At 74.1% G+C, this 211,101-nt stretch carries 201 protein-coding genes and 3 pseudogenes (1 of these 204 only partly in view); 83 read left to right on the top strand and 121 right to left on the bottom strand.

All coding sequences use genetic code 11. From position 1 onward, the window contains the following. Positions 1-296: 296 nt before the first annotated feature. From tyrS to pheS, 13 genes are read right to left on the bottom strand one after another with little or no spacing between them, the layout of a single operon-like run. Positions 297-1,589 carry a tyrosine--tRNA ligase gene (gene tyrS, locus ACYVG5_RS05005; RefSeq protein ID WP_222050706.1) on the bottom strand — a complete coding sequence of 431 codons (1,293 nt, stop codon included), beginning with the start codon at positions 1,587-1,589 and terminating at the stop codon, positions 297-299. Beyond that, positions 1,586-2,257, bottom strand: a complete 672-nt coding sequence (locus tag ACYVG5_RS05000) for a DNA-3-methyladenine glycosylase (RefSeq protein WP_222050705.1) — start codon at positions 2,255-2,257, stop codon at positions 1,586-1,588. Before ACYVG5_RS05000 ends, tyrS begins: the two co-directional genes overlap by 4 nt. A 13-nt stretch (positions 2,258-2,270) precedes the next feature. Continuing rightward, on the bottom strand, positions 2,271-3,713 hold the full coding sequence (gene argH, locus ACYVG5_RS04995) for an argininosuccinate lyase (protein WP_222050704.1): 1,443 nt from the start codon (positions 3,711-3,713) through the stop codon (positions 2,271-2,273). Next, positions 3,710-4,249 (bottom strand): arginine repressor, encoded by a 540-nt coding sequence (locus tag ACYVG5_RS04990; protein ID WP_222050702.1) that lies wholly within the window; start codon positions 4,247-4,249, stop codon positions 3,710-3,712. The genes argH and ACYVG5_RS04990 overlap by 4 nt, the downstream gene beginning before the upstream one ends. A 58-nt stretch (positions 4,250-4,307) precedes the next feature. Next, the gene (gene argF, locus ACYVG5_RS04985; RefSeq protein ID WP_222050700.1) at positions 4,308-5,270 is read right to left on the bottom strand and encodes an ornithine carbamoyltransferase; all 963 of its coding nucleotides are present in this window, start codon (positions 5,268-5,270) and stop codon (positions 4,308-4,310) included. After that, the gene (locus ACYVG5_RS04980; protein ID WP_222050698.1) at positions 5,264-6,460 is read right to left on the bottom strand and encodes an acetylornithine transaminase; all 1,197 of its coding nucleotides are present in this window, start codon (positions 6,458-6,460) and stop codon (positions 5,264-5,266) included. The genes argF and ACYVG5_RS04980 overlap by 7 nt, the downstream gene beginning before the upstream one ends. Beyond that, entirely contained in the window at positions 6,457-7,464 is a 1,008-nt protein-coding gene (gene argB / locus ACYVG5_RS04975) for an acetylglutamate kinase (protein ID WP_222050697.1), read from the bottom strand. The genes ACYVG5_RS04980 and argB overlap by 4 nt, the downstream gene beginning before the upstream one ends. Further along, complete coding sequence (gene argJ, locus ACYVG5_RS04970) at positions 7,461-8,612, bottom strand: bifunctional glutamate N-acetyltransferase/amino-acid acetyltransferase ArgJ (protein ID WP_222050695.1); 1,152 nt, start codon at positions 8,610-8,612, stop codon at positions 7,461-7,463. The genes argB and argJ overlap by 4 nt, the downstream gene beginning before the upstream one ends. Next, positions 8,609-9,646 carry an N-acetyl-gamma-glutamyl-phosphate reductase gene (gene argC / locus ACYVG5_RS04965; RefSeq protein ID WP_222050694.1) on the bottom strand — a complete coding sequence of 346 codons (1,038 nt, stop codon included), beginning with the start codon at positions 9,644-9,646 and terminating at the stop codon, positions 8,609-8,611. Before argC ends, argJ begins: the two co-directional genes overlap by 4 nt. 45 nt (positions 9,647-9,691) lie before the next feature. Beyond that, a complete protein-coding gene (locus ACYVG5_RS04960; protein ID WP_222050693.1) occupies positions 9,692-10,261 on the bottom strand; it encodes an SPW repeat domain-containing protein in 570 nt (189 codons plus the stop codon). A gap of 49 nt (positions 10,262-10,310) precedes the next feature. Continuing rightward, a complete protein-coding gene (locus ACYVG5_RS04955; protein ID WP_222050692.1) occupies positions 10,311-11,111 on the bottom strand; it encodes an SDR family NAD(P)-dependent oxidoreductase in 801 nt (266 codons plus the stop codon). 54 nt (positions 11,112-11,165) lie between these two features. After that, positions 11,166-13,646 carry a phenylalanine--tRNA ligase subunit beta gene (gene pheT, locus ACYVG5_RS04950; protein ID WP_222050691.1) on the bottom strand — a complete coding sequence of 827 codons (2,481 nt, stop codon included), beginning with the start codon at positions 13,644-13,646 and terminating at the stop codon, positions 11,166-11,168. Between the two features lie 31 nt (positions 13,647-13,677). Continuing rightward, complete coding sequence (gene pheS / locus ACYVG5_RS04945; protein WP_222050690.1) at positions 13,678-14,745, bottom strand: phenylalanine--tRNA ligase subunit alpha; 1,068 nt, start codon at positions 14,743-14,745, stop codon at positions 13,678-13,680. A 132-nt stretch (positions 14,746-14,877) separates the two neighbouring features. On the opposite strand from pheS, the gene ACYVG5_RS04940 reads away from it, so the two are divergent. Both ACYVG5_RS04940 and ACYVG5_RS04935 read left to right on the top strand, forming a co-directional pair. Then, positions 14,878-15,438: a dihydrofolate reductase family protein gene (locus ACYVG5_RS04940; RefSeq protein WP_222050707.1), complete on the top strand. Its 561-nt coding sequence runs from the start codon at positions 14,878-14,880 to the stop codon at positions 15,436-15,438. Positions 15,439-15,689: 251 nt separating this feature from the next. Then, positions 15,690-16,889 carry an HNH endonuclease signature motif containing protein gene (locus ACYVG5_RS04935; protein WP_460682996.1) on the top strand — a complete coding sequence of 400 codons (1,200 nt, stop codon included), beginning with the start codon at positions 15,690-15,692 and terminating at the stop codon, positions 16,887-16,889. 130 nt (positions 16,890-17,019) lie between these two features. On the opposite strand, the gene ACYVG5_RS04930 is transcribed toward ACYVG5_RS04935, so the two are convergent. The 5 genes from ACYVG5_RS04930 to ACYVG5_RS04910 form a co-directional block, all read right to left on the bottom strand. After that, complete coding sequence (locus ACYVG5_RS04930) at positions 17,020-17,817, bottom strand: TrmH family RNA methyltransferase (RefSeq protein WP_222049766.1); 798 nt, start codon at positions 17,815-17,817, stop codon at positions 17,020-17,022. Positions 17,818-17,932: 115 nt separating this feature from the next. Continuing rightward, on the bottom strand, positions 17,933-18,334 hold the full coding sequence (gene rplT / locus ACYVG5_RS04925) for a 50S ribosomal protein L20 (RefSeq protein WP_222049765.1): 402 nt from the start codon (positions 18,332-18,334) through the stop codon (positions 17,933-17,935). Positions 18,335-18,368: 34 nt separating this feature from the next. Continuing rightward, entirely contained in the window at positions 18,369-18,563 is a 195-nt protein-coding gene (gene rpmI / locus ACYVG5_RS04920) for a 50S ribosomal protein L35 (protein WP_222049764.1), read from the bottom strand. A gap of 106 nt (positions 18,564-18,669) precedes the next feature. Beyond that, positions 18,670-19,263 (bottom strand): translation initiation factor IF-3, encoded by a 594-nt coding sequence (gene infC / locus ACYVG5_RS04915; RefSeq protein WP_460682999.1) that lies wholly within the window; start codon positions 19,261-19,263, stop codon positions 18,670-18,672. A gap of 344 nt (positions 19,264-19,607) precedes the next feature. Further along, positions 19,608-20,099: a PH domain-containing protein gene (locus ACYVG5_RS04910; protein WP_460682995.1), complete on the bottom strand. Its 492-nt coding sequence runs from the start codon at positions 20,097-20,099 to the stop codon at positions 19,608-19,610. A gap of 40 nt (positions 20,100-20,139) precedes the next feature. Between ACYVG5_RS04910 and ACYVG5_RS04905 the strand changes: the two genes are divergently transcribed. Both ACYVG5_RS04905 and ACYVG5_RS04900 read left to right on the top strand, forming a co-directional pair. Further along, entirely contained in the window at positions 20,140-21,186 is a 1,047-nt protein-coding gene (locus ACYVG5_RS04905; RefSeq protein WP_460682994.1) for an MBL fold metallo-hydrolase, read from the top strand. 91 nt (positions 21,187-21,277) lie between these two features. Next, complete coding sequence (locus ACYVG5_RS04900; RefSeq protein WP_222049761.1) at positions 21,278-22,417, top strand: uroporphyrinogen-III synthase; 1,140 nt, start codon at positions 21,278-21,280, stop codon at positions 22,415-22,417. 69 nt (positions 22,418-22,486) lie between these two features. Here the strand turns inward: ACYVG5_RS04900 and ACYVG5_RS04895 are convergent, their stop codons facing one another. Then, complete coding sequence (locus ACYVG5_RS04895; RefSeq protein ID WP_222049760.1) at positions 22,487-23,878, bottom strand: nitrate/nitrite transporter; 1,392 nt, start codon at positions 23,876-23,878, stop codon at positions 22,487-22,489. A gap of 146 nt (positions 23,879-24,024) precedes the next feature. Between ACYVG5_RS04895 and ACYVG5_RS04890 the strand changes: the two genes are divergently transcribed. Both ACYVG5_RS04890 and ACYVG5_RS04885 read left to right on the top strand, forming a co-directional pair. Continuing rightward, positions 24,025-24,828 carry a hypothetical protein gene (locus ACYVG5_RS04890; RefSeq protein WP_460682993.1) on the top strand — a complete coding sequence of 268 codons (804 nt, stop codon included), beginning with the start codon at positions 24,025-24,027 and terminating at the stop codon, positions 24,826-24,828. 10 nt (positions 24,829-24,838) lie between these two features. Next, complete coding sequence (locus ACYVG5_RS04885; RefSeq protein ID WP_222049759.1) at positions 24,839-25,303, top strand: hypothetical protein; 465 nt, start codon at positions 24,839-24,841, stop codon at positions 25,301-25,303. A 3-nt stretch (positions 25,304-25,306) separates the two neighbouring features. Here ACYVG5_RS04885 and ACYVG5_RS04880 read toward each other — a convergent pair whose 3' ends face one another. Then, positions 25,307-26,095 carry a helix-turn-helix transcriptional regulator gene (locus ACYVG5_RS04880; RefSeq protein WP_222049758.1) on the bottom strand — a complete coding sequence of 263 codons (789 nt, stop codon included), beginning with the start codon at positions 26,093-26,095 and terminating at the stop codon, positions 25,307-25,309. Positions 26,096-26,143: 48 nt separating this feature from the next. On the opposite strand from ACYVG5_RS04880, the gene ACYVG5_RS04875 reads away from it, so the two are divergent. Next, the gene (locus ACYVG5_RS04875; RefSeq protein WP_222049757.1) at positions 26,144-26,575 is read left to right on the top strand and encodes a DUF2000 family protein; all 432 of its coding nucleotides are present in this window, start codon (positions 26,144-26,146) and stop codon (positions 26,573-26,575) included. 73 nt (positions 26,576-26,648) lie between these two features. Here the strand turns inward: ACYVG5_RS04875 and ACYVG5_RS04870 are convergent, their stop codons facing one another. From ACYVG5_RS04870 to arfB, 4 genes are all read right to left on the bottom strand, one after another. Then, the gene (locus ACYVG5_RS04870; RefSeq protein ID WP_222049756.1) at positions 26,649-26,981 is read right to left on the bottom strand and encodes a Rieske (2Fe-2S) protein; all 333 of its coding nucleotides are present in this window, start codon (positions 26,979-26,981) and stop codon (positions 26,649-26,651) included. Next, positions 26,978-29,536 (bottom strand): nitrite reductase large subunit NirB, encoded by a 2,559-nt coding sequence (gene nirB / locus ACYVG5_RS04865; protein ID WP_222049755.1) that lies wholly within the window; start codon positions 29,534-29,536, stop codon positions 26,978-26,980. Before nirB ends, ACYVG5_RS04870 begins: the two co-directional genes overlap by 4 nt. After that, on the bottom strand, positions 29,536-32,106 hold the full coding sequence (locus tag ACYVG5_RS04860; protein WP_222049754.1) for a molybdopterin oxidoreductase family protein: 2,571 nt from the start codon (positions 32,104-32,106) through the stop codon (positions 29,536-29,538). The genes nirB and ACYVG5_RS04860 overlap by 1 nt, the downstream gene beginning before the upstream one ends. 280 nt (positions 32,107-32,386) lie before the next feature. Further along, entirely contained in the window at positions 32,387-32,824 is a 438-nt protein-coding gene (gene arfB / locus ACYVG5_RS04855; protein WP_222049753.1) for an alternative ribosome rescue aminoacyl-tRNA hydrolase ArfB, read from the bottom strand. An 81-nt stretch (positions 32,825-32,905) separates the two neighbouring features. Between arfB and ACYVG5_RS04850 the strand changes: the two genes are divergently transcribed. Then, positions 32,906-33,511: a class-II aminoacyl-tRNA synthetase family protein gene (locus ACYVG5_RS04850; protein WP_222049752.1), complete on the top strand. Its 606-nt coding sequence runs from the start codon at positions 32,906-32,908 to the stop codon at positions 33,509-33,511. Between the two features lie 9 nt (positions 33,512-33,520). On the opposite strand, the gene yidD is transcribed toward ACYVG5_RS04850, so the two are convergent. Next, complete coding sequence (gene yidD / locus ACYVG5_RS04845) at positions 33,521-33,997, bottom strand: membrane protein insertion efficiency factor YidD (protein WP_222049751.1); 477 nt, start codon at positions 33,995-33,997, stop codon at positions 33,521-33,523. Positions 33,998-34,209: 212 nt separating this feature from the next. Between yidD and ACYVG5_RS04840 the strand changes: the two genes are divergently transcribed. Further along, positions 34,210-34,926: a hypothetical protein gene (locus ACYVG5_RS04840; RefSeq protein WP_222049750.1), complete on the top strand. Its 717-nt coding sequence runs from the start codon at positions 34,210-34,212 to the stop codon at positions 34,924-34,926. A 67-nt stretch (positions 34,927-34,993) separates the two neighbouring features. Here the strand turns inward: ACYVG5_RS04840 and ACYVG5_RS04835 are convergent, their stop codons facing one another. After that, positions 34,994-35,851, bottom strand: coding sequence for an SDR family oxidoreductase (locus tag ACYVG5_RS04835; protein WP_222049749.1), 858 nt, complete (start codon positions 35,849-35,851; stop codon positions 34,994-34,996). A 246-nt stretch (positions 35,852-36,097) separates the two neighbouring features. Between ACYVG5_RS04835 and ACYVG5_RS04830 the strand changes: the two genes are divergently transcribed. The 4 genes from ACYVG5_RS04830 to ACYVG5_RS04815 all read left to right on the top strand — a co-directional run bounded on the left by ACYVG5_RS04830 (position 36,098) and on the right by ACYVG5_RS04815 (position 41,181). Continuing rightward, positions 36,098-38,719: a DEAD/DEAH box helicase gene (locus tag ACYVG5_RS04830; RefSeq protein WP_222049748.1), complete on the top strand. Its 2,622-nt coding sequence runs from the start codon at positions 36,098-36,100 to the stop codon at positions 38,717-38,719. A gap of 110 nt (positions 38,720-38,829) precedes the next feature. Further along, positions 38,830-39,549: a GGDEF domain-containing protein gene (locus ACYVG5_RS04825; RefSeq protein WP_222049747.1), complete on the top strand. Its 720-nt coding sequence runs from the start codon at positions 38,830-38,832 to the stop codon at positions 39,547-39,549. Positions 39,550-39,619: 70 nt separating this feature from the next. Further along, entirely contained in the window at positions 39,620-40,411 is a 792-nt protein-coding gene (locus ACYVG5_RS04820; protein WP_222049746.1) for a sulfite exporter TauE/SafE family protein, read from the top strand. Next, the gene (locus ACYVG5_RS04815) at positions 40,408-41,181 is read left to right on the top strand and encodes a sulfite exporter TauE/SafE family protein (protein WP_222049745.1); all 774 of its coding nucleotides are present in this window, start codon (positions 40,408-40,410) and stop codon (positions 41,179-41,181) included. The genes ACYVG5_RS04820 and ACYVG5_RS04815 overlap by 4 nt, the downstream gene beginning before the upstream one ends. Before the next feature lie 138 nt (positions 41,182-41,319). On the opposite strand, the gene ACYVG5_RS04810 is transcribed toward ACYVG5_RS04815, so the two are convergent. The 4 genes from ACYVG5_RS04810 to ACYVG5_RS04795 all read right to left on the bottom strand — a co-directional run bounded on the left by ACYVG5_RS04810 (position 41,320) and on the right by ACYVG5_RS04795 (position 46,639). Next, positions 41,320-41,994, bottom strand: coding sequence for a hypothetical protein (locus ACYVG5_RS04810; RefSeq protein WP_222049744.1), 675 nt, complete (start codon positions 41,992-41,994; stop codon positions 41,320-41,322). A gap of 128 nt (positions 41,995-42,122) precedes the next feature. After that, positions 42,123-43,805, bottom strand: coding sequence for an alpha-amylase family protein (locus tag ACYVG5_RS04805; protein WP_222049743.1), 1,683 nt, complete (start codon positions 43,803-43,805; stop codon positions 42,123-42,125). A gap of 11 nt (positions 43,806-43,816) precedes the next feature. Beyond that, positions 43,817-44,866, bottom strand: coding sequence for a TIGR03885 family FMN-dependent LLM class oxidoreductase (locus ACYVG5_RS04800; protein WP_222049742.1), 1,050 nt, complete (start codon positions 44,864-44,866; stop codon positions 43,817-43,819). 72 nt (positions 44,867-44,938) lie between these two features. Next, positions 44,939-46,639, bottom strand: a complete 1,701-nt coding sequence (locus ACYVG5_RS04795) for an SLC13 family permease (RefSeq protein WP_460682992.1) — start codon at positions 46,637-46,639, stop codon at positions 44,939-44,941. 358 nt (positions 46,640-46,997) lie between these two features. Between ACYVG5_RS04795 and ACYVG5_RS04790 the strand changes: the two genes are divergently transcribed. After that, positions 46,998-47,186: a hypothetical protein gene (locus ACYVG5_RS04790; RefSeq protein ID WP_222049740.1), complete on the top strand. Its 189-nt coding sequence runs from the start codon at positions 46,998-47,000 to the stop codon at positions 47,184-47,186. Positions 47,187-47,339: 153 nt separating this feature from the next. Here ACYVG5_RS04790 and ACYVG5_RS04785 read toward each other — a convergent pair whose 3' ends face one another. Together ACYVG5_RS04785 and ACYVG5_RS04780 are read right to left on the bottom strand one after the other, a co-directional pair. Continuing rightward, complete coding sequence (locus ACYVG5_RS04785) at positions 47,340-48,170, bottom strand: cytochrome c oxidase assembly protein (protein ID WP_222049739.1); 831 nt, start codon at positions 48,168-48,170, stop codon at positions 47,340-47,342. Next, positions 48,167-48,643 carry a DUF2243 domain-containing protein gene (locus ACYVG5_RS04780; RefSeq protein ID WP_222049738.1) on the bottom strand — a complete coding sequence of 159 codons (477 nt, stop codon included), beginning with the start codon at positions 48,641-48,643 and terminating at the stop codon, positions 48,167-48,169. Before ACYVG5_RS04780 ends, ACYVG5_RS04785 begins: the two co-directional genes overlap by 4 nt. A 68-nt stretch (positions 48,644-48,711) precedes the next feature. Between ACYVG5_RS04780 and hrpB the strand changes: the two genes are divergently transcribed. Next, positions 48,712-51,207: an ATP-dependent helicase HrpB gene (gene hrpB, locus ACYVG5_RS04775; RefSeq protein WP_222049737.1), complete on the top strand. Its 2,496-nt coding sequence runs from the start codon at positions 48,712-48,714 to the stop codon at positions 51,205-51,207. A 17-nt stretch (positions 51,208-51,224) separates the two neighbouring features. Here hrpB and ngg read toward each other — a convergent pair whose 3' ends face one another. The 4 genes from ngg to ACYVG5_RS04755 all read right to left on the bottom strand — a co-directional run bounded on the left by ngg (position 51,225) and on the right by ACYVG5_RS04755 (position 55,293). Further along, entirely contained in the window at positions 51,225-52,988 is a 1,764-nt protein-coding gene (gene ngg, locus ACYVG5_RS04770) for an N-acetylglutaminylglutamine synthetase (protein ID WP_222049736.1), read from the bottom strand. Position 52,989: 1 nt separating this feature from the next. Continuing rightward, positions 52,990-54,771, bottom strand: a complete 1,782-nt coding sequence (locus tag ACYVG5_RS04765; protein WP_222049735.1) for an N-acetylglutaminylglutamine amidotransferase — start codon at positions 54,769-54,771, stop codon at positions 52,990-52,992. Positions 54,772-54,866: 95 nt separating this feature from the next. Further along, on the bottom strand, positions 54,867-55,013 hold the full coding sequence (locus ACYVG5_RS04760; protein WP_222049734.1) for a hypothetical protein: 147 nt from the start codon (positions 55,011-55,013) through the stop codon (positions 54,867-54,869). Positions 55,014-55,152: 139 nt separating this feature from the next. After that, positions 55,153-55,293 carry a hypothetical protein gene (locus ACYVG5_RS04755; RefSeq protein ID WP_222049733.1) on the bottom strand — a complete coding sequence of 47 codons (141 nt, stop codon included), beginning with the start codon at positions 55,291-55,293 and terminating at the stop codon, positions 55,153-55,155. A gap of 94 nt (positions 55,294-55,387) precedes the next feature. On the opposite strand from ACYVG5_RS04755, the gene ACYVG5_RS04750 reads away from it, so the two are divergent. Continuing rightward, positions 55,388-56,692 (top strand): CoA transferase, encoded by a 1,305-nt coding sequence (locus tag ACYVG5_RS04750; RefSeq protein WP_460682991.1) that lies wholly within the window; start codon positions 55,388-55,390, stop codon positions 56,690-56,692. 13 nt (positions 56,693-56,705) lie between these two features. On the opposite strand, the gene ACYVG5_RS04745 is transcribed toward ACYVG5_RS04750, so the two are convergent. Beyond that, positions 56,706-58,805 carry an elongation factor G-like protein EF-G2 gene (locus ACYVG5_RS04745; RefSeq protein WP_222049731.1) on the bottom strand — a complete coding sequence of 700 codons (2,100 nt, stop codon included), beginning with the start codon at positions 58,803-58,805 and terminating at the stop codon, positions 56,706-56,708. A 151-nt stretch (positions 58,806-58,956) separates the two neighbouring features. Here ACYVG5_RS04745 and malQ point away from each other — a divergent pair, with 151 nt between their 5' ends. The 3 genes from malQ to ACYVG5_RS04730 all read left to right on the top strand — a co-directional run bounded on the left by malQ (position 58,957) and on the right by ACYVG5_RS04730 (position 61,500). Further along, a complete protein-coding gene (gene malQ / locus ACYVG5_RS04740) occupies positions 58,957-60,846 on the top strand; it encodes a 4-alpha-glucanotransferase (RefSeq protein ID WP_222049730.1) in 1,890 nt (629 codons plus the stop codon). A 65-nt stretch (positions 60,847-60,911) separates the two neighbouring features. Continuing rightward, positions 60,912-61,220: a hypothetical protein gene (locus ACYVG5_RS04735; protein ID WP_460682990.1), complete on the top strand. Its 309-nt coding sequence runs from the start codon at positions 60,912-60,914 to the stop codon at positions 61,218-61,220. Between the two features lie 79 nt (positions 61,221-61,299). After that, the gene (locus ACYVG5_RS04730; protein WP_222049729.1) at positions 61,300-61,500 is read left to right on the top strand and encodes a hypothetical protein; all 201 of its coding nucleotides are present in this window, start codon (positions 61,300-61,302) and stop codon (positions 61,498-61,500) included. A gap of 55 nt (positions 61,501-61,555) precedes the next feature. Here ACYVG5_RS04730 and ACYVG5_RS04725 read toward each other — a convergent pair whose 3' ends face one another. Then, positions 61,556-62,809 (bottom strand): MFS transporter, encoded by a 1,254-nt coding sequence (locus ACYVG5_RS04725; protein ID WP_222049728.1) that lies wholly within the window; start codon positions 62,807-62,809, stop codon positions 61,556-61,558. Between the two features lie 91 nt (positions 62,810-62,900). Then, the gene (locus ACYVG5_RS04720; RefSeq protein WP_222049727.1) at positions 62,901-63,233 is read right to left on the bottom strand and encodes a YnfA family protein; all 333 of its coding nucleotides are present in this window, start codon (positions 63,231-63,233) and stop codon (positions 62,901-62,903) included. Between the two features lie 80 nt (positions 63,234-63,313). Here ACYVG5_RS04720 and ACYVG5_RS04715 point away from each other — a divergent pair, with 80 nt between their 5' ends. Continuing rightward, a complete protein-coding gene (locus tag ACYVG5_RS04715) occupies positions 63,314-64,123 on the top strand; it encodes a DUF998 domain-containing protein (protein ID WP_222049726.1) in 810 nt (269 codons plus the stop codon). A 69-nt stretch (positions 64,124-64,192) separates the two neighbouring features. Here ACYVG5_RS04715 and ACYVG5_RS04710 read toward each other — a convergent pair whose 3' ends face one another. Continuing rightward, entirely contained in the window at positions 64,193-66,460 is a 2,268-nt protein-coding gene (locus ACYVG5_RS04710; protein ID WP_222049725.1) for a hypothetical protein, read from the bottom strand. A 163-nt stretch (positions 66,461-66,623) separates the two neighbouring features. Between ACYVG5_RS04710 and ACYVG5_RS04705 the strand changes: the two genes are divergently transcribed. Beyond that, entirely contained in the window at positions 66,624-67,790 is a 1,167-nt protein-coding gene (locus tag ACYVG5_RS04705; RefSeq protein WP_222049724.1) for an MFS transporter, read from the top strand. A gap of 19 nt (positions 67,791-67,809) precedes the next feature. Here ACYVG5_RS04705 and ACYVG5_RS04700 read toward each other — a convergent pair whose 3' ends face one another. The 3 genes from ACYVG5_RS04700 to ACYVG5_RS04690 form a co-directional block, all read right to left on the bottom strand. Next, positions 67,810-68,646 (bottom strand): ABC transporter permease, encoded by an 837-nt coding sequence (locus ACYVG5_RS04700; RefSeq protein ID WP_222049723.1) that lies wholly within the window; start codon positions 68,644-68,646, stop codon positions 67,810-67,812. Further along, positions 68,643-69,623: an ATP-binding cassette domain-containing protein gene (locus ACYVG5_RS04695; protein ID WP_222049722.1), complete on the bottom strand. Its 981-nt coding sequence runs from the start codon at positions 69,621-69,623 to the stop codon at positions 68,643-68,645. The genes ACYVG5_RS04700 and ACYVG5_RS04695 overlap by 4 nt, the downstream gene beginning before the upstream one ends. Before the next feature lie 130 nt (positions 69,624-69,753). Beyond that, on the bottom strand, positions 69,754-70,329 hold the full coding sequence (locus tag ACYVG5_RS04690; protein ID WP_222049721.1) for a class I SAM-dependent methyltransferase: 576 nt from the start codon (positions 70,327-70,329) through the stop codon (positions 69,754-69,756). Between the two features lie 229 nt (positions 70,330-70,558). Between ACYVG5_RS04690 and ACYVG5_RS04685 the strand changes: the two genes are divergently transcribed. Then, positions 70,559-71,311, top strand: a complete 753-nt coding sequence (locus tag ACYVG5_RS04685; protein WP_222049720.1) for a CDP-alcohol phosphatidyltransferase family protein — start codon at positions 70,559-70,561, stop codon at positions 71,309-71,311. 12 nt (positions 71,312-71,323) lie between these two features. Here ACYVG5_RS04685 and ACYVG5_RS04680 read toward each other — a convergent pair whose 3' ends face one another. From ACYVG5_RS04680 to ACYVG5_RS04670, 3 genes are all read right to left on the bottom strand, one after another. Then, entirely contained in the window at positions 71,324-73,033 is a 1,710-nt protein-coding gene (locus tag ACYVG5_RS04680) for an alpha/beta hydrolase (protein ID WP_222049719.1), read from the bottom strand. A gap of 154 nt (positions 73,034-73,187) precedes the next feature. Next, positions 73,188-73,715: an RDD family protein gene (locus ACYVG5_RS04675; RefSeq protein WP_222049718.1), complete on the bottom strand. Its 528-nt coding sequence runs from the start codon at positions 73,713-73,715 to the stop codon at positions 73,188-73,190. After that, entirely contained in the window at positions 73,699-74,424 is a 726-nt protein-coding gene (locus ACYVG5_RS04670; RefSeq protein ID WP_222049717.1) for an HpcH/HpaI aldolase family protein, read from the bottom strand. Before ACYVG5_RS04670 ends, ACYVG5_RS04675 begins: the two co-directional genes overlap by 17 nt. A 231-nt stretch (positions 74,425-74,655) precedes the next feature. On the opposite strand from ACYVG5_RS04670, the gene ACYVG5_RS04665 reads away from it, so the two are divergent. From ACYVG5_RS04665 to ACYVG5_RS04650, 4 genes are all read left to right on the top strand, one after another. After that, complete coding sequence (locus ACYVG5_RS04665; protein ID WP_222049716.1) at positions 74,656-74,964, top strand: hypothetical protein; 309 nt, start codon at positions 74,656-74,658, stop codon at positions 74,962-74,964. Further along, on the top strand, positions 74,964-75,686 hold the full coding sequence (locus ACYVG5_RS04660) for a hemerythrin domain-containing protein (protein ID WP_222049715.1): 723 nt from the start codon (positions 74,964-74,966) through the stop codon (positions 75,684-75,686). Before ACYVG5_RS04665 ends, ACYVG5_RS04660 begins: the two co-directional genes overlap by 1 nt. Before the next feature lie 63 nt (positions 75,687-75,749). Beyond that, the gene (locus tag ACYVG5_RS04655) at positions 75,750-76,844 is read left to right on the top strand and encodes a tellurite resistance/C4-dicarboxylate transporter family protein (protein WP_222049714.1); all 1,095 of its coding nucleotides are present in this window, start codon (positions 75,750-75,752) and stop codon (positions 76,842-76,844) included. Between the two features lie 14 nt (positions 76,845-76,858). Next, positions 76,859-77,554, top strand: a complete 696-nt coding sequence (locus ACYVG5_RS04650) for a helix-turn-helix transcriptional regulator (protein ID WP_222049713.1) — start codon at positions 76,859-76,861, stop codon at positions 77,552-77,554. A gap of 13 nt (positions 77,555-77,567) precedes the next feature. Here the strand turns inward: ACYVG5_RS04650 and ACYVG5_RS04645 are convergent, their stop codons facing one another. Both ACYVG5_RS04645 and ACYVG5_RS04640 read right to left on the bottom strand, forming a co-directional pair. After that, complete coding sequence (locus ACYVG5_RS04645; protein WP_222049712.1) at positions 77,568-78,332, bottom strand: DivIVA domain-containing protein; 765 nt, start codon at positions 78,330-78,332, stop codon at positions 77,568-77,570. Next, positions 78,329-79,465 (bottom strand): globin domain-containing protein, encoded by a 1,137-nt coding sequence (locus ACYVG5_RS04640; protein WP_222049711.1) that lies wholly within the window; start codon positions 79,463-79,465, stop codon positions 78,329-78,331. The genes ACYVG5_RS04645 and ACYVG5_RS04640 overlap by 4 nt, the downstream gene beginning before the upstream one ends. A gap of 297 nt (positions 79,466-79,762) precedes the next feature. On the opposite strand from ACYVG5_RS04640, the gene ACYVG5_RS04635 reads away from it, so the two are divergent. Then, on the top strand, positions 79,763-80,992 hold the full coding sequence (locus ACYVG5_RS04635) for a globin domain-containing protein (RefSeq protein WP_222049710.1): 1,230 nt from the start codon (positions 79,763-79,765) through the stop codon (positions 80,990-80,992). Positions 80,993-81,045: 53 nt separating this feature from the next. Here ACYVG5_RS04635 and ACYVG5_RS04630 read toward each other — a convergent pair whose 3' ends face one another. Beyond that, entirely contained in the window at positions 81,046-82,239 is a 1,194-nt protein-coding gene (locus ACYVG5_RS04630; protein ID WP_222049709.1) for a fatty acid desaturase family protein, read from the bottom strand. A 28-nt stretch (positions 82,240-82,267) separates the two neighbouring features. Next, positions 82,268-83,368, bottom strand: coding sequence for a ferredoxin reductase (locus ACYVG5_RS04625; protein WP_222049708.1), 1,101 nt, complete (start codon positions 83,366-83,368; stop codon positions 82,268-82,270). Positions 83,369-83,460: 92 nt separating this feature from the next. On the opposite strand from ACYVG5_RS04625, the gene ACYVG5_RS04620 reads away from it, so the two are divergent. Further along, complete coding sequence (locus ACYVG5_RS04620) at positions 83,461-84,666, top strand: PucR family transcriptional regulator (RefSeq protein WP_222049707.1); 1,206 nt, start codon at positions 83,461-83,463, stop codon at positions 84,664-84,666. A 12-nt stretch (positions 84,667-84,678) separates the two neighbouring features. On the opposite strand, the gene ACYVG5_RS04615 is transcribed toward ACYVG5_RS04620, so the two are convergent. Then, a complete protein-coding gene (locus ACYVG5_RS04615; RefSeq protein ID WP_222049706.1) occupies positions 84,679-86,481 on the bottom strand; it encodes a DUF2207 domain-containing protein in 1,803 nt (600 codons plus the stop codon). 37 nt (positions 86,482-86,518) lie between these two features. After that, positions 86,519-87,028: a G/U mismatch-specific DNA glycosylase gene (gene mug, locus ACYVG5_RS04610; protein ID WP_222049705.1), complete on the bottom strand. Its 510-nt coding sequence runs from the start codon at positions 87,026-87,028 to the stop codon at positions 86,519-86,521. A 62-nt stretch (positions 87,029-87,090) separates the two neighbouring features. Here mug and ACYVG5_RS04605 point away from each other — a divergent pair, with 62 nt between their 5' ends. Genes ACYVG5_RS04605 through ACYVG5_RS04595 form a run of 3 tightly spaced genes read left to right on the top strand, consistent with a single transcriptional unit; the run spans position 87,091 to position 89,593 of the window. Then, positions 87,091-87,660, top strand: coding sequence for a sugar O-acetyltransferase (locus ACYVG5_RS04605; protein ID WP_460682989.1), 570 nt, complete (start codon positions 87,091-87,093; stop codon positions 87,658-87,660). Further along, complete coding sequence (locus ACYVG5_RS04600; protein WP_222049704.1) at positions 87,657-88,244, top strand: TetR/AcrR family transcriptional regulator; 588 nt, start codon at positions 87,657-87,659, stop codon at positions 88,242-88,244. Before ACYVG5_RS04605 ends, ACYVG5_RS04600 begins: the two co-directional genes overlap by 4 nt. After that, positions 88,241-89,593, top strand: a complete 1,353-nt coding sequence (locus ACYVG5_RS04595; RefSeq protein ID WP_246630736.1) for an MFS transporter — start codon at positions 88,241-88,243, stop codon at positions 89,591-89,593. The genes ACYVG5_RS04600 and ACYVG5_RS04595 overlap by 4 nt, the downstream gene beginning before the upstream one ends. On the opposite strand, the pseudogene ACYVG5_RS04590 reads toward ACYVG5_RS04595, so the two are convergent. Beyond that, positions 89,522-89,926, bottom strand: a pseudogene (locus ACYVG5_RS04590) (DUF3237 family protein); the annotation flags it as partial. The gene ACYVG5_RS04595 and the pseudogene ACYVG5_RS04590 sit on opposite strands and share 72 nt — an antisense overlap. 162 nt (positions 89,927-90,088) lie before the next feature. Then, positions 90,089-90,637 carry a maleylpyruvate isomerase family mycothiol-dependent enzyme gene (locus ACYVG5_RS04585; protein ID WP_222049702.1) on the bottom strand — a complete coding sequence of 183 codons (549 nt, stop codon included), beginning with the start codon at positions 90,635-90,637 and terminating at the stop codon, positions 90,089-90,091. Positions 90,638-90,673: 36 nt separating this feature from the next. On the opposite strand from ACYVG5_RS04585, the gene ACYVG5_RS04580 reads away from it, so the two are divergent. After that, positions 90,674-91,531, top strand: a complete 858-nt coding sequence (locus tag ACYVG5_RS04580; protein WP_222049701.1) for a helix-turn-helix domain-containing protein — start codon at positions 90,674-90,676, stop codon at positions 91,529-91,531. Positions 91,532-91,535: 4 nt separating this feature from the next. Here the strand turns inward: ACYVG5_RS04580 and ACYVG5_RS04575 are convergent, their stop codons facing one another. Beyond that, positions 91,536-93,023 carry a diguanylate cyclase domain-containing protein gene (locus ACYVG5_RS04575; RefSeq protein WP_460682988.1) on the bottom strand — a complete coding sequence of 496 codons (1,488 nt, stop codon included), beginning with the start codon at positions 93,021-93,023 and terminating at the stop codon, positions 91,536-91,538. A gap of 62 nt (positions 93,024-93,085) precedes the next feature. After that, positions 93,086-94,357 carry an MFS transporter gene (locus ACYVG5_RS04570; protein ID WP_222049699.1) on the bottom strand — a complete coding sequence of 424 codons (1,272 nt, stop codon included), beginning with the start codon at positions 94,355-94,357 and terminating at the stop codon, positions 93,086-93,088. A 199-nt stretch (positions 94,358-94,556) separates the two neighbouring features. On the opposite strand from ACYVG5_RS04570, the gene ACYVG5_RS04565 reads away from it, so the two are divergent. From ACYVG5_RS04565 to ACYVG5_RS04550, 4 genes are all read left to right on the top strand, one after another. Further along, on the top strand, positions 94,557-95,372 hold the full coding sequence (locus ACYVG5_RS04565; RefSeq protein ID WP_222049698.1) for an IclR family transcriptional regulator: 816 nt from the start codon (positions 94,557-94,559) through the stop codon (positions 95,370-95,372). 149 nt (positions 95,373-95,521) lie between these two features. Then, positions 95,522-97,243, top strand: a complete 1,722-nt coding sequence (locus tag ACYVG5_RS04560; RefSeq protein WP_222049697.1) for an FAD-dependent monooxygenase — start codon at positions 95,522-95,524, stop codon at positions 97,241-97,243. Then, positions 97,240-98,088, top strand: a complete 849-nt coding sequence (locus ACYVG5_RS04555; RefSeq protein ID WP_222049696.1) for a fumarylacetoacetate hydrolase family protein — start codon at positions 97,240-97,242, stop codon at positions 98,086-98,088. The genes ACYVG5_RS04560 and ACYVG5_RS04555 overlap by 4 nt, the downstream gene beginning before the upstream one ends. 2 nt (positions 98,089-98,090) lie before the next feature. Then, on the top strand, positions 98,091-99,338 hold the full coding sequence (locus tag ACYVG5_RS04550; RefSeq protein ID WP_222049695.1) for a DUF3500 domain-containing protein: 1,248 nt from the start codon (positions 98,091-98,093) through the stop codon (positions 99,336-99,338). A 122-nt stretch (positions 99,339-99,460) separates the two neighbouring features. Here ACYVG5_RS04550 and ACYVG5_RS04545 read toward each other — a convergent pair whose 3' ends face one another. From ACYVG5_RS04545 to ACYVG5_RS04535, 3 genes are all read right to left on the bottom strand, one after another. Continuing rightward, positions 99,461-100,651 carry an MBL fold metallo-hydrolase gene (locus ACYVG5_RS04545; protein WP_222049694.1) on the bottom strand — a complete coding sequence of 397 codons (1,191 nt, stop codon included), beginning with the start codon at positions 100,649-100,651 and terminating at the stop codon, positions 99,461-99,463. 33 nt (positions 100,652-100,684) lie between these two features. Beyond that, positions 100,685-101,923 carry an MFS transporter gene (locus tag ACYVG5_RS04540; protein ID WP_460682987.1) on the bottom strand — a complete coding sequence of 413 codons (1,239 nt, stop codon included), beginning with the start codon at positions 101,921-101,923 and terminating at the stop codon, positions 100,685-100,687. Positions 101,924-102,038: 115 nt separating this feature from the next. Then, positions 102,039-102,968 carry a LysR family transcriptional regulator gene (locus ACYVG5_RS04535; RefSeq protein ID WP_222049692.1) on the bottom strand — a complete coding sequence of 310 codons (930 nt, stop codon included), beginning with the start codon at positions 102,966-102,968 and terminating at the stop codon, positions 102,039-102,041. Positions 102,969-103,052: 84 nt separating this feature from the next. On the opposite strand from ACYVG5_RS04535, the gene ACYVG5_RS04530 reads away from it, so the two are divergent. From ACYVG5_RS04530 to ACYVG5_RS04510, 5 genes are read left to right on the top strand one after another with little or no spacing between them, the layout of a single operon-like run. Further along, on the top strand, positions 103,053-104,045 hold the full coding sequence (locus tag ACYVG5_RS04530; RefSeq protein WP_222049691.1) for a cyclase family protein: 993 nt from the start codon (positions 103,053-103,055) through the stop codon (positions 104,043-104,045). Between the two features lie 9 nt (positions 104,046-104,054). Further along, complete coding sequence (locus tag ACYVG5_RS04525) at positions 104,055-105,200, top strand: FAD-dependent oxidoreductase (RefSeq protein WP_222049690.1); 1,146 nt, start codon at positions 104,055-104,057, stop codon at positions 105,198-105,200. Between the two features lie 11 nt (positions 105,201-105,211). Beyond that, entirely contained in the window at positions 105,212-106,150 is a 939-nt protein-coding gene (locus ACYVG5_RS04520; protein WP_222049689.1) for a VOC family protein, read from the top strand. Further along, positions 106,150-107,118 (top strand): fumarylacetoacetate hydrolase family protein, encoded by a 969-nt coding sequence (locus ACYVG5_RS04515; protein ID WP_222049688.1) that lies wholly within the window; start codon positions 106,150-106,152, stop codon positions 107,116-107,118. The genes ACYVG5_RS04520 and ACYVG5_RS04515 overlap by 1 nt, the downstream gene beginning before the upstream one ends. A 13-nt stretch (positions 107,119-107,131) precedes the next feature. After that, positions 107,132-108,310, top strand: a complete 1,179-nt coding sequence (locus ACYVG5_RS04510; protein ID WP_222049687.1) for an alpha/beta hydrolase family protein — start codon at positions 107,132-107,134, stop codon at positions 108,308-108,310. A 130-nt stretch (positions 108,311-108,440) separates the two neighbouring features. Here ACYVG5_RS04510 and ACYVG5_RS04505 read toward each other — a convergent pair whose 3' ends face one another. Further along, positions 108,441-110,003 (bottom strand): GMC family oxidoreductase, encoded by a 1,563-nt coding sequence (locus ACYVG5_RS04505; protein ID WP_222049686.1) that lies wholly within the window; start codon positions 110,001-110,003, stop codon positions 108,441-108,443. Positions 110,004-110,140: 137 nt separating this feature from the next. Here ACYVG5_RS04505 and ACYVG5_RS04500 point away from each other — a divergent pair, with 137 nt between their 5' ends. Further along, the gene (locus ACYVG5_RS04500; protein WP_222049685.1) at positions 110,141-110,638 is read left to right on the top strand and encodes a GbsR/MarR family transcriptional regulator; all 498 of its coding nucleotides are present in this window, start codon (positions 110,141-110,143) and stop codon (positions 110,636-110,638) included. A 35-nt stretch (positions 110,639-110,673) separates the two neighbouring features. On the opposite strand, the gene ACYVG5_RS04495 is transcribed toward ACYVG5_RS04500, so the two are convergent. The 5 genes from ACYVG5_RS04495 to ACYVG5_RS04475 form a co-directional block, all read right to left on the bottom strand. After that, the gene (locus tag ACYVG5_RS04495; protein WP_222049684.1) at positions 110,674-111,312 is read right to left on the bottom strand and encodes an HD domain-containing protein; all 639 of its coding nucleotides are present in this window, start codon (positions 111,310-111,312) and stop codon (positions 110,674-110,676) included. A gap of 59 nt (positions 111,313-111,371) precedes the next feature. After that, positions 111,372-111,686, bottom strand: coding sequence for a DMT family transporter (locus ACYVG5_RS04490; protein ID WP_222049683.1), 315 nt, complete (start codon positions 111,684-111,686; stop codon positions 111,372-111,374). A gap of 13 nt (positions 111,687-111,699) precedes the next feature. After that, positions 111,700-113,049, bottom strand: a complete 1,350-nt coding sequence (gene gdhA, locus ACYVG5_RS04485; protein WP_460682986.1) for an NADP-specific glutamate dehydrogenase — start codon at positions 113,047-113,049, stop codon at positions 111,700-111,702. Positions 113,050-113,197: 148 nt separating this feature from the next. Next, positions 113,198-114,124 carry a universal stress protein gene (locus ACYVG5_RS04480; protein ID WP_222049682.1) on the bottom strand — a complete coding sequence of 309 codons (927 nt, stop codon included), beginning with the start codon at positions 114,122-114,124 and terminating at the stop codon, positions 113,198-113,200. A 97-nt stretch (positions 114,125-114,221) separates the two neighbouring features. Beyond that, the gene (locus tag ACYVG5_RS04475) at positions 114,222-114,677 is read right to left on the bottom strand and encodes a DUF3040 domain-containing protein (RefSeq protein ID WP_222049681.1); all 456 of its coding nucleotides are present in this window, start codon (positions 114,675-114,677) and stop codon (positions 114,222-114,224) included. A gap of 86 nt (positions 114,678-114,763) precedes the next feature. Here ACYVG5_RS04475 and ACYVG5_RS04470 point away from each other — a divergent pair, with 86 nt between their 5' ends. Beyond that, a complete protein-coding gene (locus tag ACYVG5_RS04470) occupies positions 114,764-115,237 on the top strand; it encodes a MarR family winged helix-turn-helix transcriptional regulator (RefSeq protein WP_222049680.1) in 474 nt (157 codons plus the stop codon). A 315-nt stretch (positions 115,238-115,552) separates the two neighbouring features. On the opposite strand, the pseudogene ACYVG5_RS04465 reads toward ACYVG5_RS04470, so the two are convergent. From ACYVG5_RS04465 to ACYVG5_RS04415, 11 genes and pseudogenes are all read right to left on the bottom strand, one after another. Continuing rightward, positions 115,553-116,083, bottom strand: a pseudogene (locus tag ACYVG5_RS04465) (DUF2254 family protein); the annotation flags it as partial. 72 nt (positions 116,084-116,155) lie between these two features. After that, positions 116,156-116,441 (bottom strand): annotated as a pseudogene (locus ACYVG5_RS04460) (DUF2254 family protein); the annotation flags it as partial. A gap of 97 nt (positions 116,442-116,538) precedes the next feature. Beyond that, positions 116,539-116,991, bottom strand: coding sequence for an STAS domain-containing protein (locus ACYVG5_RS04455; RefSeq protein ID WP_222049679.1), 453 nt, complete (start codon positions 116,989-116,991; stop codon positions 116,539-116,541). Positions 116,992-117,013: 22 nt separating this feature from the next. After that, complete coding sequence (locus ACYVG5_RS04450; RefSeq protein WP_222049678.1) at positions 117,014-118,297, bottom strand: NAD(P)/FAD-dependent oxidoreductase; 1,284 nt, start codon at positions 118,295-118,297, stop codon at positions 117,014-117,016. A 154-nt stretch (positions 118,298-118,451) separates the two neighbouring features. Beyond that, positions 118,452-118,784 (bottom strand): TraR/DksA family transcriptional regulator, encoded by a 333-nt coding sequence (locus ACYVG5_RS04445; RefSeq protein WP_246630733.1) that lies wholly within the window; start codon positions 118,782-118,784, stop codon positions 118,452-118,454. Between the two features lie 77 nt (positions 118,785-118,861). After that, positions 118,862-119,104 (bottom strand): hypothetical protein, encoded by a 243-nt coding sequence (locus ACYVG5_RS04440; protein WP_222049677.1) that lies wholly within the window; start codon positions 119,102-119,104, stop codon positions 118,862-118,864. Between the two features lie 165 nt (positions 119,105-119,269). Next, positions 119,270-120,409 (bottom strand): glycosyltransferase family 4 protein, encoded by a 1,140-nt coding sequence (locus ACYVG5_RS04435; RefSeq protein ID WP_222049676.1) that lies wholly within the window; start codon positions 120,407-120,409, stop codon positions 119,270-119,272. Between the two features lie 97 nt (positions 120,410-120,506). After that, positions 120,507-121,610, bottom strand: a complete 1,104-nt coding sequence (locus ACYVG5_RS04430; RefSeq protein WP_222049675.1) for a zinc-dependent alcohol dehydrogenase — start codon at positions 121,608-121,610, stop codon at positions 120,507-120,509. After that, positions 121,607-122,596: a Gfo/Idh/MocA family protein gene (locus tag ACYVG5_RS04425; protein WP_222049674.1), complete on the bottom strand. Its 990-nt coding sequence runs from the start codon at positions 122,594-122,596 to the stop codon at positions 121,607-121,609. Before ACYVG5_RS04425 ends, ACYVG5_RS04430 begins: the two co-directional genes overlap by 4 nt. A gap of 134 nt (positions 122,597-122,730) precedes the next feature. Continuing rightward, a complete protein-coding gene (locus tag ACYVG5_RS04420; protein ID WP_460682985.1) occupies positions 122,731-123,213 on the bottom strand; it encodes a DUF5313 family protein in 483 nt (160 codons plus the stop codon). A gap of 63 nt (positions 123,214-123,276) precedes the next feature. Next, a complete protein-coding gene (locus tag ACYVG5_RS04415; protein WP_222049673.1) occupies positions 123,277-123,768 on the bottom strand; it encodes a MarR family winged helix-turn-helix transcriptional regulator in 492 nt (163 codons plus the stop codon). A gap of 47 nt (positions 123,769-123,815) precedes the next feature. On the opposite strand from ACYVG5_RS04415, the gene ACYVG5_RS04410 reads away from it, so the two are divergent. The 3 genes from ACYVG5_RS04410 to ACYVG5_RS04400 all read left to right on the top strand — a co-directional run bounded on the left by ACYVG5_RS04410 (position 123,816) and on the right by ACYVG5_RS04400 (position 125,834). Further along, on the top strand, positions 123,816-124,037 hold the full coding sequence (locus ACYVG5_RS04410; protein ID WP_222049672.1) for a dihydrofolate reductase family protein: 222 nt from the start codon (positions 123,816-123,818) through the stop codon (positions 124,035-124,037). 137 nt (positions 124,038-124,174) lie between these two features. Then, positions 124,175-125,374: an HNH endonuclease signature motif containing protein gene (locus ACYVG5_RS04405; RefSeq protein WP_460682984.1), complete on the top strand. Its 1,200-nt coding sequence runs from the start codon at positions 124,175-124,177 to the stop codon at positions 125,372-125,374. A gap of 247 nt (positions 125,375-125,621) precedes the next feature. Next, complete coding sequence (locus ACYVG5_RS04400) at positions 125,622-125,834, top strand: SDR family oxidoreductase (protein ID WP_222046938.1); 213 nt, start codon at positions 125,622-125,624, stop codon at positions 125,832-125,834. Here the strand turns inward: ACYVG5_RS04400 and ACYVG5_RS04395 are convergent. The 3 genes from ACYVG5_RS04395 to ACYVG5_RS04385 all read right to left on the bottom strand — a co-directional run bounded on the left by ACYVG5_RS04395 (position 125,824) and on the right by ACYVG5_RS04385 (position 128,483). Further along, positions 125,824-126,426 carry a hypothetical protein gene (locus tag ACYVG5_RS04395; protein WP_246629836.1) on the bottom strand — a complete coding sequence of 201 codons (603 nt, stop codon included), beginning with the start codon at positions 126,424-126,426 and terminating at the stop codon, positions 125,824-125,826. The two genes, ACYVG5_RS04400 and ACYVG5_RS04395, sit on opposite strands and share 11 nt — an antisense overlap. Before the next feature lie 13 nt (positions 126,427-126,439). Beyond that, complete coding sequence (locus tag ACYVG5_RS04390) at positions 126,440-127,588, bottom strand: zinc-dependent alcohol dehydrogenase (RefSeq protein WP_222046936.1); 1,149 nt, start codon at positions 127,586-127,588, stop codon at positions 126,440-126,442. Between the two features lie 127 nt (positions 127,589-127,715). Next, positions 127,716-128,483, bottom strand: coding sequence for a class II glutamine amidotransferase (locus tag ACYVG5_RS04385; RefSeq protein ID WP_222046934.1), 768 nt, complete (start codon positions 128,481-128,483; stop codon positions 127,716-127,718). A gap of 179 nt (positions 128,484-128,662) precedes the next feature. On the opposite strand from ACYVG5_RS04385, the gene ACYVG5_RS04380 reads away from it, so the two are divergent. Both ACYVG5_RS04380 and ACYVG5_RS04375 read left to right on the top strand, forming a co-directional pair. Beyond that, entirely contained in the window at positions 128,663-129,262 is a 600-nt protein-coding gene (locus ACYVG5_RS04380) for a copper chaperone PCu(A)C (protein ID WP_222046932.1), read from the top strand. Continuing rightward, positions 129,259-130,659: a DUF2254 domain-containing protein gene (locus ACYVG5_RS04375; protein ID WP_222046930.1), complete on the top strand. Its 1,401-nt coding sequence runs from the start codon at positions 129,259-129,261 to the stop codon at positions 130,657-130,659. Before ACYVG5_RS04380 ends, ACYVG5_RS04375 begins: the two co-directional genes overlap by 4 nt. 72 nt (positions 130,660-130,731) lie before the next feature. On the opposite strand, the gene ACYVG5_RS04370 is transcribed toward ACYVG5_RS04375, so the two are convergent. Both ACYVG5_RS04370 and ACYVG5_RS04365 read right to left on the bottom strand, forming a co-directional pair. After that, on the bottom strand, positions 130,732-131,214 hold the full coding sequence (locus ACYVG5_RS04370) for a hypothetical protein (protein WP_222046928.1): 483 nt from the start codon (positions 131,212-131,214) through the stop codon (positions 130,732-130,734). Beyond that, positions 131,211-133,670: a molybdopterin oxidoreductase family protein gene (locus ACYVG5_RS04365; protein WP_246629835.1), complete on the bottom strand. Its 2,460-nt coding sequence runs from the start codon at positions 133,668-133,670 to the stop codon at positions 131,211-131,213. Before ACYVG5_RS04365 ends, ACYVG5_RS04370 begins: the two co-directional genes overlap by 4 nt. Positions 133,671-133,910: 240 nt before the next feature. On the opposite strand from ACYVG5_RS04365, the gene ACYVG5_RS04360 reads away from it, so the two are divergent. Further along, on the top strand, positions 133,911-134,318 hold the full coding sequence (locus tag ACYVG5_RS04360) for a four-helix bundle copper-binding protein (RefSeq protein WP_222046926.1): 408 nt from the start codon (positions 133,911-133,913) through the stop codon (positions 134,316-134,318). Between the two features lie 32 nt (positions 134,319-134,350). On the opposite strand, the gene ACYVG5_RS04355 is transcribed toward ACYVG5_RS04360, so the two are convergent. The 4 genes from ACYVG5_RS04355 to ACYVG5_RS04340 form a co-directional block, all read right to left on the bottom strand. After that, positions 134,351-135,355 carry a potassium channel family protein gene (locus ACYVG5_RS04355; RefSeq protein ID WP_222046924.1) on the bottom strand — a complete coding sequence of 335 codons (1,005 nt, stop codon included), beginning with the start codon at positions 135,353-135,355 and terminating at the stop codon, positions 134,351-134,353. A 3-nt stretch (positions 135,356-135,358) separates the two neighbouring features. Continuing rightward, entirely contained in the window at positions 135,359-135,874 is a 516-nt protein-coding gene (locus tag ACYVG5_RS04350; protein WP_222046922.1) for a DUF421 domain-containing protein, read from the bottom strand. Between the two features lie 158 nt (positions 135,875-136,032). After that, complete coding sequence (locus ACYVG5_RS04345; protein WP_222046918.1) at positions 136,033-136,353, bottom strand: STAS domain-containing protein; 321 nt, start codon at positions 136,351-136,353, stop codon at positions 136,033-136,035. Position 136,354: 1 nt separating this feature from the next. Then, on the bottom strand, positions 136,355-136,711 hold the full coding sequence (locus ACYVG5_RS04340; protein WP_460682983.1) for an STAS domain-containing protein: 357 nt from the start codon (positions 136,709-136,711) through the stop codon (positions 136,355-136,357). A 153-nt stretch (positions 136,712-136,864) separates the two neighbouring features. On the opposite strand from ACYVG5_RS04340, the gene ACYVG5_RS04335 reads away from it, so the two are divergent. The 7 genes from ACYVG5_RS04335 (at position 136,865) to ACYVG5_RS04305 (ending at position 145,424) form a co-directional block, all read left to right on the top strand. Continuing rightward, on the top strand, positions 136,865-137,602 hold the full coding sequence (locus tag ACYVG5_RS04335) for a response regulator (RefSeq protein WP_222046916.1): 738 nt from the start codon (positions 136,865-136,867) through the stop codon (positions 137,600-137,602). Next, complete coding sequence (locus ACYVG5_RS04330) at positions 137,599-138,972, top strand: sensor histidine kinase (RefSeq protein WP_222046915.1); 1,374 nt, start codon at positions 137,599-137,601, stop codon at positions 138,970-138,972. The genes ACYVG5_RS04335 and ACYVG5_RS04330 overlap by 4 nt, the downstream gene beginning before the upstream one ends. Next, positions 138,969-139,568, top strand: coding sequence for a GerMN domain-containing protein (locus ACYVG5_RS04325; protein ID WP_222046914.1), 600 nt, complete (start codon positions 138,969-138,971; stop codon positions 139,566-139,568). The genes ACYVG5_RS04330 and ACYVG5_RS04325 overlap by 4 nt, the downstream gene beginning before the upstream one ends. A 64-nt stretch (positions 139,569-139,632) precedes the next feature. Next, a complete protein-coding gene (locus tag ACYVG5_RS04320) occupies positions 139,633-140,682 on the top strand; it encodes a Gfo/Idh/MocA family protein (protein ID WP_246629834.1) in 1,050 nt (349 codons plus the stop codon). A gap of 175 nt (positions 140,683-140,857) precedes the next feature. Then, positions 140,858-141,883, top strand: coding sequence for a 3-oxoacyl-ACP synthase III (locus tag ACYVG5_RS04315; protein ID WP_222046910.1), 1,026 nt, complete (start codon positions 140,858-140,860; stop codon positions 141,881-141,883). After that, positions 141,880-144,456 carry an alpha/beta fold hydrolase gene (locus ACYVG5_RS04310; RefSeq protein ID WP_222046908.1) on the top strand — a complete coding sequence of 859 codons (2,577 nt, stop codon included), beginning with the start codon at positions 141,880-141,882 and terminating at the stop codon, positions 144,454-144,456. The genes ACYVG5_RS04315 and ACYVG5_RS04310 overlap by 4 nt, the downstream gene beginning before the upstream one ends. Further along, positions 144,453-145,424, top strand: coding sequence for an NAD-dependent epimerase/dehydratase family protein (locus tag ACYVG5_RS04305; RefSeq protein ID WP_222046906.1), 972 nt, complete (start codon positions 144,453-144,455; stop codon positions 145,422-145,424). The genes ACYVG5_RS04310 and ACYVG5_RS04305 overlap by 4 nt, the downstream gene beginning before the upstream one ends. Here the strand turns inward: ACYVG5_RS04305 and ACYVG5_RS04300 are convergent. Together ACYVG5_RS04300 and ACYVG5_RS04295 are read right to left on the bottom strand one after the other, a co-directional pair. Further along, positions 145,369-145,974, bottom strand: a complete 606-nt coding sequence (locus ACYVG5_RS04300; protein ID WP_222046904.1) for a DUF4334 domain-containing protein — start codon at positions 145,972-145,974, stop codon at positions 145,369-145,371. The two genes, ACYVG5_RS04305 and ACYVG5_RS04300, sit on opposite strands and share 56 nt — an antisense overlap. After that, entirely contained in the window at positions 145,971-146,744 is a 774-nt protein-coding gene (locus ACYVG5_RS04295; RefSeq protein WP_222046902.1) for an alpha/beta hydrolase, read from the bottom strand. The genes ACYVG5_RS04300 and ACYVG5_RS04295 overlap by 4 nt, the downstream gene beginning before the upstream one ends. 97 nt (positions 146,745-146,841) lie before the next feature. Here ACYVG5_RS04295 and ACYVG5_RS04290 point away from each other — a divergent pair, with 97 nt between their 5' ends. Then, entirely contained in the window at positions 146,842-147,690 is an 849-nt protein-coding gene (locus tag ACYVG5_RS04290) for a glycoside hydrolase family 25 domain-containing protein (protein ID WP_222046900.1), read from the top strand. Here ACYVG5_RS04290 and ACYVG5_RS04285 read toward each other — a convergent pair. Further along, positions 147,596-148,696 carry a YhjD/YihY/BrkB family envelope integrity protein gene (locus tag ACYVG5_RS04285; RefSeq protein WP_222046898.1) on the bottom strand — a complete coding sequence of 367 codons (1,101 nt, stop codon included), beginning with the start codon at positions 148,694-148,696 and terminating at the stop codon, positions 147,596-147,598. The two genes, ACYVG5_RS04290 and ACYVG5_RS04285, sit on opposite strands and share 95 nt — an antisense overlap. A gap of 90 nt (positions 148,697-148,786) precedes the next feature. Here ACYVG5_RS04285 and ACYVG5_RS04280 point away from each other — a divergent pair, with 90 nt between their 5' ends. The 5 genes from ACYVG5_RS04280 to ACYVG5_RS04260 all read left to right on the top strand — a co-directional run bounded on the left by ACYVG5_RS04280 (position 148,787) and on the right by ACYVG5_RS04260 (position 154,961). Further along, positions 148,787-149,452, top strand: a complete 666-nt coding sequence (locus ACYVG5_RS04280) for a hypothetical protein (RefSeq protein WP_222046896.1) — start codon at positions 148,787-148,789, stop codon at positions 149,450-149,452. A gap of 89 nt (positions 149,453-149,541) precedes the next feature. Beyond that, the gene (gene pgi, locus ACYVG5_RS04275; RefSeq protein WP_222047022.1) at positions 149,542-151,188 is read left to right on the top strand and encodes a glucose-6-phosphate isomerase; all 1,647 of its coding nucleotides are present in this window, start codon (positions 149,542-149,544) and stop codon (positions 151,186-151,188) included. Positions 151,189-151,360: 172 nt separating this feature from the next. Further along, the gene (locus tag ACYVG5_RS04270) at positions 151,361-152,788 is read left to right on the top strand and encodes a trypsin-like peptidase domain-containing protein (protein ID WP_222046894.1); all 1,428 of its coding nucleotides are present in this window, start codon (positions 151,361-151,363) and stop codon (positions 152,786-152,788) included. 72 nt (positions 152,789-152,860) lie between these two features. After that, entirely contained in the window at positions 152,861-154,276 is a 1,416-nt protein-coding gene (locus ACYVG5_RS04265) for a TrkH family potassium uptake protein (RefSeq protein ID WP_222046892.1), read from the top strand. Continuing rightward, a complete protein-coding gene (locus tag ACYVG5_RS04260; RefSeq protein ID WP_246629833.1) occupies positions 154,269-154,961 on the top strand; it encodes a potassium channel family protein in 693 nt (230 codons plus the stop codon). The genes ACYVG5_RS04265 and ACYVG5_RS04260 overlap by 8 nt, the downstream gene beginning before the upstream one ends. A gap of 57 nt (positions 154,962-155,018) precedes the next feature. Here ACYVG5_RS04260 and ACYVG5_RS04255 read toward each other — a convergent pair whose 3' ends face one another. The 4 genes from ACYVG5_RS04255 to ACYVG5_RS04240 all read right to left on the bottom strand — a co-directional run bounded on the left by ACYVG5_RS04255 (position 155,019) and on the right by ACYVG5_RS04240 (position 158,893). After that, positions 155,019-155,780 carry a nitrilase-related carbon-nitrogen hydrolase gene (locus ACYVG5_RS04255; protein WP_222046890.1) on the bottom strand — a complete coding sequence of 254 codons (762 nt, stop codon included), beginning with the start codon at positions 155,778-155,780 and terminating at the stop codon, positions 155,019-155,021. Next, positions 155,777-156,973, bottom strand: coding sequence for a pyridoxal phosphate-dependent aminotransferase (locus ACYVG5_RS04250; protein WP_222046888.1), 1,197 nt, complete (start codon positions 156,971-156,973; stop codon positions 155,777-155,779). Before ACYVG5_RS04250 ends, ACYVG5_RS04255 begins: the two co-directional genes overlap by 4 nt. Before the next feature lie 26 nt (positions 156,974-156,999). Next, positions 157,000-157,827: an alpha/beta fold hydrolase gene (locus tag ACYVG5_RS04245; RefSeq protein WP_222046886.1), complete on the bottom strand. Its 828-nt coding sequence runs from the start codon at positions 157,825-157,827 to the stop codon at positions 157,000-157,002. A 274-nt stretch (positions 157,828-158,101) separates the two neighbouring features. Next, positions 158,102-158,893: a hypothetical protein gene (locus tag ACYVG5_RS04240; protein WP_460682982.1), complete on the bottom strand. Its 792-nt coding sequence runs from the start codon at positions 158,891-158,893 to the stop codon at positions 158,102-158,104. A gap of 209 nt (positions 158,894-159,102) precedes the next feature. On the opposite strand from ACYVG5_RS04240, the gene ACYVG5_RS04235 reads away from it, so the two are divergent. The 5 genes from ACYVG5_RS04235 (at position 159,103) to ACYVG5_RS04215 (ending at position 164,891) form a co-directional block, all read left to right on the top strand. Further along, on the top strand, positions 159,103-159,588 hold the full coding sequence (locus ACYVG5_RS04235; RefSeq protein WP_460682981.1) for a hypothetical protein: 486 nt from the start codon (positions 159,103-159,105) through the stop codon (positions 159,586-159,588). A gap of 132 nt (positions 159,589-159,720) precedes the next feature. Continuing rightward, positions 159,721-160,158, top strand: a complete 438-nt coding sequence (locus ACYVG5_RS04230) for a nitroreductase family deazaflavin-dependent oxidoreductase (protein ID WP_222047020.1) — start codon at positions 159,721-159,723, stop codon at positions 160,156-160,158. Positions 160,159-160,303: 145 nt separating this feature from the next. Continuing rightward, a complete protein-coding gene (locus ACYVG5_RS04225; protein WP_222046881.1) occupies positions 160,304-161,962 on the top strand; it encodes a Na+/H+ antiporter in 1,659 nt (552 codons plus the stop codon). Positions 161,963-162,052: 90 nt separating this feature from the next. Further along, positions 162,053-163,738 carry a ribonuclease J gene (locus tag ACYVG5_RS04220; RefSeq protein WP_222046879.1) on the top strand — a complete coding sequence of 562 codons (1,686 nt, stop codon included), beginning with the start codon at positions 162,053-162,055 and terminating at the stop codon, positions 163,736-163,738. Between the two features lie 157 nt (positions 163,739-163,895). Next, complete coding sequence (locus tag ACYVG5_RS04215; RefSeq protein ID WP_222046877.1) at positions 163,896-164,891, top strand: ABC transporter substrate-binding protein; 996 nt, start codon at positions 163,896-163,898, stop codon at positions 164,889-164,891. A gap of 63 nt (positions 164,892-164,954) precedes the next feature. Here ACYVG5_RS04215 and ACYVG5_RS04210 read toward each other — a convergent pair whose 3' ends face one another. Together ACYVG5_RS04210 and ACYVG5_RS04205 are read right to left on the bottom strand one after the other, a co-directional pair. Beyond that, positions 164,955-166,166, bottom strand: coding sequence for a cytochrome P450 (locus tag ACYVG5_RS04210; protein ID WP_222046875.1), 1,212 nt, complete (start codon positions 166,164-166,166; stop codon positions 164,955-164,957). 39 nt (positions 166,167-166,205) lie between these two features. Next, complete coding sequence (locus tag ACYVG5_RS04205) at positions 166,206-167,198, bottom strand: ABC transporter substrate-binding protein (RefSeq protein WP_222046873.1); 993 nt, start codon at positions 167,196-167,198, stop codon at positions 166,206-166,208. Positions 167,199-167,374: 176 nt separating this feature from the next. Here ACYVG5_RS04205 and ACYVG5_RS04200 point away from each other — a divergent pair, with 176 nt between their 5' ends. Further along, positions 167,375-168,178, top strand: a complete 804-nt coding sequence (locus tag ACYVG5_RS04200; protein WP_222046871.1) for an IclR family transcriptional regulator — start codon at positions 167,375-167,377, stop codon at positions 168,176-168,178. Positions 168,179-168,251: 73 nt separating this feature from the next. Here the strand turns inward: ACYVG5_RS04200 and ACYVG5_RS04195 are convergent, their stop codons facing one another. The 4 genes from ACYVG5_RS04195 to ACYVG5_RS04180 form a co-directional block, all read right to left on the bottom strand. Next, positions 168,252-170,042, bottom strand: coding sequence for an FAD-dependent oxidoreductase (locus tag ACYVG5_RS04195; RefSeq protein WP_222046869.1), 1,791 nt, complete (start codon positions 170,040-170,042; stop codon positions 168,252-168,254). 299 nt (positions 170,043-170,341) lie between these two features. Beyond that, positions 170,342-170,746, bottom strand: coding sequence for a DoxX family protein (locus tag ACYVG5_RS04190; RefSeq protein ID WP_460682980.1), 405 nt, complete (start codon positions 170,744-170,746; stop codon positions 170,342-170,344). A 5-nt stretch (positions 170,747-170,751) separates the two neighbouring features. Next, positions 170,752-171,234, bottom strand: a complete 483-nt coding sequence (locus tag ACYVG5_RS04185; protein ID WP_222046867.1) for an SRPBCC family protein — start codon at positions 171,232-171,234, stop codon at positions 170,752-170,754. Then, a complete protein-coding gene (locus tag ACYVG5_RS04180) occupies positions 171,231-171,596 on the bottom strand; it encodes an ArsR/SmtB family transcription factor (RefSeq protein ID WP_246629831.1) in 366 nt (121 codons plus the stop codon). Before ACYVG5_RS04180 ends, ACYVG5_RS04185 begins: the two co-directional genes overlap by 4 nt. Positions 171,597-171,810: 214 nt before the next feature. Here ACYVG5_RS04180 and ACYVG5_RS04175 point away from each other — a divergent pair, with 214 nt between their 5' ends. Together ACYVG5_RS04175 and pntB are read left to right on the top strand one after the other, a co-directional pair. Beyond that, positions 171,811-173,346 (top strand): Re/Si-specific NAD(P)(+) transhydrogenase subunit alpha, encoded by a 1,536-nt coding sequence (locus ACYVG5_RS04175; RefSeq protein WP_222046863.1) that lies wholly within the window; start codon positions 171,811-171,813, stop codon positions 173,344-173,346. Between the two features lie 4 nt (positions 173,347-173,350). Beyond that, positions 173,351-174,757: a Re/Si-specific NAD(P)(+) transhydrogenase subunit beta gene (pntB, locus tag ACYVG5_RS04170; protein WP_222046861.1), complete on the top strand. Its 1,407-nt coding sequence runs from the start codon at positions 173,351-173,353 to the stop codon at positions 174,755-174,757. A gap of 12 nt (positions 174,758-174,769) precedes the next feature. On the opposite strand, the gene ACYVG5_RS04165 is transcribed toward pntB, so the two are convergent. Continuing rightward, complete coding sequence (locus ACYVG5_RS04165) at positions 174,770-175,897, bottom strand: MFS transporter (RefSeq protein WP_222046859.1); 1,128 nt, start codon at positions 175,895-175,897, stop codon at positions 174,770-174,772. 330 nt (positions 175,898-176,227) lie between these two features. Between ACYVG5_RS04165 and ACYVG5_RS04160 the strand changes: the two genes are divergently transcribed. The 7 genes from ACYVG5_RS04160 (at position 176,228) to ACYVG5_RS04130 (ending at position 182,263) form a co-directional block, all read left to right on the top strand. Beyond that, positions 176,228-176,512: an FmdB family zinc ribbon protein gene (locus ACYVG5_RS04160; protein ID WP_222046857.1), complete on the top strand. Its 285-nt coding sequence runs from the start codon at positions 176,228-176,230 to the stop codon at positions 176,510-176,512. Between the two features lie 65 nt (positions 176,513-176,577). Next, positions 176,578-177,315, top strand: coding sequence for an AmiS/UreI family transporter (locus tag ACYVG5_RS04155; protein ID WP_222046855.1), 738 nt, complete (start codon positions 176,578-176,580; stop codon positions 177,313-177,315). A 71-nt stretch (positions 177,316-177,386) separates the two neighbouring features. Next, complete coding sequence (fmdA, locus tag ACYVG5_RS04150) at positions 177,387-178,640, top strand: formamidase (RefSeq protein WP_222046853.1); 1,254 nt, start codon at positions 177,387-177,389, stop codon at positions 178,638-178,640. A gap of 47 nt (positions 178,641-178,687) precedes the next feature. After that, positions 178,688-179,947, top strand: a complete 1,260-nt coding sequence (fmdA, locus tag ACYVG5_RS04145; RefSeq protein WP_222046850.1) for a formamidase — start codon at positions 178,688-178,690, stop codon at positions 179,945-179,947. Positions 179,948-180,033: 86 nt separating this feature from the next. Next, entirely contained in the window at positions 180,034-180,306 is a 273-nt protein-coding gene (locus ACYVG5_RS04140; protein ID WP_222046848.1) for an FmdB family zinc ribbon protein, read from the top strand. Positions 180,307-180,374: 68 nt separating this feature from the next. Next, entirely contained in the window at positions 180,375-181,202 is an 828-nt protein-coding gene (locus tag ACYVG5_RS04135) for an MOSC domain-containing protein (RefSeq protein WP_222046846.1), read from the top strand. A gap of 26 nt (positions 181,203-181,228) precedes the next feature. Beyond that, the gene (locus ACYVG5_RS04130) at positions 181,229-182,263 is read left to right on the top strand and encodes an alpha/beta fold hydrolase (RefSeq protein WP_222046845.1); all 1,035 of its coding nucleotides are present in this window, start codon (positions 181,229-181,231) and stop codon (positions 182,261-182,263) included. Positions 182,264-182,329: 66 nt separating this feature from the next. On the opposite strand, the gene ACYVG5_RS04125 is transcribed toward ACYVG5_RS04130, so the two are convergent. The 6 genes from ACYVG5_RS04125 to icmF all read right to left on the bottom strand — a co-directional run bounded on the left by ACYVG5_RS04125 (position 182,330) and on the right by icmF (position 190,644). Then, positions 182,330-183,265: a cold-shock protein gene (locus ACYVG5_RS04125; protein ID WP_460682979.1), complete on the bottom strand. Its 936-nt coding sequence runs from the start codon at positions 183,263-183,265 to the stop codon at positions 182,330-182,332. 130 nt (positions 183,266-183,395) lie between these two features. Then, on the bottom strand, positions 183,396-184,334 hold the full coding sequence (locus ACYVG5_RS04120; protein WP_222046842.1) for a quinone oxidoreductase family protein: 939 nt from the start codon (positions 184,332-184,334) through the stop codon (positions 183,396-183,398). 48 nt (positions 184,335-184,382) lie between these two features. Beyond that, a complete protein-coding gene (locus ACYVG5_RS04115) occupies positions 184,383-185,957 on the bottom strand; it encodes an FMN-binding glutamate synthase family protein (protein ID WP_222046840.1) in 1,575 nt (524 codons plus the stop codon). A gap of 51 nt (positions 185,958-186,008) precedes the next feature. Then, positions 186,009-186,800, bottom strand: coding sequence for a helical backbone metal receptor (locus ACYVG5_RS04110; RefSeq protein WP_246629830.1), 792 nt, complete (start codon positions 186,798-186,800; stop codon positions 186,009-186,011). Beyond that, positions 186,797-187,402 (bottom strand): MarR family winged helix-turn-helix transcriptional regulator, encoded by a 606-nt coding sequence (locus ACYVG5_RS04105; protein WP_246629829.1) that lies wholly within the window; start codon positions 187,400-187,402, stop codon positions 186,797-186,799. The genes ACYVG5_RS04110 and ACYVG5_RS04105 overlap by 4 nt, the downstream gene beginning before the upstream one ends. Then, complete coding sequence (gene icmF, locus ACYVG5_RS04100) at positions 187,402-190,644, bottom strand: fused isobutyryl-CoA mutase/GTPase IcmF (RefSeq protein WP_222046838.1); 3,243 nt, start codon at positions 190,642-190,644, stop codon at positions 187,402-187,404. Before icmF ends, ACYVG5_RS04105 begins: the two co-directional genes overlap by 1 nt. Before the next feature lie 211 nt (positions 190,645-190,855). Between icmF and ACYVG5_RS04095 the strand changes: the two genes are divergently transcribed. Beyond that, on the top strand, positions 190,856-191,683 hold the full coding sequence (locus ACYVG5_RS04095; protein WP_222046836.1) for an IclR family transcriptional regulator domain-containing protein: 828 nt from the start codon (positions 190,856-190,858) through the stop codon (positions 191,681-191,683). Positions 191,684-191,701: 18 nt separating this feature from the next. On the opposite strand, the gene ACYVG5_RS04090 is transcribed toward ACYVG5_RS04095, so the two are convergent. From ACYVG5_RS04090 to ACYVG5_RS04070, 5 genes are all read right to left on the bottom strand, one after another. Continuing rightward, positions 191,702-192,208, bottom strand: coding sequence for a flavin reductase family protein (locus ACYVG5_RS04090; protein ID WP_246629828.1), 507 nt, complete (start codon positions 192,206-192,208; stop codon positions 191,702-191,704). Positions 192,209-192,239: 31 nt separating this feature from the next. After that, positions 192,240-192,779 carry a VOC family protein gene (locus tag ACYVG5_RS04085; RefSeq protein WP_222046832.1) on the bottom strand — a complete coding sequence of 180 codons (540 nt, stop codon included), beginning with the start codon at positions 192,777-192,779 and terminating at the stop codon, positions 192,240-192,242. Positions 192,780-192,781: 2 nt separating this feature from the next. Then, on the bottom strand, positions 192,782-193,795 hold the full coding sequence (locus tag ACYVG5_RS04080; RefSeq protein ID WP_222046831.1) for an ABC transporter permease: 1,014 nt from the start codon (positions 193,793-193,795) through the stop codon (positions 192,782-192,784). Further along, positions 193,792-195,399: a sugar ABC transporter ATP-binding protein gene (locus ACYVG5_RS04075; RefSeq protein ID WP_222046830.1), complete on the bottom strand. Its 1,608-nt coding sequence runs from the start codon at positions 195,397-195,399 to the stop codon at positions 193,792-193,794. Before ACYVG5_RS04075 ends, ACYVG5_RS04080 begins: the two co-directional genes overlap by 4 nt. A gap of 126 nt (positions 195,400-195,525) precedes the next feature. Then, positions 195,526-196,719: a sugar ABC transporter substrate-binding protein gene (locus ACYVG5_RS04070; protein ID WP_222046829.1), complete on the bottom strand. Its 1,194-nt coding sequence runs from the start codon at positions 196,717-196,719 to the stop codon at positions 195,526-195,528. 329 nt (positions 196,720-197,048) lie between these two features. Here ACYVG5_RS04070 and ACYVG5_RS04065 point away from each other — a divergent pair, with 329 nt between their 5' ends. From ACYVG5_RS04065 to ACYVG5_RS04055, 3 genes are read left to right on the top strand one after another with little or no spacing between them, the layout of a single operon-like run. Next, positions 197,049-197,861, top strand: coding sequence for an alpha/beta fold hydrolase (locus tag ACYVG5_RS04065; RefSeq protein WP_222046827.1), 813 nt, complete (start codon positions 197,049-197,051; stop codon positions 197,859-197,861). Next, the gene (locus tag ACYVG5_RS04060) at positions 197,858-198,943 is read left to right on the top strand and encodes an alcohol dehydrogenase catalytic domain-containing protein (protein WP_222046825.1); all 1,086 of its coding nucleotides are present in this window, start codon (positions 197,858-197,860) and stop codon (positions 198,941-198,943) included. The genes ACYVG5_RS04065 and ACYVG5_RS04060 overlap by 4 nt, the downstream gene beginning before the upstream one ends. Further along, positions 198,940-199,770 carry an SDR family NAD(P)-dependent oxidoreductase gene (locus tag ACYVG5_RS04055; protein WP_222046823.1) on the top strand — a complete coding sequence of 277 codons (831 nt, stop codon included), beginning with the start codon at positions 198,940-198,942 and terminating at the stop codon, positions 199,768-199,770. Before ACYVG5_RS04060 ends, ACYVG5_RS04055 begins: the two co-directional genes overlap by 4 nt. Before the next feature lie 79 nt (positions 199,771-199,849). Here the strand turns inward: ACYVG5_RS04055 and ACYVG5_RS04050 are convergent, their stop codons facing one another. The 7 genes from ACYVG5_RS04050 to ACYVG5_RS04020 form a co-directional block, all read right to left on the bottom strand. Further along, positions 199,850-201,046 (bottom strand): acyl-CoA dehydrogenase family protein, encoded by a 1,197-nt coding sequence (locus tag ACYVG5_RS04050; RefSeq protein WP_222046821.1) that lies wholly within the window; start codon positions 201,044-201,046, stop codon positions 199,850-199,852. Between the two features lie 224 nt (positions 201,047-201,270). Continuing rightward, complete coding sequence (locus tag ACYVG5_RS04045; protein WP_222046819.1) at positions 201,271-201,468, bottom strand: ferredoxin; 198 nt, start codon at positions 201,466-201,468, stop codon at positions 201,271-201,273. A 1-nt stretch (position 201,469) separates the two neighbouring features. Further along, positions 201,470-202,660 (bottom strand): cytochrome P450, encoded by a 1,191-nt coding sequence (locus ACYVG5_RS04040; protein ID WP_222046817.1) that lies wholly within the window; start codon positions 202,658-202,660, stop codon positions 201,470-201,472. Between the two features lie 273 nt (positions 202,661-202,933). After that, complete coding sequence (locus ACYVG5_RS04035) at positions 202,934-203,293, bottom strand: hypothetical protein (protein WP_222046815.1); 360 nt, start codon at positions 203,291-203,293, stop codon at positions 202,934-202,936. Between the two features lie 22 nt (positions 203,294-203,315). Further along, entirely contained in the window at positions 203,316-204,179 is an 864-nt protein-coding gene (locus ACYVG5_RS04030) for a DODA-type extradiol aromatic ring-opening family dioxygenase (RefSeq protein WP_222046813.1), read from the bottom strand. Further along, positions 204,172-205,047, bottom strand: coding sequence for a citryl-CoA lyase (locus tag ACYVG5_RS04025; RefSeq protein ID WP_222046811.1), 876 nt, complete (start codon positions 205,045-205,047; stop codon positions 204,172-204,174). Before ACYVG5_RS04025 ends, ACYVG5_RS04030 begins: the two co-directional genes overlap by 8 nt. After that, entirely contained in the window at positions 205,044-206,258 is a 1,215-nt protein-coding gene (locus ACYVG5_RS04020; protein WP_222046809.1) for a CaiB/BaiF CoA transferase family protein, read from the bottom strand. Before ACYVG5_RS04020 ends, ACYVG5_RS04025 begins: the two co-directional genes overlap by 4 nt. A 233-nt stretch (positions 206,259-206,491) precedes the next feature. On the opposite strand from ACYVG5_RS04020, the gene ACYVG5_RS04015 reads away from it, so the two are divergent. Together ACYVG5_RS04015 and ACYVG5_RS04010 are read left to right on the top strand one after the other, a co-directional pair. Continuing rightward, complete coding sequence (locus tag ACYVG5_RS04015) at positions 206,492-207,973, top strand: amidohydrolase family protein (protein WP_222046807.1); 1,482 nt, start codon at positions 206,492-206,494, stop codon at positions 207,971-207,973. A 12-nt stretch (positions 207,974-207,985) separates the two neighbouring features. Then, positions 207,986-208,879 (top strand): IclR family transcriptional regulator domain-containing protein, encoded by an 894-nt coding sequence (locus tag ACYVG5_RS04010; protein WP_222046805.1) that lies wholly within the window; start codon positions 207,986-207,988, stop codon positions 208,877-208,879. A gap of 8 nt (positions 208,880-208,887) precedes the next feature. On the opposite strand, the gene ACYVG5_RS04005 is transcribed toward ACYVG5_RS04010, so the two are convergent. From ACYVG5_RS04005 to ACYVG5_RS03990, 4 genes are all read right to left on the bottom strand, one after another. Beyond that, the gene (locus ACYVG5_RS04005; RefSeq protein WP_222046803.1) at positions 208,888-209,745 is read right to left on the bottom strand and encodes a class III extradiol dioxygenase subunit beta; all 858 of its coding nucleotides are present in this window, start codon (positions 209,743-209,745) and stop codon (positions 208,888-208,890) included. Continuing rightward, the gene (locus ACYVG5_RS04000) at positions 209,738-210,097 is read right to left on the bottom strand and encodes a protocatechuate 3,4-dioxygenase (RefSeq protein WP_222046801.1); all 360 of its coding nucleotides are present in this window, start codon (positions 210,095-210,097) and stop codon (positions 209,738-209,740) included. Before ACYVG5_RS04000 ends, ACYVG5_RS04005 begins: the two co-directional genes overlap by 8 nt. Before the next feature lie 181 nt (positions 210,098-210,278). Continuing rightward, entirely contained in the window at positions 210,279-210,557 is a 279-nt protein-coding gene (locus tag ACYVG5_RS03995) for a muconolactone Delta-isomerase family protein (RefSeq protein WP_222046797.1), read from the bottom strand. 47 nt (positions 210,558-210,604) lie between these two features. Continuing rightward, positions 210,605-211,101: the 3' portion of an alpha/beta hydrolase gene (locus ACYVG5_RS03990; protein ID WP_222046795.1), read on the bottom strand. 220 nt of this gene lie beyond the right edge of the window; 497 of the gene's 717 nt are visible here — the last part of the coding sequence; the start codon falls outside the window, past its right edge; its stop codon occupies positions 210,605-210,607.

Genomic DNA, 211,101 nt, shown 5'->3' with positions numbered 1-211,101 from the left:
GAACCCAATGACCCGATCACGAATGACCAGACCAACGGGAATTGTTACTTGGCACTGACTTTCGGCACGCTGTTGAGTTCTCAAGGAGCGGACGCGCGAAGAACCAGACCCTGGAAGGTCGTCGTCTCCGGCTTGTGTTGTCCTGCTCGGCGCCCGGGCCCGGCCTCGCGGTCGTTCCCGGCGCAAAGAGAAAGTTACGTGGCCGCGCGCGGGGTGTCAAACCGGGGAGGCGGTGACCCGCGCCACCCGCCCGGAACCCCCCGGACGTCCCCCGTTCACCCGGGCGGGGGACGCGGTCAGGCCTCGGGGCGCCGCACGCCGGCGACGGTCCGCCGGCCCCGGCGCAGCACCAGCCAGCCGCCGGGCAGCCAGTCGGATCCGGCCGGCACCGCCTCGGCGTCGGTCACCCGCTCGTTGTTCAGGTAGGCGCCGCCCTCCTTCACCGTGCGGCGGGCATCGGACAGGCTCGAGCACAACCCGGTCAGCTGCAGCAGCTGGGCGATCGAGGGCAGCTCCCCCGGCACGTCGTGCGTGCCGGCCTCGGCCAGGGCGGCACCCAGCGTCGCGGCGCCCAGGCCGGCGAGGTCGGCCCGGCCGAACAGCGCCCGTCCCGCCGCCTCCGCCTGCGTCAACTCGTCGTCTCCGTGCACCAGCAGGGTGAGCTCCTCGGCCAGGGCGCGCTGCACCGCCCGGGCGGCCGGTCGTGCCACCGACTCGGCGACCAGCGCCGCCACCTCGTGCGCCGGCCGCTCGCTGAACAGCGGCAGCCAGGCCCGGGCGTCTGCGTCGTCCAGGTTCAGCCAGTACTGGAAGAACGCGTACGGGCTGGTGAGCTCCGCGTCCAGCCATACCGTGGCGCCCTCGGTCTTGCCGATCTTCGTGCCGTCGGCCTTGGTGATCAACGGTGTCCCGAGGGCGTGCACCGACGCCCCCGCCGTCCGGCGGACCAGGTCGATGCCGGCGGTGATGTTCCCCCATTGATCGGAGCCACCGCTCTGCAGCGTGCAGCCGTGCCGTTGATGGAGTTCGCGGTAGTCGTTGGCCTGCAGGATCTGGTAGCTGAACTCGGTGTAGCTGATCCCGGCGTCGGAGTTCAGCCGGGCCGACACCGCCTCCTTGGCCAGCATCCGGCTGACCCGGAAGTGCTTGCCGAGGTCGCGCAGGAAGTCGATGGCCGACAGCGGCGCCGTCCAGTCCAGGTTGTCGACGTAGATCGGTGCCCGGAGCCCGTACCGCTCCGCGGGCAGGTCGAGGAACGGCGCCACCCGGTCCCTGATCCGCTGCACCCAACCGGCGACGGTCCCCCTGTCGTTGAGCTGCCGTTCCGACGACGGCCGCGGGTCACCGATCAGCCCGGTCGCCCCGCCCACCAGCACGATCGGCTGGTGGCCGGCCCGCTGCAGCGCGCGCAGCAGCATGAACTGCACGAGGTGCCCGACGTGCAGGCTCTGCGCGGTGGGGTCGAAGCCGCAGTAGTAGGTGACCGGCCCCTCGGCCAGGTGCGCGCGTAGCGCGGCCTCGTCGGTGCTCTGGGCGATGAGCCCGCGGCGGTGCAGTTCGTCGATCACGTCGGACGGAGCAGAGGTCACGATGCCCCATCCTGCCTGCCGCTCCCCCGCCGCGGTTTCCCACCTGCCCGGAACACGCTCACCGACGGCGCGCCGGTCTCCCAGAACCGCCACGGCAGGTCCGCCGCCCGGCTGATCCCCACCCGCGGGCCGGTGGACACCGACGCGGGCGCCGACCCGCGGTGCAGGCGGACGGCGGAAGCGTCGGAGAGCAGCTCCGCGCCCCGGTCGTCGGGGCCGATCGCCAGGGCCTGGGTCAGCCGGGCGGGGCCGCGAGCGAGGTCCCGGGCGGTCCTGGCCGCGGAACGCCGACCACGGGCGACCTCCTCCCCCAGCACCACGTCACCGGCGCGCATGAGCACCGCCGACCCGCGACCGGCCGGCCCGACGACGACGTTGGCGCACCAGTGCACGCCGTAGCTGAAGTAGACGTAGAGCCGCCCGGGTGGACCGAACATGATCTCCGACCGCGGGGTGGGGCCCCGGTGCGAGTGCGCCGCCGGATCCATCCCCTCACCCGAGTAGGCCTCCACCTCGGTGAGCCGCAACGCGACCCGGCCGGCCGGCCGGTCGGTGACGACCCAGCAACCCAGCAGCGCCGGGGCCACGACGTCGACCGGCCCGAGCAGTTCCGCCTCGGAGAGGAGGGGCCCCGGCCCTGGCCGGTCGGACGGTGCGGCGGCTCCCATGACCCCGATCGTCCTAGAGGACCTTGGCCACCGGCGAGGCGAGCGCCCAGTCGCCGTGCTGCCGGGCCAGCTCGGCGAGCGAGCCCAGCTGCTCTGCGACGCGCTGGGGGGCCGTCCCGCCCCGGGTGCTCCGTGCGGCCAGCGCACCGGCGACGGTCAGCACGGACCGCACCTCCGGGGTGAGCCGCTCGTCGATGCCGGCCAGCTGCTCGTCGTCCAGCTCGTCGAGCTCGAGCCCGGCGTCCTCGCAGAAGGCGACCATGGCGCCGCTGATCTCGTGGGCGGAGCGGAACGGCACTCCCGATGACACCAGCCACTCGGCCACGTCGGTGGCCAGCGCGAAGCCCTCGGGCGCGGCGGCCTCGATGACCTCGGAACGGAGGGTCAGGGTGGCGATCATCCCGCTGACCGCGGGCAGCAGCAGGAGGAGCTGCTCGACGGAGTCGAAGACCGGCTCCTTGTCCTCCTGCAGGTCACGGTCGTAGGCCAGCGGCAGGCCCTTAAGCATGGTGAGCAGGCCGGTGAGGTTGCCGACGAAGCGGCCGGCCTTCCCCCGGGCCAGCTCGGCGATGTCCGGGTTCTTCTTCTGCGGCATGATCGACGACCCGGTCGCCCAGGCGTCGTCGAGCCGCGCCCAGCCGAACTCGGTCGACGTCCAGAGCACGACCTCCTCTCCCAGCCGGGAAAGGTGCACCCCGAGCAGCGCCGCGACGAAGCAGAACTCCGCGGCGAAGTCGCGGTCGCTGACCGCGTCGATGCTGTTGTCCGCCGCGCGGTCGAAGCCGAGCTCCGCGGCGACCGCATCGGGGTCCAGCTTCAGCGACGACCCGGCCAGTGCGCCGGCGCCCAGCGGGCTGACCGCGGCGCGGGCGTCCCAGTCCTGCAGCCGGTCGACGTCGCGGGCGATCGAGTGGGCGTGGGCCAGCAGCTGGTGGGCGATGAGCACCGGCTGGGCGTGTTGCAGGTGCGTCATGCCCGGGGCCGGCACGTCGCGGTAGCGCATCGCCAACCCGATCAGTGCGTTCTCCAGATGGGCGAGCTCGCCGACCAGCGCGCGGACGTTGTGCCGCAGGTACAGCCGCAGGTCGGTGGCGACCTGGTCGTTGCGGCTGCGGCCGGCGCGGAGCTTGCCACCGAGCGCGCCGAGCTTGTCCAGCAGCCCGCGCTCGAGCGCCTCGTGCACGTCCTCGTCGGCCTCGACCGGGGTGAACGTCCCGGCGGCCACCTCGGCGGACAGCTCGGTGAGCGCACCGACCATCGCCGTGAGCTCGTCCTCGCTCAGCAGCCCGGCCCGGTGCAGCACCCGGGCGTGCGCCCGGGAGCCGGCCAGGTCGTAGGGCGCCAGCCGCCAGTCGACGTCGGTCGACTTGGACAGCGCGGCCATCGCCGCCGACGGCCCACCGCCGAAACGGCCTCCCCACAGCCGGGTGGACCCCTCGCCCGCGGTCGCGGTCACGCTCCACTCCCCTTCGAGCTCAGGTCGTTCTCCGTCGGTGTGCCCGCCGCGGCGCCGGAGGCCAGGGCGAGCAGGTGGCCGGCGAGCGCGGGCCCGCCGGTCGGGTCGCGGGAGACGACGAGCAGAGTGTCGTCCCCCGCGATCGTGCCCAGGACGTCGGGGAGCCCCACCTTGTCCAGCGCGGAGGCCAGGAACTGCGCGGCACCCGGCGGGGTGCGCAGCACCGCCAGGTTGGCGCTGCCCTCGGCCGCGGTGAGCAGGTCACCGAGCATCCGGGTCAGCCGGGTCGGGGACCCCTGCGCCGGCCGCAGCGGGGAGTTCTCCGGGGGCAGCACGTAGCTGGCCGGGGCGCCGTCGGAGCCGCGGAGCTTGACCGCCCCCAGCTCCTCCAGGTCCCGGGACAGCGTCGCCTGGGTGACCTCCACGCCGGACTCGGCCAGCAGCCGGGCCAGCTGGGTCTGCGACGTCACCGGCACGGCGGTGATCAGCTCGGTGATGCGCGCGTGCCGCGCCGACCGGGTGAGCGCGGCAGTCACCCGGATCGTTCCAGCAGTCGGGACCGGCCCCGTGCACCGGCAGCGCGGGACGCCGCCATCACGACGACCGCTCCAGGAGCCAGGTCAACAACGCCTTCTGCGCGTGCAGCCGGTTCTCCGCCTCGTCCCAGACCGCGCTCCGCGGGCCGTCGATGACCTCCGCGGCGATCTCCGTGCCGCGGTAGGCCGGCAGGCAGTGCAGGACGACGGCGTCGTCCGCAGCCCGGGCCAGGGCCGCCTCGTCGAGGGCGTAGGGCAGGAACCGCGCCACCCGGGCGTCGTACTCGGCCTCCTGGCCCATCGAGACCCAGGTGTCGGTGACCAGCACGTCGGCCCCGTCGACGGTGGCGGCCGGGTCGACGGTCCACTGCACCGAGCCGCCCGTGTCCGCGGCGATCTCCCCGGCCCGCTTGAGCACCGCCGGGTCGGGCTGGAACGCCTCCGGTGACCCGATCCGCACGTGCATGCCCGCCAGCGCGCCGCCCAGCAGGTAGGAGTGCGCCATGTTGTTGGCACCGTCGCCGAGGTAGCTGAACGTCAGCCCGGCCAGCCGGCCGCGCCGTTCGGCGACGGTCTGCAGGTCGGCCAGGATCTGGCACGGGTGGTACTCGTCGGTCAGCGCGTTGACCACCGGCACCCGGCTGGCGGCGGCCATGGCCGCCAGCCGGTCCTGGCCGAAGGTCCGCCACACGATCGCCGCGACCTGCCGGTCCAGCACCCGGGTGGTGTCCTCGACCGGCTCACCGCGGCCCAGCTGGCTGGTGCCGGAATCGACCACCAGCGGCTGCCCACCGAGTTCGGTGATACCGACGGAGAAGGAGACCCGGGTGCGGGTCGAGGGCTTGTCGAACAGCACTGCGACCGTCCGCCCGGTCCCGTTCGGCAGCCGCAGCGGCGTGGGGGCACCGGCGGTGTGCCGGCTCGCCTTGAGCTGTGCGGCGAGGGCGAGGACCTCCGCCTGCTCGGCCGGGTCGAGGTCGTCGTCCCTGGTGAAGTGGCGCGCACCCGAGGTGCTCAGCATGGCTCGTCCCGCACGGCGTCCAGCGCCGCCGGGAGGGCCGCGACGAACGCGTCGATCTGCGCGTCGGTGACCACCAGGGACGGCGCCAACCGGATGACGCCGGGGGCGACGGCGTTGGTCAGGAAACCGGCCGAGCGCAGCTGCGCCTCGACGGCGGCGGCCACCGGGGCCGTGAGGACGACGCCGAGCAGCGCGCCGCGCCCCCGGACCCCGGACACGCCGGCGTGCCCGAGCCCCTCGATACCGGCGGTGAACCGGTGCTCGATCTCCTTGGCCCGCTCCAGCAGCCCCTCGTCGCGGATGGTGTCCAGCACGGCCAGCGCCGCAGCGGCGACGACCGGGTTGCCGCCGAAGGTGGATCCGTGCGCGCCGGCGGTCATCAGCTCGGCGGCGTCGCCGAAGGCCAGGGTGGCGCCCAGCGGCAGGCCGCCGCCGAGCGCCTTGGCCAGCGTGATGACGTCGGGCTGCAGGCCGTCGGCCTGGGAAGCGAACCAGTGCCCGGTGCGGCCGGTGCCGGTCTGCACCTCGTCGACGGCGAACAGCGCCCCGGCCCCGTGCGCCGCCGCCTCCGCGGCGGCCAGGTAGCCGGCCGGGGCGGGCAGCACGCCCCCCTCGCCCAGCATCGGCTCGAGCAGCACCATCGCGGTCTGCCCGCCGACCGTCGCGCGCAGCGCGTCGGGGTCGCCGTAGGGCACGTGGCGCACACCGCCGGGCAGCGGCGCGAACGCGTCGGCCTTGCCGGGCTGCCCGGTGAGCGCCAGCGCGCCCATCGTGCGGCCGTGGAAGGACCCGACCGCGGTGACCACTTCGGGCCGGCCGGTCAGCCGGCTCAGCTTGAACGCGGCCTCGTTGGCCTCGGCACCGGAGTTGCAGAAGAAGACCCGCCCGGGCCGGCCGGCCAGCTCCAGCAGCCGCTCGGCCAGCCGGACGCCCGGCTCGTGCATCGCGAGGTTGGACACGTGGCCCAGGGTCTGCGCCTGGGCAGTGATCGCCTCGACCACCTTGGGGTGGGCGTGGCCCAGGATCGTGGTCGCGATGCCACCCAGCAGGTCGGTGTACTCGCGGCCATCGACGTCCCAGACCGTGGCACCGGCGCCGCGCGCCAGCGCGACCGGCGGGGTCTTGTAGTTGCCCAGCATGACGGCCGACCAGCGGGCCGCCAGCTCCTCGGTGTGCGTGGAACTCGTCATGCGGACCCCTCCTTCTCGGTCGACCGAGCCGGGACGACCATCGTCCCGGTTCCCTCGGTGGTGAACATCTCCAGCAGCAGGGCGTGCGGCAGGCGGCCGTCGACGACGGTTGCGCGGGCCACTCCGCCCTCGACCGCCCGCAGGCAGGCGGCCATCTTCGGGATCATCCCGGCGTCCAGGGCCGGGAGGATCTCCGCCAGCTCGGTGGCGTCGATCTTCTGAACCAGCGAGTCGCGGTCGGGCCAGTCGGCGTAGAGCCCCTCGACGTCGGTGAGGACGACGAGCTTCACCGCGCCCAGCGCCACGGCGAGCGCGGCGGCGGCGGTGTCGGCGTTGACGTTGTGCACCTGGCCCTCGGCGTCCGGGGCGACCGTGGCCACCACCGGGATGTGGCCGGCCTCGATCAGCGCGGTCACCGGGGTCGGGTCGACCGTCGCCACGTCGCCGACCAGGCCGACGTCGACCGGCTCGCCGTCGACGAGGGCGGCAGTGCGCGCGGCGGTGAACAGCCCGCCGTCCTCCCCCGACAGCCCGACCGCCAGCGGCCCGTGCTGGTTGATCAGCCCGACCACCTCCGGCCCGACCTGGCCGGTGAGCACCATCCGGACGACGTCGATCGACTCCGGGGTGGTGACCCGCAGCCCGCCGCGGAACTCGCTGTCGATGCCCAGCCGATCCAGCATGCTGCTGATCTGGGGCCCGCCGCCGTGGACCACGACCGGGTGGATGCCGCAGGTGCGCAGGAACACCATGTCCTCGGCGAAGGCGACCCGGCACTCCTCGTCGACCATGGCGTGCCCGCCGTACTTCACGACGACGACGTTGCCGTGGAACTCCTTCAGCCACGGCAGCGCGCCGGTCAGCACCGCGACCTTGGCCCGATCACCCTCGGGGTCGTCGGTGCGCATGACCCGGGTGGTGCCGATCTTCCGCCGGGGCGGGACCTCGTCGGGTGCGACGTCGGGCGGCGTCGGGTCCTGGGCTTCGGTGCCGTCGTTGCTCATGTGGAGTACGCCGAGTTCTCGTGGACGTAGGCGATGGACAGGTCGTTGGTCCAGATGGTGGCCTCCTCTGACCCGGCCCGCAGGTCCACCTCGATGGTGATCGCCCGGCCGGTCAGGTCGACGCCCTCCCGGGGGTCGCCGATCGCGCCACCGCGGCAGACGGTGACCCCGTTGATGGTCACGTCCACCTGCCCGGCCTCGAAGGCGGCGTCGGTGGTGCCGATGGCGGCCAGCACCCGGCCCCAGTTGGGGTCGTTGCCGAACAGCGCCGTCTTGAGCAGGTTGTTGCGGGCGCAGGCCCGGCCGGCGGTCAGCGCGTCGGAGACGCTGGCGGCGTTGCGGACGGTGATCGCGATGTCCTTGGTCGAGCCCTCGGCGTCGGCCAGCAGTTGCATCGCCAGGTCGAGCGTGGCCGCGTCCAGCGCCTCGGCGAACTCCTCGGCGGTCGGGGTCACCCCGCTGGCGCCGCTGGCCAGCAGCAGCACCGTGTCGTTGGTCGACAGGCAGCCGTCGGAGTCGACCCGCTCGAAGGACCGCGACGTCGCCGTCCTCAGGGCCGGCCCGAGCAGCTCGGCGGGGACCACGGCGTCGGTGGTGAGGACGACGAGCATGGTGGCGAGCGAGGGGGCGAGCATCCCCGCGCCCTTGGCCATCCCGCCGATCCGCCACCCCCCGCGGGCCTGCACGGTCGTCTTGGGCACCGAGTCGGTGGTCATGATCGCCCGCGCGGCGTCCGGGCCGCCCTCGGCGGACAGCTCCTGCGCCGCCACGGTGACGCCGGGGAGCAGCCGGTCCATCGGCAGCCGGGTACCGATCAGCCCGGTGGAGGCGACGGCGACGTCGATCGCGCCCAGACCCAGCTCCGCCGCGACGTGCTCGGCGGTGGCGTGGGTGTCCGAGAAGCCCTCGGGACCGGTGCAGGCGTTGGCGCCGCCGGAGTTCAGCACGACGGCCCGCACCCGGCCGGCCTGCAGCACCTGGCGGCTCCAGAGCACCGGCGCCGCCGGGAAGCGGTTGGTGGTGAACACCGCGGCTGCCGCGTCGTGCGGGCCGTCGTTGAGCACCAGCGCGACGTCCGGCGCACCGGTGGACTTCAGTCCGGCGGCGACGCCGGCGGCCCGGAACCCCTGGGGCGCGGTGACGCTCACGGCGCGACCCCCACGACCGGCAGGCCGGTGGTCTCCGGGAGGCCGAGGGCGAGGTTGGCGCACTGCAGCGCGGCGCCGCCGGTGCCCTTGGTGAGGTTGTCGACCGCGGCGACGACGACCAGCCGACCGGCGTCGGGGTCGACGGCCAGCTGCAGGGCGACGGTGTTGGCGCCGAGCACCGCGGCGGTGGTCGGCCACTGCCCTTCGGGCAGGAGGTGCACGAACGGCTCGTCGGCGTAGGCCTCGGCGTAGGCGGCGCGGGCGGACTCGGCGTCCACGCCGGGCGCCAGCCGCGCCGAACAGGTGGCCAGGATGCCCCGGCTCATCGGCACCAGGGTGGGCGTGAAGCTCACCGTCACCGGGGCATCCGCGGCCAGGGACAGGTTCTGCACCATCTCCGGGGTGTGCCGGTGCACCCCGCCGACGCCGTAGGCGCTGGCCGCGCCCATGACCTCGCTGCCCAGCAGGTGGGTCTTCGCCGACTTGCCGGCGCCGGAGGTGCCGCTGGCGGCGACCACCACGATGTCCGGCTCGACCAGCCCGGCGGCGAGGGCCGGGGCCATGGCCAGGGTGACCGAGGTCGGGTAGCAGCCGGGAACGGCGATCCGCCGCGCGGTGCGCAGCCGCTCCCGCAGGCCCGGCAGCTCCGGCAGCCCGTAGGGCCAGCTGCCGGAGTGCTCGCCGCCGTACCAGCGCGCCCAGGCGGCCGGGTCGTTGAGCCGATGGTCGGCGCCGCAGTCGATGACCAGGGTGTCGGCGGGCAGTTGCGCGGCGATGGCCGCGGACTGCCCGTGCGGCAACGCCAGGACGACGACGTCGTAGCCGGCCAGCGACCCGGGGTCGCTGGGCTGGACGACCATGTCCGCGTAGGGCAGCAGGTGCGGCTGCGACTCTCCGAGGCGTCGCCCGGCGCTCGATGCTGCGTGCACCCCGGCGAGCTGGAGCCGCGGGTGCCCGGCCAGCAGCCGGCACACCTCACCGCCCGCGTACCCGGTGGCGCCGGTGACCCCGACCGTCCACGTCTGCGTGTCCATCACAGTGCATCATCATGCACTAGACCGGATGATCTTTCAATCGGATCAGCCGGCCCGGCCGCCGTCCAGCGGACCGTACCCGGGGCCGACGGTGCCCGGCCCGCTCTCCCGCCGGGCTCCCGGGTCGCTGCCGGCGGTGCGGTGGCTGCCCGACGGCGGCGGTGCGTCGATCGCCCGGGTGTCGTCCGCGGAGAGCTGCCGCGGGTCGCCGGACGTGCCGGCGGGTTCGTCGGCCGGCCGGTCCACCGCAGCCGGCTGCCGGTCGTACCGGCTGCCGATCGTGACCAGCAGCCAGCCGACGCCGGCGACGAGGAACAGGTTGCGCGGCGTCGCCTCGGCGGAGAAGCCCAGCACGAACGGTGCGGCGATCAGCAGCACCGCCAGTACCGCGTCCAGCAGCGCGTGCGCCGGCGGGCCGAGCTGGTGCACCAGCCCCGTCGGCCCCGCACCGGTCGAGGCCAGCACCAGGAAGACCACGCCGACCACGATCGACGCCGCGGTGGCCATCCCGCTGTCGGTGAACCCGAGGAGGAACGGCGCGGCGACGAACAGGAACCCGACCAGGTACTCGAGCAAGCCCTGCACGGCCTGCGGGATGGGACCCTCGCGCAGCATGCCGGGAGCCTAATGGGGCGGGCGACGTCGGCCGGGCGCCCGCACCGGGTCAGCCGATCGGATCGGCGTCCCCGAACGGTCGCAGCCGCAACTGCCGGCCGTCGCCGGTGGGGGCCGTCGCCCGGAGCAGGTCCAGGTCGTCGGCGCCGGCCCGGAAGAACCGTCCCGACCAGGCGTCCAGCTGACCCGCGGCGATCGCGACGACCAGCGCCACGACGTCCTCGGGCCGGGTCCACTCGGTGCGCCCGGCGTGCATGGGCATGGCCCGGGTCATCGTCGTGTCCACCACCCCGGGCGCCAGGTCGAAGGCCCGCACCCCGTGCGCGGCGCCGGCCAGGGCGATGCCCTCGGTGATGCGCATCTGCGCGCTCTTGCCAGCGGAGTAGGCGCTGTACTCGGCGCTGCCGCGGGTGCCCAGGCCGCTGCCCAGGCCGATCACCCGGCCACCGCCGCGGGCCACCATCGTCGGGACGACGGCGCGCGCGAGCAGGAACGGCCCGCGCACCTGGCTCTCCACCACCTGCCACCACTGGTCGGGATCGGCCTCCCAGAGCGGCACCTCGGCGGCGTCGATCAGCCCGGCGTTGTTGACCAGCAGGTCGACCGGACCGAGCTCGTCGGTGACCCGCTGGACGGCGGCCTCGACGGCCGCCCGGTCGGTGACGTCGGCGGCCACCGCCAGCGTCCGGGCGCCGGTGGCCGCGGCCACCTCGCGCATCGCCGTGGTCAGCCGGTCGGCGCCGCGGGCCAGCCCGGCCACCGCGGCGCCGCGGGCGGCCAGCCCCTCGGCCAGATGCCGGCCGATGCCGGTGGAGGCGCCGGTGACCAGGGCCACCGTGCCGGTCAGCATGGCCCCGTCCAGAGGCTCGCCGCGAGCTTGCGAGTGGTGAGGGGGACGGGGTCCTTACGCACGGAGGTGGGCTCCTGTCGCTCGGGCCGCCGACTCGACCGCCCGGGAGAAGGCCTCCCCGGCCTCCTCCCGGTTCAGCGTCCGGTTCGCGGCGCGGAAGGTGAATGCGTAGGCCAGCGACCGCCGGCCCTCGGGCACCGGGGTGCCGGTGTAGACGTCGAAGAGCCGCAGGTCCTCCAGCAGCTCCCCCGCCCCCTCGGCCAGCGCGGCCCGCACGGCGGCCTCGGGCTGCTCGACGGGCACCACCAGGGCAGCGTCCATGTGCACCGGCGGGAACGTGGAGATGTGCGGCCCGACCGGCACGGGGGCGGCCGGCAGCGCGTCGACGTCGAGCTCCATCGCGCAGGTGCGGGCGGGCAGCTCGAGCGCAGCGCACACCCGCGGGTGCAGCTCACCGGCGTGGCCGACCACCCGGTCGCCGACGAGCAGTTCGGCGCAGCGCCCGGGGTGCCAGGGCGGCAGCTCGCCGGCGCGGACGGTCAGCTCGACGCCGGCCGTCGCGGCGACCGTGCGGGCGGCCTGCACCGCGTCGGCCCAGTCGGCCGGGCGCCCCGGCCCCCACCAGCCGCGCGGCTCGCGGTTGCCGGCCAGCGCCACCGCGACGTGCCACGGCTGGGCCGGAACCGCGCCCAGCAGCGCGGCCAGGGTCGCGTCGTCCGGGCGCCGGTCGACGCCGGGCAGCGGCGCGGGGGTGCGCTCGTCGCCGGGGAAGACCGAGCCGTGCTCGAACACGGCCAGATCACGCTGCCCGCGGGCGAGGTTGCGGGCCAGCGAGGCGAGCAGGCCGGGCAGCAGCGTCGTCCGCAGCGCCGGCTCCTCCTCCGACAGCGGGTTCCGGACCACCACGACCTGCCGCCGGGCGTCGTCCTCGGCCAGGCCGAGCGCGTCCAGCGCCGCCGTCCCGACGAACGGGTAGGACGGCGCCTCCACGTAGCCTGCCTCGGCCAGCGCGCGGCCGATGCTGCGGCGACGGCGCTGCCGCTCGGTGAGCCCGCGCCCCGGGGGCACGCTGGGCAGGACCGAGGGCACGTCGTCGTAGCCGGCCAGCCGGACGACCTCCTCGACCAGGTCGGCGGGGTCGGTGAGGTCCGGCCGCCACGACGGCGGGGTGACCGAGAGCAGATCGCCGTCGGCCTCGACCACCGCCCCGACCGCGGCCAGCGCCTCGGTCACCTGGGCCGGCGGGTAGGCGACACCGGCGATCCGGCCGGGCATCGCGACGTCGAGCCGGATGGCCGGGCGGGGCGCGCGGACGTCGAGGTCGACCGGCCCGCCGACGACGGTCGCCCCGCCGTACTCGCCGAGCAGCGCGGCGGCGCGGGCCAGCGCGACCACGGTCATCTCCGGGTCGGTGCCGCGCTCGAAGCGCTTGGCAGCCTCGCTGGGCAGCTTGTGCCGGCGGACGCTGCGGGCGATGCCGGTGGGCTCCCAGTGGGCCGCCTCCAGCAGCACGGCGGTGGTGGCCCCGCCCCCGGTGCTGCCGATCTCGGTCGAGGCGCCGCCCATCACGCCGGCCAGGCCGATCGGCCCGGTGTCGTCGGTGATCAGCAGGTCGTCCTCATCGAGCGCGCGGTTCGCGCCGTCCAGCGTGGTCAGCCGCTCCCCCACCGTCGCGCGGCGCACCACGATCGGGCCCGTGACGGCGTCCCGGTCGAAGGCGTGCATCGGCTGGCCGAGCTCGAGCATCACGTAGTTGGTGACGTCGACGGCCAGCGAGATGCTGCGGATACCGGACTGCGCCAGCCGGCGCCGCATCCACCACGGGCTCGGCGCGGTCGGGTCCAGGCCCTCCAGGGCCACCATGGAGAAGCGGTCGCAGCGAGCCGGGTCGGCGATCTCCACCGGCCAGGCGGGCGCACCCGACCAGGCCGGCGGGGTGGCCGCACCGGGATCGCGCCAGCCGACGCCCAGCCCGGTGCCCATCTCCCGGGCGATGCCGCGCATCGCCAGGCAGTAGCCCCGGTCGGGGGTGACGGCCAGCTCGACGACGGCGTCGTCCAGCCCGACGACGCCGGCCGCCGGGGTGCCCGGTGCCGGACCGTCCCCACCGCGGCCGAGCACCAGGATGCCGGCGTGGTCCTCGCCGATGCCGAGCTCGCGGACCGAGCAGATCATCCCGTCGGAGACGTGGTCGTACGTCGTCCGGGCGGCGATCGCGAAGTTCCCGGGCAGCACGGCCCCGGGGAGGGCGACGACCACGAGATCATCGACGGCGAAGTTGCGGGCGCCGCAGACGACGCCCCTTGGTTCCGCCTCGCCGACCTCGACCCGGCAGTAGCGGATCGGCTTCTTGAAGCCGGTCAGCTCCTCGATCTCCAGCACCCGGCCGACCACCAGCGGGCCGGTGGTCTCCGGCGGGCGGTGCACCTCCTCGACCTCCAGGCCCAGCCGCACGAAGGCGTCGTCGAGCTCCTCGACGCCGGTCTCCGCCGGCAGGTCGACGTGCTCGGCCAGCCAGCCGATGGGCACCCGCATTACTCTGCTACCTCAATCCAATGACGGTCGGTCACTGCTCTACCCCGAATGCTCGCGTGAACCGGACGTCGCCCTCGACGATGTCGCGCATGTCGCCGACGCCGTGGCGGAACTGCAGGGCCCGCTCGATGCCCATCCCGAAGGCGAAGCCGGTGTACTCGGCCGGGTCGATGCCGCAGGCCACCAGCACCCGCGGGTTGACCATGCCGCAGCCACCCCACTCGACCCAGCGCGGGCCGTCCCGGTGCTCGGGGAACCAGACGTCGAACTCCGCCGACGGCTCCGTGAACGGGAAGTAGGACGGCCGCCAGCGGGTGATCGCGTCCGCCCCGAACAGCTGCCGGGCCAGGTGGTCCAGCGTGCCGCGCAGGTGGGCCATGCTCAGGCCGCGGTCCACCGCCAGCCCCTCGAGCTGGTGGAAGACCGGGGTGTGCGTCGCGTCGAGCTCGTCGGTCCGGTACACCCGACCCGGCGCGACCACGTAGATCGGCGGGGTGCGGGACAGCATGGTGCGCGCCTGCACCGGGCTGGTGTGGGTTCGCAGCACCAGGCCGGAATCCTCGGGGGCCACGAAGAAGGTGTCCATCATCGTGCGGGCCGGATGGTCGGCCCCGATGTTGAGGGCGTCGAAGTTGAGCCACTCCGCCTCGAGCTCGGGGCCCTCGGCGATCCCGTAGCCCATCGCGACGAAGATGTCGGAGATCCGGTCGGTGAGCGTGGTCAGCGGGTGCCGGGCGCCCCGGGGGGTGCGGTCCCAGGGCAGGGTGACGTCGACCCGCTCCTCGGCCAGCACGCGGGCGTCCCGCTCGGCCTCCAGCTCGGCCAACCGGGCGGCGTGCGCCTCGGTGACGGCCGTGCGCGCCGCGTTCACGCGCTTGCCGGCATCGGAGCGGGCGGCCGGCGGGAGCGCGCCGAGCTCGCGGCGGGCCAGCAGCACCGGCGCGCGGTCGCCGAGGTGCGCCGGCCGGACGGCGGCCAGCGCCTCCAGGTCGGCAGCGGCGGCGAAGGCCTCGATCGCCGCGCCCACGGCGGCGTCGAGGGCCTCCGGAGACAGCGCAGCGACCTGCTTGGGGTCGTAGGGGTCGTTGGCGCCAGACACGGGACGCCATTCTGCCCGGCGCACCTACCCGTCCGCCCCCGGGTTCCCCATCGACCGATGAGGGGGGCCGGCGAGGACAGTCCTCCCTCCGACGACGACACCGGCCGCGTGCCGGGGAACCGGGGAACCGCCATGGCCGCGCTGACCTACAACTCGATCGCCTCGCTGGACGGCTTCGTGGCCGACGCGGACGGTGGTTTCGCCTGGGCGGAGCCGGACGAGCAGGTGCACCGCTTCGTCAACGAGCAGGAGGAGGGCGTCGGCACGTACCTCTACGGGCGCCGGACCTACGACACGATGGCCGTCTGGGCCGCCGACGACTGGCTCGCCGGCGCGCCGCCGTACGTGCGCGACTACGCGCGGATCTGGCGCGGAGCGGACAAGGTCGTGTACTCCACGACGCTGGCGGCGGTGACCACCGCCCGAACCCGGCTCGAGCGGAGCTTCGACCCCGCGGCGGTGCGGCAGCTGGTGGACCGGGCCGATCGCGACGTCGGCCTGGGCGGGCCGACCCTGGCGGCCGCAGCGCTGCGCGCCGGGCTGGTGGACGAGTGCTCGGTGTTCGTCGTCCCGGTGGTGGTGGGCGGCGGCACCCCGTGGCTGCCGGCCGGGCTGCGGCTGGATCTCGAGCTGACCGAGGAACGCCGCTTCGGCAGCGGCGTCGTCCTGTTGCGGTACCGCACCCGCCGCTGAGCGCGTCTGTCGTTGTCCACTGCGGTTCAGCGGCGCTGAGCGCAGCTGCCGCCGCGACGGACCGCACGCTCCCGCTCTCTCGACGTGCTCCTCCTCGACCGACATGGCTGTCGGTCCGACAGCCCGCCGGCGCGTCCTACCGAAGCGTCCTCAGTGGCCATATCCACCTTTTGACCAGGACTTTCACCTTGCGACGACAGTTCGCCGACGGTAGACTTCGAACACCAGTTCGAAGCGCTGCGGGAGGTGTCATGGGCGAGTTGACCTCGGCCCTGGACGCGCTGGCGGCCGATGACCTGAAGCCGATGTTCGGCCCGCAGCTGCTGGACCGGGCGTCGATGTTGCAGCAGGCGAGGAACCGGATCGATGCCGAGCTGGCCCGCACGGTGCGGGAGTGCGAGCTGACCCAGGCGCCCGAGCACGACGGGCTGAAGACGATGGCGTCCTGGGGGCGAGGTCACCTGCGGCTGTCCGCGCAGGCGGCGTCCCGGCTGGTGCACTCCGGCCGGGCGCTGGAACACCTCCCGGCCGTGGCGGCGGCCTTCGCCGCGGGTGAGGTGACCGCCGAGGCGGTGGCGGTGATCGCCCCGGTCGCCACGTCCGAGCGGCTGGCGGCGGCGGCCGATCAGGGTGTGGACGTGGCCGAGGTGGACGCGGCGCTGGCGCTGGCCGCGGCGACCCAGCCCTACGACACGCTGCGGGGCTGCGTGCAGCGCTACTGCGCCGCGCTGGATCCCGACGGCCCCGAGCCCGACCCCACCGAGGGCCGCCGGCTGGCCATCGCCAAGCACGCCGACGGCAGCATCACCGGCCGGTTCGACCTCGATGCCGTCGGTGGGGAGAAGCTGCAGGCCGCGCTGGAATCGATCGTGCAGGCCGCCCGGCCCCAAGGGGACACCCGCACCCGCGCCCAGCAGAACGCCGACGCGCTCGTCCAGTTGTGCGACAACCAACTGGCCTCGGGCCAGCTGCCGTTCCTGCGGACGGTGAAGCCGCACGTGGTCCTCAACCTCGACGTCGATGACTTCGCCGACCCGGCCACCGGTGCCGGCGCTGCATCCACCGGCTTCGGAGCGTGCATCTCCGCCGAGCGGGCCCGGTGGCTGGCCTGCGACGGCAGCATCTCCCGGATCGTGATGGGCCCCGACGGGGTCCCACTGGACCTGGGCCGGGACCACCGCGTGGTCACCCCCGCCCTACGGAAGGCCGTCGAGCGGCGCGACAAGGCCTGCGTGTTCGCCGGCTGCAACGCACCGACCTGGTGGTGCGACGTGCACCACCTCATCCACTGGATCCACGGTGGCGAAACCAACCTGACGAACTCAGCGCTCCTCTGTGAACGCCACCACACCAAAGTCCACCACGGCTTCCGCGTCGAACGACCACCCGACGGCCGATGGCGCACCTACCGCCCCGACAACACCGAGATCATCATCGGCCCACGGCTGTAACCGACCCGCGTCGCCGCGGGGTCCCGGTCGCTGATGGTGGCTCCATCAGAAGAGCCGGTCGGACGGGGTCGTCGGCTCGGCGCAGGCAGTGAGGTCGGGTCTGTGGTCGGCGGCGGAGGTGGGCCAGCGCTCAGCCCTGGGCGAGCTGGGTGGCGTAGAGGCAGATCGACGCGGCGACCGCCAGGTTCAGGCTCTCCGCCCGGCCGCGCATCGGGATGCGCACCCGGGCGTCGGCCAGCGCGGCCAGGGCGGGGTCCAGCCCGCGCGCCTCGTTGCCGAACAGCCACAGCACCGGCCCGGCGAGCAGCCCCTCCTCCGCGGCGGCGTCGAGCGCGACCTCTCCCCCGCCGTCGGCGGCCAGCACGGTCACCCCGGCGGCCCGCAGCACGGGGATCAGCTCCTCGAGCGGGGCGCTGCGCACGACGTCGACGTGGAACAGGCTGCCGGCGCTGGAGCGCACCACCTTGCCGTGGAACGGGTCGGCGGACCCGCTGCCGAACACCACGGCACCGGCGCCGCACGCGTCGGCGGTGCGCAGCACGGTGCCGGCGTTGCCGGGGTCGTTGAGCTCGGCCAGCGCCACGGCCAGCCGCGGCGGGTCGGCGGCCAGTGATCGGGCCGGCACGTCGCGCAGGGCACAGACCGCGACCAGACCCTGCGGGGTGACGGTCTCCGACAGCGACGCGGCGGCGCGCTCGGTCACCAGCCGCACCGGCACGCGGGTGCCGGCGAGCAGCTCGCCGTGCGCGGCGGCCGCGGCCTCGGTGGCGAAGACCTCGCGCACGGCGACCGGGTCACGGCCCGCCTCGGCGAGCGCCTCGGCGACCGCCTGGCGGCCCTCGGCGAGGAAGGCACCGGCATCGTCCCGGCCGCCGCGCCGGGTGAGCTTGCGGGCGGCCACGACGCGGGCCGAGCGCTCGGTCAGCAACGGAAGGACCCCGTCCCCCTCACGCCTCGCAGGCTCGGCGCGAGCCTCTGGACGGGGCCGACCGGCGTGCGAATGGCGAGAGGGAACGGGGTCCTCTTTCAAGCTGGGGTGGTGCTCAGGCGGCCTGGGTGGGGGCCTGGGCGCCGGTCGCCTCGGGGTTCGCGGCGAGCGCGGCCCGGGCGGACTCCACCAGCGCGGCGAAGGCGGCCGGCTCGCTGACGGCGAGCTCGGCCAGGACCCGACGGTCCAGCTCGATCCCGGCCAGCCGCAGACCCTGCATGAACCGGTTGTAGGTCATGTCGTTCTGCCGCGCCGCGGCGTTGATCCGGGTGATCCACAGCTTGCGGAAGTCACCCTTGCGGACCTTGCGGTCGCGGTAGTTGTAGGTCGCGGAGTGGAGGATCTGCTCCTTGGCCTTGCGGTACAGCCGCGAGCGCTGCCCGCGGTACCCGCTGGCGGCCTCGAGGGTCGTACGACGCTTCTTCTGGGCGTTGACCGCCCGCTTCACGCGTGCCACGTGGAAGCTCCTGTCTGCTCGTTAAGGGTGGCGGTCAGAGACCGAGGAGCTTCTTCATCCGGCTGGTGTCCGCCGGGGACAGCACCTCGGTGCCTGAAACGCGGCGCTTCCGGCTCGAGGACTTGTGCTCGAACTTGTGCTGGTTGTTCGTGTGCTCACGCACCAGCTTCCCGGTGCCCGTGACACGGATGCGCTTGGCCGTGCCCTTGTGGGTCTTGTTCTTCGGCATGTCCTCGTCCTCGTTCGTCTCTGTCGCCGGCCGCGGGGCAGCGCCCCGCGGCGTGGCCGTTGCGATGGCCGTCTCGGTGGTGCGGTGGTGCAGGTGCCGCGCCGGCTCAGGCCGGGGGCGCCTGCCCCTCGGCCGGTGCCTGCGCCTGCTCGGACGACGCGTGCTTCTCGGCCTTCGCGGTGCGCCGGACGGCGTCCGTCGCCGCCTGGTTCCGGTGCGGTGCGATCACCATGACCATGTTGCGGCCGTCCTGCTTGGGGTTGGACTCCACCGTCCCCAGGTCGGCCACGTCGCCCGCGAGGCGCTGCAGCAGCCGGTAGCCCATCTCGGGGCGGGACTGCTCGCGACCGCGGAACATCACGGTGATCTTGACCTTGTCGCCGCCCTTGAGGAAGCGCTCGACGTGGCCCTTCTTGGTCTCGTAGTCGTGCGGGTCGATCTTCAGGCGCAGCCGCATCTCCTTGATGACGGTGAGCGCCTGGTTCCGCCGGGCCTCGCGGGCCTTCTGGGCGGCTTCGTACTTGAACTTCCCGTAGTCCATGAGCTTGACGACGGGCGGCCGGGCCATGGGCGCGACCTCGACGAGGTCGAGCTCGGAATCCTGGGCCAGGCGCAGCGCTTCGCCGATCGGCACGATGCCGACCTGCTCACCCTCGGGTCCGACCAGGCGGACCTCGGGGACTCGGATGCGGTCGTTGATGCGGGGCTCGGTGATGGCCTCTCCTCTGCTGCCTGCGGTGAGGAGTCAGCGGCCCGGCCCGGGTCGAGGACGAGCAAAGGCCCCGTGAGCGATTGCTCACGGGGCCCACTCGCCGGCAGGCCGCACATGTCGGGAGCGACACGTGCAGCCACAGAGGGCGGCCGGAGCCGTCTCTGCGATCCGGGGACCTGGCTGCCTCGACGGCACCAGGTGGGAGCGGGCTCCTCTTGGTCGGCGACCCGGGGCGGGGTCACCGTTGGTTCGCGCGCCTCGATGTAGCGGGGGAGGCACGCCAATGCTACAGCGCCGCGGGGGTCGCCGTCATTCCCGGGTCCCGGGGTGCCTCACTCGTAGAGCAGCGGTGTCCTCGACGCCGGGTCGTCGGCCGGGGTGTTGACCGCGAGCAGGGCCCGCAGCCCCTCGACGGCGTCGACCGCCCGCCCCTTGTCGGCCGCCTGCACGGCCAGCACGGAGAGCTCGTCGCCGTTGCTGAGCAGCAGCGACGCCCACGGCGAGTGCCGGTCGAACCGCACCGCGCGCACCACCGACCAGGGCAGCTCGTGGGTGGCCAGCACGTTCCGTACCCGGATGCGCGTGGCATCGGCATCGACCCGCGGGCGGGCCATCAGCAGCACCCCACCGCCCAGTGCCAGGCCGAGCAGGACCATGGCCACCTGGTCGGCGGTCTGGAAGGCCACCACACCGGTGGTCGAGGACGTGAGCAGGACGGCGACCACGGTCATGACGGCCACGATGGCGGCGGCCGCGAGCACGCAGATCAGCCGCAGCCGATGGGGTACGGCCGACACCGGACGGGGGGCTGGTTCGACGGGCACCCCTCCATGGTGCACCGTGCCGCTGGCAGAGTGCCCCCACGTGGACGTCACCGGCACCGAACAGCACCAGGCCTGGCAGCACCGGACCCTTCCCCCGGTCGAGCAGCTGCGCCCGGACCTCTGGTCGATCCCGGTGCCCATCCCGAACAGCCCGCTGCGCTACGTGTCGGTGTACGCCCTCGCCGTCCCGGGCGGGATCGGGCTCATCGACACCGGCTGGGAGAGCGACGAGAGCTGGGCGGCGCTGACCGGCGGGTTGGCCGGGATCGGCGCCTCCATCGACGACGTCCGCGGCGTGCTCGTCACCCACATGCACTTCGACCACCTCGGCCTGGCCAACCGGGTTCGCCAGCGCTCCGGCGCGTGGATCGCCATGCACCCGGCCGACGCCGAACTGGTGGCCGGCTCGAACCGCCGGGACGTCGAGACGTCGGTTGCCGCCGAGGTCGAGTTCCTCGTCGGCCTGGGTGCCGACCGGGCCGAGGCGGTCGCCGATGTCGGCCCGGCCGAAGGAATGGCCCGCTACCTGCGGGCTGCCGTGCCCGACCGGCTGCTGGACCACGGCGACCTGGCCGACCTGCCCGGCTGGCAGCTGCGTGCGGTGCACACCCCCGGTCACACGCCCGGCCACCTGTGTTTCGCGGAGGAGCGCACCGGCCTGTTCTTCTCCGGCGACCACGTGCTCCCCCGGATCACGCCGAACATCTCCACGACCGTCGACGGGCTGGCCGACCCGCTGCGCTCGTTCCTCGACTCCCTGGCCGGCGTCCGCGAGACGGGGTCGACCGAGGTGCTGCCGGCGCACGAGTGGCGCTTCACCGGCCTGGCCGACCGGGTCGACCAGCTCACCGCCCACCACGAGCAGCGGCTGGCCGAGTTGCTGACCGCCGTCCGCGCGCACCCGCACAGCACTCCGTGGGAGCTGGCGGCGCACCTGACCTGGTCCCGCCCCTGGTCGTCCTACGAGCGGCGGATGCGGATCTTCGCCGTCACCGAGACCGACGCCCACCTGCGGCTGCTGGCCAGCCGCGGCGCCGTGCTGGGCAGCGCCGGCCCGGTCCCCACCTGGACCGCCGCCGTCCGCTGAGCCGGCAGCCGTTCCGGCGGGGTGCCGCCGGTCACCGACCGGCGGACCACCACGTCACACGGCTGGAACACCGAACCCGCACCATGGCGGGGTGACCGACAACCCGCCCGACCGCGCCACGGACGACGCACCGGCCGCGGAGCCGCCGCCGCTGGCCGGCTACACCGTCGCGGTCACCGCGGCCCGCCGCAGCGAGGAGCTGGGTGCGCTGCTGGACCGCCGCGGCGCACGGGTGCTGTACGCCCCGGCCATCCGCATCGTGCCGCTGTCCGACGACACCGACCTGGTCTCGGCGACCCGCGAGGTGCTCGCCGCACCGGTCGACCTGGTGGTGGCCACCACCGGGGTGGGTTTCCGTGGCTGGCTCGAAGCCGCCGAGGCCTGGGACCTGCCCGTCCGTGAGCACCTGCGCCCGGCCCGGGTGCTGGCCCGCGGGCCCAAGGCGCGCGGCGCCATCCGGGGCGCCGGCCTGGTCGATGCGTGGTCGCCGGCCTCGGAGAGCTCGGCGGAGGTGCTGGCCCACCTGCTGTCCGGCGCCGAGGGCCCGCTGCCGGGCCGGCGGATCGCCGTCCAGCTGCACGGCGACCCGCTGCCGGAGCTCGTGGCCGGCCTCCGCGATGCCGGCGCGGAGGTCATCCAGGTCCCGGTCTACCGCTGGGTGCTGCCGGAGGACACCGCGCCGCTGCGCCGGCTGGTCGCCGCGATCGCCGCGCGCGGCGTGGACGCGGTCACCTTCACCAGCGCCCCGGCAGCGGCCAGCCTGCTGCAGGTGGCCGCCGAGGAGGGCGTGCAGGCGGCGGTGCTCGGCGCGTTCGCCGACGCGGTGCTGCCGGTGTGCGTCGGGCCGGTGACGGCCGCGCCGCTGGAGGCCGCCGGCATCGCGACCGTGCAGCCCGAGCGGGCCCGGCTGGGCGCCCTGGCCCGGGAGGTGGTCGCCCGGGTGCCCGAGCGGGCCCCGGTGCTCACCTGCGGCGACCACACGCTGCAGGTGCGAGGGCACGCCGCGGTGCTCGACGGGCAGCTCGTCGAGCTGGCGCCCGGCCCGATGGCGGTGCTGCGGGCACTGGCCCGCCGCCCCGGCGTGGTGGTGTCCCGCCCGGACCTGCTCGGCGAGCTGTCCGGCGGTGGTGACGCGCACGCCGTGGAGATGGCGGTGACCCGGCTGCGGGCCGCACTGGGCGCGCCGGTGGTCGAGACCGTGGTCAAGCGCGGCTACCGCCTGGCGGTGTAGCGCCCGAACGGCCCCGCTGCAGGGTCCCGCCGCGAGCTTGCGAGTGGTGGGGGGCAGCGGGGTCCTTCTTCAGACGCCCTTCATGGGGGTTCCGGGGCGCAGGTAGACCACCCAGGTGACGACGAAGCACGCCGCGTAGAAGGCGAGGAAGGCGAGGTAGGCGCCGTCGCCGCTGCCGGTGCTGAGGAACGACTGGCGGAAGGCCAGGTTCACCAGCACCCCGCCGAAGGCGCCGACCGCGCCGGCGATGCCGATCAGCGCGCCGGACAGCTGCAGCGCCCGGCGGTCGGCGACGACGGTGTCGCCGCCGGCCGCGACCTCCAGCTGCGCCTTGGTGCGGAAGATCGCCGGGATCATCTTGTAGGTGGACCCGTTGCCGAGCCCGCTGAAGACGAACAGCAGCACGAACCCGACGAGGAAGAGCGGCAGCGACCCCACCCGGCTCGCGGTCAGCACCACCGCGGCGCCTCCGGCCATCGCCACGAAGTTGTAGCAGGTGATCCGCGCGCCGCCGAACCGGTCGGCCAGCGAGCCGCCGAGCGGCCGGATCAACGAACCCAGGAGCGGCCCGAGCCAGGTCAGCGAGGCAGCCGCCAGCGGAGTGGCGAAGGAGTCGGCGAACTGGTTCTGCAGCACCTGGCCGAACGCGAAACCGAACCCGATGAACGACCCGAACGTGCCGATGTAGAGGAAGGACATGGTCCAGGTGTGCCGGTCCCGGGCGGCGTCGCGCATGGCCCGCTGCTGGTTCGTCACCGCCGTCAGGTTGTCCATCAGCAGCGCCGCACCGACGGCGGCGACCACGATGAACGGGACGTAGACCAGCAGCACGATCCGCGGGTGCTCGACCCCGGCGGTGGCCAGGACCAGCAGCCCGAGGAGCTGGATGACCGGCACGCCCAGGTTGCCGCCGCCGGCGTTGAGCCCCAGCGCCCAGCCCTTGAGGTGCTGGGGGTAGAAGGCGTTGATGTTGGTCATCGAGCTGGCGAAGTTGCCGCCACCGACCCCGGCCAGGCAGGAGACCGCCAGCAGCGTGGTGAACGAGACCCCGGGCTCCAGCACGATCGCCGTGGCGATGGTCGGGACCAGCAGCAGCGCCGCGCTGATGATCGTCCAGTTGCGGCCGCCGAACCTCGCGACGGCGAAGGTGTAGGGCAGCCGGACGAGCGAACCGAGCGCCGTCGGCAGGGTGGTGAGCAGGAACTTGCCCGCCGGGTCGATGCCGAAGGCCGCCTCGGGCAGGAACAGCACCATCACTGACCACAGGCTCCAGACGGAGAAGCCGATGTGCTCGGAGAAGACGGAGAAGAAGAGGTTCCGGCGGGCGACCCGCTTGCCGCTCTGCTGCCAGAACCGGGGGTCCTCGGGGCGCCAGTCGTCGATCCAGTGACTCCCGCGCCGGACCGGCGTCGAGGTGCTCGGCGGCAACGCAGTGGTGCGGGCACCGGTAGTTGAGGCCATGGGACGACGGTCCCGGGTCGGCGTTCCCCGGCGGTTGCGCCGGGATGACCGTGTGTTCCGTTGTGCTCACCGTCGCTGCCCCGCTGTGGTGAGGAACCGCCGGGTGGCGCGTGCAGCCCTCCTCCGCAGCGGTCATGATCACCGTCGTGGACAGCGCAACGCAGGACGGGGTGGCCCCGGGCCGGGACCTGGTGGAGGCCGGCGCGACGATCGCCGGGTCGATGACCCGGGCGGCGGCGGGCATCGTCTTCGCCCCCGGCGAGGCGGTCGTCCAGATCGACGACCGGCTGGCAGCCACGCTGCGGGCCGCCACCGACGACCTGGCCGGCGGCCGGTTGCCGGCCCGGGAGCGCGCGCGGGCCGGCGCCGCTCTGGCGTTCGCCGTCGAGCACAGCGTGCTGGTGTCCCGCACCGAGCGCCGGGTGCGCACCGACGGCTTCTTCACCGAGCAGGCCGGTGGGCGGATCGTGGCCCGGGAGGTGCTCGAGGGCGTGGTCGCCGCCGCCCGGCGGTCAGCGGAGGAGCGGCGCATCCGGCACCTGGGCTACCTGTTCGCCGAGCTGGTGGTCTCCCCTGACCTCGACGCGGCCCTGGCCGCCCGGGCCCTACGGCTGGGCGAGGCGTGCAGCTGGCGGCAGCTGGCCCTGCTGGCCGCCGTCGGACGGCGCGAGCGTGCTCCGCTGCCGCTGACCCCGCTGGACGACGAGCCGCGCGGCTGGACCGCCTGGGGTGCCCGGGAGGACGTGGCGGACCTGCAGCGGGCCGGCCTGCTCGACCCGCCGCCCGCCGTGCCGCGTCCGGGTGGCGCGGTGCTGCCGAAGCTGCGCCCGGCCGACCTGCGGCTGACCCGGCGCGGCGTGCTGGTGCATCGGCTGCTCGCGCTGGACTTCGTCCGGGAGGACGACGTCACCGCCGCGCTGGCCGACCTCGGGCTGCTGCCGCCGTCCTGACGCGCCCCGCATGGTGACCTGTCCACGTCCGCCGAGCCGGGAGCGCCCGCTCACCCGGCACCTGGCGCCGATCGCCGCCGGGCTGCTCGTCCTGCTCTTTTCGGCCTGCGGTCAGGGCGGCGGCACGGTCTGCCCGGCCATCGGCTGGGGCTCCGAGGTGCGGGCCGAACTGACCGGGGACTGGACGGGCACCCCGGTGGGTGAGGTGGAGATCGCCTGCTCCCCGGCCTGCCCGCCCATCGCGCTGCGGGAGGAGGGCACCGGCGAGCCGGCCCCCTCGGCGACCTCTGCCGGCCCGGAGAGCAGGGGCGTCCCGTTCGGCTCGCGCCGCCCGGACTCCGCCGTGGTCACGGTGCTCGGCGCGGACGGCGCCGTGCTCGCCAGGGTGGACAGCGACCTGGAGTGGGTCCGGACCGGCGGGTCCGAGGAGTGCGGCGGGCCGATGACGGCGACCGTCGCCGTCCCGGCGCCCTGACCGCTACGCCGCCGAGCGCGCGTAGGCCGCGGGCGTCGTCGCCAGCATCCGGCGGAAGTGCCGGGTGAGGTGCGCCTGGTCGTAGAAGCCGACCGCGATCGCCACCTCCGCCGGGGCCATGCCGTCGAGCAGCAGCCGCCGCGCGCGGTCGACCCGCCGGCCGGTGAGGTAGCGGTGCGGCGGCAGCCCGTACCGGCGGGTGAACGCCCGCACCAGATGGGTGGGGCGCACCCCGAAGTGCGCCGCCGCCGCGTCGAGCGACAGGCCCTCGGCGACCCGGGCGTCGAGCCGCTCCCGCAGCCGGTCGGCCAGCCGGTCGTCCCGGACGGCGGCCCCGGGCCCGACGACGCGGTCCAGATGCTGACGCAGTCGCTCCAGCACGAACGCCAGCCGGCACTCCGCCTCCAGCTCATCGGTGTGCGGCCGCAGCGCCCCGTGCAGCTGGGAGACCCGGGCCCGGAGCACCGGGTCGGCGAACGTGGGCCGGTCGACAGCCGTGCCGATGCGGTCGGTCCCCAGCGTCCCCGGTTCCAGGTACAGCACCCGCTTGCGGAAGCCGCCCGGGAACTGCGAGCGCCCGTCGTGCGGCACCCCCGGGGGCAGCAGGGTCACCGCCGCCGGGGAGGCGCCGTGCGCCTGCCGATCCAGGTCGTAGCGGACCGCGCCGTCATCGACGAGCAGCAACGTCCAGGCCTCGTGCGTGTGCGCGGGGTAGACGTGGTCGGTGAAGTGCGCGTGGAGGACCTCGGTCAGACCCGGGACCTCCGGCCGCCACGCCATGACCTCGGGCACGTCAGGAACGTACAAGACCCGCCGTCCACCGGACGCGATGCTGACCGCATGGACACCCCCGACGAGCCGCCCCGCTGGGCCACCAAGATCGCCGTCCTGCTGCGCGAGGACCTCGCCCCCTGGCAGGCGCTCAACGTGACCGCGTTCCTGGTCAGCGGCATCACCGCCACCGGGTCCGGGCTGGTCGGTGAGCCGTACGAGGACGCCGACGGCACCGGGTACCTGCCGATGCTGCGCCAGCCGGTGCTCGTGCTCGCCGGGTCGGCTGAGCTGCTCGGCGCCGCGCGCACCCGCGCGCTGGAGCGGGCCCTGACCCCCGCCGTCTTCACCGCGGAGCTGTTCAGCACCCCGGGGGACGTGCAGAACCGGGCCGCGGTGCGCACGGTGTCCGGGGCTGACCTGGACCTGGTCGGGCTGGCGGTGCACGGGCCGAAGAACGCCGTCGACAAGGTCACGAAGGGCGCCCGCATGCACCCCTGAAGGACCCTCCCGCTTCGGCCCTCCTGCAGGGTCCCGCCGCGAGCCTGCGAGTGGTGGGGGGCAGGAGGGTCCTTCAGACGTCGACGACGAGGTCGCCGTCGACGTCGCGGACCGGGTAGGTCCGAACCGCCCGGAGGCCGGCGCTCGAGCCACCGTCGGACCACCGGTAGGCGTAGAGGTGCAGCGGGCAGACCAGCACGTCGAGGTCGGTCTGCCCGTCGGCCAGCGGCCCCCCGGCGTGCGGGCAGGCCGCCTGGGTGGCGTGCAGCGATCCGTCGCGCAGCCGGAAGACCGCCACCTGGACGTTCCCGGCGACGAACGCCCGGCCCTCCCCGGGCGGGACGTCCTCGACCCGGCCCACCGTGTAGGCCGCGCGTGTGCTGGTGGCGACGCCGGTGAGGCTCATCGGACCGGCACCTGCGGCAGGGCGATCAGCGGCAGCGACGTGCGGAACTGGCCCGGGGTGGCCGGTTGCTTCCCGTCCTGGCCCCAGGGATCGGTGTAGGCGTCGATCGAGCGCTGCATCCGGGCGTCGAGGTCGGCGCAGCTGCCCTCGCTGTCCGCCAGCAGCACCTGCCTGATCCTCTCCAGCCCGATCCGGGGCACGAAGTCGTAGGTGCGCTCCAGCCAGTTGGCGTTCTCCCGGTAGTGCTGCAGGAACCGGCCGGTCAGCTCGATGACCGCCGCCGGGGAGTCGACGGTGGCCAGCAGGTCGCCCTTGCGGATGGTCGCCCCGGCGGCGCCGCCGACGTAGACCTCCCACCTGCCGTTGCCCACCGCCACCACGCCGACGTCCTTGACGTAGGCCTCCGCGCAGTTGCGCGGGCACCCGACGACGGCCATCTTGAGCTTCGCCGGGCTCTCGATGCCCTGGAACCGGGTCTCCAGGTCGACCCCCAGCCGGGTGGAGTCGCCCAGGCCGAACCGGCAGAAGTCGGAGCCGACGCACGTCTTCACGGTGCGGAAGCTCTTGCCGTAGGCGTAGCCCGAGGGCATGCCGAGGTCGTTCCACATCGCCGGCAGGTCCTCCTTGCGCACCCCGAGCAGGTCGATCCGCTGCCCGCCGGTGATCTTGACCATCGGGACCTCGAACTTCTCGGCCACGTCGGCGATCCTGCGCAGCTGGGCCGGGGTGGTGACCCCACCCTTGATCTGGGGGACGACGGAGAACGTGCCGTCGCGCTGGATGTTGCCGTGCACCCGGTCGTTGATGAACTCCCCGTCCTTCTCCGGGAGGAAGTCGACGCCCCAGACCAGCTTCAGCAGCGACGTCAGGCCCATCTTCGACTTCGCATCCTCGCCACCGCCGGGGGCCAGCGCGGCGAACACGGCGGAGACGCTGCGCAGGTCCTGCTCCCGGATGGCGGCCATCAGGGCGGGCTTGGCCAGCGGGATGCCCGGCACGTACCAGCCGGCCGAGGCGTCCTCGGCGACGTCGCCGTCGGCGGCCCACTCGACGATCTGCTTGACCAGGCCCTTGCACGACCCGCAGCCCTTGCCGGCCCGGGTCCGGTCCATCACGGCGCCGACGCTGCCGCAGCCCCCGGCGACGGCGTCGCAGATGCCCTGCTTGGAGACGCCGTTGCAGTTGCAGACCTGCGAGTCGCCGGGCAGCTCGGCGACGCCGACGTCGGCCTTGCCGTCGGAGAGGTCGACCAGCAGCCGGATCCGCTCCTCGGGCAGCGGGCTGCCGCGGTCGAACGCCTGGGCCAGGGCGGCGACCTTGCGGGTGTCGCCGAGCAGTGTGGCGCCCACCAGCCGGTCGTCCCGGACGACCACCGACAGGTGCACGCCGCGCCGCGGCTCGGAGATCACCAGGAACTCGTCGTCGTCCCGCTCGGGCGCGCTGATCCCCATGACGGCCACGTCGACCCCGGCGACCTTGAGCTTGGTCGCCGTCCGGCTGCCGTGGTATTCCGCCGTCGGGTCGGTGCCGGTGAGCACGTCGGCGAGCACCCGGGCGTGCTCCCACGCCGGGGCCACCAGGCCGTAGACCTCGCCGCGGTGCTGTGCGCACTCCCCGATGGCGTAGACGTCCGGGTCGTCGGTGCGCAGCTGGTCGTCCACGACGACCGCCCGCTGGACCTCCAGACCGGACAGCACGGCGACGTCGGTGTTGGCCCGCACGCCGGCGGCGACGACCAGCAGGTCGGCGTCGATCCGCCGGCCGTCGGCGAGGACGACGCCGCGCATCCGGCCCGGCCCGGCCACCTCCGACGCCAGGACGTCGAGGTGCACGGTGATGCCGAGCGACTCGACGCTGCGCTTGAGGATCGCGCCGGCCTCCGCGTCCAGCTGGGCGTTCATCAGGTGTGGCGCGGCGTGGACCAGCTCCACCTGCATCCCGTGCGCCTGCAGGGCGCGGGCCGCCTCCAGGCCCAGCAGCCCCCCGCCCAGCACCACGGCCCGCTGGTGCACCGCGGCGGCGGCGAGCAGCGCCCGGGTCTCGTCGATGGTGCGGAACCCGAGGACGCCGGGCAGCAGGCCGCCGTCGGCGTCCCGGATGCCGGCCATCGGCGGGATGAACGAGCGGCTGCCGGTGGCGAGCACCAGGTGGTCGTAGGGGGTGATCGAGCCGTCGGCGGCGAGGACCTGCTTGGCGGCGGTGTCGATGCGCTCGACCCGGATGCCGGCGCGCAGGGTCACCCGGTTGTCGGCGTACCAGTCGTGGCTGTTGAGCACGATGCCGTCCTCGTGCTCCTCACCGGCGAGCACCGGGGACAGCATGATCCGGTTGTAGTTGCCGTGGAGCTCCTCGCCGAACACGGTGATCCGGAACTGGTCGCCGCCGCCGCGCCCGAGCACCTCCTCGACGAAGCGGGCGCCGGCCATGCCGTTGCCGACCACGACGAGCCGGCCGCGCGGGTCCGTGGCATCCAGCGAGTCGTTGTCGGCGAGCCGGAGGGAGGTCAGGCCCGCCAGCCGCCCGCCCAGGACGGGGTGGGTTCCGGTCCGGGCCATCAGAACTCCACCAGCCCCAGGTCGATCACGAGCTCGCCGGTGACGCCCTCGGGCGCCGCGGCGTGCAGCTCGATGACGGTGCCGCCGGGCAGGTCCTCGACCACCCGCAGCGGCACGTGCACGTCGCTCCTGGCGCCGATCGGGAACCAGCGCATCGGCTCGCCGTCGCGCACCAGCAGGACGTAGACCAGCTCGCCGGTGGAGTTGCCGCCGCGGAAGTACAGCGCCTGGGCGCTGGCGCCGGCGGGCACCGTGTAGCGCAGGGTGGGGTCGATCGGGCCGGGCTCGGCCAGGCCCTCCCCGGTGATCGGGTGGACGCCGTGCAGGAAGCGCGGGGTGCTCGTCACGCTGGTGGTCCTCCTCCGGGACGGGGGGCGGGGGCTCGTGGTGGGCGTGGGCTGGTGGGGGCGGGTCCGCGGTTGGGCCTCGGGATCGGGCATGCGTTCCTCGGGGCCACCGACCCGGCTGACCGCGACCGCGCAGACCTTGAAGGCCGGCATCCGGCTGACCGGGTCGAGCGCGGGATCGGTCAGGGCGTTGGCGCTGGATCCGCCGCCCCAGTGGAAGGGCGCGAAGACGACGTCGGGCCGGATGCTGTCGGTGACCCACGCTGCGAACCGGGCCCGGCCGCGGCGGGTGGACAGCTCGACCAGGTCGCCCTGGCCGATGCCGAGGGTGCGGGCCAGGTCGGGGTGCAGCTCGGCGCGCGGGGTGGGCGCGATCAACCGCAGGCTGCGGGACCGCCGGGTCTGCGCGCCGGACTGGTACTGGGCGAGCACCCGGCCGGTGGTGAGCACGTAGGGGTACTCGGCGTCCGGCACCTCGGCGGCGGCGACGTGCCCGACCCGCAGGAACCGGGCCCGCCCGTCCGGGGTGGGGAAGCGGTCGGCGAACAGCCGCGGGGTGCCGGGGTGCTCGGGGGCCGGGCAGGGCCAGAAGACGCCCTGCTCATCGTCGATGCGGCGGTAGCTGATGCCGGAGTAGTCCGCCGTCCCGCCGGCGCTGGCCCGGCCGAGCTCGGCGAACACCGTCTCCGGATCGCCGCTGAACGACGAGCCGCACCCGAGCCGGGCGGCCAGTTCGGCCAGCAGCTGCAGGTCGTCACGGACCTGCTCGGGCGGGTCCATCGCGCGGCGGCGCCGGATCACCCGGCCCTCGAGGTTGGTCATCGTGCCGTCCTCCTCCGCCCACATGGCGCTGGGCAGGACGACGTCGGCGAGCTCTGCGGTCTCGGAGAGGAAGAAGTCGCTGACGGCGAGGAAGTCGAGGTCGCGTAGCCGGCTGATCACCCGCCGGACGTCCGGGGCGGAGACGGCGATGTTGGCGGCGAGCACGAGCATCGCCCGGACGCCGCCGTCGGTGCCGAGCCGGTCGAGCATCTCGAACGCCGACCGGCCGGCGGTGGGGAGGGAGTCGGGGTGCACGCCCCAGACAGCGGCCACGTGGGCGCGGGCCGCCGGGTCGGTGATCGAGCGGTAGCCGGGCAGCTGGTCGGCCTTCTGCCCGTGCTCGCGGCCGCCCTGCCCGTTGCCCTGACCGGTGACGGTGCCCCAGCCGCTGCCCGCGCGGCCGGGCAGCCCGAGGGCCAGGGCGAGGTTGATCCAGGCCTGGGCGGTATCGGTGCCGCTGCGGTGCTGCTCGGCGCCGCGGGCGGTGAGGATGATCGCGCGCTTCCCGCGGGCCAGGGCGAAGACGATGCGGCGCTGCTGCTCGACCGGCACGCCGGTCAGCCGCTCGACCCGGTCGGGCCAGTAGCCGGCGACCCCGGCCCGGACGTCGTCGAAGCCGGTGGTGCGAGCAGCGACGTAGCCGGTGTCGACCAGACTTTCGGCCAGCGCGATGTGCAGCAGTCCGTTGGCGAGCGCCAGGTCGGTACCCGGCAGCGGCTGCACGTGCAGGCTCGCGTTGCGGGCGGTGCTGGTGCGCCGCGGGTCGATGACGATGAGCTGGGCGCCGCGCTCCCGGCCGGCGTCGAAGTACTGCATCGCCGGGGGCATGGTGTCGGCCGGGTTGCTGCCGACCAGCACGACGACGTCGGCCTCGGCGAGGTCGGCCAGCGGAAACGGCAGGCCGCGGTCCAGCCCGAACGCACGATTCGCGGCGCCGGCGGCCGAGGACATGCAGAACCGGCCGTTGTAGTCGATCGCGCTGGTGCGCAGCGCGACCCGGGCGAACTTGCCGAACTGGTAGGCCTGCTCGTTGGTCAGCCCGCCGCCGCCGAAGCAGCCGACGGCGTCGCGGCCGTGCCGCTGCTGGGTGCGGGTGATCGCCTCGACCACCCGGTCGAGGGCGACGTCCCAGGTGGCCTCGACCAGCGGGCTGGTGCGGTCGTCGGGCCGGGCGCGCACCAGCGGCCGGGTGAGCCGCTCGGGGTGGTCGAGCAGCTCGGGCGCGGACCAGCCCTTGGAGCACAGCCCGCCGTTGTTCACCGGGAAGTCGGCCGGGACCAGGGTGGCGGGCCGGTCGCCGGCGGTCATGGTGACGCCGCACTGCAGGGAGCAGTACGGGCAGTGCGTCCGGGTGGTGCGCGTGCCGGTGGCCGGATGGGAGGTGGGGACGGCTGCGGACACGTCGACGAGACTGCTGCCGCGCCGTTTCCCTGCCGCTGCGCCCGCGTCAAAGTCACGTTCCGACGGTCGCACAGTGGTCCGGCGCGGACGTGCGGTACCGGAGACCGGCCCGACACGTACGTGCCCGGGTGGCGCCCCGGACCGGTAACCGCCCGGGGTCGTGCTGGCCGGCGTGGGCGCCGGGGCCTTCTGGGCGCTGGCCGGGGTGTTCGTCGGCAGCCGCCTGGTGCGCCGTCGCACCTGACGGCTGCCGGCGGTCGATCCACGCCGGGCCGTTCGCTCAGTCCCAGCCGCCGCGCTGCTTCTTGAGCTGGCTGCGCTGCTTCTTGGCCTGGATCCGCCGCTCCTGCGAGCCGCGGGTGGGCTTCGTCTTCCGCCGGGCCGGTGCAGGCGGCGCGAGGGCAGCCCGCAGGACGGCGGCCAGCCGGGCGCGCGCGGCCTCCCGGTTGCGCAGCTGCGCCCGGTGCTCGCTGGCCGCGATGGTCAGCACGCCGCCGACCAGCCGGTCGCCGAGCCGCTGCGCCAACCGGCCCCGTTGCGCGTCGCTCAGCGCGGGGATCTCCAGCGGGGACACCGACAGCTCCACCCGGGAGTCAGCGGTGTTGACCCCCTGCCCGCCCGGGCCGGACGAGCGGGAGAACCGCCACGACAGCGCCGACGCCGGGACCACGAAGGCAGCCGTGACCGGCAGGTCACCGAACGCGTCGTCCCCGGGCATGCCGCACAGTGTCTCCGACGCCGGGGCCGCCCACGCGTGGCACCGCGCCACGGCCGGCGCTGGGCTGGCACGCTCCGCCGCATGACCACCCTCGAGCGGCCGACGGCCTCCTGGCGGTCACCCGCCCTGCTCGCCGGCGTCGCCGTCGCGCTCACCGCGGCGGCCTGCCTGGTCGGCGCGCTCGACTGGCCGCTGCCCACCCGCACCACCTCCGGGTGGCAGGTCGCCGACGTCGCGCCGTCCCTGCTCGGCATGGTCATCGCGGTCGGCGTGGTCAGCCTGGTGATCGCCGCCGTCCTGGTCCGGCCCCGGACGCTGGGGTCACCCGCGGTGGCCGCGACCTGGTGGGTCATGGTGGTGGCGTCCGTCCTCGCCCAGACCTGGAACGACCTCTACTTCGCCGCGCTGGCCGGCACCGGCGGCATCATCCCGATCTTCGACTGGCTGTTCACCTTCGTCCCCGCGCTGGTCGTCGGCCTGGTCGCCCGCCGGCACGGTCGCGGCGTGCACCTCCGGGCGACGATCGGGACCGGCCTGGTCACGCTGCCGATGCTCGGCCTGGGGTGGGCGCTCGCGTCGCAGGCCGACACCCCCGCCGCGACCCTGGCCGGCGGCCTCTACACCGCGACCGTCTTCGGGGCCCTGCCACTCGTCGTCGCGGTCCTGATCACCCGCGCCCGCCGCTGAGCGGCCGGCTCAGGCGGCCACCGGATCGGCGCCGCCGACGGCACCGGGCCGGCAGCGCAGCAGCCGCCGCACGGTGAGCCAACTCCCGCGCCGGGCGCCGTGCGTCTCCAGCGCCTCGACGGCGTACGCCGAGCAGGTCGGCGTGAAGTGGCAGCACGGCCGCCGGCGCGGGCTCACCTCGCGCTGGTAGACCCGCACCGCGGCGATCAGCCGGTCGCGCACCCGGCCGCCGCCGGTCCCCGCCGCGCGCACCTGCCGGGCCGTGGTGGGCGCCACCAGCATCAGGTCGGCGCTGCAGCCGATCGCGTTGGCCAGGCAGCAGCCGGTGTTGAGGAACAACAGGTCGCGCAGGCAGGAATCGTTGCGCCGGCGGCCGTACCCGTAGCCCGGCGGCGGCCCGTACCCCCGCCCGTAGCCGCGTCCGTACCCGCGCCGGGCGCGCCGTCGACGCGGACCCCCACCGCCCCAACCCCAGATGAACACCATGCCGCTGCTTCCCCTCTGTGTCCGTGGACCGCCCGCTCGTGCTGATCGTGGGGCCGCCCGCCCGGCGGCGCCGCGTGAGCGGACCCCGGAGCTGCACCCGATCGGGTGGAGGGAGCCCCTCTCGACCGTCGCCCCGCCGGAGGTGTCACCCGGTCCGGTGAACCGGCGCCCCGCAAGTCGCTGCGCTGCTCACCGGGTGTGACGCTCGACGGGTGCCCCAGGACGTTCCCGCCCGCCTCTACGTGGTCACCGGCAACCACGTCGTCGACGACGGCCGGGACGTGCTCCCGGCAGCGCCGGCCGCACCGGCAGCACCGTTGCCCGCAGCCCCACCTGCCCGGCACCACCGCCTCCCGGTGCTCGTCGTGGCCGGTGCCGGGCTCACCGTCCTCCTCGCGCTGCTCGGCCGGCAGCCGTGGCCGCTGCCGGTCCGAAGCGGCGGCCTGCCGGACGTCCCGCAGTCGCTGCTGACCTTCCTCGTGCTGTGTGCCACGGTCTGCGTCTGGGCCGCCGGCCGGCTGGTGCGGCCGGCCGACACGTTCCGCTCCCCGGCCGCCGCCCGCCTCTGGTGGGGGCTGGTGACCGGCGCCGCCGTCGTCTCGTCGGCGGGTGCGCTGTCGCTGGCGGCCGCCGCCGGCAGCGGGCAGCCGCCCGGCGACCTCGTCCTCCGCTGCCTCATGCCGATGGTGCCCGCCGTGCTGGCCGGGGTGCTCGCCTCGGACGCCGGACGGGACGCCCGGATCCGGGCGGCGCTGGGCACCGGGCTGGTCACCCTGCCGCTCGGCGCGCTGGGCTGGGCGCTGCTGTCCTCGCGGACCGCGGCCGGGCTCGACGACGTCCTGGCGATCACCGGGCTGGGCGTCCTGGCCCCGCTGGCCCTCGCGGTGTCCTTCGTGGCGGCCGACCGCCGCAGCCGCACCGCCCGCTGACCCACCGGCCGGGCAGGCCCGGTCGACCGGTGCCCCCTCACCGCCGACCGGGCCGCCATCGACGCGGTCAGAGGATGGGCCGTCCGCCGGTGACCGCCACCCGGGCCCCGGAGACGTAGCTGGCCTCGTCACTGGCGAGCATCACGTAGACCGGCGCGAGCTCGGCCGGCTGCGCGGCCCGACCGATCGGGCTCTGCTGGCCGAAGCTCTCGACCTTCTCCACCGGCATCGTGGCGGGGATCAGCGGTGTCCACACCGGGCCGGGTGCCACGCTGTTGGCCCGGATCCCCTTCTCGGCCAGCAGCTGCGCCAGGCTCGCGGTGAAGTTCGCGATCCCGGCCTTGGTCATCGCGTACGGCGCGAGCTGCGGGCTCGGGCTGTCGGAGTTCACCGACGAGGAGTTGATGATCGACGCACCGGGCTGCATGTGCGGGACCGCGGCCTTGCACAGCACGAACATGGCGGTGAGGTTGGTCGCGACGGTGTGGTCCCACTCGTCGTCGGAGACCTCGTCGAGGGTGTCGTGGCTCATCTGGAACGCCGCGTTGTTGACCAGCAGATCGACCCGGCCGAACGCTTCCACGGCCTTGGGGATGATCGTATTGACGTGGCTGCGGTCGGCCAGGTCACCGGGGACCAGCACGCACGTGCGGCCCGCCTCCTCCACGTACCGGGCGGTGTCCCGGGCGTCCTCGTGCTCGTCGAGGTAGGAGATGAGGACGTCGGCGCCCTCGCGGGCGAAGGCGATGGCGACCGCCCGGCCGATGCCGCTGTCACCGCCGGTGATGACGGCCTTCTTGCCCTCGAGCCTGCCCGATCCGCGGTAGCTCGCCTCGCCGTGGTCGGGCTCGGGGTCCATCGCGCCCAGGGTGCCGGGCGGGGTCTGCTGCTGGTCGGGCTGGGACTCGGGGCGGGGCGAAGACACGAATTCCTCCTGCGTGGTCGGACGGGCGGCACTCCCGCGCGCTGCTCACGCGGCCGGCCGGTCGACGGGCCGGCCCGGTGCCGCATCGCCCACCGCCTACCCCCGCTGGGGCCGCCCGGAACCCGGGCATCGGAACTCCGCGGCAGGATGGTCCTCCCGGACGGGACGGCGATGCGCGGCCCGGTGGCGCCCGTCGGCTGACACCGTGCGGGAAGGTCTGCGGCATCGGGCACGCTGTGTCCCACGATGACGCTCTCCCCCGCCGGCACCGACACGACCCCGGCCGACGCCCCCGCCACCGCGCTGCCCTCGCCGGGCGCCCCGGCGTTGATCGCCGATCCGGACGACCTGTCGGCCCTGTTCGCCCTGGGCGACGACCCGGACGCGGTCTTCGCCCGCTTCGCCCAGTGGGCCGAGGACGCCGGCACGGTGCTGTACCCGGCGCAGGAAGAGGCCCTGATCGAGTTGGTCAGCGGGGCGAACGTCGTTCTCGCCACCCCGACCGGGTCGGGCAAGTCGCTGGTGGCGACCGGCGCGCAGTACGCGGCGCTCGCCGCGGACCGGGTCAGCTTCTACACGGCGCCGATCAAGGCGCTGGTGAGCGAGAAGTTCTTCGCGCTGTGCGGGGTCTTCGGCGCGGCCAACGTCGGCATGCTCACCGGCGACGCCAGCGTCAACGCCGACGCCCCGATCATCGCCTGCACCGCCGAGGTACTGGCCAACATCGCGCTGCGCGAGGGCGCGGGAGCCGACATCGGCCTGGTCGTGATGGACGAGTTCCACTTCTACGGCGACCCCGACCGCGGCTGGGCCTGGCAGGTGCCGCTGCTGGAGCTGCCGAAGGCCCAGTTCCTGCTGATGAGCGCCACCCTCGGCGACATGACCGCGCTGCGGGAGGACCTCACCCGGCGCACCGGGCGGCCCACCGCGCTGGTGGCCAACGCCGAGCGCCCGGTGCCGCTGCACCACTACTACGCGACGACACCGATGCACGAGACGATCGCCGAGCTGTTGGACACCCGGCAGGCGCCGGTCTACGTCGTCCACTTCACCCAGGCCTCGGCGCTGGAGCGCGCGCAGGCGCTGATGAGCGTCAACGTGTGCAGCAAGGAGGAGAAGGCCGCGATCGCCGACATGATCGGCGGCTTCCGGTTCTCCTCCGCCTTCGGGACGACGCTGTCCCGGCTGGTGCGCCACGGCATCGGCGTGCACCACGCGGGGATGCTCCCCAAGTACCGGCGGCTGGTCGAGCAGCTGGCCCAGGCCGGGCTGCTCAAGGTCATCTGCGGCACCGACACCCTGGGCGTCGGGATCAACGTGCCGATCCGCACCGTCGTCTTCTCCGCGCTGAGCAAGTACGACGGCACCCGCACCCGGCTGCTCAACGCCCGCGAGTTCCACCAGATCGCCGGCCGGGCCGGCCGGGCCGGCTACGACACCGCCGGCACCGTGGTGGTGCAGGCCCCCGAGCACGAGGTGGAGAACCTCAAGCAGTTCGCGAAGGTCGCCGACGACCCGAAGAAGCGCCGCAAGCTGGTGCGCCGCAAGGCCCCCGACGGCATGGTGCCCTGGAGCGAATCGACCCAGCAGCGGCTGGTCACCGCCGAACCCGAGCCGCTGACCAGCCACTTCCGGGTGTCCACCGGCATGCTGCTCAACGTCCTGGCCCGCCCGGGTGACCCGTTCGCCGCCCTGCGCACGCTGCTCACCGACAACCACGAGCCCCGCGCGAAGCAACGCCGGCACATCCGCGAGGCGATCGGCATCGCCCGCGGCCTGCTCGCCGCCGGCGTCATCGAGCGGCTCGCCGAGCCGGAGCCGGACGGCCGGCGCTACCGGCTGACCGTCGACCTGCCGCCGGACTTCGCCCTCAACCAGCCGCTGTCCACCTTCGCGCTGGCCGCGATCGGCCTGCTGGACCCGGCGTCGTCCGCCCAGGACCCCAGAGCGTTTGCGCTCGACGTGGTGTCGGTGATCGAGGCGACGCTGGACGACCCGCGGCAGATCCTGGCCGCGCAGCTGAACAAGGCCAAGGGCGAGGCCGTGGCGCAGATGAAGGCCGAGGGCATCGAGTACGACGAGCGGATGGAGCTGCTCGAGGAGATCAGCTACCCCAAGCCGCTGGCCGAGCTGCTCGAGTTCGCCTTCGAGACCTACCGCGCGGGCAATCCGTGGGTCGCCGACGCGGAACTGTCGCCCAAGTCCGTGGTGCGGGACATGTGGGAACGCGCCATGACCTTCCGGGAGCTGGTCAACACCTACGGCCTGACCCGGTCGGAGGGGGCGGTGCTGCGGTACCTCTCCGACGCGTTCAAGGCGCTGCGCTCCGGCGTGCCGGCCGACGCCCGCACCGAGGAGGTCACCGACCTGGTCGAGTGGCTCGGCGAGCTGGTGCGCCAGGTCGACTCCAGCCTGCTCGACGAGTGGGAGCAGCTGACCAGCCCGGACCAGCCGCTGGACGCCCCGATCTCGGTGCCGGCCCGGCCCCGGCCGCTCACCGGGAACGAGCGGGCGTTCACCGCGATGGTCCGCAATGCGCTGTTCCGGCGGGTCGAGCTCATCGCCCGGCGCCGCTGGTACGACCTCGGCGAGCTGGACACCGTCGCCGGCTGGGACGCCGACCGCTGGGGCGAGGTGGTGCAGGCCTACTTCGCCGAGCACGCTGAGCTGAACACCGGCGCCGACGCCCGCGGGCCGGCGCTGCTCATCGTGGACAAGAGCGAGCCGGGGCTGTGGCGGGTGCGGCAGATCCTGGACGACCCGGCCGGCGACCACGACTGGGGCTTCGACGTCGAGGTCGACCTCGAGGCATCCGACGAGGAGGGCGCCGTCGTCCTGCGCCTCGTGGACGCCGGCCGCAAGGACTGAGGAAGGACCATCGCCTCCCCACCACTCGCAAGTTCGCGGCGGGCCCCTGGCGATGGCCTGACCCACCCGCTCGTTGCAGGTTCGGCGCCGGGCCCAGGACGAGGGACGACATGCCCACACCCCGGCGAGCGGACCGGCCCGCCTGCGCCGTCCCGACGACCTGGTCGAGCGCGCTACCGGACGAGGCAGACCGTTTCCTGCTGCTGGGCGGCGCCCGCGCGGTCCGCACCGAGTGCCTCGTCGCGGTCCGGTCGGTGCTCAACCAGGTCGCCCTGGCCATCCGGGCCACCAGCGCGCACCGCGAGCTGGAGGTGCAGGCCCGCACCGACGCGCTCACCGGGCTGGCCAACCGGAGCACCTTCTCCGCCGTGCTCGCGGCCGCCGGGCCGGGCCCGGCGGGCGACCCGTGGGTGCTCTTCGTGGACCTCGACGACTGCAAGGTGGTCAACGACCGGCTGGGCCACGCCGCCGGCGACCAGCTGCTGCGCACCGTGGGCGCCCGGCTGGCCGGGACGGTGCGCGAGCCCGGGCTGTGCGCGCGGCTGGGCGGCGACGAGTTCGCCGTCCTGGTGCACGCCGCCGGCGCCGCGGAGGCGCGGGCGCTGGGCCGGCGGCTGGTCGACGTGGCATCGGCCCCGGTGCGGCTGGCCGACGGCACCGCCCAGGTGGGTGCCAGCGTCGGCGCGGCGCGCGTCGTCCCGGGCACGCCGTGGACCGAGACGCTGCAGCAGGCCGACCTGGCGATGTACGCCGCCAAGGCCGCCGGCAAGAACCGGGTGCAGGTCTCCGGCGCCGCCGCCGCGCACCACGACGACGTCGTGCGCGCCTGACGCGCGGCGCGCTACCGGACATGACGCCGCTCACATCCCGCACCTGTGGCACCCTCCCCCCGATGCGCGCATGACGATCTGGGAGATGGTTGCGGTGGTCGCGGCCGGGTTCGCGGCGGGCGGGATCAACGCCGTGGTCGGCTCGGGGACCCTGGTCACCTTCCCGGTGCTGCTGACGGTCGGGCTGCCCCCGGTGACCGCGACGGTGTCCAACTCCATCGGCCTGGTGACCGGCAGCATCGCCGGGATCGTCGGCTACCGCCGGGAACTGCGCGGCCAGCGACCGCTGCTGGTCCGGCTGATCCCCGCCTCGGTGCTGGGTGCCGTGACCGGCGCCTTCCTGCTGCTGAACCTGCCGGCCGAGGCGTTCGAGACGATCGTCCCGGCGCTGGTCGGTCTCGCCGTGGTGCTCGTCCTCGTCCAGCCGTTCCTGCAGCGTGCGCTGGCCCGCAAGCGCGCCCGGGACGGCGTGGTCGAACCCGAGCAGCTGCGCATCGGGCCCGGCCGGCTGGCCGGCCTCCTCGCCGGGGCCTACGCCACCGGCACCTACGGCGGCTACTTCGCCGCCAGTCAGGGCGTGCTGCAGATCGGCATCTTCGGCCTGCTGCTACCCGAGTCCCTGCAGCGGCTCAACGCCATGAAGAACGTGCTCGCCGGCTGCGTCAACGCCGTGGCCGGACTGACCTACGGGCTGGTGGCCAGCGACCGGATCTCCTGGCCCGCGGTCGGGCTGGTCGCCGTCGGCTCCGTCGCCGGCGGGTACGTCGGGTCCACCTTCGGGCGACGGCTGCCCCCGCCGGTGCTGCGGGCGGCGATCGTGCTGCTCGGGCTGGTCGCCATCGGAGTGCTCCTGAGCCGATGAGCGTGCTCGTGTTCGCCCTGCTCGTCCTCGCCGGGCTCGGGGCCGGGCTGATCGGCAGCATCGCCGGGTTGGCCTCGCTGATCAGCTATCCGGCGCTGCTGGCCACCGGGCTCCCGCCGGTGACGGCGAACGTCACCAACACCGTGGCGCTCGTGCTCAGCGGTGTCGGCTCGGTGAGCGCCTCCCGCGTGGAGCTCACCGGCCAGCGCCCCCGCCTGGTGCGGCTGTGCACGGCCGCGGTGCTGGGTGGGGTGGCCGGCGCGGTGCTCCTGCTGCTGATGCCGCCGGCCGCGTTCGAGCGGCTGGTGCCCTTCCTGATCGCCGGGGCATCGCTGGCGATGCTCGTGCAGCGGCCGGCCCGCGAGCTGGCCGCCGAGGGCGCCGCCGAGCAGGCGGCCCACCCGCGTCGGGACTCCCGGGCGCTGGTGCTGGGCACCTTTGCCATCTCCATCTACGGCGGCTTCTTCGGGGCCGCGGCCGGCGTGCTGATGCTGGCGATGTTCCTGCTGGTCACCGGTGAGGGGATGCCCCGCAGCAACGCCCTGAAGAACGCGGTGCTCGGCGTGGCCAACGCCGTCGCCGCCCTGGGCTACGCGGTGTTCGCCGACGTCGACTGGCCGGCCGCGCTGCCCCTGGCGATCGGCTTCCTGCTCGGCGGCCGGTTCGGCCCGGCGATCGTGCGCCGGGTGCCGCAGCAGGGGTTGCGCCGCGGCATCGCCCTGCTCGGCGTCGGGCTGGCCGTGCACCTTGGCATCGACGCCTTTGGCTGAGCGGCATCGACGCCTTTGGCTGAGCGGCATCGACGCCTTTGGCTGAGCGGCATCGACGCCTTTGGCTGAGCGGCATCGATGCCTTCGGGTGAGCAGCCGGCCGGGCACCCGCTACCAGGGCCCGGCCGGCGCCGGGGATCAGCCCCGGGTGGTCACGTACGCGCTGAGCAGCAGCACGAAGGCACTGGCCAGCACGAGCAACCGGGCCGGGGTGAGCCCGTTGAGCAGCCCGGCGATCGCCTCGGCCCCGGAGGACCGCGCCTCGATCGCGGAGGTGCCCCGCCGCAGCAGCCGCACCTCGTCGGCCAGCAGGGTGCCGCCGGCGCCCAGCAGGGTCATGCCCAGCACGACGAAGACCAGCGACAGCCGCTCCGCGAAGCTGGACACCGCCGAGGCGAGCAGCAGGACCACCACCACCCCGAGCACCAGGCCGAGCACGGCACCGGCGACCGGCGCCCAGGGCCCCATCCGGATCATCTGGTCGCGGTTGGGCACCCGCGGCCGGGGCCGCACCCGGACCGGCACCGGCACCGGCACCGTGGGGTGCGCCCCGGTCGGCGGCCTGTCGGCCTCGGGCTGCTCCGTGGACGGCGCCGGGCCGGCCGGCCGGGCCGCACCCGCCGGCTGGTCGGCTGCCGGTGGCACGGGTGGCTGGCCGTCGACCGGCTCCGGCTCGGGCGCGGTCGGCTGCGGCGCGGTGCGCACCTCGGCCCGCGGGTCGGGTACCGCGGTGGCACCGGCCTGGTCCGGTCCCGCCGCCGGGGCACCCCGGTCGACGAAGCCGGTCGTCGTCGTGTCGCGTTCGTCGCTCATGTCTCGATCACCTCGGGCGCGACGCTAGGTCGACGGTCCGACGCCGCCGGGGAGATCGGGCGGTGGTTCGCGGTCTCCCCCGGTTCGCACCCCGCTCCCCCGGCACGCGGTCACCGTGCGTGCGGCCGTCACAGCAGGCGGCGACTGTCCGGGGCCACGATCCGCAGCCACCGGTAGCCGTAGCCCTCCAGGGCGAGCTCGACCGAGCCGTCGTCGCCCACCGGGGTGCCGGGCCCCACGGTGAGCAGGTCCTCCAGCCGGTGGGAGCCACCGCAGTTCTCCAGCACCAGCGGCACGGTGCGGGGCTCGGCGCCGAGGTTGTGCAGCGCGACCAGGGCCCCGTCGTCCCAGCTGGACAGGTGCGCGAGCACCTGCGGGTGCGGCTGGTCGAGCACCTGGAACGTGCCCCAGCCCAGCTCCGGCGACTCGCGGTACCGCCGGATCAGCAGCTTCATGAACGACATCAGCGAGTCCGGGTCGCGGCGCTGGTCGGCGACGTTGACGAACTCCGGCGCGAAACCGCCCTCGACCACCGGACCGGGGAGCTTGCCGGGTGCGGCGGTGGAGAAGCCGCCGTTGGGCGCCGCGGTCCACTGCATGGGCGTGCGGACGGCGAGCCGCCCCTCGGCCGCCAGGCTCTCGCCCATGCCGATCTCCTCGCCGTAGAACAGCACCGGGGTGCCGGGCAGGGAGAACATCAGGCTGTAGACCATCCGGACCCGGCGCGGGTCACCGGACAGCATCGGGGGCAGCCTGCGGGTGAGACCCCGGCCGTAGACCTGCATCCGCTCCTCGGGACCGAAAGCGGCGAAGACCTCGGCCCGCTCGTCCTCGCTGAGCTTGTCCAGGGTGAGCTCGTCGTGGTTGCGCACGAAGGTGCCCCACTGCGAGTCCGGGTGGGTCGCCGGGCGCGCGGCCAGCGCGCCGACCAGCGGGGCGGTGTCGCAGCGGGCCAGCGACAGGTACATCGCCTGCATCGCGTTGAAGTCGAACTGCATGGTCAGCTCGTCGCCGTCCGGCCCGCCGAAGAAGTCCAGCTGCTGCTCGTAGGGCAGGTTCACCTCGCCGAGCAGCACCGCGGCCTCCGCCCGCCGGCCGAGCACCGCCCGCAGCGCACGCAGGTACCGGTGCGGGTCCTGGAAGTCCTCGACTGCCTCCTGGTCGATGCCCGCGGTCTCCAGCAGGAACGGCACGGCGTCCACCCGGAAGCCGTCCAGGCCGAGCTGCAGCCAGAAGCCCATCACCTTGGCGATCTCGTCCCGGACCGCCGGGTTGGCCACGTTGAGGTCGGGCTGCTCCTTGTAGAACTTGTGCAGGTACCACTCCCCCGTCTTCTCCTCCAGCTGCCAGATGCTGTCCTCCTGGTCGGGGAACACCACCTGCGCCGAGGTGTCCGGCGGCGGGTCGGAGCGCCAGACGTAGAAGTCGCGGTAGGGCGAGTCCTTCGACGACCGTGCCGAGCGGAACCACGGGTGCTTGGCCGAGGTGTGGTTCACGACCAGGTCGGCGATCACCCGCATGCCGCGGTCCTTGGCGGTGCGGAGCACGTCCACCAGGTCACCGTGGGTGCCCAGCCGCGGGTCGACGCCGTAGAAGTCGGTGATGTCGTAGCCGTCGTCCCGCTCGGCGGTCGGGTAGAAGGGCATCAGCCAGATGCAGGTGACGCCGAGGTCGGCGAGGTGGTCCAGCCGCTGCGCCAGGCCGGCGAAGTCGCCGCAGCCGTCGCCGTCCCAGTCCATGTAGGTCTCGACGTCCAGGCAGTAGACGACGGCGTTCTTCCACCACAGGTCGCTGGTGTCGGTGATCCGCATGCGGGTTCCTCTCAGTCCAGGACGGCGGGCTCGGGCGGCTGCGCCGGGCGGCGTGGCTCCGGTGGTCCGGGCGGGTCGATGGCCACGGCAGGGGCGGGTGCGGTCACGTCCAGCCGGGGCAGCACGTGCTCGCCGAAGGCATCCAGGAACGCGGTCTGCTCCTGCCCGACGTGGTGCAGGTAGACCTGGTCGAAGCCCAGGTCCACGTACTCGGCGATCCAGGCGGCGTGCTGCCCGAGGTCGCTGGAGATCCGCACCGCCTGGCCCACGGCCTCGGGGCTCACGTGCGCACTGGCCTGGTCGAAGGCCTGTGTGGTGTCGAGGTCCCAGCACAGCGGGGGCGGGAACACGTTGCTGCGCCACTGGTCGTGGGCGATGGCCACCGCCTTCTCCTGGTCGGGATCCCAGGACACGTGCACCTGGATGGTGAGCGTGCCCTGGCCCCCGGCGTCCCGGTAGGCGGCGATCAGCTCGCGCAGGGTGTTGTGCGGCTGGTTGATCGTGACCAGACCGTCGGCCCAGGCGGCGTGCCGGCCGGCGGTGGCGGCGGTGACCGCCGGGGCGATCAGCGCGGGCTGCTGCTCGGGCAGGGTCCAGATCCGGGCCCGGTCGACCGTGACCAGCCCGTCGTGGCTGACCTCCTCGCCGGCCAGCAGCGCCCGGATGATGTCGACGCACTCGCGCAGCCGGGCGTCGCGCAGCTCCTTGCGCGGCCACACGTGCCCGGTGACGTGCTCGTTCATCGCCTCACCCGAGCCCAGCGCCACCCAGAACCGGCCGGGGAACATCGACCCGAGGGTGGCGATGGCCTGCGCGACGATCACCGGGTGGTACCGCTGGCCCGGCGCGTTCACCGCACCGAAGGGCAGCCCGGTGGTGGCCAGCGCCGCGCCCAGCCAGGACCAGGCGAACCCCGAGTGACCCTGCCGCTCGCTCCACGGCTCGAGGTGGTCGGAGCACATGGCGGCGGTGAAGCCGACCTGCTCGGCGTGCTGCACCGCGCGCAGCAGCTCGGCCGGGTGGACCTGCTCGTGGGAATTGTGGAAGCCGATCACCGTCACCCGGCATGCCTACCGGGTACGGCGCATGCCCGCACGGTCAACCGAGCCGCTCGCCGGTGTGGCCGGGGCGGGTCAGAAGGTGATGCCCAGGGCGAGCCCCCCGAGCAGGTACACCGCAGCGGTGATCAGCACGATGCCGATCACGTTGAGGATGACGCCGGCGCGGAGCATCTGCCCGATCGTCACGTACCCCGAGCCGAACACGATGGCGTTGGGGGGCGTGGCCACCGGCAGCATGAAGGCGCAGGTGGCAGCCAGGGCCGCCGGCACGAGCAGCACCAGCGGGAACAGGTCCAGGCCGAGAGCGACCCCGCCGAGGACCGGCAGGAACGCCGCCGCGGTGGCGGTGTTGCTGGTGACCTCGGTCAGCAGGATCACCACCGTGGCGGTCAGCAGCACCAGGACGATCGCCGGCAGGGTGCCCACCGCACCGACCTGGCTGCCCACGTACTCGTCGAGCCCGCTCTCCTGCACCGCCGCGGCCAGGCTCAGGCCGCCACCGAAGAGCAGCAGCACGCCCCAAGGCAGCTTCTGCGCCTGGTGCCAGTCCAGTGCCGAGACCCCCTCGCGGGCCTTGACCGGGATCAGGAACAGCGCGACGGCCGCGGCGATCGCGATCGCCGCGTCGCTGAGGTTCGCCACGAACGGCAGGACGTCGGTCAGCGCCTCCCAGCCGGTGAGCGGCTGACGCAGGATCCACAGCAGGGCCGTGGCGACGAACACCACCAGCACCGTCCACTCACCGCGGGACATCGGCCCGAGCTGGTCGATCTCGTCCTGGATCACCTGCTTCCCGCCGGGGATCTCCCGCAGCTTCGACGGGAAGGCGACCTTGGTGAGCACCAGCCAGGCCAGGACCAGGAAGACCACGGCCAGCGGCAGGCCGAGCAGCATCCAGGCCCCGAAACCGAGTTCGATGTCGTAGTTCTGCCGGACGAAGGCGGCCAGGATCAGGTTGGGCGGGGTGCCGATCAGCGTGGCGAGCGAGCCGATGCTCGCCGCGTAGGCGATCCCGAGCATCAGCGCGACGGCGAAGTTGCGGGTGTCCTTGTCCCTGATCAGCTCGGTCACCGCGCCGGCGCCCTCGCCAGCGCCCTCGCCGGCGCCCTCGCCGGCGCCCTCGCCGTCGGCGGCCCGGTCGACTGCTTCCTTGTCCCCGCTGCCGGCCACCCGGTCCAGCACCAGCATGAGCACGCTCAGCCCGATGGGCAGCATCAGCACCGTGGTGGCGGTGTTGCTCACCCACATGCTGAGGAAGGCGGTGGCGAGCATGAAGCCGGCGATCAGCCGGGGCGGCTTGGTGCCGACCGCCCGCACGGTGAGCAGGGCGATCCGCCGGTGCAGCTCCCACTTCTGCATCGCCAGGGCGATCATGAAACCGCCCATGAACAGGAAGATGTTCGGATTGGCGTAGGGCGCAGTGGCCTCGGCCACCGGGAGCACCCCGAGCAGCGGGAACGCGACGATGGGCACCAGCGCCGTCGCCGGCAGCGGCAGGGCCTCGGTCATCCACCAGACCGCCAGCAGCACCGCGACCGCCGCCGTCGTCCGCCCGGCCGTGCTCAGCGCGTCGTCCTGGGCGAGCAGGAAGTAGACGAGCAGCGCGAGCACCGGCCCGCTGAGCCGGCCCACCCACTGGCGGCCGACCGGGACCGACGTGTCGGTGACGTCCGCCTGGCCCGCCACCGGCTGGTCCCCGTCCCGGCCGGTGGCGGGCCCGCGGCGGTCCGTCACCTCGGAGCCGGGTACCTGCTGCTCTCCGCGTCGCGCCACCGTGCATCGTCTCCTCGCCGCTGGCCGTCGGCCCGGGCGGTGTGGTCCACGGCACGGCGGTGACCGCAGCGTAGAGCCGCCGACCCGCCGTCGACCAACGGAGGAACTCCCCCGGCAGACCGGCTCCGTCCACCGCCCGGAACGCCGGGCACCGACCTCCCGGCCCGGTCCGTGCTGCCCGGCAGCGCGCAGCTCCGCGGCCAGCGGGCCGAGGACGGCGGGGTAGCGCAGCGCCAGGTGCACCAGCAACGGGGTCGACATGTCGTCAGTGCGCCGAGTCGACACGTCGACAAGTCGAGGCGACCGCGCGTGCCGTCGCGGGCGCCGGAGAGCGCCGCTCACGTGCCACGATGCCGGCATGAAGTCGTTCGGCGCGGTTGCTGCCGTCCTCGCCATGCTGGCCGTCGGTACCGCCGGCATGGTGCTCGGTGAGGCCGATGACTCCCCCGGGCTCCAGGGTCTGGGCGCTCTCCTCGTCGTGGGTGCCCTGGCGCTCGGCGTACGGGCCGCCCGACGCGGCACGCCCGAGGTCGGCCGCGGGCGCTGACCCGCATGCCCGAGCACCGACGACCTGCGGCCCGCGACGTGCGGGAGGACGTCGGCGAACGGCACCCAGCGGGCCCGAGCTCGGGCGCACCGTGGTGCGGCGGAACCGCCACCTGGCTCGCGAGCTGTGCCCCCCGACCGCCCCGGCCGGCGGTCACACCGACCGATCGGACGCCGGCGACGCCAGCTCCCGCCGCTGCTCGGCGCGCAGCCGGCGGCCGGTGCGCCGCCACCACTCGGCCATGACGGCGACAGCCAGCAGCAGCTCGATGACGTCACCGCCGTAGTACAGGAGCTGCGCCCCGCGCCGCACCTCCCCGGCCGCGCCGAGGGCCGCCGGGGTGGTGGCGAACAGCGTCTTGGCCAGCACCGCGTGGCCCGCGGCGAGCACCACCAGCACGACCAGCCGGACCGGCGTGCCCGGCCGGCGGGGCATCGGGTCCGCGCCCACCAGCAGCCAGCTGACCAGGCAGCCGGTGAGCACCATGTGCCCGTGCACCAGCAGGTGCAGCGCCGCAGACGCGTGCAGCAGGCCGTACAGCGGGGTCAGGTACACCGCGGCCAGCGACCCCAGCTCGAGGACGACGACCACCGCCGGCGCGGTGAGCACCCGCGCCGGGCGGCTGCGCAGGGCGCCGAGCAGCACCCGGCGCGGCCGGCGCGGCAGGGTGCGCAGCGCCAGGGTGACCGGCGCGGACAGGGCGAGCAGCAGCGGCACCAGCATGGTCAGCAGCAGGTGCTGGGCGACGTGGCCCGGAAAGGTGTCGGCGCGGGCGGTGACCGGCGGCGCCAGGGCGACCGCCGCGCAGCCGGCCGCGGCGAGGGCCGCGCGCAGCCGCCCGGGCGGCCAGCCGGCGCCGCGCCGGGCCAGCGCCACCACCCCGGCCAGGTACAGCGCGCCGCCCGCCAGCGGAAGGGCTGCCGCGATGAGCCACGCCGGCGGCCCGGTCGCTGTCCCGTGGGCGAGCAGCGCGGCGCCGGTCACCGCCGGACGTCGGCCAGCGGCCGGGCGGGGCCGCGCAGCAGCAGCAGCCCGACGACCAGCGGCACCGCCCCGCTGACCAGCCAGGCCACGTCGTAGGGCAGCAGGTCCACGCCGTAGCGCACCTGGTGGACCTGCAGCAGCTTGTGGTGCACCAGCCCGTCGTAGACCTGGAACGCACCTGCCCCGGTCAGCCCGCCGGCCCAGACCCGGCGGGGCACGGTCGCCTGCCGGCGGTGCAGGTCGGCCAGCACGAACAGCCCGACCACCACCGCCGTCCAGCTGAAGGCGTGGAAGAGGCCGTCGGAGACCAGCCCGGCGGCGCTGGTGCCCCGGTCGTAGAAGTGGTGCCAGTGCAGCAACTGGTGGAAGACCACCTCGTCGACGAAGCCCGCGACACCGACGCCGATCAGGACGCCGGTGCCCACCGACCGCCCGCTGAGCGCCCGCGCCCGCGGGTCTGCTGGTGGCGCCACGGCTCCTCCTTGCTCGGCTGCCCGACCGCTACCCGGGCCCGGCCGCGGCACACGCCAGACTGGGGCCCGTGCTGCCACCGCCCGGAACGCCGGGCACCGACCTGCCGGTCCGCTCCGCGCTGCCCGCTCTGGACGCGGCGCTGGACGCGGCCGGCTGCGCGGTGCTGGTCGCCCCGCCGGGCACGGGCAAGACGACGCTGGTGCCCCTCGCGCTGGCCGGCCGGCTGCCCGGCCGGGTGCTGGTCGCCGAGCCGCGGCGGGTGGCCGCCCGGGCCGCAGCCCGGCGGATGGCCGCCCTGCTCGGTCAGCCGGTGGGCGCCTCGGTGGGCTACAGCGTGCGCGGGGACAGCCGGCGCAGCGCCGGCACCCGGGTCGAGGTGGTCACCACCGGGCTGCTGGTGCGCCGGCTGCAGGCCGATCCGGAGCTGCCCGGGGTCGCCGCGGTGGTGTTGGACGAGTGCCACGAACGGCAACTGGACACCGACCTGGCGCTGGCCTTCGCCCTCGACGTCCGGGCGGCGCTGCGGCCGGAGCTGGCGCTGCTGGCCATGTCGGCGACCGCGCAGGCAGCGCGGTTGGCCGTGCTGATGGGCGGGGACGGCGCCCCGGCGCCGGTGGTGGAGGCGGCCGGCAGCCTGCACGACGTGCAGCCGGTATGGTGCCCGCCCGACCCGCCGATGGCCCCACCGCACGGCACCCGGGTCGACCCGCGGCTGCTCGACGCGGTCGCCGGCACGGTGCGCCGGGCGCTGGCCGAGACCACCGGCGACGTGCTGGTGTTCCTGCCCGGAGCGGCCGAGATCGGCTCGGTGGCCGGCCGGCTGTCCGGCCTGGACGCCGACGTCCGGCCGCTGCACGGCCGGCTGCCGCCTGCCGAGCAGGACGCCGCGCTCGTCCCGGGGCCCCGGCGGCGGGTGGTGCTGGCCACCGACGTGGCGGAGACCAGCCTGACCGTGCCGGGGGTGCGCACGGTGGTGGACGCCGGGCTGGCCCGGGTGCCCCGCTTCGACGTCGCCCGCGGCCTGGGCGCGCTGGTGACCGTGCGGGTGTCGCGGGCCGCGGCGGTGCAGCGCGCCGGCCGGGCCGGCCGGGAGGCGCCGGGCCGGGTGTACCGGCTGTGGTCGGCCGCCGAGCACGACCGGCTGCCCACGGCGGCCGAGCCGGAGGTCGCCGTCGCCGACCTCACCGGGTTCGCCCTGGAGCTGGCCTGCTGGGGCGCACCGGACGGCGCCGGCCTGGCGCTGCCCGACGCCCCGCCGGGCGCGGCGTTCACCGTGGCCCGCGCCACCCTGCGCGAGCTCGGCGCCGTGGACGACGCCGGCCGCGTCACCCCGCGCGGGCGCTCGCTCACCGCCGTCGGGGCGCACCCCCGGCTGGCCCGGGCGCTGCTGGACGGGGCGCCGCTGGTCGGCCGCCGGCGGGCCGCGGAGGTGGTGGCGCTGCTGTCGGCCGACGTCCCCAGCCGCAGCGACGACCTGGTCGCCGACTGGCGTGCCCTGCGCACCACCCGCGGCGGACCAGCCGCGCGGTGGCGGGAGGAGGCCGACCGGCTGGCCCGGGCGGTGCCCGCGGCGCCGGGCACCGGCCTGACCGACGACGTCGCGGCCGGGCTGGTCGTCGGCCTGGCGCAGCCGGGTTGGCTCGCCCGCCGCCGGCCGGGCACCGAGCGCACCTACCTGCTCGCCGCGGGCACCGGCGCGGAGCTACCGCCCGGCACCGCGCTGGCCGGCGCCGAGTGGCTGGCCGTCGCGGCGGCCGACCGGGCCCCGGGCCGGCGGGACGCCCGGGTGCGCTCCGCGGTGGCCGTGGACGTGGCGACCGCGCTGGAGGCCGGGGCGGCCGCGCACACCGACGGCCCGGAGGTCGCCTGGCGGGAGGGCGACGTGCGCGCGGCCCGGGTCGAGCGGCTGGGGGCGATCGTGCTCACCGAGCGCCCGCTGCCGCACCCCGACCCCGCCGCGGTGGCCGCCGCGGTCGCCGAGGGGCTGCGGCGGGAGGGCGTGGCGCTGCTGCACTGGACGCCGGCTGCCGGAACGCTGCGCGAGCGGCTGGCCGCGGCGCACGCCGGGCTCGGCGACCCGTGGCCGGCCGTCGACGACGACGCCCTGCGCGACGCCCTGGCCGCCGGCCCCGCGGTGGCCTCCGCCCGCGACCGCACCGAGTTGGGCCGGATCGACGTGGTGGCGGCGCTGCGCGGGCTGCTGCCCTGGCAGCTCGCCGGCCGGCTCGATGAGCTCGTGCCCGAGCGGGTGGAGGTGCCCACCGGGTCGCGGGTGCGGGTCGACTACGCCGACCCGGCGGTGCCGACGCTGTCGGTACGGGTGCAGGAGGTGTTCGGCTGGGCCGACGCGCCGGTGGTGGCCGGCCGCCGGCTGCGCCTGCAGCTGCTCTCCCCCGCCTCCCGGGTGATCGCCACCACCGCGGATCTCGCCGGCTTCTGGATCACCGGCTGGCCGGCGGTCCGCAGCGAGCTGCGCGGCCGCTACCCGCGGCACCCCTGGCCGGAGGACCCCGCCACGGCGACCCCGACCCGGCGGGCCGCGCCGCGCCGGCCGGCCCGCTGAGGCGGCGGACCCGTCGCTCAGCGGCGGGTCTCGGGGAACAGCAGGTCGACGAACCGCTCGACGGTCGGCCGCGGCTCGTGGTTCGCCAGCCCGGGCCGCTCGTTGGCCTCGATGAAGACGTGCTCGGGGCCCTCGACGTCGGGGACCATGAAGTCCAGCCCGGTCAGCGGGATGTCGATGGCCCGGCTCGCCCGGACGGCGGCCTCGGCGATGTCGGGGTGCAGCCGGTCGGTGACGTCCTGGATCGTGCCGCCGGTGTGCAGGTTCGCCGTCCGCCGGACCTGCAGGCGCGCGCCGCGGGGCAGCACGTCGTCCATCGACCGGCCGGCCGCGGCGACGACCTCGGCGGTGGCGTCGTCCAGCGGAATCTGCGACTCCCCACCGGTCGCCCGCTCGCGGCGGCGGCTGGTCGACCGGATCAGCGCCGCGACGTCCTGTTCTCCGTCGCCGACCACCTCGGCGGGCCGGCGGACCGCCGCCGCCACCACCTCGTGGTCGATGACGACGACCCGCAGGTCGTCCCCGGCGACCAGCTCCTCCACCAGCACGTCCGGGCAGAAGCCGAGCGCCAGGTCGACGGCGGTGGCCAGCGCGTCCGGCGAGTCCACCCCCACGGTGATGCCCCGCCCCTGCTCACCGCGCGCCGGCTTGACCACCACCCGGCCGCACTCGGCGAGCAGCTCGGTGGCCGACGCCAGGTCGTCCGCGGCGGCCACGGCGCCCCGCGGCACCCGCACACCGGCGCGCTCCAGGATGCGTCGGGTGACCCGCTTGTCGTCGCAGCGGCTCATCGCCACCGCGCTGGTCAGCTCCGACAGTGACTCCCGGGTGACCAGCGACCGCCCCCGGTGGGTCAGCCGCAGCTCGCCCCAGGCCGGGTCGGTGACCTCCACCCGGATGCCCCGGCGCAGCGCCTCGTCGGCCACGACCCGGGCGTAGGGGTTGAGCTCGTCCAGGCCCGGCGGGCCGCCGGCGAACAGCGGCCGGTTGATCGGGTTCTTCCGCTTGACGCAGACCGCGGGGGCCGGCCGGAAGCCGAGCTTGCGGTAGAGCGTGATGGCGGCGGTGTTGTCGTGCAGCACCGACAGGTCGAGGTAGGCCCGCCCGCGGGCGGCGTACCGCTCGGCGAGCAGCCGGACCAGCGCCTCGCCCACCCCCGGCGGGGCGGCCTGCGGATCGACCGCCAGGCACCACAGGCTGGTGCCCTGCTCGGGGTCGCCGAAGGCGCGCACGTGGTCGACGCCGGTGACGGTGCCGACCACCGCGCCGGTGCGGGTGTCCTCGGCGACGAGGTGGGTGTAGACCCGCGTGCGGTGGTTGCGCCACACGGTCAGCTCGTCGGCCAGCACCATGCCGTTCTGCGCGTAGAGCCGGTTGATCTGGGCCACGTCGTGCGGCGAGGTGACCGTGCGGACGAAGACGTCCCGGACGGAGTCGCGCCGCGGGCGGTAGCGGTGCAGGTCGAGCCGGTAGGTGTAGGAGGGGTCGACGAACAGCTCGTCGGGGGCCAGCCCGACCAGCACCTGCGGGTCGCGGGGGTAGACGCAGATGTCCCGTCGTCCGGTCTCCTCCGCGCGCAGCGCGTCGACGATGCCGCGCTGCTCGTCGAAGGTGTTGCCGAAGACCAGCCGCCCCCAGCCGAGGTCGAGCACCACGTCGGCGTCCATGCCGCGGAGCTGGTGCTGGGAGGGCCGCTGCCAGGACGAGCTGGTGAACTGCGGAAGCGGATCCGGCATCCGCTGGGCGCGGTGCCCGGCCAGGCGGCGGAAGGCAGAGGACATCTCAGGCGCCGTTCTCCTGCAGCCACATCTCCAGCAGCCCCAGTTGCCAGAGCTGGTTGCCCCGCAACGGGGTGAGCGCGGCGTTGGGGCCGGCCAGCAGGTGCTGGACGTACTCGGGGCGGAAGAGGCCCCGGTCGCGGGCCGCGTTGCTGGCGAGGGCATCGCGGACGGTGTCGAGCACCTTCCCCTCCAGGTGGGTGATCGCCGGGACCGGGAAGTAGCCCTTGGGCCGGTCGATGACCTCCGGCGGGATGATCCGGCGGCCGATCGACTTGAGCACCCCCTTGCCGTCCTGGGCCAGCTTCAGCTCCGGCGGGCAGGCCGCAGCCAGCTCGACCAGGTCGTGGTCGAGGAAGGGCACCCGGGCCTCGATGCCCCAGGCCATGGACATGTTGTCCACCCGCTTGACCGGGTCGTCGACGAGCATCACCTCGCTGTCCAGGCGCAGCGCGGCGTCCACCGCGGTCTCCGCGCCCGGTGCGCTCATGTGCTCCCGGACGAAGGCGAGGCTGGGATCGTCCGCAAGGGCGTACCGGTCGGCGACGACCTGCTGCATGGCGGCGTGGTCGCGGTCGAAGAAGCTCCGGGCGTAGGTGGCGACCGCCTCCTGCCGGCCGACCCCGGCCAACGGCGGGTACCAGTGGTAACCGGCGAACACCTCGTCCGCGCCCTGCCCGGACTGCACCACCCGGATGGACTCGCTGACCCGCTCGCTCAGCAGGTCGAAGGCGACGGCGTCGTGGCTGACCATCGGCTCGCTCATCGCGCCGACGGCGTGCCCCAGGGCGCCGACCAGCTCGTCGGAACCGACCCGGATCCGGTGGTGGTCGGTGCCGAACCGCTCGGCGATGACGTCGGAGTACCGGAACTCGTCGCCCTCCTGCCCCGCCACCGCGTCGAAGCCGATGCTGTAGGTCGCCAGGCCGGTCTGCCCCTCCTCGGCGAGCAGGCCGACGATGAGGCTGGAGTCCAGGCCACCGGAGAGCAGGACACCGACCGGGACGTCGGCGACCAGCCGACGGCGCACCGCCACCCGCAGCGCGTCCTCGATCGCGTCCTCCCAGTCCCGGGCCGACCAGCCGGCGTGCTCCGGGCGGCGCTCGTACCGGGGCTGCCAGTACCGGTGGTCGGTGCTCGAACCGTCGGCCTCGACCACGCGGACGGTGGCCGGCGGCAGCTTCCGGACGCCGTTGAGGATGGTGCGCGGCGCGGGCACCACGGCGTGCCAGGTCAGATAGTGGTGCAGCGCCACCGGGTCGACGGAGGTGTCGATGCCACCGGCCCGCAGCAGCGCCGGCACCGTGGAGGCGAACCGCAACCGGCCCGGGGTCTCGGCCAGGTAGAGCGGTTTGATGCCCAGCCGGTCACGGGCCAGCACCACCCGCCCGGAGTCCCGCTCGTGCAGGACGAAGGCGAACATGCCGTGCAGGTGGTCGACCACGGCCGTGCCCCACTGGGCGTACCCCTTCAGCACCACCTCGGTGTCGCTGGTGGAGCGGAACCGGTGACCGAGCGCGGTCAGCTCGGCGCGCAGCTCGGCATGGTCGTAGATGCAGCCGTTGAAGACCGCCGTCAGGCCCAGCTCCTCGTCGACCATCGGTTGCGCGCCGTTCTGGGACAGGTCGATGACGCTGAGCCGACGGTGGCCGAAGGCGACGCGGCCCACGTCCCAGACCCCCTGCCCGTCGGGACCCCGCGGAACCAGCTCCTCGACCATCCGGGCGACCGCCGCGGTGTCGGCCGCCGTGCCGTCGAACGTGATGTCGCCGCACAGGCCACACATGGGGCACCTCTTCTCTCAGTCGGTCACGGAGCCGGCATCAGCAGGGCTCCGCCAGCAAGCGGTCTTTCGACCAGGGGGTGCCGGCCGGTCAGCCGTTACCCCGTCTGCGACACCACCAGCATGTACCCGAAGGCCACGACGAAGATCACCAGCAGGGTCAACAGGATCAGCGTCCGGGCACGGTTGCGGGGCATCCGCCCCTTCTCGTCGGCGTGGTCGCGGTCGCGGGGTGAGTCGGTCACTGCCATACCTCCAGGGGACGCACGGTGGCAGCGCCGCCGTGCGGGCGGGCCCGCCCGGTCGCGGCTCTCCTCGGGCGGATGTCTGCGGACGACTGCCGTCCGATCCAGGACCGGACGGCCGATCGCCGGTGGGCGGGCGTCAGGTGGCGTGGCCCTCCTCGACGTCCGCGTCGTCGGGCAGGTCCTGCGGAACCCCCTCGGACGGAGCGCGGTGCCGCCCCGGCTCCAGGTCCTCCGCCAACCGCTGGGCAACTTCCGGGATCTCCTGGGCTTCGGTCACGCCCCGTCACCTTCCCCGCGCCTCGGTGATCCAACCGGACGGGTTCGGCGAAGCCCTCGGCTGGCAGGCTCCCGGGGGACGGGAGGAGCCGAGCATGCTGGAACAGGCCTGGGCGGCGCTGGGCGGCGCCCCGGGGCTACTGCCGCTGGTCACCGTCTCCGGTTCGACCGGGCTGCGGTCGGTGCTGCCGGTCGGCGCACTGGCCACCGGCGCCGTCGCCGCCCAGCGGCTGGCCGCCCGGGAGCTGGCCGCCGGCGACCGTGGCCCGGGGCCGGTGGCGGTGGACGCCGCCCACGTCGGGATCGCCTTCCGCAGCGAGCGCTTCCTGCGACTCGACGGGATGCCGGCCGGGGCCGGGTTCGCCCCGCTGTCCCGCTTCCACCGCACCGCCGACGGCTGGATCCGGCTGCACGCCAACTACCCGTGGCACCGGGACGCCGCGCTGGCCGCCCTCGGCCCCGACCCGGTGACGGCGATCGCCGGGCGGACCAGCGCCGAGGTGGCCGAGTCGGTGGTCGCGGCCGGCGGGATCGCGGCCGCCGTCCGGACACCCGAGGAGTGGGCCGGCTCGCCGCAGGGAGCCGCCGCGTGGGAGCTGCCGCTGCTGCGGCTGCGGCCGGCCGGGCCGGCATCCGCACGGTCCCGTCAGGTGCACGGGCTGCGCGTGCTGGACCTGACCCGGGTCATCGCCGGCCCGGTCGGCACCCGCACGCTGGCCGCCGACGGCGCCGACGTGCTCCGCATCGAGAGCCCGCGACTGCCGGAGGACCCGGCAGCGGCGCTGGACACCGGGCCGGGGAAGCGGCACACGACGCTGGACCTGGCCTCCGCCGGCGACCGGGCTCGGTTCGAGGACCTGCTGTCCCGGGCCGACGTGCTGGTCCAGGGCCACCGCCCCGGCGCGCTCGCCGCGCACGGGCTGGCCCCGGAGCTGCTGGCCGAGCGGCACCCGGGTCTCGTGGTGGTCTCGCTGTCGGCCTGGGGTGCGGCCGGCCCGTGGGCGCACCGGCGCGGTTTCGACTCGATCGTGCAGGCCGCCACCGGCATCGCCTCGGTCACCGCCGGGGACGACGGCAGACCCGGGGTGCTCCCGGCGCAGGCGCTGGACCACGCGGCCGGGCACCTGATCGCGGCCACCGTGCTGCGGGCGCTGCGCGAGTCGGCCCGGCAGGGCGGCAGCTGGCACGGCGAGCTGTCCCTCGCCCAGCTCGCGCACTGGCTGCTGACCGCGCCCCGCGGAGTGGCGACCGGTAGCGGGGCCGTCGACCCGGCGCCGTACCTCGCCGAACTGGACACCCCGGCCGGCCGGCTCACCGTGGTCCGCCCACCGGGCGCGCCGACCTGGCGGTCCGGTCCGGTACCGGTCCACCCGGCCGGCGCCGACTGGCTGCCGCGCTGACGCCGGATCCGGTTCAGGCCGGTTGCAGCTCCGCGACGACGGACGCCGGGGCGGGCTCGTGGCCCAGTGGCCGGCGCCGGAACGATCCGGTGCCGTGCGCGACCGCCCGCAGCGCGCCGGCGTAGTCGAGCAGCTCCCGCTCGGGCACCTCCGCGGTGATCGTCGTCCGATCCTGCTCGGGATCGGGCGTGCTGCCGGTGACCCGGGCCCGCCGGCCGGACAGGTCGCCGAGCACCGATCCGACGTGCTCGGCCGGCACCGTGACCGCCACGGCGCACCACGGCTCGAGCACCCGGGTGCCCGCGGCCGCGACCAGCTCGCGCACGCCCAGGGCGCCGGCGGCCTGGAAGGCGGCGTCGGAGGAGTCGACCGAGTGCGCCTTGCCGTCGACCAGGGTGACCGCGACGTCGACCAGCGGCCGGTCGTGCCCGACGCCGGCGGCGGCCTGCGTGCGCACGCCCTTCTCCACGCTGCCGTGGAAGTGGGTGGGCACCGCGCCACCGACCACCCGCTGGTCGAAGGTGATCCCCGACCCGGGCGGGCCCGGCCGGCCCTCCAGCACAACGACGGCGTACTGGCCGTGCCCACCGGACTGCTTGACGTGCCGGGCGGTGACCGTCGCCGGGCCGGCCAGCGTCTCCACCAGCGGCACCCGGACCGGCGGGGTCTGCACCGCCACGCCGTACTTGTGGCGCAGCCGGTCCAGCAGCACCTCGGCGTGGGCGTCGCCGACGCACCACAGCAGCACCTGACCGGTGTCGCTGCGCCGTTCCAGCCGGATCGTCGGATCCTCGGCCAGCAGCCGGGTCAGCGCGGCGGACAGCCGGTCCTCGTCGGCCCGCGACGGCGCCTCCACGGCCACCGGCAGCTGCGGCTCGGGCAGCTGCCAGGGCGGCACCAGCACCGGGCGTTCCGGGCTGGACAGCGTGTCGCCGGTCTCCGCGCTGGACAGCCGGGCGACCGCGCAGATGTCACCCGCCGGGCACTCGGGCACCGGACGCAGCGTGGCACCCAGTGCGCTGGACAGCGCGCCGATCCGCTCGTCGGCGTCGTGGTCGGGATGACCCCAGTCGGCCAGCCCGTGCCCGGAGACGTGCAGCGCCACGTCCGGGCGCAGGGTGCCGGAGAAGACCCGGACCAGCGAGACCCGGCCGAGGTAGGGGTCGGTCGTCGTGCGCACCACCTCGGCGACCAGCGGGCCGTCCGGGTCGCAGCCCAGCGGGGGCAGCGGGCGCCCGGCGAGGTCGGTGAGCTGCGGGCACGGTCGCTGCAGCGGCGCGGGGAACGCCGCCACGACCAGGTCCAGCAGCTCCCGCACGCCGGTCCCGGTCAGCGGGGCGACGCAGACCACCGGGTGCAGCTCCCCCCGCACGACCGCCGTTCCGAGGTCGGCGGCGACCTCGGCGCCGGAGACCTCCTCGCCGGCGAGGTACCGGTCCATCAGGGTCTCGTCCTCGCTCTCGGCGATGACGGCCTCGATCAGCTCCGCCCGCAGCCGGGCGGCCTCCGGGTGGCCCGGCTGGGGCTCCAGGAGGGACACCGCCGGCTGCGGCGTGCCGTCGGGCCCGCGCTCGACGAGCTGCAGCAGGTGGACACCGGCCCCGAAGCGCTCCCGGCAGCTGCGCACCACCTCGGCGACGTCGGCGCGCGGCCGGTCGACCTGGGTGACGACCACGGCCCGCGGCAGGCCGACGGCGCGGCACTCGTCCCACAGCAGCTCGGTGCCCGCGTCGACGCCCGCCACGGCGGAGACCACGAACAGCGCCGCGTCCGCGGCGCGCAGCGCGGCGCGCACGTCACCCAGGAAGTCCGGCGCCCCCGGGGTGTCGAGCAGCGTGAGCCGGTGCCCGGCGTGCTCGACGGTCGCGGCGTGCAGCGACACCGAGTGCTGCAGCCGGACCTCGACGTCCTCGGTGTCCAGGCAGGTCGTGCCGTCCTCGACCCGGCCGGCCCGCAGCAGCGCGCCGGTGGCGACCACCAGCGCCTCGGCCAGCGTGGTCTTCCCCGCACCGGCCCGGCCCACCAGTGCCACGTTGCGCACCCGCTCCGGTGGGCGTGGGGCGGGCGCGCCGGACTGCTCACGGCTGTTGTCGGTGCGATTGCGACTGCCCATCGGACCTCCGCGAAGACGTCGTCGTCCCCCTGTCCGCCCAGCCTGGCCCTCCGGCCCCGCGGGGACAAGGGGCCGCGCGCCACCGGAGGGAGAGACCGCCGCCACGGACGCCCACCCTGCGCCCGGCGGGTACGCCAGGAAGGATCGGCCCGTGACTGCACAGCCGACGACGGACGCCTGGGGCATCGACGCCAGCTGGCTCGACGCCCTGGACACCGAGCACACCATCGCCCCCGAGACCATCGAGCGGATGCGGCAGGTGATCGGGGAACCGCCCGCCGACCTGCTGCACACCGCGCCGATCGTGGCCCGGCCCGGCGACGCGCTGGAGGTGGACGAGGCCGCCGTCGAGTGCGAGGACGGGCGGACCCGGCACGTCGACGGCGAGCTGCCCGAGGACTTCCCGCTGGGCTACCACCGGCTGCGCACCCCCGACGGCCGCGAGCGGCGGCTGATCGTCTCCCCCGGCCGGTGCTGGCTGCCCGAGGGCTGGCGCGGCTGGGGCTGGGCGGTGCAGCTGTACGCCACCCGCGGCCGGGACAGCTGGGGCATCGGCGACCTCGGCGACCTGCGCGCGGTCCGGGAGCTGGCGCAGCAGCAGGGTGCCGGGTTCGTCCTGGTCAACCCGCTGCACGCGGTCGCCCCGACACCGGCGCAGGAGGCCAGCCCGTACCTCCCGGCCACCCGCCGCTTCCGCAACCCCGTCTACCTGCGGGTCCTCGACGTCCCCGGGGCCGGCCGCGTCGACCTCGAGGCCGACGCCGGGCGCGCGCTGTCCGACGCCGAGCTGATCGACCGCGACGCGGTCTGGGCGCACAAGCGCCGGGTGCTGCGCCGGATCTTCGACGCCGGCATCGGTGCCGGCGTGGACGAGGGGCCCTTCCGCGAGTGGTGGTGGCACCAGGGGCAGCCGTTGATGGACTGGGCGACCTGGTGCGCCCTGGCCGACGTCCACGGCCCCGACTGGCACACCTGGCCCGAGGAGCTGCGCGACCCGCGCGGCCGGGCCGTGGCCACCTTCGTCACCGGGCACGATCCCGAGATCGCCTTCCATGCCTGGCTGCAGTACGTGGTCGACCTCCAGCTGACCGCGGCCACCGAGGGCCTCACCGTCATCCAGGACCTGCCGATCGGGGTGTCCGGTGGCGGCGCGGACGCCTGGGCCTGGCAGGACGTGCTGGCCTCCGGCGTCAGCGTCGGGGCACCGCCGGACGCGTTCAACAGCCAGGGCCAGGACTGGGGCTCCCCACCCCTGGTGCCCTGGCGGCTGCAGGCGGCCGACTACGAGCCGTTCATCCAGTCCATCCGCGCCACCATGGCCGGCGCCGGGGGGCTGCGGGTCGACCACGTGATGGGGCTGTTCCGGCTGTGGTGGGTGCCCACGGAGGGATCGGCGGCCGACGGCGCCTACGTCCGCTACCCGTCCGAGGACCTGCTCGACATCGTCGCCCTGGAGAGCCACCGGGCGCAGGCGATCGTGGTCGGCGAGGATCTGGGCACCGTGGAGGAGGGCGTGCGCGAGGCGATGGCCGAGCACGGCATCCTGTCCTACCGCCTGCTCTGGTTCGAGGACGACGCACCCGCGCAGTGGCCTGCCGGGTCCATGGCCGCCATCACCACCCACGACCTGCCCACCGTGGCGGGCCTCTGGACCGGCGCGGACCTGGCCGAGCAGCGCGAGCACGGCACCGGGACCGACGAGGAGCTCGAGCGGGGCCGCACCTCGCTGCTGGCGCAGCTGGACGGCGTGCCCGAGGGCGCCACCCCGGCCGAGGCAGTGGAGGCGGCGCACCGGCGGCTGGCCACCGCGCCGTCCGTGCTGCTGTCGGCGACCCTGGACGACGCCCTCGCCGAGGAGCGCCGCCCCAACATGCCCGGCACCACCGAGCGACCGAACTGGCAGCTGCCGCTGCCGGTGCCGGTCGAGGAGCTGGCCGGTCACCCCGGCGTGCAGACGGTGGCCCGGGTGCTGGCCGAGGGCCTCGCGCCCGCGCTGCCGAGCGAGAAGCGCAAGGGCGGGCGCAGCCGGAAGAAGAAGTGACCTGCCGACCACGGTGACGCGGTCCGCTCGAACATTTGTTCGGGTGGGCGTGCGATGCTCTACCGGTGGCCGGCGGCATGAACCGGGGGCGGCACGGGGCCTCGCTGGCCGACCGGGCCGCCGGCTCCGGCGTGCCGGCCGCTCCCCCACCGGCCGAACGGTCCGGCGCACGCCGGACCGCCGGGCAGGGGCACGGCCGGCACTGCTGGGTCCGCGACCCGCCCGACGCCCCCGGCGTCTGGCCGGGGCTGCTGGTCGAGTGGCGGCAGCGGGGCGACGGCTGGCACGGCCGGGTGGCCTACACCGTGGCCGGCGAGCACGGTCCGGTGCTGGTCGAGGCGTGGCTGCCCGCCGAGCAGCTCAAGCAGGGCTGAGAGGGTTGGCCGGCCGACCGGCTGGCTACCGGAGGGCGGCACGGTCCGCGCAGGGTGGACCCGGGAGCGGAGGACCACGATGACCAGCCCGCACGACGAACCGACGCTCGACGACGTGATCATCCCCGAGGAGTCCGCTCCCCGGGACCGGCAGGAGCACGCGGGAGATCCGCACCTGTCCGACGAGGTCCTCGAGCACCGCACCGAGCAGGAGCGGCAGGCCGTCGGCTCCGACGACGCGAACCCGGCCGGGGCCGACGAGCACGCCGCCACCGACTGAGTGGGCACGTCCGGTGGGGGCGGTGTCCCGGGATCGGGCCACCGCCCCCACCGCGTCAGGAGGGCTGCAGCGCGCGGGTGCGGCCCAGCACCAGGCTGAGCAGCAGGGCGCCGACGGTGCACGCCCCGGCGAGGACGACGACGCCCGGCCAGCCCGAGCCGTCCCAGGCCCGGCCGGCCAGCGTGCCACCCACCGAGGAGCCCACGTAGTACCAGAACGAGTACAGCGACGCGGCCTGTCCCACCGCCCGGCCACCCAGCTGCGCCCGCGCCGCCACCCAGCCGCTGGCCACCCCGTGCGCGGCGAAGAATCCGATCGTCAGCACGCAGAGCCCCAGCACCAGCCCCCACAGCGGCGCCAGCAGGGTGAGGGCGAGCCCGGCCGCCATGACGACGACCGACAGCGGGACGACGAGCCGGCGGCCGACCCGGTCGGCCAGCCAGCCGGCCGTCGGGGAGCTCGCCGACCCGAGCAGGTAGGCGAGGAACACCAGGCTGGCCAGCGCCGGGCTGAGCGAGTAGGGCGGGGACTCCAGCCGGAAGGTCCCGGCGTTGTAGACCGCGACGAAGCCCCCCATCAGCAACGCGGCCACACCGTAGAGCGCCAGCAGGGCAGGGTCGGTGAAGCCGCGCGCGAGCTGACGCAGCAGGCGCCCCTCCCGCGGGACCCGGGTGAACCGCCGCGACGGCGGCAGCAGCACCCGGACGGCGACCGCGCAGCCCACCGCGAGCACCGCCGTGCCGGCCAGCGCGGTCCGCCAGCCGCCCAGCTCGGTGAGGAAACCGGTGAGCAGCCGCCCGGTGAGGCCGCCGATCGCGGTGCCGCTCACGTAGAGGCCGATCGCCCGCCCGCTCACCGACGGGTGCAGCTCCTCCCGCAGGTAGGCCACCGCGACCGCCGGCAGCCCGGCCAGCGCGAAGCCCTGCAGCGCGCGCAGCACCAGCAGCACCTCCCAGACCGGCGTCAGCGCCAGGAGGACGGCGAGCACCGCCGTGGCGGCCAGGCTGGCGTGCAGCACCGGGGTGCGGCCGCGCCGGTCGGACAGCGGCCCGAGCACGAGCAGCCCGACGGCGAGCGACGCGGTGCTGATCGAGATGGCCAGCGTCGAGGCCGTCGGGGACACCGCGAACGAGCGGGACAGCTCGGGCAGCAGTGCCTGGGGCGCGTAGAGGGTGGCGAACACCGCGAGGCCGGCGAGGAATACCGCCGTCGCGGCCCGCCGCAGCCCGGGCTCCCCGCCCCGGTGGCCCTCCCAGGACGCCGGCCCGGTCGCCTCGCTCACCTCGTCCCGCCCGCCGACGACGCCCATGCCGCCGAGCCTGCTCCTGTGATCCGCGGCACGATGCAACGGTCCCCCGGCCGGCCGGCCGCGGACGCCGAGGTGCTGCGGATGCCGGGGCTCACCCGTTCCGCGGCGCGTACATGATCAACCCGACCCCGACCAGGCAGACCGCCGCCCCGATGACGTCCCACCGGTCGGGCCGGTAGCCGTCGGCGACCGCCGCCCACAACAGCGACCCGGCGATGAACACCCCGCCGTAGGCGGCCAGCACCCGGCCGAAGGCCGCATCGGTCTGGAGGGTCGCCACCACGCCGTACAGGCCCAGGGCAACCACGCCGGCGCCCACCCACGCCCAGCCGCGGGAGTCGCGCAGCCCCTGCCAGACCAGCCAGGCGCCACCGATCTCGAGCACGGCGGCGAGCAGGAAGAGGGCGATCGAGCGCAGCGTCACGGGGCCACTCTGCCGGTTGCGGATCCCTCCCGGGTCACCCTCCCGGCCGGGCACGGCCGCGGCTGGGAGGATCGGTTCCCGTGACTCCTTCGCGGTACCGCTGGGGCGGCCTGGCCTGGCTGCTGACGCTGCAGTTCTTCGTCGTCGAGGCGATCGCCGCGCTGCGGTTCGACGGCTACTCGTACTCGGCGGACGTGATCAGCGACCTCGGGACGGCGGCCTCGCCGGCCGCGACGCCGATGAACGCCTCCTTCGTCGTCCAGGGGCTGCTGATCGCCGCCGGGGCGCTGCTGCTCGGCCCCGGGCTGGCCGGCACCGGCGGCCGGCTGGCCCGCGTGCTGCTGGTGGTCGCCGGGGCCGGCGTGCTGCTGGTGGGTGTCTTCCCCGCCGACGGCAACGCGACCGTGCACCAGGTCGCCGCCGGCGTACACCTGCTCGGCGGCGGGCTGGGGCTGATCGCGCTGGCCTACGGCGTGCGACCGCGGTCGGAGGCGCTGGGCACCACGCTGGCTGTGCTCGGCCTGGTCGGCGTGGTCGGCACGGTCTTCTTCGGTGCCGTGGTGTTCCTCGGCCTGGGCGAGGGCGGCATGGAGCGGGTGGCCGCCTACGTCATCCCGGTCGGGCTGGTCGTCGCCGGCGTGGCGCTGGCCCGGCAGCAGGACACCTGGTGGCAGCTCACCAACGAGGACGGCACGCCGTCCCGCCGGCAGGTGCGGGAGGACGCCCGGCTGGAGCGCGCCCGGCGCCAGGCCGAGCGGGACGCCGCCCTGGAGGCCGCCGCCCGGCGCGCGGAGCCGCGCCCGGCGGGTGGTCCGCCCGCGGCCGGCGGCACCGACGACGAGCCCGACGACTTCGACCCCGAGGACCCCTGGGCGGCTCCCCGGCGCTGACGCCGCCTGCCGAGCCCGCCCGGCCAGGCTCTGCGCACCCGTGCCGCCGGCGTCGTCACCAGCCCGGCGTCAGGCGCACTCCTCGTCGAGCCGGTACAGCGACGCGTCCTCGACGGCGCCCACCGGCTCGGCGAAATCGGCGATGCGCGGGCTCCAGGGCTCCCGGTGGTCGACGAAGATCCACCGGACGCCGGCGTCCCGCAGGACACGGCAGGTCGCCGGACCGGGATCGGCGATGAAGCCGTCGTTGGCCCGCAGCAGGGCCGGATCCCAGTAGGGCTCCAGGTTGTCGTTCCCCGACGACGTCCAGGTGTAGTCGTAGGACCAGCCCTCCACGAGCACCCGGCGCTCGGCGAAGGCGGCCACGGTGAACCACCGCGCGTCGCAGGTGCCCGTCGCCACCGTGCCCCCGAGGCAGTGCTTGTTGGTCGCGACCAGGTCGTCGGGGTCGGAGCGCTCGCGCAGCTCGGCGAGCAGGGCGAGCTGCCCGTCGCTCACCGAGCCCTGCGTCGGCGCGGCGGTGACGACGGCGGCCGGGTGCACGACCTCGGGCAGCGCCCAGGGCTGCAGGGCCAGCAGCAGCACGGGCAGCGTCAGGGCCGTGGTCCGTCGCCACCCGTGCACCCGGGCCAGCGCCGCGGTCAGGCCGCCGATCACCAGCAGCGCCAGCACGGCGACCACCGCCAGCCGGATCGGCCACGGGGTGGGTGGCAGCAGGTCAGGCGGGTCGAGGAGCACCTGGGCGGCGAGCACGCCGACGGCCAGGACGAGCAGCACGAGCGGCCCGAGTGCGCCCACCGCGACGGCCAGGACGAGGGCGAGGCCGACCACGATCACCGGCCAGCCGGCATGGAAGAAGTAGAGCTGGGAGAAGGACGGGTGGCCGAAGAGCGTCAGGCCGACGATCCCGGCCAGCGCGGCGCCGGCCAGCACCGGCACCGCCGGACGCGCCGGGGGAAGCCACCGACCGACCAGCGCGACCGCCCCGGTCATCGCGAGCATCACGACGAGCGACGCCAGCGTCGCCACCGGGATCGGCCCCCATGCGGCCACCTGCACGGGCAGGAAGCTGAGCGGGTCGACCCGGAAGCTGCCGGACGACCGGGTCACCGCGACGGTGGCGCAGACCACCGCGAGGCCGATGACGCTCAGGGACCAGGTGGTGTCCCGCCGCTCGTCGCCGTTTCGGAGGGAGAGCAGCCACGACAGCCCCGCCGCGCCGAGGATGGGCACCACGGCACCGCCCCGGGATCCCGCCGCGGCGAATGCGATCAGGAACACGACGAGCAGGAAGGGCGCGGCCGCCGGGCGTCTCGCCGGCTCCGCACGTCCGGCGGTGTGCTGCCGGCGCACCACCAGCAGCAGCACGACGGCCAGCACCATCGCGTTCGTGGCGTCGCGGTTGATCAGCACCCACTGTGGGGTGATCTGCACGCCCTCCGTGTGGCCGAACAGGGGGGCGCGGGCGAGGGAGAAGACGACCGGCGCGAGCCCGGCGGCCAGCCGGCTGCGACCGGCGACCCACGTGCACGCCACGAGGGCCGCGGGCACGACCAGGGCCAGCAGGGCGGGGCCCACCGACAGGACCAGCTGCGCCGCCGTCGCGCCCGACAGGTTGCCCAGCAGGCCGAGGGTCCCGAAGAAGAGCCACGAGTACCCGATCCCGACGTCGGGGATCCACGGGTAGACGGTGGGTGCCCGGTCGAGCGCCTCTGCGGTCAGCGCGATGTGCCACGGCAGGTCGACGTAGAACTGGCGGAACGGGCCACCGTCCCCGACCGGGGAGTAGTAGCCGGCCAGGGCGCGGGCGGCCAGGGCCCAGGCGACGGCCAGGCCCCACAGCGCCGGACCGTGGTGACCGATCCGGTCCCGCCAGTCGCCGGCCGCCGCGCCCGGCCACCAGGCAGCCCGCGCCGACGGGTGGAGCCAGGCCAGTGCGGGAGCCGCAGCGACGAACCACCGCAGCGCGAACCAGTCGACGACCCCGGAGAGCCACACCGCGATGCCCGCGGTGGCCAGTCCGAGGACGACGCTGAGCACGATGCGGACCGCGGTCCCGACCCGGGGCGCGGCGAGCGCGACGAGACCTCCGTGCACGACCGCCAGCACGGCGAGCGCGGCGAGCGACCGGACGGCCAGCCCCCAGCCGACCGCTCCGGCGAGAACGGCGAGAACGGCGGCCAGGCCGCCGGCCGCGGCCACGACCCCGAGGAGCCCGCCCAGGTCGCGCACCCTCGCCCGGCGTTCCCCGCCGGCGCCGGGCGCACCCGGCGCCACCCCGGGCGGCCGCACCGCTACCGGGAACGGACTCGGCCCGCCGTCGCGGTCTCGGCTCACGGGACGTCCTCACTGCAGGTCTGGTGGTCGACCCGCGATGCTAGGCACGCCGCCCGGCTCTCGAGGACGTCCGACACGGGAGGGGCGCGGCACACCGGCGTATCGGTCCGTCCGGGACGAGGTGCCGGGGCGGGCGCCGCCCGCCCCCGGCTACGGTCGGCCGGTGCCGAGGCCCTCGTCCGGGCGGGTGTCCCCGATCCGGCTGCTGCAGGCCAACGCCTTCGTCAGCACCATCGACCGCTTCGCGATGCCGCCGATGCTCATCGCGATCGCCGCCGACCTCGACGTTCCGCTGTCGACGATCGTCCAGGCGGCCGGCGCCTACTTCCTGGCCTACGGGCTCTGCCAGCCGATCTGGGGTCTGGTCTCCGACCGGCTGGGCCTGGTGCGCACCATCCGGCTCACCGTGGCGGTCGCCGGGGTGGCGGCGGTGGCCGCCGCCTTCGCCCCGACCGCCCTGCTCCTCGGGGTCGCCCGCGGGGTCGGCGGTGCGTTCTTCGGCGCGGCCTATCCCTCCGGGATGGTCTACGTCGGCGACACCGTGGCCGCGGGGGGCCGGCAGCGGGAGCTGACCCGGCTGATGGTCGGCGTCGCCCTCGGAACGGCGGCCGCCTCGGTGGGCGCCGGCCTGGTGGCCCAGTTCATCACCTGGCGGGCGGTGTTCGTGGCGACCGGGCTGGCCGCGCTGGTGCTGTCACTGGCCCTGCGCTTCCTCGACGAGCCGCCGCGCACCCGGTCGCACCGGAACCTCCTGGCGCCGCTGCTGATCGTCGCCCGGTCGCGCGCCGCCCTGTTCGTGCTCGGCCTGGCCTTCGTCGAGGGCGGGGTGCTGATCGGCGCCCTCACCCTGCTGCCCCCGGCGGTGGAGTCCGCCGGCGCCCCGACGGCCGTCGCCGGCGGGGTGATGGCCGTCTACGGCGCGGCCGTGCTCGTCTTCGCGACCGTGGTCGGCCGGATCGCCCGGCGGGCGCACCCGCACCGGCTGATCGCCCTGGGCGCCGCCTCGGCGGTGGCCGCCTGCGGGGCCTTGGCCGCCTCCCGGTCGGTCGCCGTGGCGATCGGGGTCACCGTGCTGCTCGGGCTGGCCTGGGCGGCGCTGCACTCGTCCCTGCAGACCTGGGCCACCGAGGTGCTGCCCGCGGCGCGGGCCACCATCGTGTCGCTGTTCGCCGGCGCCCTGTTCGTCGGCAGCGCGCTCACCGCGGTGGCCGTGGCCGGGCTGGCCGACGCCGGCCGGTACGACACGATCTTCCTGCTCGCCGCCGTCGGCATCGTTCCGTTCGGTCTGGTCGCGGTGTGGGGGCGCGCCCGCTGGCAGCGGGCCGGCTGACCGGCCCGCTGCCGGCCGGTCAGCGGCTGCGGTACAGCCGCGTGGTGAGCGGCAGGAACACCAGCGCCAGCGCGGCGGCGACCACGAGGGAGATGGTGATGGCGCCCGCGTCCGGTGCACCGCTCATCAGCGAGCGGGACGCCGTGGCCAGGATCGAGATCGGGTTGACGTCGACGAACGCCGCCAGCGGACCGGGCAGCGTGCTGGGGTCGACGAACACGTTGGACAGGAACGTGAGCGGAAAGATCGCCATGAAGCCCGCGTTCATGACCGCGTTCGGGGAGCGCATCAGCAGCCCGAGCACCGAGAAGACCCACGACAGCCCGAACGAGAACACCACCACGAGCGCCAGCGCCGCGAGCGCGCCCGGCGCACCGCCTTCTGGCCGGTACCCCAGCACGAGCCCGAGCACGATGATCACCGTGCCGGCGACGACGTACCGGACGCTGTCGCCCAGCAACGACCCGAGCAGCGGCGCCGGCCGCCAGATGGGCAGCGAGCGGAACCGGTCGACGACCCCCTTGGTCAGGTCGGTGTTCAGCGAGACGCCGGAGTAGACGGTGGTGAACAGCACCGACATGACCAGCATGCCCGGGAGGATGTACTGCAGGTAGGCGGCCGTGGAGCCGGCGATCGCGCCGCCGAACAGGTAGGTGAACATCAGCACGAACATCACCGGCGTCACCGTGACGTCCAGCAGCTGCTCGGGCACGTGCTTGACCTTGAGCATCCCGCGCCAACCGAAGGTGAGCGCCGTCGACAACCGCCCCGGACGGGGCGGCCGCGCGGTGGAGGCGATGGCCCGCCGGACGGCGAGGGTGTCGGCGGTGCCGGTGGCCGGGGTGGCCGTACTCATGACGCCTGCTCCTCGGGGGTGCGGTCGGACTCCTCCGTCAGGTGGCCGGTGAGGGCCAGGAACACCTCGTCCAGGCTGGGCTGGGCGAGGGAGAACTCCGCGATGCCGAAGCCCGCGCGGGATAGCTCGGCGACCCCCGTCGCCGCGCGGTCGGCGTCCGAGCACGATGCGGAGAGCGCGGCCGGGTCGGGTTCGAGCACCACCGGGCCGACCACGCCCTCCAGCAGCCGGGCGGCGTCCACGCGACAGCCGGCGTCCAGCAGCCGCACGTGCAGGGCACCGGTGCCGACCGAGGCCTTGAGCTGGCCGGGCGTGCCCTCGGCGATGACCCGCCCCCGGTCGATCACCGCGATGCCGTCGGCCAGCTGGTCGGCCTCCTCCAGGTACTGCGTGCAGAGCAGGATCGTCGTCCCCTCGGCCGCCAGGGCGCGGGCGATCTCCCAGACCTGGTTGCGCGACCGCGGGTCCAGGCCCGTCGTCGGCTCGTCGAGGAACATCAGCTCCGGCGTGACCACGATGCTCGCCGCGATGTCCAGCCGGCGGCGCATGCCCCCGGAGAAGTTCTTGACCAGCCGGCCGGACGCCTCGGCGATGCCGAACGCCTCGAGCAGCTCGTCGGCCCGGGTGCGGGCCGCGGACCGGCCCAGCCCGAGCAGCCGGCCCAGCAGCACCAGGTTTTCCCGGCCGGTGAGCTCCTCGTCGACGGAGGCGAGCTGGCCGGTGAGGCTGACCAGCCCGCGGACGGCGTCGGACTCGGTCACGATGTCGTGCCCCAGCACGCGGGCGGACCCGGAGTCGGGCTCGATCAGGGTGGCCAGCATCCGGATGGTCGTCGTCTTGCCGGCCCCGTTCGGCCCGAGGACGCCGTAGATCGCGCCGGCCGGCACGGCGAGGTCGACCCCGTCGACGGCCCGCGTCGACCCGAAGGACCTGGCCAGGGCCGTCGCCTCGATCGCGAGTGGTGCGTGTGCCGTCATCGCCGCTCCTCACCGTGCGCTCCGAGCAGAGCGTCTCTCGACCCTCTGACGGAATCTGCGGTGCGAAGTCATCGGACGCCAGCGATTTTCCGGGCCTCCGGGTGCGCGGGTGGTCGGCCCGGCGTCGTCCTCAGTCGGTGCGGACGGGCGCGGTGCAGCCGAACAGCCAGGCCGGCGGCACGTTCAGCGGGGAGATCCGCCGTCGGACCGAGCCGAAGCGCCGGCGGAGCTCGGACTCGATCAGCGGCGAGTACTGGATCACCACGGCGGTGCCCGTGGCGGCCAGCGCACGGGGCATCTGGTCCAGGATCCGGCGGCGGAGCCCCTGATCGAGCGAGGTGAACGGCAGCGCGCACACGAGGACGTCGGCCAGCCGCCCCTCCAGGTGGTCGGACAGCTGCTCCGCGGAGCCGCAGACGACCTGCAGCCGCGGGTCGTCGTAGCGCGCGGAGAGCAGCTCGGCCAGCGCCGGGTCGATCTCCAGGGCCACCAACCGCGCCCCGGGGCGCAGCCGCTCCAGGATCTGCCCGGTCTGGCTGCCGGTACCTGCGCCGAGCTCGACCACGAGGTCGGCGCCCGGGAGGTCGGCGAGGTCGAGCATGTCCCGCACCGCCGAGCGCGACGTGGGAAGCACCGCGCCCACCTGCCGCGGGTTCGCCACGAAGGCCCGCAGGAAGCGCAGCCGATCGGTCACCTGCTGTCTCATGCTGTCCCTCCGGCACTGGGCCGACGTCCGGCCGGAACGCACGATGTCACGACTGGGGCGTCGGCGCGCGTCCGGGACCGTCGGAACGGCCGGAAATTCCGCCGGGCGGCGGCACGGACGAGCCGGGAGGTCCGGCCGGGGACGGTGTGGGAGAGTTCGGTCGAGCGAGCTGACCGGCCTCCGCACGGCCGGCCATCCGGGACGACGGACGACGGGGCGGCAGCAGCAGGTGTTCTCACGCAACCGACGCCTGGCCGGTGCGGCCGTGCACCTCTACACCGCGAGCGGCTCCGTGCTGGCGTTCCTGATCGTGCTGGCCGCCCTCGACGGGAACGCCGTCGCCGCGCTGTGGATCGGGCTGGTCGCCCTGGTCATCGACGGCACCGACGGCATGCTGGCCCGCACTGCGCGGGTCAAGGAGACGCTCCCCTGGTTCGACGGCGCCCTGCTGGACAACATCATCGACTACCTGACGTTCGTCTTCGCCCCGCTCGTGCTGCTCTGGACCGTCGGCGCACTCCCCGACGGGCCGTGGGGGTGGGTGCTCGTCGCGCTGCCGCTGCTGGCGTCGAGCTACCAGTTCTGCCGGGTCGACGCGAAGCCCGACGACCACACGTTCCTCGGGTTCCCCAGCTACTGGAACATCGTCGTCTTCTACGCGGTGGTGCTCGACCTCGGCCGGCCGGCGGTCGCCGCCGTCCTGGTCGTCTGCTCCGTGCTGGTGTTCGTGCCGGTGCACTACCTGTACCCCTCGCGCACCCAGCCGCTGCGTACCCTGAGCCTGCTGCTCACCGCGGTCTGGGTCGGCACCTACGCGCTGCTGCTGGTCCAGTACCCCGACCCGCACCCGCTCGTGGTGGCCCTCTCGCTGGGCTACGTCGGCTACTACGTGGCGGTCAGTGGCTGGCTCACCGCGGTGGCCGCCCGCCGCCGCCGGGACGACCACCGGGTGGGCCCGCCGGCCGGCAGCTCCGCCGCCTGACGAGGCCGCCGCTCAGCGGCCGCTCCGCACCGGGCTGCCGAGCACCGGGCTGCCGAGCACCGGGCTGCCGACCGGGGCCGCCACCGACAGCCGCACACCGGTGCGCGTCCCCGCGTCCTCCTCGCTCGCGAGCGCCGGGGCCTCGAACGGCACTTCCTGCGCGCACACCGTGCCCTCCGCGGGGAGCACGAGGTCGACCAGGTAGGCCTCGGTGGCGGTGTCGATGCAGGCGGAGTTCCCGCCGTAGGCGGTGTGGCCGTCGCCGTCCATCGTCAGCAGGCGGGCATTGCCCTGCTCCGCCACGAGGGCCGGCGCACCGGCGTACGGCGTCGCGGGATCGTGGGTGGTGCCGATGACCAGCGGGGTCGCGGACGACGGGGCGACGGTGAACGGACCGCGGTAGGCATCCTCGTCGCGCACCGGCCACAGCGCCCAGACGAGCTCGCCGTAGGCGCTGCCGAAGTGCGGGAAGTCGGTCGCCTCCCGCGCGCCGCGCGCCAGGTAGGAGTCGATGTCCCGCGGCCAGTCCCGCTCGGCGGCGGTGATGGCGACGAAGCGGTCCGTCGACGAGTCGGGGGAACCGTCGGGGTCGGGCGGGCTGACGATCTGGGAGACGATCGCCCTGAGCAGCGACCCGTCGCCCGCGGCCCCCTGGGCGAGGGCGGCGGCCAGGAGGCCCCAGGCCTGCTTGGCGTAGAGCAGCGTGGCGGTGACGCCCAGGACGTCGTCCCTCGTGACCGGGCGGGGGTCGACGGCATACCCGTCCGCGGGGATCGGGGTCTGCGCCGCCGCGGCCAGCAGGGCGTCGTAGGCGGTGGCCGGGTCGCTGCCGCCGAACCCGGAGCAGGCGACCTGGTCGGCGGCGCAGGCGAGCAGGAACCGGTCGAGCGCCTCCTCGAACCCGGCGGACTGCGCCGTGCTGAGCGCGACGGGGTCGGCGAGGTACTGCTCCGGGTCGAGGGCGCCGTCGAGCACCAGCGCGCGGTAGCGGTCGGGGAAGAGGGCGGCGTAGGTGGCGCCGAGGAAGGTGCCGTAGGACCAGCCCAGGTAGGTGAGCTGCGCGTCGCCGACGGCGGCCCGGAGCATGTCGAGGTCCCGGGCGACGTTGGCGGTCGAGAGGTGCTCGAGGAGCTCGCCGTTGGCCGCCACGCAGGCGTCGACGTAGCGCTGCGCCTCGGCGACCAGGGCGTCGGCGTCCACGGCGTCGCCCTCCGCTGCGTCGATCCCCGGATCGATCGGCGTGGGCGCCGGCACCGGCTCGGGCTCCGGTGCGGCCACCCCCGGGCCGACCTGGCAGTCGACCACCGGGCTGCTCTTCCCCACGCCCCGGGGGTCGAACGCGACGATGTCGAAGCGCTGGTTGAGCACGGCGAAGCGCTCGGCGCCGGCGTTCTGCAGCGACTCCACGGCCGCGGCGCCCGGCCCGCCGAAGTTGAAGAACAGCGACCCGATGCGCTGCGCCGGGTCGGTCGCCGGAACCCGTGCCAGGGCGATCTGCACCTGCGCGCCGGCCGGGTCGTCGTGATCGAGCGGCACGTCGATCCGCGCGCACTGGACACCTGCCTGGACGCCGACGTCGGTCAGTCCGCAGCCGGCCCACGGCAGGTCCACGGGGGGCACCGGGCCGATCGGGTCGGGCGTGCCGGCGCTCGCCGCCGAGGTGCCCGAGCCCACCAGCACGGCGACGGCGAGGCTGACGACGGCAGTGCGGCTGCGGGACATGCAGGCCTCCCCGTTCGCAGCGGCCACGCCACCCGCGCCCGCTGGCGGGGGCAGCAGACACCCGGACGGGCGGCACCCGCAACGCGGTGCGACGGGCCGAGCGGGCGTCGTCACCCTGCGTTTCCGGCTGACCGCGCAGCGGCCACCCACCCCGTCAGGCGGGGACGACCCGGGTTCCGGCGATCCGGTGGTGCAGCGCCCGGTGCAGCGGATCGCGCCAGGCCATCGCAATGCTCACCACGGGCAGCAGCAGGGACAGCCCGTACGTCGTCCCGATGACCACGGGCGCCTCGACCTCCAGGATCACCCGGGCCACCGACACGTGGGCCAGCTGCCAGGGCAGCAGCTTGACCGCGTTCCGGACGGCCACCCGGGCTCCTCCGGCCCGGTTCCCGCCGGCGGCCACGACCCGCAGCCCGGTGCGCCGCTTGCCCCAGGTCGCCTGCGCGGCCCCGCGCTCGGTGAGCGTCAGGTAGGTCCAGACCGGCAGCACGGACAGCACCAGGGCCACGGCATCCGCGGCCAGTGCGGACGGGGCATCGGCGCCCGGCGGGAGCACTCCGCGGACGACGACCCCGAGCACGGTCAGCACGGCCAGCCAGCCGACGATGACCAGGTAGTCCCAGCCCGAGGCCCGCACCCGGTCCCGGCCGGACGCGACCGCCTCAGCCCCGGGCACCACGGGCCGCGCGCACGTGCCCGGTGAGCGCGGCGCCGAGCGCGATGGTGTCCATGGCGGCGGTGACGATCGTGGCGCCCTCCGCTGCGTACCCGGCGGCCGTCGTGCCGTCGAAGGCGTGCACGCCGACCGGGACGCCGGCGGCCACCGCGCGCGCGATCACCGACGAGAGCACCTCCCCGATGTCCTCGCCGGCCCGGCCGAGGGACAGCGAGAGGTCCACCGGCCCCACGTACACGCCGTCCAGCCCGTCGATGGCGAGCACCGCGTCGAGCTCGGCGAGCGCGCCGGCCGTCTCCACCATCACCACCACCAACGGGTCGTCGGAGCCGCCGGACAGCCGGCCTGCCGAGCGGGTGCCGGTCGGGCCGTACCGGCCGGCCGCCACCACCTCGCGGGCATGGTCGGCGTCCAGCACGCTGGGCACGACGACGCCGTGCGCGCCCAGGTCCAGCGGCCGGCCGACGTCGGCGGGGTGCGGGCTGCGGGTGCGCACCAGCGGCACCGAGCCGGCCGCCACGACCGCAGCCGCGACGCCGGGCAGCTCGGCCTCGGCGAGGCCGCCGTGCTGCAGGTCGAGCACCACGAAGTCGGCGCCGGTGCCGGCCAGCAGCTCGGCGGTCACCACGCCGGGCAGCAGGCTCCACAACCCGGTGCAGGCCCGCCCGGCGGCCAGCCGTTCCCGCAGCGACGGGGTCTCGGTGGGGGGCATCAGGGGTCCTCTCGTCGGTGGAGCACGGGACGTCGCGGAGCGCGGACGGGCGGTGCGTGAGCTCACCGAACCAGATGTCGCCGGCGACGTCGTGGAGCCCCACCCTCGTCGCGCTGCACGGCGTGCCGGCCGAACCGTTCCCCGGTCGGCGGCCCCTCGAAGGGTTGTTTTTGCACGGAGCTGACTGTAGAAAAAAGGGGTCAGCAGACTGCATCCCGCCCGGAGGTCCAGATGACCACGACCCGCGAGCTCCTCCCCCACTCCGCCGCCCCGATCCGCGCTGGGGCGAACGGGCGGCCGCCGGGCGGACCACCGATCCGGCTCGACGTCCGGGACAGCACGTACGACACCCGTCGCAGCCGGCTCCTCGCCGCCCTTCGCGAGCTGCACCCCGGCCAGGAGCTGCAGGTCACGAGCGACCGACCCGAGGACGTGTACTGGCTGGAGTGGGAGGCCGAGGCGCGCATGCAGCGGGCCTACCGCTGGTCGCACACCAGCGATGCCGTGGGCGCCGCCCGCACCCTCGTGCGGATCGCGTGATGTCCGCGATGCCCGACGCGCCGAGGGCAGCGGCAGGGGGCGCGGCGCCGGACACCCTCGCCGCGGAGCACCGGGCACTGCACCAGGAGACCGGGCTGCGCCGTCAGCGGGTGATCGACGCGCTGGGCGCCGGCTCCTGGCCGGTCGCGGAGGTGCAGGCGCTGCTGGCCTACCTGCACCATGAGGTGCTGGACCAGGCGGCGGCGGAGGAACGCCGGCTGTTCGCCCGGGCCTGTGGCAGCCACGCCGATCCGCGTGCCCGGCAGCTCGCCGCCGAGCACGCCGGCCTCCGGGACGCGGTCGACGAGGTGACCTGCGCCGCCACTGACGACGGCCGGGACACCGGACGCCTGGTCCGGGCGCTCACCGACCTCGACGACCGGCTCGGCCGGCACCTGCGGCACGAGGAGGAGGTGCTCGCCGGAGTGGCCGAGGAGGCCGGTGCACGGCAGGACGCACCGCACCACGCCGGGTGGTTCCTGCTCAGCGAGGGCCCCGTGCTGGACCTGGACGCGCTGCCGACCGGCTTCGCCGACCGCGTCGCCGTGGACCGGCTGACCCGGCTGCGGCCGGGCGAGCAGGTGACGATCCGGTCCAGCGGACGGCTGGACCGGCTCTGGGGTCTGCTGCAACGACGCCTGCCCGGTGAGCACCGGTGGACGTCGGTGGTGGAGGGACCGCTGAACTGGGAGGCCGAGGTGCTCCGCCGCGCCTCGGGGTGAGCCCCGCGCAGCTGGGCCGTCCGGGCACGTCGACCGGCTGGTCGCGCCGCTAGCGTGGGAACCATGCTCGCCGGTGTGATGGCCCGGACCCAGGAAGCCGTGCGCAGCCTCGCGCCGGGCTACTTCGCCCTGGTCATGGCCAGCGGCATCCTCTCCGTCGGAACGTCGCTGAGCGGCCTGCCCACGCTCTCGGCGTGGTTGCTGGCCGGCTGCGCGGGATCCTTCGTGGTGCTGACCCTGCTGACCTGCTGGCGGGTGGTGGCCCACCGCGACGCGGTCGCCCAGGACTTCACCGACCCACGCCGTGGGTTCGGCTTCTTCACCACCATCGCCGGCGCCAACGTCCTCGGCGTCCGGCTTGCGATGGACGGGCACCACGCGCTGACCGCCGTCCTGCTGGCTGCCTCCGGACTGTGCTGGCTGGTGCTGGGCTACGTGGTCCCGTGGACGGCGGTCCTGGGCCGCGAGCGTCGCCCGATCCTCGCCGCCGCCAACGGCACCTGGTTCATCTGGGTCGTGGCCAGCCAGTCCGTCGCCGTCTCGGCCGCCGCGCTGGAACCCGTGTACGACCCCGGGCGCCAGCTGCTGGCGGTGGTCGCGGTGTTCTGCTGGTCCGTGGGCGTGTTCCTCTACGCCGCTGCCGGCATCTTCGTCGGCGCCCGGATGATGCTCTACGAGTTCGGACCCGAGGAGCTCACGCCCCCTTACTGGGTCGCCATGGGCGCCGGCGCCATCACGGTGGTCGCCGGCGCCCGGATCGTCGAGATGGCCGACGCCCCCATGGTCGCGGCCACGCGCGGGCTGATCGCGGGCACCTCGGTGGTGTTCTGGGCGTTCGCGACCTGGCTCATCCCGGTACTGGTCGCCGCCGGCTGGTGGCGGCACCTGCGACACCGGGTGCCGCTGACCTACGAGGCCGCTCTGTGGAGCGTCGTCTTCCCGCTAGGGATGTACGCGGTCGCCGGAATCTCCCTCGGCAGGGCCGACGACCTGCCCCTGGTCGAGAGCATCGGCAGGGTCGAGCTGTGGGCGGCCCTCGCCGCCGGGACGCTGACCCTGGGCGCGATGACGTGGCACCTGGTGGACACCGTGCTCCTTCCCCGCGACCGGCGAGCGGGACCGCGGCGCGGATCCGCTCGGAGATCCGCCCAGCATTAACTACGATCGGTCTCGTGGAAAATCATGGGCGCCCGCCCGGTCCCCGGGCCACCGACCAGCAGGCCGCGCGCGCGGCGCTCTCCCGGTCGCGCGCCCTGGTCCTCGGCACGCTGCAGTCCCGGCCGGCGCCGAGCAGCCTCACCACCCTGGCCGGGATCACCGGGCTGCACCCGAACACCGTGCGGGAACACCTGGACGCGCTCGTCGAGCAGGGACTGGTCCACCGGGAACGGGCCGCCCCCCGCGGTCGTGGCCGTCCGGCGTGGCTCTACCGCACCTCGGCCGGGGATCCGACGGACCGGCCGTCGCCCTCCACCGGCCTGGCCGTCGCACTGGCCTCAGCCCTCGCGCGGAGCAGCGGGGACGCGCGCCGGGACGCGATCGCGGCCGGCGCTGCGTGGGGACAGGAGCTGGCGCGCGACCGTCCGCCGGCCGACGCCGGCGGCCGGGGCGCGCGCGAGGAGGTGCTCGAACTGCTGGGCGAACTCGGGTTCGCGCCGCGGATCGATGCCGCTGCCGGCACCGCGGACCTGACCCGGTGCCCCCTCCTGGACGCCGCCCGGCGCCACCCCGAGGTCGTCTGCGCCGTTCACCTGGGTGTCGTACGTGGCGCGCTCCAGGCCTACGGGGAGGATCCGGACGGCACGGAGCTGCTTCCCTTCTCCGAACCGGACGCCTGCCGGCTGCGCCTGGAGGCGACCCTCGACTGAGGGTGGCCGGGCGTCAGCGCTGCGGCCCGCTCACCGACTTCACGACGTTGGGCTCACGGTCGGTGGCCGAGGCGTCGGCCGTCGGCGCAGCGCCGTTGCTCTCGGCCGGCGCAGCCTCGACCGCGGGGCGGTTCGGTGGCGCCGGCGAGCGCAGTGGTGGCTGCGGCAGGGCCTCGGGGGTAGCCCGGCCCCACTCGGTCTCGACGTCGGTGAGCAGCGCCTCGAGGTAGGAGCGGAGCTGCACCCGGCAGGCCTGGCCGAACGCCTGGAGGTAGACGACCTGCCGCTGCAGCGCCTCGGCATCCGGGTGGTTCGGGTCGGCGGGGCGGCTCTCGGCGTCGGCCGCGACCGCACCCGTGGCTGCCTCCTGGGCGGCCTGGATGATCGCTCCGGCCTTCTCCCGGGCATCCCGCAGTTGCCCCTCGTACTGCTCACGCGCCTCGCTGGTCATCACCCGGCTGAAGGCCTCTGCCTCGGCCACGTACTGGTCGGCCGTCTGCTGGGCGGCGGCCAGGATGCCCATCGCCTGCTCGCCCGGTGCCGGACGCGACTCCACGCTCTCGAGCCGCGCCTGGAGGTCGGCGAGCTGCTCCTGCAGCGCGGCGTTCTCCTGCTGCAGCTGGGTCAGCTCGTCACCGACGCGGTCGAGGAACCGGTCGACCTCGGCATCGCTGTAACCCGGATGGAGCATGGTCGATCGCGAGAACGTCACGCTCTGGACGTCTGCCGGGCTCAGTCGCCCGCCCGCACCTCCGGCCCCGCGCTGCTCGATGCTCATGAGGTCACCTCTCCGTCAACAGTGGGGCTCGGTCGGCTGGGTGCGAAGACCTCGGTACGGACGCGCTGCCGGGGGACCCCGTGTGCCACGAGCCGGGCGACAGTGTCCTCGACCATCGGTCCCGGCCCCACGGCGTAGACGTCCCGGCTGGTCCAGGGCCCGCCGCGCATCATGACCTCGGCGATGTGGCCGTGCTCGAGCGTGGACCAGGAGTCCTCGGACACGGCGAAGGTGACCGACAGCCAGGAGTGCTCGGCGGCGAGCCGCTCGAGGTCCTCGCGGTCGTAGAGGTGCTCCTCGGTGCGGGCGCCGACGAACAGGTCGACCCGCCGGGGCGGGCCGTGCTGGGTCACGTGGTCGAGGAGCGACTTCGCCGCCGCCAGCCCGGTTCCCCCGGCCACCAGCAGCAGGTCCCGGTCGGACTCGGCGTCGAAGGACAGGTGCCCCACCGGCGGCCCGAGCCGCAACTCGTCGCCCACCTGGACCTGACGGACCAGGGCAGAGCTGACCGGACCGCCGTCATGGGCCTTGACGTGGATCTCCAGCAGCCCGTCGGGGCGTGGTGCGTTGGCCGGTGAGTAGTAGCGCCACAGCCGGGGACGGCGTTCTGTCTCCAGCGAGATCGACTCCCCCGGCACGAAGTCCATCGGCTCCTTGGGCTGCAGCCGCAGGACGGCGACGTCGAAGGTGCGCCGCTCGTGGCCCACCACCACGGCATCCCACCACGGTGGCCCGTCGGCCGACTCGGCGGCCTCGACCATCACCTGCGCGACCAGCTGGTAGGCCGCCGTCCAGTCGGCGGCCAGTTGCTCGTTCCACCCGTCGTCGAAGTGCTCGAGCGTGGCCAGCAGGCTCGCGCCGACCGCCGGGTAGTGGGCCGCGACCGTGCCGAACTTCCGATGGTCACGGCCGAGCTGCTGGAGGATCGGCACCAGCGAGTCGAGGTCGTCGACCCGCGCGACCACCTCCCCCAGGGCCTGGAAGAGCCGGTCGCGCTGGTGGGCCATCGAGACCGGGAACATCTGCCGGGTCTCGGGGTGGGCCAGGAACAGGTGGGTGTAGAAGTACAGCGGCGCTTCGTCGCCCATCGCCGAGGCCTTGCCGAAGTTGGCCCGCATCGCCGGGATGTCCACGCACACTCCCCCTCGCTGGCTGCTGGCTGCGCTGGTGCTCCGGATCCCGTTGGCGGAACTCTAGCGACCGCGGGCACACGCTGCGCACTCGGGAACCGGCCCGGACCGGTCCCGCGGACGCCGGTGCGGACACCCCCCGCGTTGGCGGCGGGCGGACGGCAGGGTGATGATCGGGCGGCCAGGAACTCCACCCAGCGTGACCGGGCATCCCTGGTCCGTGAGGAGTGACCCGGTGCCAGCGAGCACGCGGCGTCGGCCGGCCCGGCCCGCATCCCGACGAGCGACCGAGGAGTCCACGTGCTGTCCGACCGTTCCCGCCCCGTGATCGAGGCGACCCTGCCGGTCGTCGCCGAGCACATCGGGGAGATCGCCAAGCGTTTCTACGCCCATCTGTTCGGAGAGCATCCCCAGCTCTTCGACGGGGTGTTCAACCGCGGCAACCAGTCCGAGGGCACCCAGCAGGTGGCGCTGGCCGGCTCGGTCGCGGTGTTCGCCAGCGCGCTGGTGAAGACCCCGGAGCAGGTGCCCGAGCAGCTGTTGTCGCGGATCGCGCACAAGCACGCCTCGCTGGGCATCACCCCGGCCCAGTACGACGTGGTGCACGAGCACCTGTTCTGGGCGATCGTCGATGTGCTCGGTGACGCGGTCACCCCCGAGGTGGCCGCCGCCTGGGACGAGGTGTACTGGCTGATGGCCCACGCGCTGATCAACCAGGAACGCGGCCTGTACAGCGCCCGCGGTGTCCGGCCCGAGACGGTGTGGCGGGACTGGGAGGTGACCGAGAAGATCGACGAGACCCCCGACGTGGTCACCTTCCGCACCAAGCGGGTCGATGACCGGCTGGTCAAGACCTCCCTGCCCGGGCAGTACGTGACCGTCCAGGTGCCGATGCCCGACGGTGTCCGCCAGCCCCGGCAGTACAGCCTCACCCGGGCCGATGACGGCGAGCACCGCCAGTTCTCCGTCAAGCGGGTCCGGGGTAACGGGGCGAAGCCGGCCGGCGAGGTGTCCAACCTGCTGTGCGACTCCGTCGGGGTCGGGGACCTGGTCACCATGTCGGTGCCCTTCGGCGACGTCGTACTCGACGACTCGGGCCGGCCGGTGGTGTTCGCCAGCGCCGGGGTCGGGATCACCCCGATGGCCGGGATGCTGTCGCACCTGACCGCGGCCGGCTCGGGGCTGCCGATCACCCTGCTGCACGCCGACGCCGCCGAGGAGTCCTTCGCGCTGCGGCACCAGGTGCTCGCCGACGTCCGGGCGCTGCCCCACGCCACCGCGCACGTCTGGTACGAGCGCGACACCGACAGCACCCTGCCCGTCGACGGGGTGCACGAGGGCCAGATGGACCTCGACGACGTGACACTGCCCGACGCCGCCGCCTACTACCTGTGCGGCCCGCTGCCGTTCATGAAGGCCGTCCGCACCGCCCTGCTCGAACGCGGCGTCCCGCCACGCGACATCCAGTACGAGGTCTTCGGCCCCGACCTGTGGCAGGCCGACCTGGTCAGCGAGCCGACCTCCGGCTGACCGGACCAGCCGGCCGGCGGCGCGAGCCGCCGGCCGGTGCACCGGTCCGTGGCTCAGGCGGCCCGCTGCAGCTCCCGGCGCACCTTCCGGCCGCCGGTGGTCATCTTGTAGAGCTTGGCGACCTGCGCCGGCGCGTTGGCCGGCGTCGTCTGGGCCAGCCAGCCGTTGGGCAGCGACAACCGGAACACCTTGTGCCACGCCGAGGCGACCTGCCGGGGCAGCGACGCGGAGTGGTAGTTCAGTCCGTAGCGGGCGAAGAGGTCCTGGACCCGGGGGGCGATCTCGGCGTACCGGTTGCTGGGCAGATCCGGGAACAGATGGTGCTCCACCTGGTGCGACAGGTTGCCGGTCAGCACGTGCAGGGCCTTGCTGCCGGAGATGTTGGCCGAGCCGAGCATCTGGCGCAGGTACCACTCGCCGCGGGTCTCGCCCTCGATCGAGGTCTTCTCGAACGTCTCGACGCCCTCGGGGAAGTGCCCGCACATGATCACCGAGTGCGACCACAGGTTGCGCACCACGTTCGCGGTGAAGTTCGCCGCCAGGGTCGGCACGAAGGACGGACCGGACAGCGCCGGGTGGACGAGGTAGTCCTTGGTGGCCTGACGACGGATCTTGCGGAGCACGGCCTTGGCCCGGGCGCGGAACGCCGGATCGTTGCGCCGCTTGGCCGAGGAGAGGTTCTTGCCCAGCTCCAGGTCGTAGGCCGCGATGCCGTACTCGAAGAAGCAGGCGTTGACGAAGTTCCACAGCGGCTGGGCCAGGTACAGCGGGTGCCAGGGCTGGCCCTCGTCGACCCGCATGATGCCGTAGCCGAGGTCGTTGTCCTTGCCGATCACGTTCGTGTACGTGTGGTGCAGCTGGTTGTGCGAGTGCTTCCACTGCTCGGCCGGGCTGGCCATGTCCCACTCCCACGTCGTGGAGTGGATCTCCGGGTCGCGCATCCAGTCCCACTGCCCGTGCAGGATGTTGTGCCCGATCTCCATGTTCTCCAGGATCTTGGCGACCGACAGGCCGACCGTCCCGACGAACCAGGCGGGCGGGAACTTCGAGGCCAGCAGGACGGCCCGGCTGCCCAGCTCCAGCGAGCGCTGCACCGCGATGACCTTGCGGATGTAGGCGGCATCGGCGGTGCCCCGGCTGTCGAGAACGCCCTGGCGGAGAGCGTCGAGCTCCTCGCCGATGGCCTCGATGTCGGCCGGCGTGAGGTGGGCGATCGGGCTGGTGGGCTTCTGTTGCAGGGTCGTCATGTCCGGCTCTCCGTGTCTGTGGGGTCGGTCAGTGGTCGATGGCGCAGGCGCCGGCAGCGGCGCTGACGCAGGTCTGGACGAGGACGCCGTCGCCGGGGACGGCGGTGGTGACCTCGCCGTTGCGCAGGTCGCGGACCGCGCCCTCGCGCAGCGGCAGGACGCAGCCGAAGCAGATGCCCATCCGGCACCCGCTCGGCATCAGGAGGCCGGCCTCCTCGGCCGCGTCCAGGATCGGGGTGGCGCCGTCGGCGTCCAGCGTGGTGCCCGTTCCGGTGAAGGTGACCGTGCCGCCCTCGCCGGTCACCACGACCGTGGGCCGGAAGCGCTCGGTGAACAGCCGGTCGGCCAGCCCGGCCGCGGCCCAGTGCTCCTCCAGGGCCTCGAGCATGCCGACCGGACCGCAGGCGAAGGTGGCGCGTTCGGCGACGTCGGGCACCAGCGCGGCGAGCGCGGCGGGGTCCAGCTGGCCGGCGGTGTCGGTGTGCTGCTCGACCAGCCGGATCGCCCCGGACGCGGCCAGGGCGCGCAGCTCGGCGCCGAAGACGACGTCGTCGGGGGTGGGCGCGGAGTGCACCAGGACCACGTCCGTCGCCTCGTCCAGGTGGTTGCGGATCATCCCCATCACCGGGGTGATGCCGGAGCCCGCGGTCACGAACAGCGCCTTGGCGGGCCGCTGCGCCGGCAGGACGAACTCCCCGGCGGCCTGGTCGAGCTGCACGACCGTGCCGGGGGCGGTGGCGTGCACCAGGTGGTTGCTCACCTTCCCGCCGGGGATGGCCTTCACGGTGATGCTGATGCAGCCGTCGGCCCGGTCCACGGGGGAGGTGACCGAGTAGGCGCGCCACTGGCGCACCCCGTCGACGTCGACGCCGATCCGGACGTACTGGCCGGGCGTGTGCCCCTGCCAGCCCCGGCCGGGTCGGATCACCACGGTGGCCGCGTCGCGGGTCTCCCGCTGCACCGCCTCGACCCGGCCGCGCAGGGCCGCCCCGGAGCGCAGCGGGGCGACGAGGTCGAGGTAGTCGGTGGGCACCAGCGGCGTCGTGGCCAGCTCCGCGACACGGAGGACCCGGTCGCGGAGCGCGCGCAGCGGCCGGGCCGGCGTCGGGCGCGGAAGCGTGGACGTCATGTCCTCATCGTTCCCACCTGGCGACGCACGTACCTGTGCTCTCGACGTGAATCGGGCGGTACGTTCTGTTCCCCCCGAACAAATGAGGTGCCGTGACCCCAGCCCGGACGACGGTCTCCACGCAGGTCGCCGCGGCGATCCGCACCGAACTGCCGGTCGTGGCGGAACGGACGGTGGCGGCCATCGTCGTGGAGGTGCCCAGCTACGCCGACGCGTTCGCCGGCGGCATGGGCGACGCCATCCAGAACGCCGTCGAGCTGGCGCTGGGCGGGTTCCTCCAGCTCGCGATGTCCGGCGGCGGCGCGGACGCCAGCACACCGATCGGGCCGGCCCTGGACGGCGCCTACGCGCTGGGCCGCGGCGAGGCCCGCGGCGGCCGGTCGATGGACGCGCTGCTGGCCGCCTACCGGGTGGGCGCCCGGGTGTCCTGGCGGGAGATGAGCAGCACCGCGGTGGCGGCCGGGCTGACCGTGGAGTCGCTGGCCCGGTTCGCCGAACTGGTCTTCGCCTACATCGACCAGCTCTCGGCGGCCAGCGTGGCGGGCCACACCGACGAGCTGGCCACCAGCGGCCGGGTCCGCGAGCGGTACCTGGAGCGGCTGGCCGGCCGGTTGCTGGCCGGTGGCCCGGCCGACGAGCTCACCGCGGCCGCCGAGCGGGCCGACTGGACGCCGCCACGGTCGCTGACCGCGGTACTGCTGCCGGAGGCCCGGGCCCGCGGCGCGCTGCTGCTGCTCGACCCGCGCACCCTGCAGACCACCGAGGGCGGGCAGCCGCCGGAGCCCGCCGCGGAGCTGTCGGTGCTGCTCATCCCCGACGCCGACGGGGCGGGCCGGCCGGGGCTGTTCCGCGTGCTGGAGGGCCGGACCGCCGTCGTCGGCCCCGCCCGGCCGTGGCAGCGGGTGTCCGAGTCCTACGCCCGCGCCCTGCGCGCCGTCCGGCTGGGGCTGGCGCCGGAGGGCGCCGCGGCCGTGGACACCCAGTTGCGGCTGGCCGACCTCGTGCTCCGGTCCGACGAGGACGCGTTGATGGAGCTGCGGGCACAGGTGCTGGAGCCGCTGGCCGATCTGGGCGCGGGGGCACGCGACAAGCTGGTCGAGACGCTGCGGGCCTGGCTGCTGCACCACGGCCGGCGGGAGCGGATCGCCGCGGAGCTGTTCGTGCACCCGCAGACGGTGCGGTACCGGATGGGCCAGCTGCGCGAACGCTACGGCGACCGGCTGGAGGACCCGCGGCGCGTCCTGGAGCTCACCATCGCGCTGGGCCTTCCCGGGACGGCGACACCTCCGGCGACCTGACCGGTCCCGCGGTCACCAGCTGCCGCCACCGCCGCCGCCCGCGGCCCCACCGACGGACGTCGAGCCCGAGCCGGTCGCCGCCGGGGGCGTCAGCGCGGGGTTGTCCGGGGAGGAGAACGCGACCAGCGCCGGCCAGACGGCGATGGTGCTGGCCGGGGAGGAGCTGACGTACCAGTCGGGGGCCGGCCCCGGGGCCGCGCGCTGCAGCACCCGTTGCCACTCCGCCGCAACGCCGAGCGCGACGGCATGGGGCAGGTACCGGACGGCCACGTCGGTGCGGGCCGCACCGGCCAGGTCGGGCATCCGCGCGCCCTCGACCAGCCCGGTCGGGTCGGTACCGGCCAGCGAGCTCCGGAACGACCGGGTCTGCCGGCGCACCTGCTCACCGGCCACCGTGCGCTGCGGCATCCGCCCGGCGAGCCCGAGGACCACCAGCCCGGCCACCGCGACACCGGTGCCGGCCAGCGCCCAGGTGCTCGTCAGCGCCAGCACCACGGTCAGGACGACGCCGGCGACGAGCAGCGCGGTGCCGATGCGGTACCAGCGGCTGCGGGTGGCCGAAGGGTCGGCGACGAACCAGCCCAGCTCGACGACGTCGGCGTACACCGAGCGGCGGACCTCGGCCTCGGTGGTGGCGAAGGTGGACTGCAGGTCGGACATGGTGACCACGTCGCCGTCGGCGAAGACGCCGTCCAGCAGCTGCTGCTCGTACCGGCGGAGGCCGCGCGGGTCCGCCTCCGGGGTCCGCAGCAGGCGCCAGTCCGTCGGCGGCTCGCCGTCCGCCCGCTCGTCCCCGGGGTCGTCCTCGGGGTCGTCCTCGGGGTCGTCCTCGGGGGCGTCGAGCTCCTCGATGCGCAGGAACCCCCGGACGGCGAGGTCCAGGAGGGTGGCGGTGACCTCGTGGCGCTGGGCGTGGCCGTCGAGCAGGGTGCCCAGCTGCGCCGGCCGGGCATCCTGCGGCGGGGTCAGCTGCGGCGCCTCCCCGCTCGCGTCGAGGTCGTCGCGGGGCCGGCCGCGGCGCGCCCGGAGCACGGCCGGCAGGGCGAGCGCCACCAGGCCGCCCAGGCCCAGGCCCGCCGTGGCGGGCGTCAGCCGGAAGGCCCGGGCCGGGCTGAAGGTGTCCTCGAGGACCGGTGCGGCGTCGGGGAAGGTGCCGGACGGGAACGTCGCGCTCACCGTGACCCCCTCCCCCGGCTCGAGCGCCTCGGCAGCGGCCCGTAGCTCTCCTCCGGCCTCGACCTGCGCCGGGCACGGTGTCCGGTCGCCCGGTTCACCGACGGCGCACTCCCCGTCCACGGGTATCGCGCCGGGTGGCCCGGCGAGCCGGACCTCGACCCGGTCGATCGGCACCTCCCAGTCGGTTCCGACGGCGTTCCAGGCCAGCCGGTCGGCGTCGTCGCCCGGGTCGGCCACGCCGGCGACCCGGTAGCGGAGCACGTAGGTGTGCCGGCCGCTGACCTCGGTGTCCGGATCGCCGACCTGGATGGTGGTGATGCCGTCCTCGGAGGTCACCTCGGTCTGCGCCGGCGCCCCGGTCGGGCTCTGCACGGTGATGTCGCTGATCGGATAGCGACGGTCGCGGGTCTGCTCGTAGGGCGCGCGGTCGGGAACCAGCCGGAGGAGGCCGTGGCGCTCCTCGTCGGCGAAGTCGTAGTCGATGGTCTCCTCGACCGTCACCGAACCGTCGGCCGCGGCCTGGACGTCGACCTCGTAGGAGCGGATCGCCTCGCCCTGCTCCGACCCGGTGCACCCGGCCAGGGCGACCGCCACGGGCGCCAGCAGGGCCGCCGGCCACCGCGATCTGCGCTCCGCCATGCGCGCTCCCCCAGTTCCGACGCCGCCCGGGCGGTGATCATGGCACGGGGTCGCGGAGCTGGGCGTAGAGCCGCGCCAGGTCGGCGAGCTGGTGGTGGGCGTTGAGACCGCTGGGGTTGGGCGCCGCGATCGTCCGGGCGCCGCCGACGCGCTCGGGCTGCAGGCCGAGGGCGGCCTTCGGCCGGTCGAACGCCACCCGCCAGGCGGTGATGCCCAGGACGGCGAGCGTGCGGGGCCGGTACCGGGCCACCAGGTCGGCCAGCGCGACCGCCCCGGCCCGCAGCTCCGCCGGGGTCAGCTCGGCCGCCGTGCGGGTGGGCCGGTCGACGACGTTGGTCACCCCGAGCCCGTAGCGGGGCAGCTCGCGGTCCTCCTCGGGGGCCAGCCGGCGCGGCGTGAGGCCGGCCAGGTGCAGCGCCGGCCAGAACCGGTTCCCCGGGCGGGCGAAGTGGTGCCCGCGCTCGGCGGAGAGCAGCGAGGGGTTGATCCCGCAGAACAGCACGTCCAGGTCGGGGGCGACGACGTCCGGGAGCGGCTTGGCGGGCACGCCGCCCAGCCTGCCGTGATCGGGGCGAGTCGGCTCGGACCGGTATGCGTACGCTCGTACACATGACTGAGGACGTGCGGAGCATGCGGGACCGGATGCTCGCGGGAGACCCCTACATCGCCGACGACCCCGCGCTCGCGGCGGACAACGCACGCGCCCAGTCGCTGACCCACCGGTACAACACCATGGACCCCACCGACGGCGACGCCCGCCGCGCGGTGCTCACCGACCTGCTCGGCGCGTTCGGGGCCGGCAGCGAGATCCGGCCGCCGTTCCACTGCGACTACGGCTACCTGACGACGGTCGGTGCGCGGACGTTCGCCAACTTCGGCCTCGTCGTGCTCGACGTCGCCCCGGTGACCATCGGCGACGACGTCCAGCTGGGCCCCAACGTCCAGCTGCTCACCGCCACCCACCCCGTCGAGCCCGGGCCGCGGCGCGACAAGTGGGAGGCGGCCGAGCCGATCGTTCTCGGCGACAACGTCTGGCTCGGTGGCGGTGTGATCGTCTGCCCCGGCGTCACCATCGGCGCCGACACCGTCGTGGGGGCGGGATCCGTGGTGACCCGGGACCTGCCGGCCGGCGTCGTCGCCGTCGGGAGCCCGGCCCGCGTGATCCGCCCGGTCGGATGACCGCCACCCCGGGGGCCCGCCCGGTGCGCCGGTACGACCCGCAGCGCGCCGACCGGATCGTCGACGCCGCGCTGGACGTGATCGCCGAGCACGGCGTTCCGAACACCACCCACCGGCTGATCGCCGCAGCCGCGGACGTGCCGCTGGGCTCGCTGACCTACCACTTCACCACCCTCGAGGAGCTCCGCGCCCGGGCGTTCACCCGGCACGCGGAGCGGATGGCCGCCGCGTACGAGGCGCACTTCCGCACCGTGCGCAGTGCCGATGACGTCGTGGAGGCCGTCACCGACCTGGTCCACGGCGACGCCGGCGCGGATCCGCACGACTGGGCCATCGCCTACGAGCTCTACCTGGCGGCGCTCCGCGACCCCGCACTGCGCACGGTCACCGGGTCCTGGATGCGGCGCAGTCGCAGGGTGCTGGAGCGGTTCGTCGACCCGACCACCGCCCGCGGGGTGGACGCCCTGGTCGAGGGGCTGGTGATGCACAAGATCCTGTCCACCGACCCGGTGTCCCGGGAGCAGACCCGCGAGATCGTCGCCCGCGCCGTGCGGCCGGCAACTCCCCCGGGGACGGGCGTATGACCGCCACCGACGCAGCACCCGCCCCCTCGGCGACCCGGGTACGGGCGGCGACCCGCGCCACCTACGCCGCCTTCCTCGGTGCCGGCTTCGCCTTCGCCAGCTGGGCCGCCCGCATCCCGCAGGTGCGCACCCGGCTGGACCTCGACCCGGCGGCCCTCGGCCTGGTCCTGCTCGCGATCGCGGCGGGCTCGGTGATCGCCCTGCCGCTGTCCGGGCCGGTCATCGCCCGGCTCGGCTCACGGCGCACCGTCATCGTCATGTCCGGGTTGCTCACCGTCGCCCTGGTGGTCATCGCCGTCGGGCACCCGGCCGGCGTCGTCCCGCTGATGATCGGGTTGTTCCTGATGGGCTTCGCCAACGGCGCCTGGGACGTCGGGATGAACGTGCAGGGCGCCGTGGTGGAACGGCACCTCGGCCGGGCGATCATGTCCCGCTTCCACGCCGGGTTCAGCCTCGGCACCGTGCTGGGGGCGCTGGTCGGGGCGGCGATGGTGGCACTCGGGGTGTCGGTGACCACGCACCTGCTGGCCGTGGCCGTCGTCGTCGGGATTGCCGTTCCGCTGAGCGTGCGGGCGTTCGTGCCCGACGTCGACGAGACCGCGACGCCGCCCGAGGGCGGGGGCGGCAGCGTCCTGGACGCCTGGCGGGAACCCCGGACCCTGCTGATCGGCCTGTTCGTGCTGGCTTTCGCGTTCGCGGAGGGGACGGCGAACGACTGGATCACCGTCGCCCTCATCGACGGCCACGGGACCTCGGAGGCCATCGGCACCCTGGGCTTCGCGATCTTCCTGACCTCGATGACCGTCGCCCGCTGGGTCGGCCCCGGGCTGCTCGACCGCTACGGCCGGGTCGCAGTGGTCAGGTTGCTCGCCGGGCTCGCCGTCGTCGGGCTGGTGCTGTTCGTCTTCGGCCCGAACGCGCCGGTGGCCTTCCTGGGTGCGCTGCTGTGGGGTGCGGGGACGTCGCTGGGGTTCCCGGTCGGCATGAGCGCCGGCGCCGACGATCCGGCCCGGGCCGCCAGCCGGGTGAGCGTCATCGCCTCGATCGGCTACTGCGCCTTCCTCGCCGGCCCGCCGCTGATCGGTTTCCTCGGCCACGAGATCACCGTGCTCCGGGCGCTGATCGTGGTCGCGGTGCTGCTCGCCGTGGCCACGGCGGTCGCCGGGTGCCTGCGGGAGCCCGTCGCCGACCGGCTGTCCTGCGGCCGGCCCCTAGTCCACGCGGAAGATGTCGAAGACCACGCTGCGGGGCCGGCGGGTTCCGACGCCGAGGTGCACGTGCGAGGTGAGCGTGGCCAGCCGCGGGGCCGCGGTCTCGAAGACCGGGGCGGATCGGAAGTAGATGCGTGACGGGTCGACCGGGAGGTCTCGCTGCAGGCGCGCGATGTCCTCCGCCGACCCGGTGCGCACCGCACGGTTGACCACGTAGACCAGTTCCCCGTCGTCGGACTCGAGCACGTAGCGCGCGTCCGCCTCGGTCTCGGTCTCGCTGCGGATCAACTGGAAGTCCGCCCCGCCGGGCACCACCCGGCCGGTGAGCAGTGGACCGGACACCCGGCCGCCGGTGATCGGGATGACCCGGCGCAGACCACCCGGGGTGGCGCCGATCTCCAGTGGCGGGCCGACCTCCACCTCCAGGTGCGCGACGTGCGCCAGCGCGGGTGCCGGGGCCGGGTCTGCCATGGGTGCTCCTCAACTGCCGGAGAACGCGGAGCGCCTCGGTGCTGGCACTCCGTTCGTAGCACAGGGGTACCACTGCGATCTCCGGGGCACCGCACGACCCGGGCGTCCTCGGATGGTCACCACCCGACCGAGGCGCCGCGCCCGTCCCCGAGCCGGTGACCGTCAGGCCTCCCGGCCCAGCCGGGCGAGCATCCGGGTAGCTCGGTCGGCGCCCGCGGGCGCCTCGACGCCGGGCCGGCAGATCCCGTCCATGTACAGCGCGGGGCCGAAGCTGTCGGCCCCGGCCTCCAGCCGGTCGAGCTCTGCCTCGGACAGCGCCGCGTCCAGCCCGGCCGACCGGGCGACGTCCCAGCGGTGCGCCACCATGTCGAAGACGTAGAACTGCTCGAGCGTTGCACCCACCGTCGTCGGGCCGAAGTGCCCGTCGTACCCGGTGGCGACGAACGCGTCGTCGGCGAGCGCCTCCAGGACCCGCTTCGAGTGGTCCCGCCAGGCCGCGGCGGGATCGCCCGCCACGTCCGGGGCGGCGCCGAGGTCCGCGCCGTACGTCCGGAGGAACCCGCGCTGGGTCTCCACCAGATGCCCGACGACGTCCGCGGCGGACCAGCCCGCACACGGTGAGGCAGCGCCCCAGGCCCCGGCGGGCACGGCGTCGAGGACGGCGGTCAGGGGACGGTTGGCGGCTTCGTACCGGTTCGCGGTCGGGTTCATGACCTCAGCATCGACCGGTCCGGCACCCTGGTCTTGATGAAATCCGACAGCGGTTCCGCGGAGCCCGGCCCGGCCCGGCTGGACAGCATCGAGCGGGCACACCTCAAGGACCCGCGCGACGCCTCGCACGTCATCCACCGCTACGAGGCGCCGGCCGGGTTCGGGAACCTGCTGCAGCGGTTCTGGATCCCGGTGTGGTCGGTGCCGCCCGGTCGGGAGGCCCCGCAGAAGGTCCTCCAGTACCCGGTGTCCCTGATCGTGATCGCCCCGGACTACGCCCGCTTCTACGGGGTCGTGTCCGGGTTGTCGACCACCACGCTCTCCGGCGACGGCTGGGCCGTGGGGGTGATGTGCGCCCCGTCCGCCGGCTTCCTCCTCACCGGTGCCCCGATGGCCGGGTACACCGACCGGCACGTCGACGTGACCGAGGTGCTCGGCGACCCCGGGCGGGTGCTCACCGACCGCGTCCGGACGGCGATGTCCCCCGGCCCCGGCTCCGCCGCGGCGCACGGCACCGCGATGGCGGCCTACGCGGCCGCGCTGCGGCGGTTCCTGCCGGTCGACGCCGAGGGTGAGCTGGTGAACCGGGTGGTGGCGTTCGTGGAATCGCGCAGCGACGTCACCCGGGTCAGCCAGGTGTGCGCCGAGTTCGGCCTGCCGGAGCGGGCGCTGCAGCGGCTCGTGCACCGGCGGATCGGTCTCACTCCGAAGTGGCTGATCCAGCGCCGCAGGCTGCAGGAGGCGGCCGAGCGGCTCCGGACCCGCTCGACGACTCTCGGCGACATGGCGGCCGCTCTCGGATACGCCGACCAGCCGCACTTCATCCGGGACTTCGCGACGGTCACCGGGATGACGCCGGGCGAGTTCGCGGCACTGCACACCCGCAGGGACTGAAGGGTCAGCCGGCCCGGTCGGGTGCGCTGCGGGCGCCGCCGCCCGTCGACCGGGCCGGATCGGCCTTGTCGGCGTACATGGCCAGATCGGCGACGTGCAGCAGCCCGCCGGCGTCCGCGCCGTCCGCCGGGCCCTGCGCCACCCCGAGGCTGACGCCCACGCCGGCGGCTGCGAGTTCGCGTTCCAGCCGGCCCCGGAGCTGCCCGGCGACGTCGATGAGCTGCTCGCGGTCGGTCAGCCCGTCGAACACGACGCAGAACTCGTCCCCGGCCAGGCGGGCGACGAGGTCCTCGGCCCGGGTGGCCTGCCGGAGATGCCGGGCCAGGTCGACGAGCAGGGCGTCGCCGGCCTCGTGGCCGCGCTCGTCGTTGATCCGCTTGAACCCGTCGAGGTCGAGGAACGCCAGGCTGACGCGGCCCCCGTGCCGGCGGATGCGGGCGAGCTCCCGGTCGAGGTGCGACACCAGCGTCACCCGGTTGGGCAGGCCGGTCAGCGGATCGGTGCGGGCCTGCTCCTCGACCTGCCGGTGCAGCCGGGCGTTGTCCAGGGCCCGCTGGGCGGCGGCGGACAACCCGTGCAGCACCCGCTGCTCGGTGGGGACGCCGACCTGGGAGACCCCGCTGCGGGCGACCAGCCAGAGCGGCGCGTCGTCCACCTGCACACCCACCTGGTGCCGCCGTGGTGGCACCGGCTGCAGCGCCACCTCGCTGCGCGGCAGCAACCGGTCGGCGTGGGCGTGCAGCGCGTCGAGCACCTCGTCGTGGCGCAGCGACGAGTGCAGGTCCTGGGTGACCTCGGCCAGCGCGTCGAGCAGGTCGCGTTCGGCGGCGAGCCGGGCCTGCCGGCGGCTGAGCACGGCGAGTGCGAGCAGCAGCGGCAGCAGCCGCCAGGCACCGGGCGGGTCGCGCAGCAGCAACGGCGCCAGGACCAGGCCCAGCGCCGTGCCCACCGCCTCCACGCCCGCGAGCTGCCGCAGCCCGGCGGCGACGCCGGGCACCAGGGCGCCCCGGTCGATGCTCAGCGCGGTGACCACCTGCAGATGGCTCACCGTGCCGAACACCACCGCCGCGCCCGCGGCCGCAACCGGCGCCGGGGCGCCGAACGCCTGCAGCCCCGCGGCGACCAGGCCACCGGCCGCGGCGGACGTGACCGCGGAGGCGGCGTTGAAGACCTTGTTGTGCGCGCTGGTGCGCAGCATCAGGACCAGGACCAGGACCAGCGCGGCGAGGCTGAGGGAGAGCGCGGCCTGCGCCGGCGGCAGGACGGCGAAGGCGACGACGCCGGCCGTCTCGCCGAACGTCATGTGCGTCGCCCGCGCCCGGGACCCGACGGTGATCGGCGAGAAGACCAGCAGGGCCACCGTCGCCGTCACCACCGCGAAGGTGCCCGGCGCGGCGGCCACCCCCGCTGCGGACCGGACGACCTCCACGGCGAGGGCGAGCGCCCCCAGCAGCACCAACGATGCCGTGAACACCCGCCAGCTGCGCTGCACCGGGCCACCCTCCTGCGCCGCCCGCGGCATCGGGGCCCGGGCTGGATCTCCGAAGGCGGAGGCTACTGGCAGGTACCGACATCGGTCGGCGATCCGCGGTCCGGCTGCGTCGACTCCGTGCCGATGACCACCGCACGCCCGGCCACCAGGGCGAACGCCCCGTACGCCACCCCGACGGCGGCCATGAGCAGCAGCGGCGCGGTCCAGCCGCCCGCCGCCCCGTACAGCGACCCCACGAGCAACGGCCCGCCCGCGCCGAGGCCGTACCCGACCAGCTGCGACATGCCCGAGAGGTCGCGGGCCACCGCATCGGTGCCGGCCCGCACCACCATCAGGGTGAAGGCCAGCGAGACGCCGGCCCCCTGCGCGAGGCCGCCGAGCGTCACCCACAGCCCCCAGCCGGCCGGCCATGCCAGCAGCCCGGTGGCGAGCACCACCCAGCCGGCCGCGACGGCCAGGCCCAGCCACCCCTGCCCGGCCCGGCGGCCGATCAGCAGCGGCACCAGCAGCGCGCCGGGGATGCCCATCAACTGGAACAGGGTGGCGGCGGCCGCGCCGGTGCCGAGGCCGGTGGCGAGCTGCTCGGTGAGCACCGTGGGCAGCCAGGTGGTCATCGCGTAGTACAGGAAGGTCTGCAGCCCCAGCACGAGCGCGACCGCCCAGGCGACCGGGTGCCGCCAGGGTGTCGCCGTCCCGCCGGGGCCCGCGACATCCGCGCCGGACACGGTGGGCAGGGCGGTTTCGCTCCGGCGACGCGTGGCCAGCCACCAGACGACGGCCGCGACGAGCGCGAGCACCGCCCACCCCGACAGCCCGACCCGCCAGCTCGTTGCTGCGGCAACCGGTGCGGTGAGCCCTGCCGTGGTGGCGGCACCCGCGGCCAGCGCCACCGTGTAGAGCCCCATGACCTGCCCGGCCCCCGCCCCGAAGCCCCGCTTGACGACCGCGGGCAGCAGCACGTTGCCCACCGTCATCGCCAGCCCGATCGCGACCGTCCCGATCAGCAGCACCGCGGCCCCGCCGGCGACCCGCAGCACGGTGGCCGCGGCGAGCAACAGGAGCGCCCACAGCAGGGCCCGGGCGGCACCGATGCGCCGTCCCCACCAGGCGGCGGCCGGCGCCGCCCCGGCGAAGCAGAACACCGGGACCGTGGTGACCAGGCCGGCCAGCGAGGGCGACAGCCCCAGGTCGGCCCGCAGCTCGGCCAGGACCGGAGACACCGCCGCCAGCGCGCCGCGCAGGTTCAGCCCGACCAGCAGCACGGCGGCGAACAGCAGTGCGGTCGAGGCCGCCCAGGGCCGGGCGGGCCCGGCGGTTCCGGCGTGCTTCGACACGTGACCTCCCGGCCCAGGAGATCACGCCGCGCCCCGGGACACGGTCAGCGGACCGTCGGGACGCCGCGGCGGGGGCCACCGCGCCCGGCCGCTGCCGCCGACGGTGCGCCGGGCGCCCGAGAGTTCTCCGGCACACTGCCGCTCCATGGCACACAGGTGCGGCGGGCGCCGCACCGACGAGCGAAGCGGAGGCCCCTGGATGACGACCGGCCGAACTCCTCCGGCCCGGGTGCGCGGACGCCGTCCGCCACAGGGCGCCCCGGTCGTCGACCGGGCGCTGTCGTTGCTGGCGGCCTTCGACGCCACCCACCGCACGCTGACGCTGGGCGAGCTGAGCCGCCGGACCGGGATCCCGACCAGCTCCGCCCTGCGACTGGCCGGCCGGCTGGTGGCCTGGGGCGCCCTGGAGCGGGACGACACCGGTCTCTTCACGGTGGGCCTGCGACTGTGGGAGGTGGCGTCGCTCGCGCCCCGCGGTTCCGGCCTGCGCCAGGTCGCGATGCCGTTCATGGGCGATCTCGAGGAGGTCACCCGCCAGCACGTGCTGCTGGCCGTGCGCGACGGCAGGGATGCGCTGCTGGTCGAGCGGCTCTCCTCGCACCAGGCGATGGAGGTGCTGTACCGGGTGGGTGGCCGGCTGCCGCTGCACTCCACCGGTGTGGGCCTGGCCCTCCTCGCGTTCTCCGATGCCGAGGTCCAGGAGGACGTGCTGGCCCAGCCACTGGTCCACGAGCCGGAGCAGGTCGCCGTCCCCGCCGCCGTGCTGCGGCGGACGCTGGCCGAGGTGCGCCGCGAGGGCCTGGCGACCCTCCGCCGCGCGGTGCCGACCCCGTTGGTCAGCGTCGCGGCACCGATCTTCGACGCCGATGAGCGGGTCGCCGCCGCGCTCTCGGTGATCGTGCCCGCTGACCACGCCGACCCCCGCCTGCTCGGCCCCGCGGTGCGGACGGCGGCGCGGTCGATCTCGCGTGGGCTGGGCGCCCGGCGGTCGATCGGGTACGCCGGGGCCGGTTAGAGCCGGCCGCCTGAACACCCTGCCGTTCAATGGCACCGGGGTGGGCGCCGGTGACGCGGGCCGTCGAAGCTCGCAACCGACCGGCTCCGGCCCGACCGTCGGTCCCGCACCGCTGCCCGCTGCGGGCACCGTCCCGACCTGGAGTCCCGATGACCTCCCCCGCCCCGCACCGCACCGACCTGTTGCCCCAGCGCGTCCCGGTGCTCGTGGCCGGCGGTGGCCCCAGCGGGCTGGCCGCCGCCATCGAGCTCGGGCGCCGCGGCATCGAGGTGTGCGTCGTCGAGCCGCGGACCGTCCTGGACCCGCTGCGGCCACGGGCGAAGACGACCAGCGTGCGCACGATGGAGCACCTCCGCCGGTGGGGGCTGGCCGACCGGCTGCGCGCCGCCGCCCCGCTGCCCGTGGCCCACGCCCAGGACGTCGTCTTCTGCACCGGCCTGCTGGGCCACGAGATCACCCGCTTCCGGTCCGCCTTCGGGATGACGACCGAACGGCGAGCGGAGTTCGCCGAGCCGGGTCAGCAGGCGCCGCAGCCGCTGGTCGAGCAGGTGCTGCGCGCCGCGGCCGCCGAGCTGCCGACCGTCACCCTGCTGACCGGATCGCGGGTCACCTCGATCACCGACGGGCCGGACCGCGTGCGCGCCACCGTCACCGGGCCGGACGGCACCGAGCAGGTCGTCACCGCGGAGTACCTGCTGGGCTGCGACGGCAGCAGCGGCACCAGCCGGGCAGCGGTCGGCGCGCGGTACGCCGGCTCCTCCGGCGCCCTGCCGAACGTGAGCATCACGTTCCGGTCCCCGGATCTCGAGCGCCGCCCGCTGTGCGCGCTGGGTGTCCACTACTGGGTCATCGGCGCCCGGCACGGCGGGCTGATGGGCCGGCTGGACCTGGACGGCACCTGGTGGGCCATCGTCCAGGGCGTCGACGGGACGGCGCACGGCCTCGACCCGGCCGCGCTCGTCCGTGAGCTGGTCGGTGCCGACGTCGCCGTCGAGGTGCTCGCCACCGACCCCTGGCAGGCACGCATGCTGCTGGTCGACCGGTACCGCGGGCAGCGGGTGTTCCTCGTCGGCGACGCCGCGCACCTCAACCCGCCGTGGGGCGGGCACGGGTTCAACACCTGCGTCGGTGACGCGGTGAACATCGGCTGGAAGCTCGCCGCCGTGCTCCAGGGCTGGGCCCCGGCAGCCCTGCTCGACACCTATGAACCGGAGCGCCGTCCGGTCGCCGAGCGGACGATCGCCGCGGCCGGCGCCCAGGAGGCCTTCCTCGCGCCGTCGTTCGCCGCCGGTGACCTGGACGACGACGGCCCGGCCGGGGAACGGTTGCGCGCCGAGGTGGCCCGGGCGCTGCAGGTCAAGGACCCCGAGTTCCACAGCCTCGGCCTGGTGCTCGGCTACGACTACCCGGACTCCGCCGTCGTCGTGCCCGACGGCCGCCCGGTACCCGAGGCCACGGTGGCGACCTTCTCGCCCTCCGCCCATCCCGGCGCCCGCCTACCGCACGCCTGGCTGCCCGACGGCAGCTCGCTGTACGACCTCCTCGGCACCGGCTTCACGGTGCTGGTGCTCCGGGCCGGAGCCGACCCCGCACCGTTCGTGGCCGCTGCCGCAACCCGTTCCGTGCCGCTCGAGGTCCGGGACGTCGATGCCGTTCCGGGCCTGCGCGGGCTGCTGGGCGCAGATCTCCTGCTGGTCCGCCCGGACCAGCACGTCGTGTGGCGCGGTGCGGACACGTCGGCGGCCGGGGACGTGCTGGACCGGGCGACCGGGCACGCCCTGCGGTCGGCGGGCGTGGCGCGGGCAGGCACGATGGCATCGCCGGACGGGACATCGCCGGACGGCACATCGACGAGCGGGGAGACGGCATGAGGATCGTGGGCATCCACCGGGACGGCGGGCCGGTCGAGGTCGCCGCGCTGTCCGAGGCCGGCGACGAGGTCACCGTGCTGGCCGGGCTGGCGGAGTTCTGGGCCGACGCCGCCGGGCACCTGTCCCGGCCGGCGGCCGGTCCGACGCTGGCCGTGGCCGACGTGGAGCGCGTGCCGCCGGTGCTGCCGGGCGCCCGGGTGGTGTGCATCGGGCTGAACTACCTCAAGCACGTGGCCGAGGGCTCCTTCTCCGGCGAGGGCGTGCCTCCGTACCCGACGCTGTTCGCCCGTTGGACGCAGTCGCTCACCGTGGACGGCGCCGAGGTGCCGATCCCGGCCGACGAGGACGGGCTGGACTGGGAGGGCGAGGTGGTGGCCTACGTCGGGCGGAGCCTGGTGGACGCGACGCCGGAGGAGGCGCTGGCCGCCGTCGTCGGGTACTCGACGTTCAACGACCTCACCTCACGGCGGGCGCAGAAGCTCACCTCGCAGTGGATCCTCGGCAAGAACGGCGACCGGTCGGGCCCGCTGGGCCCGATGGTGCCGGCGGCCGAGGTCGGCGACCTGCGCGACGGCCTCCGGGTGCAGACCCGGGTCAACGGCGAGACCGTCCAGGACGGGCGCACCGACGAGATGGTCTACACCGTCGGGGACACCCTGTCGCTGATCTCGCGCACCTTCACGCTGCGCCCCGGCGACCTGCTCGCCACCGGCACCCCGTCCGGGGTCGGCTACGCCCGCACGCCACCGTGGCTGCTGCAGCCGGGCGACGTCGTCGAGGTCGAGGTCGACCGGCTGGGCGTGCTCGCCAACCGCATCGTCGACAACTCCGCCCGGAAGGCCTGAGCGTGCCCGGCGAGTTCCGCCAGTACCTGTTCCCACCCGAGCACCCCCGACTGGCCGACGTCCGCGGCATGGACCCGTACGGCTACCGGGAGGCCGCCCGGAAGAAGGGCACCTTCACCGGCGGGCTGGTCGAGGGCTGGACGCCGCTCTACCGCAACGACTTCCGCGGGGTCACCGAGGACGGCACCCTGCGCGACGGGCTGTACCCGCTGACCCCGGCGGAGCCGGGCGAGGAGGCCCCGGTGGCCGCCATGGTCACGGCGGCCACCGAGCTGCTGGCGGCGCTGGACGACGCGAGCCGGGCCCGGGTCTCGTTCCCGGTGGATGCCGTCGAGTGGCAGACCTGGGCCAACCCGGAGTTCATGCAGTTCGACACCGGCCTGCGGCTGGAGTTCCAGCCGCCGGAGGTGCGGGAGAAGGCGCTCGCGCTGATGGCCGCCTCGCTCTCGCCGGACGGCTTCGAGCTGACCCACGCGATGATGCTGATCAACGGCTTCCTGGGCGAGGTGGTCGGCCTGCCGACCGTGCTCGGTGAGTGGAGCTACAACATCGCCCTCTACGGCGAGCCCGACCTGCGGGCGCCCTGGGGCTGGCAGCTGTTCGGCCACCACTGCGCGGTCAACTGCCTGGTCGTCGAGGGCCGGATGGTGCTCAGCCCGGTCTTCCTCGGTGCCGAGCCCAACGAGATCGACGCCGGCCCGCACGCCGGCACCGAGTCGTTCACCGAGCGGATCGCGGCCGGCCTCGCCGTGATGGCCGCGCTGCCCCCCGAGCAGCGGGCGGCGGCCACCGTCTACGCCCGGATGGTCGACCCGGCGATGCCCCCCGGCCGGGTGCACCCCGGCGACGAGCGGCACCTGGCCGGCGCGTTCCAGGACAACCGGATCATTCCGGTCGAGGGCGTGCCGGTAGCCGGGATGCCGGCCGGGGCGCAGCAGCGGGTGCTGGCGATCTGCGAGCAGTTCCTGTCGCTGCTGCCGGCGGGGCCGCGCGCCGCCCGGCTCCGCGAGGTCGCCGAGCACCTCGACGACACCTGGTTCTGCTGGATCGGCGGGCACGCCGAGGGCGACGTCTTCTACTACCGGGTGCAGTCGCCGGTGCTCATCGCCGAGCTCGACCACCACTGCGGCGTCTTCCTCGACTACGACACCCCGAAGCCCTTCCACATCCACACCGTGCTGCGCACCCCGCACGGCAACGACTACGGCCGCGCCTACGTGCGCCAGTGGCAGGCGACCTCCCCGACCTGACCGCTCCGGTCTCAGCCGCAGCGGAAGACCGCGCTTTCGGTACCGAAAGCACGGGGCTTCCGGTACCGAAAGCACGGTCTCCTGGTGGGACCAGGGCCGCCCGGATCGGGCGGCCGCCCCGGTCAGCCGACGCGGAACTCCATCAGGTCCTCGCCGACGACGAGCCTGCCGGAGTACCCGCGCTGGGCCTTCTTCCAGGTGGCCGCCTTGCTGTTGCCGGGCACCAGGTGGGTGAGCACCAGGTTCTTCGCCCCGGCTCGCTCCGCGACGTCCCGGCCGACCTGCTCGATCGTCGTGTGCGCCTCGAGCAGGTGCTGCCGCACCGGGCCGGCGATGTCCGCGGGCAGCGTGGCGACGAGCCGCTCGACGAACGCCGGGTCGATGACCTCGTGCACCAGGTAGTCCGCGTCCTTGGCCAGGTCGATGAGGTTCTCGCTGACGCCGGTGTCCCCGGAGATGACAACGGATCCGTCCGGGGTGTCGAACCGGAACCCGAAGGCCGGGGCGGTCGGGTGGTGGTCGACGAGGGTGGCGGTGATCGTCACGTCGCCGTCCTGCCACACCGGGATGGGCTTCGTCAGGCGCGGCGGCCTGCCCTCGGGGTCGACCGACCAGACGCCGGTCAGGTCGATGTCGCGCACGTTGAACAGCGACGTCGGCCCGGGGAAGTTGCTGTCCCGGGCCCGGTCGTTGAAGTCGGCCGCCCAGGCCTGGTCGAGGTACCCGGACATGCCGGCGATCCCCGGTGTCGGGTCGGCCGGGTTGACCAGCGGCGGGGTGGGACGGGTGGGCGGGAACACCCGCGGCAGCGTGTCGCGCCGACCGGGCCCGCGCACCTCGATCGGCCCGCCCGCCCGGCCGGTCATGTTCATCGTGCCGGTGGCGTAGACGGCCGGCCAGTCCATCAGGTGGTCGCTGTGCATGTGGGTGAAGAAGATGCCGCGCACCCGGTTGAACGTCGACGCCGTGCCGTCCAGCGGGGCGAGACTGCTCTGCCGCAGGCGCAGGAACGAGCCCAGGCCGAGGTCGACGACGTACACCCGGTCGCCGTAGGCCACCGCCGTGGAGACGCCGAAGCGGTTGCCGTCGATGAGCGTCGGCCCGCCGCCGGTGCCCAGGAGCACCAGGCGCGTCCGGCCGCCGCGGCCCTTGCCGCTGGAGCCGCTGCTGCCGGGTGTGGCCTGCGCCGTGCCGACGCCGGCGGCCAGCATTCCCCCGGCGGCCGCCGTGGCGCCGAGCACCTTGAGGAACTGCCGGCGGTTGGACTCGGGCAACGACGGGTCGTCGGCCACCCGGGAGACGAGATCGCACATGATGGGATGTCCTCTGCTGTCGGTGGACCGGGGTCAGTGCGGGGAGACCGCGGTCGGCCGGGACGACCGGACGGCGACCGCGGCGGCGACGGCCACCACGCCGATCACCCAGAGCGCGGAGTCCAGGCCGCTGATCGCGCCGCTGAGCCCCAGCACCACGAGCGGGCAGACGAACTGGCCGAGAAAGACCGCCGACGTCCACACGCCGGTGCCGCGGCCGCGCTGCTCGAAGGTGAGCGAGCCGAGCGCCCAGGTCAGCAGCGAGGGCAGCAGCAGGCCGTTGCCGAACCCGGTCACCACCGCGAAGACCACGACCAGCGGCACCGACGACGCGAAGCCCAGCCCCAGCAGGCCGAGGCCGGAGACACCGAAGGCCAGCGGCACGGTGAACCCCGGACCGCGAGCGGCAAGCCGGCCGAACAGGAACGCGCCGGTGGCGGTGCCCAGCGAGCCGATGGCGCTGACCAGGCCGATCGTCGCGGTCGACGTCACACCGAGCGCATCGAGTTTGAAGGAGAGCTCCACGATCAGCACGTAGAAGACCAGCCCGCCCAGCAGGGTCACCCCGACCGGGGCGGCCAGCCGGCGCCACGGCAGCGCCGGCAGCTTGCCGGTGCGGGCCTGCGCCTGCGGCGCCGGCTGCCAGACGTAGCGGGCAGCCAGCACGGCCAGCGGGAGGCTGACGGCGTACAGCCAGAACGGGGTGCGCCAGTCCTGTGACCCGAGCACCCCGCCCAGGGCGAAGAAGATCGTGGCCGCGACCGTCGTGTAGACGACCTGCAGGCCGAAGTAGCGCTCGCGCTGCGCACCGTGGAAGTAGTCGGCCAGCAGCGTGGTGCAGCAGGTCATGATCGCCGCCTCGGTGAGGCCGACCAGCACCCGGCTGCCGACGATCAGCGGCAGGGAGTCCAGCCACAGCGGCGCGGTGCCGACGACGGCGTAGGCCACCAGGGAGCCGACCAGCAGGCGCTTCCGGCCCACCCGGTCGACGATCCGGCCGGCGATCATCGCGGTCAGGCCGATCACCAGCGCCGGTGCGGTGAGCACGATCGGCGTCAGCGTCCCGACGCCGGGGGTGCCGGCGAAGGCGTCCTCGATGCGGGGCAGGACGGGGGCGAGCAGCACGGCGCCGAGGACGGCGAGGCAGCTGGACAGCAGCAGGACCAGGGCCTGCGCCCGGCCGGCCGGGCGACCGGTCCGCGGATCGACGGCAACGTCGCCGACGAGGGGCTCGGTGACGGGGCTGCGAGGGTCGACGACTTGCTCTGACACGGGCATCTCCGGAGGACGGGCCGGTCATCGGTGACCGGACTCACTGCCGACGAAGTGTCAGCACCTGTCCCGCCGAGCGGAAATCACTTCTCGTGACGATGGGCATCAGTGCCGGCTATGCCCCCGCGGCAACCGGACCGGTCGCCCGCTCGGCCGCGCGGACGACGACGTCCCGCAGGTAGGCGTGCTCGGGGTCGTCGTCGAAGGCACCGTGCCACCACATCGCCTCGACCAGCGGGCCGGCCTCGAACGGGCACGGCAGGGCACGGATGCCGACGTTCAGTGGCAGCAGGTCGACCAGCCGGCGCTGGAGCAGGGCGATCCGTGGGGTGCCGGCGAGCAGGCCGGGCACGGTCAGGAAATTCTCCGTCACGACCTGCACCTGCGGCTCGATGCCGAGCATCCGCATCTGCCGCGCGGCCGGCGTCGACGCCGTCGGTCCGTGGTAGGTGACCACCCACGGCAGCGTCTCCAGCTGCTGGACCGTCAGCTCCTCGCCGACGTCGGCGTTGTCGGCAGAGACCACGCACACCCACTCGTCGCGGTAGAGGTCGTGGTGCGACAGGTCGGCGACGAAGCCGTGCGGCAGCACGAGCAGATCGGTGCTCAGCAGCACCTGCTCGGCCCGATCGACCGAACCCGGGGTGTTCGCCGAGAACCGCAGCCGGGTGCGCGGGGCCTCCTCGGCGAGCAGCCCGGCGATGGTGTCGCCGAGCACCGCCACCCCGTAGTCGCTCACCAGCAGGGAGAACTCCCGGGTCGACGACGCCGGGTCGAACTGCGGCTGGGCGGCGAACACCCGTTCCACCCCGGACAGCGCGAGGCGGGCCAGCTCCCGCAGCTGCACCGCCAGCGGCGTGAGGCGGTACTCGTTGCCCACCCGGGTGAGCAGCTCGTCGCCGAAGTGCCGTCGCAGCCGGGCCAGCGACGCCGACAGCGCCGGCTGGCTCAGCCCCATCTGCGCCGCGGCCCGGGTCACGCTGCGCTGCTGGAGCAGGGCATCCAGCGAGACCAGCAGGTTGAGGTCCAGGCTGGCGAGGTTCACGGCGGCCAGTATCCACCGCGTCGATGCGCTGCATCAGACATTCGGTCTTCCCGGCATCCCTGCGGGTGACGGACCGTCGGACCCGTGACCGACCGACCTGCCCTGGACCGCACCGACCCCGAGGGGGCCATCGCCGAGGCGGCGAAGCGCTGCTCCAACTGGGGCCGCTGGGGTGCCGACGACGTGCTCGGGACGCTGAACTTCCTCGACGACGCCAAGCGGGTCGAGGGCGCCGCCCTGGTCCGCCGCGGGGCGAGCTTCTCGCTGTCCCAGCGCTTCGACATGGACGGCCCGCAGCACGGCTGGCGCCGCCGCACCAACCCGGTGCACACGATGCTGGACACCGGGGTGGACGCCGAGCGCGGCCAGGGGTTCCCGCATGGTCTGGGCGGCGCCGACGACGTCGTCTTCATGCCGCTGCAGGCCTCCACCCAGTGGGACGGTCTGGGCCACATCTTCGACCACGGGATGGCCTGGAACGGCCGCCGCGCCGGTGACGTCGTCACCAGCGAGGGCGACCGGGTCACCGGCATCGAGACCGTCGGCGGGCTGATCGCCGGCCGCGGCGTGCTGCTGGACGTCGGGCGGGCGATCGGCACCGACGGGGAGCTCCCCGACGGCTTCGCCATCACGACCGAACACCTGCAGGCCACCATCGCCGCCCAGGGCGAGTCATCCCGGGTCGGCCGCGGCGACCTGCTGCTGGTGCGCACCGGCCGGCTCACCCGGGCCCGCCGGGACATCGCCGAGGGCCGCGGCTGGGGCGAGTACGCCGGCGGCGCCGCCCCCGGCCTGTCGTTCACCACCGCCGGCTGGCTGCACGGCACCGAGATCGCCGGCATCGCCACCGACACCTGGGGCTTCGAGGTGCGGCCCAACGAGTTCGACGTCGCCTTCCAGCCGCTGCACCAGGTCGCCATTCCCAACATGGGCCTGTTCCTCGGCGAGATGTGGGACCTCGACGCCCTCGCCGCCGACTGCGCCGCCGACGGCCGCTACGACTGCTGGCTCACCGCCGCCCCGCTGCCCGTCACCGGCGCCGTCGGCGCCCCGGTCAACCCCATCGCGATCAAGTAGGAGTTGCAGATGTCCGCAGTGGAGAACGTCCTGGTCGTCGGCAGCGGCCTGGCCGGGACGGCGATCGCCGTCCACCTCGCCGCCCGCGGTGTCGCCGTGGACCTGATCGAGATCAAGCCCGACGTGGCCGCCGTCGGCTCCGGCATCACCCTGCAGGGCAACGCGCTGCGCGAACTCCGCACGCTGGGCGTGTGGGAGCAGGTGCAGGCGGCCGGCTACGCCTTCGACGTCACCGGCATCCGGGCGCCGGACCCGCACGGCACCGTCGTCGCCGAGATCCCCGACGCGCGAACCGGCGGCCCGGACCTGCCCGCCGCGATGGGCATGCCCCGGTGTGAGCTGGCCCGCATCCTGGTGGACCGGGCCACCGAGGTCGGGGTCAAGGTCCGCTTCGGCACCACCTTCACCGAGCTGGACCAGGACGACTCCGCGGACGGGGAAGGGGGCGTCGACGTCACCTTTTCCGACGGCCGGACCGGCCGCTACGACCTGGTGGTGGCCGCCGACGGCCTCCGCTCCTACACCCGGCGCGCGCTGGGCATCCAGCTGGAGACCCGGTCGATCGGCATGGGCATCTGGCGTGCCTTCGGGCCACGGCCGGACAGCGTGACCCGCACCGACCTGTACTACGGCGGGCCGTCCTTCATCGCCGGCTACTGCCCCACCGGCGAGAACTCCCTCTACGCCTACATCGTCGAGCCGGCCCAGGACCGCAGCGGCCTGTCCCCCGACGAGCAGCTGGCCACGCTGAAGCAGCTGTCGCAGGCCTACCACGGGCCGTGGGACGAGATCCGCGAGTCGCTGACCGACCCCTCCCGGGTCAGCTACACCTGGTTCGAGACGCACGTCCTCGACGCCCCGTGGAACCGGGGGCGGGTCGTGCTGATCGGGGACGCCGCGCACACCTGCCCGCCCACCATCGCGCAGGGCGGGGCGATGGCCCTGGAGGACGCCGCCGTCCTCGGCGAGCTGCTCACCGGGCGCGCCGTCCTCGACCAGGACCTGTGGGATGCCTTCCACGCCCGGCGGTTCGAGCGCGCACAGACCGTCGTCGAGGCCTCCAACCAGCTCGCCCAGTGGCAGCTGGACCACGTGCAGGGCGACGCCCCCGCGCTCTTCCGCCAGATCGCCGTGCTCACCAGCCAGCCCGCCTGAGAGGACCCCCGATGACCCAGCGTCTGATCACCCACCTGCGGCACGTCGACCTCGCCGTGCCCGACCACGCCAAGCAGCTGGACTTCTTCACCAGCACCTGGGGGCTGACCGCCGAGCACAGCGACTCCGGCCTCACCTTCCTGGCCGCCGAGGGCTCCCCCGAGCAGTACGTCGTCCGGCTGCGGGAGGCGACCGACAAGCGGGTCGACCTCGTCTCCTTCGGCGCCGCGACCGCCGCGGACGTCGACACCCTCGCCGGGCAGCTGGCCGCCGACGGCGTGCAGCTGGTGAGCGAGCCGGGCACGCTGCAGACGCCCGGCGGCGGCTACGGCTTCCGCTTCTTCGACAACGAGGGCCGCACGATCGAGATCAGCTCCGACGTCGCCGTCCGGCGGCACCGGGCCGTCGAGGAGGGCGAGTCGATCCCGGTCCGGCTCTCCCACGTGGTTCTCAACTCCGCCGACCCCGAGGGCACCCGCGCCTTCTACGAGAGGCACCTGGCCTTCGCCCTCTCCGACACCCTGTTCCACCCGCGGATGGGCTCGATGATGTGGTTCATGCGGGTGAACTCCTGGCACCACAGCATGGCCATCGCCCGCGGCCCGCACCCCTCGCTGCACCACGCCTCCTTCGAGCTGCGCGGCCTCGACGAGTACATGCGCGGAACGGGGAGGCTGATGCGCGCCGGGGTGGAGAAGATCTGGGGGCCGGGCCGGCACAAGGCGGGGAACAACACCTTCAGCTACTTCCTCGACCCGCACGGCAACACGGTCGAGTACACGACCGAGCTCGAGCAGCTCGACGAGGACACCTGGCATCCCTCGATGCACGACTTCTCCGACCCCGAGGTCACCGACCAGTGGGGCACGGCGAACGCGATGGATGAATTCGTGGCCGCCCGATCGTTCAACGACCCCGACAAGGGCCTGTTCGTGGCCCCGCCCGTCTGATGCGGTTCGCCACCTACGAGCTCGACGGTGCCGAGTGGGCGGGCGTCGTCGACGACACCGGCGTGCACCCGCTGCCGGCCGGGACGACGGTGCTCGACCTGGTCCGGGCCGGGCTCCCCGCCGCCCTGGCGGCGGGCGGGGCCGCGCTGGCCGGGCCGGCGGTGCGGCTGGCCGACGTCCGGCTGCTGCCGCCCCTGGCGGCGCCGACCGTTCGCGACTTCGTCGCCTTCGAGGAGCACGTGGCGGGCGTCGTCGCTTCGGTCGGGGACGGCGGAGGCGTCGTGCCCGAGTGGTACCAGGCGCCCACCTTCTACTTCAGCAACCCCTACGCGCTGGTCGGCGCGCACGACGACGTCCCGGTCCCGCCCGGGTCGCAGCTGCTGGACTTCGAGCTCGAGGTCGCCGTCGTCGTCGGGCGGGACGGCGCCTCGCTGACCCCCGAGCAGGCCCGCCAGCACGTCTTCGGCTACACCGTGCTCAACGACTGGTCCGCCCGCGACCTGCAGCGCCGGGAGATGAAGGTCAACCTCGGCCCGGCCAAGGGCAAGGATTCCGCGACCACCCTCGGGCCGTGGCTGGTCACCGCCGACGAGCTCGAGCCCTTCCGGGACGAGGACGGCTTCCTCGCCCTGGACCTGCGCGTGTCGGTCAACGACGTCGAGGTCGGCCAGGACCTGCTGGCCAACATGGGCTGGCCCTTCGAGGAGCTCATCTCCTACGCCTCCCGCGGCACCGAGGTCCGCGCCGGCGACGTGCTGGGCTCGGGCACCTGCGGCAACGGCGGCTGCCTGGCCGAGCTGTGGGGCCGCCGCGGCGAGCAGATCCCACCCCCGCTGCAGCCCGGCGACGTCGTGGAGATGACCGTCGAGGGCATCGGCACCATCCGCAACCGTGTCGTTCCGGGCCGGCAGCTGCCCCCGGTCTCCCCCGCCCGGCCGCGGCCCCGCACCCGCACGCGCACCCCCTGAGAGAGGACCACCCGTGTTCGAGTACTTCCCGGGCAACTACGTCTGGAACCTGGGCGTCGTCGCGACGCTCAACAGCGGCGGCCTGATCGACGAGGTCGACCGCGCCTGCCGCCCGATCAAGGATGCCGCCGCCCAGGGCGAGGACGCCGGCACCGCCGACTTCCTGCGCGCCTGGACCGCACTGACCGACCAGTTGGTCGCCCAGGCCGAGGACGCCGAGAAGGCCGGGCATGCCCGCACCGCCGGCCAGCTCTACGCCCGGGCCACCAACTACCTGTGCCAGTCCGAGCGGATGCTGTCCAACTCCGACCCGAACCGGATCCCGACCTACCGGCGGGTGCTGGAGCTGCAGCAGAAGGCCTTCGAGCTCAAGGACCGGCGGGTCTCCAAGGTCGCCATCCCCTACGCGGGCACCACGCTGCCGGCCTACTTCAGCGCCGCACCGGCCACCGACGACGGCCCCGCACCGGTGATCGTGCTGGTCAACGGACTGGACTCCACCAAGGAGCACATGGTCGCCTCAGGCCACTGGGCGGAGCTGGCCGCCCGAGGCATCTCCTGCCTGATGGTCGACCAGCCGGGCACCGGGGAGGCGCTGCGCCTGCAGGGTCTGACCGCCCGCATCGACACCGAGGCCTGGGCCGGTGCCTGCGTCGACTGGCTGGAATCCCGCGACGACGTCGACGCCGGCGCGATCGGCATCGTCGGCTGGTCACTGGGCGGCTACTACGCCCCCCGCGCCGCGGCCTTCGAGAAACGGTTCGCCCTCGTCGTCGCGTGGGGCGCCAACCACAACTGGGGCGCGGTGCAGCGGCGCCGGCTGGAGCGCGAGGGCGAACGCCCGGTCCCGCACTACTGGGAGCACGTGCTGTGGGTCTGGGGCTTCGACAAGGAGGCTGACGACCTCGATACGTTCATCGGCTTCGCCGACGACGTGCACCTCGACGGCGTCGTCGAGCAGATCACCGTGCCCTTCCTGATCGCCCACGGGTCGAACGACCGGCAGATCCCGCTGGAGTACGCGCACCGCTCGTTCGACCAGGCGGTCAACAGCCCCAAGCGCGAGCTACGGGTGTTCACCCCCGACGAGGGCGCCACCGAGCACATCGGCCTGGACCACCTGCCGCACGTGAGCACGTTCATCGCCGACTGGGTCGCCGACACCTTCGCCGAACTGGCCGCCGCCCGCTGAGTGCCCGGTGGTCCTCCGCCCTGGCTGGCGGGTGACCTCGCGGTGCTCTCTGCGCTCTTGCGGTGTTGCCCGGCCGCAAGAGCGGGCGGAACACCGCAGGAGCGCACCCGGACCGGCCGGGGCGCGGCAGTCAGTCGAGCCGGTCGGCCATCAGCTCGCCGACCATGATCGCGGTCAGATTGGTGTTGGCGCGGGTGACCGAGGGGAAGATCGACGCATCGATCACGCGGAGGCCCTCCAGGCCGAGCACCCGGCACGAGGGGTCGACGACGGTGTCGGCGTCCCCAGGATCACCCATCCGGCAGGTGCTCGTGCCGTGCTGCGCGTCGGCCACGGTGGCCAGCAGGTGGTCGTCGAGCTCGCTGTCGTCGTCGAGCACGGCGAACAGGGCCTCGTTCTCGCGTTCGATCGATCCCTCGATGATCGAGGCAGCGGCGTCGCTGCGGGCGAGCTCGACCAGGGTCCGGACCCCCGTGCGCAACCGGGAGAGGTCGCGCTCGTCGGAGAGCATCCGCTCGTGCACCAGCGGCTGGTCCGCCGGGTCCGTCGAGGTCAGGGTCAGCACGCCGCGGGAGCAGGCCTGGTTGAGCCAGACCCCGAAGGCGCCGGACCGGGCGCTGGTGCCGGCGGTGGCCATGGCCAGCACGCTCATGTTCATCGAGACGAACATCAGGTCGTGGGCGGGCGCATCCGGGCCGCTGGTCCAGCGGACGCAGACGTTGGTGTGCCGGTCGTGCGGGGTCTTGATGGCCGCCTCCTCGGTGATGGGCAGCGCGACCATCGCCATCGGATGGTCCTGCAGGCCCCGTCCGACGGGGAGGTCGGCCCGCACGTCGACGCCGAGGGAGCGGAGGTCCGCGGCCGGGCCTACGCCGGAGCGGAGCAGGATCGCCGGGGAGTGGATCGCCCCCGCGCTGAGCACCACCGTGTCGGCGTACTCGGTTCTCGCCGTCCCGTCGACGACGACGCGGACCCCGACGGCCCGGCTGCCCTCGAAGACGACCCGGTCCACCAGCGCGTCGCCACGGATGCAGAGGTTCCCGAGGTCGCGGGCGGTCTCCAGGTAGCCGTCGTTGACCGTGACCCGCCGGCCGTGCCGGGAGTTGATCGGGTAGGGCGAGACGCCGGTCGCGTGCGGTGCGTTCACGTCGGCGGCCCACTCGAACCCGGCGGCCAGGGCCGCGCGCGACAGCCCTGCGTCCACCCCGCCCCACTGGTCCTGCGGCATCCGGTAGATCGGCGTCGGGCCACCCCGGCCGTGGTAGGGCTGGTCGCCGAAGTCCTCGTCGTCCTCCAGCTTGGCGAAGTAGGGCAGCACGTCGTCCGGCGACCAGCCCGTGCAGCCGAGGCGGGCCCACTCCTCGAAGTCCTCCATCGGGGGTCGGATCGCGATCTGCCCGTTGACCGACGAGCTGCCGCCCACACCACGACCCCGCCAGTACGGCGCCTGCTGCTGCTTCTCGGTCCGGGAGGAGTTCAGGCCCATCCACACGACGTGCGCAGCCGCAGTGGGATCCATCAGGGCGACGGCCGGGTTGGGCGAGCGCCAGGCCTCGTGCATCTCCGCCGACCGGTAGTCGGGACCGGCCTCGAGCAGCAGGACCCGCTTGCCCTTCTCCGCCGAACGCGCCGCGAGCGCCGCGCCTGCCGAACCCGCACCCACCACGATGACGTCCCAGCCGTTGCTCGTCACTTCTGATCTCCCGCCATAGGGTGAGCGGTGCTGGGCTCCGCGCCGGCCCGGTCGCTCTGGGTCGGTACTGTGCGCTGCGCCTCACGTTCAGTCAAGACTGAACGTTCAGTTGTTCCTGAACGCTGGGGAGGGATTGCGTGTCTCTGGCAGTCGAGGACGGCGGGTCGCATGCGCGCGCTTCACTCGTCGCGGAGTTCGGCCTGCACGTCGGCCGGGCGATGGGCTGGCCGCCGATGGCCGGTCGGGCCGCCGGTGTGCTGATGCTCAGCGAAGAGCCCCTGACGCTGGCGCAGCTCCGGGATGCGCTGGGGGCGAGCACGGGCTCGGCGTCGGAGATGACGCGGCTGCTCATCACCAACGGCACCGTCGAGCGGTTCAAGGAGCCGGGCCGGCGGCAGTTCGTGTACCGCTGGCGGGACGACGCCTGGGTCGGCTGCTTGCAGCACGTCCTCACCGCGACCACCCAGCTACGCGAACTGGCCGAGAGAGCGCAGGACCATGGCGCGCGCCTGCCGGCCGAACAGCGCGGGCGGTTGCGGGAGATGCACGAGTACTACCGGTTCATGGTGCGGCACCTCGAGGCGCTGCTGGCGGACTACACCGCACGGTGGGAAGCGAGCCAGGCGCAGCGCTGACAACTCGTGGCAGGTCGCCGCGATCGGTCGGGAACTCACCCCGGCCAGGGCGACCCCTGGATCACCCGGACGAAGTCCCCGCGCTCGAACCCGGGCACGAAATGAGCGAGCACATCGGCCTTCACGTTGCCGAATGTGGTGTCCGGCCGGTCGCGGATGCCCTCGGTGAAGGCGGCCAGGATCTGACGCTTGAAGTCCTGCCGCGGATGGGCGGCGACCACGGCGGCGCGGTGCCCGTCGGGGATGGCCTCGTACCCGATGCCCAGCACGTCGACCTCCACCCCGCGGGTGACCAGCGCGATCTCCGGCGCCATGTGCAGCGGCACCTCCGGAGTGGTGTGCAGCGCGATCCCCGTCCAGACCAGCTGCGCCTCGTCGGCGCCGATGCCGTGGGCGAGCAGGAACCGGCGCGCCTCGTCTGCGCCATCGATCTCGAACCGCTGGTCGGTCCGCCGGTACCGCTCGGTCAGCCCCAGGTCGTGGAACATCGCCCCGACGTAGAGCAGCTCCGGGTCGACGGGCAGCCCGAACTCCCGGCCGCGGAGCGAGCCGAAGAAGAACACCCGCCGGGAGTGGTGGAAGACGACCTCCGACGCGGCCTCGCGGACGAGCTCGGTGGCCTCGGCCACCAGCCGGGTGTCGGGCACCTCGACCCCGGCGACCTCCTCGATCATCGTGGCACCGCCGGCGTGGTGGTGGCGTCGTGCGACATGTCAGCCCTCCTCTGGACGCCTCAGTGGATCACCTTCAGGCCGACGACGCAGCCGACGATGCCGGCCAGGAAGACGATCTTCAGCAACGATACCGACTCCGCGCCGGTGGCCATCGCCCAGACGACGGTGAGCACCGCGCCGATCCCGACCCAGACGGCGTACGACGTCCCGACCGGCAGCTCCCGCATCGCGTAGGCGAGCCCCGCCATGCTCAGCGCCAGCGCGACGACGAAGACCAGCGAGGGCACCAGCCGGCTGAAGTTCTCCGACCGGCCCAGCGCCGTGGCCCACACCGCCTCCAGGACGCCGGACAGCACGAGGACGAGCCAGGCCACGGTGCGGCCCCGATCAGATGAGGCCGTGGGCGTGGACCGCGTCGGCGACCTCGAGAAAGCCGGCGACGTTGGCACCCAGGACGAGGTCGCCGGGCGCGCCGTACTCCTCGGCCGTCCGGTGGCACCGGGTGTGGATGCCCCGCATGATCTCCTCCAGCCGCGCCTCGCTGTGCTCGAAGGTCCACCGGTCGCGCGAGGCGTTCTGCTGCATCTCCAGCGCCGAGGTGGCCACCCCGCCGGCGTTGGCCGCCTTGCCAGGCGCGAACCCCACCCCGGCCTCGCGGAAGATGCGGACGGCCTCGGGGGTGGTGGGCATGTTCGCGCCCTCCACCACGTAGCGGCAGCGGTTCCTGGCCAGGGTCGCGGCTGCGTCGGCGTCCAGCTCGTTCTGCGTGGCGCTGGGCACGGCGACGTCGCAGGGGACGTCCCAGATGCTGCCGCCCTCCACGTAGTGCGCGGAGGGGACCCGGTCGGCGTAGGCGCTGATCCGCCCCCGCTCGATCTCCTTCACCTGCTTGAGGACCTCCAGGTCGATGCCCTTGTCGTCGACCACGTAGCCGGTCGAGTCCGAGCAGGCCACCGCCGTCCCGCCGAGCTGGTGCACCTTCTCGATGCCGTAGACCGCGACGTTGCCCGACCCCGAGACGGTGGCCCGCTTGCCCTCGAAGGACTCACCGGCCACCTCCATCATCGCCTGGGCGAAGAAGGCCGCTCCGTAGCCGGTCGCCTCGGTGCGCACCTGCGCCCCGCCCCAGCCCAAGCCCTTGCCGGTGAGGACCCCGGACTCGTACCGGTTGGTAATCCGCTTGTACTGGCCGAACAGGAAGCCGATCTCCCGCGAGCCCACCCCGATGTCCCCGGCCGGCACGTCGGTGTACTCACCGAGGTGCCGGTAGAGCTCGGTCATGAACGACTGGCAGAAGCGCATGACCTCGGCGTCCGACCGGCCCTTGGGGTCGAAGTCCGAGCCGCCCTTGCCGCCGCCGATCGGCATGCCGGTCAGCGCGTTCTTGAAGACCTGCTCGAAGCCCAGGAACTTGACGATGCCCAGGTTCACCGACGGGTGGAACCGCAGCCCGCCCTTGTACGGCCCCAGGGCCGAGTTGAACTCGACGCGGAACCCGCGGTTGATCCACACCACGCCCCGGTCGTCCTGCCACGGAACGCGGAAGATGACCTGACGTTCCGGCTCGCAGATCCGCTCGATCGTCTTCATCTCGGTGTACTCGCGGTGCCGCTCCAGCACCACGGCCAAGGAGTCGAGCACCTCGCGGACGGCCTGGTGGAACTCCGTCTCCCCCGGGTTCCGCCGCAGCACGTCCCCGTAGATCCGCTCCACCACTGCCGACACCTCAGTGACCACCCGCGCGCTCCTGTCCTCGGCCCATGGCGGCCGGACGACTGTGCCCGGCTGCCGACGCCACCCGCACAGAACTGCACGACGGCGACCCGAGGACGGTACGAGCCCGGCCCGGCGGGCCGGTGGCCGGGTCGCCCGAGGCGCCGCTGCGTCACCGAGGGTGGTGGGCCGAGTCCTGTCCGGCGTCCGGACGGCGGGCCACGGTGCGTGCGGGACCGACCACCGCCAGTGGGCACCGGGACCGGCGGACGAGGGTGCGACTGACCGACCCCAGCAGCGCCCGGAGCACGGGACCCCGTCCGGGCGGGCCGACGACGACGAGCGCGGCCCCCTCGGACTCGGAGACCAGGGCCGCCGCCGGGTCGGCGCGCTCCAGCCGCACCCGGACGGGGACGTCGGCGAACTGCTCCCGCCACGGCCCGAGCACGCGGTCGAGCGCCTGGCGGACGCCGGCCTCGGCGACCGCGGGGGCACCGCACACCCCTTCGAGATCCGCCGGCCGGTCGCCGTCCCAGGCGTGCACGGCGACCAGCGGAACGCCGCGCTGCGCTGCGGCGCGGAAGGCGAACTCGATCGCCGCACCACGGCAGCGGCCGGCGTCGATCCCCACCACGACCCGCGGCCCCCGGTCGGGAGCCGGCGTGCGGGGGCGGCGGCGGACCACGATCACGGGGCAGGAGGCGCGCCCGGCCACGCGGCCGGCCACCGATCCCAGGGCCGTCCGGCGCACGCCACGGCCGCCCAGGACCAGCAGTGCTGCGTCGTTGCTCCACTCCACGAGCACCCGGTCGGCCACCCCGCCGAACATCAGGGCGGTGATCGCCAGCTCGGGGGCCACGGACCGCGCCCGACCGAGCGCAGCGCGCAGCAGCTCACCGCCCACCGAGTACGCATCGGGCGGGCAGTCGACGATCGGGGTGCACCCGTAGGTGTCCAGGACGACCGGACTGCGGACCACGTGCACCAGCACCAACGGGCACCGGCGGGTGGCCGCCTCGGCCGCCGCCCACTCGACCGCGTCGTCGTCGCCGTCGGTGACGCCCACGACCACCGGGCCGCCGGGCCGGCTCGCGGTCATGGCGACGGCACGGCAGCGGCCAGCGGGACGACCCGGACGCTGCAGCACAGCAAAGCGAGAGCCGCCGCCGCGACGGCCAGGACGGCGTGGCCGCGCATCACGCCACCTCGGAGATGCGCTTCAGGTACCGGGCGAGCCACGCGCCGCCCGGCCGGGTGCTCACCGCGCCGGACCCGGCGACCTCGCCGGCCGACAGCGGGACGGCCGTGCCCGCGTCGTGCAGCGCGTGCCGGTAGCGGCCCAGCACCCAGCAGAGCCCCGCCGCGGCGGCCAGCGCGAGGGCGGCGGTCACCGCACCGGTGATCAGCAGGCCGACGGAGGTCCAGCCGAGCACGAGGGTGGTCCAGCCCAGCACCGCGACCGCGGCCCGGCCGGCAACCCGACCGGCATCCCGACCCGACCGGCCGCCGGGACCGTGCCTGTCGCGACGCGGTCCGTCGGGACGCGGTCCGTCGGGACGCTGTCCGTCGGGACGCTGTCCGTCGGGCCCGGTCTCGGCGGCGAGCTGCCGCTCGAGTTCGGCCAGCACGCGACGTTCGTGGTCACTGAGCACGATCGACCCCCTCAGGGTGGCCCATCACCCCCGGCGGAACCGGAGGTACTGCGACCAGAAGCATCGTAACACGATACAGTCGCGCCATGGCAAGCACTGTCGGCGCCGGAGGGGACGGCCGATCCGCCGCACCGGCGCAGCCCGACGCCGACCACCGCCCGCTCGACAAGGAGGATTTCGAGGCCCTGGCCCGGTTCCGCTTCGGCATCCGGCGCTACCTGCGCTTCAGCGAGGAGACGGTGCGCCGCCACGGCGTGACACCTCAGCAGTACCAGCTGATGCTGGCCCTCAAGGGGTTCCCGGGACGTGACTGGGCCGTGGTTCGCGAGGTCGCCGAGCGGCTGCAGCTGCGCCACCACAGCGTGGTGGAGCTGGTCAACCGCGCGCAGGGCGAGGGCCTGGTGGAGCGGGTCACCGACCCGGACGACGCGCGCGCCGTGCGGGTGCACCTGACTCCGCACGGCGAGCAGGTCCTGGGCCGGCTCAGCGCCCTCCACCGCGACGAACTGCGCCGCATGGACGCCGTCCTCGCCCTCCCCCACTGGCACACGGCCGAGTGACCGGCTCGCCCCTGCCCCACCCCTCCGCACCCGTCGAGGTGACCCTGATGGATACCGGCCCGAGCGCACCACCACCGGCGGACCCGTCCGCCCCTCGTCGCCGGTCCCCCGCCGGCCCGACGGACGAGGGCGGCGAGGCCGCGTGCCTGCTCGGTCTGGTCTGCCCGGCGTGCGGCCGGGTGGCCGAGCAGGGCCCCGCCGCCGAGTGTCCGTACTGCGGTGCCCCCGCGACGGGCGACTGATCACGGCCGCGGTCCGACGTGGTTCCGCCGCGGTGCAGGAGGTGCGCCGGCGTCCCGGGGCCCGCCCACGGCGTCACGATGCCGCTCGGCTCTCCCGCGGGCCCGCCCCCGGCCGACCGTGGTCGGCGGGGGCGGCCCGGCGGAGCTGGTCGAAGGCATGTCCGACGTACTCGTCCGCGGTCAGCTCCCAGGGGCGGACGAGCACCCGCCCCCCGGCTCCGCGCACCGCCGTCGGCGGGAGGTCCATGGCCAGCAGCGGCCGCAGCAGGCCGCCGATCCGCAGGATGGCCTCCACCGCGGTGGTCGGATCGTTGATCGCCGAGCTGAGCGCCCGCAGGCCGATGTCGACGAGCTGCCGGACCGCGAAGTCGACGTCCTGCTGCATGGTGCGGCTGTCGGCGACCCGCACGGACGCCAGCAGCCGGCGGACCACCCGCCCGGGGTCCGCGGGTACCGGCCAGACCGTCACCAGCGCCTCGCCCCGGTGCAGGTACGCCCCGGTCCGGGTGTCCAACCGCACCGTGGAGCCCGGCGGGACGACGGCGAGCAGCAGCGCGCTGGGCGCCCGGGTCACCCAGCCGTCGCGCGCGGCCGGCACGGCGAGCCAAGGCCCCGGTGACCGACATCCGCGGAGCCGGTTCCTCCGCCACCCCGCCGACGTGCCGCAGGACCAGCACGCAGTAGACGAACGTCGCCACGAGCAGCCCGATGACCACCTGGCTCAGCCGGTCGCGGACGAACGTGCGCATCACCCGCGGGGAGAAGTGGCTGCTGGCGAGCTGGAGGCTCACCACGGTGAGCGAGAAGGCGACACCGGCGGTGGTGATGGTCGCGCCGGCGACCGTGCTCAGCAGCCAGGTGGCCGTGCTGCTGCTCATCCCCAGCGTGAGGGGAACCGCACGGTCGGCACCGGTCATCCGGTCCAGCGCGCCGGCGGTCTCGGCGAGGGCGATACCGCCCACCACGATGAGCGCCGGGAGCAGGAAGAGGCTCTCCCGGAAGCGGTAGGCCGCGGCGGAGACCCGCAGGCGCAGCGTCGAGGGGTGCGGAGCGGGCACCTCAGCAGCCGGTGGATCGCGGGCCGGCCGGCGGCGGGACGACCCGGCCCCGCTCCTCCGCACCGGGGGTGTCCCTCAGGTCCGCCGCGCCCGCCTCCTCCTCCACCAGCGACGCCAGCCCGGCCAGGTGCAGGGGCCGCAGCACCGCCCGCCGGCCGGCGCAGCGGACGACCAGGCGGCCACCGCGCGTCAGGCAGTGCTTGCGCGCCCGGGCGAGCGCGGCGAGGCCGGTGCCACCGAAGAACGAGACCCCGGTCAGGTCCACCACCAGCGTCCGCGGCCCGCGACGGCCGGTCTGGGTGTGCAGACAGGCCTCGAGCAGGGGCACGGTCTGCTGGTCGATCTCCCCGACCACCTCGACGACCACCCGGCCACGGTCGCCGCCGGGGAGTGCGGTGACCCGGAGCAGGTCGTCGGTGTGCGGGAAGGGCACGGGCGGGACGGGGTGCAGCACGGTGCTCTCCTCGCGGGTGCGTTCAGCGCAGGGGGTCGAAGGGCCGCAGCCCGGGCGGGACCTCGCCCTTGGTCACGACGTCGGCGAGCGCCATGCCGGTGACCGGGCCGAGCGTGACGCCCCACATGCCGTGCCCCCCGGCCGCGAAGACCCGGGGCGACCGGGTGGGCCCGATCAGCGGCAGGCCGTCCCCGGTGCACGGACGTGAACCCACCCACTCGTTGCGCCGGTCGGCCAGGTCGAGGCCGCGCAGCAACGGCCGTACGGCGTCGACGACGGCGGCCACCCGGCGTTCGTCGAGCGGCGCCTCCGGCCGACGGAACTCCATCATCCCGGCGATCCGCAGCCGGCTCCCCAGCGGTGTGCACGCCACCCGCTGCTCGGGGAAGTACAGCGGGCCGGCGGGCATCCGCTCCACCGGCACGCTGAAGCTGTACCCGCGGCCGGCCTGCACCGGCTGCCGGACACCGAACGGCCGGAGCAGCCCGGTCAGCCCGGCGCCGGTGGCCACGACCACCGCGTCGTGCCGCCGCGGACCGCGGTCGGTGCCGACCAGCACGCCGCGCGGTTCGGTGCGCAGGTCCGTCACCGTGATCCCCTCCAGCAGCTCCCCGCCACGGTCCCGGAAGGAGTACGCGAGCGAGCGCAGGTACTCCGGTGGGTGCAGGTACCGCTGACCGTGCAGCTGCAGCGCCGCCTGCACCTCCCCCGTCAACCCGGGCTCCAGGGCGCGGGCCTCGGTGCCGGAGAGCGGGGTGGAGGCGACGTCGGACAGCCCCGCCGACCGGATCTGCCGGAGCTCGGCGACCAGGGCGTCGCGGGACCGCACGGACCGGAAGCAGGCCAGGAACGGATCGGCGGCGTGGGTGACCGCTGTCACGCCCCCTGCGGCGAGGACGTCGAAGACCTGCAGTGCGCGCTCGTCGAGCGGGGCCAGGGCGGCCATTCCCCGGCGCCACCGGCCCGGGGTGCTGTTCCGCAGGAACGAGCCGAGGAACCGCAGCAGCGCCCGGTCGGCCTGCAGGGGCAGGTACACCGGCGAGCTCGGGCTCAGCACCGCCCGGAGGCCGTAGCGCAGGACGGCGGGTTCGGGCAGCGGCGCCGCGAGGCTCGGGGTGAGCCAGCCGGCGTTGCCCCAGGAGGCACCGGCGGCAACGGCGTCGCGCTCGTACACCGTCACCCGGACCCCGCGCTCCTGGAGGAACCAAGCGGTGGCGAGGCCGACCATCCCCGCGCCGACGACGGCGACGTCGTCCGGGGTCGGGGCCCCGTCCGGCCGGGAAGAGGCCGGCTGGGCTGTGGACATCTCGAAGACCTCCGTTCGGGGCCGCCTCCCGCAGGGCCAGCGGCGCGCCGGGCCGGGTGGCTCCTCCCCGGGACAGCAGCAGACGGGCACGCGGACACGCGTGCCCGAACATGTGCAGGCGCGAGCGACCCGGGTCAGCGCCGGGTCGAGACGATCAGCGTGCGGCGCTGCAGGGGACGCAGGCAGCGGCGAACGGCCGCAACTCGAGCCTCTCGACGGGCATCGCCACCGCGCAGTGCACACAGGCGCCGTAGGTGCCGGCGTCGATGCGGGCCAGCGCGGCATCGACCTGCTCGAGCGTGGCCTCGATGCTCGCCCGGCGCGCCAGCATCACCGTGTCCGAGCCATTCCCCAACAACGCCTCGCGCAACTGCGCCAGCTCTTCCGCGCACGCGGAGCGCTGGTCGTTCAACATCACTCGGAATGGCGCCCAGGACGGGTTCGAAACGGTCGCGGACGAATTCGGGGCATGGCTGATGACGGACATGTCGATCTCCTGACGAAAGCAACGAAGACGCGTCTGCCAGTTGGCGACGCGTCTGGGAAGGCTGTGACCCGGCGGGGTCAGGAGACGGTCGGCGGAGCCCGGTCGACGCTGCGGCGAAGAAAGTCCAGGCCACGTAACCCTCGGGCGCGCAGGCTCATGGCCAGCGCCAGCAGCGCGGCTCCGGGGAGGACCAGCGGCGTGCGGGACGACACCGTCGGAACGGGCCCGGCGGCGGCGGGCGAGGTCAGATGGAGCTCGCTCGGCGTACGTGCACGCAACGAACCCACCTCCTCCTCGCCGAACGGCATCGTTTGCCGCACACCAGCACCATAGCCCACGACCGGGACAGTTGTCAGGGAAATGGCGCGCGGCATCCCCATGACCATTTCCGGCCGCTCCCGGCGCGCGCTTTCCGGCGCGCGACCGACCCTGCGTCGAGACGTCGATCGGCGGCCGGGCCACCGGGCTCGTCGGATGGGCCGGGGTCAGCCCCGGGTTCCGGCCAGGACGTCCTCGTACACCGCGAACGTCTCCGCGGCCATGCGCTTCGCCGTGAACTCCGCCAGGTACCGGCGTCGCCCCGCCCCGCCGTACCTCATCCGCAGCCGGGAATCGGCGAGGAGGCCGGCCAGCGCGTCGGCCAGCGCGCCCGCGTTGCCCGACCGCACGAGAGTGCCCGTCTCGCCGTCCACGACCACCTCGGCGGTGCCGATGACGTCGGTGCCGACGACCGGGAGCCCGACGTCCATGGCCTCCAGGGCCGCGAGGGGCAATCCCTCCTGCCGCGACGGCAGCGCGAAGACGTCCGCGGCGTCCAGCAGCATCCGGGCATCCGTCCGGTGCCCGGTCAGGTGCAGGTGGTCGGCGACGCCGAGCTCGGCGGCCTGCCGGGCCAGCCGGTCCCGCAGGGAGCCCCCGCCGATGACGACCACCGCCAGCGCGGGGAACCGGGCCGCGAGCCCGGGCAGCGCCTCGACGAGGAGGTCCTGGCCCTTCTGCCGCACCAGACGGCCGACGTTCATCACGACCAGCTGGTCGGCGCCGAGCCCCAGCTCGGCGCGGGCCGCGGCCCGGCCCGGCCCGGGCCCGCGCGGGACGATGCCGTTCTGCACGGTGACGATCCGGGACGAGGGCACGCCGACCCCCTCGTAGGTGCGCTGCTCGCCCCAGGACACCGTGATGAGCCGGTCGACCGCCGCGATGCCCCGGAAGAAGGCGGCCCGTTTGCACGGGGCGCGGAACAGCCACGGCTGGTGCTGGGTCTGCACGACGGCCGGCACCCCGGCCCGGCGCGCCGCACGGGCACCGTCGAAGTTCTCCCGGCCGCTGCCCACGTGGATGTGGAACACGTCGGCGGGGTGGTCGGCGAGGAAGGCCACGATCGAGTCGACGAACGCCGGGTCGCGGGGGTGCGGCAGGGCGTGCGCGACCGCGCCTGCCGCCGCCGCGCGGTCCAGCACCCGTCGGCCGCTCGCCGTGCCCCAGCACAGCACCGAGACGTCGGCGCCCGGCAGGAACTCCACCGCCAGGTCGAGCATGTGCGAGCCCATCCCGGACGGGTCGACCGACGGCGTGTAGAGGCAGACGGACGGGCGCCGCCCGCCTCCGGGCACTCCGGTGTCCATGCCGGCCTCCTGTCCGCCGCCGAACCCCCTCGACGCGGCCGCAGACCGCCGACGCTGGCAGCCGGTACCGCGCTCCGCAACACGGACGCCCTCGGGGTCAGCCACTCTGCACCCGCAGCACGGCCTGCACCGTGCCCCGCCGGCGGGCAGCGAGGTCGGCCAGCAGCTCGGGGCCCTGCTCGAAGGGGACGACGTCGGTGACCAGGTGGGCGCGGATGTCGGTACCCCGTTCGCGCAGCAGGTCCAGGGTCACGGCGGCCAGCGCCGCACGGGACCAGCTGCCCGCCATCCCCCGCGGAACGCGGCCGATCTGCGCACAGACGATCGCCAGCCCGTTGTGGTGGAACTCCTCGCCGAGGCGGACCGCCGGGGCGCCACCCTGGTAGAAGCCGAGGTCGACCACCGTGCCCTGCGGCCGGAGCGACTTCAGCGCGGTGGCCAGCGCGACGTCATGGCCGCGGCACTGCAGCACCACGTCGGCGCCGTGGTCGCCGGGCCCATGCCGCCATCCCTCCTTGACGGCCTCCCAGGCGGCGCCGTCGGCGTCGTCCACCGTGTCGAGCCCCAGGGCGGCCGCCACCGCTCGGCGTTCCGGCGAGGGCTCGGCGACGAGGACGGCGGCCGCGCCGTGCCGCACGGCCAGCAGCGCGCTGAGCAGGCCGATCACCCCTGCCCCGGTCACGAGCACGTGCCGGTTCTGCACCCCGGCGCCGACGGGTGCACCGGGCCCCGCGAGATCGGCCGCGGCGTGCAGCAGGCCGTTGACGCAGATCGGCCCCATCTGGGCGAGGTACACCCCCAGGAGCGGGTCGAGGTCGTCGGGTACCGGCACTACCGGGGTCGTGCCCGGATCGGCGCACCGGCCGGTGCGGTGGCCGTACGCCATGGCGACGCGCGACCCCTCGGCCAGGACGTCGGCGCGGCTCTCGGTGACCAGCCCGACCTCCATGTACCCGAGCCTGGGGATCGGGTACCCGGCCGGCCTGCCGCCGGGGCGGAACGATCGCCGGTCGGCGTCCCAGCTCAGCCGGTGCTGGGGGTCGGTACCGCGGACCAGCGCCACCTCCGTGCCCGCGCTGATGCCGGTCCACTCGGTGGTCACCCACGCCTGACCCGGTCCGGGTTCGGGTTCGACGTCGTCGAGCATCGCGGGCCGACCGGGGGCGGTCACGCCGATGCTCCGGACCGGACGTCCGTTCATGACAGCTCCTCGTCGGGCCGCACCGGCCGCCCCTCCCGCGCGGACAGATCGGCCGCCCAGGCCAGCGCGTGCGTGCGCAGGGCCTCCTCGTACGGCACCTGCACCGGCGTCCCACCCCGCACCGCGGCGAGGAACTCGCGGTCCTCGCGGGCGATGGGGTCCTCGTCGGAGACGGTCACCTGCGCACCGTCGACGGTGCTGACGCGGAGCTCGTGGTCGGTCAGGCTGCGTTCACCGAGCTCGACGACGAGCCCGGCCCCGAGGAGCTGCAGCCCCACCGCGTGCCGCCAGCCGAGGGCGCTCGTGGAGGAGATGGTGCCCACCGCTCCGGAGGCGAAGCCGAGCAGGGCGGTGGCGGCGGTGGGCGCGTCCGCCGACGGGAAGCCCTGCCGCGGCCTGGTGACCTCGCCCGAGGAGACCGTCGCCACCTCGCCGACGAGGTGCCGGGCCAGGTCGAACAGGTGCGTGGTCTGCTCCAGCACCTGCCCCCCGGACCCGTTCCGCCGGGACCACCACGGTGCCGCCGGCGTCCGGTCCAGCCAGTGCCCCGTCACCAGCTGCGGTGGGGCGTCCCGCAGCAGCTCCGCGGCGCGGGCGACCAGATCCAGGTGCCGCCAGTGGTAGCCCACCGCGGTCACCACTCCGGTCTCGCGGACACCGCGCGCGACCTCCCGGGCGGTGCCGAGATCGAGGGCCAACGGCTTCTCGACGAAGAAGGGCAGCCGCCGTGCGAGGGCCGCCGTCTCGAGCGGGCCGTGGGCGAACGGCGGGACGCAGAACCACACGGCGTCCAGCTCCTCCGTGTCCAGCAGCGCCGCGCCGTCCGGGTACGCACGGGCCCCGTACCGGGCGGCGACCTCCTCGGCGCGACCGGGGAGGGAGTCGGCCACGGCCACGATCTCCACGTCGTCGAGACCGGACAGCGCACCGAGGTGGCGGCCGGCGATGAAGCCGGTGCCGACGCAGCCGACCCGCAGCCGGCTCATCCCGGCCCACCTCCTCCGGCGCCCGGGGGCGGCGGCCCGGCCTCGCGCAGATCGGACGGCTCGCCGGGGCAGGGGTACGCGCGCACCGGGTCAGCCTGCGCCGAGCTCGACGCCCCCGCCTGGTGGAGCTCAGGTCAGCGCCCCTGGCGGGCGCGGTAGCGGGCCGCCCGCTTCGCTGCGGCGGCACGGCGCTTGTCGGACACCGCAGCGTCGCGGCCCACGGCCGCCCGGTCGCGGACGGCCTGCGCGGTGCCCGCCGGGTAGCCGGCCTTCTTCACCCGGTTCTCGGTCGTCTCGGGCATGTAGGCGATGGAGAAGATGAGACCGAGCAGCAGGCCGCCGAGCGCGGCCATGCCACGGATCCAGAACGGTCCCGGGACGAGAACCAGGACCAGCACGATCGGGACCAGCATCTGCACCGTGGCGCGCAGCACGTGCCGGTAACCCCACGTCGCGGTGGTGGTGTCGTGCAGCACCCACGCGGAGTGGCGTTCGGGCAGGCCGCCGCCGAGGGCATACCAGAACCAGCGGAGCGGGCCGGGCCGGTGCCGCGCCGCCACGTCCCCGTCGTCCTGAGCAGCCGTGTCGGTCGCCATCGCCAGCCTCTCCGTCAGCACATCCCCATGGTGGCCGAGCATCGCTTGGTGCACAAACGATTGGGGCACCAACGGCCTGTGAGGTCAGTCGCCACGTGCGCCGGGCTGACGGTCGAGCGCCTGCTGGGACGCCGCGATCACCTCGGTGAGCGACTGGTGCAGCAGCCGCAGCTCCGCCAGGTCCATCCCCAGCCGGTCGACGATCCCGGCCGGGATGCGCTCGGCCCGCTCGCGCAGCGCCCGCCCGGCGTCGGTCAGCGAGATGGCCAGCGACCGCTCGTCGCGGGGATCGCGCTCCCGGCGGACCAGGCCGGCCGCCTCCAGTCGCTTGACCAGTGGCGAGAGGGTGCCGGGGTCGAGCTGCAGCAGCCGGCTGAGGTCCTTGACCGAGACCGGGCCGTGCTGCCAGAGCGCCAGCATGACCAGGTACTGGGGGTGAGTGAGCCCCATCGGTTCGAGCAACGGCCGGTAGACGGCGACCACGTTGCGAGCCGCCACCGACAGGGCGAAGCAGACCTGCCGCTCCAGCGCCAGGGGATCGGCGTCCAGCAGCTCCGCGGCCTGATCCGACGACATGGGCGAACGGTACCCACGCACCGCCCCCGCGGCGGTGCGGCCAGCTGGTGGACCGGTCCGAGCGCGACGTCGGCCTGGGCGGGCCGGCCCTGGCGGCCGCAGCGCTGCACGCCGGGCTGGTGGACGAGTGCTCGGTGTTCGTCGTCCCGGTGGTGGTGGGCGGCGGCACGCCATGGCTGCCGGCCGGGCTGCGGCTGGATCTCGAGCTGACCGAGGAACGCCGGTTCGGCAGCGGCGTCGTCCTGTTGCGGTACCGCACCCACCGCTGAGCGCGTCTGCCGTCGTCCACTGCGGTTCAGCGGCCGCGGGCGCAACGGAACCCGCCTGTGACCAGCGTTTTCGCCTTGCGACCACAGTCCGCCGGCGATAGACTTCGAACACCAGTTCGAGCGCTGCGGGAGGTGTCATGGGCGAGTTGACCTCGGCCCTGGACGCGCTGGCGGCCGATGACCTGAAGCCGATGTTCGGGCCGCAGCTGCTCGACCGGCTGGGTGAGCTGTTGGTGTTGCAGAACCGGGTGGCGGCGGAGGTGGCCCGCACGGTGCGGGAGTGCGAGCTGACCCAGGCCTCGGAGCACGACGGGTTGAAGACGACGCAGTCCTGGCTGCGCGGGCACGGCCGGCTGTCCTCGGGTGCGGCGTCGCGGCTGGTGCACGCGGGTCGGGCGCTGGAGCACCTGCCCGCGGTCGCGGCGGCCTTCGCCGCGGGTGAGGTGACCGCCGAGGCGGTGGCGGTGGTGGCAAAGGCGGTGCGACCGGACCGGCTGGCGGCGGCCGCCGAGCAGGACATCGACCTGGCCCCGTTCGACCAGGCGTGGGCGATGGTGGCCGCGGAGCAGCCGCACGACCGGCTGATCGAGGTCGTCCAGCTGTACGAGGCCGCCCTCGATCCCGACGGTCCCGAACCCGACCCCACCGAGAGCCGCCGGCTGACCCTGGCCAGGCACGCCGAGGGCGGCTGTGGCCGGTTCGACCTGGACACCGTGGGCTTCGAGAAGGTCCAGGCCGCACTGGAGTCGATCGTGCAGGCCAATCGGCCGAAGGGGGACACCCGCACCCGGGCCCAGCAGAACGCCGACGCCCTGGTCCAGCTGTGCGACAACCAGCTGGCCTCGGGGAACCTGCCCTTCCTGCGCACGGTGAAGCCGCACGTGGTCCTCAACCTCGACGTCGATGACTTCGCCGACCCGGCCACCGGTGCCGGCGCTGCGTCCACCGGCTTCGGAGCGTGCATCTCCGCCGAGCGGGCCCGCTGGCTGGCCTGCGACGGCAGCATCTCCCGGATCGTGATGGGCCCCGACGGCGTCCCGCTGGACCTGGGCCGGGACCACCGCGTGGTCACCCCCGCCCTACGGAAGGCCGTCGAGCGGCGCGACAAGGCCTGCGTGTTCGCCGGCTGCCACGCACCGACCTGGTGGTGCGACGTGCACCACCTCATCCACTGGATCCACGGTGGCGAGACCAACCTGACGAACTCAGCGCTCCTCTGCGAACGGCACCATACGAAGGTGCACCACGGCTTCCGCGTCGAACGACCACCCGACGGCCGATGGCGCACCTACCGCCCCGACGACACCGAGATCATCATCGGCCCACGGCTGCTGTAGCGCGGGCGACAGCCCGCGGTGCCCGGCCGGTGGGACGGCGGGGGCTGCCCGGCGTCCGGGCACGAGTGAGACGAGCTGCACCGTGTCGCCCGGAGGACGGGGACGACGAGCTGCACACCCCTGGCATGCTCACTCGCCGCGCCCCTGGAGGGCGACCGGGCGAAGATGGGATGGCCATGGGCCAGCTGGACGGCAGGGTCGCACCCGGGCGCCCTCGCGGACGAACAGCCGGGCGATGGCGAGGCCGATGCCGCTCTCGCCGCCGGTGATCACCCGCGGTGACGTCGCCGACGTCACCGCCGAGGACGCCGTCCGGACCGCGATCGCGGCGGGGCACGAGACCTTCGGCCGGCACACCACTCCCGACGAGATCGCAGCGGCCGCGCTCTACCTGGCTTCGGACGCCAGCGCGATGGTCACCGCCACGACGTTCGCCATCGACGGCGGCCTCAGCGCCTGACCGCGCGCAGCACGCGCCGCACCCCGACGTACGCCGCCCCCATCCCGGCGACCCACGGCCCGGCCACGATCACCGGGTCCAGGAGGTGATGGCCGACATCGGCCCGCTTGCGGCCGATCCGTGAGCTGAGGCCCGCGTGGGTGAGCTCGCTGCGCACGCCGGTCTGGGTCACCGGGTTGTCCGGCCGCAGCGTGGCGAACGAGCGCAGGTGGCTCTCCCAGGCGTCGACCCGGTCGGCGGCCACCAGCAGCAGCCAGTGCGCAGCCCGGCCCTCGCCGAACCGCCGGTAGGAGTACCTCCGGATCACCCCGGACAACCCCGCGGGCGGGCAGGAGGTGCCGAACACCGGAGTGAGCACCGCGTGCTCGATCGAGCGCTCCCGGGGCCACTTCTCCGGCTGCCGCTCCGGGAAGTCCCAGCGCGCCCCGGTCTCCAGCGACTGCAGCCGCGGCACGGCGGGCCGGTCGGCCGGGTCCAGGTCGGCTCCCCAGCCGGGGATCCGTGCCCGCAACTGCTCGGCGGTCTCCCGCTGCGGACGGGGACCCGGGGTGTACGCGGCCGGGATACCGGTCTCGGGGGCTGTGCCGGTCATGGTCGTTCCCCTCTCAGGCCGCGCTCGGGACGACGAGCGGCTTGATGCAGCCGTCCAGCTTGGCGGAAAAGATGTGGTAACCCTCCGCGATGTGCTCCAGCGGGATGCGGTGGGTGATCATCTCCCGCGGCTTCAGGTGCCCGTTACGGACATGCTCGAACAGCCGGGGCCACTGCCGTTTCACCGGGCACTGGTTCATCCGCAGGGTGAGCCCCTTGTTCATCGCGTCGCCGAACTTCACCGCACTGAAGATCGGTCCGTAGGCGCCCATCACCGAGACCGTGCCGCCCTTGCGCACGCCGTCGATGGCCCAGTTCAGCGCGACGGGCGAGCCGCCCTGCAGCGTGAGCTTGGCGGAGGTGACGTGCTGGAGGAGGTTGCCGTCGGCCTCCGCGCCCACGCAGTCGATGGCGACGTCCGCGCCGAGGTGGTCGGTGATCCGCTTCAAGTGCACGACGATGTCGTCGTACTCGGAGAAGTTGTAGGTCTCGGCGTGCGCGAAGGTACGGGCCATCTCCAGCCGGTAGTCGACGTGGTCGATGACGATCACCCGGCCGGCGCCCATGAGCCACGACGACTGCGCGGCGACGAGGCCGACCGGACCGGCGCCGAAGACCACGACCGTGTCGCCCTCGACGATGTCGCCGAGCTGCGCGCCGAAGTAGCCGGTGGCGACCGCGTCGGTGAGCAGCACGGCGTCCTCGTCGTGCATCCAGTCGGGGATCTTCGTCGGGCCGACGTCGGCGAACGGCACCCGGACGTACTCCGCCTGGCCACCGTCGTAGCCGCCGCAGGTGTGCGAGTAGCCGTAGATCCCGCCCACGGCGGTGGCGTTGGGGTTGACGTTGTGGCAGTTCGAGTAGAGCCCGCGGGCGCAGAACCAGCAGGACCCGCAGTAGACGTTGAACGGCACCATCACCCGGTCGCCCACCTGCAGGTTCTGCACCGAAGGGCCGACCTGGTCCACGACCCCGATGAACTCGTGGCCGAAGGTCGTGCCGACCCGGGTGTCGGGCATGAGCCCGTGGTAGAGGTGCAGGTCCGATCCGCAGATCGCCGCGGTGGTGACCCGCACGATCGCGTCGTTGGGGTGCTCGATCGGCGGGACGTCCTTCTCCTCGACCCGGATCTTGTAGGGACCGCGGTACACCATCGCGCGCATGCGACCTCCGGTGGAGCAGCTGTGCCGACGGCCACCGGGGCTGGATGGGCGCCCCCCTGAGCCTCCAGCACCGGCCAGCGCGCGGCCAGCCGAGACCGCGGCCGGGTCGGGACGCGGCGCCCTCCGGTCAGGGGACGGCGGCCACCGGTTCCACCGTTCCGACCGGGACCACCGACGTGTGCAGCGTTCCGCGTTCGACGACCAGCATCTGGCCGTTGCTGACCGTCGACCACCCGGCACTGTCGGTCCACCCGGTGGAGGCGACGACGACGGTGTCGCCGGTGCGGCGGTGGAGCAGCGGGTAGTAGTCGCGGTCCGCCCCACGTTCCGCGTCGTAGCAGCACACGGCCAGCAGCGCGTCGGGGGTCAGGAGCAGGCAGTTCAGGCTGTGGACCTCGGCGCCACCGGCGAGCACGCCGGCCACGGTGGCGGCCAGCGCCTCGGCCGGCGACGCGCCCTCGGCCAGCCGGGAGAGGAGCGCCAGGAAGTACCGCTCGCTGTCGGTGTCACCCCGCCGGCGCGCCGCCACGTCGGGAACGATCAGGTCGTCGAGCGCGGCCGGCGGCGCGATGGACCCGTTGTGCGCGAATGCGATACGCCCGTCGGTGAACGGGTGGGTGTTGCCCGGCCCGACCGACAGCCCGAGGGTGGCCCACCGGAGGTGGGTGAGGGCGGCCTCGGCCGGCCGGCCACCGGCGAGCTCAGCGAGCTCGACGCTGGTCAGCGCCGACTCCGGCGACTTCCGCACCTCCAGCTCGCCCACCCCGGTGCTCCAGGCGTGACCCCAGCCGTCCCCGTGGACCGCAGCCAGCCCGAGGAATGCCGCACGCTCGCTGCCCAGGACGTCGTCCAGGGTCCGCGGGATCGTGGACACCGTTCCCAGCAGGCGGCACATCGGTGGGTCTCCTCGATCAGCGCGGCGGGGCCTCTCCCCGGGGTCGTGCCCGGCAGCTACCCCGATGACGCCCGTTCCACCGCCACCGAATCCAGCATGGATCACCGGTGTCCCAGGGGGCTATCGGGGTAGGGCAGGGCGGACCGACGACCTGCGACCGAACCCGGAGGATCCCCACCGTGGAGACCCGAGCAACGCACCGTTCCGCGCTGCGCCGTTGGCTGCTGCCCACCGCCTGCTGCAGCGCCCTGCTGTTGGCCGGGTGCAGCTCGGACGCCCCCATCGAGACACCGCAAGCGGAGGTGCCCGGCGGTGCGATCGGGCCGGACGCCCCTGTCAGCGAGGACGTGAAGCTGCTGCAGGTGCAGCTGGAGTACCCGCTGGACGGCGCCTACGAGGTGGGTGAGGACGCCAGCCTGTTCCTGGGCATCGCCAACACCGGCCGGGAGGCCGACACGCTGATCGACGTGAGCGGTCCCGATTTCGCCGGCGCGGAGAGCTCGCCGCCGGGGGGTGCGGCGGCTGCCACCGATGGTGTCTCCATCGAGGTGGCCGCCGAGGACAACGTCTACGTGGGAGCGGAGGGCGCGCCGTCGCTGACGCTGCTGGGCCTGGAGCGCGAGCTGCTGTCCTCCGAGTCGATCCCAGTGACCTTCACGTTCGAGCGGGCCGGCGAGGTGACGATCGACGCGATGGTCGCAGCGGAGGGACAGACGCCGGTCCCGACCTTCGACTTCCCGAACCCCGATGAGGACCCGACCGACGACAGCACGGAATGAGCCTGCGCCCCTCCGCCATCGCGGCCTGGTTCCGGGGCTCGCTGTGGCCGCTCCCCGTGGTGGGGATCCTGATCGCCATCGGCCTCGGCGTCGGGCTCCCCGCCCTGGACGAGCTGCTCGAGCAACCCGGTGGTGAGCACCCGCTGACCTTCGTGTTCGGGGGTGGTCCGGCGGCAGCCCGCGACGTGCTCGCCGCCATCGCCGGCTCACTGATCTCGGTGACCGGGCTGACGTTCTCGTTCACCGTCGTGGCCCTGCAGCTGAGCAGCAGCCAGCACTCCCCCCGGTTGCTGCAGACCTTCGTCACCGACCGGGTCATCCAGCTGACCCTCGCCCAGCTGGTCGCGACGTTCGTCTACGCCCTCACCGTGCTGCGCACGGTGCGGACCGAGTCGGCGACGGGCGGCGAGACGGCTTTCGTGCCCCGCCTGTCGGTCACGGTGGCCTTCCTGCTCACGCTGATCAGCGTCGTCGCGCTGGTGCTGTTCCTCGGCCATCTGGCCCGCTCGCTGCGGGTGGAGACGATGTACCGCGACGTCCACGAGGAGGCCGGCCACACCTTCGCCCGGGAGCTTCCCGAGCCGGGCGCGGACGCCGCGCCCGCGGTGGAGCTCCCACCGGGGACACCGGCCCACCTTCTCGCGCGGTCCAGCGGCTTCGTCACCGAGGTGTCCCCCCACCGGATCGTCGCCGCCGCGGCGGCGGCCGACGTCGTCGTGCTGCTCGCCCCGCGGATCGGTGACTCGGTCGTGGCGGCCACCCCGATCGCGCACGTGTGGCCCCGCGGCCGGGGCGCCGCGCCCGGCCTGGACGACCTCGAGGAGGCCGTCGGCCGGTGCGTCCAGCTGAAGTTCGAACGGTCTCCGTCCCGGGACATCGCCTACAGCCTGCGCAAGGTCGTCGACATCGTCATCCGCGCGCTGTCCCCCAGCACCAACGACCCGACGACGGCGGTGCATGGGCTGTCGCACGTCTCCTCGCTCCTGGGCGACCTGGTGACGCGGCCGTTGGCGCCGCTCCGCTGGTGCGATGACGACGGTGTCCTGCGGTTGGTCGTCCCGCAGTGGGAGGTGCACGACCTGCTCCGGCTGGGCCTCGAGGAACCGGTCCACTTCGCCTCGGGGCAGCCTGCCGCGCTCCGCCGGATCGCGGCGCTGCTGCGCGAACTGGCCTGGCGCGCACCCCGCGGACGGATCGACGCCGAGCTGCTCGCCCAGCTGGACCGGGTGGTCGAGCTGGCGCAGGAGTCCACCTCGGTGGAGCCCAGCGAGACCGGGCAGTGGCGGCAGCAGGTCACCGACGCGATGGCCGGCCGGTGGGAGCCGGTCGTCCACGGGCGGCTGAGCAGCACCGCCGCGCGGATCGGGGCCGGCCCCCCCGGTGGCCGCGAGCCGTGAGCCGGGTCGGTCAGCCGCAGCGGCCCCGGGGCCGCGCGTCACCCGGGTCGTGGCCCGCGGCCCCCGCCGCCCTCAGCTGGCCAGCACCTGCGGCGAGGCCTCCTTGAGCTTGGCGTTGGCGAACCGGAGGATCCGCAGAGTTTGCGGGTGGCACCGTTCGCTGAGCGCCAGCAGTTCCCGGTCCTTGGCGGCCTGGGCGCCCTGGGCGAGCAGCTCCCAGTCCAGCGAGATGCCCGCGGCCTGCCGGTGCAGGTGTCGCAGGTCGGCGAGCAGCAGGAGCCCGGGTTCCGGGCGCCGTCCCATCAGCTCCGAGCTCTTCTGACGCAGGCTCGCCACGAAGCCCGGGTCGTCCTTGGCCTCCGGGTCCAGGTCCAGGCCGTAGTCCCGCCCGACCCGGGCAAGCTCGGCGACGTGCTCCCGCGACCACTTGGCGATGTCCCGGGTCACGTAGAAGACCTCGTGGTCGGTCTTGTGCCGGTCCGACATCGCCAGCAGCGTGCTGGTCAGGTCGTTCTCCGAGCGGTGCAGTTCCTCGATCGCCATGCCCAGCTTCATCGCCGACCTCCTGCAGTGAGGGCTTCCCCGGCCTCGGCGGCGGCCCCGCCCCGGGTCTGTGGGGGGGTACCGGCCACCGGCGCCGAACCGGTCGTCGTGGGCGCGGCCGAGGACCTGCCCTTGGCCTTCTCGATCCGGCGCACCGCGGCCGCTGCGGTCTTGAAGAGCGGTTGCTTGGACACCGGGTCCCAGTCGGTGATCGTCAGCTCGTTCGCCGCCCGGCCCTCCTTCTTGCCCGGCCCGTGGCCGCCAGGGGTGTCCCAGTAGCCGTAGTGGAACGGCAGGAAGGCCACCCCCGGCCGGATCCCGCTGATCCGCAGCCGGGCCTCCACCCGCCCACGCGGCGTGGTGATCTCCAGCAGGTCGCCCTCGGTGAACTTCCGGTCGGCAGCGTCGCCGGCCGACAGCTCGATCCAGACCTCCGGTGCCGCAGCCTGCAGCTGCGGCGCCCGGGCGGTCTTGGTCCGGGTGTGGAAGTGGTAGAGGGTGCGCCCGGTGATCAGCTGGAACGGGAAGTCCTGGCTCGGGATCTCGTGCGGGGCCAGGTACTCGGCTGCCTTGAGCACCGCCTTGCCCGACGGGTTCAAGGTCTTGTACTCGGTCTCCGAGAGCGGAGCACCGGTGACCATGTCCCGGCCGAAGCTCTCGCAGTAGCTGGGGTCGGCCCAGAACTTCCCGTCGGCGTAGATGCGCTCGGTGCCGTCGGGATTCTCCTCGTTGCACGGCCACTGGATCCCGCTCCCGCCGCGCAGCTTGGCGTAGCTCATGCCGGTGTAGTCGCAGGGCCGGCCCCGGCTGCACTCCTTCCAGCCCTCGAAGGCGCCCTCGGCGTCCGACCACTTCACCAGCGGCTGGCCGTCCTTGTCCTCGAGCCCGAGCCGGCGGGCGTAGTCGATGAAGATGTCCAGGTCGGGCCTGGCCTCGCCCGGGGGCTCCACCGCCTTGTCCGACAGGTGCACGGTGCGGTCCACGTTGGTGAACGTGCCGGTCTTCTCCCCCCAGGTGGCCGCGGGCAGGACCACGTCGGCCAACTGGGCGGTCTCGGACAGGAAGATGTCCTGCACCACCAGGAAGAGCCGGTCCTGGCTGAGGATCTCCCGGATCCGGGCCAGTTCGGGCAGCGACACCGCCGGGTTGGTGGCCTGCACCCACATGAAGCGGATCGACCCCTGCTCGGCGTACCGCATCATCTGCATGAGGTGCGTCGGGCTCGAGTAGTGTGGGATCTGCATCGGGTCGACGTTCCAGACCTTCGCGAGGTCCTCGATGTGCTCGTCGTTGTCCCAGTTGCGGAAGGCCGGCAGGTCGCCGTCGCCGCCGCACTCGCGGGTGTTCTCCGCCGTCGGCTGGCCGTTCATCTGCAGCACGCCGCAGCCGGGCCTGCCCAGCATGCCGCGGATGATGTTGACATTGTTCACCTGCACGGCTGCCGCGCTCGCCTGGTGGGACTGGTAGAAGCCCTGCAGCACGGTGGAGAGCAGCCGCTCGGCGTGGCCGATGATGCGCGCCGCCTCGCGGATCTGCTCGGCCGGCACGTCGCAGACCTCCGCCGCGACCTCCGGCGGGTAGTCGGCCACCCGCTTCTCCAGCTCCGCGAAGCCCACCGCGTGCGCCGAGACGTAGTCGTCGTCCACCCAGCCGTTGGCGATGATCTCGTGCAGCAGCGCGTTCATCAGCATCACGTTGGTGCCCGGCCGGGGCGCCAGGTGGATGGTGGCCTCGCGCGCGACCGGCGTCATCCGCGGGTCGACGCAGATCACCTTCGGCGGGTTCGGGCCGGCCAGCCGGTCCAGGACGCGGGTCCACAACACCGTCTGGGTCTCGGCCATGTTGTGCCCGTACAGCGCGATCACGTCGGCGTGGTCGATGTCGGTGTAGGAGCCCGGCTGACCGTCGCAGGCGAAGGATTCCTTGAGCGCCGCCGCGGCCGTGGCCGTGCACAGCCGGGTGTTGCCGTCGACGTGGTTGGTGCCGATGCCGCCGTGCGCGATGAGCCCGAGGGTGTAGTACTCCTCGAGGAACAGCTGCCCGGTGGTGTAGAAGCTGATGGCGCTCGGGCCCTGCTCGTCGAGCAGCTCCTTCGTCCGGTTCACCACGGCGTCCATCGCGGTGTCCCAGTCGGTCTCGACCAGCTTGCCCTTCCGCCGGATCAGCGGGCGGGTCAACCGGTCAGGTGAGTTGTTGGCCTGCCAGCCGAAGAGGTCTTTCGGGCCCAGCCGGCCGTGGTTGACGCGGTCGACCTCGCGGCCACGGACCCCGACGATCTTCTCGTCCTTGACGGCGATGTCCAGCCCGTCGCCGTTGGAGTGCAGGATCGTCGCCGACTGCACCCAGCGGTCGACGTCGGCCTCCGTCAGCCCGTCGGCCAGGTACGAGTCCACCCGGGTCGGCCAGGTCTCCCCTGGCCCGTACGGGGTGCGGGAGCCCCACGGCTCCGCGATCCGGTCCAGCTTCATCGGTACGCCTCCTCGGTTGGCACGTTGCTGCGCGCCATACCCGGTTCCGGGCCCCGGAACGTGCCTTCGCGGCCTGACATCCGATCGTCATGTGCAGCGCCAGGTGCCGATGGCGACACCGGGCGCATGACGACTGGGTGACGGAGGTCGGGTCCGCGTGGTCTCCGGGTGGGGACCGGCACGTCGGCGCTCCGAGGAGGGCAGCCCGCCCGCCCGCGCCGTGGTGACGAGGAGATGACCATGACCGTTGCAGCCCCGATGCTCGAGTCCTATCCGAAGGACCTCGGCGGGATCGACCGGCAGAAGCTGGTCGCCTGCATCGAGGCCTGCGTCGAGTGCGCCCAGGCCTGCACCGCCTGCGCGGACGCGTGCCTCAGCGAGGACATGGTCGCCGAGCTGCGGACGTGCATCCGGAGCAACACCGACTGCGCCGACATCTGCGACACGACCGGCCGGGTGCTGTCCCGGCACACCGGCTACGACGCGAACCTGACCAGGGCCGTGCTCGAGGCCTGCGCCACGGCGTGCAAGGCCTGCGGCGACGAGTGCGCGAGCCACGCGGAGATGCACGGGCACTGCCGGGTCTGCGCCGAGGCGTGCCGGCGGTGCGAGCAGGCCTGCCGCGACCTGATCAGCTCGCTGGGCTGACGGCGGTCGGCCTCGGGGTGGTCGTGCGCCGGTCAGCTTCCCGGCCACGACCACCCGGCGTCGGTGACCACCCGTGCCAGCCGGGCGCGCCGCCCGGCGTCCGCCGACGCCTGCCGCCCCCACTCCCCCTGGTCGGCCAGCGGAATACCGGCCCGCAGCAGCGGCCCCGTGTCGGGCAGCGGCGGCACCGGATCCGTCCGCGGGGTCGCCGACGCCGCATGCGCGGCCTGGGCGTAGCTGCCCAGCACCCGCTGCACCGGGTCGACGGTGGCGGGGTCCGGCCTCGCCGACGGGGCCACCGCGGCCCGGAGCAGCAGCACCGCGTCGTCCAGCCGGGCCAGCGCCACCGGGGCGGAGTCGTCGGGGTGCCGGCTGCGGAAGTAGTGCAGCACCGGGTAGGCGAGATGCTGTTCGGCCACCGCGGACAGCTGCGCGGTGAGGGTCACCAGGTGCTGCACGAAGGCGGAGCTGACCGCGTCCCCCGCCCAGCCCCGGACCACGATGTCGCCGGCCGTGTCCCCCAGGGCCTGCACGTAGGTGGCCAGGCTGCGCCGGCTCACGACGGCCGAGACGACCGAGAGCAGGTAGGTGATGGCCAGCGTCACCAGGAAGAGCCCGCTGAAGCTCGCGACCGACGTGAGGATGCGCCAGAGCGCCGTGTCGGCGGTGAAGTCACCGACCCCCAGCGTGGAGACGGTGAAACCGGCGTAGTAGACGACGTCGGCCACCGACGCCGCGGCCCCCGTCTGGGCGTCGCTGATCGCCCCGCCGCTGAGGAAGAGCAGCGTCCAGCCGGCCCAGAACAGGGTCACCCACACCAGGACGGTGACGACCAGGATGCCGCCGCCCGCGTTCGCGAGCACCCGGGAGGAGCTGTCCCGGGCGTGCGCCCGGAGCAGCACCCGCCACAGCCCGTCCCCCAGCCGCCGGGTGAGCGGCCCGGCACCGCCGGTGAGGGTGAGCGTGGTGGTCCAGAGGTCGACGAGCACCACCGCGATGAGCACCACCCCGAGGGCGGCGAGCGCTGCACCGGTCACCGGTCAGCGCCGGGCGGAGTCGACACCGGCGAGGGCCGAGCGATCCCCGAGCTGCTCGCGGGCGATGACGCTCAGCGTGCCGTCGCTCTCCAGGACGACGGCGCCGACCGCGGCGAGGTCGCCGGACCCGGAGGCGCGGACCGCCTGGCGGACCTCGTCGAGGTTGACGCGCTGTTCCTCCAGCGCGTCCGGCAGCACGTGCCCGTCCTCCAGCAGGAGGGTCGGCCGGGCGGTCACGACGTCCCGGGCCGCGCTGCGGCGCACCGTCACCCAGGCGACCGACCACTGGAGGAGCGCCAGCAGGGTCAGGGCCAGCGCCCCCTCGGACCAGGAGACGTCGGAGTTGAGCAGGATGGTGGCCAGCGTCGAGCCGAGCGCGACGGTGACCACCAGGTCGAAGGCGTTGAGCTTGGCTAGCGTCCGTTTGCCGGACAGCCGCAGGACGACGACCACCGTCAGGTAGGCCGCCGTCCCGACGGCCGCCACGCGCGCCAGGTCGGACCATGAGTCGAACCACATGCCGTGGCCCCTACCCGGTCAGCAGCGCGCGGACCATTCGTGCCCGCACGCGCGGCACAGCAGCCGGGCCCACCAGCCGCGGTCCTCCTCCTCCGGCGTCACGTCGTCGACGTCCCGCGAGGAGCACCCCGGGCAGGGGACCAGGAGGCTCAGGCCGCTCACCACCGGGCGCTCCCGGTCCGGATCCCGGCATCCTCCGGGGCGTCCACCAGCACCAGTTCGCGGCCGTCCTCGGTCACCGCTGCCTGCAGGTTGCGGAGAGCGCGCAGGCCGGCGTCGTCGACGGCCTGCACACCCCCCAGATCGAGGGTGACCCGGTCGTGCCCGCGTCCCTGGAGCACCAGCACGGCGCCGCGGAGCAGGTCCGCGCCCTGCTCGGTCAGGTGCCCACCGGCCCGGATGGCGCCGGTGTGCTGGTCGACGACCTCGGTGAAGCCGGTCCCCCGCCGGTCCGCGGGGATCTCACTGCGCACGGGCACGTCAGGCCGCCAGCCACTCGGCGGTGCGGGGCTGTACCTGCAGCACGTGGGTCAGCCCGGTCCGCCGCAGCATGTCCTGGGTGCGCCGGTCGGCGCCGCGCAGCACCAGCGCCCCGCCGCGCGCCCGGCAGATCCGGTGCGCCCACAGGAAGCTGGCCAGGGCGGGGCTCGCCAGGTGCGACACCTGGCTCAGGTCCACCACGACCCGCCGGGCACCGCTGAGCAGGGCGTCGTGCAGCAGCCACCGGGCGTCGGCCAGGCCGTCGGCCACCAGCGCCTCGCTCAGATCCACGACCCGCTCGTCACCCGAGGCGTACGCGTCGTCCCTGGTCCTGCTGTCCGGTCGCACGCTGATCACGCGGTCCTCCTCCGGCCGGCGGGGCGGTCGCCCTCCGGTACGCCTCCAGGTTCGGTTGCGGACGTTGCGGTTCCCCTGACCGTTCCGTTGCGATCGTGTGACGGGCCACCGACGGGCCGGTTGCCGGTTGCTCGAGGCCCGGCCGATGGCAGCATGGGGCGGGTGGCCCCCCGTCTCCTGATCGTCGAAGACGACGACCACATCCGTACCGCGCTGCGCTGGGCCCTGGAGGACGAGGGCTACCAGGTCGCCGAGGCCGTGGACGGGGAGGACGCCTGCCGGCAGGTGGCGGCGTCGGTCCCGGACCTGATGGTCGTCGACCTCATGCTGGGCGCGATGGACGGCTTCGCGGTGGTCCGCGAGGTGCGTCGCGACCACGACCTGCCGATCATCGTGGTCAGCGCGCGGGCCGACACGCACGACATCGTCGCCGCTCTCGAGGCCGGCGCCGACGACTACGTGACCAAGCCGTTCCAGGTCAAGGAGATCACCGCGCGGCTGCGCGCGCTGCGCCGTCGGGCCGGTTCGTCCGGGGGCGGCAGCGAGACCGGTGGGGATGCCGGGAGCGCGCTGCCGGAGGTGGTCCTCGACTCCCATCCGGCGGCGCCGCTGGTCCTGCGGGCCGAGCGCGGCACGGTGCACCGGGGCGAGGAGCAGATCCACCTGACGCTCACCGAGTTCCGCCTGTTGTGCGAGCTCGCCGCCTCCCCGGGCCGCGTGCTGAGCCGGGCGGAACTGCTGCGCCGGGTGTGGGAGCACGGCTTCTTCGGCGACGAGCGGATCGTCGACGTCCACGTCCGCCGGCTGCGCACCAAGGTCGAGCTCGACGCGGGCGATCCCCGGCTGGTGGTCACGGTGCGCGGCCTGGGGTACCGGCTGGACCCGCAGTGACCTGGCGGCTGCGGCCGCGGGGGCTGCGGGCCCGCATCGTCGTCGGTTTCGCGGCCGGCACGCTGCTGGTGTCGGCCGTGCTGGTGGCCACCACGTTCCTGCTCGCGCGCAACTACCTGCTCGACCAGCGGGAGTCCTCCGCCACCCGGCAGGCCTTCACCGACGCCAACCTGCTCCGCAGCCGGCTGTCCACCGCCGGCGTGGAGATCGGCGACGTGCTGGCCGACCTGTTCCCGGCGGGGGGCTCGGCCGTGGTGGTCCGCAACGGGGAGGCCTGGTACTCCTCGAGCCTGGACGTCGGGGCCCGGGACGTTCCCGGGGCGTTGCAGGAGCTGGTGGCCGGCGGAGCAGCGGGAACGGTCCGCATCGAGTCGGCCACGGGCCCGCGGCTGGTCGTCGGAGTGGCCGTCCCGGCCGCCGGCATCGAGTTCTTCGAGGTGGCGCCGCTCACCGAGCTGCAGCTCTCGCTGCGCACCCTCGCCGCGGTGCTGGGGGCCGGTGCGCTGGCGGCGACGGCTGCCGGGGCCGCGTTCGGGACGTGGGCCAGCCGGCGCGCCGTCCACCCGCTGGAGCAGGTGGCCGGCGCGGCCACCTCGATCGCCGGCGGCGAGCTGACCACCCGGCTGCCCAGCACCGACGACCCTGACCTGGTCGCCATCGTCGGCAGCTTCAACAGCATGGTTGACGCCCTGGCGGCCCGGATCGACCGGGATGCCCGCTTCGTCGGCGACGTCAGCCACGAGCTGCGCAGCCCGCTCACCACGCTGACCACCAGCGTGGAGGTGATGGGGGCGCGCCGGGAGGAGCTGTCCCCGCGGGGCCGGGAGGCGCTCACGTTGATCGAGGCCGAGCTGCGCCGGTTCCGCCGGACCCTCGACGACCTGCTGGAGCTGGCCCGGCTGGATGCCGACGCCACGGCCGAGCCCCTGCCCCCGGTCAGCCTCGGCCAGGTGGTGCGCGAGGTGCTGGCCCACACCGGCCGCCCGGCGGACCTGCTCACCACCGACGGGGACGCGCCCACCACCGTCCGGGCCGACAAGAGCACCCTGGAGCGGGCCGTGGTCAACCTGCTGGACAACGCCGACCGCCACGCCGGGGGGGCTCGCCGGGTGATGGTGCAGCAGCGCGACGGTGCCGTCGTGCTGCACGTCGACGACGCCGGACCCGGAGTGGCTCCCGCGGACCGGGAACGGGTGTTCGAGCGGTTCGCCCGCGGTGCCCGGACGGCCCGGGGTTCGCTGCCCGGGGCCGGGCTGGGGCTGGCGATCGTGGCGGAGACCGCGGCACGGCACGGTGGCGCGGCCTGGTGCTCGGCCAGCCCGGACGGCGGCGCCCGGTTCAGCCTGGCCCTCCCGGGGGTGCGGCCGTGAGCCGGCGAGGGCTGGCGGCCGCGCTGCTCGCCCTGCCGCTGCTGTGCTCCTGCGGGGTGCCCACCGGCGGCCCCCCGGAGATCATCGCCCCCTCCGACGTGCCCTACGGCCTGGCGTCGCCCGGGGCCACCGGCCCGGCGGTGCCCTCGCCGGCGCCGGAGGTCGGCGAGCCGCGGATCTACCTGGTCGGGGAGGACGACGTGCTGGTCCCCCGCGGCCGGCAGCCACCGCAGGGAACGCTGCGGGAGCAGGTGGCCGAGTTGCTGGGCGACCTGGCGGACGGGCCGACGCCCGGTGAGCGCAACGACCAGATCTCCACCACGCTGCCGCCGGAGGTGCAGCTGACCGTCACGGACGTCTCCGGCGACACCGTCACCGTCGATGTGGCCGGCAGCGCCGACTCCTCGACGATCCGGGAGAGCCGGCCGGCGGTGGCGCAGATCGTGCTCACCGCGACCAGCCTGGCCGGGGTGGCCGGCGTGCTGCTGACCCGGGACGGTGAGCCGGTGGAGGCACCGCTCCCCTCGGGGCAGCTGACGTCGCGGCCGTTGACCGCGGCGGACTATGCCGAGTTCCTCACCCCTCCGCCGCCCTGACCACCGGCGCAGGTCCGCCCGCCCGATGGTCCCGGCGCCGGGCGGACCGGCCATGATCCCTGCCATGACTGGAGATGACCGGCCGGTCCGGTTCGGCCTGGTGGGCTACGGCTTCGGTGGGCGCTGGTTCCACGCGCCGCTGCTGGCCGCGGCGGCGGAGTGCGACTTCCTCGGGGTGGTGACCACGTCGGCGGAGCGCCGGGCCCTGGTGACCGCCGACCATCCGGCCGCGCAGCTGTTCGACTCGCTGGAGGACCTCGTGGCCGCCGGCGCCGAGGCGGTTGCGATCTCCACCCCGGCCGACACGCACAGCCTGCTCACCGACCAGGCCCTGCGGCTCGGGCTGGCGGTGGTGTGCGACAAGCCGTTCGCGCTCGACGCCGCCGCCGCGCGGTCGTCCGCCGAGCTCGCCGCCGAGCGGAGCCTGGTACTGGTGCCCTACCAGAACCGGCGGTGGGACTCCGACTTCCGAACCGTCCGGCAGCTCGTCGCGGACGGGGTGCTCGGCACGCCGACCCGGTTCGAGTCGCGCTTCGAGCGGATGGCGCCGGACCCGGGCCCGCCGGCCTCGGGTGGCGGCACCCTGCTCGACTTCTGCAGCCACCTGGTCGACCAGGCGCTGGTCCTGCTCGGGCCGGTGGTCCGCGTGCACGCCGAGTGGCGGCTGCGGAGCAGCGGTCTGGACGACGACGTGTTCCTCGCCCTCACCCACGCCGACGGAACGCCCTCGCACCTGTCGGGCAGCTGGAGCCAGGGCGCTCCCGGGCCGCGGTTCCGGGTCACCGGCACCACCGGCAGCTACGTCGTCGGCGGCGACGGCCGCATCGACGGGCAGGAGGACGCGCTGCTGGCCGGGCACACCCCGGCCACCCTCGGCGACCGGTGGGGCGCCGAGCCCGAGGAGCACTGGGGCCGGGTGCACCGGGGCGACGCCGGCACGGTGGTACCGACCGTGCCGGGAGCCTGGAGCACCCTCTACCCGGCCGTCGCGGCGGCGGTGCGGGGCCGCGGGCCGGTACCGGTCGACCCGCAGGACGCCGTCGCCACCGCCACCGTGCTGGACGCCGCCCGGCGCAGCGCCACGGAAGGGCGCACGGTGTCCCTGCCGGCCTGACCGTCCGGGACGGCGCCGACGCCCGACCCGGTCGGGAGCGGGGCCGTACGCTGGTCGGGATCCGGCCGACGTCGTCCGGATCACCGGAATACCGCCCTCCCCGACGGGGTACCGGGTTCCCCGACTGAGGCGCCGTACGAGTATGGAGCCGACCTCCACTCGACAGGACCTGCACATGCGCGGCAACACGACCCACCGCTTCTCCAACACCACGATCCTGACCGTCAGCAACGCTGACGCCTCCCGGGTCGTCACCTCCGCCGAGTTCGACGAACAACTCGCCGACACCTACCAGCGCGTGCGCCTGCGCCCCGGCCTGCTGGAGCGGCTGGTGGGCATCCGCGAGCGCCGCTGGTGGCCCGACGGCGTCACGTTCGTCGACGGCGCGGCCATGGCCGGGGCCAAGGCGATCAGCGAGAGCGGCATCGACCCGGCCGGGATCGGCCTGATGGTCAACACCTCGGTGAGCCGGGAGCACCTGGAGCCCTCCACCGCGACCGCGGTGCACCACGCCCTCGGGCTGCCCAGCTCGTGCCAGAACTTCGACATCACCAACGCCTGCCTCGGTTTCGTCAACGGCATCGAGCTGGCCGGCGCGATGATCGACTCCGGCCGGGTCGACTACGTGCTCGTGGTCAACGGCGAGGACTCCCGGAAGGTCCAGGAGCGCACGATCGCGAACCTGTCCCGCCCCGACACCACGTCCAAGGACGTGATGAGCCAGTTCGCCTCGCTCACCCTGGGCTCGGGTGCGGCGGCCATGGTGCTGGGCCGCGCCGACCGGCACCCCGAGGGGCACCGGGTCGTGGCCAGCGCCAGCCGGGCCGGCACCGAGCACCACGGGCTGTGCATCGGTGACAACGACGGCATGTACACCGACCTGAAGGGGCTGCTGGATGCCGGACTCCAGCTGTCCGAGGACCTCTGGGACGAGGCGACCCAGGAGTTCGACTGGGCCGGCGGCATGGACCGGTACGTGATCCACCAGGTCTCCCAGGTGCACACCAACGCCGTCTGCGAGCGGCTGGGCATCGACCCGGACCGGGTACCGCGCACCTTCCCCGAGCGCGGCAACATCGGGCCGGCGTCCGTTCCGTTCACCCTGGCCGGCGAGGCGCACGACCTGGTCGACGGCGACCGGGTGCTGCTGATGGGCATCGGCTCCGGCCTGAACGCCTCCATCCTCGAGATCACCTGGTGACGGCGGCCGCCGCCGCCGACGTCCCGCACGGCCTGCCCGGGCTGGACCCGGCCTGGTCCCGCACGCTGCGCGTCACCGACGGCGACGGTGTCGCGCACACCTGGCACGTGCTCGACAACGGGGTGACCGATCCGGTCGGCACCCTGCTGTGCGTCCACGGCAACCCGACCTGGTCCTACCTGTGGCGCCGGCTGCTGACCGCGGCGCCCCCCGGCTGGCGGGTCGTGGCCCCCGACCAGCTCGGGATGGGCTTCTCCGAGCGGCTCGCCGCACCGCGCACCCTGCCGCAGCGGGTCGCCGACCTGGTCGACCTGACCGCGGCGCTGGGCGTCACGGGGCCGGTGGTGACGGTCGCCCACGACTGGGGCGGCATCATCTCGCTGGGCTGGGCGCTGGCCCACCGCGAGCAGCTGCGCGGGGTGGTGCTCACCAACACCGCGGTCGCCCAGCCCGACCACGACCTGGGGCCGGTGCTCATCCGGCTGGCCTCGGCGCGCGCGCTGCACGAGGCGGTCACCGTGCGCACCCCGGTGTTCGTGCAGGCAGCCACCCGGTTGTCCCGGCCGGCGCTGCCCGCCGACGTACGCCGGGCCTTCGCCGCGCCGTACCGCTCGGCTGCCCGGCGGCGGTCGGTGGGTGACTTCGTCGCCGACATCCCCTTCACCGACGCGCACCCCTCGCGCCCGGCGCTGGATGCCATCGGCGCGGGCATGCGCGGGCTCGACGTCCCCGCACTGCTGCTGTGGGGCCCGCGCGACCCGGTCTTCGCCGACCGGTACCTCGCCGAGATCCGCGACCGGCTGCCGCAGGCGGAGCTGCACCGCTACGAGGGCGCCTCGCACCTGCTCCCCGAGGACGCGCCGCAGTACGCCGCCGCGATCGCCCAGTGGGTCACCGACCTCGGCACCCCGCCCGCCGCGCCGCCCGCGCCGGGGGCTCCCCCGGTGGCCGGCCGGCACCTCTGGTCCGCGCTGGCCGAGCGGGCCGGCGACCCGTCACCGGCCGTCGTGGAGGTGGGCGGGGCCACCACGAGCTGGGCGGCGCTGCACCGGCGGGTCGAGGACCTCGCCGCCGGGCTGGCCGCCGCGGGCGTGCGCCCGGGCGACCGGGTCGCCCTGCTGGTGGAGCCCTCCGCCGACCTCACCGCCGCCGTCTACGCCGTCTGGCGGGCCGGCGGGGTGATCGTGGTGGCCGACAAGGGGCTGGGGCTGGGCGGGATGCGGCGGGCGCTGCGCAGCGCCGCGGTCGACCACGTCATCGGCGGCGGCCCGGGCCTGGCCGCGGCCCGGCTGATGGGGCTGCCCGGCTCACGGATCGCCGCCGGCCCGGGGCCGCTGGTCCGGCGCGTGACCGGCGCCGCGCACGACCTCACCGAGCTCACCCGGCTCGGCCGCACCGCAGCGTCCCCGCCGGAGATGCCGCTGGACGCCGACTGCGCCGTGCTGTTCACCTCCGGGGCGACCGGCCCGGCCAAGGGCGTGGTCTACACCCAGCGGCAGGCACTGGCCCAGTTCGAGCTGGTCCGCAGCACGTACTCCCTGGGCCCCGAGGACCGCTTCGTGGCCGCGTTCGCCCCGTTCGCGCTGCTGGGCCCGGCGCTGGGGATCGGCTCCGCCGTTCCGGACATCGACGTGACCAGGCCGGGCACGCTGCGCGCCACCGACCTGGCCCGGGCCGCGGCGGCGGTCGATGCGACCGTCGTGTTCGCCTCGCCGGCCGCGCTGCGCCGGGTCGCCGCGACCGGCGCGGACCTGACCGCACCCGAGCGCACGGCACTGTCCCGGGTGCGGCTGCTGATGTCCGCCGGCGCTCCGGTGCCGGCCACCCTGCTCGAGTCGGTGCGCGCGGTGCTGCCGGCGGCGGAGGCGCACACGCCCTACGGGATGACCGAGGCCCTCCCGGTCACCGACATCTCGGCCGCCGAGGTCGAGGCAGCCGGGCCCGGCGACGGGGTGTGCGTGGGCCGGCCGCTGCCCGGGGTGGAGGTGCGGCTCAGCCCGCTGTCGGCCACCGGCCAGGCCGACGGGCCGCTCACCGCGGAGCCCGGCCGCACCGGCGAGGTCTGCGTGCGCGGCCCGCACGTCAAGGACCGCTACGACGCGCTGTGGGCCACCGAGCGGGCCGCCTCCCGCGACCCCGGCTGGCACCGCACCGGCGATGTCGGGCACCTGGACGACGCGGGCCGGCTGTGGATCGAGGGGCGGTTGCCGCACGTGGTCCCCACCGCCGGTGGCGTGGTCACCCCGGTGGGCGTGGAGCAGCGGGTGGAGCGGCTGGACGAGGTCTCGGCCGCCGCGGTGGTCGGGGTCGGCCCGGTCGGCGCCCAGGTGGTGGTGGTCGTGCTCGTGCCCGCCGCGCCGCCCCCGCGTGGTCGCGGGGAGAGCATGGCCCCGGCCGACGCCGACCTGGCCGCGGCCGTGCGCGCCGCAGCCGGGGTGGACGTCGCCGCCGTGCTGGTGGCCCGGCGACTGCCGGTCGACATCCGGCACGCGTCCAAGGTCGACCGGACCGCGGTCGCCGGCCGGGCCGCCGGCGTGCTGGCCGGCTCGGGGGCACCCCGGCGTCCCCGGTGAGGGTGCTGGTCACCGGCGCGAGCGGGATGCTGGGCCGGGCCACCGCCGCCGCGCTGTCCGAGCGCGGCGACGAGGTCACGGTGCTGCAGCGCCGGCCCGCCGGGCTGCCCTGCGCGGAGGTGCTCGGCGACGTCGCGGACCCCGATGCCGTGCGCCGCGCGACCCGCGGGCAGGACGCCGTCGTGCACCTGGCCGCGAAGGTCGACGTGGTCGGCCGCCGGCGGGAGTACGTCCGGGCCAACGTGGCGGGCACCCGCACCGTGCTCGCCGCCTGCCGGGCCGCCGGGGTGGGCCGGCTGGTCCACGTGTCCTCGCCGTCGGTCGCGCACGCCGGCGCGGCCCTGGCCGGGGTCGGCGCGCAGCCGGCGGACCCGGCAGGGGCGCGCGGGCACTACGCCCGCTCGAAGGCGGTCGCCGAGCAGGAGGTGCTGGCCGCCGACGCCGCCGGGCTCGCGGTGCTCGTCGTCCGGCCGCACCTGGTCTGGGGGCCCGGCGACACCCAGCTGGTCGGCCGGATCGTCGACCGGGCCCGGGCCGGCCGGCTGCCGCTGATCGGCTCGGGTGCGGCGCTGATCGACACCACCTACGTGGACAACGCCGCCGCCGCGCTGATCGCCGCGCTCCACGCCTGCGGGCCGGTGCACGGCGAGGCCCTGGTGGTGACCAACGGGGAGCCGCGCCCGGTCGGCGAGGTGCTGGACCGGCTGTGCCGGGCGGCGGGCGTCCCCGGCCCGGGGTTCCGGGTGCCGTTCCGGGCCGCGTGGCTGGCCGGCGCCGTGATCGACGGCGCGTGGACCCTCGCCGGGGCCCGCGCCACGCCGCCGCTGACCCGGTTCCTGGCCGAGCAGCTGGCCACCGCGCACTGGTTCGACCAGCGGCGCACCCGCGCCGCGCTGGGCTGGCGCCCGGAGGTCAGCCTGGACGAGGGCTTCGCCCGGCTGGGCCGCTGGTACGCCGACCGGCGCTGACCTCCCGGCGCAGCACGAACGGGAACGGCTCGGGCATCCCCCGCAGGTCCATCAGCCCGAGCACGGTGCCGTCGCCGATCCGGCGGAAGGCGTCGATGACCGGCAGCCGGTCGTAGACGATCGCCGCGGTGAGCACGCCCCGGTGCCGCACCTCCCGCACCCGGGCCGCCGGCCGCCGGGTGCTCAGCAGCGGGCGCAGCCCGGCGAACGCGGCCCGGGCGGCCCTCGTCCGGGCCAGCCAGGTACGGTCGCGCAGCAGGCCGAGCGGGGCCAGCGCCGGATCCACCGGGCGGGGCATGCCGGCCCGGTCGGCGAACAGCAGCGGGTGCACCGTCTCGGCGTCGACGACGTCCTTGCCGTACCAGCCGCAGCTGGCGAGCAACCCGTCCAGCCGGTGCCCGGTGGGCAGTTCGCTGCCCCGCCAGCGGCCGACCAGGTCCGCTGCCCGCACCGGCGGCAGCCCGTCGGCGAACACCAGGACGTCGCCCCCCGTGGCACCCCCGGCCGCCAGCTCCAGCAGCCGTCGTCCGGCCGCCTCCTCGCCGGTCACCGCGGTCCGTCCGGGTCCAGCCAGTCGACCGCCTCGCGGGCGACCTCCGGGGGCACCGTGTGCGGTCCGGCGAACTCGCGGTAGGTGACGTCGTAGCCGTCGTCCCGCAGCGCCGGCACGATCCGCCCGCTGGTGCGCGCCACCGGCAGCACCTCGTCGGCGACCCCGTGCGAGACGAACACCGCCGGCCGGCCCGCGCGCGGCCCCCGCGGGACGAAGCCCGGGGAGAACGCCACGACCCGGCGGAGGAGCGCGCCGTTGGCCAGGCCCACCCCCAGGGCGTACGAGGCGCCGTCGGAGAAGCCGGCGACGGCCACCTGCTCGGCGTCCACCCGGACCGTGCTGAACACCCGGTCGAGAGCCCGGTCGAGGAGCTCGAGGTCGGGGCCGTAGCCGTTCCGGATCGCGTCCCAGGTCGGGCCGCGGGACGACGGTGCGAGCAGCAGCAGCCCGCGCTCGTCGGCGAGGGCGCGCAGCAGGGCCAGGCCGGCCACGGCGTCGCCGCCGGCCCCGTGCAGCGTGATGACCAGCGGAGCGGGCCGTCCGGCCGGCAGGGCCGGCGGGACGTGCAGTAGCGGGTCACCCTCGGCCACCAGCCCCAGCGGCCGGGTGCCGGGAACCGGCAGCGAGGCACCGGGGGTCGCCGTGGGGCGGGCCGTCAGGGCCGCGCCGGAACCGCGTCCACCGGATGCACCGGGCGCGGCCGCGGCGCATCCGGCCAGCAGGCCGGTGACCGCGCCGGTCACGAGGAAGCGTCGTCGGGTCGGCACCGCGGCACTCCTACCCGCGCGGCCGGGAACCACCCGTCGGCGGCGGGGATGGCCGAGGGCCCTGGAACGACCGCGGGGCAGCAGTAGAGTGGGAGGGATGAGGAGCACCCCGCGGGCCCTCGTCGTTCCGGCCCTGGCCGTGGTCGGCGGTGTCCTCGGGGTGTCCGGGCCCGCGTCGGCCGGGGAGCCGCGCGGCGACGTCCGGATCGGCTACGACGTCTCCTATCCGCAGTGCGGCACCTCGCTGCCCGATGAGCAGGCCTTCGGCATCGTCGGGGTCAACGGCGGCCTGGCCACCCGGATCAATCCCTGCCTGGTCGACCAGCTCGAGTGGGCGGACGGGTCGACCGGCGACCTGCGGGGTCAGCCGGAGGTGCAGCTGTACGTCAACACCGCCAACCCGGGGCAGGTCCGCGACCAGGTCAGCACGTGGCCCAGCGCCACCGACACGCCCTACGGCACCTGCGACGGCGGGAACACCATGGCGTGCTCCTGGGTGTACGGGAAGATCCGCGCCCAGGTGACCGTGCACGCCTACTTCCAGCCGGCGGCCCGCGACGCAGGCATCGACGACGACCCGGGTGCCCACCGCTGGTGGCTGGACGTGGAGACGGTGAACACCTGGCAGTCGGGCTCGCCGGCGGCCCGGGATCGCAACCGGGCCGCGCTCGAGGGGATGGCCACCTACCTGCAGGACGCCGGCGCCGAGGTCGGGATCTACTCGACCGGCTACCAGTGGCGCCTGATCGTCGGCGAGGTCGGGTCCGACAGCGTGCTGCACGACCTGGACAGCTGGCTGGCCGGTGCCCTGTCGCGGGAGGGCGCCGAGGAGAACTGCGACGAGGCGCCGCTCACCGACGGGGGGCGGGTGGTGCTCGCCCAGTACGTCGAGGACGACCTGGACCACGACGTGTCCTGCGTGCGCGCCCGTCCGTACCGCCGCTGACCGGCGGGGACGGCGCCGTACCCGCCGTCTCCTGCCACTCGACGTTGAACACCCCACCCAGCAGCAGCACGATGCTGGCCAGCCAGCCGAAGAGCATCGCGGCCACGGCGGTGCCGATGAACCGGCCGACCGTGCTCACCGCGTCCGATCCGCTCTGCACGTCCGGTCCCCGCGGGCCGGCCACGTCGACGTACAGCCGGAAGCCGGTGGCCAGGGCGACGAGCAGGACCGAGGAGAGCAGGGCCCCGGGGAGCACCTGCCGCCACGAGGTGTCCGCGGTCTGCCCCGCCCGGTAGAGCCAGGCCAGGAAGGCCACGCCGACCAGGAGCGCCAGCGGCCAGCGGCCGTACGCCCAGACCTGCTCGAACACCCGCCCGGCGCCGACCAGGTCGGCCAGCCAGCGTCCGCCGCCGAGCAGCGGGCCGGCCACCAGCAGGCTCAGCAGGACGGTGACCACCACGACGGCTGCGAGGGTGAAGGCCAGCGACAGGCCCCACAGCGCGACCAGGCTCCGCCGTTCCTCGACGCGGTAGGCGTCGCCGAGGGCCCGCATGGCCGCGCGGAAAACCCGGCTGCCCAGCCAGAGCGCGCCGGCCAGGCTGCCGACCGCCACCCCCACCTGCTCCTGCCGCAGCAGCTCCCGGACCAGGGGGACGACGACGTCGGCGGCGAGGTCCGGGCTGAGCACGGCCTGCACCCCCGAGGTGATCAGGTTCTCCATCTCCCGGACCGCGGCGGCGCCCAGCAGCGAGTCCAGCAGGCCCAGGCTGGCCCCCAGCGCGGTGACCAGCGGCACCAGCGACAGGACGAGGTAGTAGCTCATCTCGGCGGCCAGGCCGGTCACCCGGACCGCGGCGAAGCGGCGGGCGACGCGGACGACGAGCAGCCCGACGGGGCGGCCACGCACCCGGCCCGGGTGGCGGGCCACCCGCCGCTCGATCCGGTCCAGCACGGTGGCCCGTGGTCCTGCGGAGGTCGAGCCCGCAGGGGTGCCAGCGCGAGTCACGGTGGGCTGGGCTCCTCGGTCGTCGGCTCCGCGCCGGGTCGGCGGGGTCGGGGACCAGCATGGCCGACGGCGGGCGGGTAGGACCTGGCCATGGACCGCAGGCGCACCGATCCGGAGTCCGAAGGCCTGGCCCGGCGGCTGGACAAGCCGATGGGCGTGCTCGGCCTGTTCTTCGTCCTGGTGGTGCTGGGGCAGTCGCTCGCCCGGGACCCCCGGCTGGTGACCACGCTGACCGTGCTCGGCTGGCTGTGCTGGGCGGTGTTCGTGGCGGAGTTCGCCTTCCGTGCCGTCACCGCGCGCGACCAGCGCCGCTTCTGGCGGCGCAACTGGTGGCAGGTGCTCTTCCTGGCCCTGCCCTTCCTGCGGTTCGCCCGCGCGCTGTCCCTGCTGCGGGCGGCGCGGGTGGGCGGGGTCGTGTCCGCCGCGGTGCGCGGTTCCCGGTCGGCCGGCCGGCTGCTGACCGGCCGGATCGGCTGGCTGGCCGCCGTCACCGGCGTGGTGGTGCTGGGCACCAGCCAACTGCTGTACGTGGTGGGCGCCTACGAGGTCTACGGCGTCGCCCTGTACGACACCGCCCTCGCGACCGTCGTCGGGGAGCCGCTGTCCGCCGGGGGCCAGCTGGCCCGGGTGCTGGACGTGGTGCTCGCGGTCTACTCCGTGGCCGTGTTCGCCACCCTGGCCGGCGCGCTCGGTGCCTACTTCCTGGAGGGCCGCCGGGCGGCGGACGTCCCCGCGCCGTCGAGCCCGGGACCCTGACCCCCCGACCGCCGCGACCGCCGCGCCGGGCGCCGCGGGGCCTGGACTGGCAGGGTTTCGCCGGGACGACCGTGGAGCAGGAGGACGGCATGGCGATCGACGAGACACCCGAGTGGCAGGCCCTGGCCGAGCACCACCGGCAGGTCCGGGACGTGCACCTCCGGGAACTCTTCGCCGGCGACCCCGACCGCGGCGCCACGCTGACCGTCCGGGCCGGGGACCTGTACCTCGACTACTCGAAGAACCGGCTCACCGCAGAGACCGTGCGGCTGCTCGCCGCGCTGGCCGAGCGGGCCGGGCTGCGCGAGCGGACCGAGGCGATGTTCGGTGGGGCGCACGTCAACAGCACCGAGGACCGCGCCGTGCTGCACACCGCCCTGCGGGACCCGCGCACCGCAGGCGTCGTCGTCGACGGCCAGGACGTCGCCGCCGACGTGCACGAGGTGCTCGACCGGATGGCGACCTTCGCCGACCGGGTGCGCAGCGGCGACTGGACCGGGCACACCGGGCAGCGGATCCGCACGGTGGTCAACATCGGCATCGGCGGCAGCGATCTCGGTCCGGCGATGGCCTACCAGGCGCTGCGCGACTTCTCCGATCGCGCGCTCACGTTCCGGTTCGTCTCCAACATCGACCCGACCGACCTGGCCGAGGCCACCGGCGACCTCGACCCCGCGACGACGCTGTTCATCGTCGTGTCCAAGACGTTCACCACCCAGGAGACGCTGACCAACGCCACCCAGGCCCGTCGCTGGCTGGTCGACGGGCTGGGCGGGGACGAGTCGGCGGTGGCCCGGCACTTCGTCGCCGTGTCCACCAACGCGGCGAAGGTGGCCGATTTCGGCATCGACACCGAGAACATGTTCGGGTTCTGGGACTGGGTCGGCGGCCGGTACTCGTTCACCTCGGCCGTGGGGCTCTCGCTGATGGTCGCCATCGGGCCGGCGCACTACCGGGAGATGCTCGACGGCTTCCACACCGTCGACGAGCACTTCCGCACCGCGCCCTACGAGGAGAACCTGCCGGCCCTGCTCGGGCTGATCTCGCTCTGGTACGTCGACTTCTTCGGTGCCCAGACCCAGGCGGTGCTCCCCTACTCCCAGTACCTGGCCCGCTTCCCGGCCTACCTGCAGCAGCTGTGCATGGAGTCCAACGGCAAGTCGGTCACGCTGGACGGATCGCCGGTGGACGTGGCCACGGGCGAGATCGTGTGGGGCGAGCCGGGCACGAACGGCCAGCACGCCTTCTACCAACTGCTGCACCAGGGCACGGTGCTGGTGCCGGCCGACTTCCTCGCCTTCGCCCGCCCCGGCGACCTCTCCGCCGACCGCGACCTCGACGGCATGCACGACCTGTTCCTGGCCAACTTCCTCGCCCAGCCCCGCGCGCTGGCCTTCGGCCGGACCGCCGAGGAGGTCGCCGCGGACGGGACGGCGGCCGGCGTCGTCCCGCACAAGGTGATGCCGGGCAACCACCCCACGAACGCGATCATCGCGCCGGCGCTCACCCCGCACGTGCTCGGCCAGCTGGTGGCCGCCTACGAGCACCGGGTGTTCACCCAGGGCGTGGTCTGGGGGATCAACTCCTTCGACCAGTGGGGCGTGGAGCTGGGCAAGGTGATGGCCGCCCAGCTGGCGCCGAAGCTGCAGGACGAGCAGGCACCCACGTACGACGCCGACTCCTCCACCAACGCGCTGATCAGGCTGCTCCGCGAGGGCCGCGGCCGGCCGGCCTGACACCGGACGGTTCGGCCGGCCGCGGTCGTCCGGCCACCGTGGATGACGGCGCGCCAGCCGGCGCCGGCCCGCGGCCGGCGGCGGGCCACCGCCGGCCGCCGACCCAGCACGCTGCCTCCCACGGAGGTGCCTGCGCGGACCGCGCCCTCCACCGCGGAACGGGGGCCCGACCGTGCAGTGCACCCGATGTGGCCAGTGGCCGGCCGACCAGGACTCGTTCTGCGCCCGGTGCGGCGCGCCGGTCCGACCGTTGCCGGCCGGCCCGCCGGAGTGGCCCCCGCCGCGCCGGGGCGCCGGCTCGCGGACGTGGCTGGTCGCGGGTGCGGCCGCCGTCGTCGTGCTGGCCGGGGCGGCGGGCACCTATCTCGCCATCGACACGGTCGCCTCCCGGTCGTCCACCACCGGGCCGGTCGCGGCGGCCGTCGCCGGCCCCGACGCGGCGCCGCCCGGTACCCCCCGGCCGGGAACCACGCCGCCGGGAACCACGGCCCCGGGAACGACGACCCCGGGAAGCACGGCCGCCACGACCACGGTCCCGGCGAGCACGACCGCCCCGTCGACCCCGTCGACCTCCACCGCCGACCCGACGACGTCGTTCGCCGCGCTCTACGAGCGGAGCAGCGACGGCGTCGTGCGGATCGAGACGGTCAGCTGCGACGGCGACGGGGTCGGCACCGGGTTCCTGCTGTCCCCGACGCTCGTGGCCACCGTGGAGCACGTGGTGTCCGAGGCGGCCGTCATCAGCCTGGCGGTCGGCGAGCAGCGCACCACCGGGGTCGTCATCGGCAGCGACCCGGCCCGCGACCTGGCGCTGGTGCAGACCGAGCGCCCGCTGACCGGCCACCTGTTCACCCTCGCCACGCGGGAGCCCGAGGTGGGCACCCCGGTGGCCGCCATCGGGTTCCCGCTGCGCCAGCCGATCACGATGACCCAGGGCGGGATCAGCGGCCTGGACCGCACCATCTCCGTCGACGGACGGGAGCGGCCGGGGCTGATCCAGACCGACACCCCGGTGAACCCGGGCAACAGCGGTGGGCCGTTGCTCACCGCCTCCGGCGACGTCGTCGGGCTGGTCGACGCGCTGCTCACCGACGCCAACGGGATCGCGTACGCGGTGCCCGCGACCCAGGCCGGCCCGGCGTTCACCGGCTGGCGCACCGCCCCCCGGCCGCAGCCGGCGGCGATCTGCCCCGGCGCGCTGGGCCCCAGCACCGGGAGCGACCCGGAGCTGGACCGCAACCCCGCCCCCGGCCCCCTGGACGCCCTGACCGACTACTTCCTCGGCATCAACACCGGTGACTACGCGACCGCCTACGCGGTGCTGGGCCCGCGGCTGCAGGCGACGCTCAGCCCTGCCGAGTTCGCCGACAGCACCCGCACCTCCTACAACACCGACTTCACCCTGCTCGAGGTGACCGAGCGGGACGACGGTGTCCTCGTCGGCCTCGGCTTCACCAGCCTGCAGGCCCGAGGCATGGGTCCGGACGGCGAGACCTGCACCCGGTGGACCCTGGACTACCTGCTCGTCCGGGACGCCGCCGGCGACTGGCGCATCGAGCGCGCGACCGGGCGGGACGGCGCCGCGAACCGGCCCTGCTGACCGGAGCCGACGCCCGGCGTACCGCCGCGGCTCGTGGCGCCACCGGGCCCCCGGCCGTCCTAGGGTGCTCGGGTGGTCCGGACCCGGAGGAGCTCGGCCGAGCGGCCCGGGTCCGGCGCTGCCCCCGGGGCCGGCGCCCCCGGGCAGCCGTGGCGGCCGCCCCGGCGGCAGTGGCACCCGGCGCAGGCGGTGGTCGCGGCCTACGGCATCGCCATCGCCACCGGCACCCTGCTACTGGCGCTGCCGGTGGCCCGGCGCGGACCGGACGGTGCCGGCCTGGTCACGGCGTTGTTCACCGCCACCACGTCGATCTCGCTGACCGGGCTCACCGTCGTCGACACCGGCACCTACTGGAGCGGCCTCGGGCAGGCCGTGGTCCTGGGCCTGGTCCAGGTGGGCGGCCTGGGCATCATGACGCTCACCTCGGTGCTGGCCCTCCTGCTCGCCCGCCGGCTGGGCGTACGGGCCCGACTGAACGTCGTGGCCGAGGCCCGCAGCATCGGGGTCGGCGACGTCCGGCGGGTACTGCTGGGGGTCACGGCGGTCAGCCTGCTCATCGAGGCCGTGGTCTCCCTGGCGCTCACGCTCCGCTTCGTCGGCGGGTACGACGAGCCGTTCCCCCGGGCGCTGTGGCTGGGCGTCTGGCACGGCGTCGAGGCCTTCAACAACGGCGGCGTGTCGCTCTACCCGGACAGCCTGGTGCGCTTCGCCACCGACCCCTGGGTGCTGCTGCCCATCGACGTGGCGGTCATCCTGGGGGGGATCGGCTTCCCGGTGCTGTTCCAGCTGCGCCGCGACCTGCGGGTGCCCCGGCTGTGGACGATGAACACCCGGCTGGTGCTCGCCGGCACCGCCGGGCTGCTGGCCCTGGGCACGCTGGTGCTCACGGCCCAGGAGTGGCAGAACGAGGACACGCTCGGCCCGCTCGGCATCGGCGGCAAACTGCTGGCCGGGTTCACCACCGCGGTGATGCCCCGCTCCGGCGGGTTCAACGTCGTCGACACCGGGGAGATGCGGCCGGGCAGCTGGCTGGTGACCGACGTGCTGATGTTCATCGGCGCCGGGCCGGCCGGCACCGGTGGCGGCATCAAGGTGACCACGTTCCTGGTGCTCTTCTTCGTCATCTACGCCGAGGCGCGGGGGGAGGCTGCGGTCAACGTGTTCGGCAAGCGGCTGCCCCGCTCGGTGCACCGCCAGGCCACCGCGGTCGCCCTGCTGTCGGTGGCCGGGGTCATCGTGCCGACCCTGGTGCTGCTGCCGCTCACCCGGTTCAGCCTGGACCAGGTGCTGTTCGAGGTGATCTCCGCATTCGCGACCGTCGGGCTGTCGACCGGCATCACCGCCGACCTGCCGACGGCCGGCCAGCTGATCCTGGTGGTGCTGATGTTCATCGGCCGGCTCGGCCCGATCACACTGGCCTCGGCGCTGGCCCTCCGGCAGCGCCGGCAGCTGTACGACCTCCCGAAGGAGCGACCCGTCATTGGCTAGCCTGCTGCGCCCCCGCCGCCCCGACGACCGGTCCACCACCGGCGCCGTCGTCGTCATCGGCCTCGGCCGCTTCGGGTCGGCGCTGGCCCTGGAACTCATGGCCGGCGGCACCGAGGTGCTCGGCATCGACGCCGACCCGGACATCGTGCAGGCGCTCAACGGCCGGCTGAGCCAGGTGGTGCGCACCGACAGCACGAAGGAGGAGGCGCTCCGCCAGCTCGCCGTCGCCGACTTCGAGTACGCCGTCGTGGGCATCGGCACCCACATCGAGTCCAGCATCCTCACCGCGTCGCTGCTGGTCAGCTTCGGGATCAAGCAGGTCTGGGCGAAGGCGCTGAGCGAGGCACACGGCCGGATCCTCACCCAGCTCGGCGTCGCCCACGTCGTCTTCCCCGAGGCGGACATGGGCCGCCGCGTCGCCCACCTCGTACGCGGCGCCGTCCTCGACTACATCCAGTTCGAGGACGACTTCGCGATGGTCAAGACCTGCCCGCCGGCGGAGATGATCGGCAAGCGGCTCGGCGACACCGGCATCCGCAGCAGGCACGACGTCACGGTCGTCGCCGTGCACCGCCGCGGGGAGGGCTTCACGTACGCGACGGCCGACACGGTGGTCCACCCGGAGGACATGATCATCGTGGCCGGCCGGACCCAGGCGGCCGAACGCTTCAGCCACCTCGGCTGAGACCCCCGCCGGGGCTTTCGGTACCGAAAGCCCCGGCCTTTCGGTACCGAAAGCCCGTCAGCGGCGGCGGTCGGGCAGGAAGCGCAGCCGGTCGCGGGTGGCCGCCACCTCGGTGGCGTCGACGTCGGCCAGCACCAGCGTCTCGGTGCCCGAAGCCGTCGCGAGCAGCTCCCCCATCGGACTGACGATCCGGCTGTCGCCGGCGTGCTCGGTGCCGTCGCCCGCCGTCCCGACCCGGTTGCAGCCGACGACGTAGGCCTGGTTCTCGATCGCCCGGGCCTGCAGCAGCGTCTGCCAGTGCAGCCGGCGCGGGCTCGGCCAGTTCGCCGGCACCAGGTAGACGTCGGTGTCCGGGGCGGCGCGCCAGAACACGTCGGCGAAGCGCAGGTCGTAGCAGATGAACGGGGTGACCCGCAGACCGCCCACCTCGACGGTGACGGGCGCCTGCCCGGCGCGGAACCGCTCGTGCTCGCCGGCGTGGGTGAAGGGGTGCAGCTTGCGGTAGCGGTGGATGGTGCCGTCCGGGCCGGCCAGCACGAAGGAGTTGTAGGGCAGCTCGCCGTCGTCGGCCACCTCGGGGCAGGTGCCGCCGACCCAGACGCCGTGCTCGGCGGCCTGCGCGGTGAGGAACCGGGCCGACGGTCCGCCCTCGGGCTCGCCGATGCCCGGCGTCATGGAGAAGCCGGTGGAGAACGTCTCGGTGAGCAGCACCAGCTCCGCACCGGCCCCCACCGCCCGGGCCACCTGCGGGGCGAGCCGGGCGAAGTTCGCGTCGCGGTCCTCCCAGACGATGTCGTGCTGCACCGCGGCGATTCTCATGGGGACATCCTGCCCAGCCGCTCGACCGCCTCGGTGAGCACCTCGTCCCGCTTGCAGAACGCGAAGCGCACCAGGTGCCGGCCCAGGGAGGCGTCGGCCGGGTCGTAGAACACCACCATCGGGACGGCGACCACCCCGGCGCGGGCGGGCAGCGAGCGGCAGAACGCCATCCCGTCGCCGTCGGGCTGCACCGGCCGGACGTCGACCGTGGCGAAGTAGGTCGACTCCGGGCTGACCACCGGCAGACCGGCCGCGGCCAACCCGGCGACCAGCAGGTCCCGGCGCCGCCCGAGGTCGGCCGCCAGGCCGGTGAAGTAGGCGTCCGGCAGGCCGAGGCCGGCGGCGATGGCCGGCTGGAACGGGCCGCCGTTGACGAACGTGAGGAACTGCTTCGCCGTCCGGACGGCGGTCACCAACGGCGCCGGGCCGCAGACCCAGCCGATCTTCCAGCCGGTGGTGGAGAAGGTCTTGCCGCCGCTGCCGACCACCAGCGTGCGCTCGCGCATGCCCGGCAGCGTGGCGATCGAGAGGTGCTCGCTGCCGGCGAAGACCAGGTGCTCGTAGACCTCGTCGGTCAGCACCAGCAGGTCGGCGCCCTGCGCCAGGTCCGCCACCGCGGCGAGCTCCGCGCGGGTGAACACCTTGCCGGTCGGGTTGTGCGGGGTGTTGAGCAGCAGCAGCTTCGCCCGCGGGGTCACCGCGGCCGCCAGTTCGGCGGGGTCGAAGGTCCACCGGCCACCGCCGTCGCCGGCCGGCGGCGGGTACAGCGGCACGGGGCGGAGCACTCCCCCGGCCATGGCGACCGCGGCCGCGTAGCTGTCGTACATCGGCTCGAAGAGGACGACCTCGTCGCCGGGCTCGAGCAGGGCCAGCAGCGCGGCGGTGAGCGCCTCGGTGGCCCCGGCGGTGACCAGCACCTCGTCGGCCGGGTCGTAGCCCAGGCCGCGGAAGCGCTGCACGTGCGCGGCGATCGCCTCCCGCAGCACGGGGTGGCCGGGGCCGGGCGGGTACTGGTCGTACGGGGTGCCGATCGCCGCGCGGGCCACGTCGAGCACCTCGGCCGGTCCGGGGGTGTCGGGGAAGCCCTGGCCGAGGTTGATCGAGCCGGTGGCCACCGCCAGCGCGCTCATCTCGGCGAACACCGTCGTCCCGAAGCCCTGCAGTCGGGCGGAGAGGTGCGGCACCCGGGTCACCGCCCCATCCTGCACCCCGGCGGTCGTCAGTCCGTCGCCGACAGCGCAGCCAGCTCGACGACGGCGGCGATGAGCTGCTCGCCGTCGAGGAGCACTCGGTCGTTGTGCCCCGCGCCCGGCACCTCGACGACCCGGTGCAGCCGGGCGGCGGCACGCGCCACGGCCCGGCTCTGGCCGGGCGGGACGACCGAGTCGTCCGTGCCGTAGACGACCGTCGTCGGCGCCCGGACCCGGGCCACCTGCTCCGCGACGGGGAAGCGGTCGCGCAGCAGGGCGCGCACCGGCAGGAACGGGTAGTGCACGGCGGCGACCGCCGGCAGGTCGACGAACGGTGACCGCAGGACCAGCCCGGCCGGCGGGTGCTCGACCGCCAGCTCGGTGACGACGGCGGCGCCCAGGCTCTCGCCCAGGTAGAGCAGCCGGTCGGGGGGCACGGCGGCGTCCTCGACCAGGAAGGTGCGGGCCGCCCGGATGTCGAGGGCCAGGCCTTCCTCGCTCGGACTGCCGGGGTTGCCGGCGTAGCCGCGGTAGTCGAAGAGCAGCACGCCGAGCCCCGCCTCGTGCAGCGCCTCGGCCAGCGGGGCACGCAGCCCCCGGTGCCCGCCGTTGCCGTTGGCCACCAGGACCGCTGCCGAGCCGGGCTCGGGGGCCGGGAGGTACCAGGCGGCCAGCAGCAGCCCGTCCGCGGTCACCAGCCGGACGTCGTGGGCGCCGGGCAGGACGACGTCGACCGGCTGCTGCGGGCCGTCCTCGGGCAGGAACACCAGCGAGCGCTGGAACGCCCAGAGCAGGCCGGTCAGCACGACAAGCACCGCACCGACCACCGCAGCACCGAGGAGCACCGGTCGGAGCACGCCCCGAGGATGCCGCACCGGCCGGACGCGGCTCGAGGTAACTGGCGGTCGCTAGCGAAAGCCGGCCTCCCTGCGGTTGGGGCGGGCCCGAGGCTGACTCTCTACCGAAAACTCGAGCCGCGGAGACGGATGCGTGAGGAGCGCCAGGGCCTCCGCCCGGAAGTCACCCACCGAGTCGATGCTCTTGCTGATGGCCATCCAGCGCAGATAGGCGATGTCGTCGACCCTTCGCAGGCACTCCATGACCCCCACGGCCAGTTGCGCGGTCAGGACGTCAACGCTGGCCGGCCAATCCCCACAGCGTCCAACTCGCGACGTTGTCGCTCGTGACGCCCGCCTCGGGACGTCCGAGCATGGCCTCGCGGATGCTGTTCCTGAAGCGATCGAAGACGAATCGACGCCGCTCGATGGGCGCCCGCTTGATGACCCGCTCCGGCATGGGCGGTCGACCTGGGGGCCACCACGAATCGCCGGCGACGGGCATGCGGTCCGGCGGGGTCGGGAGCGCCAGGTCGGGATAGTTCTCTGGCCTACCAATCCACCGCAGCACGTCGGCCGCGTTGGCGAAACCCGGACGACCTTTCCGGTCCGACCGTCCCAGAGTGCTCAGTGCATAAAGCACGTGCGGCATCTGCTTGCCGTGATGCCGCAGCCGCTGCTCGATGGCCTGCCGGATGACAGCGTCCGTGATGGCAACCTTGTAACCGGGACGCTCAGCCTGTTCCTCGCGGCTCATCGGAGTAGCGGTGGCACTCAAGTGCATCTCGAGGTCGTACGTCGCTTGGCGGACGACCTCTCGGGCCTCGTCCTCGGTCATCCGCTTGAGTACACCTTGCTGGACGTCCCTGAGCAGGCGCGCTTCGTCGAAGCCGCCGGCAGCCAACCGTCCGTCCCCGGACCGACGGACGAGCACTTTGTCGAGGCTGAGGCCGACGGGCTGCTCCGCCGTGTCGAACCAGTGGGTGCGGTTGTTCTTGCACATCCGCCGGCGGACGACCTGGCGATTGCCGTCGCTCAGGCGCGTTCGACTCACCGTCGTGTCGGCGTCGCAAATCGTGCACCTCATGCCTGAAGCACCGTGGAGATGCGTCGTAGGCGCGAATCGTGTCGCACATGCTCTCCCTAGACGTCAACCTAACGTCATGAGTCGCTACATTTGCGCATTCTCCAGCAAGTCCCGCTACATGCACCGGCAGAGGGGTTCCGTCACGGCGAAACGGCGCCACAGTGAGGGGGCAATCGAGAACTCCCCACCCCTCGCCGAAGGAGATCCTCATGCGCACCACCTCGTCTGGCAAGGTCGTCCTCAACTGGCGCCGTCGGTTCATGTGCGGCCTCGCCGTACCCATGACGTTCCTGGGGGTGGCGGTGGCTGCGAGCCCGGCCAATGCCATGGCTTACACCAAGAACGTGTATGCCCCGAGCAACGTGAGCGGGTCCGCGGAGGGCTGGGCGGACATCTCGCAGGACTGTTCCGGGACCCTCGGCTGCTACAGCTACGGGAAGATCGAGCGCTGGGGCTGGTTCGGCAACTCCTGGATCGGCGGCGGATGGCTGACCGGATCGGGTTGGCACAAGATCGTTGCTGACCTGCCCGAGGGTTGCGGGTACTACCGGACCACGGTGGACTCCTACAACTACGCATCGGGTCCGATCGAGGGCCAGATCAATCTCGGGCCGATCGGCGGCGGCGCCGGTGGCCAGACCATCTACAACAACAAGCTCCCCTGGAGCTCCGGCTGGTCGTACCTCTGCTCCTGATCCCGCAGAGCAACAGGAACGGCGCCTTCCGCAGGGGAGGCGCCGTTCCTGTTGCGCGGCGACCGTGCCGCACCCGTACCGCTGGGTGTCGGCACCTCCGCCGGCGACGGCCGCCCCATGGAGACTGGTGGGATGGAGCGCCCCCGTGAGTACGAGCCGAGCACGGTGGGGTGGGTTCGCGACGAGGTCGAGCACATCGAGCGCACCGGGACCGCCTGGGGCAACCGCCCGGTGGTGCTGCTGACCACGGTGGGCGCCCGCACCGGGCAGCTGCGCAAGACCCCGCTCATGCGGGTCACCCACCGGGGCGTCTACGCGGTGGTCGCCTCGGCGGCCGGCGCCGAGCGGCATCCCGCCTGGTACGCCAACGTGCGGGCCCATCCCGAGGTGGGGCTCCGGGACGGCGAGCTGGACCTCTCCCTGGTTGCCCGCGAGGTGACCGGCGCCGAGCGGTCGCGGTGGTGGTCGATGGCCTGCACCGTGTTCCCGTCCTACGTCGAGTACCAGCGCCGGACGCGCCGCCGGATCCCGGTGCTGCTGCTCGAGCCCGGCGCGCCCGCGGAGGACTGAGCCGAGAGCGGTTCCGCGGAACCGCCGCCCTCCCGGACCCGTGCATCTTCGGGTTGAAGCACGCCCCGACGGACGCCGCGCGGTTCCGCGGAACCGCCGCCCCGCCCGGCAGGGCAAGACCCGGGGGCTCAGCGAGACTGCCGGGGTGCATGCCGAGGTAATCCTGCTGTTCGTGCTGGCCGGCGTGGCGGTGCTCATCGCCGTCCGGTGGATCGCCGGGCGCACCGGGCTGCCGGCCGCCGCGCTGCTGACCCTGATCGGCATCGCCTACGCCCTGGCACCGGGCCCCAACGTCACGCTCGACCCCGACGTCGTGCTCACCCTCCTCCTGCCGCCACTGCTGTACAGCGCGGCGCTGGACGCCTCCCTGTCGGCGATCCGCCGGAACATCCGCACCGTGATCAGCCTCTCGGTGCTGCTCGTGCTGGCCACCGCACTGCTCGTCGGCGTCGGCTTCCAGCTCCTGGTGCCGGGCGCGACGCTGGCCGCCGGGATCGCCCTGGGCGCCGCGGTCGCGCCCCCGGACCCGGTCGCCGCGCTGGCGGTCGGCCGCAAGGTGGGGCTCCCGCCCCGGCTGATCACCCTGATCCGGGGCGAGGGGCTGCTCAACGACGCCACCGCACTGACCATCCTCACCGTCGCGGTCGCCGCCGCCCAGGGCGACGGCTACTCCACGCCCGGCGCCGTGGCGCAGTTCCTCTTCGCCGCCGTCGGTGGGGTGGGCGCCGGTCTGGTGGTGGCCTACGGCGTCCGCCCGCTGCGCCGGCTGCGGAGCGACCCGCTGTCGTCCAATGCCGTCTCGCTGGCCACCCCCTTCGGTGCCTACCTGCTCGCCGAGTCGGTGCACGTCTCCGGGGTGCTCGCCGTGGTCGTCGCGGGGCTCGTGATCGGGCACAACAACCCGAGCTGGGCCTCGGGCGCCAGCCGGCTGCAGACCGACGCGGTGTGGCGGCTGGTCGACTTCCTGCTCGAGGGCTTCGTCTTCCTGCTGATCGGCCAGCAACTGCCCGAGGTGATCCGCGGGCTGGGCCGGTACGAGACCTCCACCGTCGTGACCGCGGCGGCGATCACCCTGGGCAGCGTCCTGCTGCTGCGGCCGCTGTGGCTGCTGCTCACCGAGGCGCTGCCCGGCTCGCTGCACATGCGGCTGGGCGGACAGGAGCTCGACGAGGCCGAACCCCGCAGCTCACCGGCCGGCCACCGGCTCAACGGCCGCGAGGTCGTCGTCCTCAGCTGGGCCGGCACCCGCGGCGTCATCACCCTGGCGGCCATCTTCACCCTGCCGCTGGTGACCGACCTCGGGGAGCCGTTCCCCGACCGCGACCTGCTGCTGTTCTGCGCCTTCCTGGTCGTGCTGGTCACCCTGGTGGGTCAGGGCCTCACGTTCGCCCCGCTCGTGCGCACGCTGGGGCTGCGGGCCGACGAGGCCGACCAGGCCAAGCTGCGGAACCAGGCTCGGGTCGCCTCCGCCGAGGCGGGGATGGCCCGGCTCGACCAGCTCGAGGCCGACGAGCACGACGACGTCGACGAGCAGGCGATCACCACCCTCCGCGCCCAGCTGAGCAGCCGGCTGGACCGCTACCGGCACCGCCTCGACGTGCTGCAGACCGCCGAGGGTGGCGACATCCCGATGTCCCCGCAGTACGAGGCCGCGCTCCGGCTGCGCCGGGCGGTCCTCGCCTCGCAGCGGCAGGAGCTGCTGCACTGGCGCGACATCGGCCGGCTCCCCGACGAGAGCCTGCGGATCCTCGAGCGGGAGCTCGACCACGAGGAGGGGCTGCTCCCCACGCGCGGCCGCCGCTGACCACCCGGGACGTCGCACCGGACGGCGCGCGACAGGCCGTGTCCGGCGGCCGGTGCCGCGCCGTCGGAGGTGCGCCGTACCGTTCTGCCCATGAGTCGCACGCACCCTGAACTTCGCACCCCACCGGCACTGGCCGACGGCGGGCTGCGCGTGATCGCCCTGGGTGGCCTGGGCGAGATCGGCCGCAACATGACGGTCTTCGAGATCGCCGGCAAGCTCCTGATCGTCGACTGCGGCGTGCTGTTCCCCGAGGAGCACCAGCCCGGGATCGACGTGATCCTCCCCGACTTCACCTCGATCCGGGACAGGATGGACGACGTCGTCGCGGTCGTGCTCACCCACGGCCACGAGGACCACATCGGCGGGGTGCCCTACCTGCTGCGCGAGCGCCGCGACATCCCGCTGGTGGGCTCGAAGCTGACCCTGGCGTTCATCGACGCCAAGCTCAAGGAGCACCGGATCAAGCCGGTCACCGTCGAGGTGTCCGAGGGTGACCTGGTCGAGTTCGGGCCGTTCGACCTCGAGTTCCTGGCGGTCAACCACTCCATCCCGGACGCGCTGGCCGTCGCCATCCGCACCGCGGCCGGCATGGTGCTGCACACCGGTGACTTCAAGATGGACCAGTTCCCCCTCGACCGCCGGATCACCGACCTCCGCGGCTTCGCCCGGCTCGGCGAGGAGGGCGTCGACCTGTTCCTCACCGACTCCACCAACGCCGAGGTCCCCGGGTTCACCACCTCGGAGGGCGAGCTCACCCCGGCCATCGAGAAGGTGTTCCGCACCGCGCCCAAGCGGGTGATCGTCTCCAGCTTCGCCAGCCACGTGCACCGCATCCAGCAGGTGCTCGACGCCGCCCACGCGCACGGCCGCAAGGTCGCCTTCGTCGGCCGGTCCATGGTGCGCAACATGGGCATCGCCCGCGACCTCGGCTACCTCAACGTGCCCAAGGGGCTGGTGGTCGACCTGAAGGTCCTGGAGAAGCTGCCGCCGAACAAGATCGCCGTGGTCTGCACGGGTTCCCAGGGCGAGCCGATGGCCGCCCTGTCCCGGATGGCCAACCGCGACCACGTCATCCGGATCGAGGAGGGCGACACGGTGCTCATGGCCAGCTCGCTCATCCCGGGCAACGAGAATGCGATCTACCGGATCATCAACGAGCTGACCCGGTGGGGCGCGAACGTGGTGCACAAGGGCAACGCCAAGGTGCACGTGTCCGGGCACGCCAGCGCCGGCGAGCTCGTGTACTGCTACAACCTCGTCCAGCCGCGCAACGTCATGCCGGTGCACGGCGAGTGGCGGCACCTGAAGGCCAACGGCGAGCTGGCCATCCGCACCGGCGTCGACCCGGGCCGGGTGGTGCTGGCCGAGGACGGCATGGTCGTCGACCTGGTCGGCGGCCGGGCGTCGATCACCGGCAAGGTCCCCGCCGGCAACGTCTACGTCGACGGCGAGACCGTCGGTGGCGCGACCGAGGCCAGCCTCAAGGACAGGCGCAACCTGGCCGAGGAGGGCGTGATCACCGTCGTGGCGATCGTGGACATGGAGACCGGCCGGCTCGCCGAGACCCCCGACTTCCTCGCCCGCGGCTTCGTCCACGACGAGGGCACCTTCACGGCCGTCGTCCCGCTGATCGAGAAGGCGCTGGCGAAGGCCGCCGAGGAGGGCGTCGGCGGGGCCATCCAGCTGGAGCAGCTGATCTCCCGGGCCGTGCAGAACTGGGCGCACCGCACCTACCGGCGCAGCCCGATGATCATCCCGGTGGTCATCGACGCGTAAGGACCGGAAGGCGTCCGGGACGCATCCCGGAGCCCTCCGGGTCAAGGTGCGGTCACGAATGTGCCATTCAGTGGACGGGGAGCGGACCCGCGCGTCGCGGCCGTGCCACGGTGTGCCAGCGGCTGCATCGGAGCAGCCGGACCGTCGAGGAGACCCCATGTCCCTGCGCACCCGGCGGAGGGCGGCCGTCGCGGCCGTCGCCGCACTCCCCCTGCTGACCCTGGGCTGCGGCTCGGACGCCGAGCCCGAGGCCTCCGGCGGAGGCGGTGATGGTGCGCAGGAGGTGGCGACCGTGACGCTGGGCCTCATCCCGATCATCGATGTCGCCCCGATCCACCTCGGCATGGAGCAGGGGTTCTTCGCCGACCAGGGCATCGAGCTCGAGCTCTCCGCGGGGCAGGGGGGCGCCGCGATCGTGCCCGGGATCGTGAGCGGCAGTCTCGACGTGGGGTTCACCAACAACCTCTCGCTGGTGATCGCCTCGGCCGCCGGCCTGCCCCTGCAGGTGGTGGCCAGCGGCGTCGACAGCGCCGGCGACCCGGAGACCGACCAGTTCACGATCGTCACCGCCGACGACTCGATCACCCGCCCGGCCGACCTGTCGGGCAAGACGGTGGCGGTGAACACCGTCAACGCCATCGGCGACACCGTGGTCAAGGCCTCGGTGGAGGCCGACGGCGGTGACCCCGACTCGATCAACTTCGTCGAGCTGGCCTTCCCCACCATGCCCGCCGCGGTCACCGCGGGGGACGTCGACGCGGCGTGGCTGGTCGAGCCGTTCGTGACCATCGGTGAATCGCAGGGCATCCGGGTCCTCACCACACCGCTCAACGACTTCACCGACATCGAGGTGGAGGTCTCCACCTACGTCACCAGCCAGCAGTTCGCCACGGAGAACCCCGAGGTGCTCGACCGCTTCCGCACGGCGCTGGAGGAGTCGCTGGAGTACGCCCAGCAGAACCCGGAGGCCGTCCGGGCGATCCTGCCGACCTACCTCGACATGCCGCCGGAGCTCGCCGCGCAGGTGCGGTTGCCGGTGTGGAACACCGACGTCAGCGAGGAGACCCTGGAACTGTTCACCGAGCTCGGCCAGAAGTACGGCGTGCTCACCGGCGAGCCCGACCTGGACGCCCTGCTGGCCGGGGTCGAGTAAGGACCCCCACTGCCCCCACCACTCGCAAGCTCGCGAGTGGGCCGGGGGCAGCGGGGTCCTTCCTCAGGCCGGGACCAGCCGGACCGGCACGCTCGCCCAGCCCTTGAGGGTGTTGTTCAGCTTCGGCACCGGATCGCCGGCGGGCTCGATCGCCCGGGCCCGCTGGGCCAGGGCGGTGAGCACCAGCTCGGTCTCCAGCCGGGCCACCGGTTGCCCGACGCACTGGTGCACGCCCATCCCGAAGGCCACGTGCCCGGCGGCGCGCCGGCCGATGTCGAGCACGTCGGCGTCCTCGCCCCACTGCCGCGGGTCACGGTTCGCCGAGCCGAGGAACAGCAGCACCTTGGTGTCCCGGGGGATGGTCGTGCCGGCCACCTCGACATCGCGGGTGGTGGTGCGGAAGAAGGTCTGCACCGGCGACTCCCAGCGCAGCGCCTCGTCGAAGGCGAACTTGGCCCGCGCCGGCTGCCCGTGCAGCTGCGCCCACTGCCCGGGGTGGCGGGACAGCGCGTAGACGGTGTTGGCGATGCCGTAGACGGTGGTGTCCACCCCGGCGGTGAGCAGCGAGCGCACCAGCATCGGGGCCTGCTCGTGGGTGATCTCACCGCGGTCGGCGGCGGCCCAGATCTGCTCGCCGAACCCGCCGGGGGCGAGGTTCTCCCGCTGGCACTGCTCCATCACCCAGGCCTGCACCGGCGCGGCGGTGGCCAGCGCCTTGCGGCGCAGCTCGTTGTCGGGGCCGAAGGCGTTGAAGGCCAGACCGCCGTAGGGCAGCAGGTTCTCTCGGCCGGCCTCGGGCAGGCCGACCGCGTCGGGGAACACCTGCAGCGGATAGACCTCGGCCAGGTCGGTCACCGCATCGACGGTGCCCTGGGCGACCAGCCGGTCGGCGATCTCGTTCGCCGGTGCGGCGAACCGCTCCCGCAGCGCGCGCATGCTGCGCGGGGAAATGACCCCGTTCATCGCCGTCCGGACCACGGTGTGGTCGGGTGGGTCGGCCTCCAGCAGCAGGCTCGGTGGCCGCCACGGCTCCTCCTTGGCGAAGTCGCTGATCCCCGCGCCGCGACTGGACACGAAGGTCTCCCAGTCGGTCAGCGCGGCCGTCACGTCCGCGAACCGGCCCAGGGCATAGATGCCGTGGCGGGGCAGGAAGACCACCGGGCCGGCGTCGCGCAGGCGGCGGTGGAAGTCGTAGGGATCGGTCAGCACCTCGGTGCCGAACGGGTCGTCGTCCAGGCTCGGGACGTCGGCGGTGCTCGGGCTCTCGACGGTCATGGTCTCCTCCGGGATCGGATCGGGGGCGGGGCGGCGGGCTCAGCCGCCGGTGATCGTGCTGACGTCGAACTCCTCGTCGATGAGCTCGTACTCCAGCATCAGATCGGCGATGTCCTGCAGCCGCTGGGTGTCCAGCTCCGCCGACCACGTGGGCATCGCCACCTGCTCGACGACCTCGGCGGGGACCTGGGTGTAGGTGGGCACCAGCTCGACCAGCCGCGCCCGGTCGTCCTGGAGCTCCGTCATCGAGGCGTCCAGCGCACGCTGGAAGGCCTCGACGGCCTCGGGGTTCTCCTGCACGAACTGCTCGGTGGTGATCCAGCCGGCCACCGGCATGCCCTCGGTGGGCCCGGCGAACATCGGCAGCACGATGCGGTTGCCGCCGGCCAGCGCGCTGGCCTGGAACGGCTCCACCTGCCAGATGGCGTCCACGTCACCGCGCTCCAGGGCGGCCTGCATGTCGGGGTAGGGCAGCTCGACGTAGGTGACCGAGGACGGGTCCACCCCCGCCTCCTCGAGCAGGGTGTTGATCGCGACGGTGCCGATGTTGAGCAGGTTGTTGACCGCGATGCGGCGGCCGGCCAGGTCCGCGGGGCCCTGGAGCGGCGAGTTCCCCGCGACGAGCAGGGAGTGGTCGTCCCCGCCGACGTCGTTGCCGGCCACGAGCCGCAGCGGCAGGCCCTGCTGGGCGGCGAGGAAGGCCGAGGTGTAGTTGCCGTAGGCGATGTCGAACTCGCCGGCGACCAGGGCCGGGATGGCCTGGGCGCCGCCTGCGGTGGGCGTGAGCTCGACCTCGAGCCCCTCGTCGGCGAACAGGCCGTGCTCGGCGGCGTTGACCGCGCTGGCGGTGTGCACCAGCGGGAAGTAGCCGACGCTCATGCTCGTCGTCGCGTCGTCCCCGTCCCCGCTCGCACCCGCACCGTCGTCCGACGACCCGCCACAGGCCGTGAGGGTCAGCCCGAGGGCCAGCACCGCCGCGAGGGCCAGCGGCCGGCCCGTCCGGCCGGGACGGATGGTCAGGAAGTGCTGCATGGGGGTCCTCTCCAGTGCAGGTCGCCGTCGACCTGCCGCGCCTGCTCGTGCGGCGTCGTCGCGCCGCATCGACCCCGTGACCGGGGCCTCAGCAGGATCCGGTGACCCGCGACACCCTTTCCAGTGCCCATCCCGTTGAATGGGAAGCCGGATCGGACGGCGACACGGAGGGCGGCATGGCCAACTCACCGACCGGCGACTCGGTGCTGGCCCGGATCGTCCGGGTGCTGGACTCCTTCGAGGACGGCGCTCCGCTCACCGCCTCCCAGGTGGCCCGCCGCGCCGACCTGCCGGTGGCCACGGCGCACCGGCTGGCCGTCGCGCTCGTCTCGCACGGCCTGCTGGAGCGCGCACCGGACGGCCGGCTGCGGGTCGGCGTGCGGCTGTGGGAGCTGGCCGCGCGGGCACCGCGGGCGCTGGGCCTGCGCGAGGCGGCCATGCCGTTCATGGAGGACGTGCACGCCGCCACCCGGCAGCACGTGCAGCTGTCGGTGCTCGAGGGCGACGACGTGCTGTTCATCGAGCGGCTCTCGGCGCGGAACGCGGTGATCAACCTGGTGACCGTCGGCGGGCGGATCCCGGCCCACGCGTCGTCCTCCGGTCTGGTCATGCTGGCGTTCGCACCACCCGGGCGGCAGGAGGAGGTGCTGGCCCGGCCGATGCGGCCCTACACCGCCGCCACGATCATCGACCCGAACCGGCTGCGCCGGGAACTGGCCGAGGTGCGCCGGGTGGGGTACGCGGTCACCGGCGGCCACGTGCACCGGGACGCCACCGGCATCGCCGTTCCGGTGCACGGGTCCGGGAACGCCGTGGTCGCCGCCCTGGCCGTCGTCGTGCCCAGCGCGGACGCCCAGCCCCGCCAGCACGTGTCGGCGCTGCTGGCCGCGGCCCGCGGCATCTCGCGCACGCTGGGCGCCGCGCTCCCCACGCCGAGCGCCGAGCGGCTCTCCTCGCCGCACGCCCCGGCCCCGGGCTGACGCGGCAGCCCGCACCCCCGGAGCGGAGGCGCGGGCTGCCCGGACCCGGCTCAGCCCCGTCGGGCCACCCGGGTCAGCGGCCCAGGACGCTGCTCAGCGCGGCGCGCAGCCACTCGGCAGCCTGCCCGGGCGAGGACGGCGAGGAGAGGTGCCGGGCGGCGACGTAGAGGTCGGGGCGCACCAGGAGCAGTCCGCCGTCCTCGATCTCGCGCAGTTCGGCCCAGGTGCCGTACGGGTCCTCGAACTCCTCGCCCGGGCCGATCGACACCGGGGTGAGGCCCAGCCCGAACTCCTCCCCCAGCGCCCGGCCGGCCTCCAGCCAGGGCGCGCCGCCGATGCCGGTGACCAGGGCGAAGCGGCCCTGGCCGACCAGGTCCAGCGTCGACACCCGACGGCCGGCACGGGTCACCCAGGTGTGCGGGATCTTGGCGCCGGGCCAGGTGGTGGGCTGGGCGTAGAGCACCGGGTCACGCCGGTACTCCGGCATCGGCGTGCCGTCGGGCACGACCGCCGAGGAGGCGTAGCGCTGGTTGTGCTCGATGCCGTGCGCGTCGAACTCGTGCGCCTTGTACGCGATGGCCTCACGCAACCCGGCGCGGACCTTCTCCCCCTGCGGCCCGGGCGCCTTGCGCAGCGCGAGCGCCTCCTCGAGCTTGGCCACGTCGGTGGTGTCGGAGAGGTCCAGGGCCTGCAGGATCCGGCCGGTGTCGGCGATGCTCTGGTTCGCCCGCTCCACGATCTGCCGGGCGATGGGGGCCCGCTCGGCGTCGTAGCTCTCCAGCAACGACGGCCCGGCGGTCCCGGCGATGACGTGGGAGAGCTTCCAGGCCAGGTTGTAGGCGTCCTGGATGGAGGTGTTCGAGCCCAGCCCGTTCGTCGGCGGGTGCCGGTGCACGGCGTCACCGGCGCAGAAGACGCGGCCGCGGGCGATCGTGGTGGCGAAGTGGTGGTTCACCGTCCACGGCGACGCGGACTTCACCCGCATCTCGAAGTCGTCGGTGCCCACGAGCGCCACCGCCAGCTCACGGACGACCTCGTCGGTGAAGGTGGGCGGCCCGGCCGCCACCTCGTAGCCCCACATGAGCATCCACTCGTTCCAGGGCTTGATCATGCGCAGCACGCCCAGGCCGACGCCCTCCTTCTCGGCGCCCGGCTGGAGCATCCAGTAGAGGACCGACGGGCGGTGCGCGACCAGGTGGGAGAGGTCGGCCTCGAAGACAATGCTCATCGCGCCGGCGACCGCGCCCGGCCCCTCGAAGGGCAGGTCGAGGTCGGCGGCGACCTTGCTGCGCGCGCCGTCCGCGCCGACCAGGTACTTCGAGCGGATCGTGTACTCACGGCCGGTCAGCCGGTCGCGGACCGTGGTGGTCACCCCCTCGTCGTCCTGGACGTGGGAGAGGTACTCGGTGTCGAACCGGAGCCGGGCCCCGCGCTCCTGGGCCGCTTTGATCAGCACCGGCTCGGTGATGGTCTGCGGCGCGTCGAGCATCGTGCAGGGGCTCTGCAGCTCGTAGTCGGCGTGCCGGACCGTGTCGGTGCCCCAGGACGGGATCCGGCCCAGTTCCTCGCCGGCCAGGCTGGTGCAGAACGTGGTGTTGCCCATGAGTTCCCACGGCGTGCCGAGGGCCAGGAGGGTGTCCTCGATGCCCATGTCGCGCATCGTCTCCATGGTGCGCTGGTTGGTGATGTGCGCGCGGGGGGTGTCGGAGAGCCGGCTGTACTTGGTCACCAGCAGCGTCGACGTGCCGTAGGTGGCGAGGAACAACGCCGCGGATGCCCCCGCCGGGCCCGAGCCCACGACCAGGACGTCGACCTCGATGGTCGGCTGCGCGTCGGCGGTGGTGCTCGTGGCGGGAACGCTCATGAGGGTCCTCTTCCGTCTGCAGGCCAGCGGCGGACAACCGTCCGCGCTGTGGTCGTGCCGATTACAGGCACCGTCCCACCAGTGTGTCAAGACTCACCCCGGCTGGTGGATGCCCGTTGCCCGGCGGGTGCCCACCGCCACCTCGACGACCGCGCCCGCCTGGCACAGCCGCGCCTCGGCCAGCGCAGGTGTCGAGCAGTGTGGCGGCCGTAGATCCGCCGGGCACGCACCGGTTCCTCCTGAGGACGGCGGTCGGGCCGGGCAGCTGCCCGGCCGCCCGGACCGTGTCCCACGCCGGGTCAGCGTCGCAGCGGCGCCCGCAGCCGATCCCGGCGTCTCCAGGCGACGACGCCGGCCGCGGCCAGCAGCCCGAGGGTCATCGCCGGGCCCACCCCGAGGACGACGACGTTGGTGACGGTCGCCCCGGCCATGAGCGCAGTCAGCCCGACCGCCGCCGGGGCGGCCAGCCGAGGAACCAGCAGCCCGGCGGCCCCGGCCACCTCCAGCGCCCCGACCACGTACCGCAGCGGCTGCCCGGCCCCGATGTCGGCGAACAACTGCACCATCTCGGGGCTGCCGCCGAGCTTGGTCAGCCCGGCTCCGGCGAACACCGCGGCCAGCGCGGCCTGCAGCACCCACAGCGCGGCGGCGCCGGCCCGGCGGCGGGCCGCCGGGCGGACGGCACCGGATGCGACGGCGTCCACGGCGCTCAGCCGGCCAGCAGGGCGTCGAGCCGCTCGTACCCCTCGCGGACGCCGACCTCCATGCCGCTGGCCACGAACGCGTCGCGCGCCTCGAAGGAGTCGACCAGCGATGTCGAGGTGAGCCGGGTCCGGCCGCCGCCGAGGTCGGTGAACACCAGCCGCTCCAGGGCCACGCCATCCGGCATCCCCTCGAAGGTGAAGGTCTGGACGATCAGCTCGGCCGGGCGCACCTCGTGGAAGCAGCCGCGGAAGCCGTACTCCTCGCCGCCCTGGCTGTGCACGTAGCGGTAGGAGCCGCCGGTGCGGCAGTCGTAGTGGTCGATCCGCATCTCGAGATCGCGCGGGCCGAGCCAGCGGGCGACCAGCTCCGGATCGGTGTGCGCGCGGAAGACCTTCGCGGGTGGCGCGTCGAACTCCCGGGTGATCCGGACGAGCGGAACGTCGGGGTCGGCGACGATCTCGGTCCGGTGGGTGCCGGCGGTGGTCATGTCGGTGCTCCTCCTTCGTGCGGCGGTGGGGCGGGGTGCACGTCGTCCGGCATCGACCGGAGGACGTCGTCGAGCCGGCGGTAGCGCTCCTCGGCCTCGCGGCGGTAGCGCTCGAGCCACTTCGTCATGAGGTCGAACACCTCGGCCTCCAGGTGCACCGGGCGACGCTGCGCGTCGCGGGTGCGACTGACCAGCCCGGCGTCCTCGAGCACCTTGAGGTGCTTGGACACCGCCTGCAGCGTCACCTGGTAGGGCCCGGCGAGCTCGTTGACGGTGGCGTCCCCGGCGGCGAGCCGGGCCACCATGTCGCGCCGGGTGGGATCGGCCAGCGCGGCGAACACCCGGGACAGTCGGTCGGCCATCACGTCTCCTCAACCGATCGGTTGAGTACAGCGTGCGCCGGGCCGTCGACATTGTCAACCGCCTGGTTGACCACGGGGGGCCGCCTCCTCCTCCCGGGGCCGCGCCCGGCATGCTGCAGGCTCCGCGCACGGCCGTCCCGACCATCGGGCGGCACCGCGCGCGGGCTTCCCTGGGCCGGCACCGAGGCCGGTCCAGTGCTGAACGGAGTGCTGCGTGCGGATCGGCGTGCCCCGCGAGTCGCGCCCCGGTGAGACCCGGGTCGCCACCACCCCGACCACCGTTCCGCACCTGCGGGCGCTCGGCCACGAGATCGTCGTCGCCGCCGGCGCGGGACGGGCCAGCAGCTTCCCCGATGCGGCCTACGCCGCGGCCGGCGCGGAGGTCGGCGACGACGACGCGGCGTGGCGGTGCGACGTGGTCCTGCGGGTCAATGCCCCGGCGGACGGCGAGATCGACCGGCTCCGGGACGACGCCGTGCTGGTCAGCCTGCTCGCGCCGGCGCTGAACCCCGACCTGCTCGACGCCCTGGCCCGGCGGGGAGTCACCGCGCTGGCGATGGATGCCGTGCCGCGGATCTCCCGGGCACAGTCGCTGGACGTGCTGAGCTCGATGGCCAACATCGCCGGCTACCGCGCGGTGATCGAGGCGGCGCACGCCTTCGGCCGGTTCTTCACCGGGCAGGTGACCGCGGCGGGCAAGGTGCCCCCCGCCAAGGTGCTGGTCGTCGGCGCGGGAGTGGCCGGGCTGGCCGCGATCGGGGCGGCCAGCAGCCTGGGCGCGATCGTGCGGGCCACCGACGTCCGGCCGGAGGTCGCCGAACAGATCCGCTCGCTGGGCGGGGAGTACGTGGCCGTCGCGCCGGCCGAGCAGACCGTCAGCGCCGACGGCTACGCCCGGGAGACCTCCGCCGACTACGACCGCCGGGCCGCCGAGGTCTACGCCGAGCAGGCCCGCGACGTCGACATCATCATCACCACCGCGCTGATCCCCGGCCGCCCCGCGCCGCGGCTGATCACCGCGGAGATGGTGGCCGGCATGCGGCCGGGCAGCGTTCTCGTCGACATGGCCGCCGCGATGGGCGGCAACGTGGCCGGCACCGTCGCCGACGAGGTGGTGGTCACCGGCAACGGCGTGTCGATCATCGGCTACACCGACCTGCCCGGCCGGCTGCCGGCGCAGGCCTCCCAGCTCTACGCCACCAACCTGGTCAACCTGCTGAAGCTCCTGACACCGGGCAAGGACGGCCGGCTCGTGCTCGACCAGGACGACGTGGTGCAGCGCGCGATGACCGTGGTGCACCGCGGCGAGATGACCTGGCCACCTCCGCCCGTACCGGTGTCGGCCACGCCACCGGCATCCTCACCGGCCGCGTCGGTCACGCCCGCGGCTCCGAAGGCGGCGCCGTCGCCGGCCCGCCGGGCCGCCCTGGCCGGGGTGGGGGCAGTGCTGCTGTTCGTGCTCACCGCGCTGTCCCCGGCGGACCTGCGCGGGCATCTCACGGTCTTCTCACTCGCGATCGTGATCGGCTTCTACGTCATCGGGCACGTCCATCACGCCCTGCACACCCCGCTGATGTCGGTCACCAACGCGATCTCCGGGATCATCGTGGTCGGCGCGCTCCTGCAGGTCGGGCACGGTGACGCCGTCGTCACCACGCTCGCCACCGTCGCGGTGCTGGTGGCCAGCATCAACGTGTTCGGCGGGTTCGCCGTGACCCGCCGCATGCTCGGCATGTTCACGAGGGGCTGAACCGGTGTCTGTCGAGTCCGCCGTCCAGGCGGCGTACGTCGTCGCGGCGCTGCTGTTCATCCTCAGCCTGGCCGGGCTGTCCCGGCACGAGTCGGCCCGGGCCGGCAACGCCTTCGGCATGGCCGGCATGGCGGTGGCGCTGGCCGCGACCGTCACGCTGGCCGCGCGCAGCAGCAGCGGCACCGGGCTGGCCCTGCTGGCCGGCGCCATGGGCGTCGGCGCCGCGATCGGGCTGTGGCGGGCCCGCCTGGTCCAGATGACCGGCATGCCCGAGCTCATCGCGATCCTGCACAGCTTCGTCGGCCTGGCCGCCGTGCTCGTCGGCTGGAACGGCTACCTGTCGGTCGAGGCCCGCCCGGGCGAGCAGACCGAGGTGGCCCCCGGACTGCTGGGCATCCACTCCGCCGAGGTCGTGATCGGCGTCTTCATCGGCGCGGTGACGTTCACCGGCTCGATCGTCGCCTTCCTCAAGTTGTCGGCCCGCATCCGGTCCAACCCCCTGGTGCTTCCCGGCCGGAACCTGCTCAACCTCGGCGCACTGGCGGCGTTCGCCGTCCTGACCGTGCTCTTCGTCCTCGAGCCGGGCCTGGGCCTGCTCGCCGCCGTCACGGTGCTCGCCCTGGCCCTGGGCTGGCACCTGGTCGCCTCGATCGGCGGCGGCGACATGCCCGTGGTCGTGTCGATGCTCAACAGCTACTCCGGCTGGGCGGCCGCGGCCTCGGGCTTCCTACTCGGCAACGACCTGCTCATCGTCACCGGCGCGCTGGTCGGGTCGTCCGGTGCCTACCTGTCCTACGTGATGTGCCGGGCGATGAACCGGTCGTTCCTGTCGGTCATCGCCGGCGGCTTCGGCAACGAGGGCAGCGCCGCCGGTGACGTCGACCACGGCGAGCACCGCGAGATCAGCGCCGCGGACACCGCGCAGCTGCTCAAGGAGGCCACCTCGGTGGTCATCACCCCCGGATACGGCATGGCGGTCGCGCAGGCGCAGTACCCGGTCGCCGAACTGACCCGCCGGCTGCGCGAGCTGGGCGTGCCGGTGCGGTTCGGCATCCACCCGGTCGCCGGCCGGCTGCCCGGGCACATGAACGTGCTGCTGGCCGAGGCGAAGGTGCCCTACGACGTCGTCCTGGAGATGGACGAGATCAACGACGACTTCCCCGACACCTCCGTCGTCCTGGTCATCGGCGCCAACGACACCGTCAACCCCGCCGCCCTCGACGACCCGGGCAGCCCGATCGCCGGCATGCCGGTACTGCACGTCTGGGAGGCCGAGGACGTCGTGGTGTTCAAGCGGTCGATGAACACCGGCTACGCCGGTGTGCAGAACCCGCTGTTCTTCCGGTCCAACAGCGCCATGCTGTTCGGCGACGCCAAGGAACGCGTGGAGGACATCCTGCGCGCGCTGTGACCTTCCGGGCGGTCACGGCCCTGCCCCACCTCCGGCCCCGGACGGCGACCGACCCGGTGCGAGCATGCGCAGCGCGACCGCCGCCGGGACCAGGGCCACCGCGGCGACCAGCACGAGGCCGAGCTCGTCGGTACCGGGAAGCGCTCCTCCGGCCAGCGGTGCCACGAGGCCCGCACACCCCCAGGCGGTGAACACCCGGCCGTAGGCCCGGGGAAAGGCACCGGCCCCGACCCGGTCGGCGGTGACCGCCGGCACCAGCGCGGACACCGCCCCGTAGGCCAGGCCCGTGCCGGTGAACGACCCGAGGACCACCTCCGGGGCCGTCGGGCTCCCGAGACCGGCCACCGAGACCGCGGCGACCCCCAGCGCCGTCGCCAGGGCGGGTACCCGGCCGACCCGGTCGGACCACCAGCCGGCGGCCAGCCGCCCGGCCAGGTTCCCGGCGGCCAGCAGCGAGACGGCCACCCCGGCCGCGCCCGCGGTCAGCCCGCGGCCGGTGGCGACGGGGGCGGCCATGGCGAACAGCAGCAGTCCGGGTGCGGATCCGCCGGCGAAGAGCACCCAGAGCAGGACGACGGTGCGCCGCGGCGGCGGCCCGGCCGCCGGCCGGCCGCGCTGCGCCGTCCGGTCCGGTGGAGCGAGCAGCGCCGCCGCGGCCAGCAGCCCACCGACCACCACCGACAGCACGGCCAGGCAGGTCCGCCAGCCGGCCGCGGCGAGCGCAGCGGGCGCCAGCACTCCCAGCAGCACCGGCCCGGCGGCGTAGGCGGCGACGACGAGGCCGGTCGCCGTTCCCCGGCGGGGGGCGGGCGACCGGGCGGCGAGCCCGACCGCGACGCCGTAGCCGACCCCGCTCGCGGCACCGAACAGCAGCGCGATACCGGCCCACAGCGCCAGCGGGTGGTGTCCCGTCGCCGCCACGCCGAGGCCGGCGGCGGCCGCGCCGGCCGCACCGCCGAGCAGCCGGCGGGGCCCCACCGTGCGCAGGGCACGGCCGGTCGTCAGCAGCGCCACGGTGAACACGGCGATCGCGGCCGCGAAGACGGCGGCACCGGCGGAGCCCGGTGCGCCCACGTCCGCGGTCGCCTGCTCGGCCACCAGGCTCCAGCCGAACAGCGTCCCGGCCGCCAGGTTCGCCACCACTCCGCACGCGACGGGCCGCTCCAGCTGAACCCTCCCCGGGTGGGCAGCGGTGGACGCCGTTCACCGTCCCGGCCCGGACGGCGAACCGTCAAGCGGCTCCCGACCGACCCGGCGGCGCCGCATTACGGCCGATATCGGGTCGATCCAGCCGACATGCCGGGTGGCTCCCACCCGGTCGGTGACGGCGCGCCGATGGTCCTGCGGAGAACGCCCGCTGGTCCGGCGCCGAGGACCTGCCGCGGCTTGACCGCCGACTCGGGCCAGGGCCAGGGTCGGCTGATCCAGGAGGGTCGAAAGCCCCTCCGCCGGTGCATCCGGAGGTGCGACATGGCCGTCTACCAGTACCGCTGCCCCGACCACGGTCCGACCGAGACCCGCTGCGCGATGGGCAGTGCGCCGGCGACGGTTCGCTGCCCCGCCTGCGGAGCGGACGCCGCCCGCGTGTTCACCGCCCCCCGGCTCTCGTTCGGGTCGCCGGTGCGCCGGGCCCTTCTCGACCGCACCGAGCAGAGCCGCGACGAACCCGCGGTGGTGTCCGGGCCGCCGGCCCGGCACCCGTCGGCTGCGGCGCTCCCGCGCAACCCCGCCCTGGCGCGCCTGCCGCGCCCCTGACCGACGTGCACGGCCGTTCACGGGGACCAACCCAGCTCCATCGGTGATCGAGGAGATGAACCCAGATGGGCAATGTCGGGCTTCTGTACGTGGGAGCGGTGCTGGCGATCAACGGGCTGATGCTGCTGGGGCTGGTGGAGGCCCGGGCAGCGGCCCCGATGAACATCTTCGTGGGTGCGCTCCAGGTGATCACACCCACGTACCTCATCTTCACCTCCGGCGGTGACCCCGATGTCATCCTCTCGGCCGGCGGTCTCTACCTGTTCGGCTTCACCTACCTGTACGTCGCGTTCAACCTGCTCGCCAACCTGGACGGCACCGGAGTCGGCTGGTTCTCCGCGTTCGTGGCCTGCTGCGCGCTGGTCTACGCCGGGCTGAACTTCGGCCGGTTCGACGACCCGGCATTCGGCGTCATCTGGCTCTACTGGGCAGTGCTGTGGGCGCTGTTCTTCGTCGTCCTCGGCCTCAAGCAGGAGCAGTACACCCGGTTCACCGGTGCGTTCTGCCTGCTCTGTGGCGTGGTCACCGGCGCGATCCCGGCGTTCCTGCTGCTCACCGGCGTCTGGGTGGACTACACGACCACGTGGGCCATCGCGCTGGCCGTCCTGGGCGTCATCGCGCTGGCGGTTCTCTACCCCCGCTTCCGCGGGCACCCGGAGCCCGGGGTGCCGCCGGCGGCGCCCGTTCCGGCCGGCGCCCCTGAAGCACCGCGCGCCCGTGGCACGGAGGTGCGGCCGGACCGGCCTGGTGACGTGCGCACCGACCCCCCTCCGCAGCGCCCGAACGCCGACGCGGGGAGGTGACCGCAGCCCGTCACACCGGAGCCCGTCGACCGGCCTCGTGATCCCGTCCATCCCCGAACGGAGACCCCGCCATGCCCGACCTCGTCTTCCCCCTCGACTCCAGCAAGAAGTTCACCGATCAGCAGCACCTGGGCCACAACCGCTGGCACCCCGACATCCCCGCCCAGGTGACCGTCCGTCCCGGCGACAGCTTCCGGGTGGATTGCCGCGAGTGGTTCGACGGGGCCATCCACAACGACGACTCGGCCGACGACATCCGGGACGCACCGCTGTCGACGGTCCACGTGCTCAGCGGCCCCTTCGCGGTGGAGGGCGCCGAGCCCGGCGACCTGCTGATCGTCGACATCCTGGACGTGGGACCGATTCCGCAGGAGGACGCCGGCCCGCTGGCCGGACAGGGGTGGGGGTACACGGGCATCTTCGCCAAGCAGAACGGCGGGGGGTTCCTCACCGACCAGTTCCCGGACGCCTACAAGGTGATCTGGGACTTCTCCGGGCAGACCGCGACGTCCCGGCACGTCCCCGGCGTCTCCTTCACCGGGATCGTGCACCCCGGCCTGATGGGCACCGCGCCCTCGGCGGACCTGCTGGCCCGCTGGAACCGGCGGGAGGGCGCCCTCATCGCCACCGACCCCGACCGGGTGCCACCGCTGGCCCTGCCGCCCCTCCCCCAGGACGCCATCCTCGGCGGGCTGGAGGGTGCGGAGTTCGACCGGGTCGCCGGCGAGGCCGCCCGCACCGCTCCGCCCCGGGAGAACGGCGGCAACCAGGACATCAAGAACCTGACCAAGGGCAGCCGGATCTTCTACCCGGTGTTCGTGCCGAGCGCGAAGCTCTCGGTGGGCGACCTGCACTTCTCCCAGGGCGACGGCGAGATCACCTTCTGCGGCGCCATCGAGATGGGTGGCTTCATCGACCTGCACGTCGACCTGATCAAGGGCGGCATGGAGACCTACGGGGTCAGCGAGAACGCCATCTTCATGCCGGGCAACGTCGACCCACGGTACGAGAAGTGGCTGGCCTTCTCCGGAACGTCGGTGACCCTGGACGACGAGCAGCGCTACCTGGACTCCCACCTGTCCTACCAGCGCGCCTGCCTGCACGCGATCGACTACCTGACGAAGTTCGGCTACTCCCCGGAGCAGGCGTACATGATCCTCGGCGCCGCACCGATCGAGGGCCGGCTGTCCGGGGTGGTCGACATCCCCAACTCCTGCTCCACCGTCTACCTCCCGACCGGGATCTTCGACTTCGACGTCGCGCCGTCGGCGTCCGGGCCGGCCCGGATCGATCCCGGCATGGGCGTTCCCCGGTCGAGCTTCTGAGCATGCCCGTCCGTCCACCCCCACCCGCACAGACCTGAGGAGTTCCCGTGCCCGAAGTGATCTTCGAGATCAACCGCGACCTGAGCGTGTCGATGCGCGACCAGGCGGTGCCCGGCCACAACCGCTGGCACCCCGACATCCCCCCGGCCAACACCGTGGCCCCCGGCGGGACCTACCGGATCGAGTGCAAGGACTGGACCGACGATCAGGTCCGCAACACCGACGACGCCGATGACATCCGCGACATGAACATCGACCCGTGCCACATGCTCAGTGGGCCGATCGCCATCGAGGGCGCCGAACCCGGTGACCTGCTGGTCGTCGACATCGTCGACATCGGCCCCTTCCAGGAGCAGGAGTGGGGCTACACGGGCATCTTCGCCAAGGAGAACGGCGGCGGGTTCCTCACCGACTACTCCCCCCAGGCGTCCAAGGCGATCTGGGACCTCGACGGGATCTGGACCAGCAGCCGGCACGTCCCCGGGGTCCGGTTCATCGGCAACTCCCACCCGGGCCTCTTCGGCTGCGCGCCCTCGCCCGACCTGCTGGCGGAGTGGAACCGGCGGGAGCAGGCGCTGATCGACCAGAACCCCGACCGGGTCACCGGCGACATCCCCGCGCACGAGGGGGACGTCCCCGGCACGCCGCAGGTCCCCGCGCTCGCCCTGCCGCCGTTGTCCAAGGACGCCCTGCTCGGGACGTTGAGCGGCGCGGACCTGGAGCGGGCGGCCGCCGAGGCCTGCCGCACCATCCCGCCGCGGGAGCACGGTGGCAACGTCGACATCAAGGACCTCGGCGTGGGCAGCCGGGTCTACATGCCGGTGTACGTGCCCGGGGCGAAGTTCTCCATCGGTGACCTGCACTTCGCTCAGGGCGACGGCGAGATCACCTTCTGCGGCGCGATCGAGATGCCCGGGTTCATCGACCTGCACTTCGATCTGATCAAGGGCGGGATGGACCGGTACAAGCAGTCGATGCCGTTCTTCAAGCCCGGCCGGGTCGGGCCGAACTACTCGGAGTTCATCACCTTCGAGGGCATCAGCGTCGAGGACGGCCGGAACTACTACATGAACGCCACCGTCGCCTACCGCCAGGCCTGCCTCAACGCCATCAACTTCCTGATGCCGGCGATGGACTGGACCTTCGAGCAGGCCTACCTGTTCCTGGGAGCGGCACCCATCGACGGCCGGATCGGCGGCGTGGTCGACATCCCGAACAGCGCGGTGTCGATCAGCATCCCGTTGTCGATCTTCGACCGGAACATCCTGCCCGGCGCCGGAGGAGGCCGGGACCTGACGGCCGACTGACCCACCGATCCACCGACCCGTGGTCCGGGGCGGGCGTGCCCCGCCCCGGACCACGTTCCTCCCGACGTCCCGAGAGAAGGCACCGCATGCCGCTGTACGAGTTCTCCTGCCCCCGGTGCGGCCCCTTCGACCTGCACCGCGACATGCGCGAGGCCGCATCGACGGCGGCGTGCCCGGCCTGCGACGGAGCGGCGCAGCGCCGCTACCGGGTGGGAGTGGGCTCCGTCGCCACCGGGGTGCTGCGCGACGCCGGGCGGGCCGACCGCGCGCGGGTGGACCGCGCGCGCAGCGGTGAGCCGGTGGTCACCGGCCCGCCCGCAGGGCGGCGGCTGCCCGGTCGCGGCGCCCACCGGCACTGACCGAACAGCGGGGCCACCCGGCCCCGGCTACGGTCCACAGCACCAGTACCCGCACCGGACGGAGGGCCATGCCGCTCGTCTCCCGCCTCTCGACCACCCCGGTCAAGGGCACCGCCCTGCACCATCCGCAGACCGTGACGGTCACCGACAACGGAGTGCTGGAGAACCGGCGCTTCCACCTCGTGGACGCCCAGCGGCGGCTCTTCAACGGCAAGCAGCACGGCCCGCTCGTGCGCCTCACCGCGGAGTTCGACCCCGCCGCTGCGCACCTGACCCTGCGGTTCCCCGACCGTCCGCCCGTCGAGGGCCGGGCCGCCGACCTCGGCGAGGCGGTGTGCACGAACTTCTACGGCCGTGACGTCGACGGGCACCTCGTGTCGGGGCCCTGGTCGGCGGCGCTGTCGGACTTCGTCGGTGAGGAGGTGCACCTGGTCGCGGCCGACCGCCCCGGCGACGCGGTCGACGTGCACCCGGTCACGCTGATCTCCTCGGCGACCATCGAGCACCTGCGCAGCGTCACCCCCGACGGCGAGCGCCTGGACCACCGCCGGTTCCGGATGCTGGTCGAGGTGGATGGCTGCGACGTGCACGAGGAGGACACCTGGGCCGGCCGGCGCCTGCGGATCGGCGGCGCGACCGTGCAGGTGGTCGGCCCGGTGCCGCGCTGCGTGGTCACGAACGAGAGCCCCGAGAGCGGGGCGGTCGACTTCAACACACTGAAGGCGATCGTGCGGTACCGCGGCGAGCTCGCCACCGACCTCAGCACCCCGGTCGCCCACCTCCCCGACAACGGCGCGGTCATCCTCGGCATGTACGCCACCGTGGAGCAGCCGGGCGAGGTCGCCCTCGGCGATTCCGTCGAACTGCTCGACGAGACCGCCGTCCAGCCTGCCTGACCAGTCCCCGAGCCACAGGAGCACGCATGCCCCGGCCCACCGACCACGAGCTCTTCGCCCTGGGGGACGTCGTCCTCCAGGGCGGCGCGACCCTGCGCGGCGCGCAGCTGGCCTACAAGACGTACGGCACGCTGAACGCCGACCGGTCCAACGTGATCGTGCACCCCACCTGGTACAGCGCCTGGCACGACGCCAACGACTGGACGGTCGGCGCCGGCAAGGCGCTGGACCCGGAGAAGTACTTCATCGTCGTCCCGAACCAGCTGAACAACGGCCTGTCGACGTCGCCGAGCAACACCCCGCCGCCCTACGACGGGCCGAACTTCCCGCACGTGACCTTCTACGACCAGGTCGAGGTGCAGCACCGGCTGCTCACGGAGAAGTGGGGCATCGAGTCCCTGGAGCTGGTGCTCGGGTCGTCGATGGGCGCGGGGCAGACCTACCAGTGGGCGGTCAGCCACCCCGAGATGGTCAAGCGGGCGGCACCGATCGTCGGCTCGTCGGTCACCAGCGAGCACAACCAGGTGTTCCTGAAGAGCCTGCGCGCGGCGCTGACGGCCGACCCGGTGTTCGACGGCGGGCGCTACTCCCCCGGTGCGCTGCCCACCGTCGGGCTGCGCGCGTTCGCCCGGATCTACGCCGGCTGGGGCCTGTCCCAGGCCTTCTACTGGGAGCGCGAGTACCGGAAGCTCGGCTTCTCCTCGCTCGAGGACTTCCTCGTCGGGTTCTGGGAGGGGTATTGGCTCGACGAGCGCGACCCCAACGACCTGCTGGGCATGCTCTGGACCTGGGAGCACGGCGACGTCGGGCAGACCCCCGGGTTCGACGGCGACACCGAGGCCGCGCTCCGCTCCATCCGCTGCCCGCTGCTGGCCATGCCGGCGCGGACCGACCTGTACTTCCCGCCGGAGGACGAGGAGTGGGCGTCGCAGTTCATCCCGGACGGCGAGGTGCGGGTCATCCCCACCATCTACGGGCACTTCGGCGGCCTGGGCCTGAACCCCGCCGACAACGAGTTCATCGACGGGGCTTTGCAGGAGCTGCTGGCCCGCCCGGTCTGACCGGCCGGCTCCGTCCCGCCGGTGACCCGACCGCGGTCGGGTCACCGGCGGGACGTCCTCAGCAGGTCACTGCGGCTCGACGTGATCGGCCTGCAGGCCGCGCTCCCCCGGGCTGGCGTCGTAGGAGACCCGCTGGCCCTCCTCCAGGCTGCGGTAACCGCCGGAGGCGATCGCGGAGAAGTGCACGAACACGTCCTGCCCACCGTCGTCGGGCTCGATGAAGCCGAAGCCCTTCTCGGCGTTGAACCACTTCACCGTGCCCTGCGAGCCGCCGCCGGGGGACGACCCGCCGCCGGCCGACGGGCCCCGGTCGCGTCCGCTCCCGCGGACGTCGTCGCGGCCCCGGTCGTCCCGGCGGTACCCGTCCCGGTCGCGGTCGTCCCGGCGGTACTCGTCGCGCTGGTACTCGTCCCGGGAGCCGCCACCGCCACCGATCGGCACCACGTTGTCGGCCTGCAGGCCCCGGTCACCGGGGCGGGACTCGAACTCCACCCGCTGCCCCTCCTCCAGGCTGCGGTAGCCACCGGAGGCGATCGCGGAGAAGTGCACGAACACGTCCTGCCCACCGTCGTCGGGCTCGATGAATCCGAAGCCCTTGTCGGCGTTGAACCACTTCACCGTGCCCTGCTGGCCACCACCGGAGGAGGGCCCACGGCCCTGGTCGCGCCCGCCGCCGCGGGATTCGTCGCGCCATGCGTCCCGGCCGCCGCGGTCGTCCCGGCCCCGCCCCCGGTCGTCCCGCCCCCGGTCGTCCCGTCCCCGCTCGTCGCGTGCCGGGGCCCGGCCGCCCCCACCGCCCAGGGACACCACGGAGTCGGCCTGCAGCCCGCGCTGGCCGGGGCTGGCCTCGTACTCCACCCGCTGGCCCTCGTCCAGGCTGCGGTACCCACCGGAGTCGGCGATCGCGGAGAAGTGGACGAAGACGTCCTCGCCCCCGTCGTCGGGTCCGATGAACCCGAAGCCCTTGTCGGCGTTGAACCACTTCACCGTGCCCTGCGGCATGTTGCTTCTCCTGCACTGATCGATGTCGACGGCCGTTCCCGGCGCTCCCGGGCTCACACCCGGTACCAAGCCTCGCATCATCCTGCCGTCTGCCGGCGGGCGCCTGCACCCACCGGCCCGATCCGGCGTCCTACGGAACGAGCAGCAGCTTGCCGGTCGTGCGGCGCGCCTCGAGGTCCTGGTGCGCCGAACGGGCCTCGGCCAGCGGGTACCGCGCCCCGATCCGGACGTCGAGGCGGCCGGTGGCGATCAGGTCCAGCACCTCCCGCGCCCGGGTCTGCAGGAGCGGGGCGGAGCGGGCGTAGGTCTTCAGGGTGGGCCGCTGGACGTACAGCGACCCACGGGCGGCGAGCAGCGAGACGTCGACCGGTTCCGGCGGGCCGCTGGCCGCGCCGAAGACGATCATGCTGCCGCATGGCCGCAGCGCGGTCAGCCCCTCGAGGAACGTCGTCCGGCCGACGCCGTCGTAGACCGCGGCGACGCCCTCGCCGCCGGTGATCTCCCGGGCCCGCTCGGCGAACGACTCGTACCCGATCACCTCCTCCGCACCGGCCCCGCGCGCCAGTTCCGCCTTCTCGGGGGTGGACGTGGTCGCGATGACCCGGCCGCCCCGGGCGACCACGATCTGCGTGAGCAGCAGGCCGACGCCGCCGGCCCCGGCGTGGACGAGCACCCAGTCGCCGGGCTCCACCGGGTACGAGTCCGACGCCAGGTAGTGCGCGGTGAGCCCCTGCAGCAGGGCCGCGGCCGCGACGTCCAGGTCGATGCCGTCGGGTACCGGGACGAGCAGCTCCTCGGGGGCGGACAGCCGCTCGGCGTAGCTGCCGGGGACGTTCATCCAGGCGACCCGCTGCCCGGTTCCGGCGATCGTGCCGGCACCCTCGGCGCCCGGCACGGCCGGCGGGGTGGAGCCGTAGCCACGCCCCTCCCGCTCGTAGACGTCCATGTAGTTCACCCCGGCGGCCGCGACCTCGACGACCACCCGGCCCGCTCCGGGCTGCGGATCGGGCGCCTCGGTGTACTCGAGGACCTCGGGACCACCGTTGGACTGGAAGACGACTGCGCGCATGTCCGGTGAGTGCCGTCGGGAGCGGCCGGTCAAACCCCGCCGGCGGGCTCAGGTCGCTGTCGCGGACGGTGGTGCGCTGCCGCCCTCGGGTGCCTCCGGGGTCATCAGCCGGGCGATCTCGGCCTGGTCGGCGGCCGACGGCAGCCCCCAGCCGGATTCGTAGCCGTACACCTCGTGCAGCGGCGTGGCCGCCGTCCGGCCGTCCAGCACCTCCACGGCGCCGCTGGCGATCAGGCCGGGGTGCTCGACACCGCAGGCCTCGGCGACCTTGACGAGGTCGCGGCGCAGGGTCTTGACGTAGTTGGCCGCCCGGACGGACTTGAGCGCCGGGTCCAGGCCGCGGGTGAGCCAGGCGTTCTGGGTGGCGACGCCGGTGGGGCAGGTGTCGGTGTGGCACTTCTGCGCCTGGATGCAGCCGATGGCCAGCATGGCCTCCCGGGCCACGTTCACCATGTCGCAGCCCAGCGCGAACGCGACGACGGCGTTGTCGGGCAGCCCGAGCTTCCCGGCGCCGATGAAGGTGACCTGCTCGTGCAGGCCGCGGCGGGCGAAGGTGGAGTAGACCCGGGCGAAGCCGAGCTGGAAGGGCAGCGACACCGAGTCGGTGAAGATCATCGGTGCGGCACCGGTGCCGCCCTCGCCACCGTCCACCGTCACGAAGTCGACGCCGCGGCCGGTGGTGTCCATCAGCGCGGTGAGCTCGTCCCAGAACCCGAGGTCACCGACCGCGGACTTGATGCCGACCGGCAGGCCGGTCTCGGCGGCGAGCAGCTCGACCCAGTCGAGCAGGCTGTCGGGATCGGAGAACTCGGCGTGCCGGGACGGGCTGATGCAGTCGCGGCCCTCGGGCACCCCCCGGGTGGCGGCGATCTCGGCGGAGACCTTGGCGCCGGGGAGCACGCCGCCCAGGCCGGGCTTGGCGCCCTGGCTGAGCTTGATCTCCAGCGCCCGGACCGGCGCGCCGGCGACCAGGTCCTTCAACCGGGCGAGGTCGAAGCGGCCGTGCTCGTCGCGGCAGCCGAAGTAGGCGGTGCCGATCTGGAAGACCAGCTCCCCGCCGTGCCGGTGGTGCACCGACAGGCCGCCCTCGCCGGTGTTGTGCAGGCACCCGGCCAGCGCCGCCCCCCGGTTGAGCGCCTCCACGGCGGCCCCGGACAGCGACCCGTAGCTCATCGCCGAGATGTTGACGACCGACGGCGGCCGGAACGCCAGCCGCCGACCACGGGCGCCGCCGAGGACCTTGGCGCCGGGCAGTTCGACGTCGTGGCCGGTCTGGACCGCGGTGGCCGGGACGGCCCGGCCGAACGTGGCGTGCTTGATCACCGGGTAGCCGGCGGTGTACTCGAGATCGTTGTCGGTGCCGAAGCCGAAGTAGTTGTTCTCCTTCTTGGCCGAGGCGTAGACCCAGCGGCGCTGGTCGCGGGTGAACGGGCGTTCCTCGTTGTTGCCGGCCACCAGGTACTGCCGCAGCTCCGGCCCGATCGACTCGATGAGATACCGGGCGTGCCCGAGAACGGGAAAGTTGCGCAGCAGGGCGTGGTCGCGCTGCACCAGGTCGCGGGTGGCGAGGGCACCCAGCGCGGCGAGGGCGGCGGCCACGCCGGTCGGGACGGCACGCTTCATGTCGCCACCTTCCCCGCCACCGGAGCCGGGTGCCAGGTGGAGCGGCCGGCCTCAGCCGCCGGCCGCCCGGACCGCGTCCAGGAGCGTGCCCCGGGCGGAAGCCAGCGACGGCCCGTACCAGGTCAGCTCCCGGCCGGGCACCAGCGCGACCGGCAGGCCGCCGAACGCCTCGGGGCCGTCGTCGGCGGTGAACCGGTAGGGCTCGTCGGGCAGCAGCACGAGCTCGGGACCGGCGGCGCGCACGGCGTCCAGCTCCAGCCGCGGGTACCGCTCGGCGTGCCCGGCGAACACGTTGTCCAGCCCGAGCCGGGCGAGCAGGTCGCCGGTGAAGGTGCGCGCGCCGACCACCATCCACGGGTCGCGCCAGACCGGGACCGCGACGCGCAGCCGCGGGCCGGCCGGCGGCTCCGCCCAGCCGGCCGCGGCGGCCGCGAGCCAGGCCGGCTCCCCGACACCGAGGACGTCGGCGAACAGCCGGCGCAGCGACGCGAGCGCCTGGTCCAGCGACTCCACGACGGTCACCCACACCGGAATGCCGGCCGCGCGCAGCCGCTCGACGTCCAGCCGGCGGTTCTCCTCCTGGTTGGCCACCACGAGGTCGGGCCGGCGCGCGGCGATCGCGGCCCGGTCGGGGTTCTTCGTCCCGCGCACCCGCGTCACGGCCAACCCGGCCGGATGGCTGCACCAGTCGGTGGCGCCGACCAGCCGCTCGGGCACCGTGACGGCCAGCGCCTCGGTCAGCGAGGGCACCAGCGACACCACCCGCCGCGGTGGCCGGGGCAGCGCGACCGCCGTCCCCAGATCATCCCGCAGGGGGCCGAAGTCGCGACTTTGGCCCCTCATGCGAAGTCGCCGGCCGCCCGGCGCAGGTCGCGCAGGATGGCGACCAGTTCCGCCGCCCGTCCGCCGCCCAGGTCCGGGGAGCTGAACACCTCGCGGTTGAGCCGGCCGGTGGCCTCCGCGGCGACCGCGCGCCCGGCGTCGGTGATCTCGACCAGCACCGCCCGCCCGTCGTCGGGGTGCGGACAACGGACCACCAGTCCGGCGGCCTCCAGCCGGCCGGCGGCGTTGGTGACGCTCGCCGGGTGCACCTGCAGGCGCGCGCCGGCCTTCGCCATCGGCAGGGACCCGCGGCGGGTGAACGACAGCAGCACCAGCAGCTCGTAGCGGGCGAAGCTGAGCTGCAGCGGCCGCAGCACGTCGTCCACCCGCGCCTGCACGATCGCCTGGGCCCGCATCAGCGACGTCACGGTCGCCATGCCGTCGGCGGCGTCGGCCCAGCCGTGCTCCCGCCACTGCCGGGTCGCCTCGGCGACCGGGTCGAACGCCAGCAGAGGTGAGGTGCTGGAACGGCCACCCTGCAGTCGAAGGACCCCGCCCTCCTCACCGCTCGCAGGCTCGCGGCGAGCCTCTGGCCGGGGCCGAGGACCGGAGTGGTCCTTCATCACACGCTCCGCCGGTACTGCCCGCCGACCTCGAAGAACGCCTCGGTGATCTGCCCCAGCGAGCAGTACCGGACGGCGTCCATCAGGGCGTCGAACACGTTCCCGCCGGATGTCGCGGCCTCCTGCAGCCGGGCCAGGGCCCCGGGCGCATCGGCGGCGTGCCGGGCCTGGAAGTCGGCCAGCCGGGCCAGCTGCGACTCCTTCTCCGCCGCCGTGGCCCGGGCGAGCTCGACCGGCGCGGGCGGCTGCTCGTCGCGGTGCGGGTCGAGGAAGGTGTTCACCCCGACGATGGGCAGGCTGCCGTCGTGCTTGCGGTGCTCGTAGCGCATCGACTCGTCCTGGATCCGGCCGCGCTGGTAGCCGGTCTCCATCGCGCCGAGCACTCCCCCGCGCTCGGCGATCCGGTCGAACTCGGCCAGCACCGCCTCCTCGACCAGGTCGGTGAGCTCCTCGACCACGGCCGAGCCCTGCAGCGGGTTCTCGTTGCCGGCCAGCCCCCATTCCCGGTCGATGATCACCTGGATGGCCAGCGCCCGGCGCACGGACTGCTCGCTGGGCGTGGTCACCGCCTCGTCGTAGGCGTTGGTGTGCAGGCTGCTGGCGTTGTCGTACACCGCGCACAGCGCCTGCAGGGTGGTGCGGATGTCGTTGAAGTCCATTTCCTGCGCGTGCAGCGACCGGCCCGAGGTCTGCACGTGGTACTTCAGCTGCTGCGACCGGGTGTTCGCGCCGTAGCGGTCGCGCAGCGCGATCGCCCAGATCCGCCGGGCCACCCGGCCGATCACCGTGTACTCGGCGTCCATCCCGTTGGAGAAGAAGAACGACAGGTTGGGCGCGAAGTCGTCGACGTGCATGCCGCGGGCCAGGTACGCCTCGACGTAGGTCAGGCCGTTGGCGAGGGTGAAGGCGAGCTGGCTGATCGGGTTCGCCCCGGCCTCGGCGATGTGGTATCCGGAGATCGAGACCGAGTAGAAGTTCCGCACCCGGTGGTCGATGAACCACTGCTGCACGTCGGCCATGCACCGCAGCGAGAACTCGGTGCTGAAGATGCAGGTGTTCTGGCCCTGGTCCTCCTTGAGGATGTCGGCCTGCACGGTGCCGCGGACGCCGGCCAGCACCCGGTCGCGGACCTCGCCGGCCTCGGCCGCGTCCGGCTCGCGTTCCTGCTCGGCCCGGAAGGCGTCCAGCCCCTGGTCGATCGCGGTGTTCAGGAACATCGCCAACACCGTGGGGGCGGGCCCGTTGATCGTCATCGACACCGAGGTGGTGGGCGCGCACAGGTCGAACCCGCGGTAGAGCTCGGCCATGTCGTCCAGCGTGGCGATGGAGACCCCGGAGGTGCCGACCTTGCCGTACACGTCCGGGCGGCGGTCGGGGTCGCGGCCGTAGAGGGTCACCGAGTCGAACGCCGTCGACAGCCGGGTGGCCTCGTTGCCCGCGGCCAGCACCCGGAACCGCCGGTTGGTGCGGAACGCGTCGCCCTCACCGGCGAACATCCGGGCCGGTGGCTCGCCGGCCCGCTTGAACGGGAAGACCCCGGCGGTGAACGGGAACTCCCCGGGCAGGTTCTCCGAGCGGAGGAAGCGCACCAGCTCGCCGGCGTCGGCGGTCCGGGGCAGCGCCACCCGCGGCACCCGGGTGCCCGAGAGAGTCGTGCGGGCCAGCGGTGTGCGGATCTCCCGGCCCCGCACGGTGTAGACCAGCTCGTCCCCGGAGTACCGCGCCACCCGGTCCGGCCAGTCGGCCAGCGCGGTCCGGACGTCCGGCGACACCTCGTCCTCGACCTCGTCGAGCAGCGCCCGCACCCGCCCGGCCGCCGGGTCGCCGTCCAGCAGGCCGGCGACGGTCTGCAGGTGCTGGCGCCGGCGCGCCAGCTCGGCCTGGGCGGCGGTCTGCCGGTGGTGGTCGCGCACGGCCTCGGCCACCTCGGCCAGCGACCGGGACCGGGACGGCGGGACGACGCTGGTCAGCCCGGTCGAGATCCGGACGTCGACCGGCGGCAGCGCCCCGCCGACGGCGGGCAGCCCCCGCTCGGCCAGCCGGTCGCGCAGGTGCTGGTACAGGGCGGTGACGCCGTCGTCGTCGAACCGGGCGGCGCTGGTGCCGAAGACCGGCATCTCCTCCCAGGGCGTGCCGAACGCCTCCCGGTTGCGCACCAGCTGGCGGGCGACGTCCCGGCGGGCGTCCTCGGCTCCCTGCCGCTCGTACTTGTTGACCGCCACGGCATCGGCGAAGTCGAGCATGTCGATCTTCTCCAGCTGCGAGGCCGCGCCGAACTCCGGCGTCATGACGTACAGCGAGACGTCGCTGAACGGAATGATCGCGGCGTCGCCCTGCCCGATGCCCGGGGTCTCCACGACGATCAGGTCGAACCCGGCGGCCTGCACCGCGGCCAGCACGTCGCCGAGGTGCTCGGGCAGCTGGGCGCCGGCCGAGCGGGTGGCCAGCGAGCGGAAGAAGGTGCGGTCGCCGTCGCCGCCGTCGAGCGCGTTCATCCGGATGCGGTCACCGAGCAGCGCCCCGCCACCCCGACGCCGGGTCGGGTCGACGGCCAGGACGGCGATCCGCAGCCGGTCGGCGCCGTCGCGCCGGAACCGGCGGAGCAGCTCGTCGGTGAGCGAGGACTTCCCCGACCCGCCGGTGCCGGTGATGCCCAGCACCGGAACGGCACGGCGGCCGGCGGCGGCCCGCAGCTGCGCGGCCAGCTCGGGCGAGCGCCCGCTCTCCAGCACCGTGACCGCCCGGGCCAGCGCCGCCGGATCGCCCGCGGTGAGCGCATCGACGTCCGGCGGCCGCGCGGCGAGGTCGACGTCGCAGCAGCGGACCAGCTCGTTGATCATCCCCGGCAGGCCGAGCCGCTGGCCGTCCTCGGGGGCGAAGATGCGCACGCCGCGGTCGCGGAGGACGGCGATCTCGGCCGGCACGATGACCCCGCCGCCGCCGCCGAAGACCTGCACGTGCCCGGCACCGCACGCGGCCAGCCGCTCGACCAGGTAGCTGAAGTACTCGACGTGCCCGCCCTGGTAGGAGGAGACGGCGACGCCCTGGACGTCCTCCTCCACCGCGGCCCGCACCACCGCGTCCACGCCCCGGTCGTGGCCCAGGTGGACCACCTCGGCCCCCTGCGACTGCAGCAGCCGGCGCATCACGTTGATCGCGGCATCGTGCCCGTCGAAGAGGCTCGCGGCGGTCACGAAGCGCACCGGGTGGGTGGGCACGTGCAGGTCCGGGGCGGTCGCCATGCGTCTCCTCGCGCGGGGCCCCGGAACGGCCCGGCACCGGCCGGCACCGTCGTCCGCGGCTGGTCCGGACTCTACGGCCGATATGCTTGGACGTCCACGTATCCGGCCACCCCCGCGGGCGCGTCCACCGGCGAGCGGAATGCCGGCCGGAGGCGTGGAACGTGAGACGCTCGTGCGCGACGGACGACGGCAGCACGAGGGGACGCAAACGATGGCAGGGCGCGGTACCGGACCCGACTTCGTCGAGGCCCTGGCACGCGGCCTGGACGTGCTCGCGTGCTTCAACCCGGACCGGCGGACCATGTCGCTGACCGAGGTGGCCTCGGCCGCCTCGCTGGCGCGCCCGACGGCCCGGCGGCTGCTGCTCACCCTCGAGGAGCTCGGTTTCGTGACCAGCACCGGCGGCGTCTTCCAGCTCACGCCCAAGGTGCTGTCGCTGGGCATGGCCTACGTCGGGGCGCTCAGCCTCTGGGACATCGCCCGCCCGCACCTGGAGGAGCTGGTCGGCCGGACCGGGGAGTCCTCCTCGATGGCCCAGCTGGACGGGGCGGACATCGTCTACGTCGCCCGGGTCGCGGTGCCCAAGCTGATCGCCCTGCGGGTCGACATCGGCACCCGGTTCCCGGCGGTGCAGACCTCGCAGGGCAAGGTGCTGCTCGCCGGCCTGACCACCGAGCAGCTCGACGCGACGCTGGCCGAGCCCAGCCGGTCGGGGCTGCCGCCCAACGTCTCCCGCACCGCCGAGGAACTGCGCGCGGAGCTCAGCGAGGTGCGCGCCCGGGGCTGGGCCCTGGCCGACGAGGAGCTGGCACCCGGGGTGCGCTCGGTCGCCGTTCCGGTGCGCGACAGCGCCGGCGCGGTCCGGGCAGCCATGAACGTCACCGTCCATGCCGCGGAGACCTCCACCGACCGGCTGGTCCACGAGCACCTACCGCTGCTGCTCCGCACCGCCGGCGACGTCAGCACGGAATGGGCGCTGTGGCAGAGCCGGCCGCACGTCGAGCTCCGCCGTCCCGAGGCCGGCCCGGCCAGCGCCTGAGCAGCCTGCGGCGACGGGTCAGAGACCGTCGAGCGCGGCGTGGGTCCCGAAGAGCCGGCCGTGATAGGTCAGCGGCTGGCCGTGCACGGTGTCGGCGGCCACGACGGTGCCCAGCGCGACCACGTGATCGCCCCCCTCGACGAGCTGGGCGACCTCGCAGGCCAGCCAACCGGGCGCGCCGGGCAGCCGCGGCAGGTCGGAGTCGACCTCCCAGCGCACGCCGTTGAACTTGCCCGTCCCGCCCTTGCGGGCGAAGGCCAGCGCCAGCTCCGACTGGTCGGCTCCCAGCACGTTGACCCCGAAGCGGTGCGTGTCCCGGACCAGGGCGAGCAGGTCCGAGCCGCGGTCGAGGGAGACCAGCACCATCGGCGGTTCCATCGACAGCGAGGCGAACGCGCTCACCGTGGTCCCGTGCGGCAGCCCGTCACCCATGGCGGTCACCACCGACACCGGCGTGGCCACGCCGGCCATCACCTCGCGGAAACGCGTCTGCAGGTCCGGCCGTTCATCGGCGGGAGAGGTCATCGGGTCGTCCTCCATGGTTCTCGTGGGTGGGTCAGCCGAAGGGGCGGACCGGGTCGCGGCCGTCCCAGCCGACCGACGCCAGCCAGTATCGGGTGAACATGTCGTCCATCCCGGCGGTGCCCTCGATCAGCTCCACGAAGCCGGGCAGGGCAGGTCCGCCGTCGAGGTAGACGACCGTTCCGCCGGTGGGCACGCCCGCCCGGAAGGCCACCGTGGCACCGGCCGCCTCGCGGGCGGCGACGTCCGCGGCCAGGTCGTCGGTGGCCAGGCCGACGTGGTGGAAGCCCCACCCGCGCTGCTGCACGGTCTCCCGGTAGACCGACGGGGCGTCGTCCAACGGCTGGATCAGCTCGATCTGCATGTGCCCGGCGAACGCCATCGCGATCGCCACGTCGGCCCGGCTGGGCTCGCCGCGGTACACCGCGTCGACGCCGGTGAAGTGCTCCAGCAGGAACCACGGCCCCACGCCGAGGTCGGCCACCCAGGCGGCGATGGCCGCGCGCACGTCGGGCACCACGTAGGCCGTCTGGACGATCCCGCCGCGGGGCTGCCCGAAGCCGAACTCGGCCACGGTCAGGTCCGCCGCAGGTACCGGGACAGCGTCACCGCGGCGACCAGCGCGCCGCCGTAGAAGAGCTGCTGGGCGTAGTCCTGCGCCCCCAGCAGCTGCAGTCCGGCCACACCGGTGGCCAGGAAGAGCACGGCCACCCCGGTGCCCAGCGCGTTGAACCGGCCGGGCTGGATCGAGGTCGCGCCCAGGAAGATCGCCGCGTAGGCGGGCAGCAGGAAGGCGCCCACCGAGGAGGGGCCGGCCGATCCGGTGGTGCCCACGTAGAGGATGCCCCCCAGGGCGGCGATCACGCCGGCCAGCACGAACGCGCCCCACCGGATCCGGTCGGACTTGATCCCGCTCAGCGCCGCGACGTCGCGGGACTGCCCGACGAACAGCGCCCGCACACCCAGCGGGGTGTAGGTGGACACGTACCAGATGAGCAGCATCACGAGCAGGCAGTAGTAGAACTGGATCGGGATACCGGCGATCACCCGCACGTACGTCCACTCCGAGAGCGTGCCGGACACCCCCACGATGGTGGTCGAGTTGGCGATCCAGAAGATCAGCCCGCCGAAGAACGTGCCGGTGCCCAGCGTCATGATGAACGGCTCGGTCCTGAAGCGGACGACGAACAGCGCGTTCGCCGCCCCGCAGAGCGCGCCGGCGCCGATGGCCAGGAGGCAGGCCAGCCCGATCGGCACGCCCTGCTGCACGTTCAGCACCGCGACGAGGATGGCCGAGAGCCCGCCGATGCTGCCCAGCGACAGGTCGATGTCGCCGACCATCGAGGGCAGCAGGGCCGCCAGGGCGAGCATGAACAGGATCGACTGCGAGCCCAGGATGTTCGAGATGTTCCCCATGGAGAGGAACCGGTCGGGGTTCAGCGCGGCGAAGACGGCGAACAGCACCACCCAGGCCAGCGGCAGTGCCGCCTTCTCCGCCCAGCTGCCCCGGGTCTTCGTGGTCGGCGGCGTGCCGCTCTCGCCAGGGGCGCCCTCGGCCCCGCGTCGCTCCGCGACGTCCGTCGTGCTCATGATGTGGCCGCTCCCGCTGTCGTGATGGTGGATTCCCCGGTCGCCCGGGCGGCGCCGTAGACGGCCGTGGTGATGGCCTCGGGGGTGATGTCGCTGCCCTCGACGGTGGAGACGGCGGTGCCGCCGCTGACGACGACCACCCGGTCGCTGACGGTGGCCAGCTCGTCGAAGTCGCTGGAGACCCACAGCACCGACATCCCGGTCTCGGTGGCGCGTCTGATGACCCGGTAGATCTCGGCCCGGGCCGCCACGTCGACGCCCTGCGTGGGCTCGTGCAGCAACAGCACCTTCGGGGAGATCTCCAGCCACTTGGCAAGCACGACCTTCTGGGCGTTGCCGCCGCTGAGCGTGCCCACCGGCACCGACGTGCGGCGCGGCCGCACGTCCAGCGCGTCGGCCCGCTGGTCGGCGGTGGCGCGCATCCGCCGGGTCTGCAGGACACCGCGCCGCCGGAACGTCGCGACGACCAGCAGCATCATGTTCTCGGCCACCGAGACCCCCGGGGCGATCGCGTCGCGCCGTCGGTCGGCGGGGATCAGGGCCAGGCCCGCGTCGACGGCCAGCGCCGGCTGCTGCCGGTCGACCGGCAGGGTGCGGCCGTGCACCGTGATCTCGCCGGCGGTGGCGGACCGGGCACCGAAGAGCAGGTACGGCGCGTCCTCGGCACCGGAGCCGAGCAGGCCGGCCAGCCCGACCACCTCGCCCGGCGCGACGGCGAGGTCCAGGCCGGTGAGCCGTCCACCCACCAGGCCCCGGACGTCGAGGCCGGCACCGGGGGTCCGGTCGAAGGCGCGGTCGGTCGGCGCGCCCCCGCCGTGGCCGAAGGCGGTCTTCGTCGCGGCGCCCGCACCGACGATCAGTTCGACGATCTCGTCGTCGGTCACGTCGCTCATCGAGGCGTGCGCCACCACCCGGCCGTCCCGCAGCACGGTGAGCCGGTCGGCGATCTCGCGGACGGCGGGCAGGTCGTGGGAGATGAAGATGACGCTGGACCCACCGGCCACCACCGTGCGGATGAGGTCGAAGAGGAAGCTGACCTCCTCCTCGGGCAGGAAGACCGTCGGCTCGTCGAGCACGAGCACCGACGAGGTGGCCCCGGTGCGTTCCCGGTGCTGCTTGAGCTGCTCGGCGGCGCGGGCGATCGCGACCAGCGCCTGGTCGACCGGGGGCAACTGGTTGACCACCGCCATCGGGTCGACGAGGACGCCGTAGGAGCGGAGCATCTCCCGCGCCTTGCGGACCTCCCGGCCCCAGCGGATGTTCCACCGGGAGGCGCCCTCCTGCGCGAAACCGAGGAGGTTCTCCAGCACCGTCAGCGGGCGGGCCAGGCCGAGGTCCTGGTGGACGAAGCAGAGCCCGAGGTCGCTGGAGGTACCCAGCGGCATGGGGAGCGGGACCTCGGTGCCGTCGACGACCAGCCGGCCGCCGGGCTCCGGCTCGTGCACGCCGGCCAGCACCTTGACCAGGGTCGACTTGCCGCAGCCGTTCTCGCCCAGCAGTGCCAGCACCTCGCCGTGCTGGACGGTCATGTCCACGCCGCTGAGTGCGCGCGTGCCACCGAAGACCTTCGAGATGTTGTGGAGTTCCAGTGCCGTGGTCGACATCCGTGCTGCCCATCTGCCGGGTGGACGTGGGACGCGGGCGGACGTGCGCATCCGCCGTCGTCCCACGGGTGTGTCGGTCGAGCGGTCCGGCGGTCCCCGCGTCGCGGGGACCGCCGGAGCCGTGGATCAGGCGGGCGGGGCGTCGAGCCAGAGGTCGCGGTAGCCCTGCACGTAGGAGTCGCCGAAGCCGTAGTCGGGCGGGGTGGCCTCGTCGGCGTTCTCCGGGGTGAACATGCGGTAGGGCGCGAAGGCCTCGGCCGCCGGGATCGCCGGCTCACCGGCCATCACCCGGAAGAGCTGGTCGGCACCGCTGTAGGCCATCCACGGGAAGCTGGGGCCCATGTCGCCGCCCATCGGGTTGGACGGATCGGTCATCATCTCGATGGCCGGCTCGTCCGCGCCGAAGGCGTAGGTCTTGGCGTCGGTGCGGGAGGCCTTGAGCGCCGAGACGACGAAGGGCGTCTGGGCGTCGAAGGCCATGAAGACGGCTTCGATGTCCGGGTTCGCCACCAGCGCGGAGCTCACCGCGCCGGACAGCTTGGTGGCGTACTCGGTGATCGGGATGTTGATCGTCTCGACGCCGCACTCGTCGCCGCAGAGCCGGGCGAACTCGTCCTTGACCGTCTGCTCCATGCCGATGGACGGCGGGTTCTCGTTCGACGTGATCATCAGGGCGTCGATGGGGTTGCCGTTGGCCTCCACCAGCGCCGCGGCCACGCTCACCTCCATGGCGCGGTTGAACTCGCCGTTGGTCTGCGCGGCGATGAGGTCGGAGGCGGGCTCGGAGACGTCGGCGAGGTGCATGTCCACGACCTCGATGCCCGCCGCCTCGGCCGCGGCCATCTGCGGGGCCAGCGACGCCGGGTCGATGCCGCACACCAGGGCCACACCGTCGTAGCCACCGTTGATCGCCTGGTTCATGCCCTGCACCCAGGCCGCCGGGCCGCCGTCGTTCTGGAAGTAGGTGCTGTCGGGCATGCCGATGCTCTTCGCGATGTCGACGACCTGGCGGGCCATGTCGTCACAGCCCTTGAGCTGGCTGCTGACCGGCATCGAGAGGATCTTCTGACCGGCGAGGGGGGCGACCGAGAAGGCCGGCCCCTGCGGCTCGAACTCGGGAACCGCTGCCGCCTCCTCGACAACGGCACGGAGCTCGTCGAGGACGTCGGCGGAGATGACCGTGCCGGCCTCGCCGGAGGAGCCGGAGTCCTCCTCGGAGGAGCTGGGCGCGCAGCCGACGGTCACCAGACCGATGGCCACCGCGGCCGCCGGGAGGGCCAGCCGTCGGGCACGCGGGGTGCGGGTCGCTCGAAGAGCCATGTCGCGTCCTTCTCGTCGTCGGGGAACACAACGAGCGCCTGGGGCCGAGTGCCGGCACCCGCCTGACGCCGTGGTGGTGGCGGAACCCTGACAGCGCGCCGCGAGCGTGTCAACCGTCACACGTACAAGTGTCCGTTTTGCGGTCAGCGCCGCCGGGCGCGCGCACCGACCTACCCCTACGCCGCTCGTGGGACCGGTGCCGGCGACCACCGCGACTCCTACCGGCAGGTCGCGGGACCTTGCGGCAGCATTGACACCGGGTGTGGTGTGCGACACGGTGGGCGTAAAGGCGGACAGCTGTCCGCACCACTTCGAGATCGGAGATCAGCGTGACCGTTCCGGCTGCAGGCCCCACCCCCACCAGGGTCCCGACGGGCTCCGGGGAGATCAACCTGTTCCGCCAGGGGACGGGCCGTCCGGTCGTCGTCCTGCACGCCGCCGGCGGCGCCGGGGCGTGGAACCCCTACCTCGAGCAGCTCTCCCAGCACTTCGACGTGATCGCCCCTGACCACCCCGGCTTCGGGCTGAGCGACGAGCTCCCCGAGGTGGCCACCATGGAGCTGCTCGTCCAGCACTACGTCGCCCTCTTCGACACCCTGGGCCTGGACCGGTTCGACCTGGTCGGCTCGTCCTTCGGCGGCTGGATCGCCGCCGAGATCGCCAGCACGGTCCCGGACCGGATCGACCGGCTGATCCTGATGGCCCCTGCCGGGCTGCACCTGCCCGATGCACCGACCGCCAACATCCTGACCATGACGCCGCCGGAGCTGTTCGGGGCGCTGTTCCACGACCAGGCCCTCACCGAGGCCGTGCTGTCGGTGCCGCCCACCCCCGAGGCCGCCGCCCAGGGCGCCCGCGACATGGCCGCGGTCGAGCGCTTCGCCGCTTCCGGTCCCGTGTTCCTGCACAACCCGGAGCTGCCGGCCCGGCTGAAGGCGATCAGCGCGCCGACCCTGGTGATCACCGCGGAGGAGGACCGCATCATCCCGCGCCCGCACAGCGAGGCGTACGCCGCCGCCATCCCCGGGGCGGAGCTGCACGTGCTGACCGAGATCGGCCACGCGCTGTACCAGGAGAAGCCCGACGTGGTCGCCGACGAGGTGATCGCCTTCCTGTCCCAGCCGGTTCCCGCCGGTCGATGAGGGCAGCGGTCACCCAGGGGCTGGGCTCGGTCCTCCTCGAGGACCGGCCCGGCCCGGGCGGGCCGGTGGCCGGGGAGACCGTGGTGCGGGTCGAGGCCGTCGGCATCTGCGGGTCCGACCTGCACCTGCTGCACGGTGACCTGGGTGCCACCCACGAGGGCCTGCTCCCCCGCGTGCAGGGGCACGAGTTCTCCGCCGTCGTCGCGGCCGCCGACCCTGCCGGGAGCGGGCCACCGGTGGGCACCCGGGTCGCGGTGTGGCCCGTGCTGGCCTGCGGCACCTGCCGGCCGTGCCGCGAGGGTCGGGTGAACGTGTGCCGGCGCCTGGCGCTGATCGGGGTGCACCGGGACGGCGCGTTGCAGGAGCAGCTCACCGTCCCGACGGCAGCGGCCGTCGCCACCCCCACGCTCAGCAGCGTGCAGGCCGCGCTGGTCGAGCCGGTGTCGATCGGCGTGCACGCCGCCGCGCGGGCCCGGGTCTCCCCCGGCGACACCGTCGTGGTCTTCGGCGCCGGGCCGATCGGCGCGGCGTCGGCGCTGGCCGCCCGCGACCGGGGCGGCGACGTCCTCGTCGTCGACCCGGTCGACGCCCGCCGGGACCTGCTGGCCCGGGCCGGCTTCGGGGTCACCTGGGCCGAGGGCGCCGAGCTGGCCGGGCAGGTGCTCGCGCACAGCGGCCCCGACGGTCCGGACGTGGTGCTCGACACCACGGGGCGGGCCGCGCTGCTGCCCACGGTCCTCGACGTCGCCGGGCACGGCGGCCGGGTGGCCGTCGTGGGCCTGACCTCCGCCACGGCACCGACCAGCCCCGGCCCCATCCCGTTCAAGGAGCTCGACGTCCTCGGCGTGAGCTGCTGCACCCGCGACGAGTTCGCGGCCGCCGCCGACCTGGTCGCCCGGCATCCCGCGCTGGCCGACTCGCTGGTCAGCCATGTCTTCCCGCTCGACGAGGTGGCCGGCGCCCTCGCGCTGCTCGACGAGCGCCCCACCGAGGCGGTCAAGGTGTTGGTCGACGTCTCCGGCGACACCCGGCTGCCCACCGGCCCGGGAGCGGGCGACCCGATGACAGGAGCGTTCCGATGACCGGACCTGCCCAGCGTGACCCCCGACCACTGCCCGACCGGCTCTCGATGGTCGACCGGCACGTGCTGGTGACCGGTGCCGCGAGCGGCCTCGGGCTGGCGATGGCCGAGGGGCTGCTCCAGTGCGGCGCCGCGGTGACGATGCTCGACCGGGACGCCGAGGAGCTGGCCGCCAGTGCCGCGGCGCTGGCCGGGGCCGGGGGCACCGTGCAGCAGGTCGTCTGCGACGTGTCCCGGCCCGGTGAGGTCGAGGACGCCGTCGGGGGCGCCGCGGCCGAGAGCGGCCGGCTGGACGCCGTGTTCGCCAACGCCGGCATCGCCGGCGGTCCGGGCATCAGCTCGGCCGAGGGCCGGCTCTACGACCTCGACTGGTCGGCGTTCGACGGCGCGCTGGCGGTGAACCTGGTGGGCACGCTGGCCACCGTCCGGGCGGCGGCCCGGGCCATGCGCCCGGCCGGCCGGGGAAGCATCGTGGTGACCGTCTCCACGGCCGGGCTCCGGGCGGACAACATGGTCGGCTACGGCTACAGCGCCTCCAAGGGCGCACTGGCCAACCTGGTCCGTCAGGCGGCGGTCGACCTGGCGCCCGACGGCATCCGGGTCAACGGCATCGCGCCCGGGCCGTTCTACACCAACATCGGTGGTCGCGGCCCGATCGAGCCGGCGCTGGAGAAGCAGTGGGCCGACACCGTGCTGCTGCGCCGGATGGGCATCCGGCAGGAGATCCAGGGCATCGCCCTGCTGCTCGCCTCCGACGCGTCGTCGTTCATGACCGGCGCCGTCCACCCGGTCGACGGTGGCGCGATGGTCGGGGCCTTCGGCCCCTGAGCCCGCCCTCCGCACGACGAACGGGCCCGCCCGACCGGATCTGGTCGGGCGGGCCCGTTCGTCGTGGCGGGCTACCGGGTCAGGTGGACGGCACCAGGTTCATGTAGACCCACGCGTGGTTCGGCGCCAGGCCGGCCAGCGCACGGCCGGCGCCCTCGATGACCTGCGGGCCGGAGGTGACGTGCTGGGTGCCGGCGTGCATGTCGCGGAAGAACTGCTGCAGCGCACCCGTCCGCAGCGCCGCGGTGCCACCGGACTTGTAGACGGAGTTGGCGATCGCCTCCGCCGTCCAGGTGGCGTTGTACAGCGCCAGCCGGACCATGGTCCGCTGCTCGTGGGTGAGCTTCTCGCCGGCCTCGATGGTCTTCGTGACGTCCGCCCAGGCCTCGTAGACCAGGGCGCGGGCGGCGTGCCACTTGGCCTCGTTCTCGCCGTAGGCCGCCTGGAAGGCGGTGCTGTCGGCCAGCGTGCCGGCGCGGCCGGCCTTGGCGCGCACCTGCTCGGCCAGGTCGTCGAGCATCCGGCGGGACACCCCGAGCGCCCAGGCCGAGTGGCCGATGATCGCGAAGTGCATGATCCCGAGGTTGAACACCGAGCCGCCGCGGACGCCGGTCTCGGTGGTGCCCTCGTGGGTGAAGGCGGCCGGCACGTACACGTCGTCGATCGTGTAGTCGATGCTGCCGGTGGCCTTCAGGCCCAGGACGTCCCAGTTGTCCTGCAGGTTGGCCTGCTCGACGGGCAGCACGAAGATCAGCGGCTGGCCGGTGTCCTCGACGATGCCGAGGGTGTGGATCCACTGGGCGTGCTTGATGCCGGAGGCGAAACCCCACGAGCCGGTCAGCCGGTAGCCGTCGCCGTCGCGCACGGCCTTGCCCGGGCGGGTGCCCTGGCCGGCCACGACGGGGAAGCGGTCGCCGACGAACATCTTGTCGGTCGCCTCGTCGCCGAGGTAGCCACCACCGGTGCCGGTGGCCAGCGCCGCGGCCATGGTCACCCAGGCGGTCGACGGGTCGGCGTAGGCCAGCGCCTGGACGATCTGCAGTGAGGAGATCGGGTCGGCCTCGGCGCCGCCCAGCGGCGCCGGGGTCCACATCCCGAAGAACCCGTGCTCGTGCAGCGCGTCGGCGACGGCGTCGGTGAGCCGGCCGCCGGCCTCGTTGGCCGCGGCGTTCTCGCGGATCAGCGGCTGCAGCGCCGTCGCGCTGGCGACCAGATCAGCTGCCGAGCGGGGGGTGCGGGCCGGGCTCGACGTGGTGTCGGGTGCCGTCGTCGTCATGGTGGCTCCTGTTCTGCGGGAAATGAAAGGCCGGTGCGTGGCGGGCGCGAGCGCCCACCGGAGTGGTCCGGATGGCCGACGGGCGTCGTCCACAGGGCGGGACGGCCCTCCGGCCGGGGACACGGCGTTCGTTGTGCGAACGCGCGTTCGTTTCAGAGTTGTCGCGTCGATCGACCGTGTCAAGAGACACATGTGTCCCGGACGGCGGAGCGCCGCCGGGCACGTCAGCCGACCAGCGAGAGCGCCGCCACCGGGCAGGCGCTGACCCCCCGGTCGGCCGGCCCGGTCAGCTCCCCGGGCAGGTCCGCCTCGAAGAAGGGGCTCTGCACCTCCCCCTCGTCGTCGAGGGTGAAGACCTCCGGCGCCTGGCCCTCGCAGAGCCCGTGACCCTCGCAGCGCCGGCGGTCGACCGCGATCCGCACGTCAGCCCGCGGTGTGCACGGTCACGGGCAGGCTGCCCAGCGCGCGGATGAGGTTGTTCAGCGCACGCTCGGGAGTGCCGAGTTCGAACCGGGTGACCGAGCGGGCCAGCGCGGTCAGGATCGACTCGGTCTCCATCCGGGCCAGCGCCTGGCCCGCGCAGCCGTGCTCGCCGTACCCGAACCCGAGCTGGTGGACGGCGTCCTTACGGGTGACGTCGAAGACCTCCGGGTCGGCCCACTTGCGCTCGTCACGGTTGGCGGAGGCGTAGCTGACCACGACCCGGGAGCCGGCCGCGACGGGCACCCCGTCGATCTCGGTGTCCCGCTCGACCAGCCGGCCGAACGAGCTGATCGGGGACTCGTAGCGGACGACCTCGTTGACGGCGTTCGGGATGAGCTTCGGGTCCTCGCGGATCCTGTCCCACTGGTCGGGGTGCTCGCCGAACAGCCAGATAGCGCTGCCGACCGCACTGATCGTGGTGTCCAGCGACGGCGCGAGGTAGTCGAGCATCAGCATCATCGTCTGCTCGGTGGTGACCTCACCGCGGTCGCGGGCCTCCAGCACGCTGGCGCCCAGGCTGCCGGGCAGCACGTTGCCGGTGCGGACGATCTCGGCACCGAAGGCGGCCATCTCGCCGCACTGCGGCAGGGCCTTCTCCACGCGCTCGTTGACCGGGCCGAAGGAGTCGAAGTTGGCACCGGCCCAGCGGAGCAGGTGCTCGCGGCCCTCCTGCGGCCAGCCGATGAAGTCGGGGACGATCGACAGCGGCAGCGCACGGGCCAGGTCGGCGACCGCGTCGAACGACCCGCGCTGGACCAGCTGGGCGACCAGCGCGTCGGCGGCCTCGGTGACCTGCTCCTTCATCGGACGCAGCGAGCGAGGGGTGAGCCGGTGGGCGACGACCTGGCGCAGGTGCGCGTGCAGCTCGCCGTCGCTGGCGAGCGTGCAGCCGAGGATGGCGGAGTTGGCCGGCTCGTTGAGCGCGATGCCGTTGGCCGACCGGAAGGTGTCGCCGTCGGCGAGGACGGCGCGGACGTCGGCGTAGCGGGTGACCGCGTACGCGCCGTGCTTCTCCAGCCACACCGCCGGGCCGAGGTTCCGGAGGCGGCGGTAGTGCTCGTAGGGCTCGAGCAACGCCTCGTCCGCGTAGATGTCCTCGTCGTAGGTGGGGACCGGGGTCGTCGTCGTCATCTCGGGATGAGTCCTTTCCAGCGCCGCAGACCCTGCGGCGGTGACGTTCGTGGACAACTGTCCGCGCTACGGACATCCGGACCTTGCACGACCCGCGGACGGTGTGTCAAGGACCACGTTCGCGGGTGTCCCGGCATCCCGTCGTGCTGCCCTCCCGGGCAGCACGACACCGGGGACCGGGCCGAGGACGAATCCCGGCCCGGTCCCCGGCACGGCTCGTGCCGACCCAGCCGGCCACCCGACGCCGGCGGTGGCGAGCTCAGCTGGTGGGGCTCAGGTGGTGATGTCGGGGTACGGCATCGTGATGTGCTCCATCGCCTTGCCGTAGGCCTTCTGGTACTCCAGCGGGCCGTGGTCGCGCTCGAACATGGCGATGAACAGGGTGAGGGTGAGGAAGGGGTGGGCGCCCAGCTGGAACAGCCTCACGTGGTCGTGCTGCGCGAGCGCCGTGCGTTCCTCCTCGGCGAACGACAGCCACGTCGTCCTCTCCGCGGGGATGCAGTTGAGGATGGTGTTGGCCATCTCAGCCTCCCACCACGCCACCGTGCCCGCCGGATCCTCGCGGTAGCGCTCGACCAGCTCGGGATCGCGGTCGACGGTGTACAGGAACTTGTCGATCAGGTACTTGCTCATCGCGACTCCTCCGCTGCGCTGGTCACGCCGGGGCCCCGTTCGGGTACCAGGTGAAGTAGGCCTCCATCGTGTGGAACAGATCGAGGGTGTCGACGTGGTCGGCCTTGGCACCCTCGCCGGCGACGCCCATCATCAGCATGAAATCCATGAAGCCGTGGGTGGCGTTGCCCGGGTGGTGCAGGCTGTCCAGGCTCACCTCGGCCAGGCAGCCCTCGATGTCGCCGCTGGCGATCCACTCCACGGCCTTGCGGTCGAACTCCGGGTCGGGGCCGTGCTCACCGAACTGGCGCGGGCCGCCGAGTTCCAGCGACAGGTGCCCGGTGCCGATGATGGCCACCCGCTTGTCGCTGTCCCAGGACTCGACCATCTCCCGCAGCGCCTTGCCCAGCTGCACGAAGCGCTTGGGCTGGGGCATCGGCGGGGCGAAGATGTTGGTGTAGACGGGCACGATCGGCAGGTCGGCCTCGGGCCGCAGCGCGATGATCGGGCAGGTGATGCTGTGGTCGATCCGCAGCTCGTTGCTGAATGCCAGGTCGAAGTCCCGGTCCAGGCCGTCGCGCAGCAGGTGCGCGGCCAGGTCCTCCTCGCCGCGCAGCGTCATCTTCGGCAGGCCGAACTCGCGTTCCTCGTTGTACCAGTTGGCGTCGAAGAACGGCGCCTTCCCGACCAGGAACTGCGGCATGTTGTCCAGCCACAGCTGGTGGAAGTGGTCACTGCCCACCATCACCAGCACGTCGGGCTCGGCCCGGTTCAGCGTCTCGGCGAAGGCCGTCTGCTTGGCGACCCACTCGTCGGCGAACGGCGGCCGGTCGGCACCCGTCGACGTCTTCGCCCGGTAGTAGAAGGGGTGGTGGGTGGACGCGACGACCGCGGCCAGTTCAGCCATGACGACCTCCGTTGGTGTCAGTCTCCGTGGGTGCGCCCGGGAGTGGGTCCGGGACGAAGGGGTCGGGGGCGACGGACCGGTTGTTGAGGTCCACCGACAGGAAGACATCGTTGCCCACCGGGTGCCGCAGCTCCTCGGCCAGCTGCCCGATCAGCCCGGCCGTACGGGCCAGCAGGGCGAAGCCACGCAGCAGTTCCAGCGGCAGCCCGAGGTCGGCCAGCGCCGCCCCGCACACGCCGGCACCGTTGAGCGGCAGCGTCTTGCCGAGCACCTGGGGGTGCACCCGGCCGATCGCGGCGAACAGCGACAGGTGGGGGCCGAACAGGCCCTCCTCGGTGGCGATCTGCAGCAACCGCGGGGTGCGCGGGTCGCCCTGCTTGTGCACGTGGTGGCCCAGGCCGGGCACGAACCGCTTCGCCGCCCGCTGCGCCTGCACCGTCTCCAGCGCGAGGGCGTCCCAGCCGGCGTCGTCGGTGGGCAACGAGCGGGTGGGATCGGCGGCGGAGACGCCGGTCAGCACGTCGTGCAGGAACCGGCCGCTGTCCTCGGTGACACCCAGGAACCGCGACCCGCCGCCGAGCAGCCCGGCGGCCAGCGCGCCCTGCACGGAGTCCGGGGCGGACAGGTAGGTCAACCGGGTGACGATCGCGGTCGGGGTGAACCCGTGGTCGGCCAGCGCGGCGAGCACCGCCTCGAACACCCGGGTCTCACCGGCCGTGGGGCGCCGCTGGGTGGCCAGCCAGAAGGCCAGCTCACCGAAGCCCACCGTGCCCATGACGTCCTCGGCGAGGTCGTGCCCGAGCAGGGTGATCTTCTCCAGGCTGGAGGCGCCCAGCGCCGTCCGGTAGACCGGGGGCTCGGCGCTCATGCCGTGCCCTCGCGGGTCTGCCCGGCACCGGCGACCGGGGCGGCCAGCCAGTCGCGGAGCACCGCACCGTGCTCGTCGAGGCCCGGCGGGGGCAGCCGGTAGTCGGCGGGGGTCTCGGAGAAGCGGATGGGGTTGCGCACCGAGGGCACGGCAGCCCGCCCCTCCCCCACCGTGACCACGGGGTCCAGGCCGACCTCGGTGGCGAAGTCGACCCCCTGGTCGACGGTGTTGATCGGCCCGCACGGCACGCCGGCGCCGATGATGTCGCGGAACCACTGCATCTTGGTGCGGGTGCGCAGCCGGTCGACCAGCAGCGGGCGCAGCTCGTCGCGGTTGGCCGTGCGGTCCTCGTTGCGGGCGAACCGCGGATCGTCGGCGAGCTCGGGGACGCCGAGCACCTCGACGAGCTTGCGGAACTGCCCGTTGTTGCCGGCGGTGATGATCAGGTCGCCGTCGGCGCAGGGCAGCGGCTCGTAGGGGAACAGGCTCGGGTGGCTGTTCCCCATCCGGAACGGGACGACGCCGCCGGCGACGTAGGCGCTGGAGTGGTTGACCAGCCCGGACAGCGCCGAGGACAGCAGGTTCACCTCGATGTGCTGCCCGCGGCCGGTCTCGTGCCGGCGGTTCAGCGCGGAGAGGACGCCGATGGTGGCGTGCAGCCCGGCCATCACGTCGAACACCGAGATGCCCGCCCGGTACGGCTCGCCCTCGGGGTCGCCGGTGAGGCTCATCAGCCCGGAGATGGCCTGGACGATCAGGTCGTACCCGGGCAGCGAAGCCCCCTCCGGGCCGCTACCGAAGCCACTGATGGAGGCGTAGAGGACGCCGGGGTTGCCGGCCGACACCGAGTCGTAGTCCAGGCCGAAGCGGGCCAGCCCGCCGGGCTTGAAGTTCTCCACCACGACGTCGGCCCGCCGGGCCAGCTCGCGGGCTGCCGCGGCGTCGTCGGCGTCCTTGAGGTCCAGGGCGATCGACCGCTTGTTGCGGTTGATGCCCAGGTAGTACGTGGACACCCCGTCCCGGACCGGGGGCTGCCAGCTGCGGGTGTCGTCCCCGGCCGGGCTCTCCACCTTGACCACCTCGGCGCCCAGGTCGGCCAGGAGCATGGTGGCGTAGGGGCCGGCCAGGACGCGGGAGAAGTCGGCCACCAGCAGACCCGCCAGGGGCCCCCGACCAGACGCGGCGCCGGGGACGGGCTGATGTGCGGTCATCGTTTCTTCGTGCGCCTCTCGTCCGGCGACCGACAGACGGACGTATGTCCGTTCGGCCGTCTGAGTCTCGAACTCCGGATGACGGACTGTCAACCCTCCGGTCGGGTCCGCTGCGTCGTGGCGCGGTACGTCTTGACACCGAGGGGTAGCCATCCCAAGGTCTGCAGCATGCTGTGTCGACCACCAGACGGACACCGGTCCGCCCTGGCCGGCCATGACCCGAGGAGATGTTGATGAGCCACCCCGACCAGGTCGCCGGACAGCCCGTGGTGTTCCGCAACGGCACGGTACTGACCATGGACGACGCGCACACCGTGCTGGCCGGCGGTGACGTGCTCGTCGTCGACGACCGGGTCGCGGCCGTCGGCACCGCCCTGGACGTGCCCGAGGGCACCCTGGAGGTGGACGCCACCGGCGGCATCGTTCTGCCCGGGATGATCGACACCCACCGGCACATGTGGCAGACCGCGATGCGCGGGTACGGCGCGGACTGGACGCTGACCCAGTACTTCGTCTGGTACTACCTCGAGCACGGCCGGGCGTTCCGGCCCGAGGACGTCCACGCCGGCAACCTGCTCTCCGCCTGGGATGCCCTGGAGGCCGGCGTCACCACGACCGTCGACTGGTCGCACGGGCTGCAGACCGTCGACCACGCCGAGGCCGCCGTCGACGCGCTGCAGGCCGTGCCGGGCCGCTTCGTGCTCGCCTACGGCAACATCCAGGCCGGTCCGTGGGAGTGGGCGACCGACCCCGCCGTCCAGGCGTTCCTCGAGCGGCGCCGCACCGGTGCCGGCGACCGGCTGGGCTTCCAGCTGGCCTTCGACGTCACCGGCGACCCGGCGTTCCCGGAGAAGGCCGCCTTCGAGGCCGCCCGCGAGCTGGGCCTGCCGGTCACCACGCACGCCGGCGTCTGGGGCGCCACCAACGACGAGGGCATCCGGCTGATGCACGAGCACGGCTTCATGACCCCGGAGACCGTCTACGTGCACGCCGCCACGCTGACCACCGACTCCTACCACCGGATCGCCGCCACCGGCGGGTCGATCTCGGTCTCCACCGAGTCCGAGCAGAGCGCCGGCCAGGGGTACCCGCCCACCTGGCAGGTCCGCCGGCACGGCATCCCGGTTTCGCTGTCGATGGACACCAGCGTGTGGTGGAGCAGCGATCTGTTCTCCGCGATGCGCACGACGCTGGGCGCCGACCGCTCCCGGGAGCACCTCGAGGCGCACGCGAAGGGCGAGACCGTCACCCAGGTGCACCTGCGCGCCGAGCAGGTCGTCGACTGGGCCACCCGCGGTGGCGCCCGGGCACTGGGCCGCGACGACCTCGGCAGTCTGGAACCGGGCAAGAAGGCCGATGTCGTGCTGATCAGGAACGACGACTCCCCGGTGTCGTTCCCGCTGCTCAACCCCTACGGCCACGTGGCGTTCCAGGCCCAGCGCGGTGACGTGCACACGGTCCTGGTCGACGGCCGAATGGTGAAGTCCGGGCACCGGCTGGTCGGCGCCGACCTGCCGGCGGTGCGGGCCACCCTCGACGCCACCGTGGAGCACCTGCGCTCGACGCTGGGCGAGGAGGCCTGGGCAGCCGGCATGAACCCGGCGACGCCGGACGACGAGGTGCTGGACAACCCGTACACCTACACCGAGTACAAGTCCGATTCCACGCACGACGCCCGGGGCACCGTCTTCGGTGAGCCCGGCTCCTCGGCCTGACCGGCCCGACCCATGGCCGGACGCGGAGAGGTCCCGGACTTCGTCGAGGCACTGGCCCGCGGGCTGGACGTGCTGGCCTGCTTCGACCCCGGTCACCGCACGATGACGCTGACCGAGGTGGCCACCGCCGCCGACCTGGCGCGGCCCACCGCCCGGCGGCTGCTGCTCACCCTGGCGGAACTGGGCTTCGTCCGGCCGGTCGGCGGGGCGTTCACGCTGGCCCCGCCGGTGCTCACCCTGGGGATGGCCTACGTGGGCGCGCTGGGGCTGTGGGACGCCGCCCGCCCGCACCTGGAGGCGCTGGTCCGGCAGACCGGTGAGTCGTCGTCGATCTCCCAGCTGGACGGCCCGGACATCGTCTACGTCGCGCGGGTCTCGGTGCCCAAGCTGATCACCGTGCGGGTGGAGGTGGGCACCCGGTTCCCGGCTGTGCGCACCTCACAGGGCAAGGTGCTGCTCGCCGCCCTCACCCCCGCCGAGCTGGCAGCCACCCTCGCACTGCCGAGCCGCGCCGGCCTGCCGGACGCACCCACGCCGACCGCCGCTGACCTCGACGTCGTGCTCACCGAGGTACGGGCCCGGGGCTGGGCGCTGGCCGACGAGGAGCTGGCCCCCGGCGTGCGGTCGGTCGCCGTGCCGGTGCGGGACGGCGCCGGCGCGGTGCGGGCGGCGATGAACGTGACCGTGCACGCCGCCGAGACCTCGCTCGAGCGGCTGCTGGCCGAGCACCTGCCCCGGTTGCAGCGGGCCGCCGGTGAGGTCAGCGCCGACTGGGCGCGCTGGCAGCGCCGCGCCGCCGCCGCGCCCCCGGCAGCGGACACGGCGGCGGGCACGGCGACGGACACGGCGACGGACACGGCGGGGGGCACGGCGGCGGGCACGCTGGAGGGCACGGCGGCCGGCTGACCTCCGGCTCAGGCCGGCCGCGGCACCCGGTTGTCGAACAGCGCCAGCGCGGCGGCGGTGTTCGACGCCGGCACGTGGTAGGTGGAGTGCACCTTGGTGATCTCGGGGTTCATCGCCCCGCGCATGACCAGCCACATGATCAGCTCGATGCCCTCCGAGCCGGCCTGGTCGATGTACTCCTCGCGGGTGAGCGCCGCGAGCTTCTCCGGATCGGCCTGGATCGCCTCGAGGTACATGTGGTCGAACGTCGGGTTGATGTACCCGGCCCGGCTGCCGGCCAGCTGGTGCGACATCCCGCCGGTGCCGAAGACGGCAACCTTCAGGTCGTCGGGGAAGCCCGCGATGGCCCGCCCGATCGCCTGGCCCAACGCGTAGCAGCGCGCCGCGGTGGGCTGCGGGTACTGGATGACGTTGACCAGGACCGGCACGACGGCGCACGGCCAGGCGTCGCCGGGCTCGGGGCAGAAGATCGACAGCGGCACGGTGAGCCCGTGGTCGACGTCCAGTTCCTGGCAGACGGTCAGGTCGAAGCCCTCGTCGACGAGCTGCTCGACCAGGTGCAGCGAGAGCTCCGGGTGCCCGACCACGTCGGGCACCGCACGGCGGCCGAAGCCCTCGTCGGCCACCCGGTAGCTGTCGGCGGTACCGATCGCGAAGGTCGGGACCATCTCCAGGCCGACGGCGTTGGCGTGGTCGTTGTAGACGATCACGGCGACGTCCGGCCGGTGCTCAGCCATCCACTCGCGGGCCGGCCGGTACCCGTCGAACAGCGGCTTCCAGTACGGGTCCTCGGTCTTGCCGCGGTCCATCGCCGCGCCGATCGAGGGGACGTGCGAGGTCGCGAGACCCCAGATGACCTCAGCCACGGATCCGTCCACCCGCCTTCAGCGCCGCCATGAACTCCTCCTCCGTCATCCCGGTGAACACCCCACCGAGGTACTGCATGGACCGCTTGTCCATCATCGCCAGCTTGAACACGTAGAAGATGCTGCCGCCCAGGTCGAGCATCGCCTGCCAGTCGCGGTCCAGCACCGCCTGCTGCTGCTCGGCGGTGAGGCCGAACTCCTGGCAGTACGCCGCCTCGCCGGCGGTGAACCGCTCCCGGTTGGCCGGATCGCCGAGCGAGCCGAACAGCTTGTTCATCCGGTACCCGCGACGGCTCGTCGCGAGGTCGAAGACGTAGTTCTCCTGCGCGCCGGGCCTGCCCTCAGCCGTCATCGATGCGCTCCCGGTCCGGTGGGGTCCGCCGACGTCCCCGCGTGCTCATGATCCTCCAGCCACTCCCACATGTCCCGGGGGTTCGAGCTGGACCAGGTCCGGCCACACCAGCAGCGGCCGGCGAGCTCACCGTCGTGCTGCCGGAAGGAGACCCGCAGCAGCTGGTCGCCCCCGGCGCCGGTCACGTGCGCTCCTGCGGGTGGGTGGCCAGCGCCTCGACGCTGACGTCGAGCCACGGCGACATCGGCAGCGACATCAGCGCGTCGTGCAGCTCGGCGGGGTCGGCGGCCTCGTACAGACCGACCGTGGCGTTGCGGCCGGGCACCCGCCACAGCCGCTTGAGGATGCCGGCCTCCCGCAGCTCCATGGCGCGGGTGCGCTCGCCGGCGCGCAGCTCTGCCCGGCGCTCGGGCGGCGTGTCGGCGGGCAGCCTGTTCTCGGACCGGACGAGGAACTCCACGCTGGTCTCCTGTCTGTGTCGGGGGTCTGTGCCGGTCGACCGGCGGGTCAGCCTGCGGTTCGGCCGGTGAGGGAGAGCAGGACGTCGGCGAGCTCGCGCGGAGCGGTCACCATCGCCTCGTGCCCGGTGTCGAGCTCGTGCACGCCCCAGCCGCGCTCGCGGGCGCGGTCGGCCTGGGCCTGGAAGACCCGCATCCAGGTGACGCACTCGATGAACGACGCCGGCACATCGTCGACCGCGCCGGTGAGGTGCAGCGGGTCGGTGTAGGTCTTCCACGGGTGCGGGGTGAGCTTGGGCGTCAGCCAGTCGACGTCGGCCTGGTCGGTCACGCCGAGCACCGACAGCTTGCGCACCGGCACCAGCCAGCCGAAACCGGCGGTGGCCGCCGACTCCGCCCAGTGGTGCTCGACGGTCCCGGGCAGCAAATCCCGGGCGGCCTCGCCGTCGTCGCCGACGAAGGCGTCCAGGTACACCCGCCGGCCGATCGCGGCCGGCCGCCGGTCGGCCACCGCGGTCACGACCTGCCCGGCGTAGCTGTGGCCGA

It is taken from the genome of Modestobacter lapidis (assembly GCF_054780755.1).
This window is presented reverse-complemented; position numbering and strand designations above follow the sequence as displayed.

Excerpts from the sequence above, each read along its gene's own strand:
- ACYVG5_RS04200 (WP_222046871.1), top strand. The coding sequence starts at position 167,375 with ATGGCCAACTCACCGACCGGCGACTCGGTGCTGGCCCGGATCGTCCGG.
- ACYVG5_RS04115 (WP_222046840.1), bottom strand. The coding sequence starts at position 185,957 with ATGAAGCGTGCCGTCCCGACCGGCGTGGCCGCCGCCCTCGCCGCGCTG.
- arfB (WP_222049753.1), bottom strand. The coding sequence starts at position 32,824 with ATGCCCGGGGACGACGCGTTCGGTGACCTGCCGGTCACGGCTGCCTTC.
- ACYVG5_RS04385 (WP_222046934.1), bottom strand. The coding sequence starts at position 128,483 with ATGTGCCGCCTGCTGGGAACGGTGTCCACGATCCCGCGGACCCTGGAC.
- ACYVG5_RS04155 (WP_222046855.1), top strand. The coding sequence starts at position 176,578 with ATGGGCAATGTCGGGCTTCTGTACGTGGGAGCGGTGCTGGCGATCAAC.
- ACYVG5_RS04010 (WP_222046805.1), top strand. The coding sequence starts at position 207,986 with ATGGCCGGACGCGGAGAGGTCCCGGACTTCGTCGAGGCACTGGCCCGC.
- ACYVG5_RS04515 (WP_222049688.1), top strand. The coding sequence starts at position 106,150 with ATGCGGTTCGCCACCTACGAGCTCGACGGTGCCGAGTGGGCGGGCGTC.
- ACYVG5_RS04395 (WP_246629836.1), bottom strand. The coding sequence starts at position 126,426 with ATGACCGGCACAGCCCCCGAGACCGGTATCCCGGCCGCGTACACCCCG.
- ACYVG5_RS04140 (WP_222046848.1), top strand. The coding sequence starts at position 180,034 with ATGCCGCTGTACGAGTTCTCCTGCCCCCGGTGCGGCCCCTTCGACCTG.
- ACYVG5_RS04055 (WP_222046823.1), top strand. The coding sequence starts at position 198,940 with ATGACCGGACCTGCCCAGCGTGACCCCCGACCACTGCCCGACCGGCTC.
- ACYVG5_RS04875 (WP_222049757.1), top strand. The coding sequence starts at position 26,144 with ATGGACACCCCCGACGAGCCGCCCCGCTGGGCCACCAAGATCGCCGTC.
- ACYVG5_RS04060 (WP_222046825.1), top strand. The coding sequence starts at position 197,858 with ATGAGGGCAGCGGTCACCCAGGGGCTGGGCTCGGTCCTCCTCGAGGAC.
- ACYVG5_RS04790 (WP_222049740.1), top strand. The coding sequence starts at position 46,998 with ATGAAGTCGTTCGGCGCGGTTGCTGCCGTCCTCGCCATGCTGGCCGTC.
- ACYVG5_RS04080 (WP_222046831.1), bottom strand. The coding sequence starts at position 193,795 with ATGAGCACGACGGACGTCGCGGAGCGACGCGGGGCCGAGGGCGCCCCT.
- ACYVG5_RS04545 (WP_222049694.1), bottom strand. The coding sequence starts at position 100,651 with ATGTGCGATCTCGTCTCCCGGGTGGCCGACGACCCGTCGTTGCCCGAG.
- nirB (WP_222049755.1), bottom strand. The coding sequence starts at position 29,536 with ATGGCCCGGACCGGAACCCACCCCGTCCTGGGCGGGCGGCTGGCGGGC.
- ACYVG5_RS04445 (WP_246630733.1), bottom strand. The coding sequence starts at position 118,784 with ATGTCCGTCATCAGCCATGCCCCGAATTCGTCCGCGACCGTTTCGAAC.
- ACYVG5_RS04765 (WP_222049735.1), bottom strand. The coding sequence starts at position 54,771 with ATGTGTGGCCTGTGCGGCGACATCACGTTCGACGGCACGGCGGCCGAC.
- ACYVG5_RS04565 (WP_222049698.1), top strand. The coding sequence starts at position 94,557 with ATGACGACCGGCCGAACTCCTCCGGCCCGGGTGCGCGGACGCCGTCCG.
- ACYVG5_RS04585 (WP_222049702.1), bottom strand. The coding sequence starts at position 90,637 with ATGAACCCGACCGCGAACCGGTACGAAGCCGCCAACCGTCCCCTGACC.
- ACYVG5_RS04390 (WP_222046936.1), bottom strand. The coding sequence starts at position 127,588 with ATGCGCGCGATGGTGTACCGCGGTCCCTACAAGATCCGGGTCGAGGAG.
- ACYVG5_RS04095 (WP_222046836.1), top strand. The coding sequence starts at position 190,856 with ATGGCAGGGCGCGGTACCGGACCCGACTTCGTCGAGGCCCTGGCACGC.
- ACYVG5_RS04015 (WP_222046807.1), top strand. The coding sequence starts at position 206,492 with ATGAGCCACCCCGACCAGGTCGCCGGACAGCCCGTGGTGTTCCGCAAC.
- argC (WP_222050694.1), bottom strand. The coding sequence starts at position 9,646 with ATGGACACGCAGACGTGGACGGTCGGGGTCACCGGCGCCACCGGGTAC.
- ACYVG5_RS04215 (WP_222046877.1), top strand. The coding sequence starts at position 163,896 with ATGTCCCTGCGCACCCGGCGGAGGGCGGCCGTCGCGGCCGTCGCCGCA.
- rpmI (WP_222049764.1), bottom strand. The coding sequence starts at position 18,563 with ATGCCGAAGAACAAGACCCACAAGGGCACGGCCAAGCGCATCCGTGTC.
- ACYVG5_RS04870 (WP_222049756.1), bottom strand. The coding sequence starts at position 26,981 with ATGAGCCTCACCGGCGTCGCCACCAGCACACGCGCGGCCTACACGGTG.
- ACYVG5_RS04520 (WP_222049689.1), top strand. The coding sequence starts at position 105,212 with ATGACCCAGCGTCTGATCACCCACCTGCGGCACGTCGACCTCGCCGTG.
- ACYVG5_RS04730 (WP_222049729.1), top strand. The coding sequence starts at position 61,300 with ATGACCAGCCCGCACGACGAACCGACGCTCGACGACGTGATCATCCCC.
- ACYVG5_RS04605 (WP_460682989.1), top strand. The coding sequence starts at position 87,091 with ATGACTGAGGACGTGCGGAGCATGCGGGACCGGATGCTCGCGGGAGAC.
- ACYVG5_RS04955 (WP_222050692.1), bottom strand. The coding sequence starts at position 11,111 with ATGCTGACCGGCACGGTGGCCCTGGTCACCGGCGCCTCCACCGGCATC.
- ACYVG5_RS04810 (WP_222049744.1), bottom strand. The coding sequence starts at position 41,994 with ATGAGCGACGAACGCGACACGACGACGACCGGCTTCGTCGACCGGGGT.
- argF (WP_222050700.1), bottom strand. The coding sequence starts at position 5,270 with ATGCTGAGCACCTCGGGTGCGCGCCACTTCACCAGGGACGACGACCTC.
- ACYVG5_RS04160 (WP_222046857.1), top strand. The coding sequence starts at position 176,228 with ATGGCCGTCTACCAGTACCGCTGCCCCGACCACGGTCCGACCGAGACC.
- ACYVG5_RS04750 (WP_460682991.1), top strand. The coding sequence starts at position 55,388 with ATGCTGGAACAGGCCTGGGCGGCGCTGGGCGGCGCCCCGGGGCTACTG.
- ACYVG5_RS04070 (WP_222046829.1), bottom strand. The coding sequence starts at position 196,719 with ATGGCTCTTCGAGCGACCCGCACCCCGCGTGCCCGACGGCTGGCCCTC.
- ACYVG5_RS04230 (WP_222047020.1), top strand. The coding sequence starts at position 159,721 with ATGGAGCGCCCCCGTGAGTACGAGCCGAGCACGGTGGGGTGGGTTCGC.
- ACYVG5_RS04120 (WP_222046842.1), bottom strand. The coding sequence starts at position 184,334 with ATGCGCGCAGTCGTCTTCCAGTCCAACGGTGGTCCCGAGGTCCTCGAG.
- ACYVG5_RS04615 (WP_222049706.1), bottom strand. The coding sequence starts at position 86,481 with ATGGCGGAGCGCAGATCGCGGTGGCCGGCGGCCCTGCTGGCGCCCGTG.
- ACYVG5_RS04130 (WP_222046845.1), top strand. The coding sequence starts at position 181,229 with ATGCCCCGGCCCACCGACCACGAGCTCTTCGCCCTGGGGGACGTCGTC.
- ACYVG5_RS04820 (WP_222049746.1), top strand. The coding sequence starts at position 39,620 with ATGACGATCTGGGAGATGGTTGCGGTGGTCGCGGCCGGGTTCGCGGCG.
- ACYVG5_RS04480 (WP_222049682.1), bottom strand. The coding sequence starts at position 114,124 with ATGACCGCGAGCCGGCCCGGCGGCCCGGTGGTCGTGGGCGTCACCGAC.
- ACYVG5_RS04350 (WP_222046922.1), bottom strand. The coding sequence starts at position 135,874 with ATGTGGTTCGACTCATGGTCCGACCTGGCGCGCGTGGCGGCCGTCGGG.
- ACYVG5_RS04135 (WP_222046846.1), top strand. The coding sequence starts at position 180,375 with ATGCCGCTCGTCTCCCGCCTCTCGACCACCCCGGTCAAGGGCACCGCC.
- ACYVG5_RS04075 (WP_222046830.1), bottom strand. The coding sequence starts at position 195,399 with ATGTCGACCACGGCACTGGAACTCCACAACATCTCGAAGGTCTTCGGT.
- ngg (WP_222049736.1), bottom strand. The coding sequence starts at position 52,988 with ATGTCCTCTGCCTTCCGCCGCCTGGCCGGGCACCGCGCCCAGCGGATG.
- ACYVG5_RS04830 (WP_222049748.1), top strand. The coding sequence starts at position 36,098 with ATGACGCTCTCCCCCGCCGGCACCGACACGACCCCGGCCGACGCCCCC.
- ACYVG5_RS04695 (WP_222049722.1), bottom strand. The coding sequence starts at position 69,623 with ATGACGGCACACGCACCACTCGCGATCGAGGCGACGGCCCTGGCCAGG.
- ACYVG5_RS04560 (WP_222049697.1), top strand. The coding sequence starts at position 95,522 with ATGACCTCCCCCGCCCCGCACCGCACCGACCTGTTGCCCCAGCGCGTC.
- ACYVG5_RS04825 (WP_222049747.1), top strand. The coding sequence starts at position 38,830 with ATGCCCACACCCCGGCGAGCGGACCGGCCCGCCTGCGCCGTCCCGACG.
- yidD (WP_222049751.1), bottom strand. The coding sequence starts at position 33,997 with ATGGTGTTCATCTGGGGTTGGGGCGGTGGGGGTCCGCGTCGACGGCGC.
- ACYVG5_RS04090 (WP_246629828.1), bottom strand. The coding sequence starts at position 192,208 with ATGACCTCTCCCGCCGATGAACGGCCGGACCTGCAGACGCGTTTCCGC.
- ACYVG5_RS04885 (WP_222049759.1), top strand. The coding sequence starts at position 24,839 with ATGGTGACCTGTCCACGTCCGCCGAGCCGGGAGCGCCCGCTCACCCGG.
- ACYVG5_RS04660 (WP_222049715.1), top strand. The coding sequence starts at position 74,964 with ATGTCCGCGATGCCCGACGCGCCGAGGGCAGCGGCAGGGGGCGCGGCG.
- ACYVG5_RS04220 (WP_222046879.1), top strand. The coding sequence starts at position 162,053 with ATGAGTCGCACGCACCCTGAACTTCGCACCCCACCGGCACTGGCCGAC.
- ACYVG5_RS04000 (WP_222046801.1), bottom strand. The coding sequence starts at position 210,097 with ATGACGGCTGAGGGCAGGCCCGGCGCGCAGGAGAACTACGTCTTCGAC.
- ACYVG5_RS04030 (WP_222046813.1), bottom strand. The coding sequence starts at position 204,179 with ATGGCTGAACTGGCCGCGGTCGTCGCGTCCACCCACCACCCCTTCTAC.
- ACYVG5_RS04020 (WP_222046809.1), bottom strand. The coding sequence starts at position 206,258 with ATGACCGCACATCAGCCCGTCCCCGGCGCCGCGTCTGGTCGGGGGCCC.
- ACYVG5_RS04725 (WP_222049728.1), bottom strand. The coding sequence starts at position 62,809 with ATGGGCGTCGTCGGCGGGCGGGACGAGGTGAGCGAGGCGACCGGGCCG.
- ACYVG5_RS04525 (WP_222049690.1), top strand. The coding sequence starts at position 104,055 with ATGTCCGCAGTGGAGAACGTCCTGGTCGTCGGCAGCGGCCTGGCCGGG.
- ACYVG5_RS04255 (WP_222046890.1), bottom strand. The coding sequence starts at position 155,780 with ATGAGAATCGCCGCGGTGCAGCACGACATCGTCTGGGAGGACCGCGAC.
- ACYVG5_RS04050 (WP_222046821.1), bottom strand. The coding sequence starts at position 201,046 with ATGACGACGACGGCACCCGACACCACGTCGAGCCCGGCCCGCACCCCC.
- pheT (WP_222050691.1), bottom strand. The coding sequence starts at position 13,646 with ATGCGGGTGCCCATCGGCTGGCTGGCCGAGCACGTCGACCTGCCGGCG.
- pgi (WP_222047022.1), top strand. The coding sequence starts at position 149,542 with ATGGCGATCGACGAGACACCCGAGTGGCAGGCCCTGGCCGAGCACCAC.
- ACYVG5_RS04025 (WP_222046811.1), bottom strand. The coding sequence starts at position 205,047 with ATGAGCGCCGAGCCCCCGGTCTACCGGACGGCGCTGGGCGCCTCCAGC.
- ACYVG5_RS04580 (WP_222049701.1), top strand. The coding sequence starts at position 90,674 with ATGAAATCCGACAGCGGTTCCGCGGAGCCCGGCCCGGCCCGGCTGGAC.
- ACYVG5_RS04435 (WP_222049676.1), bottom strand. The coding sequence starts at position 120,409 with ATGGACACCGGAGTGCCCGGAGGCGGGCGGCGCCCGTCCGTCTGCCTC.
- icmF (WP_222046838.1), bottom strand. The coding sequence starts at position 190,644 with ATGGCGACCGCCCCGGACCTGCACGTGCCCACCCACCCGGTGCGCTTC.
- ACYVG5_RS04595 (WP_246630736.1), top strand. The coding sequence starts at position 88,241 with ATGACCGCCACCGACGCAGCACCCGCCCCCTCGGCGACCCGGGTACGG.
- ACYVG5_RS04430 (WP_222049675.1), bottom strand. The coding sequence starts at position 121,610 with ATGAACGGACGTCCGGTCCGGAGCATCGGCGTGACCGCCCCCGGTCGG.
- ACYVG5_RS04815 (WP_222049745.1), top strand. The coding sequence starts at position 40,408 with ATGAGCGTGCTCGTGTTCGCCCTGCTCGTCCTCGCCGGGCTCGGGGCC.
- ACYVG5_RS04495 (WP_222049684.1), bottom strand. The coding sequence starts at position 111,312 with ATGATCGAGGAGGTCGCCGGGGTCGAGGTGCCCGACACCCGGCTGGTG.
- ACYVG5_RS04125 (WP_460682979.1), bottom strand. The coding sequence starts at position 183,265 with ATGCCGCAGGGCACGGTGAAGTGGTTCAACGCCGACAAGGGCTTCGGG.
- ACYVG5_RS04205 (WP_222046873.1), bottom strand. The coding sequence starts at position 167,198 with ATGCAGCACTTCCTGACCATCCGTCCCGGCCGGACGGGCCGGCCGCTG.
- ACYVG5_RS04365 (WP_246629835.1), bottom strand. The coding sequence starts at position 133,670 with ATGAAGCTGGACCGGATCGCGGAGCCGTGGGGCTCCCGCACCCCGTAC.
- ACYVG5_RS04980 (WP_222050698.1), bottom strand. The coding sequence starts at position 6,460 with ATGACGAGTTCCACGCACACCGAGGAGCTGGCGGCCCGCTGGTCGGCC.
- ACYVG5_RS04040 (WP_222046817.1), bottom strand. The coding sequence starts at position 202,660 with ATGACGACGACGACCCCGGTCCCCACCTACGACGAGGACATCTACGCG.
- argB (WP_222050697.1), bottom strand. The coding sequence starts at position 7,464 with ATGAGCAACGACGGCACCGAAGCCCAGGACCCGACGCCGCCCGACGTC.
- ACYVG5_RS04680 (WP_222049719.1), bottom strand. The coding sequence starts at position 73,033 with ATGTCCCGCAGCCGCACTGCCGTCGTCAGCCTCGCCGTCGCCGTGCTG.
- ACYVG5_RS04555 (WP_222049696.1), top strand. The coding sequence starts at position 97,240 with ATGAGGATCGTGGGCATCCACCGGGACGGCGGGCCGGTCGAGGTCGCC.
- ACYVG5_RS04400 (WP_222046938.1), top strand. The coding sequence starts at position 125,622 with ATGCCGCTCTCGCCGCCGGTGATCACCCGCGGTGACGTCGCCGACGTC.
- ACYVG5_RS04335 (WP_222046916.1), top strand. The coding sequence starts at position 136,865 with ATGGGGCGGGTGGCCCCCCGTCTCCTGATCGTCGAAGACGACGACCAC.
- ACYVG5_RS04185 (WP_222046867.1), bottom strand. The coding sequence starts at position 171,234 with ATGACCACCGCCGGCACCCACCGGACCGAGATCGTCGCCGACCCCGAC.
- ACYVG5_RS04320 (WP_246629834.1), top strand. The coding sequence starts at position 139,633 with ATGACTGGAGATGACCGGCCGGTCCGGTTCGGCCTGGTGGGCTACGGC.
- ACYVG5_RS04195 (WP_222046869.1), bottom strand. The coding sequence starts at position 170,042 with ATGAGCGTTCCCGCCACGAGCACCACCGCCGACGCGCAGCCGACCATC.
- ACYVG5_RS04805 (WP_222049743.1), bottom strand. The coding sequence starts at position 43,805 with ATGCGGATCACCGACACCAGCGACCTGTGGTGGAAGAACGCCGTCGTC.
- ACYVG5_RS05000 (WP_222050705.1), bottom strand. The coding sequence starts at position 2,257 with ATGGGAGCCGCCGCACCGTCCGACCGGCCAGGGCCGGGGCCCCTCCTC.
- ACYVG5_RS04600 (WP_222049704.1), top strand. The coding sequence starts at position 87,657 with ATGACCGCCACCCCGGGGGCCCGCCCGGTGCGCCGGTACGACCCGCAG.
- ACYVG5_RS04960 (WP_222050693.1), bottom strand. The coding sequence starts at position 10,261 with ATGCTGCGCGAGGGTCCCATCCCGCAGGCCGTGCAGGGCTTGCTCGAG.
- ACYVG5_RS04450 (WP_222049678.1), bottom strand. The coding sequence starts at position 118,297 with ATGTCCACAGCCCAGCCGGCCTCTTCCCGGCCGGACGGGGCCCCGACC.
- ACYVG5_RS04240 (WP_460682982.1), bottom strand. The coding sequence starts at position 158,893 with ATGAGGTGCACGATTTGCGACGCCGACACGACGGTGAGTCGAACGCGC.
- ACYVG5_RS04895 (WP_222049760.1), bottom strand. The coding sequence starts at position 23,878 with ATGGCCTCAACTACCGGTGCCCGCACCACTGCGTTGCCGCCGAGCACC.
- ACYVG5_RS04235 (WP_460682981.1), top strand. The coding sequence starts at position 159,103 with ATGCGCACCACCTCGTCTGGCAAGGTCGTCCTCAACTGGCGCCGTCGG.
- ACYVG5_RS04370 (WP_222046928.1), bottom strand. The coding sequence starts at position 131,214 with ATGAAGCTGGGCATGGCGATCGAGGAACTGCACCGCTCGGAGAACGAC.
- ACYVG5_RS04850 (WP_222049752.1), top strand. The coding sequence starts at position 32,906 with ATGACCACCCTCGAGCGGCCGACGGCCTCCTGGCGGTCACCCGCCCTG.
- ACYVG5_RS04105 (WP_246629829.1), bottom strand. The coding sequence starts at position 187,402 with ATGAAGGACCACTCCGGTCCTCGGCCCCGGCCAGAGGCTCGCCGCGAG.
- ACYVG5_RS04110 (WP_246629830.1), bottom strand. The coding sequence starts at position 186,800 with ATGAGGGGCCAAAGTCGCGACTTCGGCCCCCTGCGGGATGATCTGGGG.
- ACYVG5_RS04470 (WP_222049680.1), top strand. The coding sequence starts at position 114,764 with ATGGCAAGCACTGTCGGCGCCGGAGGGGACGGCCGATCCGCCGCACCG.
- ACYVG5_RS04360 (WP_222046926.1), top strand. The coding sequence starts at position 133,911 with ATGACCGTTGCAGCCCCGATGCTCGAGTCCTATCCGAAGGACCTCGGC.
- ACYVG5_RS04180 (WP_246629831.1), bottom strand. The coding sequence starts at position 171,596 with ATGGCCGACCGACTGTCCCGGGTGTTCGCCGCGCTGGCCGATCCCACC.
- ACYVG5_RS04745 (WP_222049731.1), bottom strand. The coding sequence starts at position 58,805 with ATGGGCAGTCGCAATCGCACCGACAACAGCCGTGAGCAGTCCGGCGCG.
- ACYVG5_RS04665 (WP_222049716.1), top strand. The coding sequence starts at position 74,656 with ATGACCACGACCCGCGAGCTCCTCCCCCACTCCGCCGCCCCGATCCGC.
- ACYVG5_RS04625 (WP_222049708.1), bottom strand. The coding sequence starts at position 83,368 with ATGACGTCCACGCTTCCGCGCCCGACGCCGGCCCGGCCGCTGCGCGCG.
- ACYVG5_RS04655 (WP_222049714.1), top strand. The coding sequence starts at position 75,750 with ATGCTCGCCGGTGTGATGGCCCGGACCCAGGAAGCCGTGCGCAGCCTC.
- ACYVG5_RS04630 (WP_222049709.1), bottom strand. The coding sequence starts at position 82,239 with ATGACGACCCTGCAACAGAAGCCCACCAGCCCGATCGCCCACCTCACG.
- ACYVG5_RS04425 (WP_222049674.1), bottom strand. The coding sequence starts at position 122,596 with ATGAGCCGGCTGCGGGTCGGCTGCGTCGGCACCGGCTTCATCGCCGGC.
- ACYVG5_RS04700 (WP_222049723.1), bottom strand. The coding sequence starts at position 68,646 with ATGAGTACGGCCACCCCGGCCACCGGCACCGCCGACACCCTCGCCGTC.
- ACYVG5_RS04280 (WP_222046896.1), top strand. The coding sequence starts at position 148,787 with ATGGACCGCAGGCGCACCGATCCGGAGTCCGAAGGCCTGGCCCGGCGG.
- ACYVG5_RS04315 (WP_222046910.1), top strand. The coding sequence starts at position 140,858 with ATGCGCGGCAACACGACCCACCGCTTCTCCAACACCACGATCCTGACC.
- ACYVG5_RS04690 (WP_222049721.1), bottom strand. The coding sequence starts at position 70,329 with ATGAGACAGCAGGTGACCGATCGGCTGCGCTTCCTGCGGGCCTTCGTG.
- ACYVG5_RS04645 (WP_222049712.1), bottom strand. The coding sequence starts at position 78,332 with ATGAGCATCGAGCAGCGCGGGGCCGGAGGTGCGGGCGGGCGACTGAGC.
- ACYVG5_RS04375 (WP_222046930.1), top strand. The coding sequence starts at position 129,259 with ATGAGCCTGCGCCCCTCCGCCATCGCGGCCTGGTTCCGGGGCTCGCTG.
- ACYVG5_RS04210 (WP_222046875.1), bottom strand. The coding sequence starts at position 166,166 with ATGACCGTCGAGAGCCCGAGCACCGCCGACGTCCCGAGCCTGGACGAC.
- ACYVG5_RS04935 (WP_460682996.1), top strand. The coding sequence starts at position 15,690 with ATGGGCGAGTTGACCTCGGCCCTGGACGCGCTGGCGGCCGATGACCTG.
- ACYVG5_RS04405 (WP_460682984.1), top strand. The coding sequence starts at position 124,175 with ATGGGCGAGTTGACCTCGGCCCTGGACGCGCTGGCGGCCGATGACCTG.
- ACYVG5_RS04415 (WP_222049673.1), bottom strand. The coding sequence starts at position 123,768 with ATGTCGTCGGATCAGGCCGCGGAGCTGCTGGACGCCGATCCCCTGGCG.
- ACYVG5_RS04670 (WP_222049717.1), bottom strand. The coding sequence starts at position 74,424 with ATGCCCCCCACCGAGACCCCGTCGCTGCGGGAACGGCTGGCCGCCGGG.
- ACYVG5_RS04290 (WP_222046900.1), top strand. The coding sequence starts at position 146,842 with ATGAGGAGCACCCCGCGGGCCCTCGTCGTTCCGGCCCTGGCCGTGGTC.
- fmdA (WP_222046853.1), top strand. The coding sequence starts at position 177,387 with ATGCCCGACCTCGTCTTCCCCCTCGACTCCAGCAAGAAGTTCACCGAT.
- ACYVG5_RS04035 (WP_222046815.1), bottom strand. The coding sequence starts at position 203,293 with ATGAGCAAGTACCTGATCGACAAGTTCCTGTACACCGTCGACCGCGAT.
- ACYVG5_RS04940 (WP_222050707.1), top strand. The coding sequence starts at position 14,878 with ATGGCCGCGCTGACCTACAACTCGATCGCCTCGCTGGACGGCTTCGTG.